Annotated in this window: 137 protein-coding genes, 4 tRNA genes and 3 pseudogenes (1 of these 144 cut by a window edge); 98 read left to right on the top strand and 46 right to left on the bottom strand. The window is 34.6% G+C overall.

Annotated features, from left to right (window positions below; all coding sequences use genetic code 11):
* Both J3U24_RS02275 and J3U24_RS02270 read left to right on the top strand, forming a co-directional pair.
* Nucleotides 1–653: pseudogene (locus J3U24_RS02275) on the top strand (hypothetical protein); the annotation flags it as partial.
* Nucleotides 654–1,513: 860 nt separating this feature from the next.
* Nucleotides 1,514–2,869 (top strand): hypothetical protein, encoded by a 1,356-nt coding sequence (locus J3U24_RS02270; protein ID WP_267346965.1) that lies wholly within the window; start codon nucleotides 1,514–1,516, stop codon nucleotides 2,867–2,869.
* A gap of 213 nt (nucleotides 2,870–3,082) precedes the next feature.
* On the opposite strand, the gene J3U24_RS02265 is transcribed toward J3U24_RS02270, so the two are convergent.
* On the bottom strand, nucleotides 3,083–3,883 hold the full coding sequence (locus J3U24_RS02265; RefSeq protein ID WP_065734356.1) for a sulfite exporter TauE/SafE family protein: 801 nt from the start codon (nucleotides 3,881–3,883) through the stop codon (nucleotides 3,083–3,085).
* Nucleotides 3,884–4,033: 150 nt separating this feature from the next.
* Here J3U24_RS02265 and J3U24_RS02260 point away from each other — a divergent pair, with 150 nt between their 5' ends.
* Both J3U24_RS02260 and J3U24_RS02255 read left to right on the top strand, forming a co-directional pair.
* Nucleotides 4,034–4,657 carry a LysE/ArgO family amino acid transporter gene (locus J3U24_RS02260; RefSeq protein ID WP_141677480.1) on the top strand — a complete coding sequence of 208 codons (624 nt, stop codon included), beginning with the start codon at nucleotides 4,034–4,036 and terminating at the stop codon, nucleotides 4,655–4,657.
* A gap of 265 nt (nucleotides 4,658–4,922) precedes the next feature.
* Entirely contained in the window at nucleotides 4,923–6,884 is a 1,962-nt protein-coding gene (locus J3U24_RS02255) for a glycoside hydrolase family 3 protein (protein WP_267337460.1), read from the top strand.
* 246 nt (nucleotides 6,885–7,130) lie between these two features.
* Here J3U24_RS02255 and J3U24_RS02250 read toward each other — a convergent pair.
* From J3U24_RS02250 to J3U24_RS02240, 3 genes are all read right to left on the bottom strand, one after another.
* Nucleotides 7,131–7,206 (bottom strand) — tRNA-Lys (locus J3U24_RS02250).
* Nucleotides 7,207–7,223: 17 nt separating this feature from the next.
* Nucleotides 7,224–7,299 (bottom strand) — tRNA-Val (locus tag J3U24_RS02245).
* Nucleotides 7,300–7,332: 33 nt separating this feature from the next.
* A tRNA-Val gene (locus J3U24_RS02240) sits at nucleotides 7,333–7,408 on the bottom strand.
* A gap of 195 nt (nucleotides 7,409–7,603) precedes the next feature.
* On the opposite strand from J3U24_RS02240, the gene J3U24_RS02235 reads away from it, so the two are divergent.
* The 6 genes from J3U24_RS02235 to tusA all read left to right on the top strand — a co-directional run bounded on the left by J3U24_RS02235 (nucleotide 7,604) and on the right by tusA (nucleotide 11,817).
* A complete protein-coding gene (locus J3U24_RS02235; RefSeq protein ID WP_267337461.1) occupies nucleotides 7,604–8,503 on the top strand; it encodes a PilN domain-containing protein in 900 nt (299 codons plus the stop codon).
* A complete protein-coding gene (locus J3U24_RS02230; RefSeq protein ID WP_267337462.1) occupies nucleotides 8,496–8,969 on the top strand; it encodes a hypothetical protein in 474 nt (157 codons plus the stop codon). The genes J3U24_RS02235 and J3U24_RS02230 overlap by 8 nt, the downstream gene beginning before the upstream one ends.
* The gene (locus tag J3U24_RS02225) at nucleotides 8,966–9,319 is read left to right on the top strand and encodes a hypothetical protein (RefSeq protein WP_267337464.1); all 354 of its coding nucleotides are present in this window, start codon (nucleotides 8,966–8,968) and stop codon (nucleotides 9,317–9,319) included. Before J3U24_RS02230 ends, J3U24_RS02225 begins: the two co-directional genes overlap by 4 nt.
* Nucleotides 9,320–9,348: 29 nt before the next feature.
* On the top strand, nucleotides 9,349–10,653 hold the full coding sequence (locus J3U24_RS02220) for a secretin N-terminal domain-containing protein (RefSeq protein WP_267337465.1): 1,305 nt from the start codon (nucleotides 9,349–9,351) through the stop codon (nucleotides 10,651–10,653).
* Between the two features lie 116 nt (nucleotides 10,654–10,769).
* The gene (locus J3U24_RS02215; RefSeq protein ID WP_267337467.1) at nucleotides 10,770–11,576 is read left to right on the top strand and encodes a Cof-type HAD-IIB family hydrolase; all 807 of its coding nucleotides are present in this window, start codon (nucleotides 10,770–10,772) and stop codon (nucleotides 11,574–11,576) included.
* 10 nt (nucleotides 11,577–11,586) lie between these two features.
* Complete coding sequence (gene tusA, locus J3U24_RS02210; protein ID WP_065563097.1) at nucleotides 11,587–11,817, top strand: sulfurtransferase TusA; 231 nt, start codon at nucleotides 11,587–11,589, stop codon at nucleotides 11,815–11,817.
* A 28-nt stretch (nucleotides 11,818–11,845) separates the two neighbouring features.
* Here the strand turns inward: tusA and J3U24_RS02205 are convergent, their stop codons facing one another.
* Complete coding sequence (locus J3U24_RS02205; RefSeq protein WP_267337469.1) at nucleotides 11,846–12,253, bottom strand: protein YgfX; 408 nt, start codon at nucleotides 12,251–12,253, stop codon at nucleotides 11,846–11,848.
* A 449-nt stretch (nucleotides 12,254–12,702) separates the two neighbouring features.
* Between J3U24_RS02205 and J3U24_RS02200 the strand changes: the two genes are divergently transcribed.
* The 4 genes from J3U24_RS02200 to J3U24_RS02185 all read left to right on the top strand — a co-directional run bounded on the left by J3U24_RS02200 (nucleotide 12,703) and on the right by J3U24_RS02185 (nucleotide 16,218).
* A complete protein-coding gene (locus J3U24_RS02200; RefSeq protein WP_220224982.1) occupies nucleotides 12,703–15,243 on the top strand; it encodes a penicillin-binding protein 1A in 2,541 nt (846 codons plus the stop codon).
* Nucleotides 15,244–15,256: 13 nt separating this feature from the next.
* Nucleotides 15,257–15,814: a 16S rRNA (guanine(966)-N(2))-methyltransferase RsmD gene (gene rsmD / locus J3U24_RS02195; protein ID WP_065563095.1), complete on the top strand. Its 558-nt coding sequence runs from the start codon at nucleotides 15,257–15,259 to the stop codon at nucleotides 15,812–15,814.
* Nucleotides 15,814–16,071 carry a DUF1145 domain-containing protein gene (locus tag J3U24_RS02190; RefSeq protein ID WP_065563094.1) on the top strand — a complete coding sequence of 86 codons (258 nt, stop codon included), beginning with the start codon at nucleotides 15,814–15,816 and terminating at the stop codon, nucleotides 16,069–16,071. The genes rsmD and J3U24_RS02190 overlap by 1 nt, the downstream gene beginning before the upstream one ends.
* A gap of 71 nt (nucleotides 16,072–16,142) precedes the next feature.
* Nucleotides 16,143–16,218, top strand: a tRNA-Gly gene (locus J3U24_RS02185).
* 62 nt (nucleotides 16,219–16,280) lie between these two features.
* Here the strand turns inward: J3U24_RS02185 and J3U24_RS02180 are convergent.
* The 4 genes from J3U24_RS02180 to J3U24_RS02165 all read right to left on the bottom strand — a co-directional run bounded on the left by J3U24_RS02180 (nucleotide 16,281) and on the right by J3U24_RS02165 (nucleotide 23,846).
* A complete protein-coding gene (locus tag J3U24_RS02180) occupies nucleotides 16,281–17,738 on the bottom strand; it encodes a hypothetical protein (protein ID WP_267337471.1) in 1,458 nt (485 codons plus the stop codon).
* Nucleotides 17,732–19,102: a DUF6384 family protein gene (locus J3U24_RS02175; RefSeq protein WP_267337473.1), complete on the bottom strand. Its 1,371-nt coding sequence runs from the start codon at nucleotides 19,100–19,102 to the stop codon at nucleotides 17,732–17,734. The genes J3U24_RS02180 and J3U24_RS02175 overlap by 7 nt, the downstream gene beginning before the upstream one ends.
* A complete protein-coding gene (locus J3U24_RS02170) occupies nucleotides 19,102–20,253 on the bottom strand; it encodes a hypothetical protein (protein WP_267330167.1) in 1,152 nt (383 codons plus the stop codon). Before J3U24_RS02170 ends, J3U24_RS02175 begins: the two co-directional genes overlap by 1 nt.
* Nucleotides 20,254–20,504: 251 nt before the next feature.
* Nucleotides 20,505–23,846 carry a DUF6138 family protein gene (locus J3U24_RS02165; RefSeq protein ID WP_267337475.1) on the bottom strand — a complete coding sequence of 1,114 codons (3,342 nt, stop codon included), beginning with the start codon at nucleotides 23,844–23,846 and terminating at the stop codon, nucleotides 20,505–20,507.
* 593 nt (nucleotides 23,847–24,439) lie between these two features.
* Between J3U24_RS02165 and J3U24_RS02160 the strand changes: the two genes are divergently transcribed.
* The 14 genes from J3U24_RS02160 to celB all read left to right on the top strand — a co-directional run bounded on the left by J3U24_RS02160 (nucleotide 24,440) and on the right by celB (nucleotide 45,815).
* Nucleotides 24,440–28,873: an autotransporter outer membrane beta-barrel domain-containing protein gene (locus J3U24_RS02160; protein WP_267337476.1), complete on the top strand. Its 4,434-nt coding sequence runs from the start codon at nucleotides 24,440–24,442 to the stop codon at nucleotides 28,871–28,873.
* Between the two features lie 204 nt (nucleotides 28,874–29,077).
* Complete coding sequence (gene sstT, locus J3U24_RS02155) at nucleotides 29,078–30,310, top strand: serine/threonine transporter SstT (protein WP_267330171.1); 1,233 nt, start codon at nucleotides 29,078–29,080, stop codon at nucleotides 30,308–30,310.
* A gap of 181 nt (nucleotides 30,311–30,491) precedes the next feature.
* Nucleotides 30,492–31,130, top strand: a complete 639-nt coding sequence (locus J3U24_RS02150) for a TetR/AcrR family transcriptional regulator (protein WP_267337478.1) — start codon at nucleotides 30,492–30,494, stop codon at nucleotides 31,128–31,130.
* A 415-nt stretch (nucleotides 31,131–31,545) separates the two neighbouring features.
* The gene (locus J3U24_RS02145) at nucleotides 31,546–36,573 is read left to right on the top strand and encodes an autotransporter outer membrane beta-barrel domain-containing protein (protein WP_267337479.1); all 5,028 of its coding nucleotides are present in this window, start codon (nucleotides 31,546–31,548) and stop codon (nucleotides 36,571–36,573) included.
* A gap of 313 nt (nucleotides 36,574–36,886) precedes the next feature.
* Nucleotides 36,887–37,882: an MDR family oxidoreductase gene (locus J3U24_RS02140; RefSeq protein ID WP_267337480.1), complete on the top strand. Its 996-nt coding sequence runs from the start codon at nucleotides 36,887–36,889 to the stop codon at nucleotides 37,880–37,882.
* Between the two features lie 210 nt (nucleotides 37,883–38,092).
* A complete protein-coding gene (locus tag J3U24_RS02135) occupies nucleotides 38,093–38,320 on the top strand; it encodes a ChaB family protein (protein WP_267337481.1) in 228 nt (75 codons plus the stop codon).
* A gap of 128 nt (nucleotides 38,321–38,448) precedes the next feature.
* Nucleotides 38,449–38,733 (top strand): YciI family protein, encoded by a 285-nt coding sequence (locus J3U24_RS02130; RefSeq protein ID WP_065734374.1) that lies wholly within the window; start codon nucleotides 38,449–38,451, stop codon nucleotides 38,731–38,733.
* A 298-nt stretch (nucleotides 38,734–39,031) separates the two neighbouring features.
* Nucleotides 39,032–39,535, top strand: coding sequence for an RNA polymerase sigma factor (locus J3U24_RS02125; protein WP_267346964.1), 504 nt, complete (start codon nucleotides 39,032–39,034; stop codon nucleotides 39,533–39,535).
* 152 nt (nucleotides 39,536–39,687) lie between these two features.
* Nucleotides 39,688–41,118, top strand: a complete 1,431-nt coding sequence (locus J3U24_RS02120) for a 6-phospho-beta-glucosidase (RefSeq protein WP_267330177.1) — start codon at nucleotides 39,688–39,690, stop codon at nucleotides 41,116–41,118.
* A gap of 25 nt (nucleotides 41,119–41,143) precedes the next feature.
* On the top strand, nucleotides 41,144–41,461 hold the full coding sequence (locus J3U24_RS02115; RefSeq protein WP_065563107.1) for a PTS cellobiose transporter subunit IIB: 318 nt from the start codon (nucleotides 41,144–41,146) through the stop codon (nucleotides 41,459–41,461).
* A 133-nt stretch (nucleotides 41,462–41,594) separates the two neighbouring features.
* On the top strand, nucleotides 41,595–43,598 hold the full coding sequence (locus J3U24_RS02110) for a BglG family transcription antiterminator (protein WP_267337483.1): 2,004 nt from the start codon (nucleotides 41,595–41,597) through the stop codon (nucleotides 43,596–43,598).
* Nucleotides 43,599–43,600: 2 nt separating this feature from the next.
* Nucleotides 43,601–43,942, top strand: a complete 342-nt coding sequence (locus tag J3U24_RS02105; protein ID WP_065563080.1) for a PTS cellobiose transporter subunit IIA — start codon at nucleotides 43,601–43,603, stop codon at nucleotides 43,940–43,942.
* Between the two features lie 11 nt (nucleotides 43,943–43,953).
* On the top strand, nucleotides 43,954–44,451 hold the full coding sequence (locus J3U24_RS02100) for a hypothetical protein (protein WP_065563079.1): 498 nt from the start codon (nucleotides 43,954–43,956) through the stop codon (nucleotides 44,449–44,451).
* Nucleotides 44,452–44,465: 14 nt separating this feature from the next.
* Nucleotides 44,466–45,815 (top strand): PTS cellobiose transporter subunit IIC, encoded by a 1,350-nt coding sequence (gene celB / locus J3U24_RS02095; protein ID WP_267337484.1) that lies wholly within the window; start codon nucleotides 44,466–44,468, stop codon nucleotides 45,813–45,815.
* Between the two features lie 118 nt (nucleotides 45,816–45,933).
* Here celB and rplI read toward each other — a convergent pair whose 3' ends face one another.
* The 4 genes from rplI to rpsF are packed head-to-tail and all read right to left on the bottom strand — an operon-like array spanning nucleotide 45,934 to nucleotide 47,316.
* The gene (gene rplI / locus J3U24_RS02090) at nucleotides 45,934–46,383 is read right to left on the bottom strand and encodes a 50S ribosomal protein L9 (RefSeq protein ID WP_065563077.1); all 450 of its coding nucleotides are present in this window, start codon (nucleotides 46,381–46,383) and stop codon (nucleotides 45,934–45,936) included.
* Nucleotides 46,384–46,405: 22 nt separating this feature from the next.
* Complete coding sequence (gene rpsR / locus J3U24_RS02085; protein ID WP_025314965.1) at nucleotides 46,406–46,633, bottom strand: 30S ribosomal protein S18; 228 nt, start codon at nucleotides 46,631–46,633, stop codon at nucleotides 46,406–46,408.
* Nucleotides 46,634–46,637: 4 nt separating this feature from the next.
* Nucleotides 46,638–46,949 (bottom strand): primosomal replication protein N, encoded by a 312-nt coding sequence (priB, locus tag J3U24_RS02080; protein ID WP_065563076.1) that lies wholly within the window; start codon nucleotides 46,947–46,949, stop codon nucleotides 46,638–46,640.
* Nucleotides 46,933–47,316 carry a 30S ribosomal protein S6 gene (rpsF, locus tag J3U24_RS02075; RefSeq protein ID WP_034882519.1) on the bottom strand — a complete coding sequence of 128 codons (384 nt, stop codon included), beginning with the start codon at nucleotides 47,314–47,316 and terminating at the stop codon, nucleotides 46,933–46,935. Before rpsF ends, priB begins: the two co-directional genes overlap by 17 nt.
* 358 nt (nucleotides 47,317–47,674) lie before the next feature.
* On the opposite strand from rpsF, the gene hinT reads away from it, so the two are divergent.
* The 12 genes from hinT (at nucleotide 47,675) to J3U24_RS02015 (ending at nucleotide 62,902) form a co-directional block, all read left to right on the top strand.
* Complete coding sequence (hinT, locus tag J3U24_RS02070) at nucleotides 47,675–48,022, top strand: purine nucleoside phosphoramidase (RefSeq protein WP_267330180.1); 348 nt, start codon at nucleotides 47,675–47,677, stop codon at nucleotides 48,020–48,022.
* A 5-nt stretch (nucleotides 48,023–48,027) separates the two neighbouring features.
* A complete protein-coding gene (locus tag J3U24_RS02065; RefSeq protein ID WP_267337486.1) occupies nucleotides 48,028–48,633 on the top strand; it encodes a penicillin-binding protein activator LpoB in 606 nt (201 codons plus the stop codon).
* A complete protein-coding gene (gene nagZ / locus J3U24_RS02060) occupies nucleotides 48,633–49,679 on the top strand; it encodes a beta-N-acetylhexosaminidase (protein ID WP_267337487.1) in 1,047 nt (348 codons plus the stop codon). The genes J3U24_RS02065 and nagZ overlap by 1 nt, the downstream gene beginning before the upstream one ends.
* Entirely contained in the window at nucleotides 49,660–50,910 is a 1,251-nt protein-coding gene (locus J3U24_RS02055; RefSeq protein ID WP_267337488.1) for a sigma 54-interacting transcriptional regulator, read from the top strand. The genes nagZ and J3U24_RS02055 overlap by 20 nt, the downstream gene beginning before the upstream one ends.
* 197 nt (nucleotides 50,911–51,107) lie before the next feature.
* The gene (locus J3U24_RS02050) at nucleotides 51,108–52,127 is read left to right on the top strand and encodes a glycosyltransferase family 9 protein (protein ID WP_267337490.1); all 1,020 of its coding nucleotides are present in this window, start codon (nucleotides 51,108–51,110) and stop codon (nucleotides 52,125–52,127) included.
* Nucleotides 52,128–52,975: 848 nt separating this feature from the next.
* On the top strand, nucleotides 52,976–54,169 hold the full coding sequence (locus J3U24_RS02045) for a glycosyltransferase family 9 protein (protein ID WP_267337491.1): 1,194 nt from the start codon (nucleotides 52,976–52,978) through the stop codon (nucleotides 54,167–54,169).
* A gap of 251 nt (nucleotides 54,170–54,420) precedes the next feature.
* The gene (locus tag J3U24_RS02040) at nucleotides 54,421–55,632 is read left to right on the top strand and encodes a glycosyltransferase family 9 protein (RefSeq protein ID WP_267337492.1); all 1,212 of its coding nucleotides are present in this window, start codon (nucleotides 54,421–54,423) and stop codon (nucleotides 55,630–55,632) included.
* A 20-nt stretch (nucleotides 55,633–55,652) separates the two neighbouring features.
* On the top strand, nucleotides 55,653–57,131 hold the full coding sequence (gene rfaE1, locus J3U24_RS02035) for a D-glycero-beta-D-manno-heptose-7-phosphate kinase (protein ID WP_267337493.1): 1,479 nt from the start codon (nucleotides 55,653–55,655) through the stop codon (nucleotides 57,129–57,131).
* A gap of 196 nt (nucleotides 57,132–57,327) precedes the next feature.
* Nucleotides 57,328–59,064: a lipid A export permease/ATP-binding protein MsbA gene (gene msbA / locus J3U24_RS02030; RefSeq protein ID WP_267337495.1), complete on the top strand. Its 1,737-nt coding sequence runs from the start codon at nucleotides 57,328–57,330 to the stop codon at nucleotides 59,062–59,064.
* Between the two features lie 28 nt (nucleotides 59,065–59,092).
* Nucleotides 59,093–60,862 carry a lipid A ABC transporter ATP-binding protein/permease MsbA gene (msbA, locus tag J3U24_RS02025; RefSeq protein WP_267337496.1) on the top strand — a complete coding sequence of 590 codons (1,770 nt, stop codon included), beginning with the start codon at nucleotides 59,093–59,095 and terminating at the stop codon, nucleotides 60,860–60,862.
* Between the two features lie 151 nt (nucleotides 60,863–61,013).
* Nucleotides 61,014–61,961, top strand: a complete 948-nt coding sequence (locus J3U24_RS02020) for a glycosyltransferase family 8 protein (protein ID WP_267330190.1) — start codon at nucleotides 61,014–61,016, stop codon at nucleotides 61,959–61,961.
* A 29-nt stretch (nucleotides 61,962–61,990) separates the two neighbouring features.
* On the top strand, nucleotides 61,991–62,902 hold the full coding sequence (locus J3U24_RS02015; protein ID WP_267330191.1) for a hypothetical protein: 912 nt from the start codon (nucleotides 61,991–61,993) through the stop codon (nucleotides 62,900–62,902).
* Between the two features lie 60 nt (nucleotides 62,903–62,962).
* Here the strand turns inward: J3U24_RS02015 and J3U24_RS02010 are convergent, their stop codons facing one another.
* Nucleotides 62,963–64,051, bottom strand: a complete 1,089-nt coding sequence (locus J3U24_RS02010; RefSeq protein WP_267337498.1) for a glycosyltransferase family 9 protein — start codon at nucleotides 64,049–64,051, stop codon at nucleotides 62,963–62,965.
* A 204-nt stretch (nucleotides 64,052–64,255) separates the two neighbouring features.
* Here J3U24_RS02010 and rfaD point away from each other — a divergent pair, with 204 nt between their 5' ends.
* The 3 genes from rfaD to tsaB all read left to right on the top strand — a co-directional run bounded on the left by rfaD (nucleotide 64,256) and on the right by tsaB (nucleotide 68,102).
* Nucleotides 64,256–65,182, top strand: coding sequence for an ADP-glyceromanno-heptose 6-epimerase (rfaD, locus tag J3U24_RS02005; RefSeq protein WP_267337499.1), 927 nt, complete (start codon nucleotides 64,256–64,258; stop codon nucleotides 65,180–65,182).
* A gap of 314 nt (nucleotides 65,183–65,496) precedes the next feature.
* Nucleotides 65,497–67,425 (top strand): ATP-dependent DNA helicase, encoded by a 1,929-nt coding sequence (locus tag J3U24_RS02000; RefSeq protein ID WP_220224949.1) that lies wholly within the window; start codon nucleotides 65,497–65,499, stop codon nucleotides 67,423–67,425.
* On the top strand, nucleotides 67,422–68,102 hold the full coding sequence (gene tsaB / locus J3U24_RS01995; RefSeq protein WP_267337500.1) for a tRNA (adenosine(37)-N6)-threonylcarbamoyltransferase complex dimerization subunit type 1 TsaB: 681 nt from the start codon (nucleotides 67,422–67,424) through the stop codon (nucleotides 68,100–68,102). The genes J3U24_RS02000 and tsaB overlap by 4 nt, the downstream gene beginning before the upstream one ends.
* A 46-nt stretch (nucleotides 68,103–68,148) precedes the next feature.
* Here the strand turns inward: tsaB and J3U24_RS01990 are convergent, their stop codons facing one another.
* Complete coding sequence (locus tag J3U24_RS01990) at nucleotides 68,149–68,415, bottom strand: GrxA family glutaredoxin (RefSeq protein ID WP_065562576.1); 267 nt, start codon at nucleotides 68,413–68,415, stop codon at nucleotides 68,149–68,151.
* Between the two features lie 279 nt (nucleotides 68,416–68,694).
* Here J3U24_RS01990 and J3U24_RS01985 point away from each other — a divergent pair, with 279 nt between their 5' ends.
* The 4 genes from J3U24_RS01985 to J3U24_RS01970 all read left to right on the top strand — a co-directional run bounded on the left by J3U24_RS01985 (nucleotide 68,695) and on the right by J3U24_RS01970 (nucleotide 71,606).
* Nucleotides 68,695–69,387, top strand: coding sequence for a DUF2884 family protein (locus tag J3U24_RS01985; RefSeq protein WP_267337501.1), 693 nt, complete (start codon nucleotides 68,695–68,697; stop codon nucleotides 69,385–69,387).
* 63 nt (nucleotides 69,388–69,450) lie between these two features.
* On the top strand, nucleotides 69,451–70,302 hold the full coding sequence (gene folD, locus J3U24_RS01980) for a bifunctional methylenetetrahydrofolate dehydrogenase/methenyltetrahydrofolate cyclohydrolase FolD (RefSeq protein WP_065562574.1): 852 nt from the start codon (nucleotides 69,451–69,453) through the stop codon (nucleotides 70,300–70,302).
* A 67-nt stretch (nucleotides 70,303–70,369) separates the two neighbouring features.
* On the top strand, nucleotides 70,370–70,861 hold the full coding sequence (gene ppiB, locus J3U24_RS01975) for a peptidylprolyl isomerase B (protein WP_065562573.1): 492 nt from the start codon (nucleotides 70,370–70,372) through the stop codon (nucleotides 70,859–70,861).
* Nucleotides 70,854–71,606, top strand: a complete 753-nt coding sequence (locus J3U24_RS01970; RefSeq protein WP_065562572.1) for a UDP-2,3-diacylglucosamine diphosphatase — start codon at nucleotides 70,854–70,856, stop codon at nucleotides 71,604–71,606. The genes ppiB and J3U24_RS01970 overlap by 8 nt, the downstream gene beginning before the upstream one ends.
* On the opposite strand, the gene modC is transcribed toward J3U24_RS01970, so the two are convergent.
* From modC to modA, 3 genes are read right to left on the bottom strand one after another with little or no spacing between them, the layout of a single operon-like run.
* Nucleotides 71,585–72,265 carry a molybdenum ABC transporter ATP-binding protein gene (gene modC, locus J3U24_RS01965; protein ID WP_267330196.1) on the bottom strand — a complete coding sequence of 227 codons (681 nt, stop codon included), beginning with the start codon at nucleotides 72,263–72,265 and terminating at the stop codon, nucleotides 71,585–71,587. The two genes, J3U24_RS01970 and modC, sit on opposite strands and share 22 nt — an antisense overlap.
* A 5-nt stretch (nucleotides 72,266–72,270) precedes the next feature.
* On the bottom strand, nucleotides 72,271–72,960 hold the full coding sequence (gene modB, locus J3U24_RS01960) for a molybdate ABC transporter permease subunit (RefSeq protein ID WP_065562570.1): 690 nt from the start codon (nucleotides 72,958–72,960) through the stop codon (nucleotides 72,271–72,273).
* Between the two features lie 12 nt (nucleotides 72,961–72,972).
* Nucleotides 72,973–73,713, bottom strand: a complete 741-nt coding sequence (modA, locus tag J3U24_RS01955) for a molybdate ABC transporter substrate-binding protein (protein ID WP_218058406.1) — start codon at nucleotides 73,711–73,713, stop codon at nucleotides 72,973–72,975.
* A 208-nt stretch (nucleotides 73,714–73,921) separates the two neighbouring features.
* Here modA and J3U24_RS01950 point away from each other — a divergent pair, with 208 nt between their 5' ends.
* From J3U24_RS01950 to amtB, 9 genes are all read left to right on the top strand, one after another.
* Nucleotides 73,922–74,698, top strand: a complete 777-nt coding sequence (locus J3U24_RS01950; RefSeq protein ID WP_267337502.1) for a TOBE domain-containing protein — start codon at nucleotides 73,922–73,924, stop codon at nucleotides 74,696–74,698.
* 15 nt (nucleotides 74,699–74,713) lie between these two features.
* Nucleotides 74,714–76,174, top strand: coding sequence for a molybdate ABC transporter ATP-binding protein ModF (modF, locus tag J3U24_RS01945; protein ID WP_267337503.1), 1,461 nt, complete (start codon nucleotides 74,714–74,716; stop codon nucleotides 76,172–76,174).
* Between the two features lie 396 nt (nucleotides 76,175–76,570).
* Nucleotides 76,571–78,574 (top strand): excinuclease ABC subunit UvrB, encoded by a 2,004-nt coding sequence (gene uvrB / locus J3U24_RS01940; protein ID WP_065562566.1) that lies wholly within the window; start codon nucleotides 76,571–76,573, stop codon nucleotides 78,572–78,574.
* Between the two features lie 24 nt (nucleotides 78,575–78,598).
* Nucleotides 78,599–78,949 carry a RidA family protein gene (locus J3U24_RS01935; RefSeq protein WP_065562565.1) on the top strand — a complete coding sequence of 117 codons (351 nt, stop codon included), beginning with the start codon at nucleotides 78,599–78,601 and terminating at the stop codon, nucleotides 78,947–78,949.
* Between the two features lie 152 nt (nucleotides 78,950–79,101).
* Complete coding sequence (gene purE / locus J3U24_RS01930; RefSeq protein ID WP_065562564.1) at nucleotides 79,102–79,602, top strand: 5-(carboxyamino)imidazole ribonucleotide mutase; 501 nt, start codon at nucleotides 79,102–79,104, stop codon at nucleotides 79,600–79,602.
* Between the two features lie 7 nt (nucleotides 79,603–79,609).
* Nucleotides 79,610–80,668 (top strand): 5-(carboxyamino)imidazole ribonucleotide synthase, encoded by a 1,059-nt coding sequence (gene purK, locus J3U24_RS01925; protein WP_416380504.1) that lies wholly within the window; start codon nucleotides 79,610–79,612, stop codon nucleotides 80,666–80,668.
* 24 nt (nucleotides 80,669–80,692) lie between these two features.
* Nucleotides 80,693–82,171 (top strand): dGTPase, encoded by a 1,479-nt coding sequence (dgt, locus tag J3U24_RS01920; protein WP_267337505.1) that lies wholly within the window; start codon nucleotides 80,693–80,695, stop codon nucleotides 82,169–82,171.
* 225 nt (nucleotides 82,172–82,396) lie between these two features.
* Nucleotides 82,397–82,735: a P-II family nitrogen regulator gene (gene glnK, locus J3U24_RS01915; protein WP_065562562.1), complete on the top strand. Its 339-nt coding sequence runs from the start codon at nucleotides 82,397–82,399 to the stop codon at nucleotides 82,733–82,735.
* A gap of 20 nt (nucleotides 82,736–82,755) precedes the next feature.
* Nucleotides 82,756–84,036: an ammonium transporter AmtB gene (gene amtB / locus J3U24_RS01910; RefSeq protein WP_065734595.1), complete on the top strand. Its 1,281-nt coding sequence runs from the start codon at nucleotides 82,756–82,758 to the stop codon at nucleotides 84,034–84,036.
* A gap of 82 nt (nucleotides 84,037–84,118) precedes the next feature.
* Here the strand turns inward: amtB and J3U24_RS01905 are convergent, their stop codons facing one another.
* The 5 genes from J3U24_RS01905 to fdhD form a co-directional block, all read right to left on the bottom strand.
* Complete coding sequence (locus tag J3U24_RS01905) at nucleotides 84,119–84,589, bottom strand: hypothetical protein (RefSeq protein ID WP_065562560.1); 471 nt, start codon at nucleotides 84,587–84,589, stop codon at nucleotides 84,119–84,121.
* A 1,246-nt stretch (nucleotides 84,590–85,835) separates the two neighbouring features.
* On the bottom strand, nucleotides 85,836–86,729 hold the full coding sequence (locus J3U24_RS01900; protein ID WP_267337506.1) for an EamA family transporter: 894 nt from the start codon (nucleotides 86,727–86,729) through the stop codon (nucleotides 85,836–85,838).
* Between the two features lie 179 nt (nucleotides 86,730–86,908).
* Entirely contained in the window at nucleotides 86,909–88,135 is a 1,227-nt protein-coding gene (locus tag J3U24_RS01895) for a nucleoside permease (protein WP_267337507.1), read from the bottom strand.
* A gap of 47 nt (nucleotides 88,136–88,182) precedes the next feature.
* A complete protein-coding gene (locus J3U24_RS01890) occupies nucleotides 88,183–89,001 on the bottom strand; it encodes a purine-nucleoside phosphorylase (protein ID WP_065562557.1) in 819 nt (272 codons plus the stop codon).
* Between the two features lie 252 nt (nucleotides 89,002–89,253).
* Nucleotides 89,254–90,063, bottom strand: a complete 810-nt coding sequence (gene fdhD / locus J3U24_RS01885; protein ID WP_267346963.1) for a formate dehydrogenase accessory sulfurtransferase FdhD — start codon at nucleotides 90,061–90,063, stop codon at nucleotides 89,254–89,256.
* Between the two features lie 177 nt (nucleotides 90,064–90,240).
* Between fdhD and J3U24_RS01880 the strand changes: the two genes are divergently transcribed.
* Complete coding sequence (locus J3U24_RS01880; protein ID WP_267330203.1) at nucleotides 90,241–90,771, top strand: DedA family protein; 531 nt, start codon at nucleotides 90,241–90,243, stop codon at nucleotides 90,769–90,771.
* Here the strand turns inward: J3U24_RS01880 and mscM are convergent.
* Nucleotides 90,768–93,386, bottom strand: coding sequence for a miniconductance mechanosensitive channel MscM (mscM, locus tag J3U24_RS01875; RefSeq protein ID WP_267330204.1), 2,619 nt, complete (start codon nucleotides 93,384–93,386; stop codon nucleotides 90,768–90,770). The genes J3U24_RS01880 and mscM overlap by 4 nt on opposite strands.
* A gap of 7 nt (nucleotides 93,387–93,393) precedes the next feature.
* A pseudogene (asd, locus tag J3U24_RS01870) lies at nucleotides 93,394–94,239 on the bottom strand (archaetidylserine decarboxylase); the annotation flags it as partial.
* A gap of 210 nt (nucleotides 94,240–94,449) precedes the next feature.
* Between asd and rhaB the strand changes: the two are divergent.
* The 6 genes from rhaB to rhaM all read left to right on the top strand — a co-directional run bounded on the left by rhaB (nucleotide 94,450) and on the right by rhaM (nucleotide 100,622).
* Nucleotides 94,450–95,850, top strand: coding sequence for a rhamnulokinase (rhaB, locus tag J3U24_RS01865; RefSeq protein ID WP_267330205.1), 1,401 nt, complete (start codon nucleotides 94,450–94,452; stop codon nucleotides 95,848–95,850).
* Between the two features lie 40 nt (nucleotides 95,851–95,890).
* Entirely contained in the window at nucleotides 95,891–97,144 is a 1,254-nt protein-coding gene (locus J3U24_RS01860; protein WP_065734588.1) for an L-rhamnose isomerase, read from the top strand.
* A 10-nt stretch (nucleotides 97,145–97,154) separates the two neighbouring features.
* Complete coding sequence (gene rhaD, locus J3U24_RS01855) at nucleotides 97,155–97,979, top strand: rhamnulose-1-phosphate aldolase (RefSeq protein WP_065562550.1); 825 nt, start codon at nucleotides 97,155–97,157, stop codon at nucleotides 97,977–97,979.
* A gap of 53 nt (nucleotides 97,980–98,032) precedes the next feature.
* Nucleotides 98,033–99,067 (top strand): L-rhamnose/proton symporter RhaT, encoded by a 1,035-nt coding sequence (gene rhaT / locus J3U24_RS01850; RefSeq protein WP_065562549.1) that lies wholly within the window; start codon nucleotides 98,033–98,035, stop codon nucleotides 99,065–99,067.
* Nucleotides 99,068–99,079: 12 nt separating this feature from the next.
* Nucleotides 99,080–100,234 (top strand): lactaldehyde reductase, encoded by a 1,155-nt coding sequence (fucO, locus tag J3U24_RS01845; RefSeq protein WP_065562548.1) that lies wholly within the window; start codon nucleotides 99,080–99,082, stop codon nucleotides 100,232–100,234.
* Nucleotides 100,235–100,307: 73 nt separating this feature from the next.
* Nucleotides 100,308–100,622 carry an L-rhamnose mutarotase gene (rhaM, locus tag J3U24_RS01840; RefSeq protein WP_065562547.1) on the top strand — a complete coding sequence of 105 codons (315 nt, stop codon included), beginning with the start codon at nucleotides 100,308–100,310 and terminating at the stop codon, nucleotides 100,620–100,622.
* Between the two features lie 63 nt (nucleotides 100,623–100,685).
* Here rhaM and J3U24_RS01835 read toward each other — a convergent pair whose 3' ends face one another.
* Both J3U24_RS01835 and rhaS read right to left on the bottom strand, forming a co-directional pair.
* Complete coding sequence (locus tag J3U24_RS01835) at nucleotides 100,686–101,534, bottom strand: helix-turn-helix domain-containing protein (protein ID WP_065562546.1); 849 nt, start codon at nucleotides 101,532–101,534, stop codon at nucleotides 100,686–100,688.
* A 29-nt stretch (nucleotides 101,535–101,563) separates the two neighbouring features.
* The gene (gene rhaS, locus J3U24_RS01830) at nucleotides 101,564–102,382 is read right to left on the bottom strand and encodes an HTH-type transcriptional activator RhaS (RefSeq protein ID WP_081303373.1); all 819 of its coding nucleotides are present in this window, start codon (nucleotides 102,380–102,382) and stop codon (nucleotides 101,564–101,566) included.
* A gap of 289 nt (nucleotides 102,383–102,671) precedes the next feature.
* Between rhaS and J3U24_RS01825 the strand changes: the two genes are divergently transcribed.
* A complete protein-coding gene (locus J3U24_RS01825) occupies nucleotides 102,672–103,472 on the top strand; it encodes a DUF1266 domain-containing protein (RefSeq protein ID WP_267342831.1) in 801 nt (266 codons plus the stop codon).
* A 77-nt stretch (nucleotides 103,473–103,549) separates the two neighbouring features.
* On the opposite strand, the gene J3U24_RS01820 is transcribed toward J3U24_RS01825, so the two are convergent.
* Nucleotides 103,550–104,356: a helix-turn-helix domain-containing protein gene (locus tag J3U24_RS01820; protein WP_065734585.1), complete on the bottom strand. Its 807-nt coding sequence runs from the start codon at nucleotides 104,354–104,356 to the stop codon at nucleotides 103,550–103,552.
* Between the two features lie 249 nt (nucleotides 104,357–104,605).
* Here J3U24_RS01820 and J3U24_RS01815 point away from each other — a divergent pair, with 249 nt between their 5' ends.
* The 3 genes from J3U24_RS01815 to J3U24_RS01805 are packed head-to-tail and all read left to right on the top strand — an operon-like array spanning nucleotide 104,606 to nucleotide 108,763.
* Nucleotides 104,606–106,174: a hypothetical protein gene (locus tag J3U24_RS01815; RefSeq protein ID WP_267337510.1), complete on the top strand. Its 1,569-nt coding sequence runs from the start codon at nucleotides 104,606–104,608 to the stop codon at nucleotides 106,172–106,174.
* A gap of 25 nt (nucleotides 106,175–106,199) precedes the next feature.
* Nucleotides 106,200–107,555 (top strand): MFS transporter, encoded by a 1,356-nt coding sequence (locus tag J3U24_RS01810; protein WP_267330208.1) that lies wholly within the window; start codon nucleotides 106,200–106,202, stop codon nucleotides 107,553–107,555.
* Nucleotides 107,556–107,581: 26 nt separating this feature from the next.
* Nucleotides 107,582–108,763: a carbohydrate porin gene (locus J3U24_RS01805; RefSeq protein WP_065562541.1), complete on the top strand. Its 1,182-nt coding sequence runs from the start codon at nucleotides 107,582–107,584 to the stop codon at nucleotides 108,761–108,763.
* A 75-nt stretch (nucleotides 108,764–108,838) separates the two neighbouring features.
* On the opposite strand, the gene J3U24_RS01800 is transcribed toward J3U24_RS01805, so the two are convergent.
* Nucleotides 108,839–110,206, bottom strand: a complete 1,368-nt coding sequence (locus J3U24_RS01800; RefSeq protein WP_267346962.1) for a sodium:proton antiporter — start codon at nucleotides 110,204–110,206, stop codon at nucleotides 108,839–108,841.
* A 247-nt stretch (nucleotides 110,207–110,453) separates the two neighbouring features.
* Here J3U24_RS01800 and rlmF point away from each other — a divergent pair, with 247 nt between their 5' ends.
* From rlmF to J3U24_RS01775, 5 genes are all read left to right on the top strand, one after another.
* A complete protein-coding gene (gene rlmF, locus J3U24_RS01795; RefSeq protein ID WP_267337512.1) occupies nucleotides 110,454–111,404 on the top strand; it encodes a 23S rRNA (adenine(1618)-N(6))-methyltransferase RlmF in 951 nt (316 codons plus the stop codon).
* 589 nt (nucleotides 111,405–111,993) lie between these two features.
* Nucleotides 111,994–113,304, top strand: a complete 1,311-nt coding sequence (locus J3U24_RS01790; protein ID WP_267337513.1) for a hypothetical protein — start codon at nucleotides 111,994–111,996, stop codon at nucleotides 113,302–113,304.
* A gap of 192 nt (nucleotides 113,305–113,496) precedes the next feature.
* Nucleotides 113,497–113,997 (top strand): hypothetical protein, encoded by a 501-nt coding sequence (locus tag J3U24_RS01785; protein WP_267337514.1) that lies wholly within the window; start codon nucleotides 113,497–113,499, stop codon nucleotides 113,995–113,997.
* A gap of 915 nt (nucleotides 113,998–114,912) precedes the next feature.
* Complete coding sequence (locus J3U24_RS01780) at nucleotides 114,913–116,241, top strand: hypothetical protein (RefSeq protein WP_267346961.1); 1,329 nt, start codon at nucleotides 114,913–114,915, stop codon at nucleotides 116,239–116,241.
* A gap of 195 nt (nucleotides 116,242–116,436) precedes the next feature.
* Complete coding sequence (locus tag J3U24_RS01775) at nucleotides 116,437–116,931, top strand: hypothetical protein (protein ID WP_267337516.1); 495 nt, start codon at nucleotides 116,437–116,439, stop codon at nucleotides 116,929–116,931.
* A gap of 350 nt (nucleotides 116,932–117,281) precedes the next feature.
* On the opposite strand, the gene J3U24_RS01770 is transcribed toward J3U24_RS01775, so the two are convergent.
* Nucleotides 117,282–118,136: a helix-turn-helix domain-containing protein gene (locus J3U24_RS01770; protein WP_267337517.1), complete on the bottom strand. Its 855-nt coding sequence runs from the start codon at nucleotides 118,134–118,136 to the stop codon at nucleotides 117,282–117,284.
* Between the two features lie 232 nt (nucleotides 118,137–118,368).
* Between J3U24_RS01770 and fsa the strand changes: the two genes are divergently transcribed.
* The 3 genes from fsa (at nucleotide 118,369) to J3U24_RS01755 (ending at nucleotide 120,541) form a co-directional block, all read left to right on the top strand.
* Nucleotides 118,369–119,031 carry a fructose-6-phosphate aldolase gene (gene fsa / locus J3U24_RS01765; RefSeq protein WP_267337518.1) on the top strand — a complete coding sequence of 221 codons (663 nt, stop codon included), beginning with the start codon at nucleotides 118,369–118,371 and terminating at the stop codon, nucleotides 119,029–119,031.
* Between the two features lie 137 nt (nucleotides 119,032–119,168).
* Nucleotides 119,169–119,951, top strand: coding sequence for a siderophore-interacting protein (locus tag J3U24_RS01760; RefSeq protein ID WP_267330873.1), 783 nt, complete (start codon nucleotides 119,169–119,171; stop codon nucleotides 119,949–119,951).
* 2 nt (nucleotides 119,952–119,953) lie between these two features.
* Complete coding sequence (locus J3U24_RS01755; protein ID WP_267337519.1) at nucleotides 119,954–120,541, top strand: ACP phosphodiesterase; 588 nt, start codon at nucleotides 119,954–119,956, stop codon at nucleotides 120,539–120,541.
* A 52-nt stretch (nucleotides 120,542–120,593) separates the two neighbouring features.
* On the opposite strand, the gene J3U24_RS01750 is transcribed toward J3U24_RS01755, so the two are convergent.
* On the bottom strand, nucleotides 120,594–122,627 hold the full coding sequence (locus tag J3U24_RS01750) for a 3-hydroxybutyrate oligomer hydrolase family protein (protein WP_267337520.1): 2,034 nt from the start codon (nucleotides 122,625–122,627) through the stop codon (nucleotides 120,594–120,596).
* A 67-nt stretch (nucleotides 122,628–122,694) separates the two neighbouring features.
* Nucleotides 122,695–123,594 carry an HTH-type transcriptional activator IlvY gene (gene ilvY, locus J3U24_RS01745; protein ID WP_065734573.1) on the bottom strand — a complete coding sequence of 300 codons (900 nt, stop codon included), beginning with the start codon at nucleotides 123,592–123,594 and terminating at the stop codon, nucleotides 122,695–122,697.
* A gap of 193 nt (nucleotides 123,595–123,787) precedes the next feature.
* Here ilvY and prfC point away from each other — a divergent pair, with 193 nt between their 5' ends.
* On the top strand, nucleotides 123,788–125,380 hold the full coding sequence (prfC, locus tag J3U24_RS01740; protein ID WP_065561949.1) for a peptide chain release factor 3: 1,593 nt from the start codon (nucleotides 123,788–123,790) through the stop codon (nucleotides 125,378–125,380).
* A gap of 32 nt (nucleotides 125,381–125,412) precedes the next feature.
* On the opposite strand, the gene J3U24_RS01735 is transcribed toward prfC, so the two are convergent.
* The 4 genes from J3U24_RS01735 to J3U24_RS01720 are packed head-to-tail and all read right to left on the bottom strand — an operon-like array spanning nucleotide 125,413 to nucleotide 130,026.
* The gene (locus J3U24_RS01735) at nucleotides 125,413–126,525 is read right to left on the bottom strand and encodes a hypothetical protein (protein WP_267330877.1); all 1,113 of its coding nucleotides are present in this window, start codon (nucleotides 126,523–126,525) and stop codon (nucleotides 125,413–125,415) included.
* Nucleotides 126,515–127,930, bottom strand: a complete 1,416-nt coding sequence (locus tag J3U24_RS01730) for a glycosyltransferase family 2 protein (protein WP_220224913.1) — start codon at nucleotides 127,928–127,930, stop codon at nucleotides 126,515–126,517. Before J3U24_RS01730 ends, J3U24_RS01735 begins: the two co-directional genes overlap by 11 nt.
* A gap of 33 nt (nucleotides 127,931–127,963) precedes the next feature.
* Entirely contained in the window at nucleotides 127,964–128,782 is an 819-nt protein-coding gene (locus J3U24_RS01725; protein ID WP_267346960.1) for a hypothetical protein, read from the bottom strand.
* Nucleotides 128,783–128,835: 53 nt separating this feature from the next.
* Nucleotides 128,836–130,026: a YaiO family outer membrane beta-barrel protein gene (locus tag J3U24_RS01720; protein ID WP_267337522.1), complete on the bottom strand. Its 1,191-nt coding sequence runs from the start codon at nucleotides 130,024–130,026 to the stop codon at nucleotides 128,836–128,838.
* 294 nt (nucleotides 130,027–130,320) lie between these two features.
* On the opposite strand from J3U24_RS01720, the gene ptrA reads away from it, so the two are divergent.
* The 11 genes from ptrA to J3U24_RS01665 all read left to right on the top strand — a co-directional run bounded on the left by ptrA (nucleotide 130,321) and on the right by J3U24_RS01665 (nucleotide 143,589).
* A complete protein-coding gene (gene ptrA / locus J3U24_RS01715; RefSeq protein ID WP_267337524.1) occupies nucleotides 130,321–133,200 on the top strand; it encodes a pitrilysin in 2,880 nt (959 codons plus the stop codon).
* Between the two features lie 100 nt (nucleotides 133,201–133,300).
* The gene (locus tag J3U24_RS01710; RefSeq protein ID WP_065734569.1) at nucleotides 133,301–134,173 is read left to right on the top strand and encodes a helix-turn-helix domain-containing protein; all 873 of its coding nucleotides are present in this window, start codon (nucleotides 133,301–133,303) and stop codon (nucleotides 134,171–134,173) included.
* A 30-nt stretch (nucleotides 134,174–134,203) separates the two neighbouring features.
* Nucleotides 134,204–135,484: a 3-phosphoshikimate 1-carboxyvinyltransferase gene (gene aroA / locus J3U24_RS01705; RefSeq protein WP_267337525.1), complete on the top strand. Its 1,281-nt coding sequence runs from the start codon at nucleotides 134,204–134,206 to the stop codon at nucleotides 135,482–135,484.
* 1 nt (nucleotide 135,485) lies between these two features.
* On the top strand, nucleotides 135,486–136,166 hold the full coding sequence (gene cmk, locus J3U24_RS01700; protein WP_065561942.1) for a (d)CMP kinase: 681 nt from the start codon (nucleotides 135,486–135,488) through the stop codon (nucleotides 136,164–136,166).
* 120 nt (nucleotides 136,167–136,286) lie between these two features.
* The gene (rpsA, locus tag J3U24_RS01695) at nucleotides 136,287–137,969 is read left to right on the top strand and encodes a 30S ribosomal protein S1 (RefSeq protein WP_065561941.1); all 1,683 of its coding nucleotides are present in this window, start codon (nucleotides 136,287–136,289) and stop codon (nucleotides 137,967–137,969) included.
* A gap of 99 nt (nucleotides 137,970–138,068) precedes the next feature.
* On the top strand, nucleotides 138,069–138,359 hold the full coding sequence (gene ihfB / locus J3U24_RS01690) for an integration host factor subunit beta (RefSeq protein ID WP_065561940.1): 291 nt from the start codon (nucleotides 138,069–138,071) through the stop codon (nucleotides 138,357–138,359).
* A 200-nt stretch (nucleotides 138,360–138,559) separates the two neighbouring features.
* A complete protein-coding gene (locus tag J3U24_RS01685; protein ID WP_267337526.1) occupies nucleotides 138,560–140,857 on the top strand; it encodes a DNA internalization-related competence protein ComEC/Rec2 in 2,298 nt (765 codons plus the stop codon).
* Between the two features lie 67 nt (nucleotides 140,858–140,924).
* The gene (gene lpxK, locus J3U24_RS01680; RefSeq protein WP_416380505.1) at nucleotides 140,925–141,938 is read left to right on the top strand and encodes a tetraacyldisaccharide 4'-kinase; all 1,014 of its coding nucleotides are present in this window, start codon (nucleotides 140,925–140,927) and stop codon (nucleotides 141,936–141,938) included.
* Nucleotides 141,935–142,114, top strand: coding sequence for a Trm112 family protein (locus J3U24_RS01675; protein ID WP_220224904.1), 180 nt, complete (start codon nucleotides 141,935–141,937; stop codon nucleotides 142,112–142,114). The genes lpxK and J3U24_RS01675 overlap by 4 nt, the downstream gene beginning before the upstream one ends.
* Before the next feature lie 20 nt (nucleotides 142,115–142,134).
* Nucleotides 142,135–142,899, top strand: coding sequence for a 3-deoxy-manno-octulosonate cytidylyltransferase (kdsB, locus tag J3U24_RS01670; RefSeq protein ID WP_065734564.1), 765 nt, complete (start codon nucleotides 142,135–142,137; stop codon nucleotides 142,897–142,899).
* Nucleotides 142,900–143,589, top strand: coding sequence for a DUF2461 domain-containing protein (locus tag J3U24_RS01665; protein ID WP_416380502.1), 690 nt, complete (start codon nucleotides 142,900–142,902; stop codon nucleotides 143,587–143,589).
* Between the two features lie 25 nt (nucleotides 143,590–143,614).
* Here J3U24_RS01665 and J3U24_RS01660 read toward each other — a convergent pair.
* Nucleotides 143,615–144,252 (bottom strand): annotated as a pseudogene (locus tag J3U24_RS01660) (MarC family NAAT transporter).
* A gap of 113 nt (nucleotides 144,253–144,365) precedes the next feature.
* Nucleotides 144,366–145,253, bottom strand: coding sequence for a DMT family transporter (locus J3U24_RS01655; protein ID WP_267337529.1), 888 nt, complete (start codon nucleotides 145,251–145,253; stop codon nucleotides 144,366–144,368).
* Between the two features lie 124 nt (nucleotides 145,254–145,377).
* Here J3U24_RS01655 and J3U24_RS01650 point away from each other — a divergent pair, with 124 nt between their 5' ends.
* Nucleotides 145,378–146,163 carry a helix-turn-helix domain-containing protein gene (locus J3U24_RS01650; protein WP_267337530.1) on the top strand — a complete coding sequence of 262 codons (786 nt, stop codon included), beginning with the start codon at nucleotides 145,378–145,380 and terminating at the stop codon, nucleotides 146,161–146,163.
* A 99-nt stretch (nucleotides 146,164–146,262) separates the two neighbouring features.
* On the opposite strand, the gene ssb is transcribed toward J3U24_RS01650, so the two are convergent.
* Nucleotides 146,263–146,784 (bottom strand): single-stranded DNA-binding protein, encoded by a 522-nt coding sequence (ssb, locus tag J3U24_RS01645; protein ID WP_267337531.1) that lies wholly within the window; start codon nucleotides 146,782–146,784, stop codon nucleotides 146,263–146,265.
* Nucleotides 146,785–146,990: 206 nt separating this feature from the next.
* On the opposite strand from ssb, the gene corA reads away from it, so the two are divergent.
* The 4 genes from corA to J3U24_RS01625 all read left to right on the top strand — a co-directional run bounded on the left by corA (nucleotide 146,991) and on the right by J3U24_RS01625 (nucleotide 149,769).
* Nucleotides 146,991–147,932 (top strand): magnesium/cobalt transporter CorA, encoded by a 942-nt coding sequence (corA, locus tag J3U24_RS01640; protein ID WP_065734620.1) that lies wholly within the window; start codon nucleotides 146,991–146,993, stop codon nucleotides 147,930–147,932.
* Nucleotides 147,933–148,119: 187 nt separating this feature from the next.
* Complete coding sequence (locus J3U24_RS01635; protein WP_065734559.1) at nucleotides 148,120–149,079, top strand: glucokinase; 960 nt, start codon at nucleotides 148,120–148,122, stop codon at nucleotides 149,077–149,079.
* A 22-nt stretch (nucleotides 149,080–149,101) separates the two neighbouring features.
* Complete coding sequence (locus J3U24_RS01630; RefSeq protein ID WP_081299438.1) at nucleotides 149,102–149,350, top strand: YcgL domain-containing protein; 249 nt, start codon at nucleotides 149,102–149,104, stop codon at nucleotides 149,348–149,350.
* Nucleotides 149,347–149,769 carry a YcgN family cysteine cluster protein gene (locus J3U24_RS01625; protein WP_065561932.1) on the top strand — a complete coding sequence of 141 codons (423 nt, stop codon included), beginning with the start codon at nucleotides 149,347–149,349 and terminating at the stop codon, nucleotides 149,767–149,769. The genes J3U24_RS01630 and J3U24_RS01625 overlap by 4 nt, the downstream gene beginning before the upstream one ends.
* Before the next feature lie 27 nt (nucleotides 149,770–149,796).
* On the opposite strand, the gene J3U24_RS01620 is transcribed toward J3U24_RS01625, so the two are convergent.
* A complete protein-coding gene (locus J3U24_RS01620; RefSeq protein ID WP_065734558.1) occupies nucleotides 149,797–150,354 on the bottom strand; it encodes a YggT family protein in 558 nt (185 codons plus the stop codon).
* Nucleotides 150,355–150,390: 36 nt separating this feature from the next.
* The gene (locus tag J3U24_RS01615) at nucleotides 150,391–151,092 is read right to left on the bottom strand and encodes a YggS family pyridoxal phosphate-dependent enzyme (RefSeq protein ID WP_065734557.1); all 702 of its coding nucleotides are present in this window, start codon (nucleotides 151,090–151,092) and stop codon (nucleotides 150,391–150,393) included.
* Nucleotides 151,093–151,128: 36 nt separating this feature from the next.
* Here J3U24_RS01615 and J3U24_RS01610 point away from each other — a divergent pair, with 36 nt between their 5' ends.
* From J3U24_RS01610 to J3U24_RS01595, 4 genes are all read left to right on the top strand, one after another.
* Nucleotides 151,129–152,067, top strand: coding sequence for a type IV pilus twitching motility protein PilT (locus J3U24_RS01610; protein WP_267337553.1), 939 nt, complete (start codon nucleotides 151,129–151,131; stop codon nucleotides 152,065–152,067).
* A gap of 108 nt (nucleotides 152,068–152,175) precedes the next feature.
* Complete coding sequence (gene proC / locus J3U24_RS01605) at nucleotides 152,176–152,985, top strand: pyrroline-5-carboxylate reductase (protein WP_267337532.1); 810 nt, start codon at nucleotides 152,176–152,178, stop codon at nucleotides 152,983–152,985.
* A 293-nt stretch (nucleotides 152,986–153,278) separates the two neighbouring features.
* Nucleotides 153,279–153,488 carry a cold shock domain-containing protein gene (locus J3U24_RS01600; protein ID WP_034909833.1) on the top strand — a complete coding sequence of 70 codons (210 nt, stop codon included), beginning with the start codon at nucleotides 153,279–153,281 and terminating at the stop codon, nucleotides 153,486–153,488.
* A gap of 202 nt (nucleotides 153,489–153,690) precedes the next feature.
* Nucleotides 153,691–153,972 carry a DUF5339 domain-containing protein gene (locus J3U24_RS01595; RefSeq protein WP_267330893.1) on the top strand — a complete coding sequence of 94 codons (282 nt, stop codon included), beginning with the start codon at nucleotides 153,691–153,693 and terminating at the stop codon, nucleotides 153,970–153,972.
* A 19-nt stretch (nucleotides 153,973–153,991) separates the two neighbouring features.
* Here J3U24_RS01595 and J3U24_RS01590 read toward each other — a convergent pair whose 3' ends face one another.
* From J3U24_RS01590 to J3U24_RS01580, 3 genes are all read right to left on the bottom strand, one after another.
* A complete protein-coding gene (locus tag J3U24_RS01590; RefSeq protein ID WP_065561926.1) occupies nucleotides 153,992–154,462 on the bottom strand; it encodes a thermonuclease family protein in 471 nt (156 codons plus the stop codon).
* Between the two features lie 98 nt (nucleotides 154,463–154,560).
* A complete protein-coding gene (fabA, locus tag J3U24_RS01585; RefSeq protein WP_065561925.1) occupies nucleotides 154,561–155,082 on the bottom strand; it encodes a bifunctional 3-hydroxydecanoyl-ACP dehydratase/trans-2-decenoyl-ACP isomerase in 522 nt (173 codons plus the stop codon).
* Nucleotides 155,083–155,220: 138 nt separating this feature from the next.
* Nucleotides 155,221–156,996, bottom strand: a complete 1,776-nt coding sequence (locus J3U24_RS01580) for a Lon protease family protein (RefSeq protein ID WP_267337533.1) — start codon at nucleotides 156,994–156,996, stop codon at nucleotides 155,221–155,223.
* A gap of 178 nt (nucleotides 156,997–157,174) precedes the next feature.
* Between J3U24_RS01580 and J3U24_RS01575 the strand changes: the two genes are divergently transcribed.
* Nucleotides 157,175–158,947 (top strand): DUF3413 domain-containing protein, encoded by a 1,773-nt coding sequence (locus J3U24_RS01575; protein ID WP_267337534.1) that lies wholly within the window; start codon nucleotides 157,175–157,177, stop codon nucleotides 158,945–158,947.
* Nucleotides 158,948–158,972: 25 nt separating this feature from the next.
* Here J3U24_RS01575 and lipA read toward each other — a convergent pair whose 3' ends face one another.
* Nucleotides 158,973–159,926, bottom strand: coding sequence for a lipoyl synthase (gene lipA / locus J3U24_RS01570; protein WP_065734553.1), 954 nt, complete (start codon nucleotides 159,924–159,926; stop codon nucleotides 158,973–158,975).
* A 10-nt stretch (nucleotides 159,927–159,936) separates the two neighbouring features.
* A complete protein-coding gene (gene lipB, locus J3U24_RS01565; RefSeq protein WP_267346959.1) occupies nucleotides 159,937–160,557 on the bottom strand; it encodes a lipoyl(octanoyl) transferase LipB in 621 nt (206 codons plus the stop codon).
* Between the two features lie 374 nt (nucleotides 160,558–160,931).
* Here lipB and aceE point away from each other — a divergent pair, with 374 nt between their 5' ends.
* Nucleotides 160,932–161,976, top strand: the 5' end (the start) of a protein-coding gene (gene aceE / locus J3U24_RS01560) for a pyruvate dehydrogenase (acetyl-transferring), homodimeric type (RefSeq protein ID WP_267337536.1). It continues 1,622 nt past the right edge of the window; 1,045 of the gene's 2,667 nt are visible here — the first part of the coding sequence; its start codon is at nucleotides 160,932–160,934; its stop codon lies beyond the right edge, outside the window.

The raw sequence follows: 161,976 nt of genomic DNA, 5'->3' as shown, positions 1-161,976 counted from the left end.
ATAAGAACTTTCCGACTACAGCTGCTAACAACATGTACTTTGATTTAAGCATTGCAGGTAATAAACAAGCATTGTCTTGGTCTCCGGTCTCGCGTGGTGGTATCACGGCGACTATGACCAATTCTACAGCGACAGGCGTACGGGTTACCTTAACTGGCCCTGTTGCAACCGAATCTCAATGGAATTCCAGCAATCCTGATCCTATTACTATGCCTACTTTGCCCCAGACCTTCGAGTTAGTTGGTCGAGATAGTAGTGGTAACGCTATCGTTAAATATGGATTTACGTTAAAACAATGGTTTGTCAATCGAGGTAAAACTTATTACAGCTATCCTAGCATGGAATCCTGGTGTAACAGTATTGGTTATCGCCTGCCTAAAGTTAAGGATTTAACTAATGCAAAACGTTATGAAATTACTGGAGGTACACCTTCATCATCAGGTGATTATTATATGCGTACAATTGGTGCAGGCTTGCTTGCGGAGTGGGGTAATATAGGCAAATATGATCGAACCAACTTTGACGCCGTCCAATGGTACTGGACCAGTGATGCAAAAGGTTTGAGCCGGTTCGTCGTTTTTCCTAAAGATGGTCATGTGCATTGGGCTGAACCCTCGTATGATGAATCGGTAGGACTTTGCACTTATCCTTAACGCTTATTTTTTCGTTCTTAATTACATTAAGGTTTAGGGAGGGATTAGGAACGGAAACGATTTTATGGCTTCACGATACATAAGCACCCGCTTCGGCGGGTTTATTTTTTAGGTATTTTATCGCAAAAAAAGTTGAGGAGTGGGGTTTTTGGGGGTTTAAATTCTGTTTTGAAATATTGTCTTAAATAAATAATTCCGCTCTAACTGTGGTGCTTTTTAGTAGCTGTTTTTTCCATCAAAAAAAGTTGAGGAGCGGGGTTTTTGAGGTTTTAAATGTCACTTAAAAATTATTAAATGATCCAAATCACTAAATTTCTAATTCAAAGCCCTAAATTAAAATTTTCGAGGATCAATCGCTCTAATTTTAAAGATTTGTAATTGAAATATCTCTAATTAAAACATCAATTAACCAATTATAATTTAGATCATTTTTAGATCCTATTTACAAAAGTTAACGTAAATGAGCGAAAAAAAGTGTTGCATCGTGTTTTTCCAATCACTATACTTTTTACACGGTTTTAGCTCAGAGGCTAAAATTTGATAAAAAAGTATAAAATTGTAAATTAATCAAAAAATTACTTGACAGGATTGTCACATATGCATTATAATTTTCAACAGGCAACAGGCAACAGGCAACCTGGCCAACCTATCTTTTAAATTCGTCTAAGTCCAACACCCAGTTTAAATTTTTCACTGAAACTTATTTTTCCACTCAATCAAGTGAAATTCTGCGAAATTTCGCGCGATCGCTTCCGCGATCCTCTTCTCGATCTTTTTTCCGATCGTTTTCCGGATCCTGTTTCAGATCCGGTTTTCGATCCTTCCGTTTTTCTAAATTATCCCGGCAGATTGTTTTTTTCGTGGTCTTTTTCCTTCCTTTTTCGGGTCACGCATTGACATCACAGACAACTAGGAATGCGATACAGGGTAGTGCACCTTATCTGACTTTCGACGGTGGTCGTACTCGTGCGGTTGATACTAACGGTCTGCTTGGGATTACTCTATCTGACGGAACTAGGTACACGCCTTCAACCAATACTTCATCTTCTTCAGCACCAATCTCCTTGCCGGTTGAGGGTCAGAGTTTTGCTGATATTCGTATGTTCGTTCCTACTGATACTACTTCAGTCGCTTTGAGTTCTCTTATTGGTCCTCCTAATAATTATTGGGGGGATGATGATGGTGATTCTGGCGTTAGTGCTACAGGTTCTTTAAGTTTATCTATCGTCGATAAAAACAATCAAGTTGTATCACGTAATTCAGTGCTAACAGTTTGTAATGCACCTTATAAAGTTACGCTATCTAGTACTAACGGTACATTATCAACTCGTTACGGATTTCCTAATCGTAGTACTTTCAGTGCCAGTAATGTGACTTATTACGTTAATCCTAAGGCTGCGCCGGTGGTTTGTTTTGCTAGGCCTAGCTTAAGGTTTGGTAAGCGTGGTGATTATCCTAGTTACCCATCTTGGGATTTTGCTGGTCCGTCTTCAATGTGGGACCCTGCTAAGGGTTTTCTCACTCAAAAAACAGACCCTCTCTATTACGGTCAAAACTTTCCTACAACTGGCGCTAATGGATTGTACTTTGATTTAGATATTAGTGGTAGTAGTCAGCCATTGTCTTGGTCTTCTGTTTCTCGGGGTGGTATCACAGTCACAATGTCTAATTCTACTGCTACAAGCGTACGCGTTACTTTAACTGGTCCTTACGCTACTTTTTATGGTGACAATTCTGGTCGTATTTCTACTCCATCTTTGCCTCAGACATTCGAGTTGGTCGGTCGTGACAATAATGGTACTCCAGTCGTCAGATATGGTTTTACTTTGAAGCAGTGGTTCGTGATCGATGGTTCTACGCAGAGCAATTATTCTGATACTTTATCTTGGTGTGATAGTCTTGGTTATCGTGTGTCTCGCGTAAGGGATTTAACCAATGCATCTTGTCGTGGTAGTAATTCAGATTCTAACTGTCGTGGTTCAGTCGGCGCCACTCCGTCCTCACCTGATAATGGGTATATACGTCATATAGGTTCAGGCTTTTTCTCTGAGTGGGGGGCTATGTACAATTACTCTGGCGTTGGCTTCCGCGATAACAATTGGTTCTGGACTAGTGACTCGACTGGTAGTAGCCAGTTTGTCGTGTATTCAAACTACGGTCCTGTGTCTAAGTACTCCGGCTCCGTACGCGCTTACGAACTTTGTGTCTATCCTTAGTTCTTATTCCATTGTCCTTAATCCTAAGGGCGGGGGGGGGAGTAATTAAAGATAATATTAAGTCATTAAAAGTAAGCTAAGAGTCAACGTCGTTTAGCCATAAAAAAGCGATTTTGCGGCTTAGCGACGCTTGAATCACCCGCCTCGGCGGGTTTATTTTTTAGGTATTTTATCTCAAAAAAAGTTGAGGAGCGGGGTTTTTGAAGCTTTAAATCACGAAATTATAAGTTTTATAGCTATTAGCAATAAAAAGATACCAAAGTATTTTATCAATTTATTTATCGATAATCGTTGTGCAATTTGTACACCCATTTTTGCCATGGGGATACTGGTGATCATAATGGATATTACTGCTGGTAGATAGACAAAGCCTAAACTATATTCTGGTAATTCTTCAATATTCCATCCTGCAATAATGTAGCCAATCGTTCCTCCAAGCGCTACCGGTAAGGTAAATGCCGCAGAGGTGCCAATCGCTTTACGTATATCTACCCCGCATTTTTTTAAGAAAGGAACCACCAATACCCCCCCACCGACACCAACTAGGGCAGCAAACACGCCAATTAGTCCACCAATAATGATATAAATCGTGTCATGAAATGATACAGCGTTTCGATTTTGGGCGACATTGGTGCTTTTGAGAATAAATTTACTTCCGGTGTAGACAAGAAAAACGATAAAAATCCATTTCAACCAAACACCGGGAATATAAGGTGTCATATACGATCCGCCCATCGTGCCAATCATGCATCCTAACACCATCTTTTTTAGAATCGACCATTGGATATTATGATTTTTATTCTGAACCCAACTTGATGATAAGCTGGTGCCAATAATGGTGGCAAGCGATGAGGCGACGGCGATGTGGTTTATCCATTCTCCACCATGATTAAAGTGATTAAGTACGATTATTAATGCAGGTACAATTAACGATCCACCACCCACGCCAAATATACCGGCTAGCAATCCCGCAAATGCGCCTATCATTAAGAAGATTATAAATTCGACAACCATTTCTTGTGCTTTTTTATCATTTTTTAAATTCAGGGAGATAATTATAACTGTTTTTTATAAGTGCGTAATAATTCTTGGTTTTGATACAAAATTTTTTGTTCTTTTTGTATAATGCTTACTTTTCATTGATTAAGGATTTTAGGTTAAATGCTGACCGATATTTTACGTGGGGCGATGATTTCGGCAAGTTTAATTATTGCTATTGGCGCGCAAAATTTGTTTGTGCTTAAGCAAGGATTGTTAAAAAATCATATCTTTTTTGTTGCTGCTATCTGTTTTTTTTGTGATTTCGCTTTGATGACTATTGGTATATGGGGCGTGGGGTCTTTTATTAGTCGTTATCCTATAATTACTAATTCATTAGCCATCTTTGGTGCATTGTTTTTGCTTTGGTATGGATTTAATGCATTTAAAAGCGCAGTGAGAGGTGATAGTAGTATGCAGGTTGATTCTGCCGAGCAACGAAAGAGTTCTTTAACAAAAGTGATTTTGTCGACAATTGCGGTGACTTTACTTAATCCTCATGTTTATTTGGATACAGTGGTAATTGTTGGTGGGATTGCCGGTACGTTTTCTACTGAGCAAAAATGGGCGTTTTTAATTGGTGCAGTTTGTGTGTCATTTATTTGGTTTTTTGGTATTGGGTATGGCGCTAGGTTGCTTACGCCTCTATTTAGACAAAAAAGAATGTGGGTCATATTGGATTCGGTTGTTGGGCTGGTGATGTTTTATATTGCTTATCGACTTATTGTTTATGTGATTTGTGGTCAATAATGTGACGCTTTTGGCGTTGCATTTTTTATTAATCTGTTCGTTTTCCTCATTTCTTACTCATTTTTTACGTGATATCCATCACAATTATCAGATTTCTTCTCTTATACGATATTTATTTTGGTGTTAATTTGTGAGTAATAATTTGATCCAAGCTTTTTTCGGCTGATTATTAACATTTTTAGTCAATTATTTTTGCTTTATTTTTGCCAAAAAACGCTCAATGGAATAAGGCGTTCAAAGTTGATTGTTTAGATAAGGAGTTTATATGACAAGTAAAATAGTTAAGTTGACGTTGTTGATTAGTGCAACGCTAGTCACTGGGCAAGCACTAGCGCTTAAACAAATAGGGCTTAAGAGTCATCAATTAAAAAATATTGTAGTTGATAATCTGAAATTTAAAGACTTTGATCGTGATGGTAAGTTATCACCTTTTGAAGATTGGCGCTTATCTCCCGAAGTTCGTGCACAAGATTTACTTGCCAAATTGTCGTTAGAAGAAAAAGCAGGCTTAATGATGCACGGTAATGCCAAAGCTTATGGTAGTGAGATTGGGCATGGTGATAAGTATAATCTAGATGAAATTAAACAGTTAGTGCTTACTGATAAGGTAAATAGTTTAATTACGCGTTTAGAAGTCAATCCTAAGGATTTTGCTAAGCAAAATAATCAATTACAAGAAATTGCTGAGTCTTCTCGATTGGGGATTCCTTTAACGATTAGCATCGATCCTAGAAATACCTTTTATTATGATGATAAAGTGACCAGTAAAAGCGGTTTTAGCCAATGGCCAGGAACTTTGGGGATGGCGGCGATTGGTAATGAGTTTGTGATTAATGAGTATGGTAATATCATTCGACAAGAGTACCGTTCATTGGGTGTCACTCAGGCATTATCACCCATGGCTGATCTGGGAACTGAACCAAGATGGTCTCGTTTTGAGGGGACATTCGGCGAAGATCCAATGCTGAGCAAAAGCATGGTTCGTGGTTATATCTCTGGTATGCAAAATGGTAAACTTGGTCTAAATTCACAAAGCGTGTCAGCCGTGGTTAAACATTGGGTTGGCTATGGTGCCGCCGAGAATGGTTTTGATAGTCACAGTTCTTATGGTAAATATGCACTTTATTCGAAAAAAGATAGTTTGGAAGAGCATATCATTCCATTTATAGGTGCTTTTGAGGTGAATGTGGCAGCGGTTATGCCGACATATTCGATTTTAAAAAATGCGGAAATTAATGGTCATAAAATCGAAGCAGTTGGTGCTGGCTTTAACCGTTATTTGTTGAAAGATTTGCTACGCGATACTTATAAATTTAAAGGGGTGATTATTAGTGATTGGAATATCACTAAAGATTGTAATGAAGTCTGTATTAATGGTAATCCGCCTGATGTTCCGTCTAAACCTGAAGGTATGCCTTGGGGCGTTGAAGATTTGACTGTCGAGCAACGGTTTATTAAAGCTATCGAAGCGGGTGTTCAACAATTTGGTGGCGTGAGTGATAGTTCGGTTATTGTGTCAGCAGTAAAAAATAATAAATTGGACGAAAAGGCAGTCGATAGTGCTGTGTTAGCGATTTTGACGCAAAAATTTGCTTTAGGACAATTTGAAAATCCTTATGTTGATCCAAACCAAGCTAGTCGTTTTGTTGGCAATAAAAATTTCCAAAAGATTGCTGATGAAGCACAATTTAATTCAATGGTTTTACTAGAAAATAATGATAAAGTTTTGCCATTGAAAGCGAAAAGTAAAGTCTTTTTATACGGTTTTGCCGATGACGCTAAAAATACCCTTAAAGGTAAAGTCACCATTGTTGATAAGTTAGAGCAAGCTGATGTGGTTGTGGCTAGGGTAAATGCACCTTTTGAGCAACCTCATAAGAACTACTTTTTTGGCGCAAGATATCATGAAGGTTCATTAGAATTTGCGGCGGATGATAAAGATATTAAATTTATCAATGAGGCGAGGAAATCACATCCCGTTGTAGTAACTGTTTATTTGGATCGCCCAGCCGTTTTAACACCTATTAAGCAAAGTGCTAATGCGATTGTAGCAAATTTTGGTGTTAAAGATGAGGTGCTATTTAAACGTTTATTTGATAGCAAACCTTATAATGCTAAATTGCCAATTGCATTACCAGATTCAATGGATAGTGTTATCAAACAATCTTCTGATTTACCAAACGATATGAAGGCGCTCTATCCGTTAGGTTATGGAGTAACCCGTTAGTCGTTTGGACCTTTTTAATGTCGTTTTATTCAATGCTATTGCCTAAGGGCAATAGCTGTTTTGCGTTACATCATTTTCTCTATCAATTTTATCTTTAATCAATAGTTCTCACTTATCTCTATTATTTTTTTATTTTGAAGGGACGCTTCAACGTAGTTTTTTGAGGTAAATAATAAATAGATTGAACGATAACGTTCTTATATCTCAATGAGTTTGATTAATGATTTTTTGATAAGGAAGAAAAAATGGTGGGTCGTGAGCGATTCGAACGCTCGACAAACGGATTAAAAGTCCGCTGCTCTACCGACTGAGCTAACAACCCATAAAATAAGTAGTAAGTGGTGGGTGATACCGGGTTCGAACCAGTGACCCCCTCCTTGTAAGGGAGGTGCTCTCCCAACTGAGCTAATCACCCCAATGTTTCTTTCGAAAACTTCACGGTAAGAATTGGTGGGTGATACCGGGTTCGAACCAGTGACCCCCTCCTTGTAAGGGAGGTGCTCTCCCAACTGAGCTAATCACCCTTACCGTGTGGATGTGCATTATAAGGCGTGTCTTATTTCAGTCAACCTTTTTTTTTTACTTTTCCTAAAATTTAGCCCTGTTCGGTGTAATTTTAGTCATTTTTTGGATGATACTTCGCAAAAATGGATTTTGTAGGTTTGAATCTAGATAATTGTGATTAAGATTGGGCGATATTGTTTTTCAATCTATTTAGTATGATGGTTTTTAATAAAAGTCGCGTAGTAATTTATATCGAACCCACAAAACTGCACTATCAGTTAGTCGAATCAAGCGGTAAGGTGAATGAGGATTTTATCGTTTATCAAGATTTGGCTGATGTCGATCAGTTTATGCATAATCTAAAACTACCAAGATTAACGTCAATTGAATTAAATTTAAGTGATGATTTTGTACAGTACCAGAAAACCACTTATCCCGATGTTAAACTGACGGTAAGCGAATTGACTAGTTATGTTGAAGCCTCCCTATACAAACTTTTCCAACAATCTGGCAATCAGCTTTTTTTTGATTATGTATTCATTTCACCTAAAACTTTAATGATTGCTATTTGTGAGCGTAAAACGGTTAATGACTGGTTAGATTTGTTCCAAAAATATGGAGTAACATTTGTCGGTAGTCATTTTGAAAATAGTTCATTTAACTTTCTACCATGGCGAAAACAAAAGGCAAAACAGCACCAATTTAAGTTACTTCTTTTTGTTGTTAATTTTATCGGGGTGTTGACCTGTTATTTTTTTTATCTTTTGATGAACACGCAGTCAGACATCGAACACTATTCTCAACAACTATCTGCTCAACAAGTGTTGCAACAAGAGTTGTTGGCTGAATCTTATATTCCTAATCCTTCACCAAGTCAAAAACAGATCCAACAGTCGCTACAAATGCTTTCTAACAAACTACCAGCAACGATTTGGTTAAATCTGTACGAATATGAGCCTGAGAAAATTAAAATTACCGGTCGTAGTGTCAATTATGTGGATATTATCAATTTTAATCAGCAACTTTCTGCAAATGTGACGAAAAGTCAGGTAAAAAATATTGAGAAAAGTCAGGATAGTTTGTTGTTTCAAATGGATATTGAGTTGAATGAATAATGACTTTCTAGAGAGGCCGATTTGGCAACAATACTTAGTTTGTATTTTATTACCGTTAACACTGTTTTTTATTGGTTATCAATTTTTTATTCAGGATTTAAAGCAACAAGCTGATCAGCAAATGGCATTGTATCAAGAAAAGCAAGTTGAAATTGAAATGCTTCAAGCAAGAATTGAACGTTATCATGCCGCTAAAAATAGTTCGCTAACTTTGATAACCGAGCATGAACTTGCTAACGCTATTGATCGTCATCATTTGACGTTGATGTCGTTCAAACTGGAACAAAATGATTCAGCAACTTATTGGGATGTTGAATTAAATGGGCAATTTTTTGATTTTATGAAATTTATTGGCGATTTTAACGAAAATTTCTACTATTTGAACTTTCAACAGTTATCAATCGGTAAGCAAGATAATTATTTGCGGATTAGATTTAGTTTGTTGTTTAAGAAGGGTATGCAATGAGTCGCTATTTATTTGTTTTTGCATTGATGATGTGCTGTTTCACAGTGAATGCTGATGGTCATCGCGATCCTTTTTTGCAAAAGATTGAGCTAGGTTGCCAAGAACAGACCGATCTTTTAAATATGCAGATTCAGGCTTGGCAGTTTAGAGGATCTATTCAACGCGTTAATTATCAGCAATTATGGCTTTCGTCAGATAATGATTGGTTAGCTATTACTGATAATAATGTTCCTCATGTTTTGTTTCCTTGGGAAATTGAAGCTGTGTTCAGCGATAAAATTTTATGGCAAGCAAGTTTACCTGAGTATTGTAACGATAAAGTGCTTTGGACAATGCCGTTAACTAAATAAGATGAGATCGATATTTGAGGTTGTAATTAATGAATCAAGCCAGCCAACTATTTAGTCAATTAGTTCGTCAATTAGCAAAGAATTTAAGGCAATTGACGATTTTGCTTATGCTTTTATCAATTCCATGTTTGGCTGAGCCTTCCATTTCAGCACAAAAAGAATCAAATGATCTTATTTCAATGAATTTTTATCAAACGGATGTCGCAATTATTTTGCAAGCGCTGGCTGATAATAAGCAGATGAATTTAGTGATGATAGATGATATATCAACTAAACAAACCATCAAACTTAAGAATGTTGATTGGCAAAAAGCTTTAAAGGTGGTGTTAAATTCAGCAAATTTACAGGCCGAAATTGAAGACAACATTTTGTTTGTCTCAAAATCTATTGAGCCGGAGGTGCTTGCGCAAAGAGAGTTATTAGAGCAAAAGGAACAGGAGTTAAATCAGCCGTTAACTTTGTTAACCATTCCGATTAAACATGGCGATCCTAATAATTTAGTAGAGACCATCCAGCAACAAGGATTATTATCTGAACGCGGAAAGGCGATAGTTGATAAGCGAACCAATTCAGTGCTTATTACTGATATGACCAAACAATTTGCGGATATTAAGAAGTTAGTTAAGGCTTTGGATCAACCCATTCCACAAGTCCATATCTCGGCCCATATTGTCACTATGAGTGATGAGAGTATGGAGGAGTTAGGGATTAAATGGGGATATTTGGGTAAATCTTCACAATTTTTTAATCAGCTGGATGTTGACCTTGGGGTCGTTAATCCTTCTTCTTCTGTGGGTTTTAATTTAGCGAAACTTTCTGGTAGTTTGTTGAATTTGGAACTTTCAGCATTAGAATCAGAAAATCAGTTAGAAATTATTGCTAGTCCGAATTTATTAACTGCAAATCAAAATATGGCATCGATTAAGCAGGGAACAGAGATTCCGTACGAAGTGTCAACGGGGGGGAATGGTTCGACATCCATTGAATTTAAACAAGCGGTATTAGGTTTAGAAGTTACGCCTAAAATTCTTGCTGATAAACAAATGATTTTGGATTTATATATCACACAAAATACTACGGGTCGTTCGATTAAGCGCCGTGATGGGGGAGAAGCTTTAGCCATTGAAACGCAAGAAATTAAAACTCAAGTGAAAGTTAAAGATGGTGAAACTGTGGTTTTGGGTGGAATTTTTCAGCAAGTTAATAGTAATGGGAAAAAGAAAGTACCTGGTCTTGCTCAAGTGCCAATTATTGGGAATGCCTTTAAATATAATGCTAAAAAAAATCAAAAAAGGGAATTAGTGATTTTTATTACTCCGCAATTAGTTGAGTAAATAGCGATGGAGTTGTATCATACTCTACTATAATTTATGACTTTGTATTGAGTTAGTTGATTCTCTGCAAAGTGTCGTTATTCTAATCACCAATTATTATAAAAGTTGAGAATATCATGTTTCATTTTGTTGCTTCTGATCTAGATGGTACTTTGTTAAATACCGAACATAGTTTATCGCCGTTTACAAAAAAAATTCTTCAGGCATTACGGGAAATGGGTATTCATTTTGCTTTTGCGACAGGCCGACACCATATTGATGTTACTCAAATGCGTGAAAATATGGAAATCGATGCTTTTATGATTACATCAAATGGGGCAAGAGTTCACGATAGTAATGGTAATTTAGTTTTTAGCCGTAGTTTTGATCCTAATTTAGCTAAAGAGTTGGCGGTAATTTGTAAAGACAGTCCATATATTTATACCCATGTTTACCGTGGTGATGATTGGCTGATTAATAAACCTGATGCCTATTCGCTTAGCTTTTTTGTTGATACAAAATTTAAATATCAATTTTTTGATCCAACTAATTTTGATACCAGTGATATTGCCAAAATTTATTTTACGACCTCTGATATTAACCATAACCATTATTTGGTGGAGTTGAAGGACAAAATTGAAAAGCAATATGGTAATAAAGTTAGCATCGCGTTTTCAACGCCAAACTGTCTTGAAGTTATGGCGGAAAATGTGACTAAAGGCAGTGCATTAAAGTTAGTGGTTGAAAGCTTAGGCTATCAACTTAAAGACAGCATCGCTTTTGGTGATGGTATGAATGATTACGAGATGTTAAAAATGGCAGGTAAGGGCTGTATTATGCAAGATGCGAGTCCTGAACTTAAAGCACTGCTTCCTGAGTTGGAAGTTATTGGATCTAATGCTGATGATGCTGTTCCCCATTATTTAGCTAATCTTTTACTTTAATCTATTAATTATGATTATTGATAAAGAATTAAATACATTAGGTTTGCGTTGTCCTGAGCCGATTATGCTAGTGCGTAAAGCGATTAGGGAATTAGCTGTTGGTCAAATACTGCACGTTGTTGCTGATGATTTGGCCACAACGCGTGATATCCCGAGCTTTTGCCGGCATATGGATCACCAATTAGTTAACTCACAAGTTGAATCCATACCATTTGAATATTGGATTAAAAAATCACATTAATATAGTGTGTTAAGCTATTTTTTATTACCTATTTTGATAAATCAATTTTTTTGAAATGATAACGAAGTGTGCGCCAGTCATTAGGCGCAAGGTTATCAATCATTAAAAAAAGAGTTCTTCTTTTACCATTTCGCCGTGATTTTAAATTAATAATGATTATATAACGTAGTAGTAGTGGTTTTCGCGTTAAATACCAACGCTGTTTGTACCAATAAATTTGGTGTATATATTCAAATAGCGCAAATTCACCTTTTATAGTTTTGAAATAGCAAATACTACGCCACCATTCGATTATTAAGATTAATATTAAAACAAAAGTATAACTATTTAATGAAGTATGCGCTAATTGCAATAAGCAAAGAATAATCAAAATAAGATAAAAGCAGGTTGCACTCAAAAATTGTACTAACGAAGGGGTAAGTTTTGTGCTCCACATATTAATCTTGTTTAAATTGATAAAATCACAATTATCTATTCGTTTTATCAGTTTTATTTAAAAATATAAAAATATTGTGAGATAATACACAAAATAATTTGAAAATTTACTAACTTTTGAGAACCTATCAATTAGTTGTTTAACCTGTAGCAAACCTATGTGGTATTTAATATCTGATCTATTAAGTTCTGCTAAAAAATTAAGTTATAAACTAATAAGTAATGGAATATGAAAGTGAAAATATATTAAAGGTAAATTTCTTTTTTTAATTTAATATGTTAATAATTGTTTAATGGATTTAAACAATTTTTTAAGCATGGGTTAGCGTCGCTTTTTATTTTGAGTCTTTTCGAGTAAGTAGTATACTCATCGGCTAAAATGGATTGAGATCAATTAATACAGTTTTATTATCTTTCTTTGATTTAAAATCAATTGGATAGGAATGATTTGTGATAATATTAAAAATATTAAAATTTTGCCTTAAACTTATAATCGGTTTAGTACTTTGTGGCTTAGTGATAGGTATCGCTGGCTACAGTTATTATTCTAAAGATCTGCCAGATGTAGCGACTTTAAAAGATGTTCGCTTGCAAACCCCAATGCAAGTATTAAGTAAAGATGGTGAACTAATCGCTATTTTTGGTGAACGTCGCCGAATTCCTCTAAAATATGATGAAATCCCACCGATTGTCGTTAATGCTGTTATAGCTACCGAAGATGCACGTTTCCATGAGCATTTTGGGATTGATCCTATCGGTATTGTGCGTGCTATGTATATCGGGTTGAAGGATAAGAGCTTTTCACAAGGTGGTAGTACTATCACCCAACAAGTGGCGAAAAACTTCTTTTTAACACCAGAAAAAAGTATTTCTCGTAAAGTAAAAGAGATGATTATTGCAATTCGTATGGAGCGAGAATTATCTAAAGACGAGATAATGGCGTTATATCTTAATATGATCAACTTTGGTTCGCGTGCTTATGGTGTGGCTGCTGCTTCATATACTTTCTTTGGTAAAACGCCAGATCAGTTAACTATCGATGAAGCGGCACTACTAGCTGGTCTACCCAATGCGCCTTCTGCCTATAATCCAATTTCCCACCCAGAAAAAGCATTAACAAGACGTAATTGGGTTTTAGGTCGTATGCTAGATCAAAATTATATTACTCAAGCGCAATATGATGAAGCGACTAAGAAGCCTTTAAATGCAAGTTATCATACGCCAAAAATTGAATTTTCTGCGCCATATGTTGCTGAAATGGCAAGACAGTTTATGTTCGATAAATTTGGTGAGAACGCTTATACAGATGGTTATAAAGTTTATACCACCATATCTAAGACAGACCAGGTGGCAGCAACAGAATCAATACAAAAGCATATTATTGATTATGATATGCGACATGGCTATCGTGGGCCTGAAAAAGTGTTATGGCAAAATAATGAGCCAGCACTGAGTGACGAGAAAATTCAAGAAGCTTTACATAAATATATTTGCTATAGCGGGATGTGCCCAGCCGTGGTTCTAGAATCATCTGATAAGGAAGCAAAAGCAGTATTATCCGATAAAAGTAATATTACTATTGCCTTTCAAGATATGAAATGGGCGCGAAAATTTATCAGTGATAATCAACAAGGTGCCTCGCCGAGAAAGGTTAATGATACTTTAAAACCAGGTCAGTTGATTTGGGTTAAAAAATCTGGTGAGAATTGGGCATTAGCGCAAATTCCAGCAGTTAACGCTGCACTGGTTTCTCTTGATTCTGATAATGGTGCAATTAAGGCGATTGTTGGTGGTTATGATTTCAATTTAAGTAAATTTAATCGTGCAACACAAGCTTTACGTCAACTAGGTTCTAATATAAAACCATTTGTGTATACGGCTACGTTAGAGAAAGGGCTAACGATGGCGACGCTACTTAATGATGCGCCGATCGTTCGTACAACAGGTAGTGTGACTTGGCGTCCAAAAAATTCACCGCCTACTTATGCTGGTCCATTAAGAATGCGAATTGGTTTAGGGATGTCTAAAAATGTGATGATGGTACGTGCATTACGCGCAATCGGTATCGATTATGCTGCCACGTATTTAGAACGTTTTGGATTCCCAAAAGAGAATATTTCACATAATGAATCACTTGCTTTAGGTTCAGCTTCATTTACGCCATTGCAGGTTGCACGTGCTTATTCCGTTATTGTTAATGGTGGGTATTTAATTACGCCTTACTTGATCGAAAAAATTGAATATGACAATGATAGTGGCGTAATTTATCAGCATCAACCATTGATTGCTTGTCATAACTGTAAAGATGAAGTGGTAAAATTTGATTCTGTTTCAGTATCGTTAGATAACGTTGAAAACGAATCAAATGAGACGGGTAGTGAAGAGCCTGAAGAGGCAAATCTTAAAACAGAAGATAATTTAATCTTACCTAATATTAATAAAGACAATAAAACCACTGATGTTACACCTAAATATGCACCACACACCGTTGATAGTGGTATAGCATATATTATGAAAGATGGACTAAGAACAATTGTTTTTGGCGGTTCGGATTGGCAAGGTACTGCTTGGCGTGTAAAAGCATTAGGTCGTAAGGATGTTGGTGGTAAAACGGGTACAACTAACCAATCGAAAGACGTTTGGTTTTCTGGTTTCGGCGGTAACATTGTTACCTCGGTCTGGATGGGGTTTGATGACCACCGACGTGCTTTAGGTCGAACTTTCCGCGCTGAAGCCGGTGCAGTTACAGCTAACCCTATTTGGGTTGACTATATGAAAGTTGCTCTTAAAGATGTACCTGAAAAACAAGATGTAAAACCAGATAATGTTATTTCTGTTACTATCGATCAGCGAACCGGTATGTTACCAGGTTCTGGAGCGAGAACGATGTCAGAATACTTTATCAAGGGAACCGAGCCAACTACCTATGGATCGCAAGAAGTTGGTACCAGCGTGAAGGATTCACAAGGTAATACGCAAGAACTATTCTAAGTAAGGTTTTTATATGAATGGTTCTATAAGAATTATTGGTGGAAAATGGCGCGGAAGAAAGTTGTCAGTGCTTGATAAACAAGGCTTGCGACCAACCACAGATAGAGTAAAAGAGACTTTGTATAACTGGCTAATGCCAGTTATACAAAATAGTGTTTGTTTGGATTGTTTTTCTGGTAGTGGATCATTAGGTTTTGAAGCCGCATCACGCGGTGCTCAAAATGTCACATTATTAGAGAAAGATAAACAAGTTGCCAATCAGCTTAAGAAAAATAAGCAGTTGATTGCATGTGATAATGTCGAAATTTATTCGACAGATACTTTTCAATGGCTTGATAGACCAGCCCAAAGACAATTTGATATTGTATTTATCGATCCGCCTTTTCATTATTCTTTAATCGAGAAAACACTAGAGCTTCTTGAGAATAACCATTGGCTAAGTCCATCTGCTTATATTTATATTGAATCTGAGCTGGGGCATGATTTTAATATTCCATCAAATTGGTATTTGCATCGAGAGAAGACAGCAGGGCAAGTTCATAGCTATTTATTTATACGAGAAGAGAGATAATGTTCATACTTTTAGGTAAACTAGTCTATTTATTTATATGGTTATTTTTATTATTTAATCTTGTTCATCCGTTTCCTAAACCAGCAAATATTCTCGCTTATATTGGATTGGTTGCTTTTACACTTATTCATGGATTACAAGCATGGATATTACAATCAACAATGGTTAATCAAGAAAAAGAACAGGATAAATTTAAAGCACTTAGATTTTTTATTTTTGGTGTTTTTGAAGCACTTAGCTGGAAAAACAAAAAATAAAGAATAAAATAGGTTGTCAGATATAAATATTTTTGTATAATGCTCACCACTTCTTTCGAAGCGTTCAATATGCGGGAATAGCTCAGTTGGTAGAGCGCAACCTTGCCAAGGTTGAGGTCGCGAGTTCGAACCTCGTTTCCCGCTCCAATTTCATCTCTATACAAAGTTTAGCTGTTAACTTAGTTCCAACACGATTATTTTTGTCCTGATTAGAAACTATCAGTCGTTTTAAAACCTCCGCCACCTGTTGATGAGCTGGATGAAAACCCACTGTCACTTGATGAACTGTAAGATGACGAGGAGGAAGAACTCGAAGAGGAAGATGAGCTCGAATAGGAAGATGATGATGATGAGCGTGAAGAGGATGAAGAGAAAGAAGAAGATCTCCTTGATGATGAATCGTCACTCGCCCATCCTGAATTATGATTAGATGATTTTAATTCTCTCCTTATTGCTCTATACCCAAAAAGGGTTTGAACAACTGTTTCTGGAAAAATTTGATTGCTAAATAGCTGGTCTAATAAATCATTAAGCTTGAACGATGGTATGTTATATTCATAAATTGAGCTAGGAATATTGTTTTCCCTAAATAAATAGAATGTTTGTTCAAAACGATTATAAACATTGTCTAATTCGTTAAGCGTTTTTAATAACGAGGCCAGATATGCATCAATATCAAGTATTTGTTTATTTATCGCGACAATTTTTTCTAATAATTTATCATCTTCTGTTGATTTAGTTTGTAAAGTTAAATCATTAAGTTGACTTAAAGATTGTTTTTGTAACAGTTTAACTAATTGATTTGAAATTAGTTTAAACTGCGAATTATTGCCTTTTTGAAGTTCTTGTAAGGTATTTTCTGTATCTTGTTTCTGTTTTTTATAATGTGCTAAATCTTGCTCAGTTAGCGCTATTGTTTTTTTCAATTTAGATAAATTTAGGTTAGTATCAACCTCGCGTTCTTTCCGCTCTTTTGCTTTTAATGCTTGCTCATATGCTCGTTTTTTATTATTAAACCGTAACTGAGATTCTTTATATAAATCTTTAAGCATTTTATGATTTTTGAAATTTTCTGAAAAATTGATAAACCTTGCTACCCATGAGTCTAAATAACGAAATATTTTGAAGGCTTTATAATTTTTCTCTCCAAAGCGACGATTAATTAAATAATTGTAATAGTAATTTTGTTGATATTGTTTCAACTTGGTTGAAAATTCTTGTTGTGAACTTTTGAAGTTTTTTGTTTCTTTGGTTAGCTCGTCTTTAGTAATGTTATAATTATTTAATAATGATAGATAATCTGCATCACTTTCAAGTTGTCGAATCTTTTCCGCGGTTAATTCATCTAATTTTAATAATGTTTCATCCATTTTTTGTTGGGAATCAGCAATAAAATGATCTAAATTACTGGATTTATTTTTTAAATTACAGTTTAAATCCTTTAACTGTTTAATGATTTTCTGAATTTCCAAATCGTTATTTTGGGGAGATTCTAATAGATAAATAGTCGCTATCTTTTGATAAATCTCTACTTGTTTATTTGTCAAATCAAGGATTTTTTGACGAGAGTTTTGCACCTCGTTATTAGTTTTCTCGATTGCACTAAAGATTTCCTGAAGTTTTATTTCAATACTTCGTTCAATATTGCTAGATTGCATATTTACCACTCTAAAATCCTACCTGTTTTAACTGTATTAGGACAGTTAAATTCTAGACGACCAATTGGTTTTTTACATAATTTATTTTCATCAATATGCCCATCGGCAATTTTATCTTTTTTAACCTTATTAAATTCTTTTTGAGAAACCTGCTGACCAAACATATCTACGAGTTTCGTTTCACCTGTTTCAATACTGGTTACCCATAGCGGTGTTGCTATTCCGGATGATGTTGTTGGTGTGACAATCACATACCAAGATTTACCGTTTGTTTTTTCGTGGGTGCGCTCAACTCCTGATTTATAATTAGGTTTGTCGACAATAGTAAGTGTCAAATTAGTTTGAGCTAGATTGAAATAATAAGACATCATTTTTTGATAATTTTCAAACTTATCAAAGTTGAGATTTTTTAGGTCAGCTTGTAAATCACTTTGTAAAGCAATAACCGGTACCATATCCGACTTCGGAACTTTTAGGGCTAATAATTTCTGATTATCAATCTGAATTTTATTTATAATGGTTTTTGCTCGTTCTGTGGAATTGTAAAGTGTTTCAATTTGATTGAAATCGATAACTCTTTGTCCTTGATTAAGATTATCAAGAACGGTATCGACTGCATTTTGTAGTACGTGATACTCTTTGCTTGTTTTTATAAACTCATCATCATCTATTAAATTAGCTAGCCGCTTATCATCTTCCAATAATTTTTTTAATATATTTAATTGAGTTCTAATATCCGACAATTTAGTGGTTACTGAGTCATTAATTTGCTTAAATTGTTTAACTAAACTATTTTCATCATCTGTAATAAAAGCCCCGTTAATGGTTGGCTTGGTGACTGTGGGAATAATTTTCTGGCTAAGTAGATTAGAAATTGAGGTCTTTAAATTTTTTACTGGAATCTGCGCATAATGAACAGAAGTTTTATCAATTTGCTTAAACTCGTTGCGTAATTCTGTTAATGAATCTTCCGACGCTAATATTTGACTATAGTAACTATCAATTTCTTGTCTAACGTCTCTTGTATAGATTAAATTATTAAAAAAGATTAAGGCTAAAATAAATAAGAATATGCTAAAAAGGCTAAATATTAACTTTCTTTTGATATAACAACGAACTAGAAAATGTTGAAACCAAGGACGTTTAGGTGCAACAAACCGTAACCGATTATCAAACCAAAGATCGATTCCTTCATCAACGATTTTATCGTCCACAATTTGACCTTTGGCTTCATAGAAAGTTTTAATGTTTTCTTTTAAATTAGCTCGTAATCCTTCGCGGTCAAGGTGCTCAAGTAGTAATTGTTTTTTTTGATATAATTCATCAATTATTGCCATTGCACCTAGTTGGTCACTAAGTTTAACATCCTGCATTAACCATCAACCTTCAAGATAATATTATTAAAGCGCTGTTTTCCATCTTCCACTATACGATCGATTTCTTTAGCATTATCAATCGATTCATTTCTTAGCTCTGTAATTAATTGTTGGCTTGATTCTTGATAATTGACAATGGCTTCAACTAATGCACGTAAAGAATCAGCTTTAATCGTCGAACCATAACCAGCTCTTAAACCTTCTTCAAGTTGCTTATTAGCTGAAGTAGCAATACTTTCAATGCCTTTATTCATACCATCTTTCATTGCTTCTAGTGTTTTAGTGCTTTCACTCAAACCTGTCAATGAAGTTATAGAAGCGCTTAATGCAGTAAATACAATTTCGTTGGTTGAAAAAAAGCTTACACTTTGTTGGTAGACACGCTCTTTTATGGAGGTTGTTTGTTGCAATCTTGCAAATACTGCTTCGGCAGAATTATAAGAAACGGTTAAATTATTGGCGAGATCTAAGATGATTTGATAACGGCTATCTTCTTGTTGTACATTGCGTAGAGCTTCGTCTCTAGCAAGTTCTAATCGTCCTCGAGCGACATGATCATCACCTGTAAAATTATCAACTTGAGCAATAGCGTCGGTTAATTTTTGTTTGCGTTCTTCAAGACGATCTGTCGCAATTTGCAGTACTTCTTCAGCAACGATTTGAGCTTGTTTTAGTCCAAAACGAAAATCTTGGTAGGCGTTTAAAATAATATGTTCACGCTCGACTTGATTACTTGTTTCTTTTGAAACATCTAAATAGGTTTTTTTTATTAAACTAAAACGATCAGGAATAGAACCACGTTGAAATGTCATCCAACCCATTTTAATTTTTTCCAAAAGATCTAACTTTCCGTCATCTAACCAACCAAGCATTTTTTCCATATCGGTACGAATACTATCAAAATGCTTAACAATATTAGAATAGCGATCAGAAACATGTACGCCATCAATTTGTTCCCGGACTACTTCATTAAATGCGCTTTGTTGTTGCAAAGTGTGAGCAATGGCGATAATACGATTTTTATCAATTTCAGCAACATTATCCAATAACTTTAAAATTGGCGCATCAGCCTGAGGTTTAACCATGATGCCGATTTTATTCAACAACTGTACTGCTCTATCTACATATGAAACTATTTGACTAGACATGTTTAATATTCCTTTAACTATTGTTCCTTAGTTAATTAAGAAAACTAAAAAGATTATATATCACTAAAAAAGTTATCACAAATTAGGATTAATTAGTTGTGAAATATAAATTTTAATTAAACTGTGATAAAAAACTAAGCTAAAGATGAACAAGGTAATAATATCCAAATTATTGAATATACCTAGATTTGACTTCCTCCTAGTTCTATAGGCCTAGAAGGAGGTCCATTTTAATTTCATTTGCATCTTTTTTATAATTTTGCTAACTTTTCCTGCCAGTATTCTTGATATTGTGGCAGGCGTTTTTGTGCTGTTTGGTATACCTGTTTTAGTTCAGTAGTATCGATTCTTTGCAGTTTCTCCATGGCATAATCTAGTTTTTTCTGCTGTATATATGCCATAAACAATAGTGAGGTATCATACACTTCGCCCATATCCGGGGTGATTTTTTCAAGCTGTTTGATTGCCCGATAATTATCATCCTTCAAAACTCCGGCGGCTATAGCTTCATCCAAATACATCATACCGGGCTTGGAGTAATCAATGTTTGGGCTTCCTTTTGGACTATCGAAGTAATAGTATTGTTTTCGCAGTGCGAATAATTTCTCTTTATCGGGCGCTTGTTTGTTCATTGCATCTGCAATTTTAGCAAAATCCATTACTCCATAAATTAGCTGAGCTTGATTTTTACCATAAATTCCCATACCCACTTGATAAGGTGTGCCACTAAAATCAATCACGACCCTTTTACCAAAAAAGTAAGCTTTTTCAGCGCCCCAAATGATAACAGAGCGGGCACCTATGTCATTTCGCACCTTATAATATTGGATAATAGCGTCGAAAATATAGGGATTAGTTATCGTTAATGGGGCAAAAATAACGGCTATCCATGAGGAATCACAAGTTTCTAATTCTCTAACATTAAACCCACGCTTTTTAGCTTGCAAGGGTGTAATAACACATGGTGGATTTTCAATAAAATCTTGGTCAACTATTGTTAACGCTTCAGATTCGCTTTCATATTTAGGTGGGAGATTATAGATAATTGGTTGACCGCTAACTTCTCCTTCTTCCTCAAGAGCTTCTAAAACTAAATTATAAAAATCAGCATAAATCAATTTCTCTTGCGGATCAGTCGCATTATTAAATAATTTTTTTAACTTTTTAAGACTATCACTAGGTTTACCAAAAAGATATTTTACTAAATAACTCAATTTACAATATGGATTTTTTGGCTCGTTCATACTGTAATAATCGGTCAAACTAGCTAAATTTTGCGGAATTTTATAAAATTGACTGGATAATTCATACATATGTTGACCTTGAGTTAATTGCAATAGAGCAATCGCAACCGCAGTTTCGGGCGTAATACCCCAATATTTTTCAAGAACAATACCAAAATTACCTGCCAAATATTCATGGTCACCATCGGTTTCAAGTGCAAATTTAATAGCCAAATCCATATGTTTCACATCCGTCATTGCCAGGGCAATAGCAGCAAATGCCCCGGCGACTGAATTATATTCATCTTGTAAATCAAAACTACAATCAAATTCATACATGGTTAAGTCAACAAACTCTCTTATTTTATCATGTAAACTTTCGTACATCGCTGCTTTGCGGAAAAAGACATGTGAACAACAAGCTATTCCTCCTGCCCCTAGCTCTAATTCTTCAAAGTCTTCATATTCTTCAACGTATTTAGCGAATTCAGAATAGTATTCAGGCTTGGCAACAAAATAAATATGAAGCCAATGCCCCTCAAATATATTTGAATAACCTTTTGCCATTAAGCCATTTAAATAATCAAGCGCATCTGAATATGCCTGTTCACTTTCTTGTTTGAAGCGTAAGTAAATTTCACCGCCCGTAGGCATGGCTCTGGCGATAATGGTGTCAGTTTCACAAAAAACATCAGTTTCAGTAAAAGTATCATAAAAACGTTCGGTTGCTGATTGATTGTCTGAATCGTATTTTTTTTCTGGCTTGCTATCTCTAATGCCCAACTTATCCCACGCTTGTTTTTGTAGAATTGCTGGTTCATATCCTTTATCAACTAAGTTTTGAATATGTATATCAGCATATTTAAATCCAAAATTTTCCCATTCAAACTGTAAATCAACTAAACGCCATTTGTTATAATCAAAATCGCAGTATTTATCTAACAAAGAACGTCCCTTCGATTCAGCCTCTTTTTCACCCGAATAAAGATATTTTTTTAATAATGCTAAAATTCTATCGGTATCATAATTATCAATAATGCCATTGAAGGCAAAATATTCCTCAACCGTGTTAGTTAGCAAATCTGCATGATATTCTTCTGATTGCTCCAGATATTTTAGGTCGCTTTCAAGCTCAAGTATCTTTGTTTGTCGGTAGGTTTGTTCTATTGGTGTTTCGATAAGAATATTATCCGGTTGACAAAGACTAATTCTGAAATATTTACTAGTCATATCAGCAAAAAAACCATCATCCAGCATTTTTTGAAGTTTTTCGGTAAGTAGTGAAACTAAATATTGATTATTTATCTCAACACCATAAATACTCGCATTATATTCTAGCTCATTTATACTTTCTGAATAATAGCGTTTGGAATTTCGTTCATTGAATAAAGCATATATTTCCAGCGTTTTATAATCAAAGGTGATATTAAAGCCACAAACATTTTCAGGGAATTTGTTAGCTGGAATATTTTTTTCATCTTCTGCCTGAGTAGTATCAAAAATGCTCTGTAATGCGTTAACTATTTTATCCACCATTTGTATCGGATAATCGGTAAAATATTGTTCAGCCAGACGATGGATTGATTCGACGTGAGTCTTGTTGTGGTCATAAATATATTTCATCACCCCTTGGGCAAAGATGCCTACAAATTTATTTTCTGGATCTCTAATTTTCAAAAGATAAGTAATGCAATCAAAATGCATAGGTGAGATGTTCTTCATAAGTTTTGAAAAAATGAGTTGAAGCATCTCTCTGATAAAAATTTGAAATTTAAGATCATTTGGACTTAATGCTTTTAATTGTTCAAATGTCGCTTCGATATCGAATTGCTCACCTTGCTTTATATAGTTTTGTAACAATATTTTTAAGTTATCAAATTCTTGTTCTTGTTGTGTTTTGGTTAAAGTGCCTTCTTTGATCGGGTTATTAATATTTTTTGTTAGTTGTTGAACGGGAGGTACTTTACGTAACTCTTCTAAATCAAATGGATTCGGTTTACCTTCACCAGCCCATTCATCTAGGTCAAACCACGGTTTTTCTTTACCATCATCAATCACATCTTTGGGTGGTGTGAGTTTTGGGTGGTTTTTCGGTTTTGGGGCATCGGGCATTTTGATGATTGTTTTTTCTGTACAGGTTGATTGTTCAAGCGCTGGTGGGATCGTTTTTTCCTGATAGCCTTTTTTGATTTTCGATCTGATCAGTTTGTTGGCTTCTTTTTCCGCATCGGCAGGCGATGAAAACGTTTTAACTTGTGTTTGTCCTTTTGCCCCTATCTTACCAAATACGATTGTTAGGGATTCGTCTTGTTGGGTGATATACCAAAATTTATTCGATAATGCATCCTTAAACTCCAGATAATACTTCATTTCCTATATTCCTAATTATAATTCTATGTCAGTTCTTATAAATAAATTGAAAAGTAATTAATATAACTTTTTAGTTTATAAAATTTTGATTATAAAAACGACCATTATGAGTGTGTTGATTTAGTAAAACCGAGATGAAGAATTTTATTACTATAAATTATGTTATTGACTAATTTTTAACAATAATTTTCTATAATTACTTTCGAATTAGAATATTGCTTAGCAGTTTTTTAAGAAACTTTACATTATTATATGTAAATTTTTATAATTTTATTGTTGTTTTTAATGGTATATGGTACAACTAGCAATTGATAGTTGATTTTTTTGAAATGTTAATTCCTTAATATTTCTGAACTATCAATACTTTTCTTTTTTCCATCTTAAATATTTAAAAATGATTTTGAGCTTTGTTTTTCAATAAAGTAATAATTGTTTTATCTATCAACATGTTATCCAAGTTATTTAAAAAATAAATCCAGTATTTATTTTGAAATGTAAGGTTCACATTATTCAAGAGTTTCATTAATTAAGTTTTTCATGTTTTTAAATTAAAAATTGGATTATAACCAATAAAAGATTTAGTGAGATAAAATATGAATAAAATAAATAAGTTAATTTTGAATTCACAATATGCTGTTAGTAATTCAAGGAAAGGAAAATTTAAAGGTAAAGCATCTCTAATCAAATTTATTACTACAACAAGCATAACTTTAGCAATGACAAATCCAAGCTTTGCTCAGTGTATTACTAGCGATCCAAATAATCAGGCTTGTACCGGTGATGTAAATAATCCCAACGGTAATGGGTATGAAAATACAAGTTCTTCTGATATTTTCTCTTTTGTCCAATCTGATGGATCTATTACAGGTAGTAAAAATGGGGTAGAAATTAATTACCATGGCAATGGTATTTTGAGCATCAATACATTAGCGAAAGTTTTTGGTAACGGAGGGGATGGAATTAATGCTCAAAATAGTAGCAATTCACAAGATATCAAAATAACACAATTAGTGAGTGGTGAAACGAGAGGGAGTAAATCGGGCATAGAGGCTACTAATAATGGTAAAGGTTTAACCATTATTAATACAGCTGGAATAATCTCTGGTAATCAGGATAACGGTATATCAGTGCTCAATGGGACTCAATCTACCGATTTAACTATTAATCAATCAAGAGGCAGTATTGAAGGGCATAATCGTGGAATAAGTGCTGAAAATCAAGGGAATGGTATCTCTGAAATCATTGTTTCCGGTAATGTGAATGGATTGAGTAGTGAAGGTATATTTGTTAAAAATAGCACTAATAGCAAGAATATTACAATTAATCAATATGATGGTAGTACGGTTAGTGGGCAAAGTTATGGTTTGGCCGCTTATAATAATGGTAAGGAACAAACTGATATCACCATTGCTGGTTATGTTGAAGGTCGTAATAATGATGCAATTTATTCAGAGTCGTCAAGTACAACATCAGATGTCTTTTTAACGCAAATGGCTGATTCTCAAATTAAAGGTCATAATAACGGTATTAATATTCTTAATAATGGTAATGGATTTAGTGATTTAATCATTTCTGGTTCGGTAACAGGTGAGCAAATTGATGGTATTGTTGCTAAAAATCTTTCAGATACATCAACTGCTATGTCTTTGAGACAGTTAGGCGGTAGTATTTATGGTCATGTGAATGGTGTGAATTTATTGAATAATGGTAATGGTGATACCACTATCTCAACTAAAAATAATATTCAGGGTGATCAACAAGATGGTATTGTAGTTGTAAATGGAACTAGTTCTAGTAATATAAAATTAAATCAGATATCAGGTACGATTAAAGGTCATAATAATGGCATAAATATCACTAATAATGGTAAAAAGTCGACGATCATTTCAACTTCTGGTGTTGTTGAAGGTGCTCAAAACGATGGAATTAGGGCAATCAATAACAATTCGACAACCTCTAATATGAGCGTTATTCAGTCAAATGGCACAATTCATGGAAATCTTAATGGCATAAATGTAACGAATAATGGACAGGGATATACGTCAATTCAAACAGCTAAAAATATTATTGGTGATCAAAATGATGGTATTGTGGTTACTAACGGTAATACATCAAGTGATTTAACGATAATCCAATCAGCAGGTAGTATTGCTGGCAAACTTCGTGGCATTAATTTAACCAATAATGGAAAAGGGAATACAAATGTTAATCTTAGTGGCTCAGTAACAGGCGATATTAATGAAGGCGTTGTAGTTCAAAATGGTACACAATCAAGTCACTTAAATTTAATTCAGATAGCAGGAAAAATCAAAGGTTTATTAAATGCGGTTAATTTAGTTAACAATGGTGTCGGTTCAACAAGTGTCAAAACTTCAGGCGATTTAGAGAGTGTTCAACAACATGGTTTGTTCGTTTTAAATAATAGTACAGCCAATAATCTTAATATTGAACAATTTGGAGGTACGATTACAGGTAATTATAATGGACTTAATGTAACCAATAAAGGAAGTGGAACGACTGAAATAAAAATTGCAGGTAAGGTTTTTGGTAATAATTCTGATGGCATTTTTGTGCTTAATGATGTTGCGGCACAGAACTTAATTGTTTCTTTGAACGACTCAGGTTTTGTTAAGGGCCATAATAAAGGACTCAATTTAACAAATAAAGGAAATGGCGAAACAAAAATTCTCTTAAATGGCAACATTGAAGCTGATCAAGATGATGCTATTTATGCTATAAATGAAAATAATGCTACTAACTTGACTGTTCAACAATTAGCAACCAGTAGCCTTAATGGTTTAAGAAATGGCATAGAATTAGAGAATACAGGATCTGGTTCTACAACTATTACTACTTATGGAACGGTTAGTGGTGAACAACAAGCTGGTATAGTTATTAATAATCGTGGTACAAGCACTGATGTTAATGTTAAACAAAATTCTGGAACAATTTTTGGTAAAAATAATGGAATAACAATCAATAACAGTGGTACTGGCTCAACGGTTATTGATATCTATGATACGGTTTATGCGAATGGGACCGATGTAAACAATAATTTAGATGCGGGTATCTATACAACGGGTAAATCAGACACAACAACTAATATTAACCTTAATGATGGTGCTAATGTTTATTCTGTTCTTGGTACTGCAATAAGAAATGATGTGACCAATTCTATTGTTAATTTAAATAGTGGTTCTAAAGTAAGTGGTAAAATATTGCTAGGAACAGGTGATGATACGCTTAATATCAATCAAGGCTCTGATATTTCAGATTTAACCATGATTGATGGTGGACGTAAAAATATTCGAGCTAGTTCATCGAATGAAATGGATGTTCTTAATTTTAGTACCCATCTAGTTGGATCTTCTGATTCAGTAGGTATTCGTGGTGATGTAGCGATTCTTAACTGGGAAAATATCAATGTTGGTTCAAACGGAAGGTTATCATTAACTGGTAACTTAAATACCGATAAGCTTACTCTAAATTCAAATGCTATTTTAGATTTTGTTCCAAGGATACATCAAGCTTCGGTAAGTGGCGATGTTTATAATAGTGGTACTATTGCGCTGAATAATAATTTTACTGGAGATCATCTAACTATAACCGGTAATTATATTGGTAATAATGGTCAGCTTTTGCTTGATACAGTATTGCAAGATAGTAGTAGCTCAACTGATAAGTTGTTTATTGGAGGGAATGCTTCCGGAAATACATTGGTTAAAATAACCAATATTGGTGGATTAGGTGCAGATACAGGTAATACGAATGGTATTGAAATTGTCAATGTTAATGGTGTAAGTTCGAACGATGCATTTAATTTAGACGGATCACATTTAGATGTGGGCGCTTATGAATACTATTTACATAAAGGCGATATTAATCAACAAAATAATAACTGGTACTTACGTTCTAGTAAACCTACTGAACCAACTAATCCAACTAATCCAACTAATCCAACTAATCCAACTAATCCAACTAATCCGACGAATCCAACCAATCCAACCAATCCAACAAACCCAACAAACCCAACAAACCCAGAGCAACCTGTTAATCCAGTGTCTCCGAATAAGGTTGCTTATCGTAAAGAAGTACCAATGTTTGCTGGGGTAGCGGCACAATTACGTCAGGCTGATTTAATTATGCAAGCAAATATGCATCAACGTATTGGTAATACTTTACTACCAGACTCAAAAATTAGTTGGGGACGAATAATCGCTGAGCGCACAGATATAAAACAAAATGGCATAGCTGATACACATAGCAAAGGGAATTATACTGGTTTCCAAATAGGTAGCGATATCTGGAAAGAAGAAGATAGCTATTGGCGTGTAGGTGGTTACTTCGGTTATTTACATGGTAGTTTAGATGTTGATGGTTTTGCCAGTAGTATGAAAGGATATGTAGGAAAAAATCGCTCAAATAGTTATTTCTTAGGTCTCTATGGTAACTATATGGATGAGAATGGGGCTTACTTAGATTTGGTGTTCCAAGGGGGGCGTCATAAAGTAGACATTAAACCAAATTATAATAAAAATAGTAAACAAAAGGGAAAAGGATTAAGTGCTTCCGCGGAAGTCGGTAAACCATTTGATTTAAATTATTATGATTGGCGAATTGAACCTCAGTTTCAAATTATTCACCAATGGATGAATCTTAATAATAGTCATATAAGTGGTAATACCACCGTCAAACAAAGTCATAATGATTCATGGCTTTTCCGAGTGGGTGCTAGACTTGATAATCATTTCCAGTCAGAGTTAGGAACGTTTCGTCCTTATACTCGTTTAAATTTATACTATTCGCCCGATGGTTCAGATCGTATAAGATTTGATTGTTCCAGAGCTTCAACTAAATTTAATAGTGGTGCTGGTTATACAAGCACGGAATTAGCTATCGGTGGTAGTTATGAATTTAATAATCAAGTTAGTGCTTATACTGAGATTGGTCATACTTGGTCCAATAGTGGTGATGCAAACGTTAAGTCGCCAATTAATGGCTCTTTAGGAATAAGAGCTAATTGGTAACACGAGTAATAAACTAAGTTGTTTATCTTCCTGACCGATACTTTTAATAGAAAGTATCGGTTTTTTTCTTTATTCATTTAAAATAATTAATCTTAATAATTAATCTAAGTCATATAAAAAATAGTTATCATAATAATTTTTTTATAGTTTTAAGATTTATTTATGGTAATGTTTTTGCATTGTTTTGTTATATAAGGAAGTTCCATGACTCATTCAACCAATCCTTTGGTGCGTTTTTATTTTAAAGTAGGGCTTATTCCTCAAATTGTTTTGGGTTTGCTCTTAGGTATAACATTAGCAGCAATTTCTAAAGACGTTGCGTTAAATATGTCTTTTATTGGCTCGCTTTTTATTAATGCCTTAAAATCAGTCGCGCCAATTTTGGTACTTATTTTAGTTATTGCGTCAATATCTAATCACCAACGTGGTAAACGCGCTAATATGGGTAAACTTTTTGCCCTATATTTTTCGGGAATGATGTTGGCCGCTTTGTTAGCAACTATTGCTAGTTTCATCTTCCCTTCTGATATTTCATTAGGTGATGCTGCTGATCAGAGTAAATTAACACCTCCAGGTAGTATTATTGAAGTATTAAAAACTCTGCTAAATAAAATGATAGACAATCCTGTTAATGCGCTTGTTAATGCTAACTATATTGGGCTCATTGTTTGGGGAGTCGGAATTGGTATTGCATTAAGACACTCAAGTGAAACAACCAAAACGATGATGAGCGATCTTTCTTTAGCAATTTCATTCATTGTAAAAATCATTATTCGTTTTGCTCCATTAGGGGTTTTTGGTTTGGTTGCTTCAACACTTGCAGAAACAGGATTTGGTGAATTACTTAAGTATGCTCATCTATTAGTTGTATTAGTGTCTTGTATGTTAATTGTGGCATTGATTATTAATCCATTATTAGCTTATATTGTAATGCGTAAAAATCCGTATCCATTGGTTTTTACCTCATTAAAAGATAGTGCTATTCCTGCTTTCTTTACTCGTAGCTCAGCAGCAAATATTCCAGTTAATATCGAAATTTGTAAAAAATTAAAAATGGATGAAGATACTTATTCTGTCGCTGTACCACTGGGCGCAGCAATTAATATGTCAGGAGCGGCAATTACTATCACTATTTTAACGTTAGCTACCGTAAATTCTTTGCATATAGACGTTGATATTCTTTCTGCAGTATTACTTTGTATTGTGACGAGTATATGTGCTTGTGGTGCATCAGGAATCGCAGGTGGTTCATTACTGCTTATTCCTGTCGCTTGTAGCATGTTTGGAATACCTAACGAAATTTCAGCTAAAGTCATTGGTATCGGTATAGCTATTGGTGTTATTCAAGATTCGGTTGAAACTGCGCTTAATTCATCAAGTGATGTTGTATTTATTGGTGCAGTATCAGAAAAAGTAAAACGTAATGAAACAAAATAGTTTTTTGATATTTAGAAATTAGTTTGTACTTACTTTAATAGCCTGATAAATAATAAATTTATCAGGCTTTTTTACAATTAAAAAGGTTTAATCACAAGGCCAATTATTGCATTTAGTGATATGACTATTTATCATAATTTAAAGCTCAATCATTGATATTCACCTAATATGTTGGAACTCTATGTCAATTAATCAAAATACTTTTGCAATAACACCTACAAGAATAGGTAATACAAAAAAAGGTAATGAGACAAGATCTGCCTTGATTCGTAGTGGAGTAGAGTTGATGACTACTTATGGGTATATTTCATCAAACATTGAAAGAATCTTAAAGCAGGTAGGAGTCCCCAAAGGTTCTTTTTATCATTACTTTAAAAGTAAGGAAGACTTTGGAATAGCAATTATAGCTAGCTATGACAGTTTTTTTACTCACAAATTAGATAAGCATTTAACCAATTCATCGATTGGTTCAGCTATTGATCGAATTTTAGCTTTTTATGAAGATGCAAAGCAAGGTATGGCAAAATATGATTTTAATCGAGGTTGCCTAATCGGTGAATTGATACAAGAAGAATCGTTATTACCGGATGGGTATGCACAAATACTTGAACAAATTTTACAAAATTGGCAAGCCAAACTTGAAAAATGCTTACTACTGGCACAACAATCTGGAGAATTAAGTTCACAAGCCAACTGCAAAGCACTTGCAGAATTTTTTTGGATTGGTTGGGAAGGTGCAGTAACTCGAAGCAAATTAATAAAAAAATCACAACCTTTAGATCTGTTTATGCAACTTTTTTTTGATAAAATCATCAATTAATATCAAAAGTTAATTTTGATTTATTTACCAATGCCGTCTTATTTTACAAACGCCATCTTATTTTACAAACACAATAACGACCATCAAAAGACACTTTGCATTATTTCGATTGCCTATCTTTAGGCAATATGATACAAATAAAAACGAATTGTCGAATTAGCTAGTTAAGCAAAAATCGATAATTTCAATAGTTAATCTTTCCACCCTGTACTTTGTGACACCTTTTATTTGTAAATAAAGCTATTTTATTTGTATTCATAAATGTCTTTAAATAATATTTTTAATTTTCAATAGGTTATTTTTTGTCTTCTTAAATGAAGGATCAGTTTTCATTTGGTTAATCTCTAACAGCATCTTCAATTAAAAGCTATATTTTACATAAATAGAATCATCTCTGATTAAGTGAGAGGAAATAATGAACAAAGTCTATAAGCTTATCTGGAATGCAGTTCGTCAAAGTTATGTTCCGACTTCGGAAAAAACTCAATCAAAAGGTAAAAGTTTTTCGGTTAATTTGCTGACAGTCGTTAGTTTAACTTCTGTGTTAACATCTAACAGCTATGCAAATGACACAGCCAACGATTTAAAAAATGACATACCTATTCAAAAGAGCATCATCAATCAATCATTAAACTTGTCATACAATGACAAATATCAACAAAATTTTATTAATCAACGTGCCGGTATCAGTCCCTTTGCTAACACAAAAATCATTACAATATCAAACGACATTGAAAACGCAAGTGATGGATACGACTTATCAACTGATACCAACACTACTGATCTCACCTTTAACCAAGCTGCTGGCTCAATAACCGGTCAAAATAGTGGTGTAAACATTTCTCACGGCGGTATTGGTTCAAGTAATATCATGCTGTCAGGTGTCATAACAGGAAAATCGGATAATGGACTTGTCGTAAAAAACACTGATACTACAAAAGATTTAAAAGTCACACAAATGGCTAACAGTACTATTCAAGGCAAAAATAATGGTATTGAAGTCGAAAATAAAGGTAATGGAACCACAACACTCACCACCTCTGGACAGGTTGTCGGTGAGCAATCTAACGGAATACAAGCTAATAATGATAAGAATTCAAAGGATCTTAAAGTTATACAACTAGTAGGTAGTATATCTGGCGGCGCCAACGGAATTTATGCAAACAATAGCGGGCTTGGATCGACAAGTGTCACAACCTCTGGCGAAGTCATTGGCGCCCACAATGAAGGAATTTACGTACATAACGATAAAACCGCCAAAGATATAAACGTTACACAAATGAAGGGCAGTAGTATCAAAGGATACTCAAATGGTGCAAGTATTATTAACGACGGTATAGGCTCAACCTTGGTTAATGCGTCTGGAAATATTGAAGGCCAAACCACAAATGGAATGTTTATCATTAACTATGAACAAACAGAAGATCTCACCGTCAATCAAATAGAAGGCACTATTCATGGTAGTACCAACGGCATTAACATGAATAATTATGGTCGTGGTTCAACACTTGTCACGACCTCTGGTAATGTTATTGGTGATCAATATGACGGGCTATTCAACACCAATGATACCAACGCTCATGATCTTACTCTCAATCAATTAGCAGGAAAAATTCAAGGTAAGAGAAATGGCATCAATATGGCGAATAATGGTAAAGGTTCAACCTATATCACCACATTAGGTGAAATTATTGGTACTGAAAATGATGGGCTCTATTCCATTAACGGCAATAGCAGTCAAAATCTAATTGTACATCAATCAGGCGGTACTGTGCATGGTAAACTTAATGGTATCAATCTTGCCAATCATGGAAACGGATCAACCACCATCAATTCCGTTGGTGATGTCATTGGCGATCAGAATGATGGTATGTATGTGGCTAATGATGCCAACACACAAGATCTAACCATTAAACAAAACAGCGGAAAAATCAATGGTAATTTAAATGGCATTAATCTTGCAAATAAAGGGAAAGGCTCAACATTTATCACAACTAAAGGAACTGTGATAGGCAACCTAAGTGATGGCATGTATGCAATTAATGAAAATACCACTCAAAACCTTATCGTAGAACAATCTGACGGTAGCATTCAAGGTAATAAGAATGGTATTAACATGGCAAATAAAGGGAACGGTTCGACCCAAATTACGACATCGGGTGAAATAATTGGTAAAAATAACGATGGTATGTATGCTTTTAATGATATCAATACGCAAAACATTACCGTCAATCAAGAACAAGGAAAAATAAACGGTAATTTAAACGGCATTAATATGGCCAATAGCGGAAAAGGCTCAACCACAATCAACACATCAGGCGAAGTGATTGGCAATCAAAATGACGGTTTATATTCAGCAAATCAATCCAATACCCAACATTTAACCATTAATCAATCCGCTGGAAGCATTAAAGGGAATAAAAATGGGATCAACATTGCAAATCATGGGAATGGATCGACCTCAATTTCAACCGCTGGCACAATAAAAGGTCAAAATAATGATGGTATGTACGCGTTAAACGGCGCGAAATCACATGATCTAACCGTTAAGCAATCATCTGGGGATATTTATGGTGAATTAAATGGTATCAATATGGCAAACAACGGGCTTGGTGACACTAACATTACTACTTTAGGATCAGTAACGGGTGCACAATACGATGGATTATATGCCGTTAACGATGTAAAAACCCAAAATATGAAGATAAATCATATAGGCGGTGACATTACAGGCAAAAAAAACGGTATCAATATTACCAACAAAGGGCAAGGTTCATCATATATAACATTAAGCGGAAATGTAACCGGTTCAACTTTTGATGCGATCGTTGCTTCAAATCATACAACTGCTCAAGATTTATCGGTCATACTCGATAATAATGCCACTATTCAAGGACAACTTAATGGTATCAATTTAGTCAATAAAGGTCATGGCTCAACCTCTATTAACATTAATGGAAGCGTCATAAGTCATTCTTTAGATGCATTAATTGTAGCAAATGACACAACAACCAAAGATTTAACCTTTTCGCTTCAAAATCATGCAAATATTCAGGGAAGTAAAAATGGTGTCAATCTGACTAACCAAGGACAGGGATCGACAACCATTACTGTTGAAGGGAACATTAAAGCAGGACACGGCGATGCGATCTCTGCCTCGAATAAAAATAATGCTCAACATCTCTATATTGATCAGAAGTCAACAAGTAGCATAACCAGCTCGGAGAATGGGATTAATGTGACTAATTTAGGTACCGGTTTTTCATCCGTTACCGTATCGGGGAAAGTCAATGGTGACAATGGATCAGGAATATTAGTGAAAAATGGCAACACATCGAGTGATCTCATCTTATCGCAAACAGCGGGTAGCATCATTGGACTAAATAGTGGGATTAATGTCACCAACAACGGGACAGGCTTTACCAGAATTGATATCGCTGGTACAGTAATTGGTAAGGGAGAAAACCAACTTAGCCGGCCTGGTGCGGGTATCTATTCATCAGGCAACGTAGGGACAAAAACCTATCTAAATCTCAATGCGGGGGCAGATGTTTCAGCCGTAATAGGCGCATCAATCAAAAATGAAATTAGTGATGCGATCATTACCCTAAATGATGGTTCAAAAGTCAGTGGACTAATTCAGCTTGGCACAGGTAATAATACGCTGACCATTCATAAAAATGCAAATGTGACCGATCTCACCATTATTGATGGTGGTAGTGATGTGACTCGTAATGCACAATCAACTTCAACCGATACACTCAATCTTTACCAAAATTTGACGGGATCATCAACAAGTACAGGACGTATTGGCGATGTTTCTGTTCTTAATTGGGAAAACATCAATGTGGGACAAGCGGTAACTTTCACATTAACCGGTGATTTAGATACACAAAACCTCAACCTAAACTCGGATGCGGTTTTAAAATTACAAAGATCATTAAATCAAGCAACGGTAAACGGTAATGTGAATAATGCAGGCACCATTACGCTTAGTAATGCAAATGCTGGGGAAAATTTAATCATCAACGGTGACTATGTCGGCAACAATGGTAAATTAATACTGGATACTGTTGTACAAGGCAGCGAAAGTGATACCGATAGATTAAATGTGAATGGTCATGTCACTGGAAAAACACAAATACAGATAAATAATGTCAATGGGATTGGGGCTGACACCACAAACACAAACGGCATTAAAATTGTGAATGTAACAGGAAGCAGCACTAATGATGCTTTCAATCTTCAAGGTGGACATTTAGAAGCCGGTGCCTACGAATATTATCTTTATAAAGGGGATCTGAATAAGCAAAACGAAAATTGGTATTTACGCTCCTATTTGAAGAAAGAATCTGAAGATCAAAATAAAGATAAAACCAATAATGATTCGACCAACAATCATCAATCGGGCAATGAAGAAAATAATAATGACTTAAACCATATTATTGGTTCAAATCATGAACAAGAAGATAAAACGAATATCAATAACCGACGCATAACCTATCGAAAACAAGTACCGCTCTATTCAGCTGTTGGTGAACAATTACGCCAAGCTGATATTATCATGCTCAGCAATCTACATCAGCGCATTGGTAATACACCAACCAACGAAGAGACAAACACGTGGGGTAGAATCATTGCTGCACGCAACGATATAAAACAAAATGGCGTATTGAATACTCACAGCAAAGGAAATCACACCGGTTTACAATTAGGTAGTGATATCTGGCAGACTAATCATTGGCGTTTTGGTGCTTATTGGGGTTATCTCTACGGTGATTTAAAAGTTAACGGGTTTGCCAGTGGTGTAAATGGACATGTTGGAAAAAATACCACGAACACGTATTTTATCGGTGCTTATGGTACATATACCCATGATGACGGAAGTTATGTCGATCTCGTCTTGCAAGCGGCTCGACATAAAGTCAATATCAAACCAAACAGTAACGCCGACAGCAAACAAAAAGGTTATGGCGGCACCGCTTCAGTCGAATTTGGTAAACCTTTTACGTTATTTGATAGTGGTTGGAAGCTAGAACCTCAAGCACAAATTATACACCAATGGCTTGATCTGGATAAAAGCCATATAAAAGGTAACACAACAGTCAAACACAGTAACAATAATGCTTGGCTATTCCGTATTGGGGGTAGAGTCGAAAACGAAGTTGACCTTGACCTAGGCACTTTACGTCCTTATGCAAGAGCAAACCTATTCTATTCGCCGAACGGAGATGATCATACACATTTTGCTACACCGAGTTACACAACATCAATCAGAAGTGGAGCTTCACACACCAGTACCGAATTGGCTATTGGTGGAAGTTTTGACATTAATAATCAATTAACCGCCTATGGCGAATTGGGTCATACTTGGTCAAATGGTGGAAATGCCCGAGTAAAAGCTCCAATCAATGGTTCAATAGGCATCAAAGCTAACTGGTAAATAGCGTAATAAACACAGACTAAACCGATATTATGTGATCTTAACAAATATCGGTTTTTTATATGAAAACAATCTTACAAATTTATGCTAGAAGAATTGACCTTAAAATTAACCACATTGATAAAAACAGTTAATACCATTTTTTACGTATCTAATAGATTGAATGATATTGATTGCAATAGACAAGACAGTTGGTCTATAATTTTTAGACCAATTGTCTAGTTACACGAAATCAGCCTGTTAACTGACTTGCTGATCGACCTATTGAGTAAATTAGCAAATCTTATACTGCCAAACGTAATAAGGAATAACCATGTCATTCAAAGCGATAGTATTAGAAAAAAATGATACTCACGGTTTTACCCATTCAATAAAAGCCGTACCTCAACAACAATTACTTGCTCAACAAGGCGACACACTAATCCAAGTCCACTATTCAAGTATCAACTATAAAGATGCGTTAGCACTGACTAACAAAAGCCCGGTTGTAAGACAATGGCCAATGATACCGGGCATTGATGGCGTGGGTAGTGTCATTGAATGTGCAAATGGTCACTATCAAAAAGGGGATATTGTCATCTTAAATGGTTGGGGATGTGGTGAAACGCACTGGGGATGTTTAGGGCAATATGCCTATTTAAAATCAGAATGGTTAATTCCATTACCGAAAAATATGACTCCTTATCAATCCATGGTGCTTGGCACGGCGGGATATACAGCGGCATTATGTGTGAAACGCATTATTGATTTTGGCGTTAAACCAGAAGATGGCAAGATTTTAGTTACGGGAGCGACAGGCGGTGTAGGTTCAGTTGCTGTCGCGTTATTGAGTAAATTAGGTTATCAGGTTGCTGCCTCCACTAGCAAAGTGGCAGATGAAGATTATCTGCATAAACTTGGTACTGTCGAAATTATTGATGGTCAATCTTTGAAAGAGCCTAATAGACCGTTACAAAAAGAGTTATGGTCTGCAGCAATCGACGTGGTTGGCTCTTATACATTAGCCAATATTTGTGCACAAACTCAATATGGTGGTATTGTTGCTTGTTGTGGTCTTGCGCAAGGTATGGATTTCCCTGCAACGGTTGCACCGTTTATTTTACGAGGAGTGACATTAGCTGGTGTGGATAGTGTGATGGCTAGTTATGATAAACGAATAGCTGCTTGGCAATTAATAGCAGAAAACATGGATGAAAAGCTGTATTCTCATATCGCCCAGACTATTGCATTAAATGAATGCATTGAAGTGGCAAATAAGATGATCGCAAGTAAAATTAAAGGTCGCTTTTTGGTTGATGTAAATAAGTAAATCAATATGCAATAAAGTGGTGTCATTTTACACACTTTATTAGTACCTAGATCTATTCAGATAAAAATTAACACAATTGATTGTGTAATAATTCTTGTATTTCCTATAATATCAGACTAAATTTACTTTTAGCTGTTTTGAAAGTAAAATTCGCAATGACTGTTTAGAATGATTAATTTTCTTTGAGTATTTTAAATAGGGGAATGTGATATGCCTTATCAAACACGAGATGACTTACCAGAATCTGTTCGACATGTTTTACCTGTCCATGCTCAAGATATTTTTAAAGAAGCATTCAATAGTGCCATAAAAGAGTATCAAGATCCTAAAAAACGACGAGACAATAGTTCACCAGAGCAAGTTGCTTTTCGTGTTGCTTGGTCAGCGGTTGAAAAGCATTATCATAAAGATGAAAACGGCAAATGGGTTGCAAAATAGTAATTTTAACGATGTATACTTTTTTTTAACATTCTCATAATAGTGTATGATTGATGCTCAATAAAAACTAGTATAATCAAAGCCAACATATATGGTTGGCTTATTATTTTTTAAATGGAGGCATTAAAATGTTTATTTTCTCTCTTACCTACTTGAAATCCATTAGTGAAGTAGAAAAATACTTACCGCAACATATCGATTATCTAGAACGTCATTATCAATCAGGGCATTTTATTGCTTCTGGTCGCAAAGTTCCTCGTACTGGTGGGGTGATTCTTTGTCGTGCAGAAAGTAAAGAACAAGCACTAGCAATAATGCAAGAAGATCCGTTTTATATTTATCAAATTGCCGAGTACGACATAATTGAATTTGTACCAACTAAATATGCCAACGGATTTGAAGCATTTATTTAATACTTACCAATTGAATATTCAAGCTTAAATATTCAATTTAGTGATATCTTCAAAATTTCATAAATATGATAGGAATTTGCTCGACTAATTGATCGTCATAATCCGCACGCAGATTTAATCAATATCTAAAATTGCAAATTTTTATGAATCCTTTTGCCACTATTCATCCTCTATATAATCAGATAAATGTTATTTAAAAGTCTTAGGAAATGATACTTTTAGCATAACAAAATTAAAAAATTCACAATAATTAAATTATATGAACCTAAAAAACGAAAAACTCATTCAAGCGGCTTGTATGGGCAATAAACAAGCTTTAGAACAACTACTTATCCTTTGCCAACCTGATATTAAAAGGTTTGCTAGGCGAACTTGTTCTTCAGCTGAAGATGTTGAAGATGCTGTGCAAATCGCTCTTTGGCTAATGTATAGAAAAATTGGCACATTGAAAACAATAGCGACTTTCGCCAGCTGGTTATTTCGAATTATTGAAAGGGAGTGTTATCGATTATTTAGAGCTAGACAATCAAGAAGTATTAATAGTGAATTTAATCTAGAAAACATCGCTATGCAAAATACAGATTTGAGTCTGCATATTGATTTAACCAATGCTATTGGTTCGTTACCATTCATCTATCGTCAAGTATTAATTTTGCGCGATATTGAAGAATATAGTGCACCCGAAGTTGCTGAAAAATTGGGTATCACTATTGAGGCAGTAAAAAGCAGATTGCATCGAGCAAGAATGATTACAAAAGAAAAGTTGGATTCAAAAACCTATCTAAATTATCTTTTAAGATAAGTTGATACTGTTCTAAATATGTCCTAATTATGTTTAGGACATTCCAGCAATGCATATCTATTTTCCTTATCAATACGGAAAATATTGGTTCGTAATTCGATTTTTTTCCTTTTATACTTAACTTGAATTCTTAATAATACAGGTGCTTGATTATGAATAATAAAGGTTTAGCAAAAGATTTTTTATGGGGAGGCGCTGTTGCTGCTCATCAATTAGAGGGTGCTTGGCAAGCTGGTGGTAAGGGTCCTAGTGTTGCCGATGTGATGACTGTTGGATCGCCTAAAAGTTATCGAAAAATTACCGAAGGAATCATTCCTGGTGAGTATTATCCTAATCACGAGGCTATCGACTTTTATCATCATTATAAAGATGATATTAAACTCTTCGCTGAAATGGGGTTTAAATGTTTTCGAACTTCGATTGCTTGGACTCGAATCTTCCCGAAAGGTGATGAGCTTGCACCAAATGAAGAAGGGTTGAAGTTTTATGATGATCTTTTCGATGAATGTTTAAAATATAATATTGAGCCGGTTGTTACCCTTTCGCACTTTGAATTACCTTATTATTTAGTTACCGAATATGGTGGCTTCCGTAATCGTAAATTAATTGATTTCTTTGTTCGCTTTGCTGAGGTCTGTTTTGATCGTTATAAAAATAAAGTGAAATATTGGATGACCTTTAATGAGATCAATAACCAAGCTAATTTTAATGAAGATTTTGCGCCTTTCACTAACTCAGGTATTTATTACAAAGCAGGTGATAACAGAGAAGAAATCATGTATCAAGCTGCACATTATGAATTAGTTGCAAGCGCAAAAGCGGTGCAAATAGGTCATGCTATCAATCCTGATTTTCAAATTGGTTGTATGATTGCCGTTGTGCCAATCTATCCGGAAACCTGTAAACCAGGTGATATCTTAATGGCTCAAAAAGTCATGGAGCGTAAGTATTTCTTTACTGATGTTCATGTTCATGGTCAATATCCTAATCATATTATCAAATACTGGCAACGCAAAGGCTTTAAATTAGACGTGACAAGCCAAGATCTCGAAGTATTAGAAAACGGTACAGTCGATTACATTGGTTTTAGTTATTACATGTCTAATGCGATTAGAAAAAAATCAGATAACTATGAATATAATGAAAAAACCGATTTAATTGGTAATCAATACGTTAAAAAATCTGATTGGGGTTGGCAGATCGATCCGGAAGGTTTGCGCTACACATTAAATTGGCTAACTGATATGTATCATTTACCGCTTTTCATTGTGGAAAATGGATTTGGTGCATATGATAAAGTTGAAGCTGATGGAAGTATTCATGATAGTTATCGTATTGAATATCTACGAGAACATATTAAACAAATGAAGTTAGCGGTTGAAGAAGATGGTGTAGATTTGATGGGATATACTCCATGGGGTTGTATTGATTTAGTGTCAGCTGGAACTGGTGAAATGGAAAAACGTTACGGCTTTATTTATGTTGATAAAGATAATAAAGGTAATGGAACCTTAAAACGTAGCCGTAAAGATTCATTTGCTTGGTATAAAAAAGTCATTGAGTCAAATGGTGAAACCTTATAACGATTTAAATTCATTAGGAGAAGTTATGAAAAAAGCGTTAATTATTTGTGCAGCGGGTATGTCATCATCGCTTATGGCCAAAAAGGTAACTGAATTTTTTGCTAGTAAAAATGTACCTATTGAACTTGATGCGGTATCTGCAACTGAAGGTAGTAATAAAATTAAAAATAGTGATTTTTCACTGTTTTTAATTAGTCCGCAAACCATGATGATGTTTGATAAATTAAAAGCATTAGGTGATGAAGTGGGTAAACCTGTTGTGAGTATTCCTTTTCAGGCTTATATTCCAATTCAATCTGGTATTGAACAACTAGCTAAATTAGTTGAGGACAATATTAATTAAATTTAGGCAAATCTGAGTTCTACCGTTCTTGATGCGATTGTTTAGTTTAATAATCGCATCATTGAAGTAGCTTATATTTTAATGACTTGATCTTTTAGGATAATTCTCATTAATAGTTAAGGTATAGTAGATAATGATAAAACAAAAACAACGAGAACTTATTAGTTTATTAATTCGTTCTAAAAATGGATTTAAAAGTAGTCAAGAACTCGCGGAGGAATTATCGTTATCAGATCGTACTGTACGTACCTATCTTAAAGATTTAAAAACATTAATAGAACGCAATGGCGGTAATATTGTTAGTAAACAAGGCTATGGTTTTCAACTTGAAATATTAGATCGAACTGCATTTAATTTATTTTTGATTGAATATCATTTATTAGATAAAAATATTGAGAAATCCCAATGCCGGGAAGCAAGTGAACGAAAGCACTATATCCTTAATTTATTATTACTTGAAAGCCAAAAAATTGATGTTGAAGCATTATCTGAACAGCTATTTATTAGCTCATCCCAATTGAATAAAGATATTACGGAAATTAAGTCCCAATTACAACCTTATGAACTCACGCTTAAAAAAAGCCATTCTTTAATTTATGTTGTTGGTGAAGAAAAAGCTAAACGTCATTTTATTATGAGTTACTTTTTTCATGAGGATTCAATCAATTTTTTACACCATTTATCCTATTTTAATCAAGCATGTGAAGCAATTAGCTTTGATACCTTAACTATCATTATTTTAGATGAGTGTCGTGAAGCGAATATCAAATTATCTGATGTAATGATTCAAAATATAGTCCTACATTTGTCATTAAGTATTAAACGTTTGCAGTCGGGGCTTACAATCCAAAATCTTGATTTACTTGTTTCAGCTGATTCAGCTATTGAATATCAAGTTGCTAATCGAATCATCGCTCGTATTGAATCGATAATTGGTTTTCATTTTCCTAAAGAAGAGCAAATGTACCTTACGCTACATTTGATGAGTAAATCAAATTTAATCCAAGACGATCTTGATGAAGAACTTGGCGCTTTATTAACTAATTTACTTTTAAAAATTGAACAAGAAACAGGCTATCCTTTTTGGCATGATGAACAGTTGAAAAATGGGTTAATTCAGCATTTAAAACCAATGCTTGTGCGTTTAGCACAGAATATAAAATTAGAAAATCCTCTAATAGATGAAATTAAAAGCCAATATGGTGAAGTTTTTGGGTTAGTTAAACATTATTTCAATCAACTACCCAATTTAAATAAATATGACGTCATTGATGATGAGTGGGGATATTTAGCACTTCATTTTTTAGCATCACTGGAAAAATTAAAAAATGAACAGAAAGCTAAAGTATTAATTATCTGCGCAACGGGGCTTGGTAGTGCACAATTACTTAAAAATCGAGTAGAAAGTGAATTTGATGAGCGAGTAAAAATTATAGCAACACGTGGTTATTATGAAATAGAACAAGGGATGTTAAATGATATCGATTTTATTATTTCTTCTGTCGATTTATCATCCAAAGTATTTAAAGTACCAGTATTTCATGTCTCTGTATTTTTTTGTGAGGAAGATGTTCAAGCAATTCGCCGATATCTTTCTCATAGACAAACCCCCAATTCATTACCCAAAAATTTCTTACCAATTGATGATAAAAAACAGAATCATTCAAAATATATAGCTCAAGTATTTGATGAAATTGCTGCTGATTATTTTTACTTGTGTCCCAATAAACCATCTAAACAAGCCGTGTTGGATCATTTGCTTGATTTATTATCTATCAATGAATCAAAGAACTTTAAGCAAGAGATGAAAAAACAGATGGAAAAAAGGATGGCGTTAGGTGAAATAATCTTTAGTCCAACCATAGTGGTTCCTCATCCAGCTATTCCAGTAGGTAAGATAGCCAAAATAGCGATTGCTGTTATTCCTCAAGGTATGAGTTGGGATATAAATTATCAAGATGTTAAGTTTATTTTTATGATTTCTCCATCAATATACCAAAATTCCAACTTAGCTATGATGACCAAAGCGATTGTCAATTTAATTGATGATTTAGCTATGCAAGATGCAATGTTAAAAATTACCGATTTTAATCAATTCAAATCTTACTTTATCCAATTAATTGAAAAAGGAGCGTAGCAATGACTGACATAATGAGCTCGGAGGATATTCAAATTACTGCTTTCAATATTATTTTGCATAGTGGTAATGCCAAAACCAAAATTCACCTTGCATTTAAAGCGATGAGAGAGGCTAATTTCGAACAAGCAACGCAGTTACTTGAAGAAGCCAATCATGAGATTTTAGAAGCACATAAATCTCAAACTGAATTGCTTCAATCTTATGCAAGTGGCACTAAAATTGAGATGGAAATCATTATGGTTCATGCTCAAGATCATTTGATGACGACGATGACATTGAGAGAAATTGCTATTGAGATGTCCCATCTATATCAACAAACATATAAGTTATCAAATCAATAAAGAGGTTTGAGATGAATACACCACTAGAAAGCCAACTTAAATTACATAAAAAAGTTAGTTTGACTAACCTCTATTTTAATCGCTTTTTAGCGGTTCGTTATGCTACAGCATTTTTTTTGTTTATAAATCTCTATTGGGCAGTTTTTTTGATGGGAAGTTTATCTATAGCTATCGTGCTACCTATTATGCTCATAATACTTGCTACGCTAACCAGTTTTGAGCAAATTAAACTTTATCGAAATCATAAAAACCATCTACGCTATGCAAGTTTATTTTATCAAATAATGTTGATATCTATCATTGCGTTAATTGTTTCGATATTCACTCCATTATTTCACTTTTTCTTTCCATTCTTAAAAAATTCACAAGAGGCCATAAACATACTATTGGGAATAATGTTAACAAGTTTAGTTTTTACAATTCTTATATTAATAAAATTGAAAAAAATCGAACGTAATGAGGATAAACATTTTAAAAGAATTCAAGCTTATCAAGAAATCATTAATTAAATGAGGAAAACAAAATGAATACCGGATTTGTGTTGCTACAAAAATATCTAATGACTCCGATGGCTAAAATATCGCAGTTTAAGATTGTAAGGGCAGTAATGGCAGCGGGGATGGCATCAGTTCCTTTTTGTATCGTTGGGTCAATGTTTTTAGTATTTAATACATTACCAATGACATTTACTGGATTAGAAACTCTTTTCCAAAATACCATTTTCAAAGTAAGCGATCTTTATATGATTGCGAACACAGCGACAATGGGAATATTGGCGCTTTATTTTAACATTGTAGTTGGTTATGAATTAACCAAAATTGAGGAAGAAGAAACCGGTTTAAAAGTGAATGCGCTTAATGGTGCTATGTTATCAGTATTTGCTTTTGTTATGACTTTACCGGAATTAGTTCTACAAAATGGTTCTATGGTATTACTTAGTGACCAAAGTGAAGTCTTCAATGGATTACGATTACAACCATTTGTTTTCCGATTAGGTACTTCGGGTATTTTTATTGCAATAGTAATGGCTATTGTGGCAACTCAACTTTATTTCCTCTGTGTACGTCGTAACTGGGTGGTTAAAATGCCTGAAACCGTTCCATTAGGTGTATCACGCTCATTTACTGCACTAATTCCAACCTTTGTTATTGCTTTTACAGTTATTATTTTAAACGGTATTTTAATTTTCTTTGGTACTGATATTTTCGATATTATTGGTGTTCCATTTACCTTTGTAACCAATTTGACTAAAAGCTGGCTTGGTATTATGGTCATTTTATTTTTAATTCATGCGCTTTGGGTTGTAGGTATTCATGGTGCAAGTATCATTGGTGCTTTTATAACACCAATAATGCTGGCTAATATGAATGAAAACGTTGGTGGTGCTCATATTCCATTTGCGGGAGAGTTTAACAATTCTTTGGTTATTTTAGGTGGTTCAGGTTCTACACTTCTTATGACATTCTTTATTGCTTTTTGTGCTAAGTCGAGTCAATTGAAAATTTTAGGTCGAGCCTCAGCAGTTCCTGCAATCTTTAATATCAATGAGCCAATTATTTTTGGTATGCCGATAGTTTATAACCCATATCTTGCCATACCATTTTTATTAGCGCCAATGGCTTGTGGTACTTTAGGTTATTTTGCTATAAGTAGTGGTTTTATGAATCCTATTATTGCGCTAGTGCCTTGGCCATCACCAATGGGATTAGGGGCATTTATTGGTACCGGCGGTGATTATCGTGCTATGTTTGTTGCGATACTTTCAGCAATATTAGCTTTGGTGATTTATTTGCCGTTTGTCAAAATGTATGACAATAAACTTTATAAAGAAGAACAAGTAAAATCAGAAACAGAAGTTCAAACTGAGGAATAAGTCACGAAATCGTTTAATGAATTATTCTTGTTAAGGTAGTAATAGATAGAAAAAATAAATTGATATAATAAAAAACCCGTTATAGTAAACGGGTTTTTTTATTGCTATTATCTGATGATTATTCAGGAATAATCTCAACAATAATTTTAGCAAAAGCTTCGCTATGTACTTGGAATAACACTTCGTGTTCACCAGTAGTACGTAATACACCATTTGGCAGGCGAACTTCGCTTTTTGATACTTGAATACCACGAGCTTTAACTGCATCAGCGATATCACGAGTACCAATTGAACCGAATAGACGACCTTCATCCCCCGCTTTAGAAGTAATAGTTACTTTACCTAATGCATTGATTTCAGATACGCGCTCTTCTGCGGCTTTTAACGTTTCTGCTAGTTTTGCTTCTAATTCAGCACGACGCGCTTCAAAGAATTCAATATTCTTTTTAGTCGCAGGTACTGCTTTACCTTGTGGAATTAAAAAGTTACGAGCATAACCCGCTTTAACATTAACTTGATCACCTAAGCTGCCTAAATTAGCAACTTTATCGAGTAGAATAATTTGCATTATATGTTCCCTCTGTTGCTAATTACTGATGGTTGTCAGTATATGGTAATAATGCCAAGTAACGAGCGCGTTTGATAGCGCGAGCTAATTGACGTTGATATTTTGCGCTAGTACCAGTGATACGGCTTGGTACAATTTTACCACTTTCTGTGATATAGCTTTTTAATAAAGAAACATCTTTATAATCAATTTCTTTAACGCCTTCTGCTGTAAAACGGCAGAATTTGCGACGACGGAAATAACGTGCCATTTGGCTATTCTCCTAATAGTTTAATTTGGTCAGCATGTAAAACTAATTGACTGGTTTTATCTCGTTTAGTATGTGTGCTGATAAAGCCACTTACTAATACTTTGCTGCCTTTTTTAATACTGTAACTTAACTCTTGTTGTCCACTGACAATAACTGGCATTGTGCACCATGCTTGTCTTGGGAATCCTGCTTCGATTTGTTCAGAAACGTGTTCTAAATAAAACTGGCAGTGTAAAATCCCACTGGGACTCATTTTTTTTATCGGGGTTTTGGTAACCAAACCCGACAAAACTAAACGATTATTCTTCTGAATCATCGTCCATGTTTACATCGCTATAATCTTCTTCTGAACTACGACGTTCATCTTTAGCTTTTAGCATAGGTGATGTTTCAGTTACAGCGTGTTTTGTGCGCATAATTAAACTGCGAATTACTGCATCATTGAAACGGAAGTTATCTTCAAGTTCATTGACTGCTTCTTGAGTAGCTTCTACATTCATTAACACATAGTGTGCTTTATGCAGTTTTTCGATAGGATAGGCTAATTGGCGACGACCCCAATCTTCTAAACGATGGATTTTTCCACCATCAGTGGTTAATGTACCAGTATAACGTTCAATCATACCAGGTACTTGTTCACTTTGATCTGGGTGAACCATAAATACAATTTCGTAATGACGCATTATCGCTCCCTACGGATTAATCAGCTTTCTGTCGGGGCAACCGCAACCCATTGAAAGCAAGGAACATGAAAATTAAGCGGTTGAAATCGACGGCGCATTATATATCAAATTAATCTCTTTAACAAATGAATAAGTTATAAAAATACGATTTGGCTATTTACGAGGAAAATATAGTCTTAATCATCAAAAAAACGGCTACTAGCTCCCTCAAAAACCCCGTTCCTCAACTTTTTTTATCAAAATATGAAGCGTAAATATAAAAATGTAACGATATCTATACATTTTTGTCATTAAAGTATGCTATTCTTAACAGAATAAAAATTTAAAATTAATAGCTATTTTTTTAGGGAGTGTTTATATGGCTGAAGAAACCATTTTTAGTAAGATTATTCGCCGTGAAATTCCTTCTGATATTGTCTTTCAAGATGATAAAGTTACTGCATTTCGAGATATTTCGCCTCAAGCTCCTACACATATCTTAATTATTCCCAATAAATTGATTCCAACCATAAATCATATAGAAGCGTCTGATGAAGCTTTGCTTGGTCATATGGTGGTAGTGGCAGCTAAAATTGCCAAGCAGGAAGGTATTGATGAAAGTGGTTACCGTTTAATTATGAATTGTAATAAGGATGCGGGACAAGAAGTCTTTCATATTCATATGCATTTATTAGGCGGTAAAAATTTAGGGCGATTAATAGGTTAACTTATATGAAACAGTTTAAACGTACCGCAGTAATTAGTATGCTAGCTTTAAGCTTGGCTGGTTGTCAACTTTTAGGTTCTAATCAAAAAACTGAAGTTAAAGCCCCAATTGAAACACCGAGTGATCCAGGTGTAGTAGATACGCCTCCACAGATTGCAAAGACAATTGATTGGAATACAATTTTATCACCACTTGTAAATAAAATAATGCAATCTTCATCCTCAATTGAAGGCAATAAAGTTTTGTTGATTAGTGATATTCAAAATCGCAGTGGAGATTATTTAGCAACAAATCAGGTTGATGAAACGTTACATAGCTTAATGAATAAACAAAATCTTTTTACTGTCGCTGATAGGCAATCTATCAACCGAGCCAAACAAGCATTAGGTATTTCGGCTGATGATAAACTTGTATCACGAAGCAAAATGATAGGCTTAGCAAAATCAATGAATGCTGGATATGTGCTTTTTACTACACTTTATAAATCTCCATCAGAAAATGATAATGCAAACCTTTCTATGGAGTTACTTTCAACGCAAACTGGTGAAATTTTACAACGGGTAACATCAAAAGATATGCCATCGAATAATGTTCAAGGGGCTGCGGAATAATGGGGCCTTTATTGATTGATGTGCAAGGAACATCGTTAACTAATGATGATGTAAAGCTTCTACAAAATCCGTTGGTTGCAGGTATCATCTTATTTAGTCGTAATTACGAAGATCCAGAACAATTAACTGAACTTATTAAACAGATTCGTGCTACCACATCTGAGCGTTTATTAATTTCGGTCGATCATGAGGGGGGGCGAGTTCAACGCTTTAAAAAAGGTTTTACCCATATTCCTCCTGCTCAATCATTCGCATTGCTTAATGATATCGAAAAGGCTAAATCATTGGCCTTCGATGCTGGCTGGTTGTTGGCTATAGAATTGATTGCCTACGATATCGATCTTAGTTATGCGCCGGTATTAGATTTAGGCCATGAGTGTTTAGCAATAGGTAGTCGATCCTTTCATTCAGATATCAATATTGCTTATCAAATTGCATCATCTATGATTGATGGTATGCATTGTGCAGGGATGAAAACAACGGGTAAACATTTTCCAGGTCATGGTCATGTGATTGCTGATTCTCATAAAGAAACACCAATAGATCATCGCTCTAAAGCACTTATTGAAAATGATATGCAGATCTTTGCAAAATTGATCGCAGAAAAGAAACTTGATGCTATTATGCCCGCTCACGTTATTTATCCTGAATTTAATGATAAACCAGCCAGCGGATCAGCATTTTGGCTTAAAACTGTATTACGTGAACAATTACATTTTAATGGCATTATATTTTCGGATGATTTATCAATGGAAGGTGCAGCGATTTTAGGTAATCATGCTCAACGAGCAGAAGCTGCACTTAATGCTGGTTGTGACTTATTATTGGCATGTAATAACCGCAATGGCACATTAGCTATTTTAGATGCGTTGACTAATTTAAATAAAAAACAATCATTACTAACTGATAAAGCAAAACAGTTATTGACGACAACTAAAATCAATTGTGTTGACTTAATTAATAGCCATGAGTGGCAAGTTCGTCATAACAATTTAATGAAGTTAAATGAAAAGTGGGAAAATTATAATGCAAGCAGCCATCATTGAAATCGATAATAATTCAAAACTGTTGGCTTATAATAATGTAGCAAAAGCGCTATTTTCTATTAATTTATTGAATTTAAATCAAAAATTTGATTATCAAAATGTATTTAATTTGGATGCAGCGTTCAATTTAGCTCAGCATGATGATGCTATTATTGTTTTAAATTCGCAGTATTTTTTATTGCAAAAAGTCCGTGAATCATTCAAAATTACTTTTGTTTTACAACCGGTTGAATATTTAAAAAGACGACTATCAAAAATCAATGTTGTTGGCAGTCATGCTTTTGATATTTTCGCCGTTCAAAGTCAAGCTATGCAAAAGTTGATTGCTCAAGCTAAAGCATTTTCGGTGCAACGAGAACCATTACTAATCACTGGTGAAACTGGGACTGGTAAAGATTTATTAGCTAGCGCATGTCACCAATATAGTCCTAGGGGTGATAAAGCTTTTTTAGGTTTAAATTGTGCAGCAATGCCCGATGATGTTGTTGAAAGTGAACTTTATGGACATGCAGCAGGCGCTTATCCCGGAGCAGTTGAAAGTAAAAAAGGTTTTTTTGAGCAAGCAAATGGTGGTTCTGTATTACTTGATGGCATTGATGAGATGTCATTCCAAATGCAAACCAAATTATTACGTTTTATTAATGATGGATATTTTCGAAGAGTAGGTGACGATAACGAAGTTTACGTTGATGTTAGAATCATCTGTGCGACTAAAGTTGATTTAGCTGAGTTGGTGGAACAAGGAAAGTTTAGGAAAGATCTTTATTATCGCTTGAATGTATTGTCTTTAAATTTACCTTCACTAAAAGAGCGCAAGGATGACATAGAACCACTTACTCATATTTTCATTGATGAATTTGCTAATAAGCAAGGTATTATCCCGCCAAAAGTGAGTCAGGATGTTATTCCTTACTTAACGCAATACTCTTGGCCAGGTAATGTAAGACAGCTTAAAAATGTACTTTATTCCGCATTATCTCAATTGACATCATCACAATTAACAGTAAAAGATATTGTTCTACCTACGATAACTTCGACCCAAGTTTCTTGGATCAATGATATCGAAAATAAAACACTTGATGAAATGACCAAACAATTCGAAAAAAAGATTTTGTTACAGTTGTATTATAACTATCCGAGTTCGCGCAAACTCGCGAAACGTTTAGGCGTTTCACACACATCAATAGCCAATAAGTTACGGAATTATGGCATTAATCGAATAGATGATTAATTTATAAAAATAATAAAAGAATAAAATAATAATGATTGATTTGTTTTAAAAGATGAAATTGCTGAAACATTTATTATGGAAAATTGACGAGATAATAAAGAATGATTAATTCCTTCAAACAACTTAATCGATATAGAAATTTTTTAATTAAAAAAATTAAGAATAATTTCAAAACAAATCAACTTAATAAACGAAAGTTGAAAAATACTGTATTTGATGCGGATAATTATCACTCAATATTAATTGTCATGTGCGATTTTGGTATCGGTGATGCAATTGTTGCTTCTTTTCTTATTAATCAGTTAAGACGGAATAATTATCAAGTGAATGTTGTTGTGGATGAACGGTTAAACTTCTTATTTAATGGTTTCATTGAAGTCGACAACGCCTACTTTTTTAATAAAAAAAAGATAAAAAAATTTTGTAAAACCGAAAAGAATATCAAGATAGATCTTGCTATTGATCTTTATGATGAAGGTGATAATAGTCTTAGAAGGGTTGAACTTATCTCATCTTTTAACCCTACGCATACCATAGGGTTTAATCAATATAAATTCTTACAATATGATACTTCAATTGACTTTAACGAGGTGAACGCTCATATCACTAAACGAAGCTGTATGATTCTAGATCTTCTGAAAATTAGTTATAATTGTGTTCAATATCATCTTAATATTTATCATGATGAATTATTAACAGCCAAAAAGTTTATTGATGAAGTGTGTAATGGATCGGATAAATTTATTATTGTTTTTAATCCGTTTGGATCGTCTGAAGCGAAAAGTTTTTCGCATGAACAAATAACAAAAATTAATGCTTTTTTATCACAACAAAAAAATTGTACTACCATTATTGTCGGAGAACAGAAGCAAATTTGTGGTATTGATGAATTACCGAATATTCATCTTAATAGAAATCCATCTTTTATTGTGGCATCAGCTCTTGTTTCGCTATGTCATTTAGTCATCAGTGTAGATACATCAATTGTACATGTTGCATCAACTTATAACAAACCAATGATCGCTGTTTATAATAATCGTTATAATGCCGGTTTTAATCTAAATAAAGTTTGGGCTCCTATTGGAACGAATACTAAACTTTTATTTACACAAGAAAACAAGATTACAAAAGAAGGCGATCGTATTGGTGAATTAAATATCCAATTGATTATCGAGCAGATAAAAGAAACATTAAATAATTTCAGACCTTTAGTTTAATTTAAGTTTAAGCGTAATATACGCTATCGATAATTGTATAATTTTACGTAATGTGGGTTAAAATTGTTAAATAAATTAATCTTCTGCTTGCACGAACAAGTTTTAAAAAACATTATTTACCTACTTTCATTTTTAAATCAGTGACTAAATGTATAAACTCGTCGCCATCCGATATTGAGTTTATAAATATTAGTTAACTTTTTTATAAAAAAATAATGTTGACCAGTAATCAATTATTAAATATAACATTGTATTGTAAATTGTGTATTAAGTCTCAATAAAATCTTTTTTGTTGTGTAATAATCCCAAAATTTTTAATAGAGTGAGAGCTCTAAAATTTAGTGTAAATAAATAGAGATTGTTGAATTATAAATGAAATAAAGGCATCTTGTTTTAAATAGTTGGATTTGGAATAAACAATATCTTAAAATTCAAATAATTACTATTAATTTAATACTAATTTTGGTGTTTAAACAAGACTGATGTTATTTGACATATAATTGATAAGCGCACTTTATACGTCATATGATAATGTTAAACGATACAGTACAAAAAAATGAGTTTTATAGTACTTGTATGATTTGTATAAATTTTTCATATAATTAATATATATCAAACCTTTAACTTAAATATTAGTTAGTTTTACCAGCTAAATAATTGAATGTTTCAACCCAATTGCAAAATAGTACGTAGTAGAGATTAGAAAATTATAAACATGGTAAATTTTTAATACCATTAGCGTTCTGATGTAAACATGAAATAGCAACCCATTTAATTGATAGCGTTTATTAAATTACGAATTGTAATTGATGGAAAAATTCAAATTAATACATGAGGTAATATTAATTATGAGTTATCTTAAAGAGTTACAGAGAAAAGTTAATAAATATAAAATAAAATACAGTGTCAATAATAAGAAAATTGCACTTAAATTAATTTGGTGGAACATTGTTCAAATAATTAGTTTGAAAACCAGTAAAGATAAAATATCTAAGAAAAATCTAAATAAGATAGCCTTAATTTTATCAGGGGGTATTGGTGATATTTTAATTGGTTTTAATTACGCTTGCTATTTAAGAGAATATTTAAAGCCTAACAACATTATCATTGATATTTTTGTTAATAATGCCTCTATGGTGAAATCTTTAGATGGTGGGGATGAATTTAATATTTTTTCAGTCTTAGAACCAATAAATGATAGATATCTGTTGAAAATAGGATTAGTGAGATATCCACAAATTTTAGAAAATAATCTTATTTATTCAAAACACTCCAAAAATAAAAAATTGCTTAAACTTATTGACGTTTACAAAGATTTTTACAAGAAAAATTCCCGTTTTTTTGATTATTTACCTTTTATGGACGGCATGACTAATCAGTTTTCACTTATTAACGGACATAAAAGAATACAACAACCTGATATAGCTAATTTATTAAATATTAGCTGCAATTTTAAGTATACCCCTAAAATATTTCATGAAAACAGAATATTAAACAATTTAAGGCTCCAGCCGGGTAAATATATCACTATTAACAGGGGGGTTGATAATCAAGGTAATGTAACTGAGTCCACTAAACTGTGGAGCTTACACAATTATAATGCTCTAGTGAATCTTATTAAAATCAATTATCCAAATTATAAAATTGTTCAATTAGGCGCATCAACCGAACGATGTCAACTGATTGATAATGTTGATATTAACTTGGTTGGAGAAACATCATTAGACGCACTTAAAGTATTGCTTAAGCATTCTGTACTACATATTGATAGTGAAGGAGGTATGGTTCATTTAAGAAAGGCTTTAAATGGAGGGGTATCTGTGGTGATTTTTGGACCTACCTCTGTCGATTTTTATGGGTATGCAGACAATATTAATATTGCTTCTAAAGCTTGCCCATTTAGTTGCGAATGGTTAAATGAAACATGGGCAAAAACTTGCATCAATAGTCTCAACAAACATATCTGCATGAAATCTATAGATACAAATTTTGTTTTTGAACAAGTCATACAATTTTTAAACTATGATGAAAGTATAAATTAATTATTATCTATTGTCGCTTTATTGGAAAAGTCAAAGGCTAAACTAGCATAATTAAATAACACGATTGTTTACTCAAGTAATAAATATAATTACTTATTTATTCAGTTTTTTTGCTATAACAACAATTTTTATTATTAGAAATTTTTTCTAAAAATTTTCCTTTATTTTAAGGTATAATACTTCGCTCAAAAGCTAGGTTGATGTAAATATATTTTAATATTGAAATTATATGAGTAAATAAGAAATCAATTATGAACTATTTTGATAAATTACAGCAAAAAGTTAACAAATATAAATCCCTTTATTCCAATAAGTATAAAAAAGCTGCAATCAAATTGTTGTGGTGGAATTTGTGTAAACTTTTTGACTTTAAATCAAACAAGCAAAAATTTGATCCGATTACTAATGAACCCTATGATATTGAATATCGCTTAGATCGTTTATCTTTTTTCATTCCAGGGGGAATCGGTGATATTTTGATTGGTCTTAATTATTGTAGTTATTTATTAGAGTATTTGAAAGATGAAATCAAAGCCATTGATATTTTTGTTAAGAATACTAAATTAGTCAAAGAATTAATTGGTGAATCGTGTTTTAATATCTATCATGAAGATGAGTGGAATCAAGGTCGAGTAGCTTATTTAATTGATTTTAGAATAGATCGTTTTCCACTAATAGTTAAAAATAATTTAGTTTTACTCCCGTCAAATGTAAATTTGAAATTAAAAAAATTGGTTAAATTGTATGAAGAATTTTATCGAATAAATGATAAAATTGTAAAAGCATCGCCTAAAATTGACTCATTAAGTATTCAGTATTCAATAATAAATAATCAAAATAGATTGCAACAGCCAGATATTTATGGTTTTTTGAATATTGAACGCAACAATTATAAATTTTTACCAGTCGTATCTGATGATAAAAAATATCTAAAAGATCTGAAGTTAGCAGATACAAAGTTTATTACGCTTAATCGAGGTGTTGATGGAAATAATCTTGAAAGTGAATCCACAAAATTATATCCGCTTGAATACTATAATGAATTAGTCAGGCAGATAAAAATTAACTTTAAAGATTATAAAATTGTTCAATTAGGTGTTTCGACGAATAGGTGTCAGTTAATTAAAGGCACAGATTTAAATTTAGTTGGAAAAACGACCTTAAATCAGTTAAAAACTATTTTGAAAAATTCCATGTTACACATTGACGGAGAAGGTGGAATGGTTCATTTAAGAAAGTCTTTGCAAGGGGGTATTTCAGTCGTGATTTTTGGTCCTACTTCTGCAGATTTCTATGGTTATTCGAATAATGTAAATATTTCTTCCAGTGCATGTCCTTTAACATGCGAATGGATAAATAATAAATGGGCATCATATTGTATCAATAAGAACAATAATCATATCTGTATGAAAAGTATCAAACCAAATTCGGTTTTCGAAGAAATAAAAAAAATTTTAAAATAGCATAAACTGGAAATATCAATATGAATCAATTTTATTCTTACCTTTCTAGATTTAGAAATACTAAAGTAACGGTCATTGGGGATATTATGTTGGATCGTTTTTTGTATGGAACGGTAGAACGGATTTCTCCAGAAGCACCTGTACCCATTTTCAGATTGGATTATGAAGAGATAATGTTAGGTGGAGCAGGAAATGTGGCGGCTAATTTAGCGTCTCTTGGCTGTAAACCTACTTTTTTAGGATTTGTTGGTTTAGACTCAAACGGTAAGCTTGTTACCTCACTTTTAAAAAAAGCTGGTAGCCATAGTCATCTTTATCAATTAAAAAATCATCCAACTATTATCAAAACAAGATTTATAGCTAATCATAATCATTTACTTCGTGCGGATGCTGAAAAGCTACTTCCTTTTGTTCCTGAATTACTTCCTAAATTTTCTAAATTAGTTAAGCAAGCAATTAAGATGACCGATATTGTTTTGTTGTCGGATTACAATAAAGGTATTTTTAATCAAGAAACTACTCAGATGATTATTAATCTTTGTAATAAGTTTAATATTCCGGTTATTGTTGATCCAAAAGGTAATGATTATTCTAAGTATCGTGGTGCGACATTAATTAAGCCAAATATCAAAGAATTTTTTGATGCAACAGGTATTAAACTCAATCCTGATAGTCCACAATTTGATGATGAATTGAAACAAGGTGCTGATATTTTCTTAAAACAATATGGTATTAAAAATATTATTGTGACTTTAAGTGAATATGGAATGGCTTATATTTCATGTGAAAATAAAAATTTCATTGTCAAAATACCAACAGAAGCTAAAGAAGTTTTCGATGTTTCAGGCGCAGGAGACACCTCTTTAGCCACATTAGGTATTGCTTTAGGTGCAAAAGCACCAATTGCCGAAGCGATGCAATTAGCCAATATTGCATCAGGAATTGTGGTTGGAAAATTAGGCACAGCAACAGTTTCTTTTAATGAGTTAAAAGCAAAATTAACGACAAAAAAATGTGAAATTAAGTGTACTCGAACAAATAAAATTATCAGTTTATCCGATGCTAAGCCAATTATTGATGAATTAAAAAAACAAGGTAAAAAAATTGGATTTACAAATGGCTGTTTTGATTTGTTACACTTAGGGCATTTAAGTTCTTTGCAACAAGCTAAAAATGTTTGTGATATTCTCATTGTGGGAGTGAACTCAGACGATTCGATAAAAAAATATAAAGGTACTGATAGACCTATTCAAGATCAAAACACTCGAGCCACGTTACTGGCTTCACTCGAATTTGTTGATTATGTCATCGTATTTAGTGAAGATAATGCGTGTCATATTGTTGAAGAACTTCGACCTGATGTGATTGCGAAAGAAGGCTACACCATTGATAATTGGCCTGAAGCGCAAAAAGTAGTCAGTTATGGTGGCGAGGCCATTATTCTTGAACGTATAGAAGGTTATTCAACCTCTCAGTTAGTCGCTAAATGTAAAAAATAATCGACGATTCGGTGATATAAATGCATATCGAGCAGATATGCATTTTTTTTGATGCATAGATTCTATTCTATTTTCAATTAACGAAGTTTTATTGTAGGAATAATTAACTAAGACTCTTTTAAGCATTTATTAAACTAACGAGACATCGTTATTTGTAGTATAATACCTATTATTTTGATAATTTTTAATTAACTTTATGTCGGACAAATATACCTCTTGGAAAACACTTAGACTGCTTTGGCCTTTTGTTGCACCATACAAAAAAGCATTAATTGCGGCCGTGTTTGGATTGCTATTAAATGCCGCTACTGATGCTACGCTAATTTCTCTTACAAAACCGTTATTGGATCATGGTTTAATGGGGAAAAATTATTCGTTATTGATGATCATTGCTGGTTCGATCATTGGTTTAATACTGTTAAGAGGATTGTCAAACTACGCATCGACCTACTGTCTATCGTGGTTGTCGGGCAAAGTTGTCACCAAATTTAGGCAGTTAATCTTCAATCATCTTGTTAAAAGCCCCGTTAGCTTCCATGATCAGAGTTCTGTGGGTGACCTTGTGTCAGTTATCACATTCAATACACAACTCTTATCCAAAGCTTCATCTGATGCATTAATTATCTTGGTTCGAGAAATTACCTACGCCATTGGACTTTGTTGCGTCATGTTTTATGGTAGTTGGAAATTAGCATTAGTACTATTTATCATTGTTCCTTTAATCATTTTTATCGCACAATTTATTGCCAAAAAATTTAGAGAAACCATTAAATCGATGCAAAAAGGGATGGGTGAAATTACAATCGCTGCCGATGAAATGTTAAACGGTCATAAAGAGGTATTAATATTTAATGCCAAGGATTACGAAAAACGTAATTTTAGCCAGATAACTGATACAGTGCGACGTGGCGTATTAAAAATTGAATTTGTTTCAAGATTGTCAACGCCAATCATCCAGTTGATTGCAACTTTAGGTTTAGGGGGCATCTTGTATCTGGTTGCCAGTGAAAGTTTGGATATCACGCCAGGATCTTTTACCGTTGTATTTTCTGCTATGGTTGCGGTTATGCGCCCACTTCGTGAATTAACCAGTTTACATGTTGAATTACAAAAAGGTGCGGTAGCTTGTGAATCATTATTTGGGATCTTAAATTCACCTTTAGAAGAGGATGAAGGTAAAATTGAGAAAGATAAAGTTAATGGTAATATAGAGTTTAGACATGTTACCTATACTTATCCTACTCGAAATACACCCTCACTCAATGATATCAGTTTTACGATAAAAGCGGGGCAAACGGTTGCATTAGTTGGACGGTCTGGAGCCGGTAAATCCACCATAGCCAGTTTAATTCCTCGTTTTTATGATGTAACAAACGGCGAAATTCTGTTAGATTCGATTAATATAAAAGATTACACATTAAAATCGTTACGAAGCCAGATTGGATATGTATCGCAACGCGTGCATTTATTCAATGGAACAATAGCCGATAATATTACTTATGGAGAGAAAGGAAAACATTCTCAAGAAGCCATTATGCACGCTGCAAAATTAGCAAATGCTTTAGAGTTTATTGATAAATTAGAACAAGGTATTAATACTGAAATTGGTGATAACGGCGTATTGCTATCAGGAGGACAGCGACAACGGATTGCAATTGCCAGAGTTCTGTTACGTAATAACCCGATTTTAATTTTAGATGAAGCGACTTCAGCATTAGATAATGAATCCGAACGATTGGTACAGGAAGCCATTGAAATTTTGCAAAAAAATCGTACATCTATCATTATTGCACATCGATTATCAACCATTGAAAAAGCCGATCGAATTTTAGTTATTGATGAGGGAAAAATCATTGAAGATGGGAATCATGAATCACTTTTAGCGCTGAATGGTATTTATTCTCAAATGCATAAAATGCAATTTAATGCGTAATATCATTAATTTATTTATGAAGAACAATATGACTAAAAAACATCAACAAGAAAAGCATGATCTCGATAAAGATTCATCAACATGGCAAACGTTTTTGAAACTGTGGCCATATATTATTGAGCATAAACTCATTTTATTTGTCTCTGTATTATTACTTTTCTTAAGTGCATTTGCCGATACATCACTCATAGCAATATTAAAACCCCTTTTAGATAGAGGGTTTAGTGATGGTGATAAAAGTTTTTTATTTATGGCTCCCATCTATATTTTTGGGTTGGTTTTATTACGAGGTATAGCTAACTATGGCTATTCGGTTTCGTTAGCGTTTATCTCTGGTAAAATTGTTATGCGGATTAGACAAAGGTTATTTAACCATTTTGTCGATGCGCCGGTTAGTTATTACGATCAAAATTCGAATGGTCGATTATTGTCTCGCATAACTTACGATACCGATCAGGTAGCCTCGTCATCATCCGATGCTTTAATTATCATTATTCGTGAATCAGCGTTTATTTGTGGATTATTTTATACGATGTTTTATAACAGTTGGCAATTATCATTGTCACTGATCATCATTACTCCCATTGTTATTGGTTTAATTACGTTTATTTCTGTGAAATTCCGACGATTAGCTAAAAACATGCAAAATTCAATGGGTAATGTCACCATGTCTGTTGAACAAATGTTAAAAGGACATCGTGAGATCATCGTATTTGGTGCACAAGACGAAGAGTCGAACAATTTTGTTAAAATAAGTAATAAGTTTCGTCGTGACGGTATGAGACTTGTCTCTATTTCAGCGCTCTCTACCCCAATTGTTCAGTTAGTTATTTCATTTGCAATTGCTTTTGTTTTATTAACGGCAAGTAATCCAGATTTAAATATCACAGCGGGTGAGTTTACGGTTGTTTTTTCTTCCTTAGTTGCGCTTATGCAACCTATTAAAAGTTTGACTAGTGTGAATGCGAGTTTTCAAAAAGGTATGGCGGCATGTCAAACACTCTTTTCCATTTTGGAGCAACCTGTCGAAAAAGACACGGGTAAACTTAACATTGAGCGTGTAAAAGGGGATATTGAATTTAAGCATGTTAGTTTTGGTTATGAAACCCGACAACAACTTGCGATCCAAGATATTAGCTTTACTGTTTCGGCAGGAAAAACCGTGGCTTTTGTTGGGCGTTCGGGTTCAGGCAAAACGACGATCACAAATTTACTGACACGTTTTTATGATATTTCTGAAGGTGAAATATTGATTGACGGACATAACATTCAAGATTTAACCCTGTTTTGTTTAAGGAACCAAATTGGATTAGTCTCGCAAAATGTTTTTCTGTTTAATGATACCATTGCCAATAATATTGCATATGGTCGACTTGATCAGTATTCACAAGCTGAAATCGAAGCAGCCGCTAAAAAAGCTTTCGCTTATGATTTTATCATGAATTTTGAAAAAGGTTTTGACACAAAAGTCGGGGAAAGTGGAGTATTATTATCAGGCGGTCAACGCCAGCGAATCGCTATTGCAAGAGCATTATTGCGTGACAACCCTATTTTAATCTTAGATGAAGCGACCTCTGCATTAGATACGGAATCTGAACGTGCCATTCAAAAAGCGTTAGATGAATTACAAAAAGGCCGAACTTCTTTAGTGATTGCACATCGACTCTCAACGATTGAAAATGCCGATGAGATTCTAGTCATTGATGATGGACATATTATTGAGCAAGGTAATCACGCAGCTTTATTAGAGAAAAAAGGAATATACTTTAATTTATACACAGGTAAACAATTTCAATGAATTAAGTGAATGTAAACTATAATCAAAAGCTGTATTAGTAAAATCGGAAAAGTTGCTACTATTGGATTTTTGAGGGTAAAAAGAATAATTGCAAGATATTTAATTTAAAAATATTATTTGTAGTAGATGGTGAATCATGGAAATAATTTAGATGAACAAACATAATACGATAAACATCGCTTTTTGCTCAGATAAAAATTACTTAAAATATGTAGCGATAGCTATTCAATCAATTTATTTTAACAATATGAATAATGCGTTAAAATTTCATGTTTTTCTTAATGATGTCGAGCAAGACGATATTGATCAATTGAGTCGTTTAAGCTCAGACATTATCGTCTATCCTATACCTAAAGCATGTTTGGACAAATATGATAACGAACATGCGATAAAGCATCTTAATCGCTCCATGTTTATTCGACTACTTGTTCCCCGTTTATTAAATGGAAAAGTGGATAAATTAATCTATTTAGACGCTGACATACTTTGTTTCAAAGATATATCTGCAATAAATAATATCGACATCGATAATGTCGTGTGTGCGGCCTGTATTGATTCATTAAATAATGAAAACGTTTCTAAAAATATTCAACGATTAAACTTATCAACTACACATTATTTTAATTCAGGTTTTTTATATATTAATGTAAAAAATTGGAATGATTTTAACACCGAAGAGAAAGTAAATACCCTTTTATTATCGTATAAAGGTCAGTTGCGTTATCCTGATCAAGATGCGCTTAATATGGTATTACAAAATAATGTGTTAATCATTGATCCTAGTTGGAACTACTTATTCACATGGATTAATGAAAAAGACAAAGACAAGTTCTTTGAAACTGAAAAAAATTTACCTTCATTTATTCATTTTACAGGAGCTAGGAAACCTTGGTACCATGAGCATGTGGGGGTAGCCCAGAATTGGTATCTTTTTTATAAACATTTTACGCCATGGCGAGATAGTGGTTTAGACAGCTATCAAGATAAAATGAGACCAACTGATTACCGAGTCTATGCAAAAAAATTTCTTAAAAAAGGTCATTTATTGAAAGCCTTAAAATATGCATTGATGTATATTAAACTTAAAAACAAAAAATAAAATTAATAAAAATGAAATTAAGTGATGAATTGTTCAAAGTAATCTATCGACTAACGCATTCTAAGCGTTATAAACATAACCGTAAACGTTGGCCTCATGTCAAAATCTGTCGTGGGGACTGTGGCCAAATAGTCGATTTTGCTTATAAAGGGATCACTATTCCTATCATCGATCTTAAGTCATTAAAACATGCCTTTACCGGTCAATTAGTAATGGTTGCTTCTGGACCATCCATTAATCAAATAACGTTTAAACACTCTCCATCGGTTTTGACTTTAGGGGTAAATGGCTCATATTGTCTAAAGGACAAGATAAACTTCAATTTTTACGTTATCACGGATATTCACTTTTTTTCTCAACGACCTGAGATTGTAGAACAAATTATTGCTAACCCAGATCTTCTCTTATTTTTGCAAGTGGATGGTTTAGTGAAAATCATAAACCTTTTCGGTAACCAATCCATCTGTTGTAAAGTAGCGTTAATTGAAGATGCGTTCAAACTGACTTATCAACCGATCCAAACATTGACCGAAATTGAAAAAGATCCTACCCGAAATAAAAGTATTTACTTCTATCATAATGATCATCGGGAACATGAGCCGTTAGCCTTTGAGACAAATATTGTCAATGGCGTATTTCCGGCTAAAACTGTTGTTTATTGGGCGCTTCAAATAGCCGTTTACTTAGGTTTTAACCAACTTTATTTAGCTGGTGTTGATTTAAATAATTTCCATTTACCTCGATTTTATGAAACACCAGACAATATCACCTATTCACAATTAGCATCTGATTTTGAAAAAAATATTCTCCCTGCTTTTGAGCACGCAAGTTCTGTCATGAAAGCGTTAAAAGTAGAGGTTAAAAATATGTCTTTAGATAGTGCTCTTGATACGGATATTTTCGAAAAACAGGCTTATAACGATGTTTTTAATTCATTATAAGTGAGTAAGCTTACGCTATATAAACTTCATGACAATAATATTTTTTAAGTGAAATCTGATTTAAAGATTTATTGTCAGCTGATCTATATAGTGCTTTAAGTTCATTATATCTAAATTTTGGGCTGAGTTTTCGGGTGCAATGATCTGTATTGCATTTTCATAATTAGGTTTATACACATCGTTATTTTTATATCGGGGATCAAAAGTATCAATCTCAGAACTATAAACACTAATTAAAGGTTTATTATAAGCATTGGCAAGATGTACAATAGAGGTATCAACTGAAATAACAAAATCACAATGTTTAATTAACGACGCAGCATGAAAAAAATGATTGAGTGGATTAATTACTATATTTGGTGATGGATGTAATTTACTGATTTTATCTGGCAAACCAACGACAATGGTTACTATATTGGGGTAACTCGACATAAGATCTATGATATCTTGTGCCTGTTTGCTTGAAAAACTTCGGCGATCTGAGGATGCATAAGGATTAAAAATACAGATTTTTTTAGATAGATAATTAGATAAAAGATCTTCAACTTGTAAATCATATTCATCGGAATAATGAAGATCATATTTGTAATCATTTTCGCTTGTTTGTATATTAATTTTATTTAAAATGTATCTAAATCTTTGACTAAAATGTGCACTAAAATCCGTATAGGTGATGATTGAGTCATATACACGGTAACAATTGGGATAGTTAAAGCCAATAGTATGTTTAGGTTTTATTTTCTTAATGATCTTAAAAATCCAATTGGAATAACTGGTTCTATTGTTTGGATCAATAAATAGATCGCATTCTAAAGATTTTAAAACACGAATCTGTGATTTGGTTAATGGTCTGTCAAGACAAATAACTTGACTGACATAAGGATTAGATTCAAATAAAAAAGCATTGGATTTTTTTGTCAGCACTGTCACTTCAAAACCGTGAGTGGCGAGAATTTTAGGCAGTCCTGATATGATAACAGCATCGCCAAGTCCATTTTTACATGCTTGAATGGTGACTTTATCTATTTTTGATAAATCTAATTGAGACCTTTTCAGCTTAAAGGACAAAATAAAAAGTTTTACATTTTTGAATAAATAATTTCGTTTTCTGTTTAATTTGCTAATTGTATTGATAATTTTTTTAAGCATCGGCTAGGTCTAATTGTTTTGTCTTGATTTTTTTTATTGTACCAAAATTTGTATCAGTAAAACATAACCGTTAATAAGATAAAATGTTTTTTAAATTATGAAAAACAAATAAAGAATATTTAAATCTGATTGAATAAGAACACTCGAAAATAACGATATTATACAATATAATATCTTTATTCATTAATTAAAAAGGTAATTATTATGATTGTTGTGACCGGTGGAGCAGGATTTATTGGTAGTAATATTGTAAGAGGTCTAAATAAAAAAGGATTTAAAGATATCCTTGTTGTTGATGACTTAAAGGATGGGACAAAATTTTCTAATCTTGTTGATCTCGATATTGCCGACTATATGGATAAAGATGATTTTATTGTCGCCATTTTATCCAACGAAAATTTAAATATCGATGTCATTTTTCATCAAGGTGCATGTTCCTCAACGACTGAGTGGGATGGCAAATTTATGATGGAAAACAATTATCAATATTCTAAAGATCTACTACACTACTGTTTAGAACTTGATATACCATTTTTATATGCTTCTTCTGCTGCAACTTATGGTGGTCGTAGCGATAACTTTATCGAAGATAGAGCTTATGAAAAACCGTTGAATGTATATGGGTATTCTAAATTTTTATTTGATCAATACGTAAGACAAGTATTACCAACGGCTGAATCACAAGTATGTGGTTTTCGCTATTTTAATGTTTATGGGCCTCGTGAAACACACAAAGGTAGTATGGCAAGCGTTGCATATCATCTTAATGAACAGCTTCACAAAGGCGAAAAACTTAAATTATTCGCCGGAAGTGATACTTTCAAACGTGATTTTATTTATGTGGAAGATGTGGTTGATGTCAATTTATGGTTTTGGGAAAATAAAGTATCAGGCATTTATAACTGTGGAACCGGCAAAGCAGAATCATTCCAAACAGTTGCCGATGCGGTACTTCACTATCATAAAAAAGGTGAAATTGAGTATATACCTTTCCCTGAACATTTAGAAGGACGTTACCAACGTTTTACGCAAGCTGATTTAACAAAATTCAGAAATTCAGGTTGTCCGATTCAATTCAAATCGGTGACTGAAGGCACTACCGAATACATGAAATGGTTAAATAACCAATAAAGTTCATGCTTTTTGGGCCATAGTATTTTTAATTATTTTAACAACATCCTCCCTTAATAAACCTTTTTATTGTCACAACATTAAGGGAGGGGTTGATGAAGCGATTTTTCTTAAGTTTGTAATATTATCTAGTGCTGCTTGTAAATAATTGTTATAGTATATCGATTATTTAAGTTACTGGTTGTTCAATTCCAATATAATAAATTCATCTCTTTTTTATGAAAATACTATTTTCTTCATATCAAATTATTCCTAAATAATTTTTCAAGTATGAATAAAAAATTGGGCTTATCTTCTAATTAGGTGCATTTTAAGTGATTAATGATTTTGCAGAAAATGGTTTGCTTGCGACAGCTATAGATGGTTTTGTTGCTAGAGAACCACAAAGACATATGGCAAATAAGGTCACTGAAGCAATAAATGCACAAAAGTCATTGGTGGTCGAAGCGGGTACTGGAACGGGTAAAACCTTTGCTTATTTAGTTCCTGCATTACGCAGTGAGAAAAAAGCAATAATCTCGACAGGCTCCAAGAATTTACAAGAACAGTTATATAGTAAAGACTTACCCATTATCAAAAAAGCTTTAAACTATACTGGTAAAATTTCACTTCTTAAAGGTCGAGCCAATTATCTCTGTTTAGAGCGCATGTATCATCAATATGCTGCTGCCGGAGATTTAGATAAGAATTTACGAACTGATCTGGTTCGGGTTAAAAATTGGTCAATCAAAACAAAAGATGGTGACATTAGTAAATGTACAACTGTTACCGAAGATAATCCAATTTGGCCAATTTTAACTAGCACAAATGATAATTGTTTGGGTAGTGATTGTGAACATTACAACGATTGTTATGTGGTTAAAGCTCGTAAAAGAGCCATGAACGCTGATATTGTTGTTGTTAATCATCATCTATTTTTAGCTGATGTTGTTGTGAAAGATACCGGATTTGGTGAATTAATTCCTAAAGCTGATGTGATGATATTTGATGAAGCGCATCAACTTCCTGATCTTGCGTGTCACTATTTTGGTGAGCAGTTAACAAGTCGACAACTGTTCGACTTAGCTAAAGAGATTAATTTGGCTTATCGAACAGAAGTCAAAGATATGTCACAACTCCAGCAGTGTGCTGATAAACTACAAAAATGTACCCAAGATTTGAGATTGTTGATAAGCCAGCAAAATAATAAAGGAAATCTTCGTTATCTATTTAATCAAACCAATATTAAACAAGAATTATCTTATTTATTTGATGCGCTTGATTTTTGCAAAGAAGTTCTGTTATTAGCGATAGGGCGATCCACAACTTTAGATAATTGTTATGATCGAGTTAACCAATACCAGCAATTATTAAAAAAATTGTCCGAAACTCATGTACCAGGTTTTAGTTATTGGTATGAAAGTTCATATAGCTCTTTTCTCTTTGCATTAACTCCATTGTCGGTAACGGAAAAATTTGAGGAATTATTAATCCAGCGTAAAGGTGCCTGGATTTTCACATCAGCAACATTATCAGTTGATAATCAATTAGATTACTTTACCAAACGTTTAGGTTTAACTAATGCAGAATCATTAATTTTAGAAAGCCCATTTGATTATACCAATCAGACTATTTTGTGTGTACCACGTTATATACCATCACCAAATGAAAGGGGCAATGCTGAAAAACTTGTCAATATTTTATTACCGGTTATTGAGGCAAACAAAGGGCGTTGTTTTTTCCTTTGTACATCTTATGCAATGATGAATGCATTAGCTGAACATTTTCGCTTACATACCGAGTTACCGGTTTTAGTTCAAGGTGAAACAAGCAAATCAAAACTTCTTGAACAGTTTATTGAAAGTGGTAATGCACTATTAATCGCAACGAGCAGTTTTTGGGAAGGGATTGATGTTAGGGGAGATACTTTATCTTGTGTTATTATAGATAAATTACCGTTTACCTCACCAGATGATCCCTTAATGAAAGCGAGAATGGAAGATTGCCAAATGCAAGGTGGCGATGCCTTTAATGAAGTGCAATTACCTGAAGCCGTTATTACCTTAAAACAAGGTGTTGGGCGATTAATCCGTCATCATAATGATCGAGGAGCAATTATTATTTGCGATAATAGATTAGTTATGCGACCTTATGGGGCAACGTTTATAAATAGTTTACCACCATCGCCAAGAACCCGAGATGTTAACAAGGTAATCAATTTTTTATTATCTAACAACCAATCAGATAATCTGGAAACCAAATGAGTACTATTTTAGCCATTGATACTTCGACAGAAGCTTGTTCCGTAGCTCTATTTTTTCGAAATGAAATCACTCATGATTTTATGATTTCGGCACGTGATCATACTAAAAAGATCTTACCAATGGTTGATAAAATTTTAAGTCAATCAGGTTGCACGCTTTCACAACTTGATGCTATTGCTTTTGCTCAAGGTCCTGGTAGCTTTACTGGAGTAAGAATAGGTATTGGTGTAGCTCAAGGATTAGCATTAGGAATTGATAAACCGATGATAGGTGTCTCAACTTTGATGACCCTAGCGCAAGGCGCTTATAGGAAAACAGAGGCAAAGAAAGTCATACCTGCGATAGATGCTAGAATGGGCGAAGTCTATTTAGGACAATATGAGTATCAAAACCAAAATTGGCAAACGATCATTCCAGAATGTGTCGTCAAACCTGAAAATGCAATCAATAAAATTCAAAAAAGTCATAATGATTATTACTCAGCAGGTACAGGTTGGCAAACTTATCCTGAAATGTTAACAGGAACTAAGCCTAGTGAAGTATTCTTACCAGAAGCACAAGATTTGGTGGTTATCGCTCATCAAAAATGGTTAAGAAAAGAAGTTGTTAAAGTTGAAGATGTCGAGCCAACTTATTTGCGTAATGAAGTTACATGGCAAAAATTGCCGGGGCGTTAAGATAAACCACCGAAATGGTTTATCTGTATTTGATGTGCAAAAGTATTTAGTCTTGAAATAATCCCAAATTAGCTTTGGCATATGCTTCAAAATCAGTACAGCCACCAATTGGTTTTTCATCAATAAAAATTTGCGGTACGGTTTCAACCGGTTTACCAACACTTTTAGAAAGATCTTCCTTGGTAATACCTTCTGCATTTATATCTACATATCGATATGAAAAATCATCACGTTCTTGAGATAACTTCTCGGCAAGCTCTTTAGCTCGCACACAATATGGACATCCTTGACGTCCAAAAATAACAGCGTACATATTTCACCTCTATGAGTTAAATTGAATAAAATTACTATACTTTAGTTTTGAATAAAAAAAAGTAGATAAATCTAGTTGATATAATAGATTATATCTATTGATATTACATCCGCATAGCGTGTAAGGTATACGTTTTAATCATTTAAATGATTAATTGATTATTTTATAGCTGCTTTTATTAAAAAAAGTTGAGGAACGGGGTTTTTTAATTCTTTAAATTGATGCTAATTTGATATTACTCGCTATAATTTAAATTTCAACCATTAAATGGATGTCAAAATGCTAAAAAAAATAATAGTTATTTTTTCATTAACCTTATCAATAACAGTGTTTGCGGCACAAAAAGAGTGTGCTGTAAAACCCAATTACGATATAGTGATAAATAAAGACAACATCCAAATCGTAAATAAGTCGAATGATTTATCGATCAAGAATGATGGCAAAGTAATACTTAATAAGAAAACAATATCAGCTAGCCCTCAATTACGTAAAAATCTCAATGAGTTTCAAAAAAGTCTAAGATCACAATTACCACAACTAGAACAACAATCATTAGATTTATTATTGGAAGTAAAAGTTGCTTTCGATCTAGCAATAACAAGAAAATTAAGTGATGACCGAGAACTACATGGCGAATTAAATAAATTATATAAACGATTAGTTAAGTTGTTACATCGTTCAATTATTACTGAAAATGGAACAACAAAATTTTATTACCAAAACTTTAATAAATTAAAAAAAGATGGACAAGATATCGGCGAACGTATTTTTTATAATGTTGTGGGGGGAAGTATTTTAGAATTTAACTTTTTTAAAAACTTCGGTGCCATCAAAGATATCTCAAAAAATGAATGGAAAGCTCAAAAACCTAAACTTAAAGCATTCGATTCACATATTTGTTTGGTAATTACTGATATAGACAAACAATATCAACAGATTTTAACAGAACTTAGTCAATCAACCGATAAGTGAATAGACAATAATAAAAACTTTTGCGAGAATACCCCATTCATTGGGTAAAAGAAGTAATCGCTTATGACTGCAAAAATAATTGATGGTAAAGCGTTAGCGCAGCAAATACGTAACGAAATAGCCAAAAAGGTAAAATCACGGACTGAACAAGGTTTATCTGTTCCAGGACTAGCTGTAATACAAGTTGGTTCTGATCCCGCTTCTAAAATTTATGTTAAAAATAAGCAAAAAGCTTGTGACGATGTCGGCTTTGCTTCTTTTGCTTATGATTATCCATCTTCAACCACTGAGGCATTATTAGCGTTGATCGATGAATTAAATCAACGAGCCGATGTTCATGGCATCTTAGTTCAGCTTCCATTACCAGATAACATTGATAAGACAAAAGTGTTAGAGCGTATCGATCCTCGTAAAGATGTTGATGGTTTTCATCCTTATAATATTGGTCATTTATTACAACGCGATCCGATATTACGCCCATGCACGCCGTATGGTGTTGTTAAAATGTTAGAATCAACCGGCATTAATTTATCTGGCTTAAACGCAACAGTTGTAGGCGCATCAAGCATTGTTGGACGTCCTATGGCGTTAGAATTATTGTTATTAGGTTGTACCACAACGATTACTCATAGCAGAACTATTGATCTAGAAAAGCATGTTCGTAATGCTGATATTGTTGTTGCGGGTGTTGGAATCCCTAACTATGTTAAGGGAGAATGGATCAAACCTGGTGCTATCGTAATTGATGTTGGAATTAACCGTTTACCTGATGGCAAACTTGTTGGAGATGTAGAATTCGATATTGCTAGCCAACATGCCGGTTGGATCACACCTGTACCTGGTGGAGTAGGGCCAATGACAGTTGCAATGCTAATGAGTAATACATTAGAGGCATGTGAAAGATTTAGCGAGTAAGTCTAAGATAATAGACAGATTTGTATTATGATTTTTATGAATTAAAAAATGAAAATAAGGACATCTTATGATTATATTTCATACTTCTTTAGGTGATATTAAGATCAATACTTTTGATGATAAAGCTCCTGAAACAGTCAAAAATTTTGTTGAATATTGTAAAGAAGGTTTCTATGACAACACTATATTCCATCGAGTGATTAATAATTTTATGATTCAAGGTGGTGGATTTGAGCCAGGTATGAAACAGAAAAAAACTAAAGCTCCAATCAAAAATGAGGCTGCTAATGGTCTAAAAAATAGTCGTGGTACTTTAGCTATGGCACGTACAAGTGATCCTCATTCCGCGACGGCTCAATTCTTTATTAATGTCGTTGATAATGATTATTTAAATTATCGTTCTTCTGATATTAATGGTTTTGGTTACTGCGTATTTGCAGAAGTTGTGGATGGCATGGATGTTGTCGATAAGATCAAAGCCGTTAAAACTGGCCGTAATGGAATGCATTCTGATGTGCCAGTTGAAGATGTCGTGATTAAGAGTGTAACGGTTGAATAATCCTGTTCGCTTTTTTATCGCAGATATTCACCTCGGTGAAAACGAGCCTGCTGCACATCATTTTGATATTACAGCAGGCTTTTTGTCATTTCTTAAACAATTACCTAATGGCTGTGAACTCTATATTCTAGGGGATTTGTTTGACTATTGGGTGGGGGATGATGTTGATTCAACACTACACAAACAGATTTCGGATGCTTTAAATGAGTTATCCTCAAAGCAAATTAAAAAGTTTTTTGTCCACGGTAATCGTGATTTTCTGATTGGTAAAGACTACGCTAAGCGATGTGATATGACCTTACTAGGCGATATTAATTGTTTAGTCAATCAGGATAAAAATATTGTTTTTTTACATGGCGACCTGCTTTGTATTGATGATCATCAATACCAAAAATTCCGAAAAATCATGCATAAAAAGTGGCTACAAAAGTTATTTTTATTCTTACCATTATTTATTCGATTAAAAATTGCGACGAAATTACGAAAAGAGAGTAGTCAGCATAATCAAATAAAATCAGAAACTATTATGGATGTAAATCCACAAGCAGTAATTGATATGATGATTGAGAATAATGCCAATATAATGGTTCATGGCCATACTCATAAACCTGCAACCCATCATCTAACCATTAATGGTGAATCAGTAACCAGAATAGTATTAGGTGCTTGGCATGATGGTGTTTCATATATAAAACAAGAAGAGAATAGTACTACATTAAAGCTTTATAGCCAGTCTTTCAAATAGTTACTTTGTAATATTTGTTCTGTCGTACCAAAGTCTATTAATTTCCCCTGTTCTAACACGGCTACATGCTGAGCAATACGTTTGACTTCATTAATATTATGCGTGACATAGATAATAGGTATGTTCAAGTCACTCACTAGTTTATTAATATAGCTTAATAACTCCTTTTTACGGGGCATATCTAAAGCGGATAAAGGTTCATCCATCAATAATAATTTGGGGTTGGTTAATAAAGCTCGACCAATGGCAACTCGCTGTTTTTCACCACCTGACAGCATCGCTGGATAACGATCAAGTAGTGAACCAATATTGAGCACATTGACAATATCATCAAATTTTTCTGTATTTAACGATCGTGCCCCATAAGTTAAATTTTTGATTACTTTATAATGAGGAAAAAGTAGTGCATCTTGAAAAACAGTACCAATTTGTCTTTTCTCTGGTGTGACAAAAATATGTTTTTCTGTATCGACTAAACTATCTTGTTTTAAATTGATATAACCATTATCAGGTTTGATTAAACCATTAATAAGGTTGATAAGTGTTGATTTTCCCGAACCAGACACCCCTAAAACAGCAGTCACACCTTGGCAGTTAATTTCATGTTTAAATTCGAAAACAAACGAGGCAAGTTTTTTGCTTACATTGATATTTAACATTATCGCTATCCTGTTAATTTCTTTTTATGCCAACGATTTAGCATCTCTGAAACGAATAAGGCAACTAAAGATAAAATGATCGAAACAATACAAAGTCGTAATGCTCCTGACTCGCCATCTGGGGTTTGTAATAAGGTGTACATTGCTAATGGAAGGGTGCGTGTTTCTCCTTGAATGTTTGATACAAAGGTAATTGTCGCGCCAAATTCACCCAAGCAACGAGCAAAACCGAGCACGACTCCCATTAAAATTCCAGGGAAAGCTAATGGTAGCGTGACAGTCATAAAGACTCGAAATGGTTTAGCACCTAAGGTTCGAGCTACATTTTCTAAACGTGAATCTATCGATTCAATTGCTAATCGAATCGATCGAACCATAAGCGGGAACGCAACCACAGCAGAAGCTAAAGCTGCGCCTTGCCAATTGAAGCTAAAGCTTAAATGAAAATATTTATCTAACCATTCGCCAATAAAGCCATGGCGACCCATTGTTAAGAGTAGAAGATAGCCTAATACTACTGGAGGCAACACTAAAGGCAAATGGACAATGCTATCAAATAGTGATTTACCGATAAATTGACATCTTGCTAAAATCCAAGCTGTCAACACACCTATTGGAAGGCTAAAGACAATTGCTGCTCCTGCTATTTTCAAGCTTAACAGCAATGTTTGCCATTCATACTCAGTTAACATCATCTTGTTTAATTTCTATTCAGTGATAAAACCATATTTTTGGAAAATCTTTTTGGCAGTTTCAGAACTTAAATATTGATAAAATTCTTTTGCTTCAGGTTTAAGTAATGTGATCGGATATTCAATTGGCGTAAATGTCTCAGCGGGAAAGCTACCAATAATTTTCACTTTATCACTCACTTTCGCATCAGTACTGTAAACAATACCTAATGCAGCTTCATTACGCTCAACTAACATTAATGCATCACGAACATTACTTGCTGGCGCCATTTGAGGCAATAATTTATCAAATACGCCTAAATTGGTTAAAGATTCCTTAGCATAAAGCCCTGCAGGTACATGGTCAGGATCACCAACAGCTAACCTTTCTCCTTTTGGTAAAATGGCTTGCCAATCAGTATTTGCATTAATTTCTACCTTTTCTAATTTAGATTGTTTTGGAGCAATCAATACTAATCCATTTTTTAACAAATTCTGTTTATCTGTTGCAACTTTGTGTTCAATAAGATAATTCATCCACTTTTGGTCAGCAGACATAAATATATCAGCAGGTGCCCCTTGTTCAATTTGTTTGGCTAATACAGAAGATGAAGCAAATGAGAAAACAATTTCTGCATCTTTGTAAGAAGTTGCAATATCTTGCATTGCATTAGTAAGTGATGCTGCTGCAAATACCGTAATTTTTTGGGTGGCAGATGTTGTTAAACTGACGAGTAAAGTTACTATAAATAGTGATACACCAATGATTCTACGCATTTTATTCCTCACATTCGTTATATAATGAACTATATAGCGATGCTATCAAAATTTATTAATAAAGTACAATCAAACTTTAAGCAGTACACTATTTTTATTCTTTACGAATATGGCTAAGGACATTTTTTGAAGGAAAAGAAAAAAACGTCTACAATAGATTTACTTTTTTATTGAAAGTAGCTTGTTTATTCAATTAAGGCATAAAGTAATGCTGTCACCAGAAATATTATTAACTTTAAACATAAATCAGCAATTATTTACTGATCCCAGACGAATTGCCTTATTAAAAGCAATTGAACTAACTGGCTCACTAACCCAAGCGGCTAAGAAAGTCGGTATTAGCTATAAAACTGCTTGGGATGCGATAAACGAAATCAATCAGTTATCACCAAAACCTTTTTTAATAACAGCAACGGGTGGTAAAAATGGTGGAGGCACAAAACTTAGCGCTTATGCGATAAGGTTTATTCAGCTTTATGATCTCTTAACTCAACTCCAATATAATGCTTTTAATATTCTAAATGACGACAATATTCCTCTTGATGATATATTAAAAATAACTGCTAAATTATCATTACAGACTAGCGCCCGTAATCAAATCTATGGCAATGTTTCGAGCATTGAAACTAACAATATAGCTGGGTTTGTAAAAGTAAAATTAAATGATAACCAAACTGAATTAAAAGCTTATATAACTCAACAAAGTATTGCGCGTTTAAAATTGAATATTGATAAAACTGTTCTTTTATTGATTAAAGCACCTTTGATTGAATTGAATGATTTAAATGAAAATCAATTAAGAGTTAAAGTTGAAAAAATAGTAAGCGATGGTCAATTATCTGAGATCTCATTTTCATTACCTTCCGGTATGATGCTTTATGCTAATAAATCAACCAGTGAAATTAATCATCTAAAATTAACCGAAGGCCAAAAAACTACCATATCCATCCATCCCCAGAACATCATTGTTGCCACATTAGTCTAGCAGTTTGAGGTATTTATGTTACAAATTGAAAATGCAGTATATAAAATAAGTGATTTCAACGTTTTTAAAATTGAATCATTGACTATCAATAGTGGTGACATTGTCGCTTTTGTAGGTCGAAATGGCTCGGGCAAGTCGGTATTGGCTAAAGCATTAGCTGGTAATCAACCGTTATTGTCGGGTAAAGTTATCAATCAATTTAAATCAATAGCGCATATCTCATTTGAGCAACTTCAAAAAATAATAGATGATGAATGGAAACGCAATAATACCGATATGCTTAGTGACAACGAAGATGATACTGGATTAACTACAGCAGAAATTATTCAAGAAGTTAATCAAGATGCCGAACTTTGCGAACATTTAGCCCGACAATTTGGTATTGAACATCTGTTAGATCGTCGCTTTAAATATCTCTCAACCGGTGAAACACGCAAAACATTGATATGTCGCACATTAATGAGCCGACCGGAACTGCTAATTTTAGATGAACCGTTTGATGGTTTAGATGTTGCATCTCGAGCAAACCTAGCTGAAAAACTTAAACAACTCGCTGAAAAAAATATTACGATTGTAATGGTGTTGAATCGTTTTAATGAAATCCCAATATTTGTAAAAAATATTGGAATACTTGCTAACTGTCAGCTATTGAAATTTGGATCCAAAGACACCATATTAAATGACGTAGCCATCAAGCAACTTGCGAATTTAGAACAGCTATCAAACTTTACTTTACCCGAACCGGATGAAACACCCATTCAACTACCCGATACATTAGACCGCATTATATTAAATAATGGTCATGTTCAATATGATGGAAAGGCAATTATTAATGGACTTAGTTGGTTGGTAAAAGCCAATGAAAATTGGCAGATCATTGGTCCAAATGGCGCAGGTAAATCGACATTATTAAGCCTAATAACTGGCGATCATCCTCAAGGTTATAGTAATGATTTGACGCTATTTGAGCGAAAACGAGGGTCTGGCGAAACAATATGGGATATTAAACGTCATATTGGTTATGTCAGTAGTAGTTTTCATCTTGACTATCGAGTTAGCTTGAGTGTGGAAAATGTATTGGTATCGGGGTACTTTGATTCAATTGGGGTCTACCAAGCGATTAGTGATAAACAAGCAAAGTTAGTTAAGCAATGGTTACAATTACTAGATTTGACTGGTTTAGCCGATAAACCCTTTCAATCATTATCTTGGGGACAACAGCGATTAGTATTGATAGCGAGAGCTTTAGTGAAACATCCAACATTACTTATCTTAGATGAACCGCTACAAGGACTGGATCATCTAAATAGAGAACTAGTAAAAAATTGGATTGATAATTTAATCGATAAAGGTCGTACACAATTATTGTTTGTTTCACATCATGCAGAAGATGCACCAAAATGCATCACTCATCGATTAACTTTTGTGCCAAATGATACTGTTGGCTATCAATATAAAATTGAGCGTATCAAATAATGGATTAGTTATAGACTATTAAAATAAGACTTAAAAATAGAAATAATCAATAAAAAAACTTTTTTTTAGTGGCGTTTTTTTAAGCTAAAAATTCAAAAAAGTCTATATTGATTATACTTAGCAAGTTATCCCCGTTGCCTGTGGATAAGTCTGTGAATAGTTAATTGAAAAGTGTGCTAACTTCAATGTCTATCAGGTTTTTATTTAATTTGATTACAACTTAGCCATGATTTTAATAATTATTATTAATCATAACGTTACGATAAATCAAGGTATAGTTTTAATAATGTCTTAACAAACTTTTAACTTAACTGAACAAAAAATATAACATTTTTAAAGGTCAAGTGTTTTTGGGGATAATTTTTATTAATAGGTGAAATTTTAGGTTGCGATGTAATGAGAAAATTTAAATTATGTTCTGATTTTAAACCAGCAGGTGATCAGCCGGTAGCAATTGATCGTATAAATCAAAATCTTGATGATGGAATTGCGCATCAAACATTATTAGGAGTAACAGGATCTGGTAAAACTTTTACCATGGCTAATGTTATTGCAAAGCATAATCGCCCAACAATTATTTTAGCGCCTAATAAGACTTTGGCTGCTCAACTATATGGTGAAATGAAAGCGTTCTTTCCAGATAATGCGGTGGAATATTTCGTCTCTTATTATGATTATTATCAGCCAGAATCTTATGTTCCTTCTACAGACACATTTATAGAGAAAGATGCATCGATTAACGAGCACATTGAACAAATGAGACTATCGGCAACCAAATCATTATTAGAACGCCGTGATGTTGTTATTGTTGCTTCGGTATCGGCTATTTATGGTTTAGGTGCACCTGAAACTTACATGTCAATGATATTACATTTGGCAAGAGGGACGATTACTGACCAACGCGCAGTATTAACGCGCTTAGCAGAATTACAATATACACGTAATGAAATTGGCTTTAGTCGCGGTACTTTTCGTGTTCGTGGCGATGTGATTGATATATTTCCAGCTGATTCAGATGAACATGCAGTGCGTGTTGAGCTTTTTGATGATGAAGTTGAAAGAATAGTCATATTTGATCCATTAACAGGTAATGCAATTAATGAAGTACCACGTATTACTATTTATCCAAAAACACACTATGTCACACCAAGAAACATCATGGATGACGCGATTGTTGAAATTAAGCAAGAGCTTCAAGAACGCCAAAGAGTATTGTTGGACAATAATCGTCTACTAGAAGAGCAACGATTAACTCAACGCACACTATTTGATATTGAGATGATGACAGAGCTTGGTTATTGTTCTGGGATAGAAAACTATTCTCGTTATTTAGCAGGACGAAATGCCGGCGATCCGCCAGCAACACTATTTGATTATTTACCTGCTGATGGCTTATTGTTTATTGATGAATCGCATGTAGCAATCCCACAATTGGGTGCAATGTATAATGGTGATAGATCGCGAAAACTTAATCTGGTTGAATACGGTTTTCGATTACCTTCGGCTTTAGATAATAGACCATTAAAATTTACAGAATTTGAAAATATCATGCCACAAACAATTTATGTTTCGGCAACACCTGCTAAATATGAAATTGAAAAATCAGCAGGTGAAATCATCGAACAAGTGGTAAGACCTACAGGATTATTAGATCCAATCATCGAAGTTAGGCCTGTGGCTACTCAAGTTGATGATCTTTTGTCTGAAATTAAATTACGCATAAACCAAGACGAACGCGTTCTTGTGACCACATTGACTAAGCGAATGGCTGAGAATTTGACAGACTATTTATCAGAACATAATGTCAATGTTAAATATTTGCATTCTGATATCAACACTGTTGAACGAATGGAAATTATTCGCGACTTGCGTTTAGGTAAGATTGATGTATTAGTTGGTATTAACTTACTTCGAGAAGGATTAGATATCCCAGAAGTATCATTAGTCGCAATTTTAGATGCTGACCGAGAAGGATTTCTACGTTCAGAAAGCTCATTAATTCAGACTGTGGGACGCGCAGCTCGAAATGTTAATGGTAAAGCAATATTATATGCTGATAAAATTACGCCAGCAATGCAACTCACTATTGATGAAACTGCAAGGCGTCGTAAAAAACAGGAAGATTTCAATCAGGAACATGGAATTACACCAAAATCAGTGCGTAAAGAAATCAAAGATATCTTAGATGCAGGTTTAAGCACTAAAAAATCAACGGCTAAAATTCAAGCATTTGAACAAGGTGGTCAGTATAATTATGTTTCAATAAAAGAAGTTCAGGCAAGAGTTAAAGAACTTGAAGCCATGATGTACGAAGCTGCTCAGAATCTTGAATTTGAAAAAGCAGGTGTATTACGTGATGAGATTAAAAAATTGCGTTCGGATTTTATAAAGGTATCTTAATAATTAGTCTTTAAGGAAAATATAATGACAATAACACGAATAGATCCTGCAGAAAGGTGGTCGGAAGCCGTAATTCATAACAATGTAATTTACTATACTAGTGTACCAACTGATTTGAGTGATGATGCTTATATACAAACTAAAAGTGCATTAGCTGAAATAGATCACATCTTGGCTAGAGCAAATAGTGATAAAACTCGCATTCTTGATGCGACACTATTTTTAGTAAATAAAAACGATTTCTCTGCCATGAACAAAGCATGGGACGAATGGGTAGCAAAAGGAAAAGCGCCTGTTCGTTGTACCGTTCATGCAGGGTTAATGAAAAAAGAGTATTTAATTGAAATAAAAATTGTTGCGGCAGTGAGTCCGTAATATACAGATAATTATCCGTCATAATCTTGGCGGATATTCTCAATCTGATAATTTAACTTATTGATAATCAACCTTACTTCTTGCTAGCCCATTCATTTAATTTTAGTGTATACTTTGAACACTTAATATTTTATATCTTCCTATAAACGTTTATGCATACTCAACCTAAAATTGCCATTGTAATGGGCTCGAAAAGTGATTGGAGTACCATGCAACATGCTGCGGATATCTTAGATACTTTAACCATTGCTTATCATGTCGAAATTGTTTCTGCACACCGAACACCCGATAAATTGTTTGAATTTGCGCAAAATGCCAAATCACGAGGTTTTGATGTGATCATAGCTGGAGCAGGTGGGGCTGCGCATTTACCTGGTATGTTAGCGGCGAAAACACTAGTACCAGTGTTAGGTGTTCCAGTACAAAGTGCAGCGCTTAGTGGTATTGATAGCCTTTATTCTATCGTACAAATGCCTAAAGGTATTCCTGTTGGTACTTTAGCTATAGGTAAAGCTGGAGCGGCAAATGCAGCTTTATTAGCTGCACAAATTCTGGCATTGCATAACCCAGAGATCTATCTACGTTTATCAAATTGGCGATTGAGTCAAACTGATGAAGTTTTGAATAATCCTGATCCGAGAGTCGATATTTAATATGACAATGCAATCTGTTTGTGTTTTAGGAAATGGCCAGCTAGGACGAATGCTTAGACAAGCTGGTGAACCTTTAGGAATCCATGTCTATCCAGTTGGCTTGGATGTTGATCCTGCAACCATCCCTTACCAAAGTTCAGTCATTACTGCTGAAATTGAGCGTTGGCCCGAAACAACGTTTACTCAACTCTTAGCGAGCCACCCCCACTTCATTAATCGAGATGTATTTCCAATAATAGCAGATCGTTTAAGTCAAAAGCAGTTACTTGATGAGCTTAATTTACCTACGGCTAAATGGTACCCGCTTAATAATGAAAATGATTGGCCGAATTTATTTAAAAATTTGGGTGATTTATTAATCGTAAAACGTCGAACAGGTGGCTATGATGGTCGAGGCCAATGGCGCATAACTGCTCACGATTCGATTCCAGACGATGTGTATCAACATGCTATTGTTGAACAAGCCATTCCTTTTGAAGAAGAGCTATCACTAGTTGGTGCCAGAAATGCCAAAGGTGAAACTGTCTTTTATCCATTAACAAATAATTTCCATCAAGATGGCATTTTAAAAATGAGTGTTGCCATTCCTAGTAAAAATAATACATTGCAGAATAAAGCTGAACAGATGCTTTCAAGCATCATGCATAAACTCAATTATGTAGGCGTTATGGCGATGGAATGTTTTGTTATTGGGGATAACTTACTAATTAATGAATTAGCGCCAAGAGTACATAATAGCGGGCATTGGACCCAAAATGGGGCATCTATTAGCCAATTCGAATTACACTTAAGGGCAATTTTAGGACTACCAATGCCTAAACCGGATGTTTTTTGCCCATCGGTACTGGTGAATTTGATTGGAACAGATTTTAATCTCAAATGGTTATCAGTTGATTTAGCGCATCTACACTGGTATGAAAAAGAAGTAAGAACAGGGCGAAAAGTTGGACACATCAACCTAACTCATAACTATAGCCCAAAATTAATTGAAGCATTAAACCAATTATCCTTTTTATTACCAGCGGAATATAGTCAACCAATAGCGTGGGCAAAACAAAAATTATAGCTGATTAAATCAAGGGACTGCGATATGATCGACTTTAGTAAAAAAATTAATTATCAACGATATGCAAGTAAACCGCGTGAAGCATTTGATGATTACTCGGTTTTACGCTTTTTCGAAAGTGATCGTGGTCGCATCCTTAATTCTGCTGCCATTAGGCGTTTACAACAAAAAACACAAGTATTTCCGTTAGAGCGTAATTCTGTCGTTCGAACACGCCTTACTCATTCAATGGAAGTACAACAAGTTGGTCGTTATATTGTAAAAGAGATTATTTATCGACTTAATAAATCTGGACAATTAAAAGCTTTTGGCCTTGAAAATTCAGTTATGTCAATTGAAAGCCTAGTTGAAATGGCTTGCTTAATGCATGATATAGGTAATCCACCATTTGGTCACTTTGGTGAAGCGGCAATCAATCATTGGTTTGGTATGCGTTTAGGTATAGATAAAACGTCATGCTACTCAGTGCTTAATATTCAGGATACTGATGATAAATCAACTCAATCATTAAAAATAAAAATACGCCAAGATCTCTCTAATTTTGAGGGTAATGCACAAGCGATTCGATTAGTTCATACGATTTTACGACTCAATTTAACTTACTCGCAAATTGCGTCAATTCTTAAATATTCGAAACCAGCTTATTGGTCTGATCCTATACCTGATGAATTTAATTACTTAATGAAAAAACCCGGGTATTATCTATCTGAAGAGTCTTTTATTAAAACACTTTCGGAACAACTTGATATCCAACCTTTCCATCGTTATCCGCTCACTTATATTATGGAAGCAGCAGATGATATTTCCTACTGTATCGCCGATCTTGAAGATGCTGTAGAAAAGAAAATTTTAACTGTTCAGCAGCTTTATCATTATTTAAAAGAAGCATGGGGACCCGTTAAAAAAGGTGACTTATTTGATGACGTTGTGAATCGCCCTTATGAAAATTTGAAAAAGAATGAATTTGAAGCGATAGGTATCGACCAGTTTTTTATGTATCTGCGCGTAAATACCATTGGTCAACTCGTACCTCATGCAGCTGAACGATTTATCGAAAACATCGAAGCAATTTATCATGGTTCCTTTAATCATGCTCTACTTGAAGATCATGGTGCGGAATATAAATTACTTAGTATCTTCAAAACAGTTGGCTTTGAACACATCTTTAACCATGAAACGGTTGAAAATATCGAACTGCAAGGTTACCGAATCATTACTGGATTGCTAGAGATCTACAGCCCACTTTTAGCTATGCCTACTGATGATTTTATAAAATTAGTCAAAACAGGTAATCACAAAAAATATCCTATCGAAACTCGGTTGTATCACAAACTATCAGCAAAACATTGCGTAGCTTATCAACAAGCACTTGAGCAGATAGACAATCAACACTTTGATTGTTGGGAATTTTACTATCGTTGTCGCTTAATTCAGGATTATATCAGCGGTATGACCGACCATTTTGCTTATGATGAATATCGAAAATTAATGGTAACATTCTAATTTGGCACATTTGTAACAGCACCAAAAATAAGCACAAGCACCATATTAGTGCGACAATGAGGCTATTTTTAGCGTCAAAAACCCCGTTCCTCAACTTTTTTTTAAATAGCAACTAATAACCTTTACTCATTTTAAGTATTTCACAATATTAATCATCCTCTTTTTAATTTTTGGCACGCCCTTTGCATTAACTTTAATAAGATTAATAGTTATAAGGAGTAATGGATGAAATTTGTCACTGTAGTTATTAAGCCTTTTAAATTAGAAGAGGTTAGGGAATCACTATCCAATATAGGTGTTACTGGTTTAACTGTTACTGAAGTTAAAGGTTTTGGTCGACAAAAAGGTCACGCCGAACTGTACCGAGGCGCTGAATACAATGTTAACTTTTTACCAAAAGTAAAAATAGAGTTAGCCATTAGCGATGAATTACTTGATGAAGTCATTAACACCATTACAAAAGCTGCGTATACCGGAAAAATAGGCGATGGCAAAATATTTGTTACGCCATTAGAACACGTAGTTCGAATTCGTACCGGCGAGACTGATGAGTCAGCACTATAACTATCAATAAGGATATCATTATGTTGAAGAAAATTATTCTCTCTTTAAGTTTAGTTTTAGCCAGTCCAGTCTTTGCCGACGAAGTGGAAATTGCGGATAAAGCCGATAATGGTTTTATGATGATTTGTACTGCATTAGTGTTATTTATGTCTGTGCCTGGTATCGCATTTTTTTATGGCGGATTATTACGATCTAAAAATGTGCTATCCATGTTATCGCAAGTCTTAGTCACCTTTTCTTTAATTGCTGTATTATGGATTACTTATGGGTATTCATTAGCATTTGGTGAAGGTAACTGGTTTTTCGGCAATTTTGAGCAATTCTTATTGGTTAATGTTGGTATTACTGATATTTCAGGTTCGATTTACGAACTAATTTGGATTGCATTCCAAGGTTCATTTGCTTGTATTACTTGTTGTTTAATCTTAGGTGCGTTTGCTGAAAGAGTCCGTTTTTCAGCTGTCCTTATCTTTATGGTGTTATGGTTTACTTTTTCCTATATTCCAATGGCACATATGGTATGGGGTGGTGGTATCCTTGGTGATGAAGGTGCATTGGATTTCGCTGGCGGAACCGTTGTGCACATCAATGCAGCTGTTGCCGGTCTATTAGGTGCTTATATGCTTAAAAGCCGTATTGGCTATAACCGTGAACCATTAAAACCATTCAACCTACCTTATGTTTATTTAGGGGCCGCAATATTATATATTGGTTGGTTTGGATTCAATGCAGGATCATCAACACACGCTGACGAAATCGCTGGACTAGCCTTCATCAATACCGTAGCTGCAACAGCCGCAGCCGTACTCGCCTGGACCATTGCCGAATGGATACTACGTGGCAAACCATCATGTTTAGGCGCTGCATCGGGTGTAATAGCTGGATTAGTTGGTGTAACACCTGCTGCTGGCTTTGTTGGTGTTGGTGGAGCAATGTTAATTGGGCTTGCTTGTGGTTTTGCAGGAGTATGGGGCGTATCATCTTTAAAAAGAGTCTTAAAAGTAGATGATACTTGCGACGTATTTGGCGTTCATGGCGTGTGTGGTATTGTTGGTTGTATATTAACTGGAGTATTTACCTCCGAATCACTGGGCGGTATAGGCTTTGCCGAAGGCGTTACTATGGCTAGTCAAGTTGGCATACAATTAATGAGTGTGATTACCTGTGTAATTTGGACTGCAATTATTGCCTTCATTGCTTATAAAATCGCTGATATTACAGTTGGTTTACGTGTTTCAGAAGAATATGAACGTGAAGGGCTTGATATTAACAGTCACGGTGAAAGCGCATTTAATAGTTAATATATAAAACTATAAATAAAAAAAATCTACAGTATGTTACTACTGTAGATTTTTAGCTTATTAATTATTGTTAAGTTTTTTTCTAGTCATCCCAAAGCATAATTGCATTATCTTCGGTTAAGACTAAAGGTGGAGCAAAAAGGTACTCTTTAAATTTAGTTGGTAATAGTTGAACATTATTTAAATTAAGTTGTATTTCTGGGTAAAATTTGGCAAATTCTTTTAAACGATCACTAAGTAATTCCATAACTTTATTGGACTCTTTGGCAATTAACATCTCTTCTTTTAACATGCCAATCTGTTTTTTATGGTGTTCTGATTCAAATATTTCAGGGAAAATAAATGAAAAACCTGACTTCTTATTAGTGTCATTATGATGTTCCCTGTATTCAGAATGGTGTAGCTTTAACTCCTTGATACGTAAACCAATAATTTCGTCGATGTGATCGGTATAATCATTTAATGTTGAATCTAAATAAGCTAAAGTTTTGTGTTCAGGAATAGCATCATTACTGTGCACTAAAGTAAATAATGGCTTTTTATATGTCTTCATTCTGTAACTTCCTTTTTAATTCAGGGTAAAAATAGAACAATAAATTTGATAATAAACACTCATTGCCAAGGTATATCTGTATAACTTTATGTTTATAAATAAAAATCAATTAAGATTTTTAAAATACTGCTATTTACTACTGACTATTAAAACTTGTGGTTTTTTTACAAAAAAGACCATACGATTACTATAAGCCTATCAGACTAATTACTAGCTTATTTAAACCGGCTATTTTTTCAGTACCCTCCATAATATTTTGAAAAAACTAATTAAAAAAATACCAATTATGATCTACATATCAAAGATTAACTAAATAAACTCTATCTGGATTAAAATAAATAAGACTTCTTACAACTAAACATTTATCACTCAGTCAAGCTATTCATCTTGATAAAATATTTGTCTTAGAATATAGATTAGGGGGCATATTGATACCTCAATCCAATCATTGGTTGATATAAGTCCATTTAAGAAGTATCAAATCTTCTTGAAAATGTTTGCAATAAAAGGGATAAACTCAACTACTAATTTATCGTATATCGGACTTAAACTCTTTCGTTATTACTCTACTAGAAAATATTTTTAGAAAATAATTAACTCTTGGTGATGCAAAATATTTTTAAGATAAAAATATATTACTTTATATTGGGACGATCAATAAATTTTTAAATACCAAAAGATAATATTACTTCATTTCTACTTTATTTAACTAAATAAACTAAATAACAAAATGTATCAACCTCGGTAAAGACTTTATTTTAAAGATGTAAAAAATACCTTAAAAAACATAAACTATTTTATCAATAACATTACTGTTTTTCAGGTTATTAAATACTAGTATTTTTTTATATTTTTGTCCAGTATTTGATAAATGATATATTGTTAATTTAATTTAGCGAGATTATTTAAACATTTCATTATTTTAATGGGCAGAATAACGGTGAAAAATATTATTGGCATTCTGATTATTTTTTTTTGCTCTTTTCACTCGAGCGATTTTGAGCTCGAAATTATTACAATATACTAATTGTTATCACGTCAAATATTCTTCAGGATAAAATAATGGGGAGCAGGGTAACTTATTGTATCTCCACGATAGATAAAAACAGCCTATGCTTAACGTTATAATATTTGTGAGTAACAAAAGAATCCTGTAAAGAATCTTTAGACTATTGGTTAAAAAGTTAAGTACAAGATCTGTTTGAAGATAATTAAGTGTGGATAACCACACTTAATTTATTGAATATTATTTCTTTAAATGTTTTAGATTTGGTAAGGCGATTGCAAACAAAATAATCACTACTCCAATCCATTGATTCAAATAGACCGATTCTTTTAAATAAAAATAAGAGCAGGTTACAGCTACAGGCAGTTCTGCAGCGGATAAAATCGCACTCAGCGAAATGCCGATTTTAGGCATACCGACTGAAAATAGAAAAGGGGGTAAGACTGTGCCTAATAAGGCCAATAAAAATCCGAGTTGATAAATTTTATCGTAAATACTGAGTTCAAAGAAAAATAGTGGCGGAAAAATACAGAAAGTCACAATACAAGCACCGGTTATCATCAAGGCACTTTTCTCTAATTTTGGTAATTCATTGCCGATATTGCTACTAGTTGTAATAAAAAGCGAATACATAAGCGCTGCTAGAAAACCAAATAAACAACCTGTTAAATTTAATTCAATAGCTTGATTAAAAAGACCAGCAGCAAAACAACTACCAACAATTATGATAACGACTGTGACTAATTGAAGTGGTGAAGGTTTATTTTTAAAAATAACAAAATCAATAATGACACTAATCCATAAGTATTGCATAAGCAAAATAATCGCAATTGATGCTGGCACCAACTGTACACATTGATAATAGCAAATACCCACTAATCCGGGAAATATACCTACTGCACATACTTTCCATTTTGGGGTTGATGTTTTTTTATTTTTAATCTTTGGTTGTTTGAGCGTTTTTACAATCAGATGTATCCCCCATAATATCAACATACCTAAAAAACATTGAACACCAGTAACTTGTCCTAGGGTATAACCTGATTGATAAGCGGTTTTTACAATAGAAGAGAGAACGCCAAAACTACATGCACCTAAAAAAACTAATAAACCACCAAAAAATTTTTCTTTCATACTAAAATCTCATTACTTTTAAAACTATATTTATCGCCAATAATTGGCGCATAAAACAATCATAGCCGACAAGCTATATCTTGCGGCTTTATGTCACTATTTTTTACGGTATGGTAATACTCAAAAAAAACAGAGGATAAATAAGGGACGATGTATCCCTTATTTATATTGATAAGATGTTACTTCGCAGATTGTTTATAATTAAAGGTAAAATAAAAAACAAAACCTAAAATTAATGCGTAAGCCGCAAAAATTAACCATATTGAGTGCCAATCTTTTAATCCATCATGAGTATTGATATCAACGACAAAACCACTGATAAAAGAACCTATAATCGCACCAATACCATTAACCATCGTCATAAATAGCCCTTGGGCACTCGCACGTATATTAGAATTAACTTCTTTCTCAATAAAGATAGAGCCTGAAATATTAAAGAAGTCAAAAGCACAACCATATACAATCATTGATAACATCAATAATACAAAACCAAATGGCGTTGGATCACCATAGGCAAAAAAGCCAAATCTAAGTGTCCAAGCGATTAAGCTGATTATTATGACTTTTTTGATTCCAAATTTCTTGAGAAAAAATGGGATCGTCAAAATGAAGGCAACTTCAGCCATTTGTGACACTGATAATAATATTGCTGGATGTTGTACAATCACGCTATCTTGAAATTCTGGGATTCTACCAAAATCTTTTAAAAATGCTCCACCGAAGGTGTTGGTGATTTGTAATATAGCCCCTAATAGCATCGAAAAGAGAAAAAATATCGACATTACTGGGTTTTTCAATAATACAAACGCATCTAAGCCAAGGCGTGAAATCCATGATTGTTGTTGATTAGTGATGACTTTAATATCAGGTAAAGTCGCACTGTAGATGACCAAAATCACAGACGCACCACAAGCAATATAGAGCTGTGCATTACTAATATCGAATTTTAGTAAACTGATTGTCCACATAGCAATAATAAAGCCTATTGTCCCAAAAACACGAATTTTTGGAAAAACGGTAACAGAGTCTAAATTGCTTTTATCTAAACAGTGATAACTAATTGAATTAGATAATGCAATTGTTGGCATAAAAGCCATTGCATTGATAAGCATCAACCAATAAAGTTGAATTGGTGTTGTTGCGGTTGCCGCATAAAATAGTGCAATAGCACAAACAGTATGGCAAAGCATAAATAAGTATTTTGGTGGAATAAATTTATCCGCAATTATTCCAATAATAAACGGCATAAATAATGCCGCAAAGCCTTTAGTGCTATAAACCAGACCGACTTCTGCACCAGAGAAATGCAACGTATTGATTAAATAAATACCAAAAGTTGTCAACCAGCTTCCCCAAATAAAATATTGGAAAAACATCATTACTTGTAATCTATACTTCATGTTCATTATTTATATCCAAAATAAAGTGAACTGCTGATGTGAAATTATACAAATTAAAAACGCGCAATTGTTTTAGTTATCAATTGTAAGAAAGTTGATTTAACGCGTTCAGCTGTTTCAATCACTTCTTCATGCCCTAAAGGTTGATCTAAAATGCCACAAGCCATATTAGTTAAACATGAAATACCGATAGTTTTAATGCCAGAGTGATGAGCAATAATTGCTTCAGGAACCGTAGACATACCAACCGCATCAGCACCAAGGGTACGGATCATTCTGATTTCTGCTGGGGTTTCATAAGTTGGGCCTGTCCACCAAGCATAAACACCTTGTTGTAATGTGATATTTAGTTCCTTGGCTACTTCGCTAACCGTTGCTCTTAATTGCTTATTATAAACTTCGCTTACATCCAAAAAGCGAACCCCTAATTCAGGATTATTTGGCCCCATTAATGGATTATTAGCGGTTAAGTTAATGTGATCAGTGATTATCATTAAATCCCCTGGCTTAAAGCTAGTATTGACTGCGCCACAAGCATTGGTAATGATTAGTTTTTCAACGCCTAGCATTTTCATTACACGCACAGGGAAGGTAACTTGATCTAATGAAAAACCTTCATAATAATGAAAACGGCCTTTCATTGCGACAACAGTCTTATCACCGCATTTACCAATCACTAATTCATTTGCATGGCCAACAGCAGCAGATTTAGCAAAGTGAGGGATATTGTCATAAGGAATATGGACGGCATCTTCAAGAGTATCGGCAAAAGGACCTAAACCTGATCCAAGTATAATCCCGATTGTTGGTTTTTTGTCTGTGTGTTGTTGAATATAGTTAACTGCTTGTTGAATATCTGCTGTTTGATGCATAACACTATCCTTTCAAATTTTAGTAGATACTTAATTGATAAAACTGTGTGATCAAAATCATAAATAGAAAAAGTTCACGTAATCTATAATAAAAACAAAGTCATTTTTATTTTTAGCGTATATTATGATGGTCTTCGACCAATAAAGAAAGACGTGGGATGAGATATCTTCGTATAAAAAAGTTAATATATTGTTTTTATTATGATAATTAATATCAATTAATTTTTAATTAATTTAAATAAAAACTGCATATTATTTGAGAATACGTTCTTTATTTGAATAAATAACACCTTGAGTATCTCTAAAAAATCCAACTAATGTTAACTGACACTGTTTAGCTTGTTCAATCGCCATAGAAGTTGCTGCTGAAACGGCAAAGAGGATCTCGACTCCACAACGGGCTGTTTTTTGTACCATTTCATAACTTGCCCGACTTGAAATAAGAATTACCCCTTTTAAATTTTCATTATGTTTTCGTAGAAATGTGGCACGATAGCCTAATAGCTTATCTAAAGCGACATGCCTACCCACATCTTCAAATCCAACAATAAAATTACCGTTTAAATCTAACCATACCGCAGCATGGGTACAACCAGTTTGGCTGCCCACAGTTTGAACCTTCTTCAGATAATTAAGGGACTGTTCAAAATCAGAAAGATGAATTTTATCGTTTAAAGAAAGGGGGGGAATAAACTGGCAAACTTGCTCTATCTGTTCGGTACCACAAATTCCACAGCCACTTCTACCAGTTAAATTTCGACGTTTTTCTTTTAATTGCATAAAACGTCGTGAAGATAGCTCAATATGGACTTCAATGCCTTGTTTAGTATCGATGATCTCAATACCATAAATTTCATCAACAGACTCGATGATTTTTTCTGTTAATGAAAAGCCAATAGCAAAATAATTAAGATCTTTGGGTGTTGCCATCATTACCACGTGAGAAATACCGTTATAAATAAGCGCAACAGGTTTTTCAATTGCGACAGTATCTTCTTGCAATGGTTGTAATTGACCTTGTTTAAATTTATTCACATTACATTTTTCAATGCCTACTGTCATGGTATGTCTCATCATTATTAGCAATTTAATTCCAATTATAATAACTGAGGTTGATATCAATAAAAAGCCTGTCATTTAACTTATTACTTTTGTTAGTTTCTACCAATGATTAGTCGAACTATACTGCTTTTGTTGTGTTAAAATGAGTTATTCTAAAAAAATAGAAGCTAAAAAATTATGTCATTAAATGAGATTACGCATACTATTATGCAATTTATTGAGCATCATCAAATTTGGGCATTGCCAATTATTTTCATATTAGCGTTTGGCGAGTCATTAGCGATTATTTCATTGCTGGTACCTGCTACAGCAATTTTATTAGGTGCAGGAGCATTAGTGGGAACAGGGGTGATCTCATTTGTTCCTGTTTTGATATCGGCATCATTAGGTGCCATTGTAGGGGATTTCATTTCTTATTGGTTAGGTAAACATTATCACCAACAGGTAATCTCTTCATGGCCTTTAAATAAATACCCAAAAATGATATTTCGTGCTGAACAATTTTTCCAGCGATACGGTACTTTCGGCGTGTTTATTGGTCGATTCTTTGGACCATTGCGTGCAATCGTTCCATTAATTGCAGGAACAATGCATATGCCAGCAACAAAATTCAATATCGCCAATATTGCTTCAGCACCAATCTGGGCATTTGTTTTATTGGCACCCGGTGCATTTGGGGTGCCATGGTTAGAAACCTTGTTTGGTTAAATAGTACCAATTGTATAACTACGACGCCCACTTTTGCGACCAAGCGCTTCTAAATTGGTTTGTAAAGGTGGGAATGGCAATGTCAAATTATGTTGGCGATAAGCTTCAAGAATCAATTTTTGTATTGAGCTACGTAATTTCATACGATGCCCCATTTCAGCTGCAAAAACACGTAGCTCAAATAATTGAATACCTTCTTGAATATCCACTAAAAAGACTTGCGGTTCAGGATCGTTAAGAACAAATTCACACTCCTCTGAAACTTGTTGTAATAGCTTCATAACCAGTTCACTATCGGCATCAATCGTAGCGGGTATAGTTAACACAATACGAGTAATTGAGTCAGATAAAGACCAGTTGACCAATTGTTCAGTAATAAAAGCCTTATTTGGCATAACAATTTCTTTACGATCCCAATCAACAATCGTTATTGCACGAGTATTAATTTTGGTAATGTTACCTGTTAAATCACGAATAGTTACGGTATCGCCAATTCTCACCGGTTTTTCAAACAGAATAATTAAGCCAGAAATAAAGTTAGCAAAAATCTCTTGTAAACCAAATCCTAAACCAACACCTAATGCCGCTATTAACCACTGAATCTTAGACCAATCAATCCCGATAAATGAAAAAGCAATCATACAACCAACCATCAAAATAATATATTTTGATACGGTTGAAATGGCATATCCAGTGCCGGGTGCGAGGTCTAAATGTTGTAAAATGCCTAACTCAAGCAGCGCCGGTAAGTTTTTTACTAACTGAACAGTAATGGTCATAACCAAGATCGCGATACAGACAGCACCTAGGGTAATATGTTGTTCAATTTCGTTGCCATTAATAATGGTACTTGTTCCCCATAGCTTGATATTATTCATAAAGGCAAAAGCGGAATGAAGTTCAGACCAAAGTAAAATCATACTAATTAAAGCAATTAGCATAATAATTGACCTGACTAGTTGTAATGATTGGGCACTGATCACATCTAAGTCGATAACAGGTTCATCCATATTATCATTTAATGGGGTGAGATCTTCTTCAATTCCTTTAGCGCGCTGCATACGTTCTAATCGACGTTGTTTTGTACGTTCAAATTCAATTCGTCGTTTTTGTATCCACATCCAACGGCGTATCATAAAATAGACCACTAACAAGCCAAACCAGATAATGACCGAAGCTTCTAATCGTCCTAATAACACTTCAGCTGTCGATAAATAACCTAAACAAGCAGCAATAATGGCTAACCATGGTGCACTCAACAACACAAACCACAGAATATGACTTAATAAATTATCGCCAGATCCTTTTTTATCGATATAAAGTGGAACTCCAGCGCGATGAATAGAATTAGTCATGAATACGAGTGCAAAACAGAGAATAATGAATGCGGTACGACCGATAGTTGCTGCAAATTGACGATTGTTAAACTGATCAAAGCTCATTACAACCATTACTAAAGGGATAACCACCCAAACCGACAGTTGATAATATTTCATAGCTTGACGGACATTTTTCTTTGACCATCCAAAATGAGTAATAAATAGCCCATTTTGAGACGCAAAATGCGCGGTGATAATAAACACCCACAAAATTGGAGCAGCAGCATTAACGCCATAGCCTAGAGCAACGGCTACAGGATAATCCCAGTTAATTTGAAGAGCATAACCCAAAGCAGCCCATAAAATAGGAACCGGCAATGCCATAATTAATGACAAAACAATCACTTCCAAAGTAAGTGAATAACTATCTTGGGTGACTTTACCAACCCGAGCCGCCGATTTATTTAAGAAAGCGTTATATTTTCCTCGCATTTTGAAATGTACAAATACAAACAATAAAGATAATACTAGGAAAAACAGTGGTTTTGGCGCACTAAGCACTTCAACACCAGCATTATATAGTTGTGACAGCGTATCAATTTGAACGGTGACATAAACGACATCTCTGGCTAAATCAAGAATAAAACTTAATGAAACGGGATTGACGTCAGCAACCCAGAAAAAGTAACGGTGTGCAGCATCATTAACCTCATCGATAGCATTGGTTAGTTGCTTATTCGATATTTTTAATTTAGTTAGTTCAAGAATCGTGGTATCAGTACCCGAAATCAACGTTTTGATGAGCTCACTTTGTTCTCTTAATAAACGGCGATATTGACTAGCTGATTTTAGATTATTCAAATTACTTGGTAACGTAGGGTAACTATCTAGCCTAGCTAAGGTATTTGAATAATTGAGTTGCTGAACTTTGGCTTCTGCGATTTCAGCATCAAGGGGTTGTGATTTAGGTTTTTCAGGTAATCGTAATAATTGTTGGCGAAGGGTTTCACCTAATGCTGTTGAAAAACTTAACCATTCACCCTGTTCAGCAAGGGTTGCGAGCGTATTTTGAACATGGGAAATTTGGGTATTAATATTATTTTGTTCATTGATGATACTGGTTAAATGCGCTTTTTGATACTCCATATTCTGACGAAGATCTTCATTTTTTTCATTAAGCTTAGCAATAACTTCGGTAAGCTGATCTTCATTATCAATATTGGGTATTGATTCTTCAGCAAAAGCAAAGCAAGACAGAAGGAGTAATATTCCACCCAAAAAACCACGCATCAACATAAAGTTAGATCCTTTCAGCTAGTTTTTGACCTACACGAGTAACGTCACCAAGTTTAAGATGGCTGTCAAATTCAACAGCATTTGAAGCAAACAGCGTAATAACGGTTGAACCTAATTTAAAGCAACCCATATCTTCACCCTTCGCTAATTTAATCTGACCAGAATAAGTCCAACGTTTCATTATGCCGTCACGAGGAGGCGTAATAACGCCTTCCCAATTTAATTCAATACTTCCTACAATCGTTGCCCCAACCATAATTTGTGCCATTGGTCCAAATTCAGTTTCAAATAGACAAATTACACGTTCATTTCGAGCAAAAATATTAGGAATAGTTTCTGTTGTTGCTTTATTCACTGAAAATAGTGAGCCAGGAACATAAATCATCTCACGCAATATACCATCACAAGGCATATGAAAACGATGGTAGTTTTTAGGTGATAAGTAGGTAGTCGCAAAAGATCCATTTTTAAAAAACTTAATCATATCAGGATGACAAGCAAGCAGTGATTCTAAAGAATAAAAATGTCCTTTAGCTTGCAAAAGAAGATTATCTTGAATGTTACCAAATTGACTAATTACCCCATCTGCTGGCATTACAATACTATTTGCCGCATCATCGATTGTTCGCGCATCTTCTTTTAGCTCACGAGCGAAAAAGTCATTGAACGTTTTGTACTCTTTAGCATCAGTCAATTTAGCTTCACTTAAATCGATTTTATATAATTTACAAAAACCGATAATCATCCATGTAGTGACTTTTCCTAAACGTCTGTTAGCTAACCAACCAAATAGGGTAGTTAATAATTGTTTTGGAAGAAGATACTGAATAATTGCTTTTAACTGATTTAACATAGATAGCTCTCAAATTATTTTCGAAATAATGCATTATATCAATATTTATTCTGAAAGTATAAATAGCACAACTTAATTCATATTTTGTGGCAAAGATCACAAGCATTTTAAAAATTTTGCCAAACTTCACTAACAATGGCAGTCAATTAAAAGTGTCTATCAAAATAGTTCTCTAGACTATCCCCATTAGCAAAATTGAGGGTAGTTATAATGGCAGATAGATATATTGCTGCAATTGATTTAGGTGCATCTAGTGGCCGAGTTATGTTGTCGAGTTATCAATCTCAAAAAATCACATTAACAGAAATCCACCGATTCAGTAATGGATATAAAAGTGATGGTAAAAATTTTTGTTGGGATTTGAACTATTTAGAACAAGAAATCTTAAATGGATTAAACAAAATTATTCAACAAGGAATCAAACTCGATAGTATTGGTATAGATACATGGGGCGTTGATTATGTATTGCTTGACAAGCAAGGCCAAATCGTCGGACCGACATACTCTTATCGTGATCATCGTACTGACAATATCATGTCAAAGGTACAAGATGAAATTGGAACAGAAAATATTTATCAAAAAACCGGAATTCAATTCTTAACCTTCAATACACTCTATCAACTCAAAGCTATGATGCTTGAATCACCATCGTGGCTGTCGCAAATATCTGATTTTGTGATGATTCCTGATTATCTGATTTATCGATTGACCGGTGTTTTAAATCGTGAATATACCAATGCCACAACAACCCAACTTGTTAATGTTACAACTCAAACTTGGGACAAAGATCTACTTGATTATCTAGGCATACCACGTAAATGGTTTGGTGATATTTGTATGCCCGGAAACCAAGTTGGATATTGGCAAAGTACCAAGGGCGATCGTATTCCAGTAATTGCAATTGCAAGCCATGATACTGCCAGTGCTGTTATAGCTGCGCCATTAATGGACCAACATAGTGCTTATTTATGTTCAGGTACTTGGTCACTTATGGGATTGGAATCTAAACAACCTTTCACAGGAAAAGAAGCGTTAAAAGCGAATATTACCAATGAAGGTGGTGTTGATGGTAATTATCGAGTGTTAAAAAACATCATGGGATTATGGTTATTCCAACGCGTTTGTTCTGAACACGAAGTCAAAGATATCAATCAATTAATCACATTGGCAAAACAAGAGCAACCTTTTGCTTTTCTCATTAATCCTAATGATCCAAGGTTTCTAAATCCTGATGATATGACAGAAACCATCAAACAGGTATGTTTAGAAAACATTGGTCAGGCTCCTAAAAATCTCCCTCAATTGGTGAGATGTATTTTTGACAGCCTAGCACATCTATATCGAGATGTATTAAACGAATTATCGATGCTAAGTGGTAAACCAATTAACACATTACATATTGTCGGTGGTGGTTGCCAAAATGCTTTTTTAAACCAGTTATGTGCTGACTTATGCAATGTCAATGTTACCGCAGGTCCTATTGAATCATCAGCCTTAGGCAATGTGGGTTACCAGTTAATTTCATTAGGTGAAATTGCTGATGTTAACGCATTAAGACAACTCATTTCACAGAATTTTGACACTAAATATTATCAACCCAAAAGTAATTAACCAATTATAGAAAAATTTTATATTTATTAAGGAGTATTTCATGAGCGCAATTGAAAATGCCTATCAGATCGCTAAAGCAAGATTTGCTGAAATCGGTGTGGATACAGATGCTGCTATAGCAGCAATGGCAAAATTACCGATTTCTGTACATTGCTGGCAAGGCGATGATGTTGCTGGTTTTGAAAAGCAAGAAGGTGAATTAACTGGTGGTATACAAGCGACAGGTAATTATCCGGGTAAAGCTCGTAATGCAGATGAATTAAGATCAGATTTAGATAAAGCCTTTAGCCTTATACCAGGACCAAAACGATTAAATCTACATGCTTCTTATTTAGAATCAGATCAAAAAGTCGATCGTAATGAAGTCAAACCAGAACACTTTGCCAATTGGGTCAAATGGGCTAAAAAACATCAGATTGGTCTAGATTTCAATCCAACATATTTTTCACACCCTTTGAGTAACGAAGGCACTCTTACTCATGTTAATCCAGAAATTCGTCAATTCTGGATAGATCACGGAAAAGCTTGTCGTAAGGTATCAGAATATTTTGGTAAAGAATTAGGTACACCATCAGTCATGAATATCTGGCTACCAGATGGAATGAAAGACATTACTGTCGATAAATTTGCACCAAGACAACACTTAGTTGAATCATTGGATGAAATTATTCGAGAAAAGATTGATCAAAAATATCACATTGATGCAGTCGAAAGTAAATTGTTCGGTATTGGTCTTGAATCTTATACTGCTGGATCAAATGAATTCTATCTCGCTTATGCTACATCACGTAAAACTGCACTATGTTTAGATGCTGGACATTTCCATCCAACTGAAGTCATTTCAGACAAAATTTCTGCCGTAATGCCTTTTGTTGAACATCTTTTACTACATGTTAGCCGTCCAGTGCGTTGGGATAGTGATCACGTAGTGCTCTTTGATGATGAAACTCAAAATATCGCGAGCGAAATCATTCGAAACAAACTATTTGACCGAGTACATATTGGTTTAGATTTCTTTGATGCCTCTATAAACCGTATTGCCGCTTGGGTAATTGGCACTCGCAACATGAAAAAATGCTTGTTAAAAGCACTATTAGAACCTACCGAACAATTAAAAAAATATGAACACGATCGTGACTTTACTTCACGACTAGCATTACTCGAAGAACAAAAATCATTACCTTGGCAAGCAGTTTGGGATCAGTACTGTTTATTGAATGACGTACCAGTTGGTAGCCGATGGTTAGATGAAGTTCGTCAATATGAAACAACAGTTTTAACTAAACGATCATAAGGAAAACAAAATGCAACAGATTCTTTCTTCTTGGTTTGTAAAAGGGATGATCAAAGCCACTTACGATATGTGGTTAAAAGGATGGGATGAGCGTAATGGTGGTAATGTTAGCTTAAGATTACTTGAAAGTGATGTGGTCTCTTTTCAAAGTGACTTTTATAAAAATCCCCGTCACGTATCGTTAACACAAGATGTGACTAAACTTGCTAACCAGTACTTTATTGTCACAGGATCAGGTAAGTTTTTTCGCAATGTCATTTTAGATCCTGCTGATACGTTAGCCATTGTCAAAATTGATGAACAAGGCAAGGGTTATTACATCATGTGGGGATTAATAAATGGTGGATTACCGACTTCTGAACTCGCTGCCCATCTGCAATCACATATTGTAAGAATCGAACAAAGCCAAGGAAAAGACCGCGTGATCATGCACTGTCATGCGACCAATTTAATTGCATTAACTTATGTCCTAGAACTTGATACTGCGGTAATAACGCGATTGTTGTGGGAAATGAGTACCGAATGTTTAGTTGTATTTCCAGATGGTGTTGGTGTCGTTCCTTGGATGGTTCCAGGTAAAGACGAAATTGGTTATGCCACTGCAAAACAGATGGCAAAACATAGTTTAGTGTTATGGGCTTTCCATGGTGTATTTGGAACAGGACCAACGTTAGATGAAGCTTTCGGCTTGATTGATACAGCTGAAAAATCAGCAGAAGTTCTTGTAAAAGTCCTATCAATGGGAGGAAAACGTCAAACCATATCCACGGAAGAGTTCAGATTATTAGCTGAGCGTTTTGATGTGAACCCAATGGAAGAAGCATTAAAACAGTAAAAGCTACTAATAAAAAATATCAAATTATATTTCAAAAATATAAGGATAAATATATGGGGAGTTCAATTATTTTAGGCATATTTTGGCACTTTGTTGGTGCCGCTTCTGCCGCGTGTTTTTACGCACCACTTAAAAAAGTAAAAAATTGGTCATGGGAAACCATGTGGTCTATAGCCGGACTATTTTCATGGATCATATTGCCATGGTCAATTAGTTACTTCTTATTGCCTGACTTTTGGTCTTATTACGGATCGTTTAGTTCAGATATATTAATTCCAGTTTTCTTATTTGGCGCCATGTGGGGAGTAGGTAACATTGGTTACGGACTAACAATGCGTTATTTAGGCATGTCGATGGGTATAGGTATTGCGATTGGCATAACCTTAATCGTTGGTACGCTAATGACGCCAATACTACAAGGTAAATTTGGTGAATTATTGGCTTCAACTGGCGGAAAAATGACATTATTAGGTGTCGTTGTTGCTGTTATTGGTGTCGCTATCGTAACTTATGCTGGTTTATTGAAAGAAAAAACACTTGGAGTACAAGTTGAAGATTTTAATTTAAAGAAAGGACTTCTTCTTGCCATCATGTGTGGTATCTTCTCTGCTGGTATGTCATTTGCCATGAGTGCAGCAGTACCAATGCACGAAAAAGCTGCCGAACTTGGCGTAGACCATCTATACGTAGCTCTCCCAAGCTATGTCATTATTATGGGTGGTGGTGCAATTATTAATCTAGGTTTCTGTATTAGTCGACTCTGCGCTAAAAAAGAACTTTCATTTAAAAAAGATATCTCAGTTGCCAAATCCCTACTTATTAGCAACATACTATTTGCCATTTTAGGTGGCGCAATGTGGTATTTCCAATTCTTCTTCTATGCTTGGGGGCATGCAAATATTCCAACTGAATATGGTTTCATGAGTTGGATGTTACATATGAGTTTCTATGTACTTTGTGGTGGTATTGTTGGATTAGCACTAAAAGAGTGGTTTGGTACTGGCAAAAAACCAGTACGAATACTTTGTATTGGCTGCTTAGTTATCATTGTTGCAGCGAACATTGTTGGTTTAGGCATGACGAATTAAAAGGAAAACATTATGGCTTATAGAATGATTCTAAATGAAACATCTTACTTTGGCGCTGGTTCAATCAGCCACATCGTAGATGAAGTAAAAAAACGGGGTTTTAAAAAAGCATTAGTGGTTACTGACAAAGATTTAATTAAATTCAAAGTAGCAACTAAAGTAACAAAACTATTAGATGACAATGGCTTTGCTTATCAAATATTTGATGAAGTCATGCCAAATCCAACTATTGGTATTGTTCAAAAAGGGGTTGAAGTCTTCAAACAATCGGGTGCCGACTACCTAATTGCAATTGGTGGTGGCTCACCACAAGATACCGCAAAAGCGATCGGTATTATTATCAACAATCCAGAATTTTCTGATGTTCGTAGTCTTGAAGGGGTAGCGCCAACGAAAAAACCAGCAGTACCCACAATCGCTATTCCTACAACAGCAGGTACAGCAGCTGAAGTGACCATTAACTACGTCATTACCGATGAAGAGAAAAAACGTAAATTTGTCTGCGTTGACCCTCACGATATTCCCGTTGTCGCAATCATAGATTCCGATATGATGACAAGTATGCCAGCGAGTTTAAAAGCAGCAACAGGTGTTGATGCCTTAACTCACGCCATTGAAGGTTATATAACCAAAGGCGCTTGGGAACTATCAGACATGTTCCATCTTAAAGCAATAGAAGTCATATCTCGTTCATTACGTGACTCAGTAAAAGGGATTGCAAAAGGTTCTCAAGACATGGCATTAGGCCAATATATTGCTGGCATGGGCTTTTCAAATGTGGGATTAGGTTTAGTTCACGGAATGGCTCACCCACTTGGAGCATTTTATGGAACGCCTCACGGTGTAGCTAATGCGGTACTTTTACCTCATATCATGGCTTACAATGCCGAATTTACTGGTGAAAAATATCGTGATATTGCTAAAGCGATGGGAGTGGCTAAAACAGAACAAATGACGATCGAACAAGCAAGAAAAGCTGCTGTCGATGCTGTTAAACAACTTAACGTAGATGTTGGTATCCCTCCTACATTAAAAGATATTGGCGTAAAACTTGAGGATATCCCTGCGTTAGCTCAAGCTGCTTTTGATGATGTTTGTACCGGAGGCAATCCGCGTGACACTAACGTAAAAGAAATTGAGCAACTATATCATTCTATTTACCAATAAAAAATTGAATGTACACGTGATAATGAAATAGGTTAAATGCAAATTTAACCTAATTCATTAAAAAGGAGCTATTATGATAAGAAAAGCAAGCATAATGCAGGTCCATCCTGACAAACATGCTGAATATAAAAAACGGCATGACGAAATTTTTCCTGAGCTGGTAAAAGAACTAAAAGCCCATGGCGCTCACAATTACTCAATATTTTTAGACAGCAAAAGAAATCTACTTTTTGCTTATGTTGAAATCGAATCAGAAGAGCGATGGGATGCAGTAGCTAAAACAGCAGCTTGTCAAAAATGGTGGGCGTTTATGAAAGATATCATGCCAAGCAACCCAGACAACAGCCCAATTAGTGAATCATTAGCAGAAGTCTTTTATTTAGAATAAAACATTACTCTCTTTTAAAGCCTAAAAGAGAGTAAATTGAATATATATTTAATCTACCTTCACCTAGCACTTCTTATCATTAAATTTAGCCCGGTACTCTGAAGGCGTTTGATTGGTTTGCTTTTTAAACACTGAGGAAAAATAGTTACTATCATCGTAACCACACTCAGCAGCAATCATACTAATCGAATAATTAGTATTACGAAGTAAAGACATGGCATCACATAATCGCCTTTTTTGTAAATAACCACTAATGGTCATCCCTGTTTGGCTTTTAAATAAACGACTAAGTGAACGGCTTGCAATATGATTTTCCTTGCAAAAAACATCAACATTAAATGGTGTTGCAATACTGTTATGGAGCGCGGTAAACAATAAATCCAACTGATGAGTAGCAGTCGGCTCCGTTACCTTTGGTGCTTGTTTTATCCGGTCTAACAAAATAACTAATTGCAGAAAAAGTGCCTCAGATAAATGTACGGAGGCTAAATTATTTTTCTTTGATTCGATAGCTAATTTTTCGATAAGTGGAGATAAAAGTTTAAGGTATGAAGGTTGAATTCGCCAAGAACGCTCATTATGTTTGGCTGTCACTTTAGGTAAATAAGACTCGATAGTCGATAATAAAAAAAGTGACTCTCTCAAATATAAAATATTATCCAATTTGAGATCATTAACTGACTCATAACCATGCACATCTTTGGGATTAATATATAAAATATCACCACTGGTAATTGGATAAATATAATCATTCCAATAATGCAAACCATTACCTGAACAAACAATCACAATTTCATAAAAATCGTGATCATGTAAAGGAAAAGGGTGTTGATGATCACGTTTTTCGACAGTAACAGTATTCATCTTTGAAATAAAATAATCTTGTTTATATAAACGCAAACATCTTTCCATAAACTGTTCCTGACTTACTAGTAAAACAACTAATGATACCCTTTATCTGGGTTATTACGTAATGCTTGTGGCGAAAACGTAAATTCTTGTTTAAAACAGGTAGAAAAATAAGCACTATCATTAAAACCACATTCTTGCGCAATGGTTGTAATAGATTTATTGCTATAAATTAACTGAGTATAAGCATTAGCTAACCGCAACTTTATTAAATATTTTTGAGGCGTGATGCCAATCTCATTTTTCATCTTCCTATGAAAAGAGCGCAATGACAATGAAAATTGTGCCGTTAACTGTTCCCAATCAATTTGCTCCTTAAAATTGATCTGTAACCAACGCAACAACTGCTTAACGCGATTATCAGATGATCCAGAACCTTCATTGACATAAAAATTCTTATTAAAAATAAGTAGTAATTGTAAAAATAAACTTTCCTGTACAGCACTTGATTGATTTTGCGTCAATTGCTTAATAATCGATTGAATATTTTCATCAGATTTTTTATCAAAAAAGTAATGAGAATGAATCGGATCAGGATTTGGAATTAACTGATTTATCCCATTAATAAAATGAAAATTCTCAGGATCTCTAAATAAAATATTGGTCAAATGTAGATTATTAACGTTCTCATACAAATGGCAGTCTGAAGCCTTAATATAAAACATCATACCTGGATATAAATCAAATAGTCGCCCATTTAAAATATGTTTTCCATACCCACTTGTCACAATAACGATTTCATTAAAATTATGCGTGTGTTCAGGGTAGACGGGTTGAGGCGCCCGAGGCTCAACGGTGATATTTTGATCGCTAGACGAAAAAAAATCTTTATCAAGTAACATCTCAATCATTTTGAACCTCACTCCTTATAAAAACCTACAACCACATTCTAAAAAGTAAATCGAAATCTCACCTTTAAAATTTGGACAGCTAATATAATATTTTGGCAATAAATTATAGCTATACAGGAATTTTTATTAAAAATGTGCGAAGCTTCACATTTTTTCAAACTACTTTGTTTAAAAAATGAGTGATATAAACAGCTTAATTTTTTTTAAATTTTCATCTTGTTGGAAGTTATTATTTGTGATATTTTTTGCGCACTTAAATTGATTTATGTCAAAAAATGAAGATACTCATATGGAAATCTTAATTGTAATTTTGATTCTTTTAGCGTCACTACTTGTACGATACAATAGAGTGATTACGATTCTCATTAAAACTTTAAAACACAAACCTTTTCCCCAAAATTCTCAAAAAACTGAACAACTGACAGTTGACCAGCAAAATGCATTATCAGCTGGACTTATTATTTCAGAGCAACATATGTTTTGTTGGGATAGCTTAGAAAGCGATGCCCGAAACTCTGGTAAAAAAGAACAGCGATATCGCTTAAGTACAGCTTGGGATGTAACTTCTCCACAAAGTGCTACTGAATGTTTATCCTCTTTTGGATCAGTTCACAAACTCATCGATGTCGCGATTGAAATTTATCTAAACGTTTCTAAAGAGCAGTGGCAAAGTTGTATTGATGACCAAGTTCCAGAAGATTACCGTGATATTATTACAATCTATTGCTCAAGATTAGATCAAGTATCTTCAATGTTAATTGAAAACAAAGTCGCTGAAGACCAAGACGAATTGCGTCAAATTCTACTACGAGGTTCAATTGCATGGGATTTAGGACGCCTAGTTTATATTGCCAGAGCAAGCTATATAGCGGGCTATATTAGCAAAGATCAAGCATGGCAATCGATTAACTCAGTTTTACCAACGGTTAAAGAAAATTTTGTCAATTGGAAAGAATTTGGTCAAAGTTATATGCTAGGTCGTGCTGTGTATCAGCCTGATGATGCATCGCTTCCTGGTCTATTTGATATCTACACTCAAAGCACCACTTCCGAAGAGAGCCCATGGCTCAAATATCCGTTAAATAATTAATTTAATGCTTGTGACAGTGTAAACTGTCACAAGTACTTAAATACTTAATCGTCATTTAAAACCAACCATATTAAAATTTAGTTAAATTTTCGCTCTTCAGATGGCGTGATACCAAACGTTTTTTTATACAGTGTAGTAAAATGAGTACTATTAACAAAACCACAAAGTAATGATATTTCGGTAATAGTCATATCACTTTCTCTAATCTTTAATCTTGCTGACATTAACCGTAATCGTCTGATGTAATTTTCAGGAGTTAGGCCGGTTGCTTGTTTAATATGCCTAAACATGGTACGTGTTGTTAAATGAAATGTTTGCGCTATATTGTTCCAATCATATTCATCAAAGCAATTTTCTTGAAGATGGTTAAGCAAAAGATGGAGTTTATAGCGGGTATTATTTTGTTGTGACTGACGTTGATATTGCTTAATGATAACAAGCAATTTAAAAAACAGATACTCACGATGCTCAATTGAATTATTTAAATTAAATAACTGATCAATAACAGAATTACACTCTTTACGAATATTAGGCGCTAACCAAATATAAGAACTTAAATCACTAGCGGAGATAGGCCTTAATAGCTCCTCCATATTCTTCAAAAAAGTAAAATTCTGATTGGGATTAATCAGGATATTAGTTAGCTTTAGCGTTCCGAGATCATCATAAAAATGGTAATCATGCCCTCTAACTAAAAAAACATCACCTTGTTGAATAAATAACGGCTTACCATTAATAACATGTAAACCATGACCGTGCTCAACAATCACTAACTCGTCGAACTCATGATTATGCTCGCAACCGTTGTCCTCAGGGTCACTCTTATAAAGGGCTAATTTATCTGATTTATGATTAAAATAAGTGTCAATTTTTAAAGTATACATATTGATTATATCCTTACAACGGTAACTTATTATCAAGGTATCCCGTTAAATAAAAGACAATTTTTATCCGTCATATAAATACAATAAAGTAATTAAACATGAGATAAAAAATAATATTCTTAAAAATGTGAACTTGCTCGGTATAAGCTTTTTAATATTGCCATTTATAAACGCAATCTGGCAGTATCTTAGTGGCTAGCTTTTGTTTTGCATAGCTATACTCCTAAATGTTTTCTATAGGAGAAGAATATGGCACAAGCAATTCAAAAAAATATTGATGCAGTTATGGTAAAAGATAATGCATTTATTCTGAAAGCAAAGCAATTACAACCAAAGATTTATCAAAAAAAGATCTCACCCCAAAAGATTATTTCGCTCATCAATGATCCAAGTGCTATTCATCATTGGTCATCAAAAATAGTGAGTGATGCAAATGATTATCTCAATCAGAGTTTTCATTCAGGTGATAGTTTTATAATTGATTTTGGTCAACACAATGTTGGTTACCTCTCTTTCTTGTGCGAATCTACTGGTAGCCCTCCTGATGCGCCTGCGCATATAAAATTAACATTTGGTGAAACACTGTGTGAAATTGCTGAACCATTCAGTCAATATCAAGGTTGGCTTAGCAAAAGCTGGTTACAACAGCATGATGAATACATTGATATTTTACCCGCTAAAATCAACTTATCTCGACGCTACTGTTTTCGATACTTAAAAATAGATATTGTCTCACTATCGCCTAAATACCAAATTTTATTTAAAGATATAACTTTTAACACAGTCAGTTCAGCACCAGAACACTGTCTTAGCTATCAATCATCAGATCCGCTATTAGCGAAGATAGATCAAGTCTCCATTCACACGCTTCGAAATTGTATGCAAGACGTATTCGAGGATGGACCGAAAAGAGATAGAAGACTGTGGTTAGGCGATTTACGCTTACAAGCCCTAGTGAACAACGTCACTTTTCAACAGCACGATTTAGTCCGCAGATGCTTATACCTCTTTGCTAGCCATCGTCGGGAAGATGGTCTGGTTTCCTCTAATGTCTTTGTTAAACCTGACATTATTGCTGACGATACTTTTTTATTTGATTACTCACTTCTTTTTGTCGATGTCCTTTACGACTACTTTAATCAAACTAATGATCGACAAACGGTTAAAGAGCTATGGCCGATCGCGTTACAGCAAATTGAAATAAATCTAAAACGTTGTGACGCGCAAGGATTAGTTCAAGATAGTGATGATTGGTGGTCATTTATTGATTGGCACGAAAAACTCAATAAACAAGGCGCTTCTCAAGGTGTTTTAATTTACTGTTTAGACAAAGCATGTCGACTTTCCCAACATTTTCAACCTGAAATAACTCAGGCGCTTAACCAAAAATTAGATTTGGTTAAAAGAGCAGCACAAACATTATGGGACGAGCAAGCCGGTTTTTACACCAGCGGCGAACAAAAACAAATTAGTTTCGCCACACAAATTTGGATGGTTTTAGCTGATGTAGGCGATTTAGCTCATCAACAAAAATTATTAACGCAATTAATAACAACTCCACCAGAAATCGGCATGAACACGCCTTACTTACGACATCACTACATCTTAGCCTTGTTCAAAACAGGCATGAAACAACAAGCCATTGATGAGATTAAAGCATATTGGGGAAAAATGGTCGAATTTGGGGCAGACACATTTTGGGAATTGTTTGATCCAAACGACCCTAATTATTCACCGTATGGTAGCAAAATCATCAATAGCTACTGTCATGCTTGGAGTTGCACACCGGCTTGGTTTATTCGACAAAATAAACTTTAACTAAAAATTTATAAGGAATAAAAAAATGGTCAATTCATTATTTTCTCTTTGGCGGCAACGCATAGGTTATGGGATTGCTGACTTATCTTGTAATTTAGTATGGCAATTAATCTCATTATATCTTATGTATTTTTATACGGACGTAATGGCACTACCCGCTTATTATGTTGGTCTAATGTTTTTAGTTACCCGGCTGGTTGATGGTGTTGCTGATGTCTTAATGGGCTTAGTTATCGATAATACATCCACACGTTGGGGACGTTGTCGTCCATGGCTATTAATCGGCGCAATACCGTTTGGCATATTGTGTATTTTAGTTTTCTATGTGCCTGATTTTGGAACGACAGGTAAACTAATCTATGCCTTTATCACCTATCTTTGCCTCTCTTTTATCTATACCTTGGTCAACATACCATTTAGTGCAATGTTGCCATTTTTAACTGCGGATTCATTAGAAAGAACAACCTTATCTTCAGTAAGAATTTTATTAGGTTCCTTAGGTTCAACGATTGTTGCAGTGGCAACATTACCGCTAGTTGCGACATTGGGAAATGGTGATCAAACACATGGCTTTTTATATACCGCTATTGTTTTTGGGATTATTGCGACTTTCTTTCTGATAGTCAGTTTTAAAAATGTTGAGGAAAAAATCACTATACAACAAGAGCGAATGACCTTAACTAGAGCATGGAAAGGTTTAAAAGACAACAACCCATGGAAAATCTTTGCAACTAACATCTTTCTTATGTGGGGCGCATTCTTTTTACAAACTGGCTCCTTAGTCTATTTCTTCAACTATTACGTACAAAGCGAAAACCTTACCGCAATAATTGCGGGAATATCAACTTTCGTCCCCTTAATTGGCACACTTACCGTACCATTCTTAGCCAATCAGATGAAAAAACGACATGTCTATCTATTTTCAAGCGCTATCAACTTAATTGGTATGGGAATAATGATGTTATCGGGCGTGAATCATCTTGGTCTTATCATCGGCGCGGTTATCTTATCACTCGGTGCTGGGCAACGCCTTGCTATCTATTTTTCAATGCAGGCTGACCCGGTTGATTATGGTGTATGGAAAACCGGTATTAATACTGCTGGAATTTTGACATCAATCAATGGATTCTTTGGCAAAGTGGCGATGGCTGGTGCTGGTGCTATTACCGGTTTTTTACTCTCATCTGGTGGATATGTTGCCAATGCAGTTCAAGTACCAAGTGCGCTTTTTGCAATCAAACTCTGTTACTTATATTTACCTGCCATTTTAATTATTGCCTCGATGATTTGGATAGCTAAGTTCTACAAACTTGATGACAGTTATACTTCAATTCGAGCTGAATTAGATGCCAGAAATCTTAATGATGAACAAAAAGTTTAATCAATTTACATTAAAAGGAAATAACGATGAAATTAAAAATAATAGCTGGAGTCTGCTGTTTCTATTCTTTATCCGCATTAGCATCCATTGAATGGCAGACCGAACAAGGAACACTTAAACTTTATGGCGATGTCGAATTTAATATTGATGCTGCAAGCAAAAAAAAGCAGTTAACCTCACTTAGAACATCGGCAAACAAAGACTTTGATGCTAATGACACAGATCAGTGGGATATAAATGGCCGTATTTTATTCGGCTTGGATGGGAAAAGAGAATTAGCGAATCAGAACTATGCAGGATTCTCGGTGCAACCGCTTGCTGACATGGGAGGTAAAGTTAACCTAGATGATGCTAGTTTCTATTTTGGTAAAAAAGATGACTGGCGCCTACGAATTGGTCGCTATGAAGCTTACGACATGTTCCCACTTGGGCAAGATACCTTCATAGAATATTCTGGCAATACTGCCAACGATTTATATAGTGATGGTTTTGGTTACATCTATATGATGAAAGAGGGGAGAGGGCGTAGCAGTAACGGCGGTGCAATCGAATTAACCAAAGAGTTGGGGGATTTGAACTTGCAAGTTAATGCGATGGTAAAAGATGGTACCTCCTTATTTGATCATAGCCGTTATCATGGATATAAGTTGCAAAAAGATAAAAACGTCGTTTACTTACGTCCCATCATATCCTACCGAAATAATGATATATCAGCAGCCCTAGCAATGGAGCGTAATGTTGTTAATAACGCTTATGGTTATCATGATATAAACGGCAAATGGCATGATCAGTCAAAACGTAATGGGTATGGCTTAACGATGAGTTGGAATAGTGCAGGTGATTTTGATAAATCATCTGAGGGATTACTGCTCAATAGCAGCATCTCCTATTTAGATGCCGAACAAGAAAAAGATTTTACCGCGGGTATCAATGGTATTTGGAAAGGTATTGGTCTTGGTTACATCTATGCTGCCAATGATATAAAAGCATTTAATACAAATTATCGAGGTGATGGTGAAATTTATGCTAAAGGTAAATATAAATTACATACTGTCAATGCCTCATACTTAATTTCAAATGTGATGGATATGGATAACTTCAATATCTATTTAGGGACTTACTTATCTAGATTAGAGCGCGATGAAAAACAAGGAGGAGGTAACGATAATCGTTATGGCGCAAGGGTCCGTTTTAAATATTTCTTTTAAATAAGACTAATTAACATTCACCCCAAGTAAAAATATTACGCACTTTACTTGGGGAATTCTAAAAAGAGTCATTTCTTAAAAAAACACAAAAAACACCAAATTATCAATAATAAAAACCGGAATCAAAATCCCGATTGACCACTTCATATAACCAAAAAAGCTAGGCATATTGATTTTATTTTGGTCCGCAATGCTTTTAACCATAAAGTTAGGGGCATTACCAATATAACTTAAAGCGCCCATAAATACCGAGCCCATTGAAATAGCCAGTAAAGTGCTTTCAAACGTCGTCATTAAGCTACTAGCATTACCCGAAGCAAGATTGAAAAAGACCAGATAAGTTGGTGCATTATCTAAAAATCCGGATAGCAATCCTGATAACCAAAAATACATACTATTTATTGGTGCACCTTGGTCATTAGTCACCAATGAAATGACCGAAGCCAACGCACCATCATTACCCGCACGTAAAATCGCCAGCACAGGCACAATAGTAATAAAAATCCCAATAAATAACTTAGCAACCTCTTTTATCGGCTCCCAATTAAATTCGTTGCCTGCTCGAACTTGTTTTGGGGTAATCATTATTGAAATTATCGTAATCGCAATAAAAAGGCCATCACGAGCTAAATTTTGTAATGCGATTTGTGAACCTAAAATAGTAAAACTTATTGATGAATGCCACACACCAGACAAAATCACGCTAGCAATAATAGCCAATAATAATACAAGATTATTTAGACCATATAACTTAACAGGCTTAGCACTAATTGGATTGCTATTCACACCATACTGCTTAACGTAATAGTAATGATCGATAAAATAATAAATAATTAACAATAACCCTGATGTAAACACAACAGGCAACAGCATATGCTTAACTGTCCAGAAAAAATCGACACCTTTTAAAAAACCAATAAATAACGGTGGATCGCCTAAAGGCGTTAATCCACCGCCAATATTGGCAACTAAAAAGATAAAAAATATTACCGTGTGTACAGCATACTGTCGTTGACGATTAGCTCGAAGTAGTGGACGAATCATCAACATCGCAGCGCCAGTTGTTCCCATAATTGAAGCAAGCACAACGCCAATCATCAGTAAAATAACGTTGGATTTTGGTGTGCTGATTTTATCACTCTTAATCAGAATGCCACCGGAAACCGTAAACAAAGCCAAAAGTAATAATATAAAAGGAATATACTCCTGAACAATGGCGTGTACTGTTAGTTCAATTGTTGTCGTTAAACCAAATGAAACCAGCGCAAACCCCAAAAATAATAACGTCCAAACGGCAACAACTTTACCGTAGTGATAATGCCATAATCGGGCTAAAAATAGTGGACATAAAGCAATCGATAACAAAATTCCAACGAAAGGGATCACCCAAAGTAATGATAACGCCTGTCCATGAAACTCACTCGCATAGCAATCAAAAGACATAAGCATTAAACTGAAAAAAGGGAATATCAAAAACTTTTTTAGATTTTTCATTGTATTATCGGTTGGATTTAAAGCGGATGATTATAACAAATTCAAAATTAATTTTCGAATCATCCACAATCGTATAACTTAACGATTATAAAAAAAGTTGAGGAGCGGGGTTTTTGAAGCATAAAATCTCTCGCTATTTTCACAAATATGCTCAAAAACGTTATAATAGTGATTAATTCTCTATGTTGGATCATCCATGCAATCAATCAAAAAAACAGCTTTACACCACCGCAATAAACACATTAATGGTTATCCATTTGATTTACTTATCAAAACATTGAACGAGCTATCTAATTTTGTAAAGCCTAATCAATATGGACGGTTAACGATTGATTTTTCTGATCCTACTGCGGTCAAAATGCTAAATAAAGCGCTATTATTGCACTATTATCAACTTTCGTATTGGGACATTCCTGACAACTATCTTTGTCCGCCAATTCCGGGGCGAGCAGATTATATACACTATCTTGCCGATCTGTTAGCGCAAGATAACCAAATTCCTACAGGTAAACAGGTTCGCATTTTAGATATTGGGGTTGGGGCGAATATTATTTATCCAATTATTGGTTGTGCAGAGTATGGTTGGTCATTTGTGGGTAGTGATATCAATCCAACATCAATAAAAGTTGCTTCACTGATAGCACAATCTAATGATCTATTAAAAAACACATTACAATGTCGCTTACAACCTGACAACGAAGCTATTTTTGAAAATATCATTCAACCTAAAGAATTTTACCTAGCCGCCCTATGCAATCCACCTTTTCACGCCTCCGAACAAGAAGCACATGCAAGTGCTTACACTAAACTTAAAAAGTTGGGAAAAGTAAATTCAACGAAAGATAATCTCATCCTCAACTTTGGTGGACAACACGCTGAACTCTGGTGCAAAGGGGGCGAAAGTGCATTTATCACTAGAATGATAAAAGAGAGTATCAAATACCAAACGCAATGCCTGTGGTTTACCTCATTGGTATCGAAAAAAGAGACGCTAAGCAAAATAAAAAAACAACTAAAAGTGGCAACTGAATATAAAATTGTCTCTATGGCTCAAGGACAAAAAATTAGCCGTTTTGTTGCGTGGACGTTTTTTGATCAAGAAGAGCGAAAAATGGTAATAAAAAAAGTTGAGGAGCGGGGTTTTTGAGGTTCTAAATTTCACTTAAAAATTATTAAATGATCCAAATCACTAAATTTCTAATTCAAAGCCCTAAAATAAAATTCCTGATGATCAATTGCTCTAATTTTAAAGATTTGCTATTGCAATATATTTAATTAAAACAATAGTTAATCAGTTATAATTTAGATCCTTTTTAGATCCTATTTACAAAAGTTAACGTAAATGAGCGAAAAAAAGTGTTGCATCGTGTTTTTCCAATCACTATACTTTTTACACGGTTTTAGCTAATAGGCTAAAATTTGACAGAAAAGCATAAAATTGTAAATTAATCAAAAAATTACTTGACAGGGTAGTCTAAAATGCATTATAATTTTCAACAGGCAACAGGCAACAGGCAACCTGGCCAACCTATCTTTTAAATTCGTCTAAGTCCAGCACCCAGTTTAAATTTTTCACTGAAACTTATTTTTCCACGCAATCAAGTGAAATTCTGCGAGTTTTCGCGCGATCGCTTCCGCGATCCTCTTCTCGATCTTTTTTCCGATCGTTTTCCGGATCCTCTTTCAGATCCTGTTTTCGATCCTTTTCCCAATTATCCCGGCAGATTGTTTTTCTCGTGGCTTTTTTTCTTCCTTTTTCGGGTCACGCATTGACATCACAGACAACTAGGAATGCGATACAGGGTAGTGCACCTTATCTGACTTTCGACGGTGGTCGTACTCGTGCGGTTGATGTTAACGGTCTGCTTGGGATTACACTATCTAACGGAATTAAATATACACCTTCAACCAATACTTCATCTTCTTCAGCACCAATCGTCTTGCCGGCTGCGGGTCAGAGTTTTGCTGATATAAGTATGTTCGTTCCTACTGATACTAATTCAGTCGCTTTGAGTTCTCTTATCGGTCCACCTAATAATTATTGGGGAGATGATGATGGTGATTCTGGCGTTACTGCTACTGGTCGTTTAAGTTTATCTATCGTCGATAAAAGAGGTCAATCAGTATCACGTAATTCCGTGTTAACGACTTGTAACGCACCTTATAGGATTAAGTTATCTAGTACTGACGGTACATTATCAACGCGTTATGGTTTTCCTAATCGTAGTACTTTCAGTGCTAGTGATGTGACTTATTATGTTAATCCTAAGGCTTCGCCGGTGGTTTGTTTTGCTCGACCTAATTTGAATTACGGTACAGGTAATTATGCTGGCCCAGCTTCAATGTGGGACCCTGCTAAGGGTTTTCTCACTCAAGAAACAGACCCGTCACTTTACGGTAGAAACTTTCCTACTACAGGTCTTAATGGATTGTACTTTGATTTAGATATTAGTGGTAGTAGTCAGCCATTGTATTGGTCTCCTGTTTCTCAGGATGGTATCACAGTCACAATGTCTAATCCTACTGCTACAAGCGTACGCGTTACTTTAACTGGTCCTTACGCTACTCCATCCCAGATTAGTTCAGCCAATCCTGGTCCTCTTTCCACTATTTCTTTGCCTCAGACCTTCGAGTTGGTCGGTCGTGATAGTAATGGTACTCCAGTCGTCAAATATGGTTTTACATTGAAGCAGTGGTTCGTGAACACTGGTTCTGAGAGGAAAACTTATCGTAATACATTATCTTGGTGTAATAGTCTTGGTTATCGAATGCCTCGCGTAAGGGATTTAACAAATTCAAATTATAATAATTTAGGCTCCACCCCTTCCGCACCCCATAATGGTTACATGCGTCATATAGGTTCTGGTTTTTTCACTGAGTGGGGTCGTATGTATGATTATTCAGGCGTTGGCTTCGAGGACTATTGGTTGCTCTACTGGACTAGTGACTCGTATAGTTATTACCAGTTTATCGTGTACACTCTCAACGGTAACGTGGAGCGGTCATTACCAAACCAACGGCGCCTCGGTCTTTGCTCCTATCCTTAGCTCTTATTTCTTCGTCCTTAATCCTTAGAGCGGGGGTGCGAGTGATAAAAAATAGTATTAGGTGATTAAAAGTAAGCTGACTCAAGGAGTCAACGTCGTTTAGCCATAAAAAGCGATTTTGCGGCTAGGCGGCAAAAATGCTGGGCACTGAGGTGGTGGTTAAAAATATTGATATTAAAGGAGTAATATAAAATGAATATTGAAGACAAAATAGCGTTAAGTAAAAGGCCGGTTCAGTTTATTGCTGAAGGTAATTTTTTAAAGCTTTATAATCAATCATTATATGTGGTTCAGCAGTTATTGGGTTTTAACTTAAAGGCAACGGCAAAGTTTATAAAAAAGATAGACCAAATTATCGTTTGTGGTGGATTTCCTACCCGTTCTATTACTAAACGCTATCCTAATGCCAGCCCTAATTTAACCGGGTATGAGTTAATAGGTGATTATGATTTAAGTGGTTATGAATTATGGTACCAAAATCATTGCCAAATACCGAAGCAAAAAACACCACAATCCCTTCTCACAACATCCCAAGAGGTAAACGAACAGTTAAACGAATTTCGCGATATGAATAAACCGTTAACGGTTCAGCATCTATTATTTTTACAATCATGGCAGGCAAATAAATACCCTGCTATGGTAGATAGTGCGTTTATTCAGGCGTTGAAGAATTATTTTAGTGAACTGCATTAATAGCAGAGCACACTGTGCCTGATGGCGCTATCGGATTTATTAAATCCGCTGATAGAAAAAAGGCTATAAATAAGGTCAGTATTTTTTACGCAGAGCTTGATGTCGAAAATAAATCATCCGCCCAAACTAGGGTGGTTTTTTTTAAGTTTTTTATTGAAAAAAAAGTTGAGGAGCGGGGTTTTTAGGGTTCTAAATTCTGCTTTGCAATGTTGTCTCAAATAAATAATTCGGCTTTAAGCTATGGCGTTTTTTAGTAGCTGTTTTTTTACATCAAAAAAAGTTGAGGAACGGGGTTTTTGGGGTTTTAAATTTCACTTAAAAAGTTTTAAATGATCAAACTTACTAAATTTCTAATTCAAAGCCCTAAAATAAAAATTTTGAGGATCTTTAAATATCTTTTTAAAGATTCGCAATGGTAATATATTCAATTAAAACAAAGGTTAATCAATTATTTTTTAGATCATTTTTAGATCCTATTTACAAAAGTTAGCGTAAGTGAGCGAAAAAAAGTGTTGCATCGTGTTTTTCCAATCACTATACTTTTTACACGGTTTTAGCTCAGAGGCTAAAATTTGATAAAAAAGTATAAAATTGTAAATTAATCAAAAAATTACTTGACAAGGTAGTCTAAAATGCATTATAATTTTCAACAGGCAACAGGCAACCTGGCCAACCTATCTTTTAAATTCGCCTAAGTCCAGCACCCAGTTTAATTTTTTCACTTACGCTTATTTTTCCACTCAATCAAGTGAAATTCTGCGAATTTTCGCGCGATCGCTTCCGCGATCCTCTTTTCGATCGTTTTCCGGATCCATTTTCAGATCCTTTTCGCGATCCTGTTTTCGATCCTTTTCCCAATTATCCCGGCAGATTGTTTTTTTCTTGGCCTTTTTCCTTCCTTTTTCGGGGCACGCATTGACATCACAGACAACAGCAAATCAGATACAGGGTACTCCTCCTTATCTGACTTTCGACGGTGGTCGTACTCGTGCAGTTGATGCTAACGGTCTGCTTGGGATTACACTATCTGATGGTGCACATTATACGCCTTCTACCAATTCATCATCTGCAACTCCAATCTCCTTGCCCGTTGAGGGTCAGAGTTTTGCTGATATTCGTATGTTCGTTCCTACTGATACTACTTCAGTCGCTTTGAGTACACTTATCGGTCCTCCTAATAATTATTGGGGGGATGATGATGGTGATTCTGGCGTTAGTGCTACAGGTTCTTTAAGTTTATCTATCGTCGATAAAAACAATCAGTCTGTATCACGTAATTCCGTGTTAACGACTTGTAACGCACCTTATAGGATTAAGTTATCTAGTACTAACGGTACATTATCTACTCGTTACGGATTTCCTAATCGTAGTACTTTCAGTGCCCGTAATGTGACTTATTACGTCAATCCTAAGGGTGGACCAGCTGTTTGTTTTGCTCGGCCTAATTTAATGTTTGGTAAGCGTGGTGATTCTTCTTATGACCCAACTTGGGATTTTGCTGGCCCCTCTTGGATGTGGGACCCTGCTAAGGGTTTTCTCACTCAAGAAACAGACCCTCTCTATTACGGTAGAAACTTTCCTACTACTGGTGCTAATGGATTGTACTTTGATTTAGTCATTAGTGGTAGTAGTCAGCCATTGTCTTGGTCTTCTGTTTCTCGGGGTGGTATCACTGCTACTATGTCTAATCCTACTGCTACAAGCGTACGTGTTACTTTAACGGGTCCTTACACTACCACATCCGAGCAAAGTTCAACCACTCCTAGTCCTATTTCTAAACCTACTTTGCCTCAGACCTTCGAGTTGGTCGGTCGTGATAGTCGAGGTAATGCTGTCGTCAGATATGGTTTTACTTTGAAGCAGTGGTTCGTCCACCGTGGTAGTTATAGCACTTACAGTTATTCTCCTGCCTTATCTTGGTGTAATAGTCTTGGTTATCGTCTTGTTAAGGTAAAGGATTTAACCAATGCATCTTGTCGTGGTAGTAATTCAAACACTTACTGTCAGGGTTCAGTCGGCGCCACCCCTTCCTCGCGTAATAATTTTTACACGCGTCATATAGGTTCTGGTTTTTTAGCTGAGTGGGGTCGTATGCTGGATTATTCAGGCGTTGGCTTCGGCAACCGTTGGTACTGGACTAGTGACCCGTGGCGTGGTACCCAGTTTGTCGTGAGCACCTACTACGGTGACGTGTATGTGCCCTTCACCTCCTCCAGCTACTACGGCCTTTGCTCCCATCCTTAGTATTTATTTCTTCGTCCTTAATCCTTAGGGCCGGGGGTGGGGGTGATAAAAAATAGTATTAGGTGATTAAAAGTAAGCTGACTCAAGGAATCAACGTCGTTTAGCCATAAAAAAAGCGATTTTGCTGCTAAGCGGCAAAAATGCTGGGCACCGAGGTGGTGGTTAAAAATATTGATATTAAAGGAGTAATATAAAATGAATATTGAAGAAAAAATAGCGTTAAGTAAAAGGCCGGTTCAGTTTATAGCCGAAGGTAATTTTTTAAAGCTTTATAATCAATCATTATATGTGGTTGAGCAATTATTGGGTTTTAACTTAAAGGTGACGGCAAAGTATATAAAAAAAATTGATGAAATTATTATTTGCGGTGGATTTCCTACCCGTTCTATTACTAAACGTTACCCTAATGCCAGCCCTAATTTGACGGGGTATGAGTTATTGGGTGATTATGATTTAAGTGGCTATGAGCTATGGTATCAAAAGCATTGCCAAATACCGAAGCAAAAAACACCACAATCCCTTCTCACAACATCCCAAGAGGTAAACGAACAGTTAAACGAATTTCGCGATATGAACAAACCGTTAACGGTTCAGCATCTATTATTTTTACAATCATGGCAGGCAAATAAATCGATGGTAGATAGTGCGTTTATTCAGGAGTTGAAGAATTATTTTAGTGAATTGCATTAATAGCAGAGCACACTGTGCCTGATGGCGCTATCGGATAGGATTTATCAAATCCGCTGATAGAAAAAAGGCTATAAATAAGGTCAGTATTTTTACGCAGAGCTTAATGTTAAAGGTAAATCATCCACCTCAACTAGGGTGGTTTTTTAGTTTTTATCGAAAAAAGTTGAGGAGCGGGGTTTTGGGGTTCAAATTTCTGTTATGAAATATTGTCCAAATAAATAATTCCGCTATAGCGGTGGTGCTTTTTAGAAACTCTGTTTTTCTAATCAAAAAAAGTTGAGGAACGGGGTTTTTGGGCTCCTTAATTGCTTGCAATTAGAAACTTCTGTTTTACTTTCAATTAACTGAGTTTACTTTTCCGATAATTTACTATGATATTGCCGTCGATATTCAGTGGGTGTTCGTTCGGTTTTTTTTCTAAAAATTCGGCAAAAGTAGTTACTATCTTTAAAACCCGCTTCAAGCGAGATTTCTTTGACGTTTAAGTCGTAATCTTTAAGTAGTGATTTTGCGTACTCTATGCGGATATGGTTGAGATATTCATTTAAGCCAATTTTGCCTTCGTTTTTGAATAGATAGGATAAATAGTTGGGTGAGATATAAAACATTTTAGCTAGAAATTCACGGCTTATATCTTCCCGAAAATGAGTATCAATATATTGGCGTATTGCTTCGAATAAGCTGGTGGTTTTTGATGCGGTTTTTATGTCGGCATTGAGTAAATCTAGGGTGTTACTAAGCAGGCTTTGAATCAAGTAGTAGCCGGTTTGAGTTTGTGGTTGATTTTGCCAAGTCAATTCAGATAGCGCTTGAATAATAAAGGTGCCAACTCGTGGACCTCGCCTTGGTATGTTGGTTTGTGCTAGCGGAATTAATTGGTTGCCGTCCCAATAAACAATGCTGATGCCAATTTGCTGTTTGCCAAATAAGATGTTTAACCAGCTGATTGGGGTTGTGCGGATAGGTTTGTTCCAACTATTAGCGGTAATATAGAGCAGATCATTAACTTCAAGTTGTTGTGTCATTATTTTGCCATTGCTGTCAGCCCATTGCATAAGCTGTTGACCTTCTATAATCACTTCGATCCTCGGAAAATCAACTTGATAAGCATGTAGCGGGGCCGTTTGTTGGTTATTGGCAAAATAGAGATGGTTGATTTGTTGGTTAGTGAGCTGAGTTAATACGTTTTTTAGGGTTGTGGTCATATTGTTAGTAAACCAAGTAATGTGCAGTTGGTTTAATTATAGCTTGTGGAGTTAAAGTTGAAAAATTTATTTAATTTAATGTGTTATTAATTATTATTAAAAGTGTGATCGAGATCGCATTTTGCTATTTATCGTACAAAAGTCCAGTAAATAGAAATTTTGTCTTCTAGGCTTGAGTTAAATTTTTTTTTACTATGCTACTCATCAATTAAGCATTTAATTAGGAGTGGGTATGGAATTATATTTAGATACAGCCGATGTTGCAGCGATTAAGCGTTTAGCTGCAATTTTGCCAATAAAGGGGGTTACCACTAATCCAAGTATTGTCGCTAAATCGGGTAAGCCAATTTTTGATTTGTTATCTGAATTACAAGATTTGCTGGGTTCTGATAAGTTGTTATTCGCGCAAGTGCTTTCTCATAATGCTAAAGAGATGATTAAGGAAGCTGAGCAACTTCGTAAAGTCATACCATCGATTGTGACTAAAATCCCGGTTAATGCCGAGGGGTTGATGGCGATTAAGGAGTTGACCAAGCAGGGTATTCCAACTTTAGGTACGGCCGTTTATGGTGCGGGTCAGGGCTTTTTGGCTGCGCTTGCTGGTGCAAAATATATTGCTCCTTATGTCAATCGTATTGATGCCCAAGGTGGTAATAGTAAAGATACGGTTTATGAGCTACAAGCGCTGTTAGATTTGCATTGCCCTGAATCGATGGTGTTAGCAGCCAGTTTTAGAACGCCAAGACAAGCTTTAGATTGTATGCTTGCCGGTTGTCAGTCAATTACGTTGCCGGTGGATGTGGCGGAGCTGTTTATTTCAGATCCAGCCGTCGATGCTGCTGTGGTTAAATTCGATCAGGATTGGTGTGGGGCGTTTGGGGCCTTACACTTTTAATACTTGCTATTGATTTAGATTCCACCCAATTTAGGGTGGTTTTTTTTCTCTTTCCCGCGATTAAAAATTCCCCTTTTTTATACCAATTATGTTGTATGATAGTGATGCGATATTAGAGGAATAGAAGAGAACACCAAATGCACGAAAAATCAAAAAAATACATTATTAATGCTTTATTGACAGTGATTAAAGTTGAAAGGCCGTCAGAGAGTTATTTTCGGTTACATTTTAGTTGTGATAAGCCTTTAGAAGTTAATCCAAATTGGATTTGTCCTCATTTAAAGTTGTTATTTGCTGATCCTTTGACTGGCAAAATTACTTTTCCGATGTTAGATGAAAATAATAAAATTTTAGTGAGTGATAAAGTTCGTCAATTTGCTCGCAGTTATAGTATTCGGGCTTATGATGAGTCGTCCAATCAAATTGTGATTGATTTTGCGATTCACGACAGCGGTTTAGCGACGGTTTGGGCTCAACAGGCAAAAGTGGGCGATCAAATCGGTATAGTTGGTACAGCAGGTAAGTTAGAATTTGATAATCAATATTTGATTTTGATGGGTGATGTGTCTTCTCTGCCAACCATCTGTTATACCCTTGAACATTTACCTGCAAATCATAAAGCAGTTGCTTTTATTGAGGTTAATCATAAGAGCGATATCGTTGAACTGCCATCTGATTTATCTGTTCAATGGTTGATTAAAGATGCCAATCATCCTAATCAATTAGTTGATGCGGTGATGAGTTGGGATTTGAGTCAGCAGGATAATCTATTGTTTTGGGGCGGGTTAGAGTGTTCGCTTGCTCGGCAATTACGTCAGGCCATTAAAGATAAATATGTCGATTTGCAACCTAGTTCGGTCCACATTACTAGTTATTGGCGAGAAGGTTTTGCTGAAGGGGAGTTTAAACATCGAGATTAGCCATGAATATTCTTGCACATTTACATTTGGCAACGTTGGCGAATAGTTCGTTGATTGGTAATACAGTTGCTGATTTTGTTAAAGGTGATGCTTATCGACAATATCCTAAAGAGATTGCCGATGGGATTATGTTGCATCGTAGGATTGATCGTTTGATTGATAGTTTTGCTGAAGTTAAGCAAGCTAAATTGCTTTTTCGACAATCACATCAACGTGTTGCACCGATCACCTTGGATATTATTTGGGACCATTTTTTGTCAAAATATTGGGCGGAATTTAACGCTAAGCAATCTCTTTCATCATTCAATACCTTTACTAAGCGACAGATTCAGCCTTATATCGCAAATTATCCAGTTGATTATCAAGATTTTATGGGGGCAATGTGGCGTGGTGAATGGTTGGTAAATTATGCCACGGTGGATTTTATTGGTAACGTTTTAAACGGTATGGCAAAGCGTCGACCTAAACTCTATCTATTAAGCGATACCTTTATTGATTTTGAACAAAACTATACGCCACTCAAAACATTGTTTTTCGAGCTTTATCCTAAAATGTGTTCACTTATTAAGGTATCGAATATAGTTGATTAAATGACTATCGAATCGTATTTGATTTGTTCGATAGTCATTTGTGAATTTGATTTTATTGCGGAAATATAATTTTGCCATTATCGACAGTGATTAGATTGTTGGTATCTGGAGTTTGCGATATTGGGACTAGATTTTCAGCCGTTGCTTGCGGTGCTTGACCAATAATTCCACCTCTAGCTTTGGTGCGTATAACTTGACTTTCTGGTAAATTAACTTGGTTGGTTAGATTTGCCCATAACCATTCGATAGCTTCTTCACCATAATAGTCAATCGGTAATAAGGTGTTGTCAAAAGGCGCTTTGCCATCAAGATAACTCGCATTTTCAACTTCAATATAACGAAGTTGCGACTCTTTTCCTTCAACTTTACTATTTAATGCAACATAAGGTCGAGATGTGTGGTCGATAAGTTGTTTAGGGTTGTTTTTACCATGAACAATAAAGGTTTTGATTTTATTTAAATTACCTGTTGCTTGGACTTCTTCTAACCCTTTAATTACACGAGGCTCTTTTATTTTTTCTCTTAAGCAAATGGCTCCTTTAGTGCCATAATCTATTTGATGTTCAATGGTAGAACTTGAAAACCATTCACGTCGAGGCGATGTGACATCTTTATTTTCAACTAGGTCAATCGCTGTGGCATCATGGTTGGCCCAGATTGGTAATTGGCCATTAGATAATCCCCAAATTTCGGCAAAATTGACTTGTTTTAGTGGTTTTACTTCACCAGAATTAAAATAGGGGTCCTGTTGAGTACTTGCCACTGAAAAGTCACACATGTTTTCAGTTACATCATATCGACCATAGGCGCTAATATATTTATAAGGGTAGGCAATTGATTCATTAAGATAGAAATAAGGTAATTGGATGCTCATTTCAGGTTTCCAACCATAATCATACAGTTTGTTCAATGCCTCTTTCGGTGTGCCGGTTGGTAGTATGTTGGCTTGTTTTAATGCATCACAACGGTTTTGTGAAAAAAGGTATTTAGAGGCTTCAGGGACGTATTTGTCCTGCTTATTGGGTTCAATTGCCGGTATGGCACAAGGAATATAAAGTGCCCCATAGGTACTGTAATCCGGTAGTGAATGATAGGATTTGTTTTCAATAGCGCTATCTTGGCGTGGCTGAATTTGTGGATTAACAGCCACTACACCATTAATTTTTCCCATCGCATCTGATTCAGCCATTTTAAGCGCAGCTGTCGCACCATCCTCTGCTCCATAGATTAATATAAGGGTATTTGATTCGGAGAAGCTCAATTTACCAGGTTCAGGGAATAGCTCATTTAATTCATACATAGCGAAAATAATTGAGAAGAAGTTATATTTTGACCAACTTGCTTCTTGATTTTGCTTTGAATGGAGCTGTTTTACTGCATAACGGTGCGGATTATTTTTGATAAACTCTTTTGGATTTTGGATAGTTGGCTTGAAGAGTATGTTGTCCTTAGCAACTTGACCATCAACAGTAAAGCCTTGTTCGTTGGTAATATCATAAATACCAGTACCTAAACCTTTGTCGTTATAAACTACTGCGCAGTTATGTTTAAGACCCCACAATCCACGGATTTGTATATCTTTGGCGTTATATAGTCCATCAGAACCCGAAGCCGGTACGGCAACAATACAGGGTTTTTTCTTATTAAAATCAACAGGAACTTGTAATAACAAGCCAACATTTTCATCTTTTATGGTGGCTAAAATCTCTGTGCCGGCAATTTTTCCGTCAAATAAAGGCGACAAATCCTCACGTTTAAATCCAAATAGCGAGCCTTCTCCCGTTTTTGTATCAATAAATCGATTTAGTTTTGCACGGCGCAATTCTTGGGGAGTTGGATTTGATGGATCGGCATAATAGACCTTTTGGATCATTTTCGATAATGCAGTAAACCCCATTCCAGCGGTAACAAGATCATCACTTTCGCCATCATAGTAGTTTGAACTATGAATAACTAGCCAATGCGGTTTATAATTAATCGGGTTTTGCTTTGCAATATCACCCAATTCAGCACCACTAGGATTTGAGAATATTGTTAAAAAGAGTAAGGTGGATAACGTGCTTATTTTTTTTAATTTTATTGGCATTACATTCGTTCCCTACATTTCAATTAACTGCTATATACTAATTAACTACAGTTTATTATATTATTTTTTATTGAGTTGGTAAATTTGGGTTACTAATAGACCAAAATGCTGAAATAATTTTTTCTGATAATCGTCTTTTTTGTACACATATGCCAACATCAAACGGTTCCATTAAATTGGTTGACCATTCGGTGATGCGTTCTCTTACTCTTTCTGGGCTATTTTCCATTACTACTTTAGGCAATAAAGCCACGCCACAACCCAAAGCCACCATGGAGACAATGGCTTCGTGCCCAGCTACCGTTGCATAAATTTTGGGGCTGGTGATTTTTTGTTGTTTGAACCATAAATCTATTCGATGTCGGCTTGGGCCGTGCTCAGGCAATATGAATGGGATATTATGCCAATCTGGTGCTTTTTGATGCAATTTGTCACTGAATGAACTATTAAGTTTAGGTATGAGTAATACCATTTCAATTTCACCTAATTTAATAAATTCAACACCCGATGGTAGTTGTTTGGGTTTACCTGCAATAGCTAAATCAGCTTGATGAGATTGAATTTTTTCAACAGCATCGGCTGCATCTCCCGTGGATAGTTTAATTTCTACTAATGGGTAGTGTAGGCGAAAGCGATCAAGTATTTCAGGTAGATGGCTGTAAGCCGCTGTGACCGAGCAAAATAAGGTTAATTCACCAACTAATCGTTGATCGGCTTGGTCCAATTCTTGCTTTAATTGTTGGTGTAGATTAATGACTTGTTGGGCAAAGTGTTTTACTTTTTCACCTTCGTGGGTAATTTGAACTTGTCGGTTGTCGCGAATAAATAATCGATGACCAAATTGTTCTTCAAGGCGCTGGATCTGCCTTGAAAGGGTGGAAGGGCTTACATGCATAGCATCGGCACTTATTCCAAAATGACATGTATCACATAGATGTAAAAACAATTTTAAGTCACGAATATTCATATCTATTTAATTATTGAGAAATATTTAGCGTAGACACCGTTATAATTGATTAATTATATCATCTTCGATTTTATTTGCTCTATTATGCATAGATATCAGGCAAATAGCAAAATAGCGTTCATCAATGGCAATATAGATAGAGACCTGCTAGAATACCGCATCATTTTTTTGCTTAGCTAAATTAATTAATTTTATGACAGAACAAGCTTATTTAGACGAAGTGAATGCTCGTCGTACTTTTGCAATTATCTCTCACCCTGATGCCGGTAAAACAACCATTACCGAAAAAGTTTTGCTTTTTGGACAAGCCATTCAAACTGCGGGCACAGTAAAAGGGCGTGGTGCTAATGCGCAGCACGCTAAGTCAGACTGGATGGAGATGGAAAAACAGCGTGGTATTTCAATTACAACTTCCGTTATGCAATTTCCTTATAATGACTGTTTGGTGAACTTGCTTGATACCCCCGGGCATGAGGATTTTTCGGAAGACACTTATCGAACTTTAACCGCAGTTGATAGTTGTTTGATGGTGATTGATGCAGCAAAAGGTGTCGAAGACAGAACGCGTAAATTAATGGAAGTTACACGTTTACGAAACACGCCTATTTTAACTTTTATGAATAAGCTCGACCGTGATATTCGTGATCCGATGGAGTTGTTAGATGAAGTTGAAAACGAGCTTAATATTATGTGCGCCCCAATTACTTGGCCAATTGGTTGTGGTAAGTTATTTAAAGGGGTCTATCATTTAGCTAAAAATGAAACTTATCTTTATCAAACCGGTAAAGGTCATACCATTCAAGAAGTTAGAATCATTAAAGGGTTAGATAATCCTGAACTTGATAGCACCATTGGTGATGATTTGGCCCAACAACTTCGCGATGAATTAGAATTAGTGCAAGGTGCATCAAATGAGTTTGATTTAGATGCATTTTTGTCTGGTGATTTAACGCCTGTGTTTTTTGGTACTGCGTTGGGTAATTTTGGTGTAGATCATATGCTTGATGGTCTAACCGCTTGGGCGCCAGCACCACAGCCTCGGCAAACAGATAAACGAGAAGTTGAAGCAAGCGAAGAAAAATTTACCGGTTTTGTATTTAAGATCCAAGCAAATATGGATCCTAAACACCGAGACCGTGTTGCATTTATGCGCATTGTTTCAGGTAAATATGAAAAAGGTATGAAGTTACGCCATGTTCGTATTGCTAAAGATGTTAATATTTCTGATGCATTAACCTTTATGGCAGGCGATCGTGATCATGTTGAGCAAGCTTATGCTGGTGATATTATTGGTTTGCATAATCACGGTACGATTCAAATTGGTGATACGTTTACCCAAGGTGAAGATCTTAAATTTACTGGTATTCCTAACTTTGCACCGGAATTATTCCGTCGAATTCGTTTAAAAGATCCACTTAAACAAAAACAATTGTTAAAAGGTTTAGTTCAGCTTTCAGAAGAAGGGGCTGTTCAAGTATTCCGACCAATTGCTAATAATGATTTAATTGTTGGGGCAGTTGGGGTGTTACAGTTTGATGTGGTGGTTGCCCGTTTGAAATCTGAATATAACGTTGAAGCAATTTATGAGCCAGTAAACGTCACCACTGCGCGTTGGGTTGAGTGTAGCGATGCTAAGAAACTTGAAGACTTTAAACGCAAATGTGAACAGAATTTGGCTTTAGATGGTGGTGATAATCTTTCTTATATTGCACCAAGTATGGTTAATCTAAATTTAACCCAAGAACGTTATCCGGATGTTGAGTTCAGAAAAACTCGCGAACATTAATATGCTATATAATAAAAGAGACGCTGTCTCTTTTATTTACTTTCCAAACCATTCAAAGCAAATCGTTCAAATGATGACCATTGAGAAAAATAGGTTGATAGCTGGTTAATCGTGCTAAATAATTTTTTTTCTTCCCCCATAAAGCTAATAGATTGATTTAAGCTTGTGGTTTGTGATTCGTCACTTTGTGGATATTGATTGTAATTTTCTGATGTTTCATCTTCAATAATGCTGCTTTCAAGAGCGATAACAATTTTTTTATTGTTGAGCTCTCCCCAAGTTAGCCATTGAGAACTAATTGTATAAATTTGTGCTAACTTTGTGCGATAAGCCATAATAATTAATTTTGAGCTATATGGTAGTGTCTTTTCGACTATATTTTTTCCGTCTTCTATATCAAGTAACCAAAATGGCAAGACTATTTCAATTTTATCATGCCAAGTTTCACTTAATGTTTTTATTGCATTATTCCATCTTTGCCAAATGTGGCTTTTATTTTGTGCATATTCAGCCAATAAGTATGGTTCAATATCATATTGAATTCCCGCAAGACAAGGATTGTGTATTTGGCATAACTTTTTAATGACTTTATTGCGTTCAATGGCATTTTTTAAACCCGAATCAGTAATCATATCAGGTGCCCCTTCAACAGCAATAATGCTCATTTTCTTTTTAGCTGCGATATCAAGTAGCTGAAATAGCTTATCTTGATTTTGAATATGCCCATTTACTATATTCAATTGGAGATAAACTTGATTAATACCTTTTTGTTTTAGTTTAGTCAGAAATTGACTTGGTGAATGAATCCAATTTTCAGTATGCCAATTCCACATCGAAATATTGATATCGGATCTATATTGATTGGGCAAAGAGGTATAATTTGACTTCATCTTATCCGCATTTAATTGATTAATATTTGAATAGACATTGGCATTTTTAAGCACCGAATTAGTGTTTATGAAATCTTTTTTTTCAAGTAGCTTTAATAGTAAGGTAGCACTTTTTTTGATTTCATGAGTACTTAAGTAATACCAATGTTTTAAATTGATGGAGCTAATATTTAATGCTAAATTTTCAGCAAATGTTGCAGGACTCATAAAACTTATCACAAATAATAAATAGATGATTTTAAGTTTATTTGTCAAATTTTACCCTCTCCATTTTTCCCCAAGATAAATTGCCTTTTATTAATCTAGCATAGCCTTTAAGCTTCCAATATAGGTATAACTGTCGATAACCAAAGTTATCTAGTAATGCAGTAATAAATAGTTTTAGTAGATATCTAGTTTTATCTAATCCTGATAATAACACACCATCAATCGCTATAGCAAAAGCACTTATAAGGCTATTGTATCCAAAAACAATTAAAAAATAAGATAACATTACGTTGCTATCTATCATGTCAAGAGACCAAATAAGCGGTATTAAAAAGTACCCTAGCAGTTCAGCAATTGGACCTAAAATATCGGTTAATATTGAAAAAGGTAATAGCATAAGGCTTAACTTTTTATATTTTAGTTTAAACGTTAACGACTTAAAATTTATAAAAGTTTGTAGTGCGCCAATATGCCATCGTATACGTTGGTTTTTTAATACCTTCCATTTTTCAGGCACTTGGGTCCAACATATGGCGGTTGGTACATAATCAATTTTGTAATCAACATTAGAGTCATAAATATATTTGTGCAATTTTAGAGTGATATCATAGTCTTCACCAACAGAACCGACACAAAAACCACCGACCTTTATTGCAAAATCTCGTCTAAATAAACCAAATGCACCTGAAATTATCGGTAAAGTATTAAAATGATTCCAAGCAATTTTTGCCAAGAGAAATACTCTCATATATTCAAGAATTTGAATTTGTACGATGAATCTTTTAGATAAATTGATTTTAGATATTATTCCATTTCTAATAGAACAACTATTAGCAACTCGCACAGCTCCACCTACTGCAACTGTTTTTGGATCGTCAATTAGAGGGACTACAGCTTTGTTAATGGCGTCAGGTGCTAAAATTGAATCAGCATCTATAAGACAGATAATTGGGGAATTACTTAAATTAATTGCTGCATTATGCGCGTCTGCTTTGCCACCATTTTCTTTATCGATAACTCGAAGCCGGCTATCTTTTTTTGATACATAAACATCTCTTATTTTAGCATGAGAGAGTTGATTACGTTCATTTAAGTGATGCGCAATAGGTTGTAAATCAAAGTATTCTTTCACTTTTGAAAAAGTGTTGTCTGTTGAGCCATCATTTACAACTATCATTTCAACATTAGGGTAATGAGTCGCTAATGTTGATTCGATACTATCAATTATAGTTACACTTTCATTATAAGCTGGTAAAATAATAGTAATTGGATGTGAAATACCATCATTTTCGGTCTGGATCTTTCTCTCTTTGTTCGGATTTTTGAGTAACACATAAATTGTTACTAGTAGCTGCACAAAATAGATGAATATTTGCACTAATCCAATTAGCATTATCGTTATAACTAAGAATTTAACACCAAACATCATTATGTTGTTTATATAATCACTCATTGTTTTACCCACATCTTTTGCTTTAAGAATTATTTAATTTTTATCGATAAATAGTTTGCTTTTTAAATCAAAATGTTCTGTTATTAGTTTTTCAATGCTTAATGATTTCTTTATGTAACATTCTTCATTAATGAAATTAAGAAGATAACAACTGTGTATAATCCCTTGTGGTGTTGTTTGTAGTTCCAGTAAGTTTTCAAAAAAAGTTTGCATATAAGTACGCTCATCTTCTTTTGCAAGAATAAGATAGGGGGTAATGTAGTTCTTAGAAATTTTTTTTAAGATAGTAAAAAATTGGTGATTGGCAAAATCTTCACAATTGATTAGCGATTCAAGCTCTAGAAATTTATTAGAAGGTAAAAGCCTAAAAAAGCAAAATACGCCTTTTTGCGGTATCTTGTTAAATAGCGTAATCATTATCTGAATTATCGAAATACCTGAAGCGTTTTTAACTAGACTCAATGCTGCAGCAATGGCGACTTCTTGGCGAGAACTGTTACAAGCCTGAATTAACGCTTGATTCGTTTTTTCGCAAGGATAATATGCTAACATGTTAGCTGCATCAATTTTCTGTTTTATTGTGCCTTTTTTTAATAGTAACCTAAGTTTATTTTGGAATGGTTCCAGATCAAAATAAGTTAAAATGTGTTTTTCGCGATGTTTCTCGAAAAAATAGGCAGCAATTATTGCTACGCAATTTAGCGATAATTTTTTTGTTATCTCTTGCTTAAAATAAGATTCATCACCTGTTTTCAATGCTTTTTTGTAAATTTTTAGCAATTGCAATTTTAATTTCTTGTGTCTTCTAAATTGAATTTCACGTTTGATGTAAATTGCAATGGTTACTATCAATACAATAAAGCTAATAAAAATGAAACAGGCATTATATAAATTTAGGTATCGAGTTAGAATGTCCATTTTATTCCACATCCTAGTGTTTTTTTAGTATATAACTTACGGCTGTGGTTGGTTTGAACTCTTTCTTCATTATTATAGTTTACAAACCCAGTTATTGAATTAGATATGTCATATGACAATCCAATAAAATGAGATTTGACTTTAATTAATGAACGATTAAATTTTATCGAACGGTCGGATGTTTCTTGACTATTTGCATATCCTGCAAATAGATGTAATTCTTCTGTAGGTGATATGGTGGTTTTAAATAAATAACCACTCATATGATGGTTGTCTTGATCAAATGTGTTGAACCATTTACCTGCTATGGATAAACGATCATTAAAGAAAAATTGTTCAATACCCGGTGAAATAGTTTTAATGTTGCCATCGTTATAGTGGTCCAACTTTGCATCGAGGGTGATATGGAATGAATTTATTTGATCATTATACGGGGAAAATAATTGATAATCCCCACCGGTTGTTATTGTATATGTTGCGTAAAATTTTTTAGATGTGGCGACAGAACCTGATAGATAACCATACGCTTTATTGTTGAATGTGTGCCAATAAGTGAGGCCTATTTTTTGGTCGTTGCTATGAAAACGGTTTGCTTGGGTAAAATGGCCGGTTAGGGTATTTTGCGGTGATAGCCGATAAGATAGTGCTAAATCCACTTCATTCCAATTCGGCAAAGATTTAGATAATCGACTATGTGTGCCAGATAGAACAATATTCCAGTAATGTGTATTTTTTTTTATGTTATCAATGTTTGCCTGTAGGGACAGTAATTGTTCGTCATTAGGTGTTAGATTTAAGTACTTATCAAGTAACAATTTGGCTTTTTCGGGATGGTTAGGATCTTTAGCTAAAACAACACTAACTAAACCATATTGCGCATCTACGTAATTGGGGGCGATAACAAGTGCGGATTCAAACGATTTTTTTGCTTGTTCTAACTGAGTTAGTGCGTAATAATTGAAACCTAGTTGGACAAGAATATCGGAATTATTTGGCTGTAGTTGATTCGCTTTTATTAATTTTGATATTGCTAATTCAAAATTTTGTGATTTTTTCGCATCAATACTTTCTTTTAATAATTGATCTGCTTTTATTGCATCATTATCTCTATTTGTGGTTGCGACTGTTTGATAACTGCAAAACAAAATACTGACAATTAAGACAAACTTATAGTACATATAATTACCTTAATCCATTAAATTATTTCTAAATATCAAAAACTAATGTGTATCTTTATGCGTCGATAAAATCGACAAATTTGGGAAAGTTTGGGACTGAGTAGCGTCTAACGTATTTTTACTAGATTAATACGATAAACGTATTGGGCCGAATTATATATGAAACAGATAATAAAATACATATAAAAATTAAGTATGTTTTTTGAAATTTGACATATGTCCTTTTATTGTTGGTTTTTAATCGTTTTATTTATTAATTCGGAATATAATGAACGCTTATTTGGAAAGAATTCTATGAATAATATGAAAACAAGAACACTATTTTTTACTGCATTAACTCTTTTTTCTTTTAACAATTCATTTGCTATTGAAAATAAGCATGATCATTCTGTTTTATTAGATAAAGTTCACCAAAGCGAACGAGATGATCGTCAATATGAAGTGATTGAACTTGATAATAAAATGCGTGTGTTATTAGTTTCCGATCCTAAGGCAACCAAATCACTCGGCTCTATCGCATTGCCTGTTGGTTCATTATATGATCCAGCCCTTCAACAAGGCTTAGCCCATTACACAGAACATATGGTGTTAATGGGTTCGAAAAAATATCCTCAACCATCAAGTTTTACAGAATTTTTGGCTCGACATGCCGGTAACTACAATGCGACAACTAGCGGTAATCGCACCGCATTTTTCTTTGAAGTTGAAAATAGTGTAATTGATAAGGCGTTAGATTATTTAGCCGATGCCATTGCTGAGCCAATTTTTGATCCTAAATTTGCTGATAAAGAACGTAATGCTGTTAACGCTGAGATGACGTTATACCGCTCTAGTGATGGTTTTCGAATTCAGCAGGTTGATGCTGAGACGATTAATCCGGATCATCCGGCATCACAATTTTCTGGTGGGAATTTAGAAACTTTACGTGATAAAGATAATAGTAAATTGCAAGATGCATTGGTTAATTTTCATGATAAATATTATTCAGCTAATATTATGGTTGGGGTTATTTATAGTAATCAACCGATCAAAAATTTAGAGGCGTTGGCTGAATCTACTTATGGTCAAATTCCTAATAAAAATATAACTGTGTCGCCAATTACTCAACAAGCTGTTACTCAGGAGTTTACTGGTAAAGAAATTACTATGATACCAGCCCAACCTAGAAAAATGTTGTCGTTAAAATTTCCGATTGAAAATGATATCGACAAATTTTCTGATAAGACCAATGAGTACCTTATTTATCTCATCAGTAATAATAGTAAAAATACTTTAGCTGATCAGCTACAAAAACAGGGCTTGGTTGAAGCTATTCAAGCTACTAGTGATAGTAAATATTATGGTAATAGTGGCACATTTAATATTAATGTTATTTTAACCGATGAAGGCTTAGCTCAGAAAGATAAGGTTATTGCAGCCATTTTTAATTATTTACAATTAATTGAAAAGCAGGGTGTTTCAGACGCGTATTATGATGAGATAAAAAAAGTCTTTGCTTTGTCTTTTAAGTATAAAGATGTTAACCGTGATATGTCTTATGTAGAATGGCTATCCGATCAGATGCTTCTTTACCCGGTTAAAAATGTATTAGATTCTGATTATGTTGCTGAACATTTGAATAAAGATGCTATCATCAATCGACTCAAAAGTTTTACGCCTGAAAATGTTCGAGTTTGGTTAATTGCGCCAAATCAAACTACTGACAAAACGGCTTATTTCCTTAATGCACCTTATAAAGTTGATAATATCACTGATGAATTAAAAACAAGTTGGGCTGATTTAGGTAGAGCGTTTTCGTTTAGTTTGCCTGAGCTAAATCCATATATTCCTGACAATTTTAATATTGTCAGACAAAATAATGATCAGATTCAACCCGCGACATTTAGTAAACGTGGTAATCATATCCATTTTGTTAGTCGTCATTTTAGTCACGATCCTAAGGCTGTAATTGCTGTTTCTTTACGCAATAATCAGGCGTTTAATGATGCAAAATCGTCAGTTTCTTTTGAGTTACTTGATTACATTGTGAGTCGAGATTTGACGCAATTACAATTTCAAGCAGGTAATGCTGGAATGTCACTATCAACGGGTCTTGATAATGGTTTAATGATAACCGCTAATGGTTTTAATCAACATTTACCAGATATGGTTTTAGCCATTCTTAATAGTTATCGACAAGTGACCATTGATGAGCAAAATTTACAATTAGCTAAATCATGGTATCTTCAACGACTTGATGGGGCTGACCATTTTGAAAGTGTACGTTTAGCGTCAGAGCCAGTTCTCGCTTTATCTAAAATGCCTCACTATTATGAACGAGGTGAAAGAAGACAAATTACCAATAATATCACTGTAAGTGATGTTCAAGCTTATCGCGATAGTTTGATGACTCAATCAGTTCCTTATATGATTAGTTTGGGTAATATCTCAAATGAAGAATCATTAGATCTTTATCATGCCATTCAAAAGACTTTAAAGCGTGATGTTGAATTTACACCATTAGATGATATTAAAATTAAAACTGCCTTTACAGCTAGAATAACCCAACAAGCAAAAAGCACAGATAATGCGTTGTTAATGACCTATTTTCCAATCAATTATGATTCCACTAAGAGTCAAATAGTTGGATATACTTTAGCTAACATTATGTATTCTTGGTTTTTTGATCAACTGCGTAGCAATGAACAATTAGGTTATCTGGTTGGTGTTTTTCCATCATACATAAGTGAATCAGTAGGACTAGGGTTTGCTGTTCAAAGTAATCAATATGATCCTGCTTATTTATTAAAACGTTACCAAGCGTTTTATCCAACAATGTTAACTAAACTAGAAGCATTATCTAATGATGATGTTGAGGAGTATAAGAGAAGTATCATCGAAGAGCAGACAATGCCACCACAATCTTTAGATGAAGAGTTTGATCGTTTGAGATCAGACTATCGCTTATCTCGTTTCCAATTCGATTCGCGTGATAAAAAAATAGAGTTACTTAAGAAACTCACTAAAGAGGATTTAATTGAATTTTATAAAAGTGCAGTTATTGAACAAAAAGGTTTGGTAATAGCATCGCAAGTATTAGGTCAGCCTGAGGAAGGTAAAAAACAACCTGAAGCGATTACCGATTATACTGAGTTCAAAAATGCATCATCGTTACAAGACGAATTGTTAAAATAATATTCTTAAACATAGATTCGATCTGAAATATCATTACATTAAATTGGCATTGTACTTATCATATGGTACACTGCCGAAATCCCAATAGTTTGAGTAAATTATGATTACTGGATCGACTGATTATTTTGCTATCGGACAGCGGTTACGAGCTTATCGTATCGCTGCCTCTCTTAGGGCTGAAGAGGTTGCTGAAAGTCTTAGGATCTCAAGAGCTGCGGTTTACCGTTTAGAAAAAGGCGAAATCGTTAAAATAGAAACGCTTGAACGATTAGCTTCTTTGTTAGATACGTCATTTGCTAGTTTACTTGGCATTGATACAGAATATTATTCAAGTGGTGATGGTTTTTTTGAGCGTATGCGTCAACTCGAAGAGCAGTCCACTCATATCTTTTCTCATTTCGATCCCTTTTCTTTTCTTTTAACTTCGCCTGATTATTTGTCTCATTTAGGGATGATGTTAAGAGAATCGAGTGATAATATTGAGGCTGAAAGATATGCGACTTCTTTATCTATTTTACATGATCGCAAAACTCAGTTTTATCAATCTGTCCCTAAAGTAATTAATTTAATTAGCTTACGTAATGTTGAACGGTTTTTGCATATCGGCTTAGTTGGCAATCTGACTATTTCGCCGGGTAAAAAGTCTGAAAGAATGTTGTTGGCGCGCAAGGAGGTCTATCATTTAATCGAATTAATTGAAGATCAAGCTTATGCACCAACAATTGCTATTACTGAGCAAGCTATTCCATCTATTGCTTTCCAAATATTTTATCAAAATGATAATGCGTTAGCTTTAGCTATGAGCCCGTTTAGATTAGGTGAGTTACCTAATATTACAACGGGTATCGCCTCAATAACTTCATCAGAAGATGCGATTAAGCGTTATCGTCATTTATTTGATAAATTGTGGCAAGATAGTGCCAAAGATCAGCAAGCGATAAATTTATTGAAAGCCACATTAGATAAATTCTAAAGAATATTGAAATTATTAAAGAGAGTTACTATGTTATCTTTAACATTACAACCGATAAAAAAATTTAGTGGTACGATTAATCTACCTGGTTCTAAAAGTGTTTCAAATCGTGCCTTACTTTTGTCTGCACTTAGCAATGGTAAAACACGATTAACTAATTTACTTGATAGTGACGATGTGCGCTATATGCTTGATGCTTTAAAAGCTTTGGATATTAAATATCAATTATCAAGTGATCGAACAATTTGTGATATTGAAGGAGTAGGTGGCAAATTACACTCTACTCATCCATTAGAGCTATTTTTAGGTAATGCTGGGACCGCTATGCGTCCATTAGCCGCTGCGTTGTGTTTAGCTGATAACAATATTGTATTAACCGGCGAACCTCGTATGAAAGAGCGTCCAATTGGCCATTTGGTTGATGCTTTGCGTCAAGGTGGGGCTAAGATTGATTATCTTGAAAACGAAGGTTATCCACCATTACATATCCATGGTGGTTTTACCGGTGGAAAGATTGAGGTAAATGGTTCGGTATCAAGTCAGTTCTTAACCGCACTTTTAATGGCTGCACCGCTAGCTGCCAACGATACTGAAATTACTATTATTGGTGATCTGGTTTCTAAACCTTATATTGATATCACGATAAAAATGATGGAGATGTTTGGTGTTTCGGTTATTAATGAAAAATATCAAAAATTTATCATTAAAGCTAATCAAACTTATCAATCACCAGGCCATTATTTGGTTGAGGGTGATGCCTCTTCAGCCTCTTATTTTTTAGCTGCAGCAGCAATCAAAGGTGGCACCGTTCGCGTAACAGGTATTGGTAAAAAGAGTTTACAAGGCGATACCCAATTTGCACATGTGCTTGAAAAGATGGGCGCTAAAATCACTTGGGCTGATGATTATATTGAATGTACTCGCAATGAATTAAATGGCATTGATATGGATATGAACCATATACCTGATGCAGCAATGACCATTGCAACTACTGCGTTATTCGCTAAAGGTCCAACGACTATTCGAAATATTTACAATTGGCGTGTTAAAGAAACGGATCGCTTATCAGCAATGGCAACCGAGCTACGTAAAGTAGGTGCGACCGTTGAGGAAGGGGATGACTATATTACAATTATTCCTCCAATCAAATTAAATCATGCTGATATTAAAACTTACAATGACCATCGTATGGCAATGTGTTTTTCATTAGTTGCACTGTCTGATACTCCAGTCACAATTTTAGACCCAAAATGCACAATGAAAACCTTTCCTGATTATTTTGAACAATTTAAACGATTAAGCGAAATATAACATGACTAAAAATATTCCGGTTATTGCTGTTGATGGACCAAGTGGAGTTGGCAAGGGCACTTTGTGTCAAGCATTAGCGAATCATTTTAAGTGGCACCTTTTAGATTCTGGTGCAATTTATCGTGTGCTTGCACTTGCTGCTTTGAAACAAAATATTGCTTTAGATGATGCTAAACAATTAGCAACATTGGCTCTTAACCTGCCGCTTACGTTTGATACCAGTAGTGATGATGTGAAAGTTTTGTTAGATGATGTGGATGTTTCTCGCGAGATAAGAACAGAAGAGACTGGTGGAGCCGCTTCAAAAGTTGCGTCAATAAATGAAGTTAGAGTTGCTTTATTACAGCGACAACGTGACTTTAGACAGTTGCCAGGGCTAGTTGCTGATGGTCGTGATATGGGGACAGTGGTATTTACTGATGCCCCAGTTAAACTATTTCTTGATGCTAGTGCACAATCAAGGGCAGAAAGAAGAATGAAACAGTTGCAAGATAAGCAAATTCATGCTAAATTCGCCGAAATTTTGCAGGAGATAACCGCGCGAGATGAACGAGATCGTAATCGAGTTGTTGCGCCATTAAAGCCTGCGGTTGATGCACTAATAATTGATACAACATCGCTTTCAATTCAAGATGTTTTTAATCAATCTGTTATGTATATTAAAGAAAAACTTGCGCTGTAAGTTTATATTTAAACTTTGGCGTGAACCAAGCTCCATTACAAGGATGAGTGGAGTATCGTAAACAACCCCACAAGACATGAAGTAATGTGGACGTTAAATTAAACTTAAAGTAAATAAAATATGACTGAATCTTTTGCTCAACTCTTTGAAGAGTCTTTAAATCAACTAGACACTCGTTCTGGTAATATGATCCGTGGTACTGTCGTTGCAATCGACAAAGATGTTGTTTTAGTTGATGCTGGTTTAAAATCTGAATCAGCAATTCCAGTAGAGCAGTTTAAAAATGCCCAAGGCGAATTAGAAGTTCAAGTTGGCGACGTTGTTGACGTTGTTCTTGACTCAATTGAAGATGGCTTTGGTGAAACAATTTTATCTCGTGAAAAAGCTAAACGTCATGAAGCGTGGCTAACATTAGAGAAAGCAGTTGAAGATGCTGCAACCGTTTTAGGTGTTATCAATGGTAAAGTTAAAGGTGGCTTTACGGTTGATCTTAATGGCGTTCGTGCGTTCCTACCTGGTTCGCTTGTTGATGTTCGTCCATTACGCGATACTTCTCATATTGAAAATAGAGAAATCGAATTAAAAGTTATTAAATTAGATCAAAAACGCAACAACGTAGTTGTTTCTCGTCGTGCAGTAATTGAATCTGAAAATAGCGCAGAAAGAGAACAACTTCTTGAAAATCTACAAGAAGGTTCTGAAGTTAAAGGTATCATCAAAAATCTTACTGATTACGGTGCATTCGTTGATCTTGGTGGGGTTGATGGTTTACTTCATATCACTGATATGGCTTGGAAACGTGTTAAACACCCAAGTGAAGTGGTTGAAGTTGGTCAAGAATTACTTGTTAAAGTTCTTAAATTCGATAAAGATCGTTCACGTGTTTCTCTTGGCTTAAAACAATTAGGCGAAGATCCATGGGTTTCAATCGCTAAACGTTACCCAGAAGGTACTAAAGTAACTGGTAAAGTAACTAACTTAACTGATTACGGTTGTTTCGTAGAAATCGAAACTGGCGTTGAAGGTTTAGTTCACGTTTCTGAAATGGATTGGACTAACAAAAACATTCACCCATCTAAAGTGGTTAGCTTAGGTGATGAAGTTGAAGTTGTTGTTCTTGAAATTGATGAAGAACGTCGTCGTATTTCTCTTGGTCTTAAACAATGTAAACCAAATCCATGGTTACAATTTGCTGAAGCACACAATAAAGGTGATAAAGTTAGCGGTAAGATCAAATCAATCACTGACTTTGGTATCTTCATTGGTTTAGACGGTGGTATTGATGGTTTAGTTCATCTTTCTGATATTTCTTGGAATATGCCAGGTGAAGAAGCAGTTAAAGCTTATAAGAAAGGTGATGATATTGAAGCCGTTGTTTTACAAGTTGATGCTGAGCGTGAACGTATCTCATTAGGTATCAAACAACTTGAAGACGATCCATTCAGCAGTTTTGCATCTAACTTCAAAAAAGGATCAATTGTTAAAGGTAAAGTTACCGCTGTTGATGCTAAAGGTGCAACAATCGAGATTGCTGAAGGTATCGAAGGTTACTTAAAAGCACAAGATATTGCTCGTGAACGTGTTGAAGATGCAACTACTGCATTGAACGTTGGTGATGAAGTTGAAGCGAAGATTGTAAATATCGATCGTAAAACTCGTGCAATTTCTTTATCTATCCGTGCTAAAGATGAAGCTGATGAGAAAGAAGCACTTGCTGCTGTAAATAATACTGCACCTCAAGAAGATGCGTCATTTACTAACGCAATGGCTGAAGCATTCAAAGCTGCGTCAAAAACTGAGTAAAAAATATCTATTGAAAGAGTAAAGAGGGCTTGCCCTCTTTTTCTTTTGTGGTATAAAATGAATAAATTATATACTACATAAATTAAATTAGGAGTGACCATGAACAGATCCGATTTAGCTGAAAAAATAGTCAACTGGCGGGCACACCTTCCTGTGCAACTGGTTGATGATGCTGTTAGAGATATTATTGAGCAAATCGCATTAGCGATGGAGACTAACGATCGTGTTGAAATCCGCGGTTTTGGTAGTTTCAGCTTAAATTATCGTGCTCCACGTAAAGCAAGAAACCCTAGAACAGGTGGAAATGTTGAAGTTAAACACAAATATATTCCTCATTTCAAACCAGGGAAAGAGCTACGTGAACGCGTAAATAATGCAGCTAAAGCATAATTAAATTTAGTTAATAACAAAAAAGCCTTTGAGTAAAATCAAAGGCTTTTTTGTTATTGAATAAGTTATTTTCTTTAATATAAAAAGTGAAAGAGTTATCTGTAAATTGGAATAGAGATCTAATATTAATTATAAATTAACTTCAAAAAAGTCTGAGCATGTTAGATTGGCTGTTTAGTCAATATAAGAAGTAGAAGTTGATGCGGTGTTCAATAGATTTAATGGCAATAGCAATTTCATTAGGTAGCATTCCATTAATTTTTTTACCATCGTTACCCAATGATCAAGATTGGTATATTTTAGCTTTGATACTGATTATTTTAGCGGCTAAATTTCAACGTTATTTTACTTTTATCATCATCCTTGGATTAAGCTTTCTCTGGTCGACCGCTATAGCAAAGCAATATCTCTGTTCAATTGAACCTTATATTGACCAAACATTAGCAATAACGGCAAAAGTTGAAAGTATTAATACACAGGCTCCTGCTAAAATTCAAACCATGACTCCCCATTATGTAAAATTTTCAATTACCAATATTTCCGATCAACCTTTGCCTTCACCCATACCCGTCATTATCTATTGGGAACAACCCGAATTAATAAAAGCTGGACAAATTTGGCAATTAACCATAAAAACTAAAGTAGTCCATAGTTATTTAAATGAAGGAGGATTTGATAAACAACGATTTGCGATAGCCAATAAATCTTTATTAAAAGCCAAAGTCATCAAATCAGTTTTACTCGAGGATAAATCTAATTTTCGACAAATCGTTGCAGATAAATGCCTACCTTATATTAATTTATTTAGTTATCGAGATATTTTATTAGCACTTGGTTTTGGTGATCGCTCACAACTTGAAACTCATAATCGAATAACAATGATGCAAACAGGTGTTGCTCACTTAATGGCTATTTCTGGAATGCATATTCTATTAGTTTTTTATATTTGCTTTGGAATAACTAAAGGATTCGTTTTTTGCTTACCACAACGTTATATTTATTTCTTTCTACCGATTATAGTAGGTTGGTTGTGCAGTATAGGTTATACGTGGTTAACCGACTTTAATCCACCAGCATTACGAGCGATTTTTGCTTTATCGATTTGGATATATTTGCGTTATAAGAATAATCAAATAAGTGCATGGCAAAAAGTTAATCGTATTATTGCATTACTATTAATTATTGATCCGTTAATGATATTGTCCGAAAGTTTTTGGTTGTCTTGCTATGCTGTTGTTAGTTTAATTTTTTTGTTTGATTGGTTACCACTACCTAACGCGATGAAAAATAAAAAACGGTGGTATTTATTTAGGTTATTACATTTACAATTTGGTTTGACACTATTACTTCTACCAATCCAATTGTATGTTTTTCATGGTATAAGCGTTGTTTCACTGGTTGCTAACTTGATTGCTATTCCTATTATCTCTCTAATCACTTTCCCAGCAATTTTACTGGGACTAGTATTTAGTTTAATCAACTGCTTTTATCTTGCTTTATGGTTCTGGTTTGTTGCCCAATATTCGCTTGAATGGTTATTTCATTGTTTAGATTGTCTAAATTATATGTGGTTAACTATCTCAATTGATTTTTACTTTCTAAGCTTTATTGGTTGGTTAGCCTTTATAATAATAAGAGCAGCAGTTTGGCGAAGGTTTAGTTTTACACTTTTCATTATTTTGACGCTGGCTTTTTCTCCTTTCTATAAACAACCAGATTATCTTTGGCGAATGGATATGCTAGATGTTGGGCATGGTCTTGCTATTGTAATTCACAATGGTCAATCAGCTATTTTATATGATACGGGTGCAAAATGGGAAAACAGCTCAGCAGCAGAGCAAATTATTACTCCTTTTCTGCAATGGCATAACCTCCAGCTTGAAGGAATTATTATTAGCCATAGTCACAATGATCATATTGGAGGATTATCCTATTTACAACAACGTTATCCCAATGCCTGGCTTATGAGTTCATCTTTAAATTTACGCAATGATTATAATTGCTTAGCCAAGCATAATTTTTATTGGAAGCACTTAAATCTTAAAGTGCTATGGCCGACTAAATTAGTTGATAACACGGAAAATGCTGATTCGTGTGTAATACAACTTACTGATGGTCGATTTTCAGTGCTGTTAACCGGTGATTTAGAACGAAGGCAAGAGTATGATTTAGTTATGCAATATAAGAAAAATCTATCTTCAACAATATTACAAACTCCACATCATGGTAGTAATACTTCGTCAAGTTATCCATTTTTAAACTATGTTAATCCAGTTAATGCATTAACTTCAACCTCACGTTATAACCCTTGGCAACTCCCTTCAAATAAAATCACTGCTCGTTATAAAGAGTTAAATATCAATTATTTTGTTACAGGAAGAGAGGGGCAAATAAGTCTGTTTTTTTATCCTACTTCATGGCAGCAAAAAACGTTGCGACATGACATTAATCCAAGATGGTATCATGATTGGTTTGGTAGTTTACCGTTTTATGAGTAAAATAAGGGAAGTACTTTAAATTGGGTTACTAAAGGTTTAAAAATGATTGAAAATAGCGGGCGATATGATGATTGAAAAACTTTGGTATGGTAAAAATAAATCATTTTGGTTGCTACTGCCATTTTCATTATTATATGGAATTATTGCTTCCGTTCGTCGTCAACTATACAAACTTGGTGTATTAAAATCATGGCAGTCTCCTGTTCCAATTATTGTTATTGGAAATTTATCGGCGGGTGGTAATGGTAAAACGCCACTTGCCATTAGTTTAATTGAGGCGTTGAAATCTAAAGGATTAAAAGTAGGATTAGTTTCGCGAGGTTATGGTGGAAAATCTGATCACTATCCATTAGTCTTAGATGAACATACTGGAACTGAACAAGCCGGTGACGAGCCTGTATTAATTTTTCAGCGAACCCATATACCGGTAGCAGTCGCGCCAAAACGAGTTGACGCAGTTAAAGCGTTATTAGAATCTTATCAATTGGATGTGATTTTAACCGATGATGGTCTACAGCATTATGCTTTAGCTCGTGATATTGAAATTGTTGTGGTAGATGGGAAACGCCAATTTGGTAATGGTTGGTGGATACCGGCTGGACCTATGCGAGAAAGAAGAGAAAGATTAAAATCGGTTAATTTAATTATTATCAATGGCGATAGTACAGGTGATATAGTAAATCAATTTCCAGATAAAACCTTCACCATGCAATTATTACCTGGTCATGTAGTAAATCTCTTAACTAACCAACAATGTGAATTGTCATCACTTCATCATATTTGTGCAATTGCAGGTATCAGTAATCCAAAGCGTTTTTTTGATATGCTAATTAAAATGAAAGCTGATTTAGTTCATACAGAATCTTTTGCTGATCACCAAAATTTTACGCTTCCGTTATTAGAGAAAGTAGTGGAAAATAATCAAACACTTTTAATGACTGAAAAAGATGCAGTAAAATGTCGTCAATTTGCATTACCTAACTGGTGGTATTTACCCATTGATGCAGTAATACCAAATCAAGCTATTGAAAAGATTTATTCAATGTTTGTAGAAAAAAAATCACTAAGAGAAAAAAAATGATTCTATTAAGCGCTATTGCTTGTCCTATATGCCATGGTCAATTGGAGTATGATAAGCAAAATCAACAATTAATTTGCCAAAAAGATCGGCTGGTTTACCCGATTAAAGATGGTATTCCAGTTTTATTAGCAAGCGAAGCAAAGCAATTAGTTCCATCTCATTGTGATAAAGAATAAAAAAGTTTAGAGGTAATTTTATGAGTTTTACGGTAATTATTCCTGCAAGATATGCTTCAAGTCGTTTGCCAGGAAAACCGCTTGCAGATATTCATGGCAAACCAATGATAATTCGAGTTATGGAGCAGGCTAAAAAATCGTCAGCTAATCGAGTAATCATTGCAACGGATAACCAACAAGTATTTGATGTAGTCAAAAGCTATAATGGTGAAGTAATTCTCACTAGCGATAAGCATAATTCCGGTACAGAACGGTTAGCGGAAGTAATTGATAGTTACAAATTTGCTGATGATGAAGTTATCGTTAATGTTCAAGGTGATGAGCCTTTGATTCCCCCAGTTATTATTGATCAGGTAGCCGAAAATCTAGTGAAATTCAAAACTGGCATGGCAACGTTAGCTGTTCCTATTGATAGCGTTGAAGAGGCGTTCAATACGGGAGCAGTAAAAGTCGTGACAGATAAAGATGGTTATGCACTTTATTTTTCAAGAGCGACTATTCCTTGGGAGCGAGACCGTTTTGCTAATTTAAATGAGCAAGGTAAGGTAGATCAAATTGGCGATTTTTATTTACGTCATATAGGAATTTATGCTTATCGAGCTGGTTTTATTAGGCAGTATATAAAATGGGCACCTTCGGCATTAGAGTCAATTGAAATGTTAGAACAACTGCGTGTACTTTGGTATGGTGAAAAAATTCATGTCGCTGTAGCTAAACAACCTCCAGCAATTGGTGTCGATACTCAAGAAGATTTAGAAAAAGTAAGAACATTATTTAAGGAGTAGATGATGGCAACGTTTACAGGTTTTACTCAGGCAGGATTAAACTTTTTACAAGATGCATGGATTAATAATAGTAAGGCTTGGTTTGATGAGCACCGAGCTATTTATGACAATGATTTAGTAAAACCTTTTAGATTATTAGTTGAGCAGTTAACGCCAGCTATGCTAAAAATCGATGAGTGGTTTGAAACGCGTCCCGCTATTGGTAAAACCATATCTCGTATTCATCGTGACACTCGATTCTCAAAAGACAAATCGTTATATCGTAGCCGACTATGGTTAACTTTCAAACGCCCAAATCGTGATTGGAAAGAGGCGCCAGCCTATTTTTTTGAAATCAGTCCAGATTGTTATCGTTACGGATTAGGTTATTATTGTGCATCGAAACAGACTATGGATATATTTCGTGAAGAAATTTTAAATGATACCGAAAAATTTCTAAAAGTTATTCGCTGTGTTAAAAAGCCATTTGAATTAGTTGGTGAGTCTTACAAAAGACCTTTAATCAAAGATGAAAAAATATCGACATGGTACAACCGAAAAAGTCTTGCCGTGATGGTAACCAATAATCATATTGAAGATGTATTAGATGGTAATTTAGCTGATAAACTTGCTAAAGGTTTTAAACAACTATTACCACTATATGATTATTTAATGCGGGTTGAAATGATTAAAAACATTCCAAATCTGTAAAATAGATATTAAAAAATAGCGCTCCTCAAATATTTTGAAAGCTTAAAATTAATTCTTTAACACCATTTATAATAAACTGGGCACCCACACAAACTAATAAAAAGCCCATAATTTTTGAAGTGGCTTCAATGCCACTTTTTCCCATAAACCGCATTATGCTGCCTGCACTACGTATACAGAACCATAAAATAATACATAATAGTAATGGAATAGATGATGCATAAACTACCCAAGTTGATACGTTATACCCACCACTTTTCACAGTTGAAGACATACTGATAATCATCGCAATGGTTCGTGGGCCAGCGGTGCTTGGCATAGCTAGGGGAACAAATGCAATATTATTTTAAATTTCTTTTTTCTTCTCATCAGCTTCTAACGTTTTGTGAGAGAGTTGTTGAGGAAATAGCATTCTAAAACCAATGATACCAACAATCATTCCGCTAGCGATACGTAATCCAGGAATAGAGATGCCGAATGTACTTATTACTAATTGGCCACAATAACGCGACACACTCATAATGATAAAGACATAAATACAAGTCATTTTTGATTGGTAATCTTCATTGGTCATATTGCTTGATAGACCTAATAGTAATACAACGGTAGTCAATGGAATGGTATAAACAGAATCAAACCAACAGTTTGTATAAGTTCCAGCATAAAATGAATCTAAATCATAATAATAGTTTAAATTAGGTATATATGAAATATAAAAAAAAGATACATCAACCAACAGTTGATAATTAATATCATCGTTGCTAAACACGGCTTAATTAATCACTTTCATTAGATGCTTTTTTAAATAATGGTGATTTTAGGTTTTGAGCTAATATCACGCCAATTATTGACATACCTCCACCAATTATATGGTAGCTATAGAGTGTTTCATGCAAAAATATTATTGAGATTATAGCGGTAATAAATGGAGTTAAATTTAAGAAGAGGGCAGTTTTATTTGCGCCAAGTTTTTTTATACCCATTATCCAAACAAATGGTGCAATTATAGAAGCTGGAATGCCTGCGTAAAGGACTAACCCAACATTATCCGAATTTATAGTTATATTATCGCTTAATAAAAAACCGGGTAATAAAGCTAATGTACCAAAAATAATTTGGACATAAACTGACTGCCAATTGGTTATAGGCATAGCCCATTTTTTAGTTAACACACCATAAAGTGCATAAGATAGTGCCGCCAATAACATCATTATCTCGCCTTTACCAATACCAAGTTTGAGCAACGGATGACCTCCACTAATCAGCCAAATTAATCCCATGAAAGATAAAATACTACCAATTAGCACGCCTTGGGTGGGTATTACTTTTAAAATAAATAGGCTTAATATAATGGTTAATAATGGAATTATTGACATAATAATTCCCATAGTTAATACACTAATAGTTGCAGCAGCATAATAAGCCAGGCATTGATATGAAGCCATACCAAGTAGACCTAGCACCATTAATTTAAAAACATGTGGGAAGATTTGCTGTAAATTTTTAGTAATACCTTTTAGCAAAAATGGGGTTAATAAAATGAGAGCGAGAAGCCAGCGATAAAATGAGATAACTGCCGGATCAATCACGCCAACAGATAATTTATTGATAGCGGCATTGCCTGCCCAAATAAATACTGCAATAAATGGGTATAAATAAGCCATATATTTTTTGATAAATCAACGAGTAGAAAAATAAATCTAGTTTATCTTGTCTTATTTAATAAATATTTCTTTAATCAGACAAAATGATCTAATATAAGACAAAATTTATTCTATTTAACTATTTATGAATGTCAAAAAACAATCAATTTTAACTACTTCTAATCTAAAACCATTACTCTTTTTCCATCATGAATCGTTCAATGCTGATACTGAATATTCATCACATCATCATCCTTGGGGACAGGTTATTTGTGTAAAGTCAGGAATTTTTGTTTTAACGGTTAAAGATCAACGTTATTTGGCGCCATCGGGTTTCGCATTATGGATTCCACCCTATACCGAACATGCTTGTTTTAATAAAAAATCTGCATGGTTTCGTACAATTAATATTAATAGTTATCAAGCGATGCCTAAAAATACTTGTTTGCTTAACTTGAGTAAGCTTAGCCAAGCTATTATTGATTCCTTTTTTGACCGAAATATTGTAGAACCAGAAAGTGAGCAAGATCTGAGGTTAGGGCAAGTATTGATTGATCAGATTTCAGCAGAACCTTACCATAATATGTATCTACCCAATACTAAAGATAAATACTTAGCCCCGATTTTAAATGAGTTGGAACGTAATCCTGCTGATAATAAGACACTGGCACAATGGGCTAAAAAAGTTTTTAGTACAGAACGAACTCTTGCAAGGCGTTGCCAGCAAGAATTAGGTATGTCATTTAGTATGTGGCGACAGCGACTACGGTTTTTATATAGTATTTCGCTTTTAGAACAAGGAAAATCGATACAAGACATCGCGTTTTCTGTTGGTTATAGTTCAGTATCGGCTTTTATTACTATGTTTAAAAATATTTCAGGTGTTACGCCAGAGCTTTATCGTTCTAATACCGGCTATAAGAAAAGCTAGGTACAATAGGTGGGGGATTTTTGAAGAAGATTGTAAAAATGCTATTTGAAAAAGGCGTAATTTATACGCCTATATAATAATGAATCGAATAAATAACGATTAAAATGGAATATCGTCATCGAAATCCATTGGAGGTTCAGGCATAGCTGGTTGACTTGCTGGTGCAGTTGATGAAGCACGAGGTGCTGTAGGAGTAGTTGGCGCAGAGGATGTATTATTTGCACTTTGTCCCCAACTTTTTGAACCTTCATTATAAGAGTCATTATTAGGGCGGTTACCTAAAATTTGCAATACGCCACCAATAGGGTTGATAACAACTTCTGTAGTGTAACGATCTTGACCTGATTGGTCTTGCCATTTACGAGTTTGTAGTTGCCCTTCAATATAAACTAGTGTTCCTTTTTTAATGTATTCACCAGTAATTTCAGCTAATTTACCAAATACGACAATTCGATGCCATTCTGTTTTTTCTCGATTTTCGCCAGTTTGCTTGTCTTTCCAAGTTTCTGATGTAGCAACATTAAAATTTGCGACAGTATTACCAGTTGACATGACACGTACTTCTGGATCTTGACCTAAATTACCAACTAAAATGACTTTATTAATTCCTCGGGTTGCCATTATAAACTCCTAACAATTGCATAGATATATAATTGCGCTATTGTAACATGAGACTGAAATAACATCACCGAATTTAATTTAAATTTGGAAGTTTGTATCCAAATTTTAAAAATTCAGAAAGATTGGCTTAGACATAGGAATTTTTGCCTATAACGAGTATAATGCCACCCATTTCATATCTTAAACATTTTTCTGCTGGAGGCCTTATGATTAATGCGTTTGGATTAAAAAACAAACAATTAGTAAAAATTAATGAAGGCGATATAAAGAATGCGACTTGGATTGACTTGATCGAGCCGGAAGAAGCTGATCGTGAATTCATCCTGACCAATTTAGGTCAAAATTTAGCAACAAGTATCGAATTAGACGATATTGAAGCATCAGCTCGTTTTTTCGAAGATAATGAAGGACTACATGTTCACTCCTTCTTTTTTTATGAAGATGCAGAAGATCGCGCCGGTAACTCTACCGTCGCTTTTACCGTGCATAATGGACGTTTATTTACACTGCGTGAACGCGATTTACCTGCATTTCGACTATACCGAATGCGTTCTCGTTATCAGGGAATGAATGATGGAAATCCGTATGAAGTTTTATTAGATTTATTTGAAGTTAAAGTTGAACAATTAGCCGATCAAATTGAAAATATTTATAGTGAGCTAGAAGAATTGAGCTTAATTATTATGGATCGTTCCGCTCAAGAGCATTATGATGAAGCGATTACTTCCTTAGCTGAGCTCGAAGATACGGCGTGGAAAGTACGCCTCTGTTTAATGGATAGTCAGCGTGCGGTTAACTATTTAGTTCGTCGTGCTAAGATGCCTGTTGAACAGTTAGAACAAGCGAGAGAAGTTATTCGAGATATTGAATCATTGGTACCCCATAATGAGTCATTATTCCAAAAGGTTAACTTTTTAATGCAAGCAGCTACTAGCTTTATAAATATTGAACAAAGCAGAATAATTAAGATTTTCTCGGTTGTTTCTGTGGTATTTTTACCGCCAACAGTAGTTGCATCAGCATATGGTATGAACTTTGAAAATATGCCTGAGTTAAAATGGGAATATGGATATCCATTATCTTTATTGTTGATGTTAATAGCAGGGGTCGCTCCTTACATTTACTTTAAACTCAAAAAATGGCTTTAGTGGTTATTTTCCTTTCAACTTTTTAAAAATTACCCGCTAACAATTTTGTTAGCGGTAATAGTAAATTCTGTTAAAGCAATCTAGTTAAATCATTATAAATAGTCCATAATATTGCCAGTTTTATTTTTAATATTTATTGAACTATTGTTCATATAGAAAGATTTTATTTTTAGAAAAAGGGAATAACATGAGTCAATATGCACTAGTTACCGATATTGGTGGAACCAACGCTCGTTTTGCACTTTATGATTTAGCAACTAATGAATTATCCGCAATAACTAAAATCCTCATTTCAAAAGATGATGTACTACTTGAATTAATTAAAAACTATTTGAAATCCCAAGCGGTAACAGTGGATATGGCTTGCATTGCCATAGCTTGCCCAATCAATGAAAGTGATTTGATTGAAATGACTAATAATAATTTGTCGTTTTCTCGTTCAGAACTTATCAAAGAACTTAAACTAACTAAGTTAGAAGTAATTAATGACTTTACTGCAGTTTCAACATCTATTCCTCAATTATCCGCGCAAGATGTGGTTAAAATTGGTGGTGAGGAGCCGAATCTTGATTATCCAATAGCAATCTATGGTGCCGGAACGGGTTTAGGGGTTTCTCATTTAGTTAAAGTTAATGGTCATTGGATTAGCCTATCAGGCGAGGGTGGTCATACAGAATTACCTATGGTTAATGAACAAGAAGATCGAATTTTAGCTCAGTTAAGAAAAAAATTTGGTCGAGTTTCTTCAGAGCGTTTTTTATCGGGTAATGGTATTGTTAATATCTATCAAGCTTTGTTACAGATCAATAATCAACCAGTTGAAGATATCACGCCAGATATTATTGTGAATAAAGCATTATCAAATAGTTGCCCAATTTGCTCAGAAACATTAACTCATTTTTGTACTTTTATGGGACGATTTGGGGGTAATTTAGCCTTAACACTTAATACTCAAGGCGGTGTGTATATTGCTGGCGGTATTGTGCCTAGATTTATAGAATTTTTTAAATCATCACCATTTAGAGAAGCATTTGAACATAAAGGTCGTATGTCTTATTTAGTTAAAAAAATTCCTGTTTATGTGATTACTCATAAAGATCCGGGATTATTTGGTGCAGGTGTCTATTTGCAAAATAGCCTGAGATAATTGAGAAATAGGATTTTAGTTTATGATGTGGTGTTATATTTATAGAAGCACAAAAAAAGAAAATTGTTATCTCTATATGGAAAAAGAGAACGATTTCTCTCCAATTCCTGAAAAAATTATGTCAATTTTTGGCACGCCAGCTTTTGTCATGAAAGTCTTACTCGATGGTAAACGGCGTTTTGTGGTAGGAACAGCACAGGAAATTGAGGAAAAAATTAAAGCGGATGGATTTTTCTTACAAATGTTAAATGAAGACGATTTTAAAGTATGATTGAACCATTTTGGGAATATAAAACTTTAGATCAAATGAGTGATGACGAGTGGGAACAACTATGCGATGGTTGTGGCCAATGTTGCCTAAATAAATTACAGGACGAGGATACTGACGAAATACTGTATACCAATGTTGCATGTAATTTGCTTGATTCAAATACTTGCCAGTGCAGACATTACCACAACCGTTTTAAATATGAGCCTGATTGCATCAAGCTAACAAGAGAAAATTTACTGACAATTGAGTGGTTACCAGCAACTTGCGCTTATCGTTATTTTTCAGAAACAGGGCAGTTACCGCAATGGCATCCATTAATTGTTGGAAATAAAAAGTTAATGCACAAATTAAAAATATCAGTCAAAAATCGAATTGTGTATGAAAAAGATGTGATTTGTTGGGAAGATCATATTATTTAAAAAGAGAGCCTAGGCTCTCTTTTATTTTTATAGTATAAGCCATAAATTTCCAAGAAAATCGACAGCTAATAAGTTTAAAAACATTAATATAAAAACAAATATCATAAATGAAATATCAATCATACCTAATGGCGGTATAATGCGCCGAATAGGTGCAATAAGTGGTTCTGTTAATTGAGCAAGTAATTCATCAGTATAAGATTGTCCACGACTAACCCAACTTAAAATAGCTCTAAATAATAATAACCAAAAAATGAGGTGTCCAATCGCATGAGCCATTGCAGCCAAGGCGAATAATAGGTAATAAGGGCTAAACAACGGTGCGTTATATCCCTCAAAACGGAAAATAAACATAATTTTTAGTAATGCAACTGCATAAAAAAGAATCCATGTCGCCGTGTCGATACGACCAATAGATGGAATAAGTTTTCGCATTGGACCAATAATCGGTTGGGTAATACGAACAATAAATTGAGTAAAGGGATTATGAAAATTTACTCGCGCATACTGCATCCACAAACGTAGAATAAGTATGTATAAGCAAATAGTGAAAATAGCCCTTCCTAAGAAGATTAACGAAATCATTTAATACTCCTAAAATCTAAAATGATCTGCAATATATCACACATATTGCCGTGCACCAAAGATTGCACTACCAATGCGAACCATTGTACTGCCTGCAACAATAGCTGCTTTCATATCGCCTGACATGCCCATTGATAATGTATCTAAAAAAGGATAATCCGTTTTCAATGATTCTAAAAGCTGAGTCATCTGTTCAAATACCTCAAGTTGTTTGGCATAATCATTTTCTATCTCGGGGATGGCCATAAGGCCACGTAACCTTAAATTAGGTAATGTAATTATCTGCTTAACTAAATCGGCGACTTCATCTACTGCAATTCCAGATTTACTCTCTTCATTACTAATATTTACCTGAATAAGAACATTTAACTTATCCATATCTGTAGGTCGCTGATCATTTAAACGCTGAGCAATTTTGAAACGTTCAATGGTGTGCATCCAATCAAAATTTTCAGCAACTAGCTTAGTTTTATTTGATTGCAATGGCCCGATAAAATGCCAAGTAATCGGGGTATTTGGCATATTTTTATTAAAGTAAGCAATCTTTTCAACACCTTCTTGAACATAATTTTCACCAAAGGCTAATTGGCCTGCATCAATTGCTTGAGCGATTAATGTGACCGGCTTGGTTTTACTTACTGCAATAAGTTCAATTGTATTGGGATTTCGATCGCAATCTAAGGCAATTTTATGTATTTCATTTTTAATCTTGATTAAATTGTCATGTACTGTATTCATATTAATTCCCAATAAACTAATGGATAGTGAGTGAAAATGATAAATTCAATGTTGGCTTTTAGTGTAACGCAAAAAGCTTCTGATTTGCATCTTTCTAGTGGTGAAAAACCGTGGATTCGTATTGATGGTGAGCTAAAACCTATTGCACAAGATAAATTATCGCCACAAAAACTTGAAATTGATTTATTTAATCTATTAAATGACGATCAAAAGGGGCTATTACAGCAGCATCAACAAATTGATTTTGGTTATCATCTTGAAGATATAGGCCGTTTTAGGGTAAATATTTTTTATCAAAAACGTGGTATTTCAGCCGTATTTCGAATTATTAAGCAACAAATACCAAGCTTAACTGATATTCAGGCTCCTGATGTACTAAATGAATTAGCAAAAGCAGAATCTGGAATTATCTTAGTTACTGGCGCAACAGGTAGCGGAAAATCAACAACTTTAGCTGCATTAATTGATCATATAAATCAGACGTTAGCTAAACATATTATCACATTAGAAGACCCTATTGAGTTCATTTATCAAAGTGATAAATCACTTATCCAACAACGCGAAATTAACCATTTTGGTGATGCAATTGATAGTTTATTAAGGCAAGATCCAGATATCATTTTATTGGGTGAATTACGCAATAAACAGACCATTCAAGCTGCATTAACTATTGCTGAAACCGGCCATTTAGTTCTTGCAACATTGCACACTCGTACTGCAATACAGACAATCAACCGTATTATTGATGTCTTTGAAGAGGGAACACGTGCATTAATTCGTACTCAGCTATCAAATAGTTTAAAAGCGATAGTCTGTCAAAAATTAATACCTTATAAACAAAGTCGAAAAGCTATTTTTGAAGTTCTGATCAACACCACAGCCGTCAGCAATTTGATCAACGAGGGTAAAACAAGGCAGATATTATCATTAATGCAAACAGGTCAACAAGTTGGTATGCAATTAATGATTGATTAAGTTAAATAGTAAAAATTTCGTCTTCTTTTTATTCGTAAATTTTATAAGTTTTATTCAAAAATTTATTTTATAATCTTTATAGTATTTCATTCATAAAGGTATAAACAAATGGAACAGCGTATAGGTCTTATCGGTATTGGTAATATGGGTAATGCCATTTTACAAGGTATTTTAGCAAGTAATATTGTGCCGGGAACGCAAATTTACGTTTATGATCCTCATCCCGAAAAGGGCCAAGCACTTAATCAAACGCATTCAATAAATAATTTAGGATCGGCAAAAGATGTTGCACGAGAATCAGATATTGTTTTCATAGCAGTTAAACCCAATGTTATTGTGGATGTATTAAATGATATTCAAAAAGAGTTAAAAAAAGATACCATTGTCATCTCGATTGCCGCCGGTGTAACGATTAAAACTATTGCGCAATGTGTAGGCTATGAACAAAAAATTGTTAGAGTTATGCCAAATACTCCAGCTTTAGTTAATGCCGCTATGTGTTCTATCACACCTAATACAGAAATTACTGATCAAGAATTAACAATTGTTGAAACTTTATTAAATTGTATTGGTGAAACAGAAGTTGTACCTGAATACTTAATTGATGCCGTAGTTGGGGCAAGTGGCTCTTCTCCTGCATTTGTATTTATGTTCATTGAAGCATTGGCTGATGGTGCAGTTAAAGGTGGCTTATCTAGAAAACAAGCTTACAAATTTGCGGCACAAACAGTGATGGGTTCAGCTAAATTATTGCTGGAGACAGGAAAACATCCAGGTGAATTAAAAGATATGGTTTGTTCACCAGCGGGTACTACAATTGAAGGCGTGCAAGTACTTGAGGAAAAAGGCTTTCGAGCAGCTATCATTGACGCAGTAGAGGCTTCAATTCAAAAATCCAAAGATTTGTCAAAAAATTAAAGATTGTTAACATGAACAATAACAAATAGTTATTGTTCATTTCATTTTTAATTGTAAATAATAGCAAATCATTGCTTGTATTAGTCATCTATTTATGAGTTAATAGTCACCAGCATATTACATGCAGATATATTTTGTAACATTTAGATTTATGCAGTTTGTAGTTTACTTTAATCACATTTGTATTAGTTCTCTTCAGTCTTCTCTTCTGTTTGTTAATAAGTAGTCTAGGTTTTATGTTCTAATGTTTCGCCTTTGATGGCTGTAATTAATTTATTTATAGGAAGATTTTTATGTCTAAAAAAACTGGTCAAGTTAAATGGTTCAATGAAAGTAAAGGTTTTGGTTTTATTTCACCTGCTGATGGAAGTAAAGATGTGTTTGTTCATTTTTCTGCAATCTCTGGCGATGGATTTAAAACTTTAGGCGAAGGCCAACAAGTTGAGTTCTCTATCCAAGATAGTCCTCGTGGCCCTGCTGCTGCTGATGTTACAATTATCTAATTTGTAATTTTTAAATTATCTTATCGATATTGGTTATTGATAAGATTTTTCATATTATCTTATCAGTATTAATTATTGATAAGATTTTTTACATTTAATTAATAGACTTTCTTTACCAATTCTTATATTATCCCTTCAAAGTAATTCAGTAATAAACATACTTTTATGTTCTAAATATTTATAATTTTAAGGAAAAGAAACAATGAAAAAATTAGTATTATCTGTTGCATTATTAGGTTTATCTTCTGTTGCTATGGCTGAGTTATCAGAATCTTGCAAAACTTACTTTGAAAAAGTTGATAGCTTTATTAAATCTATTCCTGATGATGCTGCTACTAAACAACAAACAGACATGATCAAACAAAACTTAGAAACAGCTAAACAACAAATTTCTGCAATGCCTACTGCAAATCAAGAAGAAGGCTGTAAACAAGCAACTGAAGTATTAAAACAACTAGAAGCTTCAGTCCCAGCTAAAAAATAAAGTCATTGTTTAGACGCTATTATTTCTTACGATAGCGAAAATCCCAAGGGGCTATTGGATGTTTATCTTTCCATAGTCCTTTTTTGTTTTGTTTAGCTTTTAATTCGAGTTTCACCATATTCTTATTACTAGCAACCCCTTTGAAGCGGTAAGCCCACGCAAAGCCATTTTCCACCATCTTAGCATTAATGTTGACTTGTTTGAGATAGATGACGCCTAATGTCCGTTGATAAATATCCTTTTTATTTTCTTTAACATAAACTGTTTTACCCGCAATCAACGATGCTAAGTATTTTCTTGATGCATTACCATATGCTTGGTGTCTTTCTGGAGCATCTATATCGAGTAACCGGACACGAATTTTTTTATTTGTTAATATATCAACGGTATCACCATCAATTACTTTTACAACTTTACCATTAAAGTCTGCTTGTGCTTGACCGATTACAACAAATAAGAGGATTAGGAGAGATTTTCTTAAAAAATACATTACGGATTGTTTCTTAAAATAGTAGCGTAAAAAAAGCTACTCCTTGCTAATTATCAGTAATTAATAATAGTGAGCAAGGAGTGTAAGATTATATTGAATTAAAATTCAGACGTGTCTTTAAATAAACCAACTTTAAGATCAGTTGCTTCATAAATTAATTTACCATCAACGTAAACTTCACCATCGCCGATTCCCATGATTAATTTACGATTAATAACACGTTTAAAATTAATTTTATAAGTCACTTTTTTGTTATTAGGTAATATTTGACCTTTTAATTTTAATTCACCAACACCAAGCGCTCGGCCTTTACCTTTACCGCCAATCCAGCCTAAATAAAAACCGACTAATTGCCATAAAGCATCAAGACCAAGACAACCAGGCATTACCGGATCGTTTTTGAAATGACATTTAAAAAACCATAAATCAGGATTAATATCAAACTCAGCTTCAACATAACCTTTACCGAAACTACCACCGTCTTCATTCATTTCAATAACGCGATCCATCATTAGCATCAAATCAGACGGTAATGGCGGTCCATCATGACCAAATAATTCACTATTACCTGATTTAATTAGATCTGCTTTATCATACGAAGATTTACGTTCAAATGTCATAAAAAAACCTTTTATTTTGTTGTCATTACATAATTGCTTATAGAATCATTATTGATTAAAAAACTAATAATTAACCTAAGCTGTAAAGTTTTACATGATTATTTCATTAATCGCATCAATGAAATTTTGGTCTCAAGTTTATTGTGTATTGTTACTTTTTGCAATTTTTTTCCAGCGACTGAGCCAACCATCACGTCTTTTATCTTGAATTAGCATTGATTGCATACGAGCATGAATCAACTTATAAAGACTAATATTATTCTCATCTTTGTAAGGAATACCAGTTAATAAATAGAGCGCATCGGCGACATGTTCGACAGTCCAAATAGAGAATTTATCATTATTAATTGCCTCAATAATGTCATCGCTTAAGCTTAAATGGCGCTGATTACTAGCAGGAATAATAACACCTTGTTGGCCCGTCAAACCTTGGTGCTGACAAACAGCAAAAAAGCCTTCTATTTTCTCATTAACGCCACCAATAGATTGAACATGGCCAAATTGGTCAACAGATCCTGTCACAGCTAATTGCTGATCGATAGGTTGATTAGATAGCGCACTAATCAGCGCGCAAAGCCCCGCTAGTGAAGCGCTATCGCCATCAATCTCATTATAGGATTGTTCAAATACTAATGACGTAGAAAATGGAAGTTGATGATTGATTGCAAACTCCGACATAATAAACGCTTGCATAATCATCATCCCTTTAGAATGAATATTGCCAGCAAGATCGGTTTTACGTTCAATATCAATTAATTCACCGTCACCAAAATGGACAAGACAGCTTAACCGTGTTGGCTCACCAATCGCTTTTGGATAACCGGGGTATTCAATAACTGATAACCCATTAATCTGCCCAACCACTTGTGACTGAGTATCAATCAAAATTTGATTGGTAAAAATCTCATCATGGAACCGCTCAGCTAAATAATTTTCTCGCCATGTTTTTTGTTCTAAAGCCTTTGTGACGGCTAAAGCATCAATATTCTGATTTTCTATAAAATAAGATGAATTTAGCAGAATCGATTGCACCCATTCAACGCTAAGTGGTAAATAATATTGATCACCCGTATATCTTGTTGCGTGTTTATAAATTTTAGCAAAAGCAGATTGCTCAATTTTAGGTAGCGCTAAGTGGTGGCTTATAAATTGTAAATAATTCATCCAATCATTAATTCGCTGAGGTTCAGTGATATGCATTTCACTTTCAAATTCAGCGTAAATAGATGATGAATAAAATTCTGGTTCAAATTCCTGCAATTCAGCTAGAGAGAGCCTATCTCCGACTAAAATAATGCGTAAATCCAACGGCATGGCAGGAATAGATAATGGTAATGGATGAGAATCATCAGCTGAAAACCATTCAAAAGTTTGTGACAGAACCATCTGTTTTAACTTAGACCAAACTACTGGTTGCGCAAGCAGTGAACGCAATCCTAAAATTAAAACACCACCATTAGCATCATGAACTAAACCAGCTTGTAATTTGATTGGACTATTTTCAGGTTGCCTAACACAACCAAATAGTTTCTCCATATCAACGATTGTTGCTGATAGACAATTATCTTGGGATGCAAAATTATCTTGCTTACTTTTCGCTTCAGTTAAGGTAATTTTATTATCACTAAAGTAATAGCTATAACCTAAATGGGTCGTTGTGAGATTACGCTTTACCGACTGCTTTAATAAATCAAAAAAAAGCTCGCTTTCAGATGCTTTTAAAAGCACAAAGCGAGAACGATACTGCGTATTATGATTTTTGCACAATAAGGATACAGCAGCAGCAACGCGAGGTTGCCACGATAACAAATTGGTTAATCCATCACTGCATAAATTTGTTTTAATATCGCTATTATTTACAATGTCATTTACGTTAGGTTGGACTTCTTGAGAGTTGAGTTGTTTGATTGCCAAAGTTAGTATCTTTTTAATTAGCTATATTATTAAAGCAAATTATAACAAGTATCGATAGCAACGCCAACAAATAACCAAAGGCTTTATGCTAAAAAAATTACGGAAAGATTTTAAAAAATCAGTTAAACTGTGACGTAAATTTCAATTAAGTTTTTCTTGGTAATTACTACAATTAAATATGCTCAAACTCAAAAACAATCATATCAAAGACGATAAAACCTCGCAGATAGTTAGTTGGGGGCATTGGTTTACGCTATTTAATATTCTGGTAGTCATTTTACTTGGTAGCCAATATTTGCTCATTGCTGATTGGCCCCGAACATTCATGGGGCGTTTTTATGCAATTATTAGTGCGATTGGGCATTTTAGTTTTCTTACTTTCATTGTTTATTTGATATTGCTTTTTCCGTTAAGTTTTCTTATTCACTCTTCACGATGGCAAAGGATTATTGCAACTATCGTTGCAACGATAGGAATTAGTTTACTGCTTATTGATGTTGAAGTTTTCTCGCATTTTAGAATGCATCTAAATTTATCTATCTGGCAACTATTTACCTCGGATAAAGCATCTTTTCTCAATAGTGCATTTATATTAATACCCTTTATTCTTTTGGTTGAAATATTATTCTCGATTTGGAGTTGGAAAAAACAACGCAGTTTAAGTAAACGCAAACGTTTTGCCAGACCTGTAGTAATAGGTTTTATTCTATGCTTTGTCTCATCACATTTGATTCATATTTGGGCCGATGCTAACTTCTATCGTCCAATTACGATGCAACGATCAAGCTTACCGCTATCGTATCCGTTAACGGCGCGTCATTTTCTTGAGCGTTATGGATTTATTGAAGAGAATGGCTATCGTAATCGCGCAATTCAAGAAGGTAACCCATTTGCGATCGCTATTGAATATCCACTCGATAAAATTTCATTTAATGAAAATCAAGATAAACCGAATATCTTGATTATTGATATTAATGGTTGGAATGATCGACTATTAGCCAATAATATGCCTTGGCTGAAAGAATTTGCTAGCCAAAATATACAATTTACTAATCATTATGGCGCAAGTAGCCAAGCCTACTTAAATAACTTCTCATTATTCTATGGCCTTGACCCGAATTATTATAATAGTATCTTGGCCGGGCATAAGCCATCGGTATTATTCGAAACTGTAACTAAACAACATTATAACGTTGGTCTATTCTCTGCTGATGGTTTTTCTGAACCACTTTATCGTTATGCATTATTGTCTAATTTCACCACCCCAGATGGTAAAAAGCAGTCTAACAAGCAAACCACTGATAATTGGATGGCATGGCACGATGAACAAAATCAACTCGAAAACCACGCTCCTCTATTTTCTGTCATCCAATATTCACTGGGTGCCAAAAATAAAAAAATGCCAATAACCGAATTAGAGACAGATGCAAAAAAACTCGACCAATATTTAGAATCTTTAATTGCATATTTAACATTATCTAATGCATACGAAAACACCATAATTATTATTACCGGTTCTAATGACATAAAAATAGATGATGCTAAAAAATCTGCTTTACGTAATGATGAAATTAACTTTAATCGAAATGCCTTAAAAGTACCATTAATTATTTCATGGCCAGGTAAAGAGGCAAAAGAAGTTAATAATATAACTTCTGAAACGGATATATTAAGAACATTAATGCAAGATGCTCTCAACGTCACTACACCTGCAAAACAGTATAGCCAAGGTCAAAATCTATTTAACCAACAAGAGCGTGAATGGATTCTAGCTGGAAGTGAAAATCAGGTTGCAGCGCTTTATGGTAATAAAACTGTGGTAATTGATGCGTATGGACGATCTAAAATCTATGATCTAAACGGTAACCAATTGAAAGATGAAAAGATAAACTTACCTACCTTCTTACAAATTGTCACCGAAAATCGTCATTTTATTGTGGTAGATAATTAAACAATGTTTTCCAAAGAGGTGAATATTACTTCACCTCTTTTCCCATTGCTTGTAGATCAGCATGATAAGATGAACGCACAAATGGTCCGCAAGCTGCATGGGTGAATCCCATAGCCAGCGCCATCTGTTTTAATTCATCAAATTCCTCAGGTGAAACATAGCGCTCCACAGGCAAATGATACTTACTTGGTTGTAGATACTGACCTAAAGTTAGCATGGTAACACCATGGCTACGCAAATCCTTCAAAACCTGAATAAGTTCTTCATTGGTTTCGCCTAAACCAACCATCAATCCTGATTTTGTGGGAATTTCGGGGTGTTTTTGTTTAAACGTTTCAAGTAATTGTAACGATCCCTCATAACTTGCTCCTGGACGTATTTTTTTATACAAACGAGGAATATTTTCCAAATTATGATTAAACACATCCGGAGGGTTTTCACTTAAAACCGCAACGGCTTCATCAACACAACCACGAAAATCAGGAGTTAAAGTTTCAATTTTTATATTCGGGCTTAATGAACGAATCTCTTGAGTACATGAAGCAAAGTGACTTGCTCCGCCATCTTTCAAGTCATCACGATCAACAGAGGTGATCACAACATAACGCAATTTCATCTCTTGAATTGTTTGCGCAAGCTTATTCGGTTCCTCACGGTCTGGTGGCAAAGGGCGACCATGAGCAACATCACAGAAAGGACAACGACGAGTACAAATATCCCCTAAAATCATAAAAGTCGCGGTCCCATGATTAAAGCACTCCGCCAAGTTAGGGCATGAAGCCTCTTCACAAACCGAATGTAACCCATGTTTACGCATCGTATTTTTAATATGCGTAATATTTTCTGTATTTGCCGACAACTTAATTCTCATCCAATCAGGTTTTTTTAAAGGAGCTGTATCCTCTATAGTGATTGAGGGAATTAGACGCGTTTTTTCGGCATCACGATATTTTGAACTGCGGATTTCAGTATTTTGCATAATTCACATCTTAATAGTTTGGTAGCTGATTAATAAAATAATCAGTCAATAAATGGTTAATCTCTTGGCGATCAATTTTTGAAACATATTGTTTCAACTGCGTCATTTCTAATCCAGAATAACCACATGGATTAATATAATTAAAAGGAGTGAGATCCATATCGATATTAAGGGCTAATCCATGTAAGGTACAGCCACGCTTAATATGTAATCCAAGAGAACAGATCTTCTGTTGATTGACATAAACGCCCGGAGCGTCTTGTTTTGAATAGGCGACTATCTCATAGTGCTTTAATGTTTGAATAACACTATTTTCTAAATAATTGACGACATCACGAATACCTATTTTACGCCTTTTTAAATCCAATAAGATATACATAATTTGTTGTCCAGGCGCATGGTATGTAATTTGACCACCACGATCAGTTTGCACAACAGGAATATCCGTTTTAGTAAGCAGGTGCTCAGGTTTTCCAACCTTACCTTGAGTAAAAACCGGAGGATGTTCAACTAGCCAAATCTCGTCTTGAGTTTGCTTATCACGCTGCTGAGTAAAATCATGCATAGCTTGATAAGTATGCCAATAAGGCATAGTGTTTAACTCTTTAATAATGACGTTTTTACTTGGCATATTATCTGTCAATTCAGTCTTAATTTAACAATAAATTAACAACTATATAGCAGATTTTACTATATCTTGACAACCGCTAACTATTCAAGGTATAACTCAAAACGCAGTATTCTTTCCAATCTCATGAGTTAAATTTGACTTATATCAAATAATTATCTTTTTATTTATATTAATAATTGAAATAGTTGATTAATTTAATAGGAATTAACATTCTTTTCAGGGCGGTGGTTTGCTTTACTTTTTAATGGAAACTGGCAGACTGATATCAATTAAGCATCCGTAATGCAAAGTTGAAGCTTATAATTTTAGTTATGGCGTCTGTTATAGCTAAGGATAGCAAAAACTGCATTTTTTAAACAAAAAAGAGGTTTTATATGTCGGACATGCAAATGAATGATATCGATCCAGTCGAAACAAAGGATTGGCTGGAAAGTTTAGATTCTATTATTCGAGAAGAAGGCGTCGAACGTGCTCAATATATTATTGAACAGATTGTCAATAAAGCTAGAGATGGTGGTGTCCCTTTACTATTTGGTTCTTCAACCAGTAACTATATAAACACAATCCCTGTCGAAGAACAACCAGCATATCCAGGTGATTGGGAAATTGAAAGACGAATCCGTTCAATTGTTCGGTGGAATGCAATTATGATGGTCTTACGAGCTTCTAAAAAAGATTTAGAGCTTGGTGGTCATATGGCATCATTCCAATCTGCTGCTACATTTTATGAAGTATGTTTTAACCATTTCTTCCGTGCTCGCAATGAAAAAGATGGTGGGGATTTAATCTATTTCCAAGGTCATATCTCACCGGGTATCTACTCACGCGCTTTTATTGAAGGTCGTTTAACTGAAGAACAGCTTGATAACTTTAGGCAAGAAGTTCACGGTAAAGGTTTATCATCTTATCCTCATCCAAAATTAATGCCGGAATTTTGGCAATTCCCAACCGTATCAATGGGGTTAGGACCAATTAGTGCAATCTTCCAAGCTCGCTTTTTAAAATACTTAAACCATCGTGGTTTAAAAGATACCACTGAACAAACGGTTTACGCGTTCTTAGGTGATGGTGAAATGGATGAGCCAGAAGCAAAAGGTGCAATCACGGTTGCAACACGTGAAAAACTTGATAATTTAGTCTTTGTTATCAATTGTAACTTGCAACGTCTTGATGGCCCGGTAACCGGTAATGGCAAAATAGTGAACGAACTAGAAGGTGTGTTTGCTGGTGCTGGTTGGAATGTGATTAAAGTACTTTGGGGCGATCGTTGGGATAAATTATTGCAAAAAGATAAATCAGGGAAATTAATTCGTTTAATGAATGAAACTCTTGATGGCGATTATCAAACTTTCAAATCAAAAGACGGCGCTTATGTACGTGAACACTTCTTTGGAAAATATCTTGAAACGGCTGAATTAG

It is taken from the genome of Gilliamella sp. B2785, from assembly GCF_026537005.1.
Taxonomy (GTDB): Bacteria; Pseudomonadota; Gammaproteobacteria; order Enterobacterales; family Orbaceae; genus Gilliamella; species Gilliamella apicola_E.
Note: the sequence above shows the minus strand (reverse complement) of the source record. Positions and strands in the feature narration are given on the sequence as shown.

Excerpts from the sequence above, each read along its gene's own strand:
- J3U24_RS02175 (WP_267337473.1), bottom strand. The coding sequence starts at position 19,102 with ATGCAGGATGTTAAACTTAGTGACCAACTAGGTGCAATGGCAATAATT.
- J3U24_RS01620 (WP_065734558.1), bottom strand. The coding sequence starts at position 150,354 with ATGATTTCGTTAATCTTCTTAGGAAGGGCTATTTTCACTATTTGCTTA.
- fdhD (WP_267346963.1), bottom strand. The coding sequence starts at position 90,063 with ATGACAGTAGGCATTGAAAAATGTAATGTGAATAAATTTAAACAAGGT.
- J3U24_RS02220 (WP_267337465.1), top strand. The coding sequence starts at position 9,349 with ATGAATCAAGCCAGCCAACTATTTAGTCAATTAGTTCGTCAATTAGCA.
- rhaT (WP_065562549.1), top strand. The coding sequence starts at position 98,033 with ATGGGGAGTTCAATTATTTTAGGCATATTTTGGCACTTTGTTGGTGCC.
- J3U24_RS01950 (WP_267337502.1), top strand. The coding sequence starts at position 73,922 with ATGCTGTCACCAGAAATATTATTAACTTTAAACATAAATCAGCAATTA.
- glnK (WP_065562562.1), top strand. The coding sequence starts at position 82,397 with ATGAAATTTGTCACTGTAGTTATTAAGCCTTTTAAATTAGAAGAGGTT.
- rpsR (WP_025314965.1), bottom strand. The coding sequence starts at position 46,633 with ATGGCACGTTATTTCCGTCGTCGCAAATTCTGCCGTTTTACAGCAGAA.
- modA (WP_218058406.1), bottom strand. The coding sequence starts at position 73,713 with ATGCGTAGAATCATTGGTGTATCACTATTTATAGTAACTTTACTCGTC.
- tsaB (WP_267337500.1), top strand. The coding sequence starts at position 67,422 with ATGAGTACTATTTTAGCCATTGATACTTCGACAGAAGCTTGTTCCGTA.
- cmk (WP_065561942.1), top strand. The coding sequence starts at position 135,486 with ATGACTAAAAATATTCCGGTTATTGCTGTTGATGGACCAAGTGGAGTT.
- J3U24_RS01750 (WP_267337520.1), bottom strand. The coding sequence starts at position 122,627 with ATGCCAATAAAATTAAAAAAAATAAGCACGTTATCCACCTTACTCTTT.
- rfaD (WP_267337499.1), top strand. The coding sequence starts at position 64,256 with ATGATTGTTGTGACCGGTGGAGCAGGATTTATTGGTAGTAATATTGTA.
- J3U24_RS01880 (WP_267330203.1), top strand. The coding sequence starts at position 90,241 with ATGTCATTAAATGAGATTACGCATACTATTATGCAATTTATTGAGCAT.
- rpsA (WP_065561941.1), top strand. The coding sequence starts at position 136,287 with ATGACTGAATCTTTTGCTCAACTCTTTGAAGAGTCTTTAAATCAACTA.
- J3U24_RS02160 (WP_267337476.1), top strand. The coding sequence starts at position 24,440 with ATGAATAAAATAAATAAGTTAATTTTGAATTCACAATATGCTGTTAGT.
- J3U24_RS01860 (WP_065734588.1), top strand. The coding sequence starts at position 95,891 with ATGAGCGCAATTGAAAATGCCTATCAGATCGCTAAAGCAAGATTTGCT.
- J3U24_RS01595 (WP_267330893.1), top strand. The coding sequence starts at position 153,691 with ATGAAAAAATTAGTATTATCTGTTGCATTATTAGGTTTATCTTCTGTT.
- ppiB (WP_065562573.1), top strand. The coding sequence starts at position 70,370 with ATGATTATATTTCATACTTCTTTAGGTGATATTAAGATCAATACTTTT.
- fsa (WP_267337518.1), top strand. The coding sequence starts at position 118,369 with ATGGAATTATATTTAGATACAGCCGATGTTGCAGCGATTAAGCGTTTA.
- J3U24_RS01685 (WP_267337526.1), top strand. The coding sequence starts at position 138,560 with ATGCGGTGTTCAATAGATTTAATGGCAATAGCAATTTCATTAGGTAGC.
- J3U24_RS01835 (WP_065562546.1), bottom strand. The coding sequence starts at position 101,534 with ATGGAAAGATGTTTGCGTTTATATAAACAAGATTATTTTATTTCAAAG.
- rhaB (WP_267330205.1), top strand. The coding sequence starts at position 94,450 with ATGGCAGATAGATATATTGCTGCAATTGATTTAGGTGCATCTAGTGGC.
- amtB (WP_065734595.1), top strand. The coding sequence starts at position 82,756 with ATGTTGAAGAAAATTATTCTCTCTTTAAGTTTAGTTTTAGCCAGTCCA.
- celB (WP_267337484.1), top strand. The coding sequence starts at position 44,466 with ATGAATACCGGATTTGTGTTGCTACAAAAATATCTAATGACTCCGATG.
- J3U24_RS02255 (WP_267337460.1), top strand. The coding sequence starts at position 4,923 with ATGACAAGTAAAATAGTTAAGTTGACGTTGTTGATTAGTGCAACGCTA.
- rfaE1 (WP_267337493.1), top strand. The coding sequence starts at position 55,653 with ATGAATCAATTTTATTCTTACCTTTCTAGATTTAGAAATACTAAAGTA.
- msbA (WP_267337496.1), top strand. The coding sequence starts at position 59,093 with ATGACTAAAAAACATCAACAAGAAAAGCATGATCTCGATAAAGATTCA.
- modB (WP_065562570.1), bottom strand. The coding sequence starts at position 72,960 with ATGATGTTAACTGAGTATGAATGGCAAACATTGCTGTTAAGCTTGAAA.
- J3U24_RS01785 (WP_267337514.1), top strand. The coding sequence starts at position 113,497 with ATGAATATTGAAGACAAAATAGCGTTAAGTAAAAGGCCGGTTCAGTTT.
- J3U24_RS02055 (WP_267337488.1), top strand. The coding sequence starts at position 49,660 with ATGCAAGCAGCCATCATTGAAATCGATAATAATTCAAAACTGTTGGCT.
- J3U24_RS01720 (WP_267337522.1), bottom strand. The coding sequence starts at position 130,026 with ATGTACTATAAGTTTGTCTTAATTGTCAGTATTTTGTTTTGCAGTTAT.
- proC (WP_267337532.1), top strand. The coding sequence starts at position 152,176 with ATGGAACAGCGTATAGGTCTTATCGGTATTGGTAATATGGGTAATGCC.
- J3U24_RS02125 (WP_267346964.1), top strand. The coding sequence starts at position 39,032 with ATGGGCAATAAACAAGCTTTAGAACAACTACTTATCCTTTGCCAACCT.
- ptrA (WP_267337524.1), top strand. The coding sequence starts at position 130,321 with ATGAATAATATGAAAACAAGAACACTATTTTTTACTGCATTAACTCTT.
- J3U24_RS02145 (WP_267337479.1), top strand. The coding sequence starts at position 31,546 with ATGAACAAAGTCTATAAGCTTATCTGGAATGCAGTTCGTCAAAGTTAT.
- J3U24_RS01625 (WP_065561932.1), top strand. The coding sequence starts at position 149,347 with ATGATTGAACCATTTTGGGAATATAAAACTTTAGATCAAATGAGTGAT.
- J3U24_RS01770 (WP_267337517.1), bottom strand. The coding sequence starts at position 118,136 with ATGACCACAACCCTAAAAAACGTATTAACTCAGCTCACTAACCAACAA.
- J3U24_RS02040 (WP_267337492.1), top strand. The coding sequence starts at position 54,421 with ATGAACTATTTTGATAAATTACAGCAAAAAGTTAACAAATATAAATCC.
- msbA (WP_267337495.1), top strand. The coding sequence starts at position 57,328 with ATGTCGGACAAATATACCTCTTGGAAAACACTTAGACTGCTTTGGCCT.
- J3U24_RS02205 (WP_267337469.1), bottom strand. The coding sequence starts at position 12,253 with ATGTGGAGCACAAAACTTACCCCTTCGTTAGTACAATTTTTGAGTGCA.
- J3U24_RS02150 (WP_267337478.1), top strand. The coding sequence starts at position 30,492 with ATGTCAATTAATCAAAATACTTTTGCAATAACACCTACAAGAATAGGT.
- J3U24_RS01630 (WP_081299438.1), top strand. The coding sequence starts at position 149,102 with ATGATGTGGTGTTATATTTATAGAAGCACAAAAAAAGAAAATTGTTAT.
- J3U24_RS02140 (WP_267337480.1), top strand. The coding sequence starts at position 36,887 with ATGTCATTCAAAGCGATAGTATTAGAAAAAAATGATACTCACGGTTTT.
- folD (WP_065562574.1), top strand. The coding sequence starts at position 69,451 with ATGACTGCAAAAATAATTGATGGTAAAGCGTTAGCGCAGCAAATACGT.
- ssb (WP_267337531.1), bottom strand. The coding sequence starts at position 146,784 with ATGGCAACCCGAGGAATTAATAAAGTCATTTTAGTTGGTAATTTAGGT.
- J3U24_RS01805 (WP_065562541.1), top strand. The coding sequence starts at position 107,582 with ATGAAATTAAAAATAATAGCTGGAGTCTGCTGTTTCTATTCTTTATCC.
- ihfB (WP_065561940.1), top strand. The coding sequence starts at position 138,069 with ATGAACAGATCCGATTTAGCTGAAAAAATAGTCAACTGGCGGGCACAC.
- J3U24_RS01815 (WP_267337510.1), top strand. The coding sequence starts at position 104,606 with ATGGCACAAGCAATTCAAAAAAATATTGATGCAGTTATGGTAAAAGAT.
- rplI (WP_065563077.1), bottom strand. The coding sequence starts at position 46,383 with ATGCAAATTATTCTACTCGATAAAGTTGCTAATTTAGGCAGCTTAGGT.
- J3U24_RS02120 (WP_267330177.1), top strand. The coding sequence starts at position 39,688 with ATGAATAATAAAGGTTTAGCAAAAGATTTTTTATGGGGAGGCGCTGTT.
- J3U24_RS01675 (WP_220224904.1), top strand. The coding sequence starts at position 141,935 with ATGATTCTATTAAGCGCTATTGCTTGTCCTATATGCCATGGTCAATTG.
- fabA (WP_065561925.1), bottom strand. The coding sequence starts at position 155,082 with ATGACATTTGAACGTAAATCTTCGTATGATAAAGCAGATCTAATTAAA.
- aroA (WP_267337525.1), top strand. The coding sequence starts at position 134,204 with ATGTTATCTTTAACATTACAACCGATAAAAAAATTTAGTGGTACGATT.
- J3U24_RS02135 (WP_267337481.1), top strand. The coding sequence starts at position 38,093 with ATGCCTTATCAAACACGAGATGACTTACCAGAATCTGTTCGACATGTT.
- J3U24_RS02230 (WP_267337462.1), top strand. The coding sequence starts at position 8,496 with ATGAATAATGACTTTCTAGAGAGGCCGATTTGGCAACAATACTTAGTT.
- J3U24_RS01590 (WP_065561926.1), bottom strand. The coding sequence starts at position 154,462 with ATGTATTTTTTAAGAAAATCTCTCCTAATCCTCTTATTTGTTGTAATC.
- J3U24_RS02110 (WP_267337483.1), top strand. The coding sequence starts at position 41,595 with ATGATAAAACAAAAACAACGAGAACTTATTAGTTTATTAATTCGTTCT.
- dgt (WP_267337505.1), top strand. The coding sequence starts at position 80,693 with ATGATCGACTTTAGTAAAAAAATTAATTATCAACGATATGCAAGTAAA.
- J3U24_RS02215 (WP_267337467.1), top strand. The coding sequence starts at position 10,770 with ATGTTTCATTTTGTTGCTTCTGATCTAGATGGTACTTTGTTAAATACC.
- modF (WP_267337503.1), top strand. The coding sequence starts at position 74,714 with ATGTTACAAATTGAAAATGCAGTATATAAAATAAGTGATTTCAACGTT.
- J3U24_RS01665 (WP_416380502.1), top strand. The coding sequence starts at position 142,900 with ATGATGGCAACGTTTACAGGTTTTACTCAGGCAGGATTAAACTTTTTA.
- J3U24_RS02105 (WP_065563080.1), top strand. The coding sequence starts at position 43,601 with ATGACTGACATAATGAGCTCGGAGGATATTCAAATTACTGCTTTCAAT.
- J3U24_RS01810 (WP_267330208.1), top strand. The coding sequence starts at position 106,200 with ATGGTCAATTCATTATTTTCTCTTTGGCGGCAACGCATAGGTTATGGG.
- J3U24_RS02170 (WP_267330167.1), bottom strand. The coding sequence starts at position 20,253 with ATGTCTAGTCAAATAGTTTCATATGTAGATAGAGCAGTACAGTTGTTG.
- J3U24_RS01825 (WP_267342831.1), top strand. The coding sequence starts at position 102,672 with ATGGAAATCTTAATTGTAATTTTGATTCTTTTAGCGTCACTACTTGTA.
- J3U24_RS02225 (WP_267337464.1), top strand. The coding sequence starts at position 8,966 with ATGAGTCGCTATTTATTTGTTTTTGCATTGATGATGTGCTGTTTCACA.
- J3U24_RS01650 (WP_267337530.1), top strand. The coding sequence starts at position 145,378 with ATGAATGTCAAAAAACAATCAATTTTAACTACTTCTAATCTAAAACCA.
- lipB (WP_267346959.1), bottom strand. The coding sequence starts at position 160,557 with ATGCCAAGTAAAAACGTCATTATTAAAGAGTTAAACACTATGCCTTAT.
- sstT (WP_267330171.1), top strand. The coding sequence starts at position 29,078 with ATGACTCATTCAACCAATCCTTTGGTGCGTTTTTATTTTAAAGTAGGG.
- J3U24_RS01890 (WP_065562557.1), bottom strand. The coding sequence starts at position 89,001 with ATGCATCAAACAGCAGATATTCAACAAGCAGTTAACTATATTCAACAA.
- lipA (WP_065734553.1), bottom strand. The coding sequence starts at position 159,926 with ATGCAAAATACTGAAATCCGCAGTTCAAAATATCGTGATGCCGAAAAA.
- J3U24_RS01600 (WP_034909833.1), top strand. The coding sequence starts at position 153,279 with ATGTCTAAAAAAACTGGTCAAGTTAAATGGTTCAATGAAAGTAAAGGT.
- J3U24_RS01610 (WP_267337553.1), top strand. The coding sequence starts at position 151,129 with ATGATAAATTCAATGTTGGCTTTTAGTGTAACGCAAAAAGCTTCTGAT.
- J3U24_RS01800 (WP_267346962.1), bottom strand. The coding sequence starts at position 110,206 with ATGTCTTTTGATTGCTATGCGAGTGAGTTTCATGGACAGGCGTTATCA.
- J3U24_RS01935 (WP_065562565.1), top strand. The coding sequence starts at position 78,599 with ATGACAATAACACGAATAGATCCTGCAGAAAGGTGGTCGGAAGCCGTA.
- J3U24_RS02130 (WP_065734374.1), top strand. The coding sequence starts at position 38,449 with ATGTTTATTTTCTCTCTTACCTACTTGAAATCCATTAGTGAAGTAGAA.
- rhaD (WP_065562550.1), top strand. The coding sequence starts at position 97,155 with ATGCAACAGATTCTTTCTTCTTGGTTTGTAAAAGGGATGATCAAAGCC.
- mscM (WP_267330204.1), bottom strand. The coding sequence starts at position 93,386 with ATGTTGATGCGTGGTTTTTTGGGTGGAATATTACTCCTTCTGTCTTGC.
- rhaM (WP_065562547.1), top strand. The coding sequence starts at position 100,308 with ATGATAAGAAAAGCAAGCATAATGCAGGTCCATCCTGACAAACATGCT.
- J3U24_RS02100 (WP_065563079.1), top strand. The coding sequence starts at position 43,954 with ATGAATACACCACTAGAAAGCCAACTTAAATTACATAAAAAAGTTAGT.
- J3U24_RS02190 (WP_065563094.1), top strand. The coding sequence starts at position 15,814 with ATGTTCATACTTTTAGGTAAACTAGTCTATTTATTTATATGGTTATTT.
- priB (WP_065563076.1), bottom strand. The coding sequence starts at position 46,949 with ATGATTCAGAAGAATAATCGTTTAGTTTTGTCGGGTTTGGTTACCAAA.
- J3U24_RS01820 (WP_065734585.1), bottom strand. The coding sequence starts at position 104,356 with ATGTATACTTTAAAAATTGACACTTATTTTAATCATAAATCAGATAAA.
- J3U24_RS01755 (WP_267337519.1), top strand. The coding sequence starts at position 119,954 with ATGAATATTCTTGCACATTTACATTTGGCAACGTTGGCGAATAGTTCG.
- J3U24_RS01775 (WP_267337516.1), top strand. The coding sequence starts at position 116,437 with ATGAATATTGAAGAAAAAATAGCGTTAAGTAAAAGGCCGGTTCAGTTT.
- rlmF (WP_267337512.1), top strand. The coding sequence starts at position 110,454 with ATGCAATCAATCAAAAAAACAGCTTTACACCACCGCAATAAACACATT.
- rpsF (WP_034882519.1), bottom strand. The coding sequence starts at position 47,316 with ATGCGTCATTACGAAATTGTATTTATGGTTCACCCAGATCAAAGTGAA.
- rsmD (WP_065563095.1), top strand. The coding sequence starts at position 15,257 with ATGAATGGTTCTATAAGAATTATTGGTGGAAAATGGCGCGGAAGAAAG.
- fucO (WP_065562548.1), top strand. The coding sequence starts at position 99,080 with ATGGCTTATAGAATGATTCTAAATGAAACATCTTACTTTGGCGCTGGT.
- J3U24_RS01990 (WP_065562576.1), bottom strand. The coding sequence starts at position 68,415 with ATGTACGCTGTTATTTTTGGACGTCAAGGATGTCCATATTGTGTGCGA.
- J3U24_RS01905 (WP_065562560.1), bottom strand. The coding sequence starts at position 84,589 with ATGAAGACATATAAAAAGCCATTATTTACTTTAGTGCACAGTAATGAT.
- J3U24_RS02020 (WP_267330190.1), top strand. The coding sequence starts at position 61,014 with ATGAACAAACATAATACGATAAACATCGCTTTTTGCTCAGATAAAAAT.
- J3U24_RS01985 (WP_267337501.1), top strand. The coding sequence starts at position 68,695 with ATGCTAAAAAAAATAATAGTTATTTTTTCATTAACCTTATCAATAACA.
- J3U24_RS01730 (WP_220224913.1), bottom strand. The coding sequence starts at position 127,930 with ATGAGTGATTATATAAACAACATAATGATGTTTGGTGTTAAATTCTTA.
- tusA (WP_065563097.1), top strand. The coding sequence starts at position 11,587 with ATGATTATTGATAAAGAATTAAATACATTAGGTTTGCGTTGTCCTGAG.
- ilvY (WP_065734573.1), bottom strand. The coding sequence starts at position 123,594 with ATGAATATTCGTGACTTAAAATTGTTTTTACATCTATGTGATACATGT.
- hinT (WP_267330180.1), top strand. The coding sequence starts at position 47,675 with ATGGCTGAAGAAACCATTTTTAGTAAGATTATTCGCCGTGAAATTCCT.
- J3U24_RS02165 (WP_267337475.1), bottom strand. The coding sequence starts at position 23,846 with ATGAAGTATTATCTGGAGTTTAAGGATGCATTATCGAATAAATTTTGG.
- purK (WP_416380504.1), top strand. The coding sequence starts at position 79,610 with ATGCAATCTGTTTGTGTTTTAGGAAATGGCCAGCTAGGACGAATGCTT.
- prfC (WP_065561949.1), top strand. The coding sequence starts at position 123,788 with ATGACAGAACAAGCTTATTTAGACGAAGTGAATGCTCGTCGTACTTTT.
- lpxK (WP_416380505.1), top strand. The coding sequence starts at position 140,925 with ATGATTGAAAAACTTTGGTATGGTAAAAATAAATCATTTTGGTTGCTA.
- rhaS (WP_081303373.1), bottom strand. The coding sequence starts at position 102,382 with ATGATTGAGATGTTACTTGATAAAGATTTTTTTTCGTCTAGCGATCAA.
- J3U24_RS02010 (WP_267337498.1), bottom strand. The coding sequence starts at position 64,051 with ATGCTTAAAAAAATTATCAATACAATTAGCAAATTAAACAGAAAACGA.
- J3U24_RS01575 (WP_267337534.1), top strand. The coding sequence starts at position 157,175 with ATGCTCAAACTCAAAAACAATCATATCAAAGACGATAAAACCTCGCAG.
- J3U24_RS02235 (WP_267337461.1), top strand. The coding sequence starts at position 7,604 with ATGATGGTTTTTAATAAAAGTCGCGTAGTAATTTATATCGAACCCACA.
- J3U24_RS01710 (WP_065734569.1), top strand. The coding sequence starts at position 133,301 with ATGATTACTGGATCGACTGATTATTTTGCTATCGGACAGCGGTTACGA.
- J3U24_RS01655 (WP_267337529.1), bottom strand. The coding sequence starts at position 145,253 with ATGGCTTATTTATACCCATTTATTGCAGTATTTATTTGGGCAGGCAAT.
- J3U24_RS01760 (WP_267330873.1), top strand. The coding sequence starts at position 119,169 with ATGCACGAAAAATCAAAAAAATACATTATTAATGCTTTATTGACAGTG.
- purE (WP_065562564.1), top strand. The coding sequence starts at position 79,102 with ATGCATACTCAACCTAAAATTGCCATTGTAATGGGCTCGAAAAGTGAT.
- J3U24_RS02065 (WP_267337486.1), top strand. The coding sequence starts at position 48,028 with ATGAAACAGTTTAAACGTACCGCAGTAATTAGTATGCTAGCTTTAAGC.
- J3U24_RS02265 (WP_065734356.1), bottom strand. The coding sequence starts at position 3,883 with ATGGTTGTCGAATTTATAATCTTCTTAATGATAGGCGCATTTGCGGGA.
- J3U24_RS01615 (WP_065734557.1), bottom strand. The coding sequence starts at position 151,092 with ATGAATACAGTACATGACAATTTAATCAAGATTAAAAATGAAATACAT.
- J3U24_RS02115 (WP_065563107.1), top strand. The coding sequence starts at position 41,144 with ATGAAAAAAGCGTTAATTATTTGTGCAGCGGGTATGTCATCATCGCTT.
- J3U24_RS01635 (WP_065734559.1), top strand. The coding sequence starts at position 148,120 with ATGAGTCAATATGCACTAGTTACCGATATTGGTGGAACCAACGCTCGT.
- modC (WP_267330196.1), bottom strand. The coding sequence starts at position 72,265 with ATGTTAAATATCAATGTAAGCAAAAAACTTGCCTCGTTTGTTTTCGAA.
- corA (WP_065734620.1), top strand. The coding sequence starts at position 146,991 with ATGATTAATGCGTTTGGATTAAAAAACAAACAATTAGTAAAAATTAAT.
- uvrB (WP_065562566.1), top strand. The coding sequence starts at position 76,571 with ATGAGAAAATTTAAATTATGTTCTGATTTTAAACCAGCAGGTGATCAG.
- J3U24_RS01895 (WP_267337507.1), bottom strand. The coding sequence starts at position 88,135 with ATGAACATGAAGTATAGATTACAAGTAATGATGTTTTTCCAATATTTT.
- nagZ (WP_267337487.1), top strand. The coding sequence starts at position 48,633 with ATGGGGCCTTTATTGATTGATGTGCAAGGAACATCGTTAACTAATGAT.
- J3U24_RS01900 (WP_267337506.1), bottom strand. The coding sequence starts at position 86,729 with ATGAAAGAAAAATTTTTTGGTGGTTTATTAGTTTTTTTAGGTGCATGT.
- J3U24_RS02045 (WP_267337491.1), top strand. The coding sequence starts at position 52,976 with ATGAGTTATCTTAAAGAGTTACAGAGAAAAGTTAATAAATATAAAATA.
- kdsB (WP_065734564.1), top strand. The coding sequence starts at position 142,135 with ATGAGTTTTACGGTAATTATTCCTGCAAGATATGCTTCAAGTCGTTTG.